The organism is Streptomyces sp. NBC_01092 (genome assembly GCF_045039535.1).
Classification (GTDB): Bacteria; Actinomycetota; Actinomycetes; order Streptomycetales; family Streptomycetaceae; genus Streptomyces.
On sequence record NZ_CP108659.1, the window covers coordinates 1,430,702 to 1,660,186 of the forward strand.

Below are 229,485 nucleotides of genomic sequence, written 5' to 3' on the forward strand. Positions count from 1 at the left end.
AGAGCGCGGTCGGGATGTCCTCGGCCCGCAGCAGCGCGGCGAGCGCGTGGGCCTTGGCGTAGCAGATACCGGTGCCCTGTTCCAGGACGTCCGAGGCGCGCCAGGTGACCCGGAGATCACCGGAGTCCTGCGAATGCGGGATGGTGTCACGCACGAACTCGAACGCCACCCGTGCATATTCATACGAGTCCGACACCCTCTCGACGAGCCTGGCAGCCGTCTCTCGAACGACCGGGTGGTGATGGTCGATCACTTCGTCGGCGGCCAGGTAGGTCGAGAGATCTGCGGTTTCCTGGATCATCTGCATGGCAGCAGAGCGTAGGCGGCGACCGATCCGCCAGTCAATCGATTTGCGAATCAACGCATAGTTATACATTCACTGTCGTGTGCTTCCGTCATCGGAAGTACGGCCGAACATCGCCGCAACCCCACGCCCGGCTACAACCCCTCCCCCGCTCCGCAGGTCTCGGTCACCGACAGATCGTCGACCGGGGGGAATCCATGAAGCATCGCCTGTTGGGAGTCGCGCTCGCCGGCTGTGCGCTGGCCGCGGTGGGGGCCGGGCCCGTTCACGCCGTGTCGGACCAGTTGTGGGTCAGCGTGCCGTCGGAGACGGTACTGCCCGGACCCGGCTCGGACGGCAGCGCGCACGAACGCACCATCGCGGTTCAGGTCACCCACGACAACACCGAGAACGAGGTGACGGCGGGCCGGCTGACCGTGGACGCGACCGAGATCGCCTCCTTCGCACGGGTGTCATGGCCCGCCAACTGCGTGCCCGAGTCGGCGGTCAAGGCGGTCTGCGACTTCGCGGGGATGCCGACCGGGACGGACAGCGTGGCCGCCGCTGAACTCGGCCTGAGCGCGCTCCCGGACGCCGATCTCGCCGCGTCCGGGTATGTGCGCTACACGGCGGCCGCGGGTGAGCTGACGTCGTTCCCGGCGCAGACCCAGGTCACCCTGGGCGACGGCCCGGATCTCGGGCTCAGCCAGGCCGAGTACCAGCGGGACCTCAGGCCCGGCACGAGCACCGCGGTGCGCGCGACGGTCGGTAACAGCGGCAACCGCGCCGTGGACCGGACGCTGCTGTGGCTGAACGCGTCGTACGGGCTGCGCCTCAAGGAGCGGCACTCCAACTGCGAGTACCGGGAGCACGCCACCGGGACGTCCGCGCTGTGCGTGCTCGACGAGGCGGTGGCCCCGGGCGGGCAGTACGCGCTGACGACCGCGCTGCGTGTCGGGCACAAGGCGCTGTACGAGCGGTTCGACCACTCCGTCCTGCCGTACTCGGACGAGGCGCTGGAAGAGGCCCGCGGCGAAGAGACGTGGACCCCGGGAACGGGCCCCGAGCTGAACCTGCGGCCCGTGGCGACGCAGCGGACCGCCACCGGGACGGACGACCTCGATCTGTCGGACAACTACCGGACCGTCATCCTCGATGCCAGGAACACCGCCGACCTGCAGCTCACCGGCAGCAAGGTGCGCGGGGCCGTCGGGGACACCGTGACCGCCCGTGTCACCGTCCACAACCGGGGCCCGGCGTGGGTGGCGTCGCTGGGCGCCGGCGCGCCGGTCGCCGTCGTACGGTTCCAGGCGCCGGAGGGCACCGCGGTCCTCGACATGGACAACTGCTGGTCGTCGGACCCGGATGAACCGGGCCCCGCGACCTACTACTTCTGCTCGACGCCCATCTGGCTCCACGAGGGGGCGTCGCACACCTTCGAGATCCCACTGCAGATCGAGCGGGTGGTGAGCGGCGCACGGGCGACCGTCCGCACCATCAACGACATGCCCGAGCTGGAGATCAGGAAGTTCGACCCGAACCTGCGCAACAACACCGCGCAGATCGTCGTCAACGGCTGAACCCGCGCCGGCGACCGCCGAGGAGGGGATGGCCTAGGGCCTGTCCGGCGGATCAGGCCGGCTGCAAGGAACGGCATCTCATCAGCCCAGGTGAGCGGGGGCTGGTGCGTCCAGCTGCAAGGCGGAGGAGGGCGTCGACGCGGAGCGTCGGCAACCGACGACAACGCGGCAGATGGGCGTGCCAGCCCCCGCGACGCCGGCATGATCCGCCGGACAGGCCCTAGCGCGCCATCTCCTCCTTCAGCGCCGCCACGAACGCGTCCACGTCGTCCTCGGTCGTGTCGAACGCGCACATCCAGCGCACGACACCTGCCGCCTCGTCCCAGAAGTAGAAGCGGAACCTCTTCTGGAGGCGCTCGCTCACGTCGTGCGGCAGCTTGGCGAAGACGCCGTTGGCCTGCACCGGGTAGAGGATCTCCACGCCGTGGACGGCACGGACGCCCTCGGCGAGGCGCTGGGCCATCTCGTTGGCGTGCCGGGCGTTGCGCAGCCACAGGTCCTTGGCGAGCAGGGCCTCCAACTGCACCGACACGAAGCGCATCTTGGAGGCGAGCTGCATGGACAGCTTGCGCAGGTGCTTCATGTGGCTGACGGCGTCCTGGTTGAGGACGACGACCGCCTCACCGAACAGAGCGCCGTTCTTCGTGCCGCCGAGGGAGAGGATGTCGACGCCGACCGCGTTGGTGAACGTCCGCATGGGCACGTTCAGCGAGGCGGCGGCGTTGGCTATCCGGGAACCGTCCAGGTGCACCTTCATGCCGTGCGCGTGGGCGTGGTCGCAGATCGCGCGGATCTCGTCCGGCGTGTAGAGGGTGCCCAGTTCGGTGCTCTGGGTGATCGAGACGACCTGGGGCATCGCCCGGTGCTCGTCCTCCCAGCCGTACGCCTGCTGGTCGATCAGCTCAGGGGTGAGCTTGCCGTCCGGCGTGGGCACGGTGAGCAGCTTCAGGCCGCCCATCCGCTCCGGGGCGCCGCCCTCGTCGACGTGGATGTGCGCGCTCTCGGCGCAGATCACCGCGCCCCAGCGGTCGGTGACCGCCTGGAGCGCGACGACGTTGGCGCCGGTGCCGTTGAACACCGGGAACGCCTCGGCGGTGGCGCCGAAGTGGCTGCGCACGATCCGCTGGAGGTTCTCGGTGTAGTCGTCCTCGCCGTACGCGACCTGGTGCCCGCCGTTGGCCAGGGCAAGGGCGGCCAGCACCTCCGGGTGGGCGCCGGCGTAGTTGTCACTGGCGAAGCCGCGGACGTCCGGGTCGTGGTGGCGACGGGCGTCGGTCTTCGGTGGGTTCACGGCTTCTCGGTCAGCCACAGGCGGTTTCCGTTCACATCGGCGGCGGGCTTGTCCCAGACGCCGACGACGGCATCGGCCAGGTCCTTGACGTCCGTGAAGCCCGCGAACTTCGCGTTGGGGCGGTCGGCGCGCATCGCGTCGTGCACCAGCGCCTTCACCACCAGGATGGCAGCCGCGGACGTCAGGTCCTCGGCGCCCCCGGCCTTGCGGAAGGCGTCGGCCAGAGCGAGCGTCCACGCCTCGGCGGCGGCCTTGGCGGCGGCGTACGAGGCGTTGCCCGCGGTCGGGTTCGTCGCGCCGGCGGCGCTGATCAGCACGTACCGTCCGCGGTCGCTGCGCTGGAGGGCCTCGTAGAAGGCGAGTGAGGTGTGCTGCACGGTGCGGATGAGCAGCAGCTCCAGGAAGTCCCAGTCGTCGAGGCTCGTCTTGATGAAGGTCTCGCTGCCGCGCCAGCCGCCGACGAGGTGGACCAGGCCGTCGATACGGCCGAAGTCCTTCTCGATGTGGTCGGCCCAGTCGCGGGTGGACTGCAGGTCGAGCAGGTCGACGGGCTCGCCGGTGACGGTCGCGCCGCCGGAGGCGTAGCGCGCCGCGTCCACGGCTTCCGCGAGTCGCTCGGGATCATTGTCCGCGCCGACCACGGTCGCGCCCGCCTCGGCCAGCCGGAGCAGCGCCGCACGGCCCGCGGGCCCGCCCGCGCCCGCCACCGCGATCACCGCACCGTTGAGAGCTCCGTTCCCCGCCATCTTCTTCGCCTCCTGAGCAGTATTCATGGTGCGGTCGCTCACGCGGCGACTCGCTCGGCGCTCTCCGCCGTGATGCCCCTAGTGGAGGCGATCACGTTCTTCAGCTTCTTGGAGAGGGCCTCATAGAACATGCTCAGCGGAAACTCGTCCGGAAGCACGTCATCGACGAGCTTGCGCGGCGGCTGGGTCAGGTCCAGGGCGTCCGGGCCCTTGGCCCAGCGCGATCCCGGGTGCGGAGCGAGGTAGGTGGAGACGAGCTCGTAGCCGGCGAACCAGTGGACGAGCTTCGGGCGGTCGATGCCGTCGCGGTAGAGCTGCTCGATGTCGGCGCACAGCTGGTTGGTGACCTGCGGGGCGCGGTCCCAGTCGATGTGCAGCTTGTTGTCGGTCCAGCGCACCACGTCGTGCTTGTGCAGGTAGGCGAAGAGCAGCTGTCCGCCGAGGCCGTCGTAGTTGCGCACGCGCTCACCGGTGACCGGGAAGCGGAACATGCGGTCGAACAGCACGGCGTACTGCACGTCACGGGCCTGCGGGACGCCGTCGGCCTGGAGCTTCACGGCCTCCTTGAAGGCGGTGAGGTCACAGCGCAGCTCCTCCAGGCCGTACATCCAGAACGGCTGGCGCTGCTTGATCATGAACGGGTCGAACGGCAGGTCGCCGTGGCTGTGGGTGCGGTCGTGGACCATGTCCCACAGGACGAACGCCTCTTCGCAGCGCTTCTGGTCGTGGACCATCGCGGCGATGTCCTCGGGCAGGTCCAGGCCCAGTATGTCGACGGCGGCGTCGGTGACGCGGCGGAAGCGGGCGGCCTCGCGGTCGCAGAAGATGCCGCCCCAGCTGAAGCGCTCCGGCGCCTGGCGCACGGCGATCGTCTCCGGGAAGAGGACGGCGGAGTTGGTGTCGTAGCCGGCTGTGAAGTCCTCGAACTTGATGCCGCAGAACAGCGGGTTGTCGTAGCGGGTGCGCTCCAGCTCGGCCAGCCAGTCCGGCCAGACCATGCGCAGCACGACCGCTTCGAGGTTGCGGTCGGGGTTGCCGTTCTGCGTGTACATCGGGAAGACGACCAGGTGCTGCAGGCCGTCCGCGCGGCCCGCGGCGGGCTGGAAGGCCAGCAGCGAGTCGAGGAAGTCGGGCACCTCGAAGCCGCCCTCGGCCCAGCGGCCGAGGTCCTTCACGAGGGCCGCGTGGTAGGCCGCGTCGTGCGGCAGCAGCGGCGACAGCTCCTCGACGGCCACCACGACACGCCGTACGGCCGCCTCGGCGTCGGCCCGTGCGGGCGCGCCCTCGGCCTCGAAGTCGATCGACCCGTCCTTGGACTGCCATGGCCGGATCAGCTCCACGGCACCCTTGAGCACCGGCCAGGCCGGGTGCTCAACCACCCTGGTCATGGGAGGAACCTGCTCCTCCGAAGCCGCCTGCACAAGAATTTCCGTCATGTCCCATCCTCCACGGGAGAACCTCGCGTATGGACACCGTATGCGCACGAGGTTTCTCCCAGCAAGAGGAGGTCCGGGAAAATATCCTGCGCACCCCCAAGGTCACCGAACTTTTTCCTGTTGGACGTCGGGATGGCGAATACACAGGCATCCAGTGGGCATACGCGGAGCCGACCGGCGACATCCGGTCAATCCCCCGGGGGACTCGCCCACGCCAGGGTGACCACCCACAAGGGTGCGATCCAGGCACGACATGTCCATCCCCGCAAACCCTGCGTACACGTGGGGTTCATCACGCGCACTGGCCACTAGGCTGCGGCTCGGCCACGCGAACAATCCGCTCCGGTTCGCGTGCGCTCCCCCCGCCGCCGTCGACGGAAGCGAGTTGAACCTTGAACTTCCTTACCATCGGTCACCGCGGAGTCATGGGTGTCGAACCCGAGAACACCCTCCGTTCCTTCGTCGCCGCCCAGCAGGCCGGCCTCGATGTGATCGAACTGGATCTCCACCTCAGCAAGGACGGCGCCCTCGTCGTCATGCACGACACCGATGTGGACCGCACGACCGACGGAACCGGCCCGATCGCCGACAAGACCCTCTCCGAACTGCGCGCCCTGGACGCGGGCCGCGGTGAGCGCGTGCCGGTCTTCGAAGAGGTCCTGGACGCCGTGCGGACACCGCTCCAGGCCGAGATCAAGGACGTGGCCGCGGCCCGGGCGCTCGCGGAGGTGATGAACGACCGGGACCTGGCCCCCCGGGTCGAGGTGTCCTCGTTCCACGACGACGCCGTCGCCGAGATCGCCCGCCTCGTGCCCGGGGTACGCACCGCGCTGATCGCCAGCCGCTACGGCACGGACATCGTGGACCGGGCCGTCGAGGCGGGCGCGGCCACGGTCTGTCTGAACATCCGCCGGCTCACCCTGGAGGTCGTGGAGCGCGCCCGCAAGGCGGATCTGAGGATCATCGGCTGGGTGGTGAACACCCAGGACCACCTGCGTCTCGTACGGGCCCTGGGACTGGACGGCGCGACCACGGACTATCCGGAGATCAAACGCACCGGCCGCTTCACGGCGTGAGCGCTCCGCCGGGTGAAGGGGCGTTGCCCCACCGGGGCGATCAGCCGAGCTCCTTGACCAGAAGCTCGAACTGAAGGTCGGCGCGCTGTGGGATGCCGAAGCGGTCGTCGCCGTACGGGAACGGAGTCATCCGGCCCGTACGGCGGTAGCCGCGCCGCTCGTACCAGGCGATGAGGTCGTTGCGTACGGAGATCACCGTCATGTGCATCTCGGTCGCGCCCCAGGTCTCGCGGGCCAGCTGCTCCGCCTGCGCGATGATCACCTTGCCGAGGCCGGCGCCCTGGAGTGCCGGGCTGACCGCGAACATTCCGAAGTAGGCGTGGTCGCCGCGGTGTTCGAGCTGGCAGCAGGCGACGACCTGCCCGTCCTGCTCGACCGTGAGCAGCCGGCTGTCGGACGACTTGATGACCTCCAGCACACCCTCCGGGTCGGTGCGCTGCCCTTCGAGGATGTCCGCCTCGGTGGTCCACCCGGTCCGGCTGGAGTCCCCGCGATACGCGGACTCGATCAGCGCGACCAGCGTGTCCACGTCGGCGTCGGTGGCATCACGGAAGACGAGTCCGGCGGAGGCGTCGGGCGCGGCGGTGTCCATGGTGCGGTTCTCCCCATCTCGGGCGCGGCTCGGGCACCGCTGAGCCTAACGCGCCGCTACGCTCCGGCTGCATGGTGCACGTACTGAGCGGCAGGACCCTGCTGCGCCCCACCGATCCCGAACGGTCCCGCATCTTCTACGGCGAGCAACTGGGCCTCGCCGTCTACCGCGAGTTCGGGACCGGGCCCGAGCGCGGCACCGTCTACTTCCTCGGCGGGGGCTTCCTGGAGGTCTCGGGGCGTGCCGAGGCGCCGGCGTCCGCGGCCGTGCGGCTGTGGATGCAGGTCGAGGACGCCGGCGCCGCGCACGAGGAGCTGGTGGCGAAGGGCGTCGGGATCGTGCGGCCGCCGGTGAAGGAGCCCTGGGGACTGATCGAGATGTGGATCGCCGACCCGGACGGGGTGCCGATCGTGCTGGTGGAGATTCCGGCGGACCATCCGCTGCGGTCTCGCCCGGGGATCTAGGGCCGGTGTTCCCAGCCCCGGTCGGTGCGGGTCAGTTCCCGGAAGCCGGCCGAGGTCAGGCGGTCGATCGGGGCGGTGGCGTCCGCCGACTCGTAGGCCAGGAGCCGGTCCGCGCCGCACAGCCGCAGCCACTCGGCGGCCTCGCCGAGCAGCCGGTGTTGCAGTCCCTCGGCGTGCGCCGACGGGTCGACGTGCAGGTTGCCGATGTCGGCGAGGCCGACGCCCCGGGTGTGACGTTCCGGCCGGGACAGGGTCGTGTCGACCTCGATGTGGCCAAGAGCGCGGCCGTCGGCGTACGCCGTGAAGCGGGTGCCGCACTCCCCCAGCGTGCGGTCGACGGTGACGCCCCGGCCCGGCTCGTACGGCGGCAGGTCGGCCACCCGCGCGATCAGGATGACCTCGGTGTCGCCGATGTGCCGGAAGCCCGCGCGTTCGTAGAGGGCTCGGATGTGGGGCCAGGTGCGGGGCAGGCCGTGGACGGCCGGGGCGGGGAGTTCGCCGCTCGCGTGCCGGGCGCGTACGCCCCAGCGGGCCAGCTGTGCCAGACAGGCGGTCATCAGCAGGTCGGCGGCCTCGGCGGAGTCCGGCCAGAAGGAGGCGGGCGGGCGGAAGACGAACCAGTCGATCTCGCCGATGTCCCGGTAGGTCGCGCCCACCCCGTCGTCCGCCCGGTAGCGCAGCAGATGCGCGGCGGCCACGACGTGGTCGCGCTGCTCGGCGACGAGGGTCACGCGCCGGCTCACCCAGGGGTCGGTGACGAACTCCTCCGGCTGCCGCTCCAGGGCGCTGAGCACGGTGTTCACGGAGACGGAGACGCCGGGGACGACGGCGGCGACATGCAGGTTGATCAGTTCGGTGAGCTGGTCGCGGTCGGCGCGACGCAAGGGGCGCACCTCGAGCGCGGGCATACGGGACCTCCGGATCGGGATGTCGGGCTGGAGGCCGCCACGCGGTGCGGTACGGGGTCGAGGGTAGGTCGGCGGCGGCGCCGGGCTCCAGGGGTTTCGCGCCGGTTGGCCCGGGTCGTGGGCCGGGCATAGCGTGCTGGAGGGGGCCCTTGTGGGGAGGGAATTCCTTTGCGGGAGGAACGCCATGAAGCTCGACAAGCCGGTGAACGGCGGGCCCTGCTGGACGGAGCTCGGCACCAGTGACATGGCCGGGGCCAAACGGTTCTACGAGGGGCTGTTCGGCTGGCGCGCCGAGACCGATCCGCGTCAGGAGGCGGGCGGCTACACGGTCGCGCATCTCGGGGACGCGGCGGTGGCCGCGCTGACCCCGCTGTACCAGGAGGGGCAGCCGGTGGCGTGGAACGTGTCGTTCGCGGTGCAGGACGCCGACGCCGTCGCCGAGCAGGTGAGGCAGGCCGGCGGCACGGTGCTGGTCGGCCCGATGGACGTGCTCGACGTGGGCCGCTTCGCGGTGGCCGTGGACCCCACGGGAGCGGTGTTCCAGCTGTGGCAGGCGCGGTCGTTCCCGGGCGCGGGGATCCTCAACGCGCCTGGCTCGCTGGGCTGGGTGGAGCTGATGACCCGGGCGCCCGAGCGGGCCGTCGAGTTCTACACGACGGTGTTCGGCTGGACCGTCAACGCCTCGGAGCACTACACGCAGTGGGGCATCGCCGGCGCCGACTTCGGCGGCATGGTGAAGATGGACGACAAGTTCCCGCACGAGGTGCCCGCGCACTGGCTGCCTTACTTCGCCGTCGCGGACGCGGACACCGCGGCCACGGTCGCGGCGCAGTCGGGCGGCACAGTGCTCATGGAGCCCGCCTCGATGGCCAACGGGCGGCGCATCGGGGTACTGCGGGATCCACAGGGTGCGGTGTTCGGCGTGTACCGGTCACCCGACGAGACCTGACGGCCTCAGGCCGGGTCAGGCGCGCAGCGCGCCCAGGCGCCCTTCCAGCCGGCCGAGCAACTCGCCCAGCAGGGAGGCGAGTTCGCTGCGCCCGTCGGGGGCGAGCTCGGACAGTACGGACGTCTCGTAGGCGAGCTGCTCCGGCAGGACGCCGTCGACGAGGTCCCGTCCCGCGTCCGTGAGGCGGAGGTGGGCGACGCGCCGGTCGCGGGTGTCGCCGCGGCGCTCGACCAGGCCCCGCTCGGTGAGCTGCTTGAGGCGCTTGGTGACGGCGGCGCCCGAGGAGAACGTCTCGCGGGCGAGTTCGCTGGGCGTCAGCTCGTGGCCGGTGCGGCGCAGCGCGCCGAGCAGGTCGAACTCGGGACGGCTGAGGCCCGCGCGGCGCAGCGGGGCGTCCTCGGCCTGCTGGAGGAGAGCGGCGCAGCGGTTGATCCGGCCGATGATCTCCATCGGCGCGGTGTCGAGGTCGGGGTGGACGCTCTGCCACTGCCGGACCACCGCGGCCACCGTGTCCCGTCTCGTCCCGGTCGGCCCGCCGCTCGTCGCCGTCATGGCCGTACGCCCTCCGTCGTGTCGCCCGTGCGCTGGTCCGGGCGCGGCTCTCGGCTGCGACCCGTAGCGGCGAGCGTACGTGGTCCCGCGCGCTCGGCACGCACGACCCGCGCCCGGTGCGGTACGGCCACGGCGGCGGCGAGCCCGACGAGCGCGCCGACCAGGGTGTCCACGACCCGTTCGGTGACCAGCCGGCCGGGGTCCTGGAACCCGGCGAACTCGGTGATCAACAGCGCCATCGGCGTCACGCAGACGCTGCCGAGCCAGTAGTTGCGGCCCATGAGTGCCTCGGCGCCGAAGTTGAGGGCGAGGCAGCACAGGACCAGCGCGACCTCACCGGTGTGGGCGAGGGGCACCAGCGCGACGAAGAGGAGGACGCCGAGCAGGTTGCCGACGACGCGCTGGACGCCGCGGCCCCAGGTGAGGGCGAGGTTCGCCTGGTAGAGGGACGCGGCGGTGACCAGGGCCCAGTAGGGGCGGCCGATGCCGAGGGCCAGGGAGGCGTATCCGGCCAGGGCGCACCCGAGGGCGGTGCGTAGGGCGAGGGGGGCCAGGGGGCGCAGGCGGCGCCACAACGGGCCTGGCTGCGCGGCGAGTTCAGTGTCGATGCCGGTGAGGTCGGCGACCTCGGGCACCGGCCGGTTGCCGCGCACCTGCCGGGCCCAGATGCGCAGCGGCGCGGGGTCGGCGTCGGCGGGTGCGGCGAGGGCGACCTCGGCGCGGACTACGAGGCGTTCAAGGGCGCGGTGCGTGTCGGAGGTGCCGGCCGCGCAGAGCAGCGCCTGCCGGGCGGCGTGCACGGCGAGGACGGCGGCGGCATGGGCGTCGGCGCAATCCTGCCCCTCGGCGCGTGCGGCGGCCGCGTTCAAGGCTCGCGCGGTGGCCCGGCGTTCGGGGCCGTGCGGGCGCAGCAGGCCGGGGGCCATGCCGACGAGCCATGCCCAGGCGCCGGCCGCGGCGGCCGGCGCGAGGTGGCCCGGGATCCGGTCGAGGGTCTGTGGGGTGAACAGGGCGGCGGAGCTGATGAAGGTGAGGACGACGTTGCCCGGCGGGCCGATGCGGGTCGCGTCGCACAGCACCTTCTGCACGGCGGCCAGCACCGCGCCGACGGCGACCAGCACGACGGCATTGCGGGTGAGGGAGGCGGCGAGCAGGGCGGCGGCGAGACCGCCGAGCATGCCCAGCACGACCCACGCCAGGGCGCGGGCCCGGGCGGCGTAGGGGCGGTTGTGTGCGTAGAGCGCGCAAAGGGATCCGGCCATGGTGTACATGGCCAGGTCCAGGCGGCCCAGCGCGAGGAGGGCGAGGTTGGGCGGGGCGACGGCGGCGACCGCGCTCAGGGCGGGCTTGAACCAGATGTCGGAGGGCCGGCCGAGGCGCAGCACTCCGGCGAGCGGGAGGCGACTGCTCATACCATCACCTTAGCAAGTGTTTTACTTGTAAAACGTACGGGGTGACCTGCCGCGCTCCGTCGAATGCTCCCCGTGTACACCCTTGCGCTCGCGTGCGCGCCGCGCGGCCTGGGCATCGACGGACTGTCCGAGACCGTCGAGCGGGGAGGTGCGCGTGCACGGACCGGCTTCGCCCGGCTGGCTGCTGGTCGCGCTGTGTGCGGCGACCGGGGTCTACTGCCTGCTGCGGATGCGCAGCCACGTCGAGGAGCAGCGCCGCGCCGCGGGCGGCGAGGCGCTGATGGGGTTCGGCATGGCCGCGATGGCGGTGCCCGCCGCGGTGTTCACACCGCCGTCGTGGGCCTGGCCCGTCTTCGCGGCCGTATTCGGCACGGCCGCCCTGCACGCCCTGTGGTCCGCGCGGGCGGGCGGGCACCATCTGCACCACCTGGTGGGAGCCTCGGCCATGGTCTACATGGCGATCACGATGGCCGTCTCGCCCGGCCATCAGGGCAGCCACGGCGGTTCGGGCATCCCGCTCCTGACGGGCGCGCTGCTCGTGTACTTCACGGGATACGTACTGCTCTCCGGCGTCCGGCTGGTTCCGGTTGCCGCCACCGCCGGCGGGGGCGTCGGCTGGGGCGACCGCCCGGAACTGGCGCGGGCCTGCCGGCTGTCGATGGGGATCGCGATGGTGGCGATGCTGCTCACCCTCTGACAAGGCTGGCGCGCGGCGGGCTGTGGGGCGTCGGAACGCTGATGCCGGGGGGCACGCGCGAGCCCTGCGCCGGTGGCGCAGGCCGAACTCCGCGTTCGTGCACGCCCGAATAGCCAGATCCACCGCCGGGTACCCGGTACCCGTCCGGTCGATGTTGCTCCGGCCCACAACCCGCTGCTCCTGTGGCGGGCGTCGCAAACCCACCCCCGGCATTGGCCTCTCGCCCCATCGGTCGGCGAGGATCGCAGTATGCACACCCAGTCCGTCGAGTCCCCGCCCCGCCCACCGGCCGAGCGCGCCACCTCCCGCTGGGCCGGCGCACTGGCGCTGGGCTCGGTGCTACTGCTCGCGCTGGTCGCCGTGCGCTGGTACCCGCTGATGACCGTGGACGACGCCATCGCGGACACCACGCACCGCTGGGCGGTCGACGAAACCGGCGTCACGCACACGTTCCGCATCCTGACGGACTGGGTCTGGGATCCATGGACGATGCGGATCCTCACCTTCGCGGTCGCGCTCTGGCTGGTGTGGCGCAGAGCCGCGCGCTGGACGGCCATATGGCTGGTGACCACATGTCTGCTCGCCACATGTGTCCAGCAGTCCCTCAAGGCCCTGCTCGACCGCCCCCGCCCGGTCTGGACCGACCCGGTCGACTCCGCCCACTACGCCGCCTACCCCTCCGGCCACGCCATGACGGCCACGGTGGTCTGCGGTCTGCTGCTGTGGCTGCTGCACCGCCACGGCGCCGAACGCACCCTGTGGCGTACGGCTGTCGCGCTGGCCGTGATCTCCGTGGCCGGCGTCGGGATCACCCGGATCTGGCTGGGCGTCCACTGGACCACGGATGTCGTCGGCGGCTGGCTGCTGGGCGCGCTGGTCGTGGTGCTGGCGGTGCGGGTGCACGACCACTGGCAGGGCGGGGACAAGGGCGCGGCAACCGAGGTGAGAGACGTGCCGACGGGGGCGAGCACACCCCGGCGCCGATGACGGCGATCTTCCCGCGCGGCGGAACACCGCCCCGTAGGATCCACCCATGACGGCAGTTTTGTTCGATTTCTCCGGAACCCTCTTCCGTGTCGAGTCCACCGAGTCCTGGCTGAGCGGAGTGCTCGCCGAGGCCCGAGTGGAGCTCGCCGAGGCCGAGTTGGCCGAGGCGGCGCAGGCGTTGGAGGCGATGGGGGCATTGCCGGGCGGGAGCGGTCCCTCCTGGCTGCCCGAGGACGTCGCGAGCGTCTGGGGAGTGCGGGACAAGAGCGCGGAACTGCACCGGGCGGCCTACACCGGGCTCTCCCGGCACGTGCCGCTCCCCGACGACCGGTTGCACGACATGCTGTACGACCGCCACATGGCACCGGCCGCCTGGGTGCCGTATCCGGACACCGCAGAGGTGCTGGGGACGCTGCGGGAGCGCGGCATCGGTGTGGGCGTGGTCAGCAACATCGGCTGGGACATCCGCCCGGTGTTCCGGGAGCACGGCCTCGATCCGTACGTGGACACCTACGTGCTGTCGTACGAGCACGGCGTCCAGAAGCCCGACCCCCGCCTGTTCAGGACGGCCTGCGCGGCGCTCGACGCCGATCCGCGTGATGTCGTCATGGTCGGCGACGACCGCCGGGCCGACGGCGGTGCGGCGGCCCTGGGCTGTGCGGTGCACTTCGTGGATCATCTGCCGGCGGCCCAGCGCCCCGACGGGCTGCGGCCGGTGCTGGATCTGGAGCTGGTGAGCGCCGGAGCGCGGATCAACGGCATCGGCCCGCAGCGGAGCGACCGGCCGAACCAATCGGCCTGACAAGTAGCCTCCGGCGACCATCCCGGGGGGTCGGGTCCGCCCCGGACGATCCCCCGTGTCGCCCGGGGCAGACGGCAACCCCGGCCAGGCCGTATCGAGGCCGGGCCGGAAGCCCTGAGTATAGTTGGCTGGCAGCCAGTCAACGCAGGAGTTACAGCATGTCCCCGCGCAGCGCCTCGGTCAATGAAGAGTTGCGGCGGCGTTCCCGGGAGCGGCTTTTGCAGGCGGCGGTCGAGCTGGTGGGCGAGCGGGGCTTCGAGGCCACCACGCTCGGTGACATCGCGGACCGGGCGGGCTCGGCGCGCGGACTGGTGTCGTACTACTTCCCCGGCAAGCGCCAGCTGGTGCAGTCCGCCGTGCACCGGCTGATGCACGGCACGCTGGAGGAGGCGCTGGAGCGCGAACCGCGTACCGAGGACGGCCGGGAGCGGATGGCCCGGGCCATCGACGCGATCCTGGGCCTGGCCCGGGACCGGCCCGTGCTGATGCGCCAGCACATGGCCGGGATCCTCCAGGCGGAGGGCTTCGTGCAGTGCCCTGAGCAGCGGCGGCTGGCGGAACTGCTGCGGGACACCTGCGTACGGCACGGCTCCGCGGACGCCGACACCGACTATCCGATGCTGCGCGCCCTGCTCATGGGCGCGGTCTACGCGGCGCTGGTGCCCGGGGCGCCGATGCCGGTGCCGGTGCTGCGGGCCGAGTTGTTCAAGCGCTACCGGCTCGACTGGGAGCAGGGCGTCCCGCCGGACACGGAGGCCGTGCCCGGCGGGACGTGCGACTCGGATCTGTCGCGGTTCTTCGCGACCGGCTCCGCACCGGACTGCGCGGACGGTCAGTCGGATCGGTCCGGTCAGCCGGATCCGTCCGGTCAGTCGAAGTAGTCCGGTCAGTCGAAGTAGTCCGGCTGTGTCTGGACGTTGAGTTCGCGCAGGTGGACCCGGCCGGCCGGGGCTGTGCGCCGGTCGTTGAGCTTCAGGACGTCGAAGCCCCTCGCGTACTCGTTCGAGTAGATGTAGCCGTTGTAGTAGTACGCCGACCAGGAGCCGCCCGACTTGATGGTGTCCGTGGTGAGCGGACCCCGGTCGAAGTAGGCGATCTCCTTCGGCCGGTCCGAGTCGGTGAAGTCCCAGACGGAGACGCCGCCCTGGTACCAGGCCTGGACCATGATGTCCCTGCCCTTGACCGGGATCAGCGAGCCGTTGTGGGCGACGCAGTTCTCGGTGTCGGCCTGGTGGCGGGGGATCTTGAAGTAGCTGCGGAAGACCAGCTTGCGCTTGTCGCCCTTGCCGACGATGTCGTAGATGCCGTCGGCGCCGCGGTCCGGGCCGATCTGCGCGTTGCAGGTGGCCGCGCCGCCGCCGCCCAGTTCGTCGGTGAAGACGACCTTGTTCGCCTTCTGGTTGAAGGTCGCCGAATGCCAGAACGCGAAGTTCACGTCGTCCCGGACCTGGTCGATGACCTTCGGATGCTCCGGGTCCTCGATGGACAGCAGGATGCCGTCGCCCATGCAGGCGCCGGCGGCCAGGTCCTTCGAGGGCAGCACCGTGATGTCGTGGCAGCCGGTGGTCTTGCGGACGCCGCCGGGCGGGCCGGGGTTGCCGCCGCCGTCCGGGCCCTCACCGGGGAAGAGCACCGGGAAGTTCACCACCGCCGCCTTCTCGGGCGCCTGGCGCGGCACCTTGATCACGGAGATGCCGTCGTGCGGCGGCCGGCAGTCCGGGTAGGTGGCGTCCGGCGAGTACGAGGAGACGTAGACGTAGACGTTGCGGCGCTCGGGCACCAGCGTGTGGGTGTGCGAGCCGCAGGCGGTCTCGACGGCGGCGACGTACTTCGGGTTCGTCTTGTCGCTGATGTCGAAGACCTTCATGCCCTCCCACGAGGACTTCTCGGTCACGGGCTGGGTGGTGCTGTTGCAACTGCTGTCGCTGCGCGAGGAGTCGGTGGACAGGAACAGCAGGTCACCGGAGACGGATATGTCGTTCTGCGAGCCGGGGCACAGGACCTGTGCGACCGTCCTCGGCGCGGTCGGGTCGCTGATGTCGAAGATGCGGAAGCCGTCGTAGTTGCCCGCGAAGGCATAGCGGCCCTGGAAGGCGATGTCCGAATTGGTGCCCTGGAGCGCGTCCTTGGGGACGAAGGCCAGGTGCTTGATGTTGTCGGAGTGGACGATCTCGTTCTGGCCGGGTATCTCGCCGTCCGCCAGGGACCTGCGCACCTCGGCCCGGGTGCTCTCGGAGACCTCCTGCTCCGCGACGGGGCCGTCCCCCGGATCGGGGGTCGCGGCAGCAGGCTGCGCCGTGAGCAGTGCGGCCAGGAGCCCGGCAGCGGCGGTGGCAACTCCCAGGCGTCTGCGTCGTGTTCGGGGAATGCTGAACAGGATCACTGTTTCCTCCCTTGTGCCGTTCGCACTGGAGCGGTTCACGCACGCACGAGTATCGTCTCGGTCATGCACATATCAACAGGGGGCAATGAAGATGTAACGAAGACGCGAGGACGCCGCGCGTCCCGCGTCACGACCGAACCGACCGGACCGACCGGACCGAAGGCATCCACCACCCTGGCCGCCGTGGTCGCGCTGACCGCCGTGGCCGTGCTCGCGCTCGCCGGCTGCGACGACTCCGACGACTCCGACGCCAAGTCGCCCGCGCGGAGCGGGCCTTCGGTGATCGTGCCGGGCAAGCCCGGCGAGTCGAACCGGATGCTGTCCGCCGAGGAGGCCGCACGCGGGCGCGCCGAGGACGACTCCCCCAACCTGGCGGACGTCTCCTTCGCGCGCATGATGATCGCGCACCACACCCAGGCCCTGGAGATGACCGAACTCGCCCCGGACCGCGCCGAGTCGGCGAAACTCGACAAGCTCGCCGAGCGGATCGCCGCCGCGCAGGGACCGGAGATCGCCGCCATGAAGGGCTGGCTCAGGACTCACGGCAAGGCCGAGCGCAGCGACGGCCACGAGCACGCGACGATGCCGGGCATGGCGACCGAGGCACAGCTGGAGAAGTTGCGCGCGGCGCGGGGGAAGGCGTTCGACCAGCTCTTCCTCACCTTGATGATCACCCATCACGACGGGGCGATCACCATGGCCACGGACGTGAAGGGACAGGGCAACAACATCCGGATCGAGGAGATGGCGGACGAGGTGATCGCTCAGCAGACGAGCGAGATCACCCGGATGCGGGACATGCTCTGACGGCCTCGGCGGGTCCGCTGCCGAGACCGAGGTCAGCGGCGGGCGCGGCGCGGGGTCAGGAAGCCCGCGTCGCGCGCCTGACCGATGAGCCGGAGCGACCTGCGACGGCTGTGCCCCGTCGCGCTCATCACCGCGAGCACCGGGTCGACGCCCGCCTCCTGCGCCGCGCGGTACTTCTGCGCGACGAGCCGCTGCCCCTCGATGCCGCGCGGCCAGACCGACCGGGCCCGGCCCGCCTCGGCGCCCCCGCCGCCCTCGGCATCCGCGCCGTCCTCGACGTCCCCGCCGTCCCGTCCGGTCCCGATCCCGCACGCCTCGGAGAGCGGGGCCTCGATCCAGTCGGCCAGCGCCGCCAGGTCGTCGAGGGAGAGCGCCGGCTCGGCCCGTACGTCCTCGATGGAGACGCTCCCCTTGGACAGCACGGCCAGGGCGTCGACCCGGGCGCCGTCACGGAACTCCAGCCGGACCCCGAACCACACAGTGGCGCCGCCACCGTCCCGCACTTTCCACGCGGGCCACACCGACACGGCGCCGTCTGTCGCGGGGCGAGCGGACAGATTAAGAAAGGATGCTTCCAGCACACACGCAACGTAACCGCATGATCACATTCCATACGAACGAACACGCGTCCCGTACGGCGCACTGCACCCTGTCAGCGGAGCGGCCGCGGTGCGATGCTGGAGTCGAGAGCGACTCCTGACGATCCCCGGACAAGGAGTTCCGCCGTGCTTCGTGTCGCCGTCGTCGGCTCCGGGCCGAGCGGGTGCTACACCGCCCAGAGCCTCGTACAGCTGGACCCGGACGTGGTCGTCGACGTCCTGGACCGGTTGCCGTGCCCGTACGGCCTGGTGCGCTACGGGGTGGCGCCGGACCACGAGAAGATCAAGTCCCTCCAGAACAACCTGCGCACGGTCCTGGAGCACGAGCGGGTGCGGTTCCTCGGCGGCGTCCGGATCGGCCCGGGCGCGGTGCCGGCCGCACGGCTGCGCGAGCTGTATCACGCGGTGGTGTACTGCGTCGGCGCCGCCACCGACCGGCACCTCGGGATTCCCGGCGAGGACCTGCCGGGCAGCTGGTCGGCAACGGAGTTCGTGTCCTGGTACAGCGCCCACCCGGACGCCCGTGACGACGGCTTCGTGGCCGGCGCGCGCTCGGCGGTGGTCATCGGCGTCGGGAACGTCGCGGTGGACGTCGCCCGGATGCTGGCCCGGGGCACCGCCGAACTGAGCCCGACGGACATGCCCCAGGGCGCGCTCACCGCCCTCGCCGCGAGCCGCGTCACCGACGTCGCCATGGTGGGCCGACGCGGCCCGTCGCAGGCCCGCTTCACCACCAAGGAGCTGCGGGAGCTGAGCACCCTGCCGGACACGGAAGTGGTCGTGGATCCACAGGAGTTGGCGCTGGATCCGGCCTACGCCGACCCCTCCGGGCTGCCCGCGCCGCAGCGCCGCAACGTGGAGGTGCTGCGCGGCTGGACCGAGGCCCCGCCGCGGGAGGCCCACCACCGCATCGGCCTGCGCTTCTTCCTGCGCCCCGTCGAACTCCTCGCCGACGCGGGACGCGTGGGCGCGGTGCGCTTCGAGCGGACGGCGCCCGACGGGCAGGGCGGGGTGACGGGGACCGGCCACTACGAGGACATCGAGGCCCAGTTGGTGCTGCGTTCGGTGGGCTACCGCGGAGTCCCGCTGGAGGGGCTCCCCTTCGACACGGCGACCGGCACGGTGCCGCATCTCGCCGGGCGTGTGCTGCGCGAGGGTGCCGTCGCGCCGGGCGAATACGTCGCCGGGTGGATCAAGCGGGGGCCGACCGGAGTCATCGGCACCAACCGGCCGTGTGCGAAGGAGACGGTGACATCACTTCTGGAGGACGCCTCCGCGCTCGTACGACGAGAACTGCCCGAGGATCCGCTGACAGCGCTGCGTGCCGAGGGGGTCGAGCCGGTCGGGTGGACGGGTTGGTGCGCGATCGAACGTGCGGAGGCGGAGCTGGGCGCGTCACTGGGCAGGGGTGTGGTGAAGCTCCCCGACTGGCGGTCCCTGATGAGCGCCGCGCACGGCGACGCCCTGTAGGGGCGCGGGGACGAATGGGCCCCGGAGCAGGATACGAAGCGGCAACACCCTCGAAATCAACATTCTGTTCAAGGAGCCTACGGTCTCGCACATGAACGAAACCGCACCCGTGCACCCGGTCGACGAGGTTCCGCCCAAACGCCAGTTGGCCGCATTCGGCCTCCAGCACGTCCTCGCGATGTACGCGGGCGCGGTGGCCGTCCCCCTCATCGTCGGCGGCGCGATGAAACTCCCGCCCGCCGACCTGGCGTATCTGATCACCGCCGACCTGCTGGTCTGCGGCATCGCGACGCTGATCCAGTGCATCGGCTTCTGGCGCTTCGGCGTACGGCTGCCGATCATGCAGGGCTGCACGTTCGCCGCCGTGTCCCCGATGGTGCTCATCGGCACGACGGGCGGCGGGCTCCCCGCGATCTACGGCTCGGTGATCGTCGCGGGACTGGCGATCATGCTGCTGGCCCCGGTCTTCGGCAGGCTGCTGCGCTTCTTCCCGCCTCTCGTGACCGGCACGGTGATCCTGATCATCGGCCTGTCCCTGCTGCCGGTCGCGGGCAACTGGGCCGCGGGCGGCGCCGGTTCGGCGGACTTCGGGGAGCCGAAGAACCTCGCGCTGGCCGGCTTCGTCCTCGCGGTGGTGCTCGGTGTGCAGCGGTTCGCACCCGCGTTCCTCAGCCGGATCGCCGTACTGATCGGCATCGTGGTCGGACTCGCGGTGGCCGTGCCGTTCGGTTTCACCGACTTCGGCGGGGTCGGCGAGGCCGACTGGCTCGGGATCAGCACGCCGTTCCACTTCGGGGCGCCGACCTTCGAGTTCTCGGCGATCGCGTCGATGCTGGTGGTGGCGCTGGTGACGATGACCGAGACGACGGGTGACCTGATCGCGGTCGGCGAGATGACCGACCGCAAGGTCGAGCCGCGCTCCCTGGCGGACGGCCTGCGCGCCGACGGCCTGTCGACGGTGCTGGGCGGCGTCTTCAACACCTTCCCGTACACGGCGTACGCGCAGAACGTGGGCCTGGTCGGCATGACCCGTGTGCGCAGCCGCTGGGTGGTGGCGACTGCGGGCGGCATCCTCGTCCTGCTCGGGCTGCTGCCCAAGCTGGGCGCGGTGGTGGCGGCGATACCGGCGCCGGTGCTGGGCGGTGCGGGCCTGGTGATGTTCGGGACGGTCGCCGCGAGCGGCCTGCGGACCCTGGCCGGGGTGGACTTCAGGGGCAACCACAACCTGACGGTGGTGGCCGTCTCGGTGGCCATGGGCATGCTGCCGGTCGGTGTGCCGACGATCTACGAGAAGTTCCCCGACTGGTTCCAGACGGTGATGAACAGCGGCATCAGCGCCGGCTGCCTCACGGCGATCGCGCTGAACCTGCTCTTCAACCACCTGCCCGCGAGGGCCGGTTCAGGCACCGCCGAGACGGACGGCCTGCCGGGCGGCGGCGTCGAGAAGGGCGTCCAGGAGTCCCGGGAAGAGGTCGTCTAGGTCGTCCCTGCGCACGCCGTTCATCTTGGCCGTGCCCCGGTAGATCTGCCGGATCACCCCGCTCTCGCGCAGCACGCGGAAGTGGTGCGTGGTGGTGGACTTGGTGACCGGCAGGTCGAAGTGCGAACAGGAGAGCTCGTCGCCGACGGTGGCGAGCTCTCGCACGATGTGCAGCCGCAGCGGGTCGGACAGCGCGTGCAGCACACCTTCGAGACGGATCTCCTCGCGCGCCGGGTGCGGGAGGTCTCGGCTGCTGACAGCGGGGCTGGTCACGGCGGCTCCACTTCGTCGGGTGTCCCGGGTCGGCTCACCCTCGCCGACGGTTCCTCCATTGTACGAGATCTCTCGTAGTTTGACACCTCCCGTACTACGATGCCTATCGTACGAGTCGACGACTGGTCCCCGCGACGAATGGAGTCCGCCGTGAGCGCGCTCTTCCAGCCCTACGCCCTGCGCGATCTGACGATCCCGAACCGGGTGTGGATGCCCCCGATGTGCCAGTACTCGGCCGCACCGCAGGGCCCCGACATAGGCGCCCCCAACGACTGGCACTTCGCGCACTACGCGGCCCGCGCGGCCGGCGGCACGGGGCTGATCATCGTCGAGGCCACCGGCGTCAGCCCCGAGGGCCGGATCTCCCCGTGGGACCTGGGCATCTGGAACGACACCCAGGTCGAGGCGTTCCGCCGGATCACGCGCTTCCTGGTGTCGCAGGGCACCGTGCCGGCGATCCAGCTGGCTCACGCCGGCCGCAAGGCGTCGACCGACCAGCCCTGGAACGGCGGTGCGCCGGTCTGGCCGGACTCCTACGGCTGGCAGCCGGTGGCGCCGAGCGCGATCCCGTTCGCCGACGGGCACCCGGTGCCGACCGAGCTGACGGTCGCCGAGATCCAGGAGGTCGTGGGCCAGTTCGCGGACGCCGCGCGCCGCGCCCTCGCCGCCGGGTTCGAGATCGCCGAGATCCACGGCGCCCACGGCTATCTGATCAACGAGTTCCTCTCCCCGCACTCCAACCACCGCACCGACGAGTACGGCGGCTCGTACGAGAACCGCACCCGTTTCGCCCTCCAGGTCGTGGACGCCGTGCGCGCGGTGTGGCCGGACGACAAGCCGCTGTTCTTCCGCATCTCGGCGACGGACTGGCTGGAGGAGGGCGGCTGGACCGCCGACGACACCGTCCGCTTCGCCGCCGATCTGAAGGCCCACGGCATCGACCTGCTGGACGTCTCGACCGGCGGCAACGCCTCCGGCGCCCGCATCCCGGTCGGCCCCGGCTACCAGGTGCCGTTCGCGGCGCGCGTGAAGGCGGAGACCTCGCTGCCGGTCGCCGCCGTGGGCCTGATCACCGACGCCGAACAGGCCGAGAAGATCGTCGCGAACAGCGAGGCGGACGCCGTCCTCCTCGGCCGCGAACTCCTGCGCAACCCCTCGTGGGCCCGGCACGCTGCTCGGGAGCTGGGCGGGGACGCGCATGTGCCGGACCAGTACCACCGGTCCGTCTGATCGCCGACTCGCAGGTGGGGGGACCTGACTCGTCGTACGGCCGCTGATCGTTCGCGACGAGTCGGGTCACCCCTGGTCACCGGATGCCGGGCGGCTCGATCAACCAGCCGTGCAGAACGTTCCATTGAGCGTGAAGGCACCCGGCGCGAGCCTCGCGCCGCAGGAGGCGTTGGTGGTGGCGGTCACCTTGCAGGCGCCCGGCTGGGGTTGAGGGGCACGGTCGCCGGTGCCGCCGTAGCGGGTGCGGGTCCAGCCGGACTGGGGTGTGTCCGTGGCGGCCGGGGTCCGGCTCACCCCCTGGACATTCGTCCACTGCTTGATCATCTCTCCGAAGTTGGGGTAGCGCAGGACGTCGCCCTCGGTGCCGTGCCACAGCTGCATGCGGGGCCGGGGGCCCAGGTAGCCGGGGTGGGCGGCGCGGGCGATGTCGCCCCACTGCTGCGCGGTGCGGGTGACCGCGCCCTGGGCGCAGGCGGTCCGGGACGTAGAGGTACATCCGCAGGTTGCCGGGGTTGGCGCCGAAGTCGGTGTCCTGGGTCAGCGTCACGCTGGGGACGACGTCGGCAGCCTCGGTGCGGGCGGCGGCCGAGGGGGCGGCGACGAGCATGCGAGGGCATCGACACACCCATCACGGAAGCGCTCCCACACCGGCATCCAGAGAGCCCTTGCTCCCCACCAGGACTGACTGAATTCTTCCGCGCAAAGCGTTGACCAGAAAGCGCTTACCCCATACGTTCCGTTCAGCAGTGTGACCGAGCCGCTCGGCAGCACCCCCACATGGCCACCCTGCCCGCGCGCGGCGTTCTCCATGACGCACATCGTTCATGTACATGATCGAGTCGCTCCTCCCGAAGGGACGCACCCGCATGCGAACTCTCCCCCCACGTGCACGCCCGCAAAGAACCGCACTGGTGACGGCAGCCGTGGCCGCCCTCGCCACCGCGGCCGCCCTCGCCCTGCCGCAGCCCGCCGGGGCGGCCGAGACCACGCCGGTCGGATTCGGTGCGGGGACGACCGGCGGCGGCAGCTCCTCGGCGGTCACCGTCTCCACCGTGGACGCCTTCAAGGCGGCGGTGACGGGCGGCTCGGCCAAGGTGGTCCGGGTCAACGGCCTGATCCCGCTGAGCGGTCAGGTCGACGTCGGCTCCAACACGACGGTGCTGGGCGTGGGTTCGTCGTCCGGGATCACCGGCGGCGGACTCCGGCTGAAGAACGTCACCAACGTCGTCGTGCGCAACCTGAACATCAGCAAGCCGGTGGCACCGTCCGACGGCATCACGGTCCAGGCGTCGACGAAGGTGTGGATCGACCACAACTCCTTCTCGGCCGACCGCGATCACGACAAGGACTACTACGACGGTCTGCTGGACATCAATCACGGCTCGGACGACGTCACGGTGTCCTGGAACACCTTCAAGGACCACTTCAAGGGCTCGCTCGTCGGACACAGCGACAACAACGCGAGCGAGGACACCGGGCATCTGAAGGTGACGTACCACCACAACCTGTTCAGCAACGTCTACTCGCGCATCCCCAGCCTGCGCTTCGGCACCGGGCACTTCTACAACAACTACGTGACCGGCGCCGACACCGCCTGCCACTCGCGCATGGGCGCCCAGATGCTCGTGGAGAACAACGTCTTCCGCGACACCAAGATCGCCGTCACCACGAACCGCAGCAGCGACGTGGACGGTTACGCCAATCTGCGCGGCAACGATCTCGGCGGGGCCGCGACCGAGATCTCCCAGGCCGGCACCTTCACCACGCCGCCCTACAGCTACACCGCGGAGTCCGCGTCCAGCGTCGTCGCCTCGGTGACGGGCGGCGCGGGCGCCGGAAAGATCTGACCACCCCACCACCGGAAGAAGGCATCGGGACATGACTTCACCAGCAAAGCCCCGCGCCCGCCGGCGCGCGCTGACCGGCGGTCTGGCCGCACTCGGAATCTCGTCTGTCATGATCACGACACTCGGGGCACCGCCGGCGAGCGCCGCCACCTGGCCGACGGCCGCCGGCAGCCAGCCCGTGAGCTCGACCATCCAGGTGTCCGGCGTCCGCGACGGCGGCATGGTCCGCTACTACGGCAGCGGCGACCTGGCCGGCGACGGGCAGGAGGAGGGCCAGGACCCGATCTTCGAGCTCGCGGCCGGCGCGACCCTGAAGAACGTCATCATCGGCGCGCCCGGCGCCGACGGCATCCACTGCGAGGGCAACTGCACCCTGCAGAACGTGTGGTGGGAGGACGTCGGCGAGGACGCCGCCACCTTCCGCGGCGGCTCCACCTACACCGTGACCGGCGGCGGCGCGAAGAAGGCGGCCGACAAGGTCTTCCAGCACAACGGGCCCGGCACGCTGAACATCTCCAACTTCGCGGTCAGCGAGTTCAAGACGCTGTACCGCTCGTGCGGCGACTGCTCCACGCAGTACACGCGCAAGGTCAACCTCAGCAACATCGAGGTGACCGGCACGGGGTCCACGGCCCGTCTCGTCGGCATCAACGTCAACCGGGGCGACGTGGCGACGCTGCGCGGCATCACGATCCTCAACGACGCGAGCCGCAAGGTCGTCCCGTGCCAGAAATACAACAACAACACGGCTGTCGGGACGGGGCCGGACAGCACGAACTGCCTGTACTCCACCTCGGACATCACCTACAGGTAGCCCCGATCGGCAGGTAGTCCCCCCACGGTGAAGGCGGCCGTCCGAAGCATCCCCGCACGGCGCTTCGGGCGGCCGTCGCGTTACTCCGGGCGGGCACGGCACGTGCGCGTACCGGCCGCGGCTTCCCGTCCGTCACGCGCGCGTGGGCCCCTCGACCGGCTCCCTCGCCTCACGCGCGCGTACGTCCTGCGCCAACTCCCGCCGGTAGTCGTCGTACGCGGCGCGCAGTCGCGTGCCCGGCCAGTCGGCGGGCAGGAGTTCGGGGGGCAGCACCGGGTCGGCGAGCAGGTGCCGCACGACGGCCGCGAAGGCGGTGAAGCGGTCGGACGGCCGTCGCGCACGGGCGACATGGGCGAGCAGGGCGTGCCCCGTGCCGGCCCAGGCGTCCAGCGGCCACAGGCTCACGGTGAGCTCCTGTGCGGGGCGGTCGGGGCGGGCCGTGTAGTGCTGGGCCACCTGGTCGAGGCCGGCCGGCAGGGGGCGGAGCAGGTTGGCCGGTCGCAGCCAGACGCCCTCGCGCAGTTCGGCGAGCCGCAGGCGGGTCAGCTCGGTGCGCAGTTCCGCACGTTCGGCGGCGCCCCGACCCGTGGCCGTGACCACGACCATCTCCCAGTCGCCGGCCCACTGCCGGGTCCCGGGGTGGACGGCGTCGTCCTGACGTCGCTGGCGTGCCAGCAGCCGGTCGCTGAGGCCGTACACCGTGTCCGCGCGGCGCAGATCGCCGGCCGCCACCATCCGGCTGAGCGCGGCCCGCAGGGTGGACCCCGCGATCCCGAACGGCTCCACGCTGTTCACCAGGTCCTTCACCGGCAGCTCGGGCGGATGCAGTCCCAGCAGCAGGCTGAGCACGACCGACCGGGCGGACAGCGGGCGCAGCTCCACCTCGTCGGCCTGCGGTGACGCGTTGTTCGGCATGGCCAGGTACCTTACGTGGAAACTCTGCGTATTACAGGATTGTTGCAACCGTAGCTATGGTGCAACACTGGCGGCATGGTCTCGATAGCCGCGCAGGAGCAGTCCGGGCAGTACGCCACGCACGACGTCACCAACCAGCCCCCTCCCCTGACGCCGTACGACGCGTCGGAGGACACGGCCCTGATCGAAGGGCTGCGCCGGGAGGGTGCCGGATGGGCCGAGGAGGACATCCGGCGGCTCGGCCTGCGGGCCGGGAGCGCGGAGGCGCAGGAGTGGGGTGAGCTGGCCAACCGGCACGAGCCGGAGTTGCGTACGCACGACCGGTACGGCCATCGCGTCGACGAGGTCGAGTTCCATCCGAGCTGGCATCACCTGATGCGGGTCGCCGTCGGCGAGGGCCTCGCTGCGGCGCCCTGGGCGGACGAGCGGCCCGGCGCGCATGTCGCCCGGACCGCGGGCGGACTGGTGTGGGGGCACACCGAGGCCGGGCACGGCTGTCCGACGTCGATGACGTACGCGGCGGTTCCCGTGCTGCGCCGGCAGCCCGAGCTCGCGAAGGTCTACGAACCCCTGCTGACCAGCCGGGAGTACGACCCCGGGCTGCGCGTGCCGACCGAGAAGCGGGGTCTGCTCGCGGGCATGGGGATGACCGAGAAGCAGGGCGGGTCGGATGTCCGTACGAACACGACCAGGGCCTGGCCGACCGCCGAGCCCGGCGTGTACACGCTGCGCGGGCACAAGTGGTTCACGTCGGCGCCCATGTGCGACGTCTTCCTGGTGCTGGCCCAGGCTCCCGGCGGACTGTCCTGCTTCCTCGTACCGCGCGTCCTGCCCGACGGCAGCCGCAACACCTTCCGCATCCAGCGTCTGAAGGACAAGCTGGGCAACCGCTCCAACGCCTCCTCCGAGCCGGAGTTCGACGGGACCGTCGCCTGGCTGGTCGGGCTCGAGGGACGCGGTGTGAAGACGATCATCGAGATGGTCAACTGCACCCGCCTCGACTGCGTGATGTCGTCGGCGGTGCTGATGCGCAAGACGCTCGTCGAGGCGGGGCACCATGTCCGCCACCGCAGCGCCTTCGGCGCCCGGCTGATCGACCAGCCCCTGATGCGCAACGTCCTCGCCGACCTGGCCCTGGAGTCCGAGGCGGCGACGACCCTCACGCTACGGCTGGCCGGCGCGGCAGACCGGGTGGTGCGCGGGGCCGACACGGACGGGACCGAGACGGCGTTCCGCCGGATCGCGACGGCCGTCGGCAAGTACTGGGTCACCAAGCGGGGCCCGGCCTTCACGGCGGAGGCCCTGGAGTGCCTGGGCGGCAACGGCTACGTCGAGGATTCGGGCATGCCCCGCCACTACCGCGAGGCTCCCCTGCTGTCGATCTGGGAGGGCTCGGGGAACGTCAACGCCCTCGACGTCCTGCGGGCGTTGGGCAAGGAGCAGGGCACCGCCGAGGCCCTCTTCGCCGAACTGGCCACGGCGCGCGGGGCGGACGCCCGGCTGGACGCGGCCGTCGTCCGTCTGAAGGACATGCTGGCCACGGGCTCCGAGGCGGGTGCCCGCCGCCTGGTCGAGCAGATGGCCCTGACCCTCCAGGCCTCCCTGCTGGTCCGGCACGCCCCCGCGGCGGTCGCCGACGCGTTCTGCGCGACCCGGCTCGCCGGCGAATGGGGGCACGCGTTCGGAACGCTGCCCGACACGGCCGACGTGGACGGGATTCTGGAGCGGGCGCTGCCGGGTCAGGGGTGAGATCCCCGGGGCGGGCGCTGCCGGGCAAGCTCTTCGAGCAGGGGGACCCCCGGACGGGCTGAAAATCCAGCCCCTCCGGCGTTTGAGGAGCGGGGTCTGGGGCGGAGCCCCAGAGGATGGGCCGGGTAGGGGCGGCGGGGCGAGGAAACCCGTGCTCAGCCATCACCCCCTGGTCCGCCCACCCCACAACGGACCGAACCGCGCCCATTCATGGCCCCATTGGTCGATGCGGCGGCTCTCCAGGCGGCTGCGGAGAGCCCGGCCCGCGACGAAGGGGACGCACGCGGCGCAGACGCCCGCGATGCCGCCGACCAGGGTGGCCCGGGTGCGCGCCTCGGAGGGCGTGGCGGGCCTGGTCACCAGGCGGCCCTGGGGATCGGTCCAGACGGTGACCGGTGTGCCGACACCGCTGCCGGGGTGGACCCGGGCCTGGCCGGTGTGCGAAGAACCGTCCCGGGCGCTCCAGCGCACCTTCGCCCAGACCTGGTCGCTGCTGGACGTACTGGAGCGCGACTCGGCCGTGCCCGGCGCCTGTTCGGTCAGCAGGGCCACCACGGGCCGCCATTCGACGCGCTCCCTGGCCATGCCCTGCTCCACCGTACGGGCCGTCGTCAGACCCGCGAGCACTCCGGCGAGGACGGTGAGCACCCAGGCGGCGAGCAGCACCCAGGCCTCCACCGCGTCGGCCCGGCGCTTGAGCGGATTGCGCCGCCAACGCCACAGCCACACCTGCGGACCACGGAACGCCATCGAAGGCTTCCTCCTCATGAGCGCACGAGCATCCGTACCGACCTCCCTCCCATACGGGAGACGGCGGGCGGATGCTCACGGCACCTGCGGGAGTCGACGGTGGCACGGGTCACGCGGCCCGGACGGCGTCTTCGTGAAAGGGGCCCGCGGCGCGTGGCGGCGAGCTATCATCGCCGCCCTGACCTGCGAAGTCTTCGTTTGCAGAGGTGACTGTCAGTGCCGGGGTGCAGACTGGCCGGTGTCTGAGACAAAGGCGTCGCGGAGGTGATCGGCATGACCGAGGTATTGCTCGCCGTGGGGACCCGTAAGGGCCTGTTCATCGGGCGCAGGCGAGGTGGCACCTGGGAGTTCGACGAGAGTCCCTACTTCAACGCCCAGGCCGTGTACTCGGTCGCCATCGACACCCGGGGCGAGCGCCCGCGGCTGCTGGCCGGCGGCGACAGCGCGCACTGGGGCCCGTCGGTGTTCCACTCCGACGACCTGGGCCGCACCTGGACCGAACCGGCCCAGCCGGCCGTCAAGTTCCCCAAGGACACGGAAGCCTCCCTGGAGCGGGTGTGGCAGCTGCACCCGGCGGCCGCGGAGCCGGACGTGGTGTACGCGGGCACGGAACCGGCTGCGCTGTACCGCTCGGCGGACCGCGGCGAGACCTTCGACCTCGTCCGCCCGCTGTGGGAGCACCCGACCCGGTCCAAGTGGGTGCCGGGCGGCGGCGGTGAGGGCCTGCACACGGTGATCACCGACAAGCGCGACCCGAAGGCCGTGACGGTCGCCGTCTCGACCGCCGGAGTGTTCAGGACGGCCGACGGGGGCGCTAGCTGGGCGCCGTCCAACTCGGGTGTCTCCGCGGTGTTCCTGCCGGATCCGAACCCGGAGTTCGGCCAGTGCGTGCACAAGATCGCGCAGGACTCGGCCGACGCCGACCGGCTGTATCTCCAGAACCACTGGGGCGTGTACCGCAGCGACGACGCGGGCGCGCACTGGACCGACATCGGCGAGGGCCTGCCGTCCACGTTCGGCTTCGCGGCGGCCGCCCACCCGCACCGTGGCGAGACGGCGTATGTCTTCCCGATCAACGCCGACTCCGACCGCGTCCCGGCCGACCGCCGCTGTCGCGTCTTCCGTACGGCGGACGCGGGCAAGAGCTGGGAGCCACTGTCGACGGGGCTGCCTGCGGGGGACCACTACGGCACGGTGCTGCGCGACGCGATGTGCACGGACGACGCGGACCCGGCGGGCGTGTACTTCGGCAATCGCAACGGCGAGGTGTTCGGGTCGGCCGACGACGGCGACAGCTGGCAGCAGTTGGCGTCGCACCTGCCGGACGTGCTGTGCGTCAGGGCCGCGGTGGTCGCATGAGCCATCAGGGCTTAGGGGCGGGCCTTGGCCACTGGTTGATCACCGCTGCCCGTACGGCAGTAGGGTGACGCCCGTGGCACCACGACCCTTGCATGAAATCGTCGAAGCGGGCTGGGCGAAAGCTCTGGAACCCGTTGCCGATCGGATCGCCGCGATGGGCGACTTCCTGCGCGCGGAGATCGCCGCGGGACGCACCTATCTGCCGGCCGGACCGAATGTCCTACGGGCCTTTCAACAGCCCTTCGACGAGGTGCGGGTCCTGATCGTCGGACAGGACCCGTACCCGACCCCGGGCCATGCCGTGGGGCTTTCCTTCTCGGTGGCGCCCGAGGTGCGTCCGCTGCCCGGCAGCCTCATCAACATCTACCGGGAGCTGAACACCGACCTGGGGCTGGCGCAGCCGTCCAACGGCGATCTGACGCACTGGACCCAGCAGGGCGTGCTGCTGCTCAACAGGGCGCTCACCACGGCTCCGCGCAAGCCCGGCGCCCATCGCGGTCAGGGCTGGGAAGAGGTCACCGAGCAGGCCATTCGCGCACTCGCCGCACGCGGCAAGCCGCTGGTCTCCGTCCTGTGGGGCCGCGACGCCCGCAACCTCCGCCCGCTCCTCGGCAACCTCCCCTCGGTGGAGTCCGCCCACCCCTCCCCCATGTCCGCCGACCGCGGCTTCTTCGGCTCCCGCCCGTTCAGCCGCGCCAACGACCTCCTGATCGGCCAAGGAGGCCAGCCGGTGGACTGGCGCCTGCCGTGACCGGCCCCGCCGGTTTCATCGCGGTGGACTCCGGCGGCTCCGGCATGCGGGTCGTCGTCGGCGTCGTCGGCCGTGGTGTTCCGGTGTGTCGGGAGTCCCGCGAGCCGGTGCGGACCGGGGAGCGGGGCATCGATGCCGGGCACTTCATGGAGCAGCTCGTGCCCATGGTGCGAGGGGCGCTGGCCGAGGCGGGGGGCGCCGTACCGCGTGCGGTCGCCGTCGGGGCGGCCGGGTTCGCCAGCCTGGGAGAGGGGCTGCGTGCCGAACTGCCGGGCGCGTTGGAGCGCGAGTTCGGCGTCCGGCGGGTCGCCCTGGTCGCCGATGCCGTCACCGCGTATGTGGGCGCCCTCGGTCCGCGGCCGGGTGCGGTCGTGGCGGCGGGCACGGGGCTGATCGCGATCGGCACCGACCTGACGCACTGGCGTCGTGCGGACGGCTGGGGGCATCTTCTCGGCGACTGCGGCGGCGGTGCCTGGATCGGACGTGCCGGGCTGGAGGCGGCGCTGCGCGCACACGACGGACGGCCCGACGGATCGACGGAGTTGCTGGCTCGCGCCCAGGAAGTGTTCGGCCCGGTGCGGGGGTTGCCCGGCAGGCTCTACCCACGCCCGGACCGCCCCGCCGTCCTCGCCTCCTTCGCTCCCGAGGTAGCCGCCTGCGCCGCCGGCGACCCCGTCGCCGCGGACATCCTGCGGGCAGCCGCACGGCACATGGCGGACTCGGCGGCCGCCGTCTGCCCCACCACCGGTGACCCCCAAGTCGCCGTCACCGGTGGCCTGTTGAACATGGGCGCGCCTCTTGTCGTACCTTTGGAAGAGGAGTTGTCGAAGCGTCTGCCGCACGCGCGGCGGGTGCCGGCCGGCGGGGATCCGTTGCAGGGCGCGGTGCGTATCGCGACCGACCTGGCGACGGGCGAGCTGGCTCTGCCGAGTGACGAGGCGATGCTCTGCGTGGTGACCGACAAGGGGGACTGATCCCACTACGCCGCCCACTTCCACACCGTAGGTAACTCAATCAGACAAAAGCGGACGGATACCGCTCACCTGCACCCTCCCCGAACAGGGGAGCCCAAGAAGCCAGTAACATGCGTCGCCATGAGCTCCCCCACTGGGCCCGCGTCCGGCCTGCCAGTACGAATGCCGCGACCTCGTCAGCCCGGGCGGCACCGCCGACCCGAGCCCCTGGCGGCTCCCGAGGGTGCGCCCTCACTCGTCCTCGCGGTGCCGGGCACGCCGAGCGCCGCCACCCGCGGTCTCGCCGAGGAGGTCGTGAGCATCGCCCGCTCCGAGCTCCCGGGTCTCGACGCCCGGATCGGGTACGTCGACGGCGACGACGGGGAGTTCCCCACGCTCCAGTCGGTGCTCGTGCACGCGGCCGAGGAGCGCACCGCCCGCTATGAGCAGGCGATCGCTGCTGGTGTGGAGGCCAAGGAGCCGGAAGGCCCCGTCGCCGTCGTCGTGCCGCTGCTCGCCGGCCCGGACGGCGCGCTGCTGCGCGTCATCCGCCAGGCCGTGATGGACAGCCGTGTCGCGGCCGACCTGACGGATGTGCTCGGCCCGCACCCGCTGCTCGCCGAGGCACTGCACGTGCGCCTGTCGGAGGCCGGTCTGGCCCGCGCCGACCGCGCCCGTCTGTTCACCGTGGCCACGGCCGCGGACGGCATCATCCTGGCGTCCGTGGGCGGCGAGGAGGCCGTGCAGGCGGCCGGGATCACCGGCATGCTGCTCGCCGCGCGCCTGGCCGTGCCGGTGATGGCGGCGGCTCTGGACCAGGAGGGCTCGATCACGGCCGTCGCCGAGCAGCTGCGGTCCTCGGGCTCGCAGCAGCTGGCGCTGGCGCCGTACCTGATAGGGCCGGAGATCGACCCGAGCCTGATCGCGGAGGCCGCGCACGAGGCGGGCTGCTCCGCCGCCGAGGCGCTCGGCGCGTACCCGGCGATCGGCAAGCTCGCCCTGTCGAAGTACACGACGGCGCTGGGCATCGCCCCGCCGCAGCCGCAGGGCACGCCGGTCCGCTGACGCCCACGTCACAGCCGTAACGCCGAAGGGCCCGCTCCCCAGCCGGGGAGCGGGCCCTTCGGCATCCGGTCAGGCGGCCGGGTCGGGGCCGGGTCCGAAGACCACGCAGGACGCCGCGGGCACCTCGATGGAGCCCTCGTACCGCGGGAGTCCCCGGTCGGGGTCCAGGGCGAACCAGGACACGTCTCCGGAGCGCTCGTTCGCCACGTACAGGAACCCGTCCGCCTCTGCCAGCGCGCGTGGCCAGTGGCCGGCGCAGGGCACCGTCCCGACCAGCCGCAGTTCCTCGTCCTCGACGGCGAACGTGGACAGCACGTCCTCGCCGCGGGTGGCGGTCCACACGAAGCGCCCGTCGGGCGAGGCGACGATCCCCGACGGATAGGCGTCGCCGGCCGGGGCGCCCGGCAGCACCGGCGTCTCCGTGAGCGGCTTGAGCGTGCCGTCGTCGGCGTCCCAGTGGCAGACGGTGACCGTGGGGGTGAGTTCGTTGACGACGTACGCGTACCGGCCGTGCGGATGGAAGGCCAGATGGCGGGGGCCCGAGCCGGGGCGCAGGGCGATCTCCCGGTACACGTCGAGCGTGCCCTCGGTCAGGGTGCACACCCGGACCGAGTCGGTGCCGAGATCGACGCTGACGGCCCAGCGGCCGCTCGGGTCGCTCAGCACCTGGTGGGCATGCGGGCCCTGCTGGCGTGGTGTGTGGGGGCCCGAGCCGGTGTGCCGGAGGACGGCGGGCGGGGCATCCGCGAGGGTGCCGTCCGAGCGGACGGGCACGGCGGTGACGCTGCCGGAGCCGTAGTTCGCGGTCAGGACGTGGCCGGCGAACACGCTGAGGTGCGTGGGCCCGCTGCCGCCCACCGGGACCGGCGAGCCGACGAGCTCGGGCTTGCCGCCGTTCACGCGGTACGCGACCACCGCGCCCTCGGCGGTCTCGCTGACCGCGTAGAGCGTGTCGCCGGCGGGCGACAGGGCCAGGTACGCGGGGTCGGGCACATCGCGCACACCGCTGAGGACGGTCAGCGCGCCGTTGTCCGCGGCCACGGCCGCCGTCGTGATGCCATGACCTCCGGCTGCCGTGAACGATCCGATGTAGGCCCGTCTCCCCCGCCTGCCGACGTCTGCCACCGCTGTCCCCTTCCGGTCGGGTGCCGTCCGGGCTGACGGTAGCAGCGGATCATCATCGGTCTAGACCAAGGTCGCCTGATCGTCGGCGAGTTCGCGTCACTCTCCGCCCTCGCCGCGCGTCACTCTCCGTAGGGGGCCTCGTGTCACGCTCCGCACGAGCCTCACCTCGCGTTTCCCCGGCGGGACCCGCCCGCGGGCCGCTCCCGCGCGGCTCGCGGGCTGGTGGGTCCGACGGATGCGGGGTTACCCGCGAGATGCCCTGATCCACCCTCTCGGTGGCCGATGAAGCGACACGGCCGTGCTCGGCGTGGCTCCGGCCGCCTGGTCTCAGGCGCCGACGAGCGGTGAACCCGACGGCGTCCGCAGGGGCTGGGCGAGTTCGACGAGGGCGCGCTCCAGGCCGTGCAGATGGGCCAGCGCGGGGTCGGCGGCCGTGGGCTGCGCGGTGGGGGCGGTGACGTCCGCGCCGCCGGTCAGGGCCTCGACGGCGGCCTCGACGCGCCAGCACGCGGCGGCCAGGCGGGCGTCGTGCGAGGCCACGGGGTCGCCGGCCACTGCGGCCAGGCCCCGGATCTCCCGGGCGCAGTCGTCGAGCAGGTCCAGCACCCGGCGGGCGCGCCGCTTGCGGGCCGGCATCGGGTTCAGCGGGTGCACGAGTGGGGCGACCGACAGCCGTACCCGGCCGAGCAGCCGCTCCAGCTCGGCCACCCGCGAGCCCGGGTCGGCACTCTCGTCGCCCGCGAGGCGTGCGGCGGCCTCGGCGGTGGCGGCGTGGACGCAGCGCAGGGCGCGCTGGATCCAGGCGTCGGTGATGGCGTGCGTGGTGACGGGCAGGACGAACAGCACGGCCAGCACGGCGCCGATCGCCCCGACGCCGGTCTCGGCGAGTCGCAGCGCCAGCAGGGCGGGTTCGAGGACGCCGAGGAGGCCGTAGAGGAGCTCGGCGAGCAGGGTGACGCTGAGCATCATCCAGGTGTAGGAGACGGCGGCCGTGTAGAAGATGCCGAAGACGCACACGGCGAGGAGCACGGCCGTCGGGACCGCCGCCCCCTGCAGCGGGACGGCGACGAGCAGACCGAGGCCGATGCCGATCACCGTGCCGAGGACCCGGCGGAAGCCGCGGACCAGGGTCTCGCCGCGCGAGGTGGTGTTGACGAAGATCCACCAGGTGGCGCCGACGGCCCAGTACCAGCGCTGCCCGGACACCAGCTGCCCCACGACGAGGGCGAAGCCCGCGCCCGCGGTCGCCTGGATCGCCTGGCGCGTGGTCACGCGGGCCAGTCCGCCGCCGCCCGGCGGTGCGGGTACGGGCGCCGGGGGCATCCGGCGCTCGTAGCACCACAGCCCGAACCGCACCGCGGCCGCGGTCAGCAGGGACAGCAGTACGGCGGCGTAGAGCTCGGGCAGCTGTCCCGGGGTGGCGTGCAGGAACTGCGCCACGAAGAAGGTCATGAACGCGAACACGCCGAGGCTGTGCCCGCGCGGCCCCCAGCGGCGGGCGTACACGCCGGCGCCGACGACGGCGAGGAAGGTGAAGTCGCGGGCGACGGGGTGGTCGTGCAGCTCGGCCGCCGCCGCGAGCACGGGCAGGCCGACGAGCGGCAGCAGCGCGGTGGTGACCGCCTGCCCGCGGACCGTGGTGTCGGTGACGGTGAACAGGGCGAGCAGTGCGGCGAGCCCGCCGGTGACCGCGCCGACGAGGGAGGTTCCGGCCAGCGCGCAGACGACGACCGCGAGCCCGATGCCGAGGACGGCCCGCGTGGCGGAGCGCAGCCGCGCCCGCCCCGGGTCCGGCGCCACGAACACCCTCTTCAGCACTGTTTACGCCCCTTCGCCACCGGCATGAAAAAGGCGCCGCGGGAACCCGCAGCGCCATCGACCGGGTCCATTGCAGCATCAACGTGCAGACTGGCTCAAGTGACGCCCGATATGGTGGGCCATTGGTACAGGCATATCGGTCCCGGCTCGTCCATCAGCGAGCCAACGGACCACACGCGCAGAGAGGCCGCGACACCATGGCCGTGGACGAGCTCGACACCCGCATCCTGCGGCTTCTGCTGGAACAGCCCCGCACCAGCGTGCGTGAGTACGCCCGCATCCTCGGCGTCGCGCGCGGCACGCTCCAGGCCCGGCTCGACCGGCTGGAGCGGGACGGTGTGATCACCGGCACCGGGCCGACGCTGTCGCCCGCCGCCCTCGGCCATCCGGTGCTCGCGTTCGTGCACATCGAGGTGACCCAGGGCCATCTCGACGACGTGGGCGACGCGCTCGCCGCCGTCCCGGAGATCGTCGAGGCCTTCTCGATCACGGGCGGCGGGGACCTGCTGACCCGGGTGGTGGCCCGCGACAACGCCCACCTGGAGGACGTGATCCAGAAGCTGATCAGCCTGCCCGGCGTGGTCCGCACCCGCTCCGAGGTGGCCCTGCGCGAGCGGGTCACATACCGGCTGCTGCCGCTCGTGGAGTCGATCGGGCGGGCGGCAGCACGGAAATGACCTTTGACATCCTGGGCCCATGAGCGGACTCAGCGGCATTTCGGTCATCTTCGATCTCGACGGAACACTCGTGGACAGCGAGCCCAACTACTACGAGGCGGGCCGCCAGACCCTGGCCGAGCACGGCGTGCCCGACTTCACCTGGGCGGACCACGAGCGCTATGTCGGCATCAGCACGCTGGAGACGGTCACGCTCTGGAAGCGGGAGTACGGCCTCGACGCCTCCGTCGAGGAACTGCTCGCCGCCAAGAACCGCCGCTATCTGGAACTCGCCCGCACGGCCACGCGCGCGTACCCCGAGATGCGCAAGTTCGTGGAGCTGTTGTCGACCGAGGGCGTGCCGATGGCCGTGGCCTCGGGTTCCTCGCACCAGGCCATCACGGCGATCCTGACCGGGACGGGCCTCGACGCCCACCTGCGCACCGTCCTCTCGGCCGACGAGGTCGACCACGGCAAGCCGGCCCCCGACGTCTTCCTGGAGGCGGCCCGCCGGCTCGGCACACCCCCGGCCCGGTGTGTGGTCGTCGAGGACGCCGCCCCGGGCGCCGCCGCCGCGGACGCGGCCGGCATGCGGTGCATCGCGGTTCCCTACGTGGCCGCCCAGGCGGACGCCCCGGAGTTCGCGACGGCCGGGCTGTTGCTGCGGGGCGGGCAGTCGGAGTTCACGGCGCGGGCGGCATACGACTGGCTCGTGAGGTCGACGGCCTCCGACTGAGCCGCGCGACCCGTTCCGCCCAACTGAGCTGCCAATTAACACCTTTTGCGACCATTGGCAAGCGGTGGGACGATGGTGAGCGTAGGCGCGCTCACAGGAGAGACAAGTGACTTCAGGGCAAGGTGACGCGCCCGAGGTGGAGTTCGTCGAGGCCTTGGTGGAGCTGCGGGCCGAAGCGTCTGTGCGCGATCTGGTCGCGTGGTGTTCCCGCTACGGCATCGACGTGGTGCCCATGGCCGCCGGAACGCTCATCACCGGTTCGGGCCGGCAGTTCGCGGAGGCGTTCGGGGCGCCCGTCGAGGACCGTTCGCGGCCGAGGACGCTGCCCGTTCCCCCGGGACTCGATTCCACCGCGAGGTCCGTCACCGTCCTGCCGACTCCCACGCTCGGCGTGCGTGACCGGCTGCCGTGACCGTGCGTCCGGGCGCCACTTCCCGGAGGGACCGATGGCTGCGAAGACGCCGACATACGAGCAGAACGTTCCGGACACCGTCTACGGCTATGTGTCGGCGCGGTCGCGGGGCGGGGTATCGATGACCGAGGCGGCGAGTCCCTTGTCGGCCCGGCCTTTCCACGCCGAGAGGGACGTCAGGGAGCGGGCCGAGGAGCATGCGCGGCAGGCCGGTCTGACCGTGACGGCCGAGAGCATGCTCGGATTCACCGTGGCCGGCACGCCGGCGGCGTTCGAGCAGCTGACCACCGGCAGGATCGTGAGCTACGAGGTTCAGCAGCGGGTCGAGATGGGCCGGCAGCGTTCCGTGACGCATCTCGACATCGTCGGCGACCGTCAGCCGAGTGCCCTCGGCATCGGTGCCGCGCCGGGAGAGGCGAGCATCGAGGCCGTCGCGCTGGAGGAACCGCGCATACCGATGCGGCTCGTTCCGGCGACGGCGCGGCCTCCGCTGGTCGCGAAGTTCCATCTCACGCTTCCGGACGACGTGGCCCGACTCCTGGGCGCCACGCCCGCGCACGAGCGGGGGCACGTCGGACGCGGAGTGCGGGTCGCCATGGTCGACACAGGACAGGCGCCGCACGCCCACTTCACGACGCACGGCTACGACATCACCCCGACCGTGGCGCTCGCCCCGGGGACGAGCCCCGACGAGGACCCGGTGGGGCACGGCACGGGCGAGTCGGCGAACATCTTCGCCGTGGCACCCGGCGCGCGTCTGCTGCCGTACCGCGGCAGCGACCGGAACGGCAGGCTCACCGCCGCCATGGCGGCCTTCGTCCGGGCGAAGGCCGAAGAGCCGCGGGTACTGACGAACTCCTGGGGCGGGCGGGTCGGCTTCCCCGAGGAGGGACCCCTGCCGGAGACCCACCGGGTGTGGGCGCTGGAGATCCTGGACGCGGTGGAGCAGGGCATCGTCGTCGTCTTCGCGTCGGGCAACGGGCATTTCTCGATCGAGCCGCAGGTGCCCGGGGTGCTGTCGGTCGGCGGGGCCTTCTCCGATCCGCAGGGCAAGTTGCGGGCGTCGGACTACACGAGCGGCTACGCCAGCCCCTGGTTCGACGGCGTCGTCGTCCCCACGGTCTCCGGGCTGGTCGGCCTGGCGCCCCTGGCCCAGTATCTGATGCTCCCGATACCGCCCGGCTGCTCGATCGACGTCGCGGAGAGCGACGAGGGCGACGGGACGACCCACGACGACGGCTGGGCACTGTTCTCCGGCTCGTCGGCGGCCGCGCCCCAGATCGCGGGAGCGGCGGCGCTGCTCCTGGAGGCCCGCCCGGGACTCACGCCGCGCCAGGTGGCCGAAGCATTGGCCAGGACCGCCACCGACGTCACCACCGGCAAGAACGCCTTCGGCATCCCGGCCCGCCGCGGCCCGGACGAGGCCACCGGGGCGGGGCTGGTGAACGTGAGCGCGGCGCTGGACTTCGCCCTGACCCACAACCCATAGACAGCCGCCGGACCGTCCAATCCACATCCGCCGGATCACCCGAGTGCCAATCCCGTCAGCACCGTTGACGCCTCCTCACCTCACGCATAGCGTCTGGTCGACCATCCGTACATTGTTCGTGATTACGAACAAGGCGACCCGCGTGGAGGAGCACCCATGGCACCGCCCCTCTCCAGAAGATCCCTTCTCCAGGCCGCCGCGCTCGCCGCGGCGGCCCCCGCGATCAGCCACACGGCAACCGGCAGGGCAGCGGCCGCCGTTCAGGAGGCGCAGGCCGTGACCGCCGTTCCGTCCGCCTGGTCCGTGCAGCCCTTCGCCCTGGACGACGTGGTCCTGCGGCCCGGACTCCTCGCCGACAAGCGGCAGTTGATGCTCGATCACGCCCGGGGCTACGACGTCAACCGGCTGCTCCAGGTGTTCCGCGCCAACGCCGGGCTCGCCACGGGCGGCGCCGTCGCGCCCGGCGGGTGGGAGGGGCTGGACGGCGAGGCGAACGGCAATCTGCGCGGGCACTACACCGGGCACTTCCTGACCATGCTGTCGCAGGCCTACGCCGGCACCGGCGAGCAGGTGTTCGTCGACAGGATCGGCACCATGATCGGGGCGCTGACCGAGGTACGCGCGGCGCTGCGCAAGGACCCGGCGGTGCTGAGCGTCGGCGGGAGGTTCGGTACGGCCGCGGAGAATGTCCGGGGGTCCTACCAGTACGTCGATCTCCCCGCCGCAGTCCTCGGGGGCGCCTCGGCGATCACCCTGTCCGCCTGGGTGAGGCCCGCCCACGACGGCAACTGGGCGCGCGTCTTCGACTTCGGCAACGACAACACCCGGTACATGTACCTGGCCGCCCGCAACTCCGGCGGGGTGCCGCGCTTCGCCGTCACGACCGGCGGGCCGGGCGGTGAGCAGGGCCTCGACGGCACCGCCGCGCTGCCGCTGAACCAATGGAGCCACCTCGCGGTCACGATCGCGGGCGGCACCGGGACGCTGTACGTCAACGGCACCTCCGTCGCCCGGAACACGGCGATGACCCTCACCCCGGCCGCCCTCGGCACCCTCACCAACAACTGGCTCGGCCGCTCCAACTTCGCCACCGACCCCGTCTTCGCGGGCGCCTACGACGAGTTCAACGTCTGGTCGCGGGCCCTGAGCGCCGCCGAGATCACGCAGTTGCAGGGCGCTCGTGCCGCCGACGCCTCCGCCGGGCGCGGCAACCTGGCCTCGTACGCCTTTGACGAGACCTCCGGCGGGACATTCGCCGATGCCTCCGGACGCGGGCTCACCGCCACCCTGCGCCGCACCTGGGGCGGGCCCAGCCACCCCGGTTTCCTGGCCGCGTATCCGGAGACGCAGTTCATCGACCTGGAGTCGAGGACCACCAGCGACTACACCAAGGTGTGGGCGCCGTACTACACCGCGCACAAGATCCTCAGGGGTGTCCTGGACGCCTACCTCGCCACTGGGGACGCTCGGGCCCTCGACCTCGCGTCCGGCATGTGCGACTGGATGCACGCGCGGCTGTCCCAGCTGCCCGAGGCCACCCTGCAGCGCATGTGGGGCCTGTTCTCCAGCGGCGAGTTCGGCGGCATCGTCGAGGCCGTCTGCGACCTGCACTCGATCACCGGCAAGGCCGAACACCTCGCGCTGGCCCGGCTGTTCGACCTGGACCGGCTCATCGACAACTGCGCCGCGAACACCGACATCCTCGACGGGCTGCACGCCAACCAGCACATACCGATCTTCACCGGGTACCTGCGGCTGTACGACGCGACCGGGGAGGCCCGCTACCTCGACGCGGCACGGAACTTCTGGGGCATGGTCGTGCCGCACCGCATGTACGGCATCGGCGGCACCAGCACCGCCGAGTTCTGGAAGGCGCGCGACGTGATCGCGGGCACGCTCAGCGACACCACCGCCGAGACGTGCTGCGCGTACAACATGCTGAAGCTGAGCCGGACCCTGTTCTTCCACGAGCAGCAGCCGAAGTACATGGACTACTACGAGCGGGCCCTCTACAACCAGGTCCTCGGCTCCAAGCAGGACAAGGCCGACGCCGAGAAGCCGCTCGTCACGTACTTCATCGGGCTGACGCCCGGCCATGTGCGCGACTACACGCCCAAGCAGGGCACGACCTGCTGCGAGGGCACCGGCATGGAGAGCGCCACCAAGTACCAGGACTCGGTGTACTTCAAGGCCGCCGACGGCAGCGCGCTGTACGTCAATCTGTACAGCCCGTCCCAACTGACCTGGGCCGAAAAGGGTGTGACGATCACTCAGACCACGTCCTTCCCCCGTGAGCAGGGCACCACGCTCACCATCGGTGGCGCCGGCGCGGCCTTCGCCCTGCGGCTGCGGGTGCCGTCCTGGGCGACCGCCGGGTTCCGGGTGACGGTCAACGGCAGTGCGGTGAGCGGCACTCCGACGCCGGGGAGCTACTTCACGGTGTCACGGACATGGCGCGGCGGCGACACGGTACGGATCTCCATGCCGTTCCGGCTCCGGGTGGAGAAGGCGCTCGACGATCCCTCGCTGCAGACCCTCTTCCACGGTCCGGTCAACCTCGTCGGCCGCAACTCCTCCACGAGCCACCTCCGGTTCGGCCTGTACCGCAACGCCGGTCTCTCCGGCGATCTGCTGCCCTCACTCACCCCGGTCTCCGGCAAGCCGCTCCACTTCATCCTCGACGGCACCGAGTTCGCCCCGTTCTTCGAGGGCACCGAGGACCCGACCCACGCCTACTTCCGGCGTTCCGAGCCCCGGGTGATCCTCGGCAACTCCGACTCCGGCGTCGCCAACCCCGCGAAGTCCGACGGCACCACACTCCTGGACGAGATCTGGGCCGGGGCGCCCTTCGCGGGCAAGGGCGCGCTGGTCTCGCGGGTGCGGTTCACCGTGAGCGCCTGGGTGAGCGCGGGTCTGCTGAGCCAGGCAGACGGGCAGACGGTCGTCCGTACGGCGGAGCGGGCCACGTACGCCCCCTGAACCGCCGGCCGCGTCCCCGCGCCATGGCATACGACGAGCACCTCGCCCAGCGGATCCGCGCAGGACGAGGTGCTCGGGGCGTGGATCGACGAGGGGCGTGGATCGACGAGGGGCGTGCCTTCGCGGCGAGGCTGCCGCCGAAGTAAGTCCGCTAGGACCTGCGGCGCGGCTTGCCCCCCTTGGAGCCCTTGGAGCCCTTGGTGCCCTTGGAACCCTTGCCGCCGGTGGTGCCCCCGTGCCGGCCGCGGCCGGTCCCGGGCTGGCGACGCGGGGCGCCGCCGCTCTCCGGACGCCCCCGCTTCGGCTGGTCCTGGGCGGCCGGGGTCTGGGACGTCGTACGGCCCCGGGTGCTGTTGACCGTGCGGCCGCGGACGACGCCGATGAAGTCCTCGACCAGGTCGGTGGTCGCCTCCTGCGGCCAGCACAGGGCGATGCCCGACTGGGGGGCGTCCACGAGCGGCCGGTAGGTGAGGTCCTTGCGGTGGTGGAGGCGGGCCAGGGACTGGGGTACGACGAGCAGGCCGACGTTCGCCGCGACGAGCTCGACGGCGTCCTCCGTGGTCGCGGGGCGCTCGAAGGCGGGCTCCCCCGGCGGTCGCTCCCAGTCGAGGACGTCGTCGAGGGGGTGGAGGACGACCTCGTCGGCCAGGTCCTCGGCGCTCACCTCGTCGACCGCCGCGATCACATGGTCCTTGGGGGCGACGACGACCGTGGTCTCGGTGTAGAGGGGGATCGCGCTGAAGAACGTACGGTCGACCGGCAGCCGTACGAAACCGGCGTCCGCGTCGCCGTCCCGGAGCAGGTCGGGCGCCTCGGCGGCGGTCACGGAGTGGAGGGTGAGGGGCACGTCGGGGAAGCGCTCGTTCCAGATCCGCACCCACTTCGCGGGGGTCACTCCGGGGACGTAGGCGAGCCGGAACGACGGCGCTGCCTGGGGGGAGGGCGGGGGTGCTTCCGAGCCTGTCACCTGGCCAGGTTACCGGGCGTGGTCGGCGGGCGTTCACCCACTCGATACCCTTGGGACCATGACGTCGCACCAAAACACCCAGACCATGAAGCCCGCCACCGCGGCGAAGAAGCTGGGCGTGTACCTCGAAGCCACCCCCGCCGAGTTCCGCGAGGGGGTCGTCACACGCGCGGAACTGAACGCGCTCCAGGCCGACCCGCCGCAGTGGCTGAGCGACCTGCGGCGCGACGGACCGCACCCCCGCCCGGTCGTGGCGCAGAAGCTCGGCGTCTCCATCGCGGGCCTGGCCCGCGGCGGGGTCACCGAGCCCCTGACCACCGAGCAGATCGAGGCGCTCAAGCAGGAGCAGCCCGAGTGGCTGGCCAAGGAGCGAGCCACTCAGGCCGACGTCCGCAAGGAGACGGCCCGGATCAAGAAGCGCGACGCCGAGCGCGACGCGCGGCAGTCCTGACCCCGTCCGGCTCGGTCAGTCCCTGCACTCCCCTTCCGGGATCGACTCCAGGAAGGTGGCCGAGGGCACGAAGAACAGGGTTCCGGTGACGGCCTGGGAGTAGTCGAGGATCGGGTCGGGGCCGGATTCGGGGCCGCCGAGGAACATCTTGCGGAGCATGGTCTCCGGGATCTCGGGGGTCCGCGCGTACGCGATGAAGTACGTGCCGAACTCGCCGTGGCCGGGCCTGCCGAATGGCATGGCGCCCCGGAGTATCTCCAGGTCCTCCCCATCGGGGCCGGTGACCGTGTTCACGTCAATGTGGGAGCCGGGCACATCGAGTTCGATGTTGGTCAGCTTGGAGCGCCCTATCACCTTCTCCTGGGCCTCGACGGCCAGGGCCTCCCAGGCGTCGACGTCGTGCACGTACTTCTGCACGAGCGCGTAGCTGCCAGCCTCGAACGCGGGGTCCTCGTCGCCGACGATCGCCGCCTCGCCCGCCGCCTGACCGACCGGGTTCTCGGTGCCGTCGACGAAGCCGAGCAGGTTGCGGGAGTCGAAGTAGGCGAAGGCCTGGACCTCGTCCTGGACGGTGACCGCCCCGCGCAGCCGCTTCATGATCTCGGCGGACAGGGCGAAGCACAGATCCGTGCGGGCGGCGCGGATGTGGAAGAGCAGATCGCCCGGGGTGGCCACGGCGCGATGCCGGGGGCCCTCCAACTCCTCGAAGGGATGCAGCTGTTGGGGACGCGGACCCTCGAACAGCCGGTCCCAGGCCGAGGATCCCACACCGGCCACGCAGCACAGGCCTCCGTCCGGGCTGGGGAAGCCGACGGCTCGGACCAGTCCCGCGAGCCCGGCCATCAGGTCGCGTACGGCGCTCTCGCCTCCGGATTCGATCGTGACCACCAGGAACACCGCTACGGGCGCCGGCTGACTCAGCACCGGCTGCGGCAGTGCACCGGCCGACCGTATGGACGACGGCTTGGATGACGGCATGGTTCCCCTCTCACCCTCGGACCCCGCCACCTAACGATGCCCGGCCGAACCGGGAACAATACCCACCGAATTCCCGCACTTCTGGCGCGTGTGCGAGGCAGGATCGGCGGATTCGGCCGCAAAAAACCCGCATGCGAACGCTCGTACGGGTCTGGGATCATCCCGGCATGGTCCACCGTCTCGAACCCCTGGTCATCCGGCACACCCGTCGCATCCCGCGCCCCACCGGCCTCGCCGGCGAAGGCGCCGTCGCGGCGCGGCAGTTCGACGCCGCGCTCATGTCCGTGGGCTTCAAGCTCTCGGCCGAGCTGCTGGAGCGGCTGTCGGGGCTGTCCGAGGGCGCGGTCGTCGACACCGCGGTGCGGACGCTGGGCACGGTGCGCGAGATGGTCGGCGACCATGTGGCGCACAACGTCTACTTCGTCGACTTCCCGGCCAACGTGCCGGACACCATGGACTTCTGGATGCGCTGCATCGCCGAGGCACTCGCCGACGACGGGGCACGCGGGCGCGTCCTGGAGCAGCTGAGCACGGGTGTCGTCGATCTGCTCACGCTGCCGTCGTACGGCCGCTACCAGCACACGTACGCCGAAATGCTCGGCCACCACGAGGAACTGATCGCCGCGGCCGGCGACCGGATGACGGTCCTGCATCTCGGCGATGACGCGGACTCCGAAGTCGGCGCCCTGTACCTGGCGTTGGCGGGCAGCAGCACGCCGCTGGGCGAGGACGCCCTGCGTGATCTCGGCGTGCTCGCCGAGGCCTGCGCGGAGGGGCCGCAGCCCGGGGCGATCCCGGTCCGGGAGAACCGTGCCGTGGTCAACCGGGCCCGGATTCGGACCGGTTCGGTGCTGCTGCTGGACACGGTCACCGATGTGCTGCGGCTGGCATGCGCGGTGTCGGACGGCGATGTGACGCTCGCGCAGGCCACGCGATTTCGGGGACTGTCCCGGCCGGTGCGCCGCGCCCTGCTGGCGGGCCTGGACTCGGTGGTCGCCGCGGCGCCCGCCAAGCTCGCGGACGTCCATGCGCACCGCGAGGACTTCAAGCGGCTGGGCGAGCGGCTGCACCCGCACGAGTACCCGCAGTGGCCGCACGCCGCGGACGTGTTCGCGGTCGCGCGCGGGGAGAAGCGGGCGCCTTCCTTCGACAGCCGGGTCGAGGAGCTGCTCGGCATGCACGACGTCATCGGCGCGGTGAAGTTGCTGAGGTCCGCGCCGGGCAAGCTGTTCCGCGCGCTGGACCGGCTGTTGCGCATGGCGCTCGACCAGGAGGAGCGGGACGCGGTGGTCACCGCAGTCGAGGAGGTCGTGGCCGATGTCTCCGGACGGGTCCTGCTGTCCGTCCGCGAGCACATGGCCAACCGCGCGCAGGACACGGGCGAGACCCGCGTGTTCGTGAACCGGCTCGGCCGGGCCTGGGTCACCGCGGACGAGCGTCCGCCGGTGCTGCCGCCCGAGCGGGAGCGCCTGATCGCCGTACTCGACGAGGAACTGCGACGCCGGCTGCCGGACCCGGGCCATCTGCTGATCGACCCGGACGCCCTGGAGGTCGCGCTGCCGCTCAGCGGCAGGGCCTCCGCGGCAGGGCTCGGCGTGCTGCCCCGCGGCTCGGTGTCGCCCGTGGAGGGTGAGCTGCTGCGCTTCTTCGTGTACTGGAAGGAGGCCGGCCACCGCACCGACTACGACCTGTCGGCGCTGATGCTGGACGCCGACTACGCGACGGTCTGCTGGCTGGCGTACACCAACCTCACGGACCTCGAGGGCGAGCACTCCGGTGACATCACCGAAGCGCCCGACGGCGCCTCGGAGTTCATCAACCTGCGCCTCGGCGCCGTGCGCGGGGAGTTCATCGTCCCGCAGGTCAACATCTTCGCCGGGGAGGGCTTCGAGGAGGTCGCCGAGTCGTTCTTCGGGTTCATGCTGCGGGACACGGAGCAGCAGGGCCGTCCGTTCGAGCCGCGTACCGTGCGCATGAAGTCGGATCTCCGCGGGCCGGGCCGGGTCGCGCTGCCGCTGGCGTTCCAGCGCGGTCCCGACGGCCGGTGGCGTGCCAAGTGGCTGCACCTGTATCTGCGGGGAACGCCTGCAGCCAACCGGGTGGAGGGCAACCGGGTGTCGGTGGCGACGCTGCTGCGCGGCATCGTGGAGCGCAAGCAGTTGACGGTGCGCTACCTGACGGGCCTGATGGACGCCACGACGACGACCCTGTGGGACGGCAGGACGGTCCCGGAGGGTCCGGTCACCTACATCGGCCTTCAGCGGCCGGACGGGCTGCACCCCGGGTCGCGGATCGTCGTACCCGAAAATCTGCGCGACCTGATCCCGGAGTGACTGTTAGAGTCGGCCGTGGCGAGGCCATGAAGGGACTTCCTTCTCAAATCCTTCTGAAATAGTCCTTTCGCTTTCCTCGCCACTCAACTCTTCCCGTCGGCTCAGCTGTCGTAGTCGACCGTCAGCGTCTCGGACACCGGGTACGACTGGCAGGTCAGCACGTAGCCGGCGTCGACCTCGGCCGGCTCCAGTGCGAAGTTGCGCCGCATGTCCGCCTTTCCGTCGGTGACCAAGGCCCGGCAGGTGCCGCAGACGCCGCCCTTGCAGGCGAACGGCAGGTCGGGGCGGGTGCGTTGGGCGCCGTCGAGGATGGAGCGCTCCCGCGGCAGGGCGGCGGAGGTGGAGCGGCCGTCGAGGGTGATAGTGACCTGGCTGACGGGTCCCTGCGGGCCGGCCTCCTCGTGGTGCACCTCCCGAACCGGCTCGTCGTCGGCGAAGAACAGCTCCTGGTGCACCCGCTCGTCCGGGACGCCGAGGCCCGCGAGCACCCCCTGTGCGTCCCGGACCATGCCGTGCGGGCCGCACAGCCACCAGTGGTCGGCGCTCGTCACGTCGACCAGCGCGTCCACGAGCGCCGAGAGCCGCTCGGCGTCGATCCGGCCGGAGAGCACCTCGGCCTCGCGGGGTTCGCGCGACAGCACGTGGGCGAGCTGGAACCGGGTCGGGTAGAGGTCCTTCAGGTCGGCGAGATCGTCGGCGAACATCACGGTGTCGCTGCGACGGTTGCCGTAGAAGAGAGTGACGGTCGAGCGAGAGTCGGCGGCGAGGACGGACTCGGCGATGGACATCATGGGTGTGATGCCGGAACCCGCCGCGATCAGCACATGGTGGCCGGGCGTGGTCAGGTCGGGGGTGAAGGCGCCGGTGGGGGCCATCACCTCGACGGTGTCGCCGGGGCGCACGTCGCCCACGAGCCAGGACGAGAAGAGGCCGCCCGGCACGACCCGTACGCCGATGCGCGGGCTCGACCCGACCGGCGAGCAGATCGAGTACGAGCGCCGCTCGTCGCGCCCGTCGATCTCGCGCCGCAGCGTCAGCGACTGACCGGGCTCGAACGCGAACTCCTCGGCCAGCTCCGCCGGGATGTCGAAGCCGACGGCGACCGCGTCCGCGCACAGGGGCTGGATGGCGGCCACGCGCAGGCGGTGGAAGGCCGGACGGCGGCGGGTGCGCGGGCGCAGCGCGGCGGCCGTCCCTGCTTCGGTGACGCCTTCCATTCAGATCTCCTTGACGTACTCGAACGGCTCACGGCAGGCGCGGCAGCGCCACAGCGCCTTGCACGAGGTGGCGGCGAAGCGGGAGGTCTCCTCGGTGTCCGCCGACCCGCAGCGCGGGCAGGCCACCGCCTGCCGGGTGGGGGACAGCACGAGCGCGACGGGGCCGCCGCGCGGTGCGGGGCCGGGCGGGGCGATGCCGTGCTCGGCAAGCTTGCGACGGCCGGCCGCGGTGATCCAGTCGCTCGTCCACGGCGGGTCGAGGACCGTACGGATCTCTACGCGTGCGTACCCGGCGTCACGCAGCCGCCCCGCCACGTCCGCCCGCATCTCGGCCATGGCCGGGCAGCCCGAGTAGGTCGGGGTGAGGCTCGCGACGACCGTGCCGTCCTCGGTCAGCTCGACGTCGCGCAGGACGCCCAGGTCGGCCAGGGTGAGCATGGGCAGCTCGGGGTCCGGCACCTGCGCGGCGACGTGCCGGGCGCGCCGGGCGTCGAGCAGGGTCGTCACCATGTCGCCTCCGGGTGGGCGCGGGCCACGCCCTGCAACTCGGCAAGGAGCGGGGCGAGATGGTCGGTGTGCTCGCCGTCGCGGCCGGATCCGGGCAGCGGGCGGTACACCGGCATGGGCAGTCCGGCCGCCGCGGTGACCTGGCGGATGTCCGCGACCACCTCGTCGCGCACGTCGTACGCCGTGAACAACTCGCCGATGTAGGGGGCCACTTGCTCCTGGGCCCGGCGCATCCGGCGGTGCGACTCGTCCGTGCCGTCGCCCAGGCGTACGGCCCACTCGGCGGCGTACTGCCGGTGGTAGCTCAGTTCCTTGACGCCCTTCGCGGCGATCGCCGAGAGCACGGGGTCCGGGTGGGAGGCCAGCCGCTCGAAGTGGGCGAGGCGCCAGCTGGACAGCACCAGCAGCCGCACGATCGAGAACGCGAAGTCGCCGCAGGGCAGTTCGGCCAGGCGTACGTTGCGGAAGTCGCCGGCGTCGCGGAAGTAGGCGTAGGCGTCCTCGTCGCGGCCGGTGCCGTCGGCCTGGCCGGCGCGGGAGTAGAGCAGGCGGGCCTGGCCGAGGAGGTCGAGGCCGATGTTGGCCAGTGCCACCTCCTCCTCCAGCTCGGGGGCGCGGGTGACCCACTCGCCCAGACGCTGGGCAGAGACCAGCGCGTCGTCGGCCAACGCGACGCACACGGCGGCCAGTTCGCCGGTGTCGACGCCCTCGGGCACGGTGGTGTCGACGCCGTGCAGGGGGTCCTCGAAGCCGGTGCCGTAGGCCCAGCGGGTGTCGTCCTCGTGTCCCTCGGCGAGGGTCATGTAGACGTGGTCGTCACTCATGCCCTCTCCTTCAGATGTGCGGGACGTCGTCGGGGATGTCGTAGAACGTCGGGTGGCGGTAGACCTTGTCGGCGCTGGGCGCGAAGAACGGGTCCTTCTCGTCGCGTGTGGAGGCGGCGATGTGCTCGGAGCGCACCACCCAGATCGACACGCCCTCGTTGCGGCGCGTGTACAGGTCGCGCGCGTGGGTGAGCGCCATCCGGTCGTCCGCAGCGTGCAGCGAGCCCACGTGGACGTGGTTGAGCCCGCGCTTGCCCCGTACGAACACCTCGTACAGCGGCCAGTCCTGCTTCTCGGCGCTCATACAGCCGCTCCCTTCTCCTGGCGGGCGGCCTGCTTGGCCGCGTGGGCGGTGGCCGCCTCCCGCACCCAGGCGCCCTCTTCGTGGGCGCTCCTGCGCCGCTCCATCCGCTGGGCGTTGCACGGCCCGTCGCCCTTGATGACCCGCATCAGCTCGTCCCAGTCGGGGGTGCCGAAGTCGTGGTGACCGAGCTCGGCGTTCCAGCGCAGTTCCGGGTCGGGCAGGGTGACGCCGAGCTTCTCGGCCTGCGGGACGGTCATGTCGACGAAGCGCCGGCGCAGCTCGTCGTTGCTGTGCCGCTTGATCTTCCAGGCCATCGACTGCGCGGAGTTGGGCGAGGCGTCGTCGGGCGGGCCGAACATCATCAGCGACGGCCACCACCAGCGGTTCACGGCGTCCTGCACCATCTCCCGCTGGGCGTCGGTGCCGCGCATCATCGTCATCAGCAGCTCGTAGCCCTGCCGCTGGTGGAACGACTCCTCCTTGCAGATCCGCACCATCGCGCGCGCGTACGGCCCGTACGAGCTGCGGCACAGCGGCACCTGGTTGCAGATCGCGGCGCCGTCCACGAACCAGCCGATCACGCCGACGTCGGCGAAGCTCATGGTCGGGTAGTTGAAGATCGACGAGTACTTCTGGCGGCCCTCGATCAGCCGGTCGGTGAGGTCGGCGCGGTCGGCGCCCAGGGTCTCCGCCGCCGAGTACAGGTACAGCCCGTGCCCGGCCTCGTCCTGAACCTTGGCGAACAGGATGGCCTTGCGGCGCAACGACGGGGCGCGGCTGATCCACTCGCCCTCGGGCTGCATGCCGATGATCTCCGAGTGGGCGTGCTGCGCGATCTGCCGGATCAGCGTCTTGCGGTAGCCCTCCGGCATCCAGTCCCGCGGCTCGATTCGCTGGTCGCGCGAGATCGTCGCGTCGAAGTGCTCCTGCAGCGGCCCTTCAGGGGGCGCCTCGGCGGAGTGTGAGGTCGTCATCGCTCCCGCTTCCCAACCGACCATTCGTTCGGTATCCAGTGTGACGTGTTTCCGCCAGGGGAGCAAGACCCTTCGAACGCGCGAGAACGGCCCAGGACACCCCCGCGGGGTACCTGGGCCGTCTCACTGCCGGTCGCGGACCGTCACACGTTGGGCACCTTCAGCTTGTCCCAGCTGACCTTGCCGGGGACGCCGTCCGCGTCCTTGCCCTTGAAGCCGAGCTTGTGCTGCCAGGCCGCGTAGGAGCGGCGGTCGGCCTCGGTCCACTCGGGGCTGGGGCCGTCCTCGTAGCGGCCGCATCCCTCGGCGACCAGGCGGCGGCCCATCGCGGTGATGATCGGCGACTTCTGGCCGATGTGGAAGAAGCCGCTGCCCGGGAAGGGCTCCAGCTTCGGCTTGGGCGCGGGCTTCGGGTCCGGCTCGGGGGTCCCTCCTCCTCCCCCGCCCCCCAGCCGCTGCGCGATGCGTCCCCGCATGCCGTCCATGGTGAAGCCGCGCGGGTCCTGCTTGCCCGGCTGCCACTCCTTGTGCCCGATCACCGAGCGCTCGCTCCAGCCGTGGTGCCGGCAGATCGCGGCGGAGACCTTCTCGATGGCCTCCTTCTGCGCCTCGGGCCAGGGGTCCCTGCCGTCGCCGAGGTTGATGCACTCGAAGCCGTAGAAGCGGGCGTTGCCGTCGGTGTCGGCCTCGTTGTCGTGCGGCAGCCTGGACTCGTTGATCACGGCGCGCAGGACGTCGCTGTCGCCGAGACCGGCGTGGTTGGCGCGGCCGTTGCCGACGAGGTGGATGTGGCCCTGCTTGTCGATCACGCCGTGGCAGAGCGGGCCGGGCAGGCCGGAGTAGCCGTTGTAACAGATGTTCACCGACGCCTCGGTGCCCTTGGTGACGGTGTGATGGATCATCACGCCGTTCACCGGGCCCCAGGCGCCCTTGCTGTTGCGGTTGTGGGTGCGCCAGCTGCGGACCTCGTGGACCGTGAGGCCCTCCGCGCGGAGGATCTCCACCAGCTTGGATGCGCTCAGGGGCTTGGCCATCACTCGTCTCCTTCCGCCGCCGCCTCCGCATCCGCCGTGGTCTGCGACCTCCCGCGGGACGGGTCCTCCGCCAACTGCTCCTCGCGGCGCGCCTGTTCCTCCGCCGCGAGCGTCGCCTCGTCCGCGGCCGGGATGCTGCTGGCCAGCGGGGTGAACGCGAGGCGCAGGTCGACGGTGCCGCCCTCGCCCTTGACCAGGGCCAGCGGCGCGAAGGAGCGGACGATGCCGGCGGGCGCCTGGAGCAGCGGGCGCCGGGCGGCGTCCGTGGGCCACTCGACACTGCCGGTGGCGGTGCGGGCGGGGATGATCCAGTGGTCGCCGGTGCGGTAGCCGGCGCCCTTGGCGAAGTACACCTCGACGCCGTCCTCCAGCGGCAGCCACTCCCCCTCCGCGACAGGAACCGCACCGCCCTTCAGGGCGGTCGTACGGCCCTTGCGCTTCGGCCCCTCGTGGTGGTCCCAGCGGCGCAGGAACGGGTTGAGGTGGGGCAGCCGTCCGACGGACTGGTCGGGCTCGGCGCTGAGGCGGACGCGGCGACCCGGCAGGTCCAGCTCCTCGACCCGCAGCAGGGGCAGGGGTTCGAGGCGGGAGGCGTACGCGGTGTCGACGAGCTCGACGTGGTCGCCGACGTCCAGGTCAAGCTTGTCGTCGTGGCCGAGGGAGGCCAACTGCACCCAGGTGCCGTCGAGTTCGTCGACCGGGAAGACCACCGAGCCGTTCTCCCGGGACCACTTGAAGGTGGCATCCTTGGCCTCGCCGCCCGCGTGCACCTCGACGCGGTACAGCTGGTTCTCCTGGCCGCGGTAGCGGGCGTCCGGCTTGACCAGGCAGGGGTCCTCGTCGGCGTGGTCGGGCCGCTCGCTGCGGGCGGCCAGGCGCGCGGTGGGCGTGGCCTGCTTCTGCGCCCACTTGTCGAAGGCGGCCCGCACGACCTCCTTCGACGGGTCGGTCTCCTCGATGTCCAGCGCGGCCAGCGACAGCGGCAGCACCTGCCAGACGACCTTCACCCGGGCCGCGGTGTCCGGCATCGCGGCGCCGAGGGCGACCTCGCGCAGCGCCGGGTCCTCGGCCGCGGAGACGGCGCGCTCCCACACGTTCAGGTAGACCACGAAGGGCGTCTGGGCGGGCGAGGGCAGCCGGTCGCCGGGCTTCTCCTGGTCGCGGAAGCCGTCGGGCTGGTCCCAGTAGGTCCAGTACTCGGGCAGCGCAGCGACCTCCTGCTCCTCGGCGTCCTCGTCCGGGACCGGCACGCCGGGCGCCGGGCGGGTGGCGTCCAGCAGGATGCCGTCGACGTAGTAGCGGCCGCCGTGGATGTGCAGCGAGTCGATGTCGTGCTTGCCGCCCACGTAGTCGACCTTGAAGCCCGCGGCGTCACGCGGCCCGCCGTGCCGGCCGATGAGGTCGGCGGCGAGGGTGCGGGCCTGGTGCAGCTGGATCGCGGTCTGCTCGTTGATGTCGGCGTCGAGCTGGACGCGGCCCTGCTGAGCGATGACCGCCGAGTAGCGCCGCTGCGGGCGGAACGTGAGGCGGGAGAGATCAGCGTGCATGAAGGGGGTCCCCCTGGTTCAGGAAAGTGCGGGTAGGGCTTACGGCGGCGGCGCTCACGTGACGAAGAAGATGCCGGCGTCCGTGCCCGCCGGGGTGTACTCCGCGAGCCGTGCCCTGAGGCCGTCCTCGCGCTGCGGCCGGTACAGGTCGTGGAAGGCGCCCATCTCGGCGCCGTCGTCCGAGCCGCGCCGGATCTCCTCGGCGCACCTGTCCGCCAACAGGCCGTACCAGGGCGTCCCGTACCGCAGCGACGTGAACAACGGCCGTGCGCCCGCGTTCAGATCGGGCTGGCAGCGGAACCGGCGCGGGGTGCGCGAGCCGGGCGGCACATACGAGTACCTGAGGCAGCCGATGCCGCGCCGGGCCACATGGAGCCGTCCGGTGAGGATCGAGTTCTCGGCGATCTGCACGGCGTGGGTGAAGATCTCGCCGATCACGGTGGTGCGATGCAGGTGGAGCACCGCGTGGGCGTGACGGCAGTCCGGTGCGGACAGGGCCTCGCGACCATGGCCGGTGGCGTCGAGGACGCTGTCGCGCAGATGGATGTCGAGGGGGTCCTCGCTCACCTCGTCGCCGATGACCTCGATGGTGCCGAGGATGCTGTGCTCGATCTGGACGCACGCGGTGGTGCGCTCCAGGACGATGCTGGGTTCCTCGGGCGAGTGCGGGTCGCACTCGGGCTCCAGCGACCAGCCGGGCACGAGCGTGGAGTGCCGTACGACGACCGCCCCCATGGGGCCGGTGACGTTGATGCCGCGTCCGGCGACCAGCAGACCGTCCAGGACGATGCGCGGACGCTCGTGCGGGGCGCAGTCCTCCGACACGGCACGGATGTTGAGGGCGTCGGGACGGTTGCTGTACCAGTCGAGCAGGCGGATCACCGGCCGGGTGCCCTCGGCGGCCCGGACCTCCAGGCGGTCGCCGGGGTCGAGGTCGAAGTCCAGCTGCTCCTGGTAGGCGCCGCTGTGCGTGATCTCGATGATGCCGTCGGGGCCGGTCCGCTCGGCCCTGCGGTCGTGCTGCCAGGCCCGGTAGGCGTCCATGATCTGGCGGTACGGCTGCCCGGGGCCGACCCGGTAGACCGCCGCCTCGATGGGGGTCCCCCCTGCTCGAGCGGAGTCGAGAGCTTGGGGGAGGGGCTCGCGGTCGGGGCGGTCGTACTCACCGCCGCCCATGTCCGCCGCGAACGCGTGGTGGTAGTCCACCCACACACCCTGCCGGGGCGCCGACCGCGAGCCGAACGCGATCCGCCCGAGCTCCGGGTCCACGGCGACCTGGCCGCGCTTGGGCCGGTAACGCCAGTCGGACAGGTCGGCGACCACGATGTCGGACGGCGGTACGGGCTGGTCCTCGCCGTCACGCCGGATGACGAGGCTCTTGCCGGGACCGTAGTAGTCGGCGAGCCGGTCGTGGAGCTGGCGGCGGGTGACGAACGCCGGGACGTTGTCGATGGTCGCGATGTGCGTGGGCGACGGCTCCGGGAACGGCTTGGTGACCAGCGGGGTGTCGTTGCCGAGGATCGAGAAGGTGTAGAGGTTGCGGGCGCGGTCGATGCAGTAAGCCGGGGACTGCGTGAGCGAGTGCGCCTTCAGCCGCCAGACGAAGAGGGCGACGCCCGCCGGGGTCCAACCACCCTGCCGGTGCCGGGAGTTGGCGCGCCGGACGTCGACCGTGCGGGCCGTCGCGCCGAAGGGGCCGCCCGCGAGGTCGAGGGCGGAGTTGTCGCGCAGGTCGACGAGCCGGCCGCGTCCGCCCCGGTGGGCGCCCGTGTCGCCGTACAGCTTCACGGGCTGGGTGTGGGAGACCTGCCGGGACAGCTCGACGGCGCGCGCGGGCCAGCCGGTGACCTGGTCGGAGAGTTCCTCCAGGAGGTGGAGGGTGCCCTTGCGGCGGCGGCCCGCCACGGTGGCGGCCACGTCGGCGCGCGGGGCGACGGCCTCGGCGAGAGCGGCGCGGCCCCCCTCGTGCAGGCCGGTCGTCAGGACCCGCTCGTAGCCGGGCAGGGTGCGGTAGCCGACCAGATCGCCGAGGTACGGCAGCACCCAGGGGGCGGCCGTCTCCACGAACAGGTCCTCGTAGCCCTGCTCGACGCCGTCGCGGACCCGGTCGAGCTGCTCGGCGATCACCGCGAGCAGCGCGCGCAGCGGTTCGCCCTCCTCGGCGTCGCGCAGCAGGTGCCAGCGGGGCAGCAGCGCGGCGAGCCCGTCCGGTTCCCTGGACGCGGTAGGCGTCTCCAACTTGACGTCCGGGGACATCACTTGACCTCCGTCAGAATCAGGGTGTCCGCGGCCTTGGGCGACAGCATCGCGAGCTGGGCCGGGCGGATACCGCGGAAGACGAACACCGAACGGCCCTTCGCCAGGCGCCGGGTGTCGGTGATGTCGGGGTTCAGGCGCAGGAGTTCGGCGAGCGGGACGCCGTACTTGGCGCAGATCTCCGACAGCGTCTCGCCGTTCGCGGCGCGGACCGTGTGGATCTTCTCGTCGTACGTCGCCGGGTGCGCCGGGACCGACGCCCTGGACGGCCCGGGGTCGGTGAGGATCCCGGTGAGTTCCTCGGCCGTGGCGGACGCGGGGACGCCGGTGAAGACGTCCACGTCGACGTAGTCGACGCCGGGCACGGAGTGGGCCGTGGCGAGGACGTCGGAGAGGCGGGTGGGCCTGCCCAACTCCCTTCCCTCGTAGCCGAGTCGGCCGAGCAGCGCCTGGCGCAGCCGCGGCTCCACGAACTCCCAGGCGTGGTCGGGGGCGACCTTCACCTTGGCGGCGATGAGCAGCAGGACCAGCTCGCGCACGTCCACCCGCACCGGGAGGTTCAGGTCCCCGTACTCGGTGAGCGCACCACGCAGGGCCCTGAGCGTGTCGGAGTCGTCGTCGATCGGCACGTCGTCGGTGCCCGCGACCGTCACGTGCAGCACGCGGCGGCGCCCGTCGAAGAGTTCACGCGCGGCGGCCCGGCCGATGCCGGCGCGGGAGCGGGCGAAGTCCTCGTAGTCGGACTCGGAGACCAGGCGGTCCAGCGCCGAGACGGCAAGGGGGATCGTACGGCGGGTCAGGCCGGGGCCGTCCGCGTCCGCGCCGCCCTTCGCCGGGCGCGGGTTGGTCACCTGCGTGACGCCGAGCGGCCGGGTGAGGGGCTGGGTGACGCGGTCGGCGGCGACGTTGGCGGCCTTGCCGGTGCCGAAGCGGTAGCGGGCGCGAATGTTCTCGTGGCCGGAGGGCAGCCGGGCGCCGTTGATGCCGTCGCCGAAGGTCACCGTCGTACGGCCGTCGGCGGTGGAGCCCGTGATGTAGACCCGCTCGCCGGGGCCGCGTCCGGCGAGGCTGTCCACCTCGTGCCACTGGATGCCGTCGACCCGGATCTCCAGGACCGGTGTGGCGCCGAGGGGGTTGTCGTCGGCGAGCCAGGTGAGCGGGGACTGCCAGAGCGCGAAGGTCTGGTTCACGCGGTCCGAGTCACCGCTGCCGATGGCCTCCTCGCGGCTCTCGCCGTGGGTGGCCTCGACGACATTGCCGAGGATCCTGACGCTCTCGCGGCGGTAGCGATGCGCGAGGTCGGCCGTCAGGGTCAGGCGGGTGTGGACGTGATCGCCGGGCAGTTGCGGGTCGACGGCCGGGTCGGCGGCGGCGATGACGACGACCTCGGTGGCCTTCACACCCGCCGTCCCCGGGATGTCGCTGCGCTCGCCGCTGACCATGAGCGTGCGGCCGGGCCGCAACCCGTCGTACAGCTCGGCGAGTTCGATCTCGTTGCCGTGGATGTCCTCGCCGAGCGGTTCGTCGGCGAGCCGGAGCGGTTCGCCGGCGGCGTGGACGGTGGTGTCGCGGATGTGCGAGAGCAGGACGTCGAACTCGTCCAACCACGGGTCGGCCAGGGTGAGTTCGGTGCCCCGTCCGGTGATGCCGTAGTTGCTGTACGCCGCCGTACGCGCCGCGACGACCTGGCTGGTGACGAACGCGAGCTTGGCGTCGCCGGGGATGCCCTTCTCGGCGCCCTTGGCGGGACGCTGAACGGCGACCCAGCTGCCGACCGTGATGCCGGTGTGGACCGTGTCCAGCTGGAGGATACGGCGGTTGAGGGGCTCGGGCTTGCTGGCGATGACGACTTCGATGTTGGGCTCGGTCGTACCCACCGTGTACTTGACGCCGACCTCGTACTCGCCGTGGGTGAACTGCTCGCTCGTGTTCGGCCGCAGGGCGATCTGTTCCGATGTGCCGTTGTGGACGCCGACATGGACCAGGCCCTCGTCGTCCGGCCGGGACACGAAGAGCGTGCGCTCGGGCAGGCCCGAGTGCAGGCGCGCCGTGACGCCGGGCTCCTGGGAGTCGGCGGGCCGGCGGTTGAGCCAGTTGAGGTCGCGGTCCTGGCCGGAGCGCACCGACAGCTCGACCCGGCCCGTGCCGAGCGGGAACCCGACCGGCTGGGCGACGGGCAGGTTCTCGGCGCGCTGGTCGGAGCTGCTGCCCTCGACGTACTGGAACTCGGCGCGGACCGGGGTCCGGCCCGACGTGTCGTACACGACCCGCATGCTCGCCAGCACGGCGCCCGTGAGCGGCCAGTCGGCGGTGCGGATGACGCGGCCGCGGTCGTCCTGGACCGGCTTGAGCGGGGCGGTGGAGCCGAAGGGGGCGGCGGTGACCCTCATGGCGAGCAGCTCGCGGAGAAGCTGCGGGGCAGCGGACGCCGCTTTGCGCCAGGCCGGGTAGAGGCTACCGAGGCCGGGGTTGAGGGCCGAGAGCAGGCGGGCCGTGTCGGTGCCGGGGCGCTGGGACCCGGTGCCGCCGCGCGGGGCAGGGTTCGAGGCACGCAGGGCGGGGAGCACAGCACCGAGAGCTGTGAGAGCCGCGGTGCGCGAATCATCCCCAAGGGGCGCGGGGCTGTATCGATCTGCGGCTCCGCCGCGGGGCGCGACCAGCCCCAACGGCGCCGCAGACGACCGACTACCTGGCTCTACCGATTGCGCCGGTGCCAACTCCAAGGCGCGTTCCGCCAGTTCGGCCAGCACCGCCTCCAACTGCTCGAACCAAGCCGCGACGTCCTCATACGGCTCAGCCAGCACCTGGGCCTCGCCGAGACGGGCGACCGGCTCGGCAAGGCGGGCCGCAAGCCGCTCGGGACTCTTGATGCCGTCCAGATCCCCCCGCAGCGGCGCGAGAACCTGGTCCTCGAAGTCCTCGATCAGCCGACTGACCGGCCGCGGGTTGGGCACCTCGGGCGTGGGCGGCTCATCGCCGGGCTCGCCCGGAGCGGCCGGCGCGGCCGTCCAGCGGCGCACCTCGTCGACGAGCTCCTTCAGCGTCGGTGGAGCAGACTTCGGCAGGGAGATCGCCGTGATCTCGTCCTCCCGGTCGACCCGCGTCTTCGCGACCGGCAGCAACTTGCGCTCGCCACCCGCCTGTTCACCGAAGACGAAGAGCAACTGGTCGCCGGTCTGGAGCGAGTTCGCCGTGCCCTCGACGAAGATCTCCGAGCGCCGCTCCAGGTCCTCGGGCGTGACGAGGGAGGGGCGCCGGCGACGCACCTTCAGCTCGTTCCAGTCCCAGCGGGCCGTCAGGTCACGGCTGGTCTCGAAGGTCAGGGACTGCTCGTCGGCCGAGGCCGGCACGCTGTGGCTGCGGGCGCCGCGCGGGATCAGCACCGGCAGCGCCTCGGCGCGCGGGTCGCGCTCCAGGGTGTACGCCAGGTGCGTGGCGGCGGCGACGCCGGGGCGCGGGCGGTGGCCGACGAGGCGGCCGAGCAGGACCAGGGAGCGGTGCTCGTTGGCCGTACGGATGTAGGCCTCGTCGGCGATGCGCTCGGAGTGGAACGTGAGCAGATCGCCGAGGACGGCGGTGGCGTCGAGGAGGCCGATCGCCGGGTCGTCCGGGGTGCGCACGGTGAGGCCTTGGAGCGCCGGGTACGCCGGTGAGGCGAGCCGGTCGAGCAGGGCCGCCCGGAAGGAGCCGTACTCGCCGACGCGGTAGTCCAGGGCCGTGCGGCCGGGCGGGTTGTGCACGGGGGCCGGGGCGAGGCGTTCGTCGTGGCCGCCGCGGCAGGCGCCGCCGCAGCCGCACTCGTCGGGGAACGTGCCCTCGGTCGTCGGGACGCCGGTCATCGGGCACCTCCCAGGGATATCGCCAGCCGGCCGTTCTCCGGCCGGTCCGGGTCGTTGTCGCAGGTGGCGATCTCCAGCGGGCCGAGCCGCAGCACGCCGTCCTCCCTCTCTCCTCGGTCCGGCTCGAACAGCCTTCGCAGCCGGGTGACCTGGACGCTCTCCACACCGGGCACGGCCGCGGCGACGGCGACCAGACGGCTGAGCCGCACCGGCTCGCCGAAGGTCAGCGCGTCCGGGTGGAAGAAGCCCCGCACACCGCTGCCGAGCACGCGGTACAGCTCGGCCAGGATCTGCCCGTGCTGATGGCCGGGCTTGGCGCACACGGTCAGCGCGATGTCCAGCGGGACCAGGCGCGCGGCGTCGACGACGAGGTCGTGGCCGATGCGCCGGTACGGCTCCAGGGCCTGGGCGACGGAGGCGAGCAGCTCGGCCGACGGGGCGCCGGTGCCGTACGCGTCGACGGCGATGTGCGCTTCCTGGACGCTGCCGGTCCAGCGCAGCTCAGCCGCCGCCCGCTGGACGCCGGGCAGGGCACCGGCGAGGGCCGCGTAGTCCTCGGCGGTGACCGCGCGCAGGCGCGTGCGGCGCAGGTCGAGCGGGGCCAACTGGCGTACCTGCTCGACGGGTTCGGGTTCCGAGCCGCCGACGGCGGGCAGCGGGTTGCGTACGACGGCGGCGGGCGGTGTCTCGCAGTCGGACTGGACGACGAGGTGGTTGATGGCCTCCGCGCCGACGTTGCCGGCCGTGCCGCCGCCGAGGCGGTAGTGCGCGGCGAGCCGTGATCCCGGCGTGGGCCTGACGCCGTGGCGTCCGTCGCCGAAGCGCAGGGCGAGACGGCCGTCGTCCTCCAGCTCGCCGACGAAGTGCCGGTCACGCGGGCCGCTGTCGAGCAGGTCGCGGCGCGGCTCCCAGGTCTCGTCGTCGCCCGCGTGCAGGCGTACGGCGGGCAGGGCGCGGCGCGGGTCCTGGCCGAGCGCGGCGGTCGCGGAACCGCGCAGCACCAGCTCGTCGGGGTGCAGCCCGGCCGCGTACGACGGGCCCCAGCTGTGGGCGATCTCCCAGGCGATGTGCCCGTCCAGGACGGTGCCCGCGCGGGCGCGGGCCGTGAGGACCTCGATCCGGCGCAGCTTGGCGTCGAGCAACTGGTCGCTGCGGAACAGGAGTTCGCGCAGGGCACGGACGGGATGGCGGCGCAGCTCGATGCGCTCCAGGATCCGCAGACCGTAGATGACCGCGAGTTCGGCGATCTCGCCGTCCGCGAGGCCGTCGCGGTCGCGGGCGCTGCGCCACAGCTCGACGAGCCGCTGCCGCACCCGTCCCGGAATCGCGCCGATCCGCGCGGCCTGTCCGGCGGCGACGGTGGCCTGCTCAGGGAACGGCACCGCCTGCGTGACCGGCGTGCGCCCTAGGATGGGGCGGAAGCGGGGCTGGATGCCCGGGTAGACGGACTGGGCGAGCAGGGTGCGCAGGGCGGCGGCCTGGGCGTAGGACGTGCCGGGCACGACGCGCTCGTGGCGCTGGCCGGCGCGTTCCAGGCCGAGTCCGGCACGGTTGGTGGCTGATTCGCCGACGACCTCGAAGAGCTCGCGGATGTCGTCGGGGGCCAGCGCGTCGCCGGATTCCGCCTCGTCCGTGAGGGAGTTGATGAGCCGGGCGGGGGCGTTGCCCTCCTCGCGGTCGTAGCAGCCGAAGGCGGGCGGGTCGCAGGGGGCGACCTCGGCGGGTACCTGCGGGACGGTGAACGTCTCGGGGAGCCCGTGGAGCGTACGGCCGTGGTCGACCAGGACGACGTTGCCGCGGGCGAGGGTCACGTCCTCGACGGGCAGGCAGTCGCGACCGCCGCGTGTGGTGAGGCAGAGCGGGAAGCGCAGGGCGTCCTCGGCGGCCCAGGTGACCTCCAGGACCGGCTGGTCCTCGATCCGGTCCAGGGCCGGGGTGACGGAGGTCAGCCGGACGGCCTGCCGGTGGCTCGGGTCCGCGTCGCCGGGCGTGCCGGTGCGCGGGCCCTTGACCTCTTCCAGGACGAGCAGGTCGCCGGGCTTCAGGTCGAGTCGGCGGTCCCGGCAGGTCTCCGGGTCCTCCCACTCGTCGCGCAGGGTGGCCGAGGTGGCGCCCTTCGCCAGGGTGCAGACCTCGCCGCCCCAGGTCCACAGCCGGATCGCGTTGTGCGCGACGCGCAGCTCCAACGGGTCGGCGGTGACGACGGGTTCGAAGACCTCCACCGAGCCGCGCTCGTCGAGGTCGCCGAGATCGGCCTCGTCGATGACCGTGCCGGGCTCCGGGCGGTCGTGCGGGTCGAGGGTGCGGATGTCGACGGAGGCGAAGCGGTAGGTGCCCGGGGCGAGCGTGTGGTCGCCCGCGGACTCGACGGCGACGTACGCGCGGGCCGTGCAGCCGTCGTGCATCGCGTAGTCGATGAGCCGCACGTGCCGGCGTACGGAGACGCGCCGCCGCGCGGTGTCGAGGTAGGCCTCGGTGGCGACCGCGTCCTGCTGGTAGCTGATCTGGTCGCCGGTGTGGGCGAGCAGCTCGACGAGGGTCACGCCCAGGTCGGCGGGGTTGCGTTCGACCCAGTCGGGCGTGGTGAGCGCGAGCCGGTCCAGCAGCAGCTTGCGGATGGTGTCGTAGTCGCGGGCGGTGTAGTCGATGACGGGCGCGGCCGGGAATTCCGGCGCTTCCGGCTCATCTTCCTTGCAATCGAAGGGGGTTGGGCAGTCAGGCCGGAAGACGAAGCTCGCGCTGTGGTAGCGCTGGTCGAAGCCGCGGTACGGCTCCGTCCCGGGCCGTCCGTACGGGTCCGTCTCGACGAGGGAGAGCCGGTAGCGGGAGGTGTCGCCGGCCTGGTCGAGGGTGACGTAGAGCCGGTCGTCGAGCTCGGGGTCCTCCTCGCGCTCCACGCTGACGTCCAGGGCGGTGATGCCGGTGATGCGGCGGCCCCCGTCGATGCGGACGTTCTCGGGGCCGAGGCCGTGCGGGGCCTTGCCGAGGAAGGTGACGGTGAGGAGCAGCCCGTCGTCGCTGACCTCGACGGCGTCGACGCCGCCAAGCTGGGCGGCGCGGACCTTGCCCCGGCGGGAGGGGGTGGTGGTCGTCCCGGTCATGCCGCGGCCCTCCCTTCGAAGACGTCGTCGCGCCGGGCACCGTCGGCGCGCACGACGTACGACAGATAGACACGGACGACGTTGTCCTCGCTGATCACGTCGAGGGCCTCCACGTCGATGAGGTCGCCGAGCCAGCGCTGGAGCGAGGCGTGGACGGAGAGTTCGAGGGTGCTGACGAGTTCCGGGCTGGTCGGGGCGAAGACCAGGTCGAGGAGCCCGCAGCCGAAGTCGGGACGCATCACGCGCTCGCCGGGGCTGGTGAACAACAGCTGCTCGATCAGGTCGTGGACGTGCTCGCCACGGGTGGCGTGCGCGGTGCGGCCCCGGCGGTCGGCGCGGAAGGGGAACGCGAGGTCGCTGCGGGGGCGCCCGGCGGTGTGGCGGCTCATCGGATGGTGACCTTTCGCTGCGCGGCCTGGACGACGGGTGGTCCCTGCGGCACGAAGGCCGCGCTGAAGCACTGGGCCGCGGACGTGTCGAGCAGCACGGGCCGGCCGTCGACGGTGACGCCGGTGCCGTCGGCGGTCCAGCGGACCGACACGCACGGCGAGGGCACGCCGTTCACGGTGTGCGGGCAGCCGGTGACGACGTAGCTGTGTGCGGCCGTGGCGACGGCGGCGCCCGCGAGGCGTACGCCGCCGGAGGGTGTGGTGGCGGGCGCGACGCGGCCGCCGTGCGGACAGCCGATCACGGCGCCGGCGTCGAGCAGACTCCCGGACATGGTTCGTGCTCCCCCGTCTTTCTTCGTCGATGTCATCGCTTCGAGAGCACAGTGAGCTGGCCCTCGTTGATGGTCACTTCGTTGCCGCGCAGCAGGACCTCGGCGCCCGCGCCGGTCGAGATGACCACGGCTTCCTTGGTGATACGGATGTACGCGCCGCCCTGGGCCTGGAGCAGAATCCCCTGCTCGGCACCGGGCGTGTCGTTCATGACGAGCTTGTGTGCCTGCGGCGTCTGCACGACGACGGGCTTGTTCGGCGAGTTGGCCTGCAACTCGCGCCGCGCGTCGGGCGGCAGTTCGTCGGCCGCCCCGTACCAGCACCCGGTCCACACGGGGAAGCTGGGATCCCCTTGCTCGAACTCCACCCACACGCCCGCGCCCGGCGGCGGCACCACGAACTGCCCCGACTCCGGCCCGGTGAACGGCAGGCAGGGCAGCGCCCAGGTGGACGGCTCGTCGCCGAGGACGTCCGGCACCTCGACGGTGACACGGCCGATGCGCAGCGGGTCGTCGTTGCTGACGACCCGGCCGCGGAACTTGCCGAGGTAGCGATTGCTGGGTGCCGCCATGGTGGAGGTGCTCCTGGTAGGTGGGTCGTGAGCGGGTGTGTGTTACGGCCGGACGTAGTCGCTGCGCGCTTCCAGGCCCTCCCGGGAGAGGGTGAAGTTCTGCTGGTACGAGCCCGGACGCAGGTTGTGCGTCACGGACTTGACGAAGTAGTCGCCGTCGTACGCCCGTCCCGAGCCGCGTACGCCGACGAGCTGGCGCGGCTGCAGGATGTAGCCGTGCCGGATGACGTCGAGTGAGCCGGAGCCCGAGACGACGTCGGCGGACACGGCGGCGCGGGCGAGGAGTTCGGCCTCGGCCTGTTCGCGCTGGTGCTTGGCGGTGCCGGAGAGCGTCCTGCGCTTGAGGGCCGGGGTGGGCCGCTTGCCCAGGGGCGGGCGCAGTGGGCTGATGGACGGCTGCGGGAGCAGGTCCGACTGCCGGGTCTCGGGGTTCTGCCAGCGGGCCTGCGGTTCCTCGCGCGCGGTGCCGTCGTACGCGAACGTCAGCTGGTCCACGGTGGAGTTGGCGTCCATGTTGACGTTGAGGGCGTGCTGACGGATGCCGAGGCGGACCTCGGGTCCCCAACGGGCGGAGGACTGACCGGGGTTGGGCCCGGGCTCCAGATAGAAGGTGTAGCCGTTGGCCCGCGCGAGCTCGGTGACGTACTGGAGGTCGGTGCCCGTCTGGTAGTGCACGCGGAGGTCCTGGTGCGGGGGTTGGGCGACCTTCTCGGTGTAGACGTCGGGGCGGATGCCGTAATCGGAGTAGCGGCGCAGGATGGCGAGGACGCGCTCGGAGGGCGGGAGGTTCGGGTACCGGTCGGTACGCTCCTCGAGGTCCATGAGGAGGGTGAGGTCCTCGCCGGTGACGGTGAGGGTGGAGTGCCCGGGCTGGTTGCTGGCGCCGACCTCGTGCCGGACGACGAGCCCGTCGAAGAGGACGTCCGAGGTGCCCTTCACGCTGACGGTGACGACAAGCCGGGTCTTCGGATCGAAGAACCCCTCGGGCAGCAGCCGACGGCTGATGATCCCGTTCTTGGTGAGGTCGAAGGCGAGCTGAAACCCACTGCGCTCCCCCGCGGTGGCGGTGATCTGGGCGGACAGCAGGGCCTCGGTCACCTCGGCCGGGACGGGCCGGGCGAGCTTGGGCCCCATGAGGAGCGTGATGTGGACGGGGCCCTGCCCCACGGGCAGATCAAACACGCCGCTCTCCCCTGCCGCCCGGGAAGCCGCCGGCGAGCGGGATGTCGATGACGCGCCCGGCCTCGTCGGTCAACTCGCGTGGATCGAGTACGGGGTTGGCGTCGGCGATCTGCCACCACTGGGAGGGGTCGCCGAAGTACCGCTGCGCGAGGAGGTCGGGGCGCTCGCCGGCGGCGACGGTGTGGGGCAGGGTGTCGTCGGTGTCCTGGCTCTGGTCGAGAGGAGGCAGCAACCGCCGCTTGGTGTACCGCACTTCGGTGCCGTCCGGCTGCCGGTGGATCCCGATCTCGGCGTCGTGGTAGCGGCTGGTGCGGGGGTAGGGGTGGGCGCCGGGTATGGCGTCCAGGGCGTTCTCGTAGGGCTCTGTGTTGGCCATGGTGTGCTCCTCAGCCCCTTCCGATCACGGCGTTGGTTCCGATGCCGCCGCCGAGCCCGAACGAACCGAGGCTGCCACCGCGCGCGGCCGCGGCGAGCCGCTCCTTCTGGGCGAGGTGCGCCATGTAGAGGTCGGCGCCGCGGTGACCGGCCGGCAGATCACTGACGGTGAGGATCTTCATGCCGATGCTGAGGGAGGCCCGGATCGGATTGAGATTGACGTCGAAGGCGGACTCGTTGACGGAGAGCTCGGTGAGCCGGACGGGCATCACGCGCTTGCTCCCCCAGGTGAAGAGGGTGAGCGGCATCTCGATCGGACTGATCTCGATGGCCCCCTTCTGGGAGAGCTTCATCGCTGCGCGGAGCTGGGCGGTGGTCGGCTGCACCAGCATTTCGAGCGTGGCGAGCTGCGGGTGGATCCCGTCGGGCGCGGCGATCTCGAACTGATCGGTGGCGTCGATCTCGGCGGTGAACTTCCAGGTCTCCTGGGCGGGGCCCTTGAGGCGGAGAGCCTCGTTACGGTCCCCACTCCCGGTGCCACCGCCCCCTGCGTCGCCGCTGTCGCCGGCGGACTGGGGGGCGACGCTGCGCTCCAGGGTGTCCGGGTTGAATTGCAGGACGATGATCCGCTGGGGGGTGCCGGTGTCGGGGTTGACTACGACTATTCCGGAGCGGATGGGTTTGGGGATGTCGGCGTAGCGGGTCACAGACGTTCCTCGAGTCGGGCCCGCAGGTCCGTGTAGTCGTGGTCAGGGAAGACTTCTTCAAGCGCATCCAGGGAGATCTGCAACTGACGGGCGAGCTGACGGAATTCTTCGTCGGCCAATCGCGCGTCGGAGTAGAGATACTGCCAGCCAGGGATGCCTTTCGTGATGAGCAGGTTGTCCACGTATGACGAGTAGTCAAGATCAAGCAGCACAAACCGTTGTTGGTTCATGTCGTAGAACCAGATCTCCTGGCACGGAGACATGTCCATGTGGACCCGCAGTGCCGTGAGACGACCAGAACCCGGTGCTTCCTCAAGGGTCTTGATCTCATCCATCACCAACTGCTCTTCCGGTGTCAGCCGCTCGTCCGTGTAGGGCATGTAGCGTCCCGACAGGCAGGTCCTGAGATCCTTGAGAGCGAACTCTCCGTATACGCGGAAGTCGGCGGTGCGCCAGGAAAGCTGGATCTGCTCCACGTCGAGCAGATGGTCCCTCACCTCATCGACAGCGGCGGGCCCCATGTAACGGCGAATCAGCTTCGCATCATCTTCCGTGAGTGGACGCTCCCCCTCGCTTTCGATCTCGAAGCTTTCCACGGTGAACTCAGCCGTGGACCTCACCTGCTCGAACGCCTCACGGGCACGCAACTGGAATGCGCTTGGCATCTCTTCCTCCCTGGCTAGTTCTTCCAGTCAATCTTCCCTGCTCCGGCGAGCTTCCTGAGTTTTGCCAGAGCAGGGTTGATCAACCGCCGCACCTCGTCCGACATGCTTGCCCTTCTGGTGTCCAGATACCGTTGCACATCGGAAACCGAGTAGTAGTGCGGATGGCCGTCCGGTACCTCGCGGCCGTACCTCGTAGTGGTTCTGTTCTCGCCGCTCGTGCCCAGGCCGGCGATATAGCGGGCGATCTGCCCCCAGGGGCGGTCCATGTCCGCGTCTCCGCCGAGGTGGTTGAAAAGGGTCTTGGCCCGTGCGGAGTTGATGAGGAGTCGCGTGTGCTCGTCCGGGGAAGGCAGCCGTATGTTCCCTATGGACTTGGTCTTCTTGGCTGTGGTGTGCGGTTTCCAGTCGCCCCGGTGCTTTCCGGTTCCCTTGATGTGGTCGTATTCGCCGTAGCTGGAGGTGATCTGTTGGGGGAATCCCCTGAGGACCTCCCCCGTGGGCCCTGGCTCATCTTTCTGCAGGGGATGGAAAGAGACAACGGACCTGTACCAGATCATGTCCCCCTTGCCCGCGATGTCATTGTATGCAAACTTCTCGAGTTCGTTGTTCATTGGCGTGTTCACTGAATATCCAGGCGCCGGAACCAAGTTGTTGTTGGATGCCATTCCCCCGATCTTCTCCGGGAGAAGATGCATGCGCACCCAGGCAGAATCCTTGGAAAGTCCCTTCGACGTGACGTAAGCCCAACCGGGTGGGTTGCTGTGGGGACCGGGCACCGATCCTGTGTTCCGCACGGAGCGGCTGAGGAACCGCGCATCCATGGAGCTCGCCTGGTTGCCATTGAAGGCCGGCAGATCCGGCTTGGGCAGCCCGTCCTCGCGTAGCTGCTTCAGTGCGATCCTCGGCTGCAGCAGCTGCGGGTCACGCCAGCGCTTGGCCCGCACGGGTACGGACGAAGGGTTGAGCGTGGCCACGACGTTCACATCCGGGTCGCCAAGGGCTCGCAGGCTGGTGAGTCCGTACCAACTCTTCATTGCGGGGAGCAGCGGGTCGAAGCTCGATTCCCACATGCCGTCTTCGTCGAGCAGCGGAAGCAGCTTGGCGCGTATGCGCGCGGTGATGATGGCGAGCCTCTTGCCGAGGTCGTCCTGGGAGCCCTCCTTCTGCTTCTGCTTGTCCTTCTCGACCTTGGGCTTGGGCCTACCTGGTCCGGCCTTGTCGGGCCGGGGCTTCGTTTTGGCGGGGCCCTTGTTGGGAGGCTTGGAATGGCGGGGGTTGGTCGGACTGTCCTTGTCGTCCTTGGACTTACCCGGTGTGTCCTTGTCGTCCTTGGACTTTCCGGGTGTGTCCTTGCCGTCCTTGCCCTTGGGCTTCGTCGGGTCCTTGCCGTCTTCCCTAGGCTTCTTCGTGCCGTCGTTCTCGTTCTTCGGCTTGTCGGCCTTGGGCTTGCCGTCCCCGTCCTTGCCGTCGCTGCCCTTCGGCTTGCCCGGTGACTTGCCGTCAGCGTCCTTTGGCTTCACGTCTGGGTCAGGCTTTGGATTGGAGTCAACCTGTGGCTTGGGCTTCGGAGGCAGCGTCGGGCGGGTGCCCTGCTTGTCGCCGTCCTTGTCCTTCGGCCGGCCCGGCTTGTCGGCTTCCCCGCTCTTGTTCGGCTGTCCCGGCTTGTCCGTGTCCTTGGGCTTCGTCGTGTCCCTGGGCTTGTCCGGAGTCGTGTCCTTGCCCGGCGCCTTCGTCGTCGGCTTGTTCGGGACGGGCTTCGCCTCCGGCCTTGCGGCCGAGCCCGGGCCCTTGCCCGGCTTGGGGAGGACCGACGTAGGACGCACCGTCGGCGCCCCGGTTTCCGGCTTGCTGTCCGCGGGCGTTCTGTCGCCCTGCTTGCCGCCCTTGTCGTCGGCGCCTCCGGCAGCGGGCTTTTTGCCGTCGCCCTTGCCGTCCTTGCCTCGGCCCAGCCTCTCGGCGATGCCCTTGAAGCGCCGCCCCACCTTCGCGACGTACTTGCCGATTCCGCTCAGCAGCGCCTCATACGCCAGCTCCAGCAGCGCCACGATGCCCGCCGCCACCGCCTTCGCGAACAGGATGCCCGCGCCGCCGCTGCGGACGGCCTTGAGCCAGTCGAGGACCGCCCCCATCGCGCGCAGGATCTCGCCGAGCGCACCGATGGCCGTGCGGATGGCGTCGATGACGGCCATGACCCAGCCGGCGCCCGGGATCAGTTTGGCGATGACCTTGGTGATGACGATCTCGCCGATGATGAAGGGGAGTTGGGGGACGATGGCGTCCCAGGTCTCCTTGACGATCTGCTCGAGGGTGATGCCGCCCTTGATCAGCTTGTCGAGAATGGCCTTCGGGACGCCGATGATCTCCTCGATCTTCGACTGGAACCATGCCTTGACGGCCGCCTTGACCTCGCGGAACAGGTGGTTCTTCGCGCCGTCCACCGCGGAGTTCTTGGCACCGCTCAGCCAACCACCCGGGTCGGACAGGAAGTCGACCGCGATGAGCATGAAGTCGCCGAGGGCGTTCAGCAGTCCGGCGGCGAAGTCCAGGACCGCCTTCACCGCGTCCACGACGGCCTTGATGACGTCCAGGAGGGCCTTCTTCAGGATCTCCAGGATGCTGCTCAGCAGCTTACCGATGGAGTCCAGCAGATCGCTGATGGCCTGCTTCAGCGCTGTGGCGAGCCTGTTGACGAGTGCGATCGCCGCATTGATCAGCGAGGTGATCAGGTTCCGGATGCGCTTGGCCAGATCGATGACCGCCCGCACCATCGAGATCGCGAACTCGATCAGATCCTTGATCAGGTTCTTGATCGCGTCGATGATGCCCTTGCGAGCCGCGTTGATCCATCCCTCGACGTTCTTCTTGAAGTCGCGGATGAAGGTGATGACCGCGTCACGCGCCTCGCGGATGACCCTGACGATCGCGTTCTTGATCTCGATGACCTTTTGTTTGATCCAATCAAAGGCCTTCGAGAGCCAATTGCCCGAGTCCTGGGCAGCGTTGTTCTTCTGCCGGTCCGCGTCCTTCTCTGCGTTGTCGGCCTTGTCCTTGACCTTCTTGTCGCTGCCCTCCTTCTCGGTATCGACCTTGTCGTCTGTCTTCTTTTCCTCGTCCTTGACGTCCTGGCGGACCTTCTCCTGCCGGTCGGACTTCTTGTCGCCGAGGCTCTTGAGCTCCTTGTCCTGCTCCGTGCGCCAGCCTTCGCGCTGGGCGGTGACGTCGGCCATCGCCTTCTCGCGCTCGCCCGCCTGCGTCTCGGTGTTGGCCGCGATCTCGGCATCGACCTGCCGCTTGTGCTTCGCCTGCGAGTCGCGGAAGTCACGGTCCTTGGCCTGACGGCCCTCCGACACGCCCTTCTGACCGTCGCTGAACGCGGCCTGGAACTGCGGGCCACGCTCATGCTCGGCCACCTCGGAGGCGGCCTCCGGCGGTACGGCTCCGGTTGCGCCCCCGCCCTCGACGGCGACACCTTCCCCACCGCCACCACGCCCCGGCACCTTCGCGGACATCTGCTCCTTGGGAGCGTTGGGATAGACCTGGTCCTCGCCCATCCCGCGACCGGCGTCGTCCTGAGCCGTCCCTATGGTCTCCTGGCCCTTGGCGTCGACGTGGCCGCCCTGCTCGCCGGACGCCTGCTCGGCTCCGCCCTGCATCTCGACGCCCGGCGCGTTGCCGGCCTGTGCCTGCTTGAGCGCGTCGTCCTTCGTCGGCAGACCGGCGAACTTCGCGGCCAGCTCCTGCGGATCCACCACGGGTTCGTCGGCGCCGAAGAGGCTCGCGACCCCGTTCACGATCTTGCCGCCGATGAAGCCAAGGGCCATCTTGAAGGTGTCCCAGCCGCCGGGCTCCTCGGCCTTCTCGGCCTCGATCTGGCCCTCGGGCTCCTTCGCGCCGGTGACCTCGGCGTTCTCCTGGTCCGGCGCCTGCGCCTGCGCGGCCGGATCCTGCGAGTACGCGGCCGGAGCGTCCGTCTTCGGCTTGCCCTCCAGCGTCTGCGGAGCGCCTGCCGGACGCTGCATGGAGGGCGGTGCCGCGGCGAGCGTCTTGTGCTCGTCACCGACCGTACGGTCCACCGCGCCACCCACGCCGCCCATGGCCTGAAGTGCCTTGTGCGGCTTGAGTTTAGAAGCTGTGGACAGGCCGGCCTCAGGGGCGACGCCAGAGAGGTTCGGGGCCGGGCCGGAGTCCTTCTTGCCCTTTCCGCGAGCCGGGGCGGCCGCCCCGCCGCCACCACCACCGCCGCCGGCACCCGAGGATCCCCCCGACGGTGCCGCCTTGGGCGCGGGTGCGGTCTCCGGTGCGCTCTTCGCCTCGGGGGCTGCCTTCGCGGCGGCTTGCGGCACGGATGCCGGTGCCGGTGCCGACTCCTGAGCGGCGGGCGCCGACCTGGGTGCCGCGGCCGGGGCCTCCGTACGAGCACTGGGCTCCGGCGCGCTTTCCTGGGGCGTACCGCCCGACGGGGCTGTCTCCGATGCACCCTCGGCACCGGTTGTGGCACCGGCGGACGTCCCGCCGGGCATGCTCGGGCCGCCTGAGCCGGACCCGCCTCCCGCGGCCCCTGCCGTGTCCTGCGCCGCCTGAGTGGTCTGAGCGCCGGCGGCCTCCGAACCGGAACCGCCCCCCGACTCCTTCGCGCCCTCTTTGCCTCCGGCCTCGGACTGCGCGGACCTGCCGCCGGTGGCCTGCTGCGACTCCTTCTCCGGCGCTGCCGCGGCCTTGTCACCGCCGGCCGCAGTGCCCTTCTCCTCCTTGGCCGCCGACTCCGTGGCCTCACTGCCGCCCTCGGACTTCCCGTCCGTCCTGCCCGGGGCCTCCTGCACGGTCGTCTGCGCGGCGACCGCCCCCACCTTCGGGTCGTCCCCCGCCTTGGGGTCCCGGGTCGCCGTGCTCGCCACCGGCGGCGCCGCGGCCTGCTCCAGAGCGAGGCCACCGACCCCGCCGTCGTTCGCCGGCCCGCCCTCGGTCTCCGGTGCCGACGACCCCGACTCCTCGGCGAGGTCCTCCTCCTCGGGCTCGGCCTCCGCGGCCTCGTCCTCGGCGTCCTCCGCGTCCCGCTGCGCCTGCACCTCTTCGGCCCTGGTCGGCGGCGGAGCGGGGAAGGACGGGACGGACGGGGTGGCGGACGGATCCAACGTGTCCGCCGTCGGTACGCCGGACACGTCGAGGTCCTGCTTCGGCAGGAAGTCCTCGGGCTGAAGCTTGATGTCCCAGGCGCTCGGCTCCTCACCGCCGACCTCGACCTCCGACTCGCTCCCGGAGCCGTCGGTGTCCTCCTCGGTCTCCTCCTCCAGCCCCTCGACGTCCTGATTGCGCTTCCCTTCCAGCGTGCTGATCCTGCCCGCCGACTGGGTGTCCTTGCCGGAGATGGCCGGTGAGCCCTTGGGCTTCTCCTGGCCCCGCTTGTCCTGCGGCTTGAGCTGCTGGCCCGCCACCCTCGCCTCGGCCGCGCCCGGCCGGTTCTTCGCCGCGGACTCCTCCTTGGTCGCGGCGGGCGTCTGCTCCTGCTCGGTGGCCTCCTTGCCGGCCTTCTCCTTGCCCCCCGCCGCGTCCTGGGACTTCTTCTCGCCGCCCTGCTGACCGCCGCGCTGCCCGCCCTCCGACTTCCCCCCGGATGCCGAGGAGGCAGAGGACTGGTCCTTCCGGGTCGCGGGCGCGGCCGACGCCCCCTGCCCGCCGCCTGTCCGGGAAGCCCCGGACGCACCGGCTGATCCCGCACCGGACGCCGGCTCCGACTCCCGTGGCGCACCGCCACCCTGCGGAGTCGTCCCGTGTTCCGGCGTACCACCGTTCTGCGGGGTGCTACCGGCCGCACCCTCGTCGTCGATCTGCTCCTTCTCCGGCCCGGGCGCGGTCTTCGGGCGCTGTTCCTCCGCCTTGCGCTCTTCCGCGTCCCGCCGCTCGTTCTCGCGCTCGGTGCGCACCTCCTCCGCCACGTCCGGCTCGATCTGGGGAGCGTCGTGCGCGTGGCGTTCGAGGGCCTCGGCGTGGTCCTCGTATGCCTCGACCTCGTCGACGAGGTCGAGCACCCGGTCGTGCTCGGGCGCGAGCAGCCGGTTCTCCAGGCGGACGAGGACGCCGTCGAGCAACACCTCGGGAAGCCGGGCGAGTTGCTTGCGTGTGCGGTGGGACAAGTCCTCGGGGTCGCCGCGCAGGGAACGTACGACGGAGTTGGCGACCCGGTCGACGAGGGTCGCCGGGTCCATGGCCTCGGCCCGGCTCCGATCGGCATCGACGGTGGCGTACCGCAGCCACCCAGGAGTCGCCTGGTCCTGCTCGACGTCCGCCGTCTCCGGCCGGGCCTCCGGATCCCGTACGAGATCCTGCGCCGCCGACTCCGCCTCCCGCTCGATCGCCTGCTGCGGCAGACTCACCGCCCCCAGCTCCCGCCCCGCGCGCAGCGTGCCGAGGCCGTGCGGGTTCTGGACGGTGTGGAGGAGTTCGTGGGAGAGGAGGCGGCGGCCCTCGTCGGTGCCGGGCTTGAAGGCGCCCTCGGCGAAGAAGACGTCCTGGCCGACCGCGACCGCGTCGGCGCCGAGGAGGTCCGTCAGCTGCCCGGCGTCGCGGCCCGTGTGCAGGCGGACGCGGCTGAGGTCGTGGCCGAGCCGCTCCTCCAGTTCTCGTCGTACGCCGGGGTCGAGCGGCTGACCGGCGCCGCTGACGATGTCCTTCGGCTCAGGCGTACGGGACTTGGCGGCCCGCTCCTTGCGCTTGCGGCGGCGCTGTTCGGCGGCCTGCTCGGCGTGCCCGTCCTGGGTCTGGGAACTCATCGCGTCACCTCCCCGTGGCCGCTGAGCCCCTCGTGCACCGCGCGGGCCAGCTCCTGGCCCAGGCGGCGGGCGGAGAGGCCGGCGGGCAGCGGGGGGAGGCCCGCGAGGGTGTCGGCGCTCAGGGCTCCGTCGGTCGCCAGCGGCACGCCGTGTTCGCTGATCAGGCGGGTCAGCTCGTGCTCGAAGGCGGCCGAGACACGGTCCGGGTCCACGCGGAAGCCATGGAGGGCGAGTTCGCCGATCTCCACCCGGATCTCGCGCGGCCGGCGCTCGCCGCCGGTCTCGCCGTTCACACCCATCCCCGCACCTCCCCCGGAGTCAGGGAACGCTCCAGCTTCTGGTACTCGGTGCGGGCCGCCGCCAGCATGTGCCGCATCTGCAGGCGGTCGCCCTCCTCCGCCGCGAGGAACGCCCCGGACAGCGCGATGTTGCGGATCGAGCCGCCCGCGACGGTGAGTTGGGCGAGCAGGTCCGTGTCGATGTCCTTGACCGGGGCCCGCGAGGGCAGCACCCGCCGCCAGATCTCGGCGCGTTCGTGCTCGGCCGGGAAGGGGAAGTCGACGACGAAGCGGATGCGGCGCAGGAAGGCGGTGTCGAGGGCCTTCTTCATGTTGGTGGTGAGGATGGCGAGGCCGCGGTAGGCCTCCATCCGCATCAGGAGGTAGCTGACCTCCAGGTTGGCGTACCGGTCGTGGCTGTCCTTGACCTCGCTGCGCTTGCCGAACAGCGCGTCGGCCTCGTCGAACAGCAGCAGCGCGCCGCCGCGTTCGGCGGCGTCGAAGACCCGGCGGAGGTTCTTCTCGGTCTCGCCGATGTACTTGCTGACGACCTGGGAGAGGTCGACGATGAACAGGTCGAGGCCGAGTTCCTTCGCCATGACCTCCGCGGCCAGCGTCTTGCCGGTGCCGGAGCCGCCCGCGAAGAGGGCCGTGACGCCGAGGCCGCGGCGCAGGGTGCCGGCGAAGCCCCACTCCTGGTGGACCGTGGCGCGTTGGCGCACATGGGCGACGATCTCGCGCAGGACGTTCGTCTGACGGTCGTGGAGGACCAGGTCGCCCCAGGCCGCCTCCGGTTCGATCCGGCGGCCCAGCTCGTCCATGCCGATCCGGGCCTCCTCCAGGCCAGCCCGCCAGGCGAGCTGCGCGGCGTCGAGGTCCTCGTAGGGCAGCCGGCGCCGTACGGTCGCCGCGGCGGACCGGATCACGTGCGGCGGCAGCTGGAACTGGGCGACCAGGGACCGCAGTTCGACCTCGTCCAGGTCGGCGATCGGATGCATCGCCTGGCCCCACAGCTCGACCTGCTCCTCCTCGTCGAGGCGCGGCACGGCGACGCGTGCGCCGTGCGGGCGGTCCGAGCGCAGCGGGTCCTCACTCGACACGACGACGGGTACGGCCGCTCCGGCCAGGAACGCCTCGGTCGCCGCCCGCTGGTCGCGGTCCAGGTCGCCGACCTCGACGAGCAGCGCGGCGGGCAGCAGGATCGCCTCGCGCTGCCAGAGCCGGGCGAGCCGGTCGCGTTCGGCAGGGTCGGTCGGGATGTCCTCGGCGCCCATCGAGTACACCCCGAGCCCGGAGCGGGCGGCCCCCGCGGCGGCGATGTCGGCACGGCTGCGCAGGTCACCGCCGGTCACCTCGACGAGCAGCGGCGCGTCGGGGCTCGCCCCAGTCGTCCAGCCCTCGGCGACCCGGCTCGCGGCCAGGTCGTACGACGGCGGCAGTTGCTCGGGCACCGAGGTGCGGCGCAGGCGGCCGTGCAGCCGGGCGTCCAGGTAGGGCGAGCCCAGCAGGAAGTGCAGGATCCGCTCGTCCAGGCGGAGGCGGGAGGTCGTCAGCCGGGACTCGTCGTCCAGCTCCGCGATCCGCCAGCGCCGTAGCGGCGCGACCGGCGTGAGCGCGCTCCAGTGCGGTTCGGCGAGGGCGGCCAGGGCGAGCGAGAACGTCGGGTACGCCCGCTGGGGGTCACCGCAGGCGGCGGCGCAGCGGGCCGCGGTCGTCGGGTCCAGCTCGTCGGCGGCGGCGAGGAGGATCAGGTCGCGTTCGAAGGTGGTGAGGCCGAAGCAGGCGACGAGGGCGTCGAGGGGGGCGGTGCCCGGGGCGGCCAGGGGTGCCGGGCTCGTCGAACCGGTGGACTCCGGCTCCGTTCCCTGTCCGGCGCCGGTGGCGTGGGCGTCGATCAGGGACAGGACGCGCCGGATCTCCTCGATCAGCGTCGCGCCGACGTCGTGTCCGCCCGCGGTGCTCGAAGTACCCGCCGTGCCCGGCTCGTTCGTCCCCATGCCCTCACCTGCCCCCGTCGTTCCCATGCCGTCTCAGCCCTCCGTGCCCTTCCGTGGCTCCGGCGGTGCCGACTTGCTTCCCCTGGATCCGGGACTCCCGGCGGTCCTGCGGGCCCGTGATGGAGCCTTGGCGACGGTCTTGGCCGGGGCCTTCGCGGTCTTCTTGGCAGCACCACTCGCCGGCCCGGGGTCTTCAGCCGTCGCCTTCTCGACGGCGCCCGCCGTTCCAACAGCGCCCGTCGTCTCAACAGCCGCCGAATCCCCGTCAGTTGACGGCATCTCGGCCCCCGGAGGGACCGGCGCACCCGGCGCCCCGAACGGCAGCACCCGTACCTCGGGCCGCTCCACCGGCTTGCCCGGCACCGGCTTCTCGCGGCCGTCGATGAGGATCAGGGTGGCCTGGTAGACCACGGACAGCGCGTACGGCGTCTGGTGGAGCATCCCCCACAGCTTCGACGTCTCGTCGATGTCCATCACCGTCGGCGTGAACCGCACCCGCTGCGTCGCCTCCGCGAGGTCGCTGTCCGCCAGGTGCGGGAGCGCGCCGGTCTCCTCGATGACGTCCTTCGGCAGAACCGGTATCTCGTGCAGGGTCCGCACCACGGAGCCGATCAGCCGCTGCCCGACCAGGGTCGTCTCGTCGCCGTACGCGCTGATGAGGAAGTGCAGGTCCAGCGCGGCGGCCGGCCGCTTCACCAGCGTGCCGTCGGACGCCCGGGTGGGCAGGTCGTTGTTACGCATCGAGGTGTTGGGCGTGACCTGGTACAGGAACACGTTGAGGGTGGGGTGGTCCGGCGGCTCCGTCGGCGGCTTGTGCGGCTCCACCTTCACGGCCTCGTCGAACTCCGGGCCCACGTTGGACGCGAGCAGCAGGGCGAGGGCCTGGGTGACATGGGCGATGGCGAGTGCGTTGCTCATGGCGTCGGTTCCTCGGTTCGTTCTCTCATCGGGGCTGTCATGTCACTCCCGCCCTCGCGCCAGGTACTCGGCGAGGCTCAAGGTCGTTCCCGGCCGCCCCTTCGACGGTGTCCGCTGCCGTGACCCGCCGGGCGGCGCCCCTCCCGCCGTCACCTCCAGCCGCCCGATCTGCACCTGCACCACCTGCTCGGGCGCCCGCGCGGGGCGCCGGGCGGCGGCCTGCCGTACGGCGTCGCGTGCCGCCGCCGTGTCCGCGGCGCTGGGCCGCAGGGGGTTCGACACGGCGGCGGGGGTGGCGGCGTCCGTACCCGGGGGGGTGGGTACGGACGCCGCGCTCTGGGGGGCGCCCCGTTCGGGGCGCCCGCGTCCCGTCGCACGCTGCACGGCGTCCGGTGCCGGCCGTGGGCCGGGCGTGACCGCCGCGACGGGGCGCAGCAGCGGCGTCTCGGGCAGGGCCCTGGTTGCGGGCCGCGGCGCCGGGTCGGCCGGGGTGTGTTCGGTGCGTACGACCGTCCGCTCCCGTTCCACGAGCGGCCGGAGCGCGGGCGTCGCCTGGCGCGGCGCCTCCCCCGGCCGTGCGGCGGACGGCGCGGTGGCGGGCCACAGCAGGTCGGAGCCGTCGTCCGGTTCCGGTGCGTTGCTCCGTACCGCCTCGACCCGCTCGAACGGGCCGGGCAGCCGGGGACGTACCCGCGTCACGCCCGGGCGCGGACCGGCGGCGGCCGGGGTGTGCCGGGCGATCAGCAGGTCGAGGAAGTCGGGCACCGGCGCCCCGTCGGCGTCAGACATCCGCACACAGCTCCAGGTAGTAGCGGCGCCGCAGCGGGCTGAGCGCCAGGATCTCCGGCTCGCCCCAGCCGTACGACGTGGCGAGCAGATGGACATCGAGCAGCAGGTCCCGGGCCCAGGCGTCCAGTTCGGTCCACAGGTAGGAGGCGATGTCCAGCTCGGCCCGGGTGGCCTCGCCGCAGTCGGGGCAGGCGACGTTGAGCGTCACGTCGGCCCCCGGGTCGGCCGCCTCGACGGCCTCGGCGATCCGGCGCTGGACCGGGACGGGCAGATCACCGGCGGCCACGGCCACGCCGTCACGCGCTGCCGAGACCAGGCACCGGGCGAGCAGGGCGGCCCGCGGGTCCGCCGCCCGGGCCGCCGCCGTCAGATCGGCGACCCCGGGCAGCCGGAACTCCACGTCCCAGCCCTCCTGTTCGACCCGCAGCAACGGCTCGCGCTCGACATTGGGCCCGCCCAGCGACCGGGCGAACTCCCCGGCGTCCAGGTCGAACTCCATGTCCTCGCCGCACGCCGTGCAGGCCAGCCGCACCTGCATCCGCTCCCCGAACAGGGCGCGGCGCAGCGCGAACAGGTCGGCCTCGCGCTCCCCCACCGGCAGCACCGGCAGGGTCGCTGTGTCGACGTCCGGGCGCGCCGTGCGGTGCAGCAGCAGGGCGCGCCCCGTCGGCGCCTCGGCGAGGCCCGCCTCCCAGGTGGCCAGCAGTTCGGCCGCCCCGGTGATCCCCATCTCGTCCCCCCTTTAACTACCCGCTGCTCAAGCCGGGTTGAGGAAGGACGGCTCCTCCGGCTCGGGCACCTCGTAGTCCCGCTCCCAGCCCTCGCACTCGAGCTTCAGCGACTGGATGGCCACCGCGTTGGCGTTGGCGTCCAGCTCGCCGAGGACCTGGTACTCGCTCGGCCAGGTCCGGTACAGCTTGTGCGAGACGGCGACCTGGCCGGCTTCGTTGAGGACCTGGATGACGATGTCCTTGCGGAAGTCGGCGAGGGACACCTCGGAGCCGAGGCCCGCGCCGACCTGCCAGACCTTGTTGGCCCAGCGGTCGAACTCGGGGTCGTGGGTGACCCCGCGCTCCAGGGTGATGCCCTCGAACTCGGAGCGGCCCGGCGACTTGCGGGGCGACGACGGGTCGCCTCCGTGCCGGTGCTTGACGACTTCCGTCGTCCGCTTCAGTGGACTGATCTTGCTGATGCCCGCAACCGTGCGACCGTCCCACAGGACCAGGAACTTGAAGTTCTTGTAGGGGTCGAAGCGATGCGCGTTGACCGTGAACTCAGCCATCGGATTCCTTCAGTTCTCCACGATTCCCCGCGCCTAGAGCGCGAACTGCCCGGACGTCTGCTGGATTTTGACGATCACGAACTCCGCCGGCCGGACCGGTGCGATGCCGACGAGGACGTTGACGATGCCGTTCTCGATGTCCTCGGCGGTCGTCGTGTCGCTGTCGCACTTGACGAAGTACGCCTCGCGCGGGGTGCCGCCCTTGAAGGCGCCCTGACGGAAGAGGGTGTGCAGGTACGAGGAGGCGGCGAGCCGGATCTGCTGCCACAGGTTCTCGTCGTTGGGCTCGAACACCACCCACTGCAGGCCCCGCTGGAGGCTCTCCTCGACGTGCAGCGCGAGCCGGCGCACCGGCACGTACTTCCACTCGCTGTCGAGCGCGTCGGAGCCCTCCAGCGTGCGCGCGCCCCAGACGACCGGGCCGGTGACCGGGAAGGTGCGCAGGCAGTTGACGCCGAGCGGGTTGAGCAGGCCGGTCTCGCGGTCCGTCAGGTTGACGGTGAGCGAGTGCACGCCCGCGAGCCGCGCCTCGGTGCCGGCGGGCGCCTTCCACACGCCGCGCTCGGAGTCGGTGCGCGCGATGACGCCGGCGATGGCGCCGGACGGCGGGAAGGAGCGCAGCCGGCCCGTGAGCGGGTCGGTGAGCTGCAGGTGCGGGAAGTACAGGCCCGCATGGTTGCCGCGCACCGCGTCGAAGGCGGCGAGCCCGGCGCGTGCGGTGTCGACGCTGACCCAGGTGCTCGGCGAGTCGACCAGCAGGAAGATCCGCCGCTCGGCGCACAGCCGCTGGGCGGCCGAGATGACCGTGAGCGCGTCCTCGGTCTTCTCGTACGCAGCGAGCTCGGGCAGCGCCAGCAGGTTGACGTCGGCGACGCCGCGCAGCGCCTGGATGCCCGTCTTGTCGGCCTCGGAGCCGATGAGGTCACGCGGACCGGGCGCCTCGCCGTCCTCGCCGCCCTCCAGCGGGAAGACCGGCGGGTTGACGGAGGCCTCAAGGCCCAGGTCGTTGGCGCACTCGCCGAGGAAGCGGACGACGTCCTCGGGGTCGGTGGAGCCGGCGACGACCTGGATACGGCGGCCGAAGGCGGTGACCTCTGCGCCGGCGAAGGCGTGCTTGCCGGGCGCGTCGGGCAGAGCGCGCAGCTTTCGCTCCAGGAGCAGCGCCAACTCGGCGACGCTGCACGGGGCTTCGCCGTCGCAGTCGGGGTCGTAGAGCTTGAACTCGCGCTCCACCTCGCCGATCTTGACGGTCAGGTCGACTTCCAGGTTCGGCAGTTCGTCGCCGAACGGCTTGGAGACGGTGCCGGACGGGTCGGGGCGGCCCTCGCCGACGACCTCGACGCGGATCAGCTTCGAACCCGCGTTGATCACGGTCTGCGCGTAGCGCCCGTTGGCGGGGTCCATGGACAGGCCGGTGAAGCTCTCGCGGGCGTCGCCCTTGGCGTCGTAGACCCGGAGGTTGAAGGTTTCGTCGGGGCACGGCGTGTCGTGGTCGACGGCGACGCGCAGGCCGTTGCCCCAGACGCCGGGTTCCTTGGCGTGCACCTCGAGGACCGGGCCCTCGCTGTGGCCCTCGGTGGACTTGAGGGTGACGCATGCGGCCTTGCCGCTGCCGGCCTTGGCGACGCGGACGATCACCGCGATGGTGCCGCCGTTGCCGAAGAACTGGTGGACCGCGTAGCCGACGGCGCTCTGTGCGCTCAGGCCGCCGAAGCGGCGCTCGAACTCCGCGAAGCTGGTGACGCGTACCGGCTCGTTGAGCGGACCGCGTCGGGTGTGGCCCACGAAGGCGGTCACGGACGTGGTCAGGGTCGAGATCGTACGGGTACTGCTGGGAAGCTCTTCGACGTAGACGCCGGGATACGTCGGCTTGGCGGCGCTCAGCGCGCTCATCGGCATTCCCCCTCCTTATCCCTGTCTCGGGCACCGGGACGAAGGCACCAAGAGACGGCACAGGGAGAAGTGCCGGACGCGTGCACGAACAGCCCCCGCCCAGTCGTTGGCGGCGGCCGTGCGCACCGCATCAGTTCCCCCGTCAGTACCCCGGACTTGTCGGCCGTCCGAGCCAAGCGACGCGCTTGTGACTCCTGATGCTCAAGTGCTCGATCCACCTTGCTGTGTTCGAAGTTGACCGAGCAAGGCGCCTTCAGGCCACCCCAGAAGGGGGTTTGGTGAAGGCGCCCTCCCGGCATCCACACATGTCGCCTGCGCGCCTCGGCCAGGTGGTTCACGGATTCTGCACAGCGGGTGTCACGGCACGGTGCCGGGCCGGCCCCGAGCCACCCGGAGCCACCGTGGAACCCCTCACCCGGGTCGTTCAACTGGTCGCACGCACGTGCGATCTACGCGAGTCGTACACAATCCTCTGTGGCTGGTTTTCCGGGGGTGACGCGATCCGGTTTCCTCCACACCTGCTGCGAGAGGGTCAGGGAGTGGGTGACTCGGGCCCGGGGACGACGATCGGCGCCTCGGCCTCGGCGCGGGCGCGCGCCATGCCGTTCTCGACCTCCTCGCGGGAGACTTCCTTGTAGAAGCGTTCCCCGTGGGCGTCGGTGATGTCGATGACGACGCCGGTCCACTCCTCGGCGGGCTCGTCCGGCACGTGCCCCAGCTGGTACTCGGCTTCCCGGAGCAGCTCCTCCGTGACCCGAACACCGGTCAGCCTCTCGGCAAGAGCGAGGACCGCCGCCTTGGTGTCGACGCCCGCGCCGGTGTCGTCCTCTTCCTCGGACAGGTCGAAGCCGACCTCACGCATCACGGAGACCAGCCCCACGCCACCGTCGAAGTCCAGGACGAGCGTCCAGTCGCCGCCGGCGCCCGGCACGGTGAACGCACCTCAGATGAAGGACTCGTCCCAGTAGTCCGACGCGTCGCGCAGTTCCTGCTGCCGCCCGCTCAGCCATGCCCCACAGCCTGACGGCCGCCGCTGACAAGGGCCCGTGAGGCGGGCTCGGTACTGCACCAGCGAACCAGCCGCCGTGCGCCATAAGGTGACCCCCGACCGCACGACGTGAGGGGTGAGGGCGTGGGTTCTGACGGTTCGGCAGCCGTGTTGGTGACCGGCGGGAGTGGGTTCGTCGGGAGTCATCTGGTACGGCGGCTCCTGGAGCGCGGCCACCGGGTCCACGCCACCGTGCGCGGTACGGCCGCCACCGCCAAGGTGCGGCCGCTGCGGGAGATGCAGGAGGCGCATCCCGGCCGACTGTCCCTGTTCGAGGCCGACCTGCTGTCCGAGGGCGCCTTCGACGAGGCGATGACCGGCTGCCGGACGGTGTTCCATGTGGCGTCGCCGTTCCGTATGCCGGAGAAGATCAAGGACGGCCGCCGGGAGATGGTCGACCCGGCACTGCTCGGCACGCGCAATGTGCTGGCGGCCGTCGAACGGACACCCACCGTGGACAGGGTGGTCCTCACCTCCACCGTGGGCACGATCTTCGGTGACTACGCGGACGTCCTGACGATGGACGGCGCGGTGCTCTCGGAGCGGTACTTCAACACCACCAGCACGGTGGAGCACAACCCGTACCACTACGCCAAGACGGTCGCGGAGCGCGCCGCCCGGGAAGCCGAGGCCGCCCAGGGCCGCTGGCGCCTGGTGTCGGTCAACCCCGGCCTCATCCTGGGCCCGTCCCTGACACCCGCCTCCGAGTCCGGCAGCCTGTTCCTGCTTGAGGAGCTGTTCAAGGGCTACTTCTTCTACGGCGCCCCGGACTTCAGCTTCGCCACGGCGGACGTGCGCGACGTGGCCGACGCGCACATCGCGGCGGCCGAGAACCCGGACGCGAAGGGCCGTTACATCGTGGCCGCCGAGACCATGACGTCGTTCCACGAGATGTCCCGCATCCTGCGGACCCGGTATCCCCGTGACCTCCGCCTCCCGCGCACCGCGCTCCCGCACTGGCCGGTACGGATCCTGGGCCCGGCCTTCGGCCTGACGCAGGATTACGTCCGCAAACACCTCGGCATCCGGTTCCGGGTGGACAACAGCCGGAGCGTGAGCGAACTGGGCATCACCTACCGCCCGATCGAGCAGACGGTCCTGGATCACTACGAAGCGTGGCGGCGCAGGCGCACCGCGAAGTGACCCGGCCGCCGCTCCCCCGTAAGCGTCGAAGGTCACAGAAACGTATCGGACATTTAACGCCTCAACCTTCACGGGAGGCGCACAAGTTGGCTAGGTTACGGATCAGGCCGCACGACGAACTCCGGCGAACCCCGCCGGGACGCGCGGCCTCCGCCGAGTCCGGTGCGCCCGCAGGGGTTCACTGGAGCCGGGGACCCAACCGAACTTGGGGTGAATCGGCCAACTGCCCTGCGGGGCAAGGGTCGTAGGGCAAACCTTCCGCAATCCATCGCCCGAACCCTCCCCCAGAGCCTGAACGGCCTGGGGGTACCCCCACCGCTAACTCGGTAGGCGGAGTACGGAAGGAGCACGTCGCCCATGGCGCCGGAAGGCACCGCGCGACCGGGGGCCCTGAGCCTGCCCGGCATGCGCAACTCCGCACTCGCGTCGGCGGCTCTCACCTCGGTGGCGCTGCTCGGCCAGACGGCGGGCGCCGCCCCCTTGTCCGCTGACGAGGCACCCAGCCGCGAGGAAGTCAGCCGCCGGGTCTCCTCCCTCTACGACCGGGCCGAGACCGACTCGGGAACCTTCAACGCCACCCGCGCCTCGTCGACGGGACCACGCAAGCGCGACGCCCGGCCGGAGGGCGCCGGACCCGCATCTGCCGCCGGGACCCGGGCGAGCGACATCGGGCGGGACGACCCCGCGCTCGACAGCGTCACCCAGCAGTGGTTCGACGTAGCGCGCGCAAAGCGCGGTCCGACCGTGCCGGCCGTGCTGCCGCGCGACAGAACGCCGGACCGTCCCGCAGCGCGCAGGCCCGCGCGTGCGACGCAGGATCTCGCCCCGGCGCGGGAGCCGTCCGGTCGGGCGCCGCTGGAGCTGACCGCCGGCCCCTCCGCCGAGTTGACGTCCGCTCCGGGCGCCGGGAGGGCTGCTGTTGCCGAGCTGACCGCCGGCCCCGTCGCCGCGCTGCCGGCCGCGCCCGCGGTCCCGCAGGGGGATGTCCAGGCCACCCAGGTCCTCCCGGCCGCCCCCGCCCTGCCCGCCTCGACCGCTCCCGGTTTCCAGGCCGCTCCGGCCGTCGCACCGGCGGCCGATCCGCAGCAGCGGTCGGGCCTGCGGACGACCAAGGAGCAGAACCGGCGCAAGCTCGACCGGGCCCACGAGCTGCTGTCCGTGTACGCCATGGGACAGAGCGCTCCGCCGACGGCCGTCGCCGCCCTGCCCGCCGCCGACACCTGGAGTGCCACGCCGGCCCAGCCACAGGCACTGCCCTCGGCCGACGACCAGTGGCAGGCCCTGCAAGCGCAGTCGGCCGCCGACCTCACCACGGTCCCGCCCGGCGCGATGGCCTGGCCGACCTCCGCAACGGCCCTGGAAACGGACGCCTTCGCGATCCCCGCCACGGACCCGATCCTCGGCACCACCACCGCCGCGCCCCCGGCGTTCGCCGACAGCACCGCCCTCACGGCGACGGGGTCACAGGACACGCGCGCCCTGCGGGCCCTGGAGTTCGCCCGTGCGCAGTTGGGCAAGCCCTGTGTCTGGGGCACGACCGGGCCGGACGCGTTCGACGGTCCCGGCCTCACCCAGGCCGCCTGGAAGGCCGCCGGCATCACCCTCCCGCGCACGGCCCCGGAGCAGGCGACGGCGGGGCAGGGCATCGCCCTCACCTATGTCGACCCCGGTGACCTGGTCCTCTTCCACGCCGGGCACGTCGGGATCTACTCCGGGAACGGCATGATGATCCACGCCCCGGGACCCGGGGCACTCATCCGCGAGGAGTCCATCCACTACGCCGGAGAAGCGGCGATCCACAGCGTGATACGGCCCGCCTGAGCCGACGACCGGCCGGCCACCGCGTCGCTCGACGGTCACCACCGCGTCACCGCCGCCCCGTCTCCTCCGAGGCGGGGCGGTCCTGTGTCGTGCCCCCGGGACAGTGCGCCGCGCCCACCGCGACGGCTGACGCACCGCCACCCCACCTCGGCTTTGTCGATACGTCCTGACATACCCATTGACATCATCTGCGGGCCGCCGCATAGTACCTGCCACTAGAGCGCGCTAGTGGAGCGCTCCAGCCGTTATCCAGCGGGCGGTACCCGTGAACCTCCCCCCACCTGAGAACCCGCCCCGATCAGCACAGCGAGGTGCATGGGACATGCGCAGACACCACCGAGCCGCCGGCCTGACGGCCGCCACGTTGGCCGCCGCCCTGTTCGCCGCCGGATGCTCCAGTGGCTCCGGCGGGAAGCAGTCCGAGGAGGGCGTCACGGACGCCTCGGCGGGCAAGGCCACGACTCCCCGGATGACCGTGGCCATGATCACGCACGCGGCGCCCGGTGACACTTTCTGGGACCTGATCCGCAAGGGCGCCGAGGCCGCCGCCGCCAAGGACAACGTCAAGCTCGTCTACTCCAGCGACCCGAGCGCCGGCAACCAGGCCAACCTGGTGCAGAACGCCATCGACCAGAAGGTCGACGGCATCGCCCTCACCGCGGCCAAGCCGAGCGCGATGAAGGCCGTCATCGGCAAGGCCGCGGCAGCCGGCATCCCGGTCGTCGGCTTCAACGCCGGCCTGGACAACTGGAAGGACCTCGGCATGCTCGAGTACTTCGGGCAGGACGAGAACATCGCCGGTGCGGCATTCGGCGAGCGGCTGGGCGAAACCGGCGCCAAGCACGCCGTCTGCGTCATCCAGGAGCAGGGCCACGTCGCTCTGGAAGCCCGGTGCGCCGGTCTGAAGAAGGGGTTCAAGGGCAAGACGGACATCCTCTACGTCAACGGCACCGACATGCCGTCCGTGAAGTCGACGATCACCGCCAAGCTCCAACAGGACTCCTCCATCGACCAGGTGGTCACGCTCGGCGCCCCGTTCGCGCTGACCGCCGTGCAGTCGGTGTCCGACGCGGGCAGCACGGCCAAGGTCGCGACCTTCGACCTCAACAAGGAGCTGGTGACGGCAGTCCAGGACGGCAAGGTCGAGTTCGCCGTCGACCAGCAGCCCTACCTCCAGGGCTACCTGGCGGTCGACTCGCTGTGGTTGTACCGGACCAACGGCAACTTCAGCGGGGGCGGCACCGCTCCCGTGCTGACCGGGCCGGCCTTCATCACCAAGGAAAACGTCGACGCGGTCGCCGAGTTCGCCGCGAAGGGCACGCGCTAGGCGCGTACAGGGACAGGCGAGGCCGGCCGTGACCGCGACGGGGCGCGGCCGGCCTCGCCGCTGCTTTGTCAGCGGGCCGGCTCCTGCGGGGCCGGCCCGCTCGTGCCCCGGACGACGAGCTTGGGGTCCAACACGGCCTCGCGCGGCTGGAGTTCCGGGTCCTCCAGCCGCTCCACTGCGAAGCGCACAGCGTGCTCGGCCATGAGGACGGCGTCCTGGCGGACGGTGGTCAGGCCGATCGGCATCAGGTGGGAGAGGTGGCTGTCGTCGTACCCGACCACGGACAGGTCGCGCGGGACCTCGACACCGGCCCGCGTCAGGGTCATCAGCAGGCCCATGGCACACCGGTCGTTGCCCGCGAGGACCGCCGTGGGCAGGGGCAGCCCCTGGTCGCGCTCCGCCAGCAGCAGACGGCCCGTCTCGATGCCCGACTCCTCGGTGTGGGTGCCGGGGATCACCCGCCGCTCGTCCGTCAGTCCGTGCCGGCGCATCGCCGCCCGGTAGGCGCGCCGCCGCTCGGCCGAGCCGGGGCCGCGCCCGCCGTCGATGTGCACGATCCGGCGGTGGCCCAGCTCCACGAGATGGTCCATGGCCTGGCGCACACCCTTGCCTTCGGCGCTGTGCACGAAGTCCACGTGGGCGCCGGGCGCGCGACGGGCGACCGAGACGGTCGCCGCACGGCGTCCGAGCGCGTCGAGGTAACCCGGCTCGGCGTCGGGGGCGAGCAGGATCAGCCCCTCGCAGCGGTGACCGAGCAGCGCCTCGATCGCCTTGGACTCGCCGCGGCCGGGGGTGGTCCCGGAGAGCAGGACGTCGTAGCCGAGCCGCTCGGCCTCCGGGTAGATGCCCGCGATCAGGTCGGTGTGGAAGGTCTGGTGGACGATGAACATCACGCCGAGCGTGCGGCTGCGGCCACGGGCGAGCAGCCGGGCCGCGTTGTCCGGGCGGTAGCCGATCTCGTCGGCGACGCGCAGGACCCGCTCGCGGGTCTCGCGACCGGCGCCCGGCAGATCCCGGAAGACGATCGAGACGAGCGCCCGGGAGACGCCGGCCTTCTCGGCGACGTCCGCCATCGTGGGCCGCTGACGGCCTGACACATCCACCTGTGAACCCACCCTTCGACGCCGTTCACCTTAACGAGGTCGCGAAATCTTCCGGCAACAAGCTATTGACATGACATTTGGACCAGGGTCATCGTACTCGAACTAGAGCGCGCTAGTAGAGCGCGACAGAATCACATTCGCGGTTACGTCCGCTGACGTCCGTCCCCTCCCCGAAGGACTTGTCATGGCAACGGCGCCAACCTCGCTCCGCACCATCGCGGGCAACCTGTGCCTGGGCTCGGCCCCCGACTCGTGGGGCGTCTGGTTCCCCGAGGACGACCAGCAGGTCCCGTACACCCGCTTCCTCGACGAGCTCGCCGCGGCGGGGTACGAGTGGCTGGAGCTCGGGCCGTACGGCTACCTCCCCACCGACCCGCGCCGGCTCAAGGAGGAGCTCGACGCACGCGGCCTCAAGGTCTGCGGCGGCACCGCCTTCGGCGCGCTGCACCGGCCCGAGGACTGGGACGAGATGCTGGCCCACGTCCGGCGGGTCGCCGAGCTGACCGCCGCGGCGGGCGCCCACCACCTGGTCTTCATCCCGCCGATGTACCGGGACGAGAAGACCGGCGCGTTCACCGAGTCCCCGGAGCTGACCGCCGAGCAGTGGGCGGGCTTCGGCAAGGCCGCCGACCGGCTCGGCAGGCTGCTGCTCGACGAGTACGACGTGCGCCTGGTGATCCACCCGCACGCGGACAGCCACATCCAGACCCAGCCGGAGATCGAGCGGCTGCTGAACGAGTCCGACTCCCGCTGGACCAACCTGTGCCTGGACACCGGCCACGTCGCCTACGGCGGCGGCGACAACGTCGACCTGATCCGGCGCTACGGCGAGCGCGTCGGGTACGTGCACATCAAGCAGATGGACCCGGAGATCCTCCGCCAGGTCGCCGCGCAGGACCTGTCGTTCGGCGAGGCCGTCAAGCGCGGTGTGTGCGTGTCGCCGCCCGCCGGTGTGCCGCGGCCCGTCGACGTGGTGGCCGAACTGGCCCGGCTGGACGCCGAGTTGTTCGTGATCGTCGAGCAGGACCTGTACCCGTGCGCGCCCGAGGTGCCGATGCCCATCGCCGTGAGCACGCGTGAGCACCTGGCGGGCTGCGGCCTGACCGGGACGCGACGTCCGGCCCTCAAGACGCTCGACGACCAGTGAGGAGAGGGCCCATGGACGTCAGGGACGACACGACGAAGAGCCCGCCCTCGGTCACGGACGACGCCCCACCGGAGGTGTCGCGCCGACTGCGGCTCATCACCCTCATCGCCACCTTCGGCGGACTGCTCTTCGGCTACGACACCGGCGTCATCAACGGCGCCCTGCCGTACATGACCGACGACCTCGGTCTGACCGCGGTCACCGAGGGCATGGTCACCAGTTCGCTGCTGCTGGGCGCGGCCCTCGGTGCCGTCGTCGGCGGGCGGTTGTCGGATGCGCGCGGGCGGCGCCGTACGATCCTCGCCCTCGCGATGCTGTTCTTCGTCGGCGCACTCGGCTGCACGCTGGCGCCGACGACCGCCGTCATGGTCGTCGCCCGGTTCGTGCTCGGCCTCGCGGTGGGCGGCGCCTCGGTGACCGTGCCCGTGTACCTCGCGGAGGTCTCCCCCGCGGAGCGGCGCGGGGCGCTGGTCACCCGTAACGAACTGATGATCGTCAGCGGCCAGTTGCTGGCGTTCACGTCCAACGCGATCATCGCCCGGGTGGGCGGCGAGTCCGGCGGGGTGTGGCGCTGGATGCTGGTCATCGCCACGATCCCGGCCGTGGTGCTGTGGTTCGGCATGCTGGTCATGCCGGAGAGCCCGCGTTGGCTCGCCTCCCGGACCCGCTTCGGCGAGGCCCTGGAGGTGCTCAAGCAGGTGCGCTCCCAGCAGCGCGCCGAGGCCGAGCTCGCCGAGGTGTCCGCGCTCGCCGTCAAGGAGGACCAGGAACGGCTCGGCGGCTGGCAGGACATGAAGGCCACCCCGTGGATCCGCAAGCTGATGCTCATCGGCTTCGGCATCGCGATCGTGCAGCAGATCACCGGCGTGAACACGATCATGTACTACGGCACCCAGATCCTCACCGACGCCGGCTTCGCCTCCGACAGCGCGCTGACCGCCAACATCGCCAACGGCGTGATCTCGGTGCTGGCCACCTTCGTCGGCATCTGGCTGCTCGGCCGGGTGAACCGACGCCCCATGCTGATGGTCGGTCAGGTCGGCACCACCGTCGCCCTGTTGCTGATCGGCGTGTTCTCGCTGGTGCTGCCGGCCGGTGACGGGCGTGCCTACGCCGTGCTCGCCATGACCGTCACCTTCCTCGCCTTCCAGCAGGGCGCGATCTCGCCGGTGACCTGGCTGATGCTGTCGGAGATCTTCCCGATGCGGATGCGCGGCTTCGGTATGGGAGTCGCGGCGGTGGTGCTGTGGCTGACGAACTTCGTGATCGGGCTGGTCTTCCCGTCGCTGGTCTCCGGCATCGGGATCTCCCACACCTTCTTCCTGTTCGTGGTGGCGGGCATCTTCTCGCTCACCTTCGTGAAGCTCTACGTCCCCGAGACGAAGGGCCGTTCGCTGGAGACCCTCGAAGCCGAACTCCGGGCGCGCTTCTCCTGAACACCCCCTGTCCCCGGGTCCGTCGCGGCCGGGGATCGCAGAAAGGACCCTCACCCATGACTGTGCGAGTAGGCGTCATCGGCGCCGGCTGGATCGGCAAGGAGCACATCCGGCGGCTGACCGACACCGTCACCGGCGCCCGCGTCACCGCGGTCACCGACATCGACGCCGCCCGTGCTGAGGACGCGGCGGCCCCGGTCGGCGCCCGGGTGCTGCCCGACGGCGCCGCCGTGATCGCGGCGGACGACGTCGACGCCGTCCTCGTGACGTCCTGGGGCCCGACCCACGCCGAGCACGTGCTGAACGCCGTCGCCGCCAGGAAGCCGGTGTTCTGCGAGAAGCCGCTCGCGACCACCGCCGAGGACTGTCTGCGGATCGTCGAGGCCGAGACGGCCCATGGCCGGCGTCTGGTGCAGGTCGGTTTCATGCGCCGGTACGACGCCGGGTACCGGCAGATGAAGCAGGTCATCGAGGCCGGCCGGATCGGCGAGCCGCTCATCGTGCACTGTGCCCATCGCAATCCGAACGTGCCGGAGTCGTACACCTCCGCGATGGCCGCCCTGGACACGGCGGTGCACGAGGTCGACGTGCTGCGCTGGCTGCTGGACGACGAGATCGTCTCCACCCAGGTGATCACCCCGCGCGCCACGAGCAAGCGGTTCGCGCACCTGAAGGACCCGCAGATCATGCTCTTCGAGACCGCCAAGGGCGTCCGCATCGACCTGGAGGTCTTCGTCAACTGCCGGTACGGCTACGACATCCAGTGCGAGGCCGTCGGCGAGGAGGGCCTCGTCCGCCTCCCCGACCCGGCCGCGGTCGGGGTGCGCACCGCCGCTCAGCACAGCACCGAGGTGCTCACGGACTGGGTGGGCCGCTTCCGGGAGGCCTTCGACACCGAGTTCCGCGAGTGGATCGCCGGCGTCGCCGCCGGCGACGCGCCCACCGGGCCCTCGGCGTGGGACGGCTATGCCGCCACCGTCATCACCGCGGCGACGGTCGAGGCCCTGGAGTCGGGCCGCGTCGTCGCCACCGACCTCAAGCCCCGCCCCGCCTTCTACGGAGGTGCCGCGTGAAGATCGCCCTCGACCCTTACATGTTCCGTGCGCTGCCCATCGACGCGATGGTGCGCACGGTCGCCGAACTCGGCTACGAGTACATCGAGTTGTCGCCCCGCGCCGACTTCATGCCGTTCTTCCTGCACCCTCGGGCCGACGACGAGCGGATCGCCGAGCTGAGGAACTCCCTGCGCACGCACGGCGTCCGGCTGTCCTCCGTGCTGCCGCTGTACAAGTGGTCCTCGCCGGACGAGACGGAGCGGCAGGCGGCCGTCCGCTACTGGAAGCGGATGATCGAGATCACCTCCGAACTCGGCTGTCAGCTGATGAACAGCGAGTTCAACGGGCGCCCGGAGCGCGCCGCCGAGAGCGAGGCCGCCTTCTGGCGCTCGCTGGAGGAACTGCTCCCGGTGTTCGAGCGCGAGGGCATCGCGCTCAACCTGGAGGCCCATCCGGACGACTTCTGCGAGGAGAACACCCCCGCGGTCGACCTGGTCCGCGCGATCAACAAGCCGTGGGTGAACTACCTCTACTGCGCCCCGCACTCCTTCCACCTCTCGGGCGCCGACCCGAAGGCGGACATCGCGGCGATGATGCGCCACGCCGGTGACAAGCTCCAGCACGTGCACATCGCGGACTCCTTCAACCACAAGGGTTCGTCCGGCCTGCGCTACATCCTCAACCCGCCCGGCACCCCGGCCCGTATCCACCAGCACCTGGACATCGGGCAGGGCGAGGTCGACTGGGACGCCTTCTTCGGCACTCTGCGCGAGCTGAACTTCGACGGCGTCGCCACGGCCTGTGTCTTCGCCTGGGAGGAGCGGGCGAAGGAGTCCTCGGCGTTCATGCTGGACCGTATGCGCAAGGAGCTTGCGCGATAAAGGAGTTCAGGCCGGCTTCAGCGAGAGCGGCAGCGCACCGAGGCCGCTGAGGAAGTTGGAGTAGACGGGCTTCGCAGGGCCCGTCTGCTCCATCTCCGCGACGAGGTCGCGCAGCCCGGCGAGTACCGCCGCGATCTCCGCGCGGGCCAGGTAGGCGCCGAGGCAGAAGTGGGGGCCGTAGGCGAAGGTGACGTGCTTGTTGGGGGTGCGATGCAGCCGCAGTTCGGCCGGGGCCTCGAAGACTCGCTCGTCGCGGTTGGCGGAGGCGTTCCAGACCGTCACGATCTCCCCCTCCTTGACCGGCCGGCCACCGACCTCGGTGTCGGTCGTCGCGGTGCGCCCCGAGTGCAGGGCGGGGGTGGTCCAGCGCAGGATCTCCTCGACGGCCGTGTCGATGGCGGCGTCACCGCGCTTCAGGGCCTGCCACTGGTCGGGGTGCTCCAGCAGGGCGAGTGCGGCACCGACCATGGACAGGCGGGCCGTCTCGTCGCCGCCGAGGATCAGGCTGTAGCAGTTGAGCATGATCTCGTCGTCGTCCAGGGGCAGCCCGTTCACCTCAGCTCCGGCCAGCAGCGCGATGACGTCCGAGTGGCCGCTGTCGCGCCGGTCGCGGGCGAGGCCCGCGAAGTAGAGCAGGATCTCGTTCCTGGCGATCCACGCGTCGGCCGCCGTGCTGTCGGCGTCGTGCGAACCCAGCGCCGAGGACGTCAGGCTCAGCACATAGGCCCGGTCACGGTCGGGCACACCCAGCAGGTCACAGATGGCGCCCAGAGGTATCCCGGCCGCCACGTCGGCGGCGAAGTCGCACGTGCCCCTCTCCAGGGCGTCGCCCAGCAGCCGTGTCACCGTGCGCCGCACGCTCTGCACGATCGGCGCCAGCGCCCGCGGCGAGAACGCCGACATCAGCACGCGGCGCAGCCCCGCGTGCTTCTCCCCGTCGGTGATGGCGAGCATGCGCCCGGTCGCGGTGTCGCCGCCGGCGAGCAGGGTCTCCAGGACGTTGCCGCCCTCGGAGGTGAAGCGGGCGCTGTCGCGGTAGACGGAGGTGACGTCGGCGTGCCGGGTCACCACCCAGAAGCCCGGGGTCGTGCCGGTCGCCGCATTCCAGTGGACCGGCGCATGCTCCCTCAAGTGGCGCCACACGGCCGACAGGTCGCTCTCGGCGTGCATCCGGGGATCGGCCAGGTTCAGCGTGTCGAGCTCTTCCGGCGCGATCGTCCGCCGCGTGGTCATCGCGTGTCCTCCCGTGCTGCGCTGTCCGCCCGGTCCCTGCGCCCATGGCCCGGAGCGGGCTCGCGGGCGCAGGCCGACCGGTGCTCATCAACGTAGTCCAGGCAGGGCCTGTCCCTCACGGCGTCGTGTCTGTGCCAGCCACAGGGCGACCTCCTCCGCGATCGGCTGTCCGGTCTCCAGCTCGACGAAGCCGAACTGGCCGCCCTGGTTGCACTCCAGGAACCACCAGATGCCGTCCATGTCCTCGGCGAAGTCGAAGGCGGCGTACGCCAGTCCGGCCAGACTGACGTACTCGTGCACCGACTTGCCGATGCGTTCGGGGACCGGGACCGGCTGCCAGGCGTGCCCGGTTTCGCCGTACCGCCCGTCGACCTGGCCGGGTTCGGCCGTCTTGCGGGCGGCGAACATCCGGGGGCCGACGGAGGTCAGCCGGATGTCGGCGCGCTTCGGTACGTACCGCTGGAGCAGCGCGGGCCCGGCCGCGACGGCGGTGAAGTCCGCGTCGGGGCCGATCAGGGTGGTGGGCAGCGCCAGCGCGGGGTCTCCGGGCGGCGGCCCCGAGGCGGACTTCACCACGACGTCCCGGTACGCCTCGGTGAACTCCCGGGCCAGCCGGGGTGCCGTGGTGAAAACCGTCGGCGGCACGGCGAAGCCACTGAGGTGGGCGACCCTCAACTGCCAGGGCTTCAGCCGGGCCTGGTCGGCGTTGCGCGGGTGGTTCATCCACCGTGCGGCGGCGGAGTGGAGCATCCCGTACAGCGCCTGCCGGGTCTCGGCCGTCAGCCACGGCGAGGGGTCGGCCGCGTGTGCGGCCGGCTCGCCGGGTCTGCGCACCCAGATGGAGCGCAGGCCGCTCATGCTGAGCACATGTCCGTTGACCGACAGATGGCCGTCGAAGTCGCCGTGGGCGTAGTCGGCGGACAGCACCGCCTTGCCCGGCAGATCGGCGGGGTCCAGCCGCATCACGGGCGTCCCCGTGGAATGCAGCCTGGCCACCACCATGTCCGCGGTCACGTCCTCCTCGGACGTCAGGATCAGAACCGTCATGCGCGGCGCGTTCGTCAGTCGTCGAAGTGGGTCGCGGACCCGGCGGTGGACGTCGTCGTGCCGGCCGCGAGCAGCAGGTCCGGATCACTGACGGCGGGGCGGCCGTCGGCCAGCATGTTCAGCTGCCGGGCCGGGTCGAAGTGATACGGCGTCAGCGCCTGCGAAATCCCTTTGGGATGGGCGTACTTGAGGGTGAATGGTTGCACTTTAAACCTCCTGTGAAGCGTGTGCGAATTACCGTCACTTACGCGCGGCTTGCGTAAGGAATTCATCACTTTCCGCCACATCGGCGTGAACGTCGTCACACCCTTCACAGGGAACGCATAGGCCTGAAAGCTCATCCCATCGACGTGTCCGATCGCAGTTCCCGCAGCAACCGCGGTGCTGCTTCGGCGAGTTGATCCAGCTGACGGTTGATCAGCGGGATGAACTCGTCGAGCGAGTGGGCGAGGGACTCAGGGATCTCCAGCAGGTAGCGGAAGCCGTTGTCGGCCTCCGGATCGTCGACGCCGATGTCCGACTCGACGGAGAACGCCTCCGGAGACATCCCGACCACCAGGCTGCACAACATCTCACGGCCGTCTTTGAGATCGAGAGTCACAGCCAGGACCTGGGACCCCGGCATGGCGCCGTACCTGGCGAACTCTCCCCAGCCGATGTCCGGTTGGTGTTCCAGGTACAGGCTGTACGCCAGTTTCCTGAGCCGCTCCGCGGCACTCCACTGGGCGATGGGCAGGCGCTGGGCATCGCGGTCGGCTGTGTCCACGGGCCGATCATAGGACCGGCCCCTGCGGCACGCCCTGGTCGAGCGTCCCGCGGCCGGACCCGGTCACCCCCTCGACCGGCCGGCCGCGTCACACCCGTCAGCGGAACGCGCGCTTGTCCGCGTGCAGCGGGGCCGAGAGCCGGATGGTGATGAACTCGTTGTCGTCGGCCTTGCCGGCCGTACGGCCCGAGGAGAACGGGAAGTTGTTGTCGTTCAGGACCGCGAGGGTGCGGTCGTCGACGAGGTTCACGTCCTCGATCGTCTGGAACGGGAAGCGGAACGTCTCCCCGAAGCCGCCGAGCCCCTTGGGGTTGGCGATGTCCAGCAGGTCGGCGACCAGGGTCTTGTCCATCAGGCCGTCGCCGTCGCGGTCCCGGGTGTCGGCGAGGTAGATGCGCTTGAACTTGGCCGTGTCGCCCTGTCCGCCGTCGCGCTCGATGACCAGGAACCGGTGCCGGTCGACGGCGATGGCGTCGCCGATGGCGTTCGCCGTCGACTCCAGGCGGTAGACGAACCGCGTCCCGGTGTACGTGCCCTTGCGCACATCGAACTCGCTGAACCGCAGATCACCGGGGGTGTCGCCGTTCACCGTGCCTTCGAGGAGCGGGTAGAGGTGACGGCCGTCCACGGAACGGACCAGGCCCTCGAAGCCCTTGCTGCTCGCTATTGTCGGCTGAGCGCCGTTCAGGTACGGGTTCTCCGGGGCCTGCACGCCGTCGAGCGCGATCGGGGCCTGCAGCAGGCGGCCCTTGGCGGAGAAGTGCAGCAGCCAGGGGCCGAACTCGTCGCCGATCCAGTACGTTCCGTCGGGCATCCGCTGGATCGACTCGACGTCGAAGTCGGCGCCGGTGAGCACCCGGTCGGCCCGCGTCAGCGCGAACGGCACGTGGTGGTAGGGGTCGCTCAGGTTGAACCCGCCGAGCACCGCGACCTTCCCGGTGCGCGTGTCCGGCTTGATGCGGTGGACGCGGAGCAGGAAGTCGGCGCTGTTGGCCTTGTTGCCGTAGCCGTTGTCGGACAGCACGTCGAAGGTGCCGTCACGCCGGTTCACGACACCGCTGAAGCCCTGCACCGGCTGGTGCGCGAAGGGCGCCGCGATCCCGTTGAAGGGGCCTGCGCCGATGGCGGCGCCGGACGGCTCGCTGCCCGGCACGAATGTCTCGGCCGGCAGCGACGCGAAGCCGGTCAGCGTGGCCCGGCCGAAGGTGTGTCCGCCGGGGTGGGCCACCGCGGGGGCCGCGAGGCCGGCGGTCAGCACCGCGGCACTGACCATGATCGAAATTCTTCTCATGGCGCGCACAGTAAGAGCACCGAGTGACGGATGCGCCAACGACAGACGTCCAGCCCGAATCTCAGGGCGTCGGCATCCCGCCGCCCTGGAGCCGCTCCAGGTCCGAGGGGCGAACCTGGATGACGAGCAGGGCGATCACCGCGGCGATGCCCGTGAAGATCGCGGCCACGATGAAGGCGGAGGAGACTCCCGAGGTGAGGATCTCGTCGGCGTACTGCGACGGAAGCTGACCGGTGCGTTCGAAGCGCAGCCGTTCCACCGGGGTCGCCTGGGACAGGAAGGCGGGGATCTGTTTGTCGGCCTCGTTGCTGCTGGCCGTACCGAACGTGGTGACCAGGATGGACAGCCCGAGGGAACCGCCGACCTGCTGGGTGGCGTTGAGCAGCCCCGAGGCGGCGCCGGTCTCGCGGTTGGTCACGTTGGACAGCGCCATCAGGGTCAGGGACACGAACTCCATGCCCATACCCAGACTGAAGACGAGCATCGGGCCCAGGATGCTGCCCAGGTAGGTGGAGTGGACATCGGTGAGGGTCAGCCAGGACAGGCCCGCGGCGGCCAGGATCGCGCCCGTCACCATGAACGGCTTGGGCCCGTACTTGGGCAGGAGCTGCGAGGCGATCCCCGCGCCCACCGCGATGACCGCGCTCACCGGCAGGAAGGCCAGGCCGGCCTGCAGCGGGCTGAAGTTGAGCACGTCCTGCACGAAGAGCGTGAGGAAGAAGAACATGCCGAAGATCGCGGCGGCCAGGCTGAGCATCATGCCGTACGTGCCCGCCCGGTTGCGGTCCGCGAACATGTGCAGCGGTGTGATCGGCTGCTTGGAGCGCTGCTCGACCAGGACGAACAACAGCAGGAAGACGACGGCCGCGCCGAACGCGGCCAGCGTGAACGGGTCTCGCCACCCGTCCTGCGCCGCCCGGATGAACCCGTACACCAGCAGCACCATGCCGATGGTGGAGGTCAGCGCGCCCGCTATGTCGAAGTGCCCGGGGTGGCGCTCGGACTCCCGGATCCAGCGCGGGGTGGCGAGCACGATCAGCAGCCCGATGGGCACGTTGACGAACAGCACCCAGCGCCAGTTCAACCACTCGACCAGGATGCCGCCCATCAGCAGCCCGATCGCGCCGCCGCCAGCGGAGACCGCGGCGAAGACACCGAACGCCCGGTTGCGTTCGGGCCCTTCGCGGAAGGTCGTGCTGATCAGCGCGAGGGAGGTCGGGGACGCGATGGCGCCACCGACGCCTTGCAGGGCGCGGGCGGCGAGGAGTTGCCAGGAGTTCTGGGAGAGTCCGCCGAGCAACGAGGCGAGGACGAAGAGCAGCACACCGAAGATGAACACCCGCCGTCTGCCGAGGATGTCGCCCATCCTGCCGCCGAGCAGCAGCAGTCCGCCGAAGGTAAGCGTGTAGGCGTTGACCACCCAGGACAGGCTCGTCGTGGAGAAGTCGAGCGAGCTCTGGATGTCCGGCAGGGCGATGTTCACGATGGTGATGTCGAGCACCACCATCAGCTGGCAGGAGGCGATGACGAACAGCGCCATACCGCTGCCGCGGCCGTTGCCGTGCTCCGTCTTCTGCGGGGTGGCCTGCGCTTCGGGTGTCTGCTCGGGATTGCTCATGGCATCGCGCCGTGGCGGTGGTTAGGTGGCTGGTTCCCGCCACCATTCGACGGTACGCCGGTGCCGTACCGGCCTCCAGTCGATCACGGAGCCGGGCCCGGTCCCTGGGCATGCCCAGGTCAGCGACCGCCGCGGAGCAGGTCCGTGAGATAGCGCCACAGCGACGAGCGCTGCCGGGCGGACTGGTCCAGCAGCACCGGCTCGACGCTCTCCGGCTCCGGCCTCGGGACCGCCGGCGGCGGGAACGCCCCCGCCCGCTCCGGCACCGGGGCGAGTTCGTACCGCACGGGCAGTGAGCGCAGGCCACGCATGAACGGCGAGGAGCGCCACGGGAGTTGGTCGGCGGGAAGGGCGAGCTCCAGATGGGAGAACCGCTCGAAGAGCCGGCCCACGCCGACCGCCGCGACGGTGGACGCGAGCTCGCGGGCCGGGCACTGGCGGGGGCCCGCGCCCCAGGACAGATGTGCCCGGGTGCTGATCGTGCTGCCGGCCGCGACATGGTCGGCGAAGAGGGGGTCGGCGTGCGCGGCGGCGGAGGACACCCACACCGGGTCGCCCGCCCGGATCGTGTAGCTGCCGAGCGGGGTGTCCCTGGCGGCGAAGCGCGGGACGAAGTTCACCAGGGGCGGCTTGCGCAGGACGACCCGGTTCATGGTCTCGCGGATCATCCCGGCGGACAGGCTGGCGCGGACGCCGCCGCCGTCACCCTCGCCGGAGATGACCTCGACGACGGTGTTGGACATGAGGATGCCGACGTGGTCGGAGGTCATGCCGAGCAGCATGAACAGCTCACGGGCCAGCTCGTCGAGCGAGAGGCCGGGATGCGCGGCCAGCAGGTGGGAGGGGAAGTCGTCGCCGGGCTTCTCCAGCTTCACGGCCGCCAGTTCGGCGAGTGTCGCCAGCAGCCGGTCGAGGGCGGGCTCGGCGTCCGGTCCCGCGTCCAGGACCCGCCACATGTCCATCAGGGCGTCGTCACCCTGCGATCCCGGGAAGCCGAGGAGGTGGCTCGCCACCATCAGGGGCAGCGGCCGGGAGAACTGTGCGGACAGGTCCGCGACGCCGGTGCCGCCGCCTTGTCCGACCAGGGTGATCAGTTCGTCGGCGTAGGCGGTGACGGCCGCCTTCAGCCGCTTGGCCTGCGGGTTGCCGGGGTCCTGGAACGGCTTGAGCGCCGCGTCCCAGGCCGTGCGCAGCGAGCCGTATCCGGGGCCGCCCTGGATCAGGACGTGGTTGACCTCCAGGGACGGCCCGAGCGGCCAGTCGGCGGGCACCTCGCCGTCGGTGCGGGCCCGCCAGTTCTCCAGCCCCTTCGGCCAGCCCTCGTCGTCCTGGAGCACCCGGAGGGCCTCCCGGTAGCCGAGGACCAGCCACGCGGGAACGCCCAGCAGGTCGACCGGGGCGACGGGTCCGTGCTGCTGCCTGAGCCGCTCGTAGACGAGCGAGGGGCGGGTCTCGTAGTCGCGGGTCAGCAGCGGTTCGGGCGTCAACTCCTCCAGGCGGCTGCCGTCGACGTCCACGGATTCGCCTTCGCCCACCTGGGACTCCATCGTCCTGCCGCCCTCCGACACGCCCCGCACCGGCGCACTACCGGTCAGTAGCCGAACAACCCCTGGGGACACTACCCCAGGCGCTGCTCACGGGTGCGCGAAGGGGGCGACGGACGTCAGCCGGCGGCCGGCGGGATGTTCTGGTTGGCGTGGAAGAAGTTGTCCGGGTCGTAGGTGTGCTTGGTCGCGGCCAGCCGGTCGTAGTGGCCGCGGTAGGTGGCCCGGACGCGGTCCGTGCCCTCTCCTTCGCCGATGAAGTTGATGTAGGAGCCGCCCATGGAGTGCGGGTGCAGATCGCTCCAGTAGTCGACGCACCACTGCCGGATCAGCTCGGCGTTGGCGGGGTCCGGGTCGACCCCGGCGATCACTCCGGACCACTTGGCGTCCCGGTACGCCCAGGCGGTGTCGTCGGCGCCGACCCGGTGGGCCTCGGCGTCCACGGGATACAGGTGCATCAGGGACAGTTCGGTGGGGAGGTTCTCGCCGTACTTGTGGTGTACGTCGATCGAGGCGTCGGAGATCTCGTCGAAGAAGTCGCCGCGCCAGTACCACTGGTAGCCCTTCGGGATCAGCTCGTCGAACATGCCCTGCAGGGCGGGGTAGGGCATGGGCGTGGTGAAGTGGAAGGTGGGGGGCGCCGGTTCGTTCACCGGGGTCAGCGCCTGCTCCAGGCCGTCGCCCGCCAGGTCGCCGGTGTAGCACCAGACGACGCCGCACATCTTCTGCCCGTGGATCGGCTCGGGGAACGGCGGTCCGGGCGGGATGGTGAGCAGGGTGAAGAAGCCGTTGAGGTCCTGCGGCGCGGCGGGCAGGAACTCCCGGTACCAGCGCAGCACTTCCGGGGTGCGGTCGACCGGCCACACCGTCACCGCGACGCCGACCGTGCCCACCGGGTGCAGCCGGAAGGTGAAGGAGGTGACGACGCCGAAGTTCCCGCCGCCGCCCCGCAGCGCCCAGAACAGGTCGGGGTGCTCGTCCTCGGAGGCGATGACGAACGTTCCGTCGGCCAGGACGACGTCGGCGGACACCAGGCTGTCGATGGTCAGCCCGTACTTGCGGGTCAGATGACCATGGCCGCCGCCGAGGGTGAGCCCGCCCACGCCGGTCATCGAGATGATGCCGGCCGGCACGCCCAGACCGAAGGTGTCGGCCGCGTGGTCCAGGTCGCCCAGCTGCGCTCCGCCGGCCACCTGCGCGGTCATCGTGCCCGGGTCCACGCGCACCCCGCGCATGGTCGACAGGTCGAGGACGAGCGCGTCGTCGACCATGCACAGCCCGGGTCCGCTGTGGCCGCCGCCGCGCACCGCGAGCGTGGCTCCGGTGTCCCTGGCGACGGAGATCACGCTGCGCACGTCCGCGACGTCCACGCACTGCGCGATGGCCGCCGGGCGCCGGTCGATCCCGGCGTTGTAGATCGCGCGGGCCTCGTCGTAGCCCGGGTCGCGCGGGGTGATGACGGGTCCCCGCAGCCCCTCGCGCAGGCCTTCCAGTGCTGTTCCGTTGATGCCGCCCATGGCCGGCTCCCTCTGTATGAGGACGGCGAGCCGCGCACGGATGAGGGCGCCTGACGTCCGGGCGGGCTGCGGGGGCGTGGTGCGCGGATCCGTTCGCACCTCGTGTCGATGTAGCAACGTGTCGATGTCGGCAGGACACAGCGGCCCCGCCGTCTCCCAGTCTTCACCCCTTGCTGGGCGCCCGCACGTCGGATGCGCGGTCCCCGCACGGCGTCAGACCAACTCCCCGGCGGACTTCGCCCCCTGCTCGCGCAGCCAGGTGACCAGGGTGTCGTGGCCCTCGCGGTGGGCGGCGTCCAGTGCGGTCAGCCGGTCGTAGCCGATCCAGTTGATGTCACCGCCGCGTCGCAGTAGGTAATCAGCCGTCCGCTGCTGCCCGCCGTGGCAGGCGCACCACAGCGCCGCGGAGACGTCCTCGGCGGCAGGGTGGCCGGACTCGGAGGTGAAGAAGGCGGCGACCCGGTCGGCTTCGCCGAGGGCGGCGACCTGCCACAGGGTCATGCGTGCGCCCCGCTCCACCAGGCGCCGGGCGCACTTCCACTGCCCGAAGGCCACCGCGTCCGCCAGTGGCGTGCCGTCGCCGATGACGCCGCCGTCGGCATCGATGTCCGCGCCCAGGTCGAGCAGGGCGTCCAGCACGGGCACGTCGTCGCAGCTGGCCGCCCAGTGCAGCGCGCTCTCGCGGTGCGCGCCGGTGAACCGGGCGTTCACGTCCGCGCCCGCGGCGACCAGCGCGGTCACCGTCCGGGGACCGTCGGGCAGGTGCCCCGGCCAGTCGGTGACGATGTGCAGCAGAGGCCGCGCGGTCTTCATAGTGCCCACCCGCGCCGTGGCCAGCCCCGGATGCGCGGTGAGCAGGTCCTGCAACGCCGTCACGTCGCCGGTCCTGATCGCCTCCACCGCGGCACGGGCCAGTGGAGCGGTCGTGTCGATCAGCATCGCGCCACCTCCCGGATCCCCTCCCCACCTGGATAACACGCCCCACTGACAACGCCGACGCCGCCGCCCCTGTCCCACCTGCCCCGCAACCCTGTCTGTTACGCTCCCCGGGCCTTCCCCGGGGGAAGTCCGGTGAGAATCCGGCGCTGACCCGCAACGGTGTGTGCGACGGACCCCCGTGGTCCGGCGCGCGAGCCCGATCGCCCGTGGTTGGTGCGACCCGTTGACTGCTCGCCGCGGACTGCGAGAGGGGACCGCGCGACCGGCACGGTCGTACGGGCTGTCTCCTGCTCCACGTTCACAGGCGGCCCCCAGGCGAAGGACCGCCCGCCCGTGCACCGAAGTCCGACACGGACACCGATATCCCGTACGTCACGCCTCCCCGTGCTGCCACTCGTCCTGGGGCTGACCCTGCTGCTGCTCGTGTCGCTGGTGTGCGGCGTGGGGCTCGGGGCGGCCGGGATCGGATGGGCGGATGTCCTGCGGCTGCTCGGGGCCGGGCTGACCGGCGGGAGCATCGACGCCCAGGACGTTGCCGCGTACACGATCGTCTGGGAGATCCGGCTGCCGCGCGTCGTGCTCGGCGCGGTCGTCGGGGCCGGGCTCGCGGCGGTCGGGGTGGCGGTGCAGGCGATGGTGCGCAACGCGCTCGCCGATCCTTTCGTGCTGGGCATCTCCTCGGGCGCCGCGGTGGGCGCCAACGCCGTGATCCTGCTGGGCGTGTTCGGGGGGCTGGGGGTCTGGGCGCTGTCGCTGTCCGCCTTCGGTTCGGCGCTCGCGGCCACGGCGCTGGTGTATGCCGTGGCCCGGTCGCCGCACGGGCTCACCCCACTGCGGCTGATCCTGACCGGGACGGCTTTGGCGTACGGCTTCGAGGCCGTCACCACCGTCATGGTGTTCGGCGCGGCCCGCGGTGAGGCGGCCCGGTCGGCGATGATGTGGCTGCTGGGCAGTCTGGGCGGCGCGACCTGGGCGCAGGTGCCGCTGGCCGCGGTGACCGTGGCGGCCGGGTGGGCCTGGCTGCGGCTGCGGGCCGAGACGCTCAACGCGCTCGCCATGGGGGACGAGACGTCCGCGGCGCTGGGCGTCCAACCGGCGCGGCTGCGCAGGGAGTTGTTCCTGGTCACCGCCGCCGTGACCGGAACGGTGGTGGCGGTCAGCGGGGCCATCGGGTTCGTCGGGCTGATGGTGCCGCATGTCGTACGGATGCTGGTGGGCGCCGATCACCGCCGGGTGCTGGCCGTGGCACCGCTCGCCGGGGCGGTACTGCTGGTGTGGGCGGACCTACTGTCCCGGCTCCTCCTCGCGCCCGCCGAACTGCCCGTCGGCGTGATCACGGCCGTCGTCGGGGTGCCCGCGTTCGTGCTGCTGATGCGGCGCGGCGGCTATGCGTTCGGAGGCCGGTGAGCATGCGGCTCGACATCGAGGGAGTCACGGTCGAGGCGGCCGGCGCGCGGCTGGTCGACGACATCCGACTCGCCGTGGACAGCGGGGCGTTCGTCGGGCTCGTCGGCCCCAACGGCAGCGGCAAGTCCACGCTGCTGCGCTGTGCGTACCGGGCGCTGCGGCCGGCCGGGGGCGTGGTGCGGCTCGACGGAGACGACGTGCACGCGATGGCGCCCAGGGCGGCGGCCCGGGTGCTGGCCGCGCTGCCGCAGGAGTCATCGGCCGAGTTCGACTTCACCGTCGCCGAGGTCGTGGCCATGGGACGGCTGCCGCACACGGGCCGTACGGCCGCCTCCGACCGGGAGATCTGCGCCGCCGCCATGGAGCGCACCGGCGCAGCCCATCTCGCCGAGCGGGGCTTCCTCGCCCTGTCCGGCGGCGAGAAGCAGCGCGTGCTCATCGCGCGGGCGCTGGCCCAGCAGCCGAGGGTGCTCGTCCTGGACGAGCCCACCAACCACCTCGACATCGCCCACCAGTTGGACGTGCTGTCCCTGGTGCGCTCCAGCGGACTGACCGTGCTGGCCGCCCTGCACGACCTCAACCTGGCCGCCGCGCACTGCGACGTCCTGTACGTCGTCGCCGGCGGCCGGATCGTCGCCTCGGGCCCGCCGCACGACGTCCTCCAGCCCACGCTGCTCGCCGACGTGTTCGGGGTCCGCGCCCATCCGGTACGGCATCCGGAGACCGGCGCGGTCCAGCTCCTGTTCGACCTCCTCCCCCAAGGACCCACATGCGCAAGCTCATAGCCACCGCCCTCTGCCTCGCCGCGACCGTCACCGCGACCGGCTGTGGAGCCACGGTGGAGAAGGCGGCGGAGGCCAAGTCCTCCGCGGTCACCCTCACCAACTGCGGCCGCAAGGTCACCTTCGACAAGGTCCCCGAACGCGTGGTCACCAACGACGTCGGCATCACCGAGCTGATGTTCGCGCTCGGTCTGGAGGACCGCATGGCCGGGTTCGCGATGCCCGACGACAAGGGCGATCTGGCGGGTGTGCCGTGGAAGGACGGCTACGAGAAGGTGAAGTGGCTGTCGAAGGACCAGCTCACCAGGGAGAACGTCCTCGACGCCCGCGCCGACCTGGTCTTCGCCGGCTGGAACTACGGCTTCCGTGAGGAGGGCGGCTTCACGCCCGAGGCGCTGAAGAAGCTCGGCATCCCCTCGTACGTCCTCACCGAGTCCTGCCGCAACGGCCGTACGGAGAACGCGCGCGGCATCATGCCGCCCCTTCAGGCCCTGTACACCGACCTCACCAACCTCGGGAAGCTGTTCGGCGTCGAGCAGCGGGCGGCCGCGCTGATCGCCGACTTCAGGAAGCGGATCGCCGAGGTGCACGACCGGGCCCCCAAGGGTGCGGACCGGCCGAAGGTGTTCCTGTACGACAGCGGGCAGGACCAGCCCTTCACGTCCGGCCGCTACGCCGCCCCCGAGCAGATCATCACCGAGGCCGGCGGGACCAACGTCATGCACGACGTCGAGGACTCCTGGACCACCGTGGGCTGGGAGAGCGTCGTGGAGCGGGACCCGGACGTCATCGTGATCTGCGACTACGGCGATGTGAGCGCCGAGCAGAAGCGGAAGTTTCTGCTCTCCTACGGGCCGCTGCGCAACGTCTCCGCCGTCAAGCACAAGCGGATCTTCGTCCTGGACTACGTCGACCTGGTCGAGAGCCCCCGCAACCCGTCGGCCGTCGAGCGGCTCGGCGCGTATCTGCGGGAGGTGGCCTCCGAGCGGTGATCGTCGGTGCCTGGGCGTTCGAAGTGGCTCGGTCTGCCGTCCCGGTGGACCAGGCGGCCCAGTCGCTGCGCGCCGGCGCGGGGCATGAGCGTCCAGGTGCCGTCGGGCTCGCGCAGGGCGGCGGAGTGCCAGGGGGTGGTCCAGGCGTCGGGGGCGTCGAGGAGCCGGATGCCGAACTTGGGGGCACCGGCCGGCTGGGGGTGTATCGACAGGCGTACGGCGCGTGGATGGTGCTCGGCGATCAGCTCGCCCCAGGCCCGGCTGCGCTGGATGACGCCGTACGCCCGGCTGCGGCACTCGCGTTGGAGGGCGGAGCGGGTGCCGCTGAAGCCGGCCGTGTCCTCGACGAGGAAGCGGGTGATGCCCCGGTACAGCGCGAGGGTGGGGGCGTCGGTGCGGACCTCGGTGCGCAGGGCGTCCAGGGTGGGGGCGTAGCGGTCGTGGACGTGGGCGCGCTTGGTGTCGTGGGGGAGGTCGCCGAGGACGTCGCGCAGGTCGAAGACGGACAGGTGGCTCAGGTCCGACTCCCTGATGAGCGCGCGCAGTTCGTCGGCGTAGGCGTCGATGTGGTGGTCGGGGACGCGGATCAGATCGCCGAAGACATGGCCGTCGGAGCAGACGACGACGCGGGCGCCGGGCGGGTGGATCCTCTCGATCTGCGTGCACAGTGTGTCGAGGAAGGCGAGGGAGAGGCGTTCTCCCATGTCGGGCAGGTGGCCCAGGGTCTTGGCCGGGTTGGGGGACTTGCAGGGGAAGCCGGGCAGGGTGAGGACGACGGGGGCGTCCTCACGGACGAAGTCGGCGATCCGGCGGAGCTGACACGGGAAGGCCTCGGCCGGGGCGCGGTCCTGGTCGGTGGTGCGGTGGTGCGGCAGGAGCAGGTTCAGGATCCGGGTGGCGGTCGTCTCGGGGAGGGTGTCCGGTGCGGTGGTCAGCAGCATGTCGCTCCTCCAGGGAGGCGTGCGGGCAGGGCGGCATGGCGCCTCGGCCGGGGGCCGGGCGCTGCCGGTGAAGTGGGTGGGTCAGGTGGCTGCCTTCGGTCACAGCCGTCGGTCGTAGCCGACGGGCAGGTGGTTCGTGCCGCGGCCCAGGACGGCCGGGATCCATGCGATGTCCTCGTCCCTGATGGCGAGGTGCAGTCCGGGGAGCCGCGTCAGCAGGGTGCCGAGGGCGATGCGGAGTTCGGCGCGGGCGAGGGCGGCGCCGGGGCAGAAGTGGATGCCGTGGCCGAAGGCGAGGTGGGGGTTGGGGCTGCGGTCGAGATCTAGGGCGTCCGGGTCGGGGAAGCGGCGTGGGTCGCGGTTCGCGGCGCACAGGGAGACGATCACGGAGTCCCCGGCCGGGATCTCGGTGCCGTGCAGGTCGCTGTCCTGGTCGAAGAAGCGCCAGGTGGTGAGCTCGAAGGCGCTGTCGTGGCGCAGGAGTTCCTCGACCGCGCGAGGCATGAGGCCCGGGTCGTCGCGCAGCCGGGCGAGCTGCTCGGGGTGGCGCAGCAGGGCGATCAGGGCCGTGGTGATCTGGTTCGTGACCGGTTCCTGGCCCGCGACCAGCAGCTGGAAGATCATCGAGTCCAGCTCTTCCTGGGAGAGTTCGCCCCGGTCGCGGGCCTCGACCAGACGGCCGAGCAGATCGCCGTCCCCGTGCTCGCGCTTGTGGGCGACCACCTCGGCGATATAGCTCTGCAGGCCGTGCAGTCGGGCTTCGTAGGCGGGCCGCCCCGGGTCCGTGGGCCCGACCGGCTGGACGACCTTGCCCCAGTCGCGGTCGAAGCGTGCCGCCAACTGCTGCGGCAGTCCGATGACTTCGGCGAGGACCTGGAAGGGGAAGCGGGCGGCGAATCCGGCGACGAGGTCGGCGGGACCGGTGTCCGGAAGGGCGTCGACGAGGGCGTCGGCCAGCTCCTGGAAGCGGGGCGTCAGTCTCTCGACGCGGCGCGGCGTGAAGGCGTCCGTGACGAAGCGCCGCATGTGCGTGTGCTTCGGCGGGTCCTGGTGGAGGAGATGGACCTGGAGGCGGGAGTGCTGGGGCTCGGGCATGATCGAGGCGCGGGCCCGCCAGCGGTCGTTGCCCCGGTCGTGGTTCTTGCCGAGCCGGTCGTCGTTCAGCGCTTCGTGGGCGGCGTCGTATCCGGTGACGAGCCACGCCTGTACCCCGCTGGGGAAGAGGACCTGGTGGACCGGCCCGGCCTCGCGCATCCGCTCGTACAGCGGATAGGGGTCGGCCTTGTACGGGCAGCCCATCAGCGGCACCGGGTCGGTGAGTGGCTGCTGCTCCTGGGTGGTCATGGGTGGTGGCGCTCCTCAGAGGGCGAGTTCGGGCTGGTGGTGGTCCAGCCACAGGGCGAGGTCGACGACGCGTTCGAGGCGGAGGCGGTGGCCCCACTCCAGGCGCTCGGGCGGGGTGTCGAGGCAGGGCTTGATCCGGGTCTCGTCGGCCAGCCCCCGGACCCGCTCGTCGGACAGGGCGTCACGGGCGAGGTTCTGCAGGCCGCGGTTGTAGTCGGGGTGGTGGGTGGCCGGGTAGTGGTTCTTGGGTCGGTGCAGCACCGACTCGGGGGCCAGTCCCGCTCCCGCGGCGCGCAGCAAGCTCTTCTCCCGGCCGTCGAAGCTCTTCAGCGCCCAAGGCGCGTCGAAGGCGTACTGGACGAGCCGGTGGTCGCAGTACGGGACGCGGACCTCCAGTCCCTGCGCCATGCTCAACCGGTCCTTGCGGTGCAGGAGTTGGCGCAGCCAGCGGGTCAGGGACAGGTGCTGCATCTCGCGTTGCCGGTGCTCGACCGGACTCTCGCCGTCGAGGTGGGGCACGGCGGCCAGGGCGGTGCGGTAGGTGTCGTCGCGGAACTCGGCGATGCGCAGGTCGAGTTCGGGGTTGAGCGGCATGGCGGCCTCGTCGCCGGTGACGAGCAGCCAGGGGAAGGTCGAGGCCGCGAGTGCCTTGGGGTGGTGGAACCAGGGGTAGCCGCCGAAGACCTCGTCGGCGGCTTCGCCGGACAGGGCGACGGTGGAGTGCTTCCGTATCTCCCCGAACAGGAGGTAGAGAGAGGTATCCATGTCGCCGACGCCGATCGGCGAGTCGCGGGCCACGACGACGGCCTTGCGGTGTTCGAGGTCGAGCAGGGCGCGCGGGTCCAGTACGACCGTGCTGTGGTCGGTGCCGATGTACGCGCCCGCCTCGATGGCGTACGGGGTGTCGTGGCCGGTGCGCAGGACGTCACCCGTGAACTGCTCGGCCTGGTCGCTGTAGTCGACGGCGTAGGAGCGGATCCGGGCGTCCGGGCCCTCACGCAGCCGGAGTTCGTCGGCGAGCAGGGCGGTCAGGACGGTGGAGTCGATGCCGCCGGACAGAAGACTGCACAGGGGGACGTCGGCTTCGAGCCGGCCGCGGGCGGCGTCGCTCACCAGATCGTGGACGCGTGCGACGGTCGCGTCCCGGTCATCGGTGTGCGCGCCGGCCTCCAGTTGCCAGTAGCGGCGTTCGCGGATGCCGTCCCGGTCCAGGACGAGCAGGCCGCCCGGCTCCACCTCCCGTACGCCGGACCATACGGTCGGCCCGGTGTTGAACAGCAGGCTGTACGCCTCCCGGAGTCCGTCCGCGTCGACCCGGGGCCGTATCCCGGGGTGCCGGAAGAGCGCCTTGGGCTCGGAGGCGAAGGCGAGCCCGCCGTCGACGGCCGCCCAGTACAGCGGCTTGACGCCGAGCCGGTCGCGGACGAGGAGCAGCCGCTGGGCGCGCTCGTCCCAGACGGCGAACGCGAACATGCCGTCCAGGTGGTCGGCGACCGCCTCGCCCCACTCGGCGTAGGCGCGCAGCACGACCTCGGTGTCGCTGCGGGTGCGGAAGGCGTGCCCGCGGCCTCGGAGTTCGGCTCGCAGTGCGTGGTGGTTGTAGACCTCGCCGCTGTAACTCAGCACGGCCGTCGGCTCGTTCGGCCGGTCGGTCATCGGCTGGGCGCCGCCTTCGAGGTCGATGACGGACAGGCGGCGGTGGCCGATCGCGGCGTGCTCGCCCAGCCACACGCCCCCGGCGTCGGGGCCGCGCGGGGAGAGCTCGGCGGTCATGGCCTCGATGACCGGGGCCTGGGTGCGGGCGTCGCGGTGGAAGGACGCCCAGCCGGTGATTCCACACATGGGAACTCCTGGATCAGGTCGAGACGGGGTCGTTGGTCGGCTCGGGCACGGCGGCGGCCGGCCGGCCGGACAGCGCGAGCAGGGGTACGGCCAGGCAGGCGGCCAGTGCGGCGAGCGTCAGCCCGGCCCGCGCGCCGTCGCCGGAACCGGCCAGGGCCCAGGCAGCGGTGGCCAGGGCGGGGCCGATGGTGAAGCCGAGGCTGCGGGCGACCTGCACCGTGGAGCCGACGGTGGCGGTCCGCTCCGGCGGGGCGGCGCCCATGACGAGGGCCTGTGTCGGGCCGCCGCTCAGGCCCATGCCGAGGCCGGCCAGCGCCAGCCGCCAGGCCACGTCGGGCGGCGACCAGTCGTCGCCGAGCGGGATCAGCAGGAGGAGGCCGGCGGCGGTGAGGGCGGCGCCGGTGACCGCGACGGGCCGGAAGCCGTACCGGTCCGCGAGTCGGCCTCCGAGCGGTCCGGCCAGCCCCATGCCGAGCGGGAAGGCGAGCACGGTCAGCCCGGTCGCGGTGGCGCTGACTCCCTCGTCCCGCTGGAGGTGCAGGGCGACCACGTAGTGCATCGCGGCGAACCCGGCGGCCAGCGCGAGGACCGCGCCATGCGCCCGGAACAGCCCCGCCGCCCGCAGGACTCCGGTCACCGGACGTCCGCCGGGCCCGCGCAGCCAGCACCACAGCGGCAGCGGCGCGGCGAGCGCGAGCAGCACCCACGGCGGTCGCCCGGATCCCAGCGTGAGGGCGAGCAGCAGCATGGCCAGTCCCCCGCCCACGAACAGCGTGTCAGCCAGGAACCGCCGATCCGGTGCGCGCCACGCTCCGTCCTCGGGCATCGCCTTCCAGGCCAGGGCGAGGGCCAGCAGACAGAACGGGATCTTGACCAGGAAGACCCAGCGCCAGCCCAGGTGGTCGAGCAGCAGCCCGCCCACCGCCGGGCCGGTCATCGCGCCGAGCGGGCCGAGCGTCGCGGGCACGCTCATCGCCCGGCCGCGGGCGGCGGGCCGTACGGCGCGGATCACCAGCACCGGCATCAGCACGAACAGCACCGCCGCGCACATGCCCTGTCCGGTCCGGGCCACGATCAGCCAGGCCGCCCAGGGGGCCAGTGCGGCAAGAGCACCGAACAGCGCGAAGCCGGCGGTCGCCGCCAGCAGCGCGGGCCGGGTGCCCATGCCGTCCAGCCACCGGCCGACCGGCAACAGCAGGGCGACGACCGGGAGTTGGTAGGCCAGTGCCGCCCACTGTGCCGTCGTGGCCGAGACGTGCAGGCCGGCGGAGATGTCGGCCAGCGCCACGTTGACGATGTTCATGTCGAGCATGGCCACGAACGACAGCGCGCCCGCCACGGCCACGAGAACCCAGCGGTCCTTCACCCTCGCGCCCCTCCCCCTCACGATCGACTGCCGTCAACAGCCTCGTTCCAGAGGTCGGGAGCGCCCGGGGCCGAGTTCCCGAGCGTGGCCGGAAATATGATGAATTGCGGAGTCAGGCCGTGGCGATGCCGTCCAGCTTGCCGGACTTGGCCTCCGTGACCAGCGACGAGAACTGGTCCGCGCTCATCTGCACCCGTTGCCCGAAGTCGTCCGTGAGGACCACCCGGCGCTCGGCCGGGGCGCCGGGGTCGACGAAGAGTTGCGGGCAGCCGCAGTCGCAGTCGCCGCAGAAGGTGGCCACCGGGTCCAGGCCGGCAATGCCTTCGATGTCGCTCATAGTTCATAACCCTTCGCGATCGTGGGCGCTCACCGATGTGACCGCCCGGGACCAGCCCCCGAGACAGCGCTCGGGGCCGACTTGGGGACGCCCGTGCCGTCCGGCCCGTCCGCCGGGGCCCGATGATCGAAGGCGATCAGCGGGTCGCCGGTCAGCGGATGGTCCACGACGGTCGCCCGTACGCCGAACACCTCGGCCAGCAGTGCCGGTCGCAGCACCTCGCGGGGCGAACCGGAGGCGACCACCTGGCCGTCGTGCAGGACGTGCAGCCGGTCGCAGACGGAGGCGGCGGCGTTGAGGTCGTGCAGCGACACCAGGGTCGTCCGGCGTCCCGCCCGGAGCAGGGCGAGCAGTTCGACCTGGTGGCGGATGTCGAGGTGGTTGGTGGGCTCGTCCAGGACCAGGACGTCCGGCTGCTGGGCGAAGGCGCGGGCCAGCAGGACGCGTTGGCGCTCCCCGCCGGACAGGTTCGTGAACCGGCGCCCGGTGTGCCGCTCCATGCCGACGTCCGCGAGGGCGCGGGCGACGACGTCCCGGTCGGTGCCGTCCTCCCCGGCGAAGGCCCGCTTGTAGGGCGTACGGCCCATGGCGACGACCTCGCGGACGGTCAGCTCGAAGTCGTCGCCCCGCTCCTGCGGAAGCGCCGCGACATGGCGGGCCGCCTCGACGGGGCTCAGTCGGCGCAGGTCGGTGCCGGACAGCAGGACCCGGCCGGCGGCCGGCTTCAGATGCCGGTAGACGGTGCGCAGGAGTGTGGACTTGCCGCTGCCGTTCGGCCCGACGAGGCCGGTGATCTCGCCCTCCGCCGCGATGAGTCGGGCGCCGGAGACGACCGTGCGGCCGCCGTACGCGACGTGCAGGTCCTCGATGTCGATCCTCAAGTTGCGCTCCCCGAGTTCCTCAACTGCCGCTCCCCAGGCGCCGGTCCAGCAGATAGAGCATGGCCGGTGCACCGATCAGCGAGGTGACGACGCCGACCGGCAGTTCCTGCGTGTCCATGGCCGTACGGCAGACGATGTCGACCACGACCAGGAGCAGCGCCCCGAACAGTGCCGAGACGGGCAGCAGGCGGCGGTGGTCCCCGCCGACGACCAGGCGGCAGACGTGCGGCACCATCAGCGCGACGAACGCGATCGCGCCCGAGACGGCCACCAGGACACCGGTGAGCACGCTGGTCACCGTGAACAGTTCGCGTCGCAGCCGGGTGACGTCGATGCCGAGCCCGGCCGCGGTCTCGTCGCCCATCAGGAGGGCGTTCAGGCCCCGGGCACGCGCCTGGAGGCACAGCCACCCGGCCGGTACCGCGACCGCCGGGACGGCCAGCAGATCCCAGTTCGCGCCGCTGAGGCTGCCCATGAGCCAGAACAGCACGCTATGGGTCTGCTGCTCGTCGCCGGCCTGGAGCACGAGATAGCTGGTGAACCCGGAGAGGAACTGTCCGATCGCCACCCCGGCCAGCACCAGCCGCAGCGGCGCGAACCCACCGCCCCTGCGGGCCACGGCCCACACGAGCGCGAAGGTGGCCAGGGCTCCGGCGAAGGCCGCCCCGGACAGCCCGAGCCCCAGCGCGCCACCGGCCCCGACCCCGAGCACGATCGCGGCGACCGCGCCGAGGGAGGCACCGTTGGAGATGCCCAGGAGGTACGGGTCGGCCAGCGGGTTGCGCACCAGCGCCTGCACCGCCGTACCGACGAGACCGAGCCCGGCGCCGACGAGGGCCGCCAACAGGGCGCGCGGGACGCGGAGTTGCCAGACGATCAGGTCGTTCGTGCCGGGACGCGCCACCTCGCCGGACAGCCGGCGCCACACCACGCTCCACACCTCTGCGGGCGGGACGGACGTCGAGCCCCAGGCCACGGCGGCCGTCAGCGCGGCCAGGAGCACGACGCCCAGTACCGACGCCAGCAACCCGACGCGCGCCGTGCGTGCCTCCGCAACCGTCTCGCGCCGCGACAGCAAGGACGTCACGGTCAGCCGACCTTGCCCGGGTAGAGCGTCTTCGCGATCTCCTCGACGGTGTCGGCGTTCTCGACCCCGGCGATGGTGGTCCGCTCGGAGCCGATACGCAGGAAGTGGCCCTCCTTGACGGCGTTCAGGCCCTTGGTGGCGGAGTTCGACTCCAGCCACTTCTGCGCCTCGTCGAACGCCTTGTTGTTCGCGGCCTCACTGCCCCGGTTGCGTACGCCGAGCTGGATCCAGTCCGGGTTCTTCGCGATCACGTCCTCCCAGCCCACCTGCTTGTAGTCGCCGTCGCAGTCGGCGAACGCGTTGCGGGCCCCGGCGAGCGTGATGACCGCGTGGGCGAGCTGGCGGTTGCAGACGGCCATGGGCTGCTTGGTGCCGGCGTCGTAGTCGAAGAAGAAGTACGTGGGCCGCTCTCTCTCGGGCGCGGCGCCGACGGCCTTGCGGACGGCGTCCACCTTCTGCTTCATGCCGTCGACCAGTTCCTTCGCCTTCGCGCTCGTGCCCGTGACCGCGCCGAGGGAGGTGATGTCGTCCTCGACGGCGGACAGGTCGGTGACCGGGCTCTTGCTCATGGCGGCGCACGCCGTGGACTTCAGGAACGTGTGCTTGATGCCGGCCGCCTTGAACTCCTCCTCGGTCGGCGCGTCCCCCATCCCGCCGCCCATGTTCATCGAGGCGAAGGTGTCGATGTACAGGTCGGCGCCGGAGCCGAGGAGTTTCTCCTTGGGGATCACGGTGTCGCCGAGCACCTTCACCTGCTGTGCCTGCGCGTCGAGTTCGCCCGGGAGGGTGCCCTTGCCGGGCGGGAAGCCGGTGCCGACGACCCTGTCCCCGGCACCCAGCCGCAACAGCAGTTCCAGGCTGGAGGCGTTGCTGGTGACGATGTTCTTCGGGGCCGAGGTGAAGGTGGTCCCGGCGCCGGTGCAGTCGGTGACGGTGACCGGGTAGCCGGCGGAGTCCCCCTTGCCGGCGGCGGGGCTCGCGTTGTCGCTGTCGCTGTTCCCGCTGCCGCAGCCTGACGCCAGCAGGCCGCCGAGCACCGCGGCCGTCATGGCCCGCCCCACACGAGAACGCATCGAAAACTCCCCTGGATCCACTGGACGCACGGGCGGACATCCGCCGCCCGATCCAGTAGTCGGGGCGAACCCGGTGTCAGTTCCCGGCAGGGGGAACCGACACCGGGTTCCGGGTCAGGCCGCCACGACGGCCGGTTCGGCCATGGCATCGTCCGCGACCTCGGTCTCGGCCTCCGCCAGCTGCTCGACGAGGGCCGCGCGGGCGCGGGCCACGCGCGAGCGGACCGTCCCGACGGGGCAGTCGCTCATCTCGGCCGCCTCCGCGTACGGCAGGCCCACCATCTGGGTCAGGACGAACGCCTCGCGGCGCTCGTCGGGCAGCGCTTCCAGCAGGTCGAGCAGCGCAATGCCGTCGTCGAAGCCGGGCAGGCCGGTCGGCTGGGCGCGTTCCGCCATCAGCGTCCAGTCGTCGGTGTCGTACAGCCGCGGCCGGGCGGCCGCATAGCGGTGACTGTCGATCACCGCGCGCCGCGCGATGGACAGCAGCCAGGCCCGCGCCGAGGAGCGGCCCTCGAACCGGTGCAGGCTGCCGAGCGCCCGCAGGAACGTGTCCTGCGCGAGGTCGTCGGCGGCCTGCGGATCGGCGGACAGATGCGCCACGTAGCGCACGACGTCACGGTGCAGCGCGCGGACGAAACGGTCGGTCGCGTCCGGGTCACCGCCGCCGGCCGCCAGCGCCCACGCGGTCGTCGACTCGTCGCGGGAGGCGGTCGTGGAGCTGTTGTCCGCCTTCGTGTGCCTCACGCGGGTCGCGCGTGAGGAGGGCAGGGCAGGAGTGATCACCTGGTTCCTTCTCAGGTAGTCCGGACTCCGGCACGCAGGCGGGCGCCGACGGGATCGGCGCCGGCATGGCTGCGTGAGACGTACGGGCACGCCGTGCCGGGGAGTTCCGGGGAAGCAAGGGACACGGCCGTACGGCAGGTACGGCCGAGGCCCGAGGCACGGTCGGCGTCGACGACTCGACGGCTCGACGCCTTCACGGCTGTCGACGAGTCGGCGTCCGTGTCCGTACGCCTCGGGGAACCGGCTGTCTCAGATGACAGCGATCCCGGCCGGAGGCCCCCGAGAGGTGATCGTGTGGACGAGGGGAAGCAGCCGCGGCGCCCGGTCGGAGCGACCGCGCCGCGGGCTGAGCCGTGGACGGTGCGGCGGTGCGGGCAGGGCGAGCGACAGCCGCAGCGGGGCGGCCAGCCATCCGGCGACGGCCCGCAGGATGCGGAACGCGGCACGCTCACCGTGGCCCAGCCACAGGCCGCACAGCAGCGCGGCGAGGGTGTGGGCGGCGAACATGCCGAGCGAGGATGTGCCACCCATGTGGTGACCCATGTCCATGTGCTCCATACCCATGTGCCCCATGGACATGGAATCCACGGAACCCATGGAACTCACGGAACTCATGGCGTCCACGGACATGGGATCCATGGAGCCTGCGTGCGAGGCCAGGGAGCTCATGTCATGTGCGGTGGCAGTGGCGGTGGAGGACTGGGCGAACTCGAACGCTGTGTGCAGCCCACCCTGGGCGGCGACCACGACGGACACGACCAGGGGCAGTCCGCGCTCCCGGCCCGCCAGGCACCAGCCCGCGCCGCCCGTCAGGACGGCACCGGCCGCGAGCGTCCACCAGGGCACCGTCTGCCCCGACATGAGGACGTGGCCGAGGGCGGCGAGCAGCACACAGACGGACGCGAACATCGCGGCCCGTATCGTGCGCACACCCCACCCAGCAGTCATGACGGCCCTCATCCTCGCATCCTGGGCCCACTCGTCACGGGTGGGTACGCACAACACCCCCTTACCGCACTCAAGCCCAGAAGAGTGATACAGGACACATCGGCCGGAGGGAACCCGGCGCACACGTCGACCGACAAGTGGAGATGTGAGGCCGGCCTCACTCACCCCTCGCCGGGGCGGACCACCACCGCCTGTACCTCGATCCGCCCGCCACGCTCGAAGTGGAGGGTGAACGGCACATAGGTGCCCGCCTGCCAGGCCGGATCGGCCCGCAGGGTCACGTCCAGTCCGTACGGGGACATGGCGAGGCCGCCGCCGGCCGGGACGCGCGCCGAGTCCACCGTCCGCGCGGACGCCGCGTTGCCGCTCATCATGCGGTGGCGGCTGAGTGTCGCCTCGCCCTGGACCTCGGGCGACGTCACCTTCAGCAGCCGGTCGTCCGCACCCCCGGAGTTGATGATCCGGAAGAACGCGGCGGTGTCTTGGGCGTCGCCGTACGGCAGGAAGACCCGCCCTTCGGCGACCGCGATCCGCGCCGGGCTGCCCGCGTTGCCGGAGCCGACCCAGGTGGTCAGGCCGCCCAGCGCGACGCCGCAGGCGGCGATCGGCGCGAGCGCGGCGAGCAGGCTGTCGGCGATCCGACGGCGGGTCGGGCGCCAGGACAGGGGGCCTGCCGCTCGCTCGGCTGTGGGAAGGGTCATCGGGTTCGACCTCCGGCGGTGGTGGCGGGCGTCCGTCCCTGGACTCCGGCGTGCTCACGGCCGCGGGCGGGTGCCGGCTGCCAGGCCCGCAGCCGCAGGCTGTTGCCCACCACGAGCAGGGAGCTCGCCGACATGGCCACCGCGGCGACCATGGGGTTGAGCAGGCCGACCATGGCGAGCGGCACGGTCACCAGGTTGTAGCCGAAGGCCCACAGCAGGTTGGCGCGGATCGTGCCCAGGGCGCGCCGGGCGAGCCGGACCGCGTCCCCGAGTGCCTCGATGTCCCCGCGCACCAGGGTCACGTCCGCGGCGCCGATCGCCACGTCCGTGCCGGTGCCCATGGCGATGCCGAGGTCGGCGCCGGCCAGCGCGGCCGCGTCGTTGACGCCGTCGCCGACGACCGCGACCCGGCGGCCCTGTGCCCTCAACTCCCGTACGAGGTCTGCCTTGTCCTCGGGTGTGCGGCGCGCGTGCACCTCCTCGATGCCGAGGGCGGAGGCGACGGCGCGGGCCGGTGCGTCGTGGTCGCCGGTGGCGAGCACCGGGTGCACGCCGAGGCGCCGCAGCCGGTCGACGGCCCGGTAGCTGCCGGGGCGTACGACGTCCCCGATCTCGATCAGCGCCTGCGCGGCGCCGTCGACGCGGACGACGACGGGAGTGTGCGCGGCCGCCTCCGCCGCCGGGAGGGCGTCCGCCAGCGCCGTCGGCAACTCGTCGTCCGGTGCGAGGACTTCGACCAGTCGCCCCTCGACGTCGCCGCGCACGCCCCGGCCCGCCCGCGCGCGGAAGTCCCGCACCTCGGGCAACGCCTCGCGCTCGGGCAGGGTCCTGCGGGCATACGCGACGATCGCGCGTCCCAGCGGATGTTCCGAGCCCTGTTCCACGGCACCGGCCAGCCGCAGCACGGCGTCCTTGCCGAGCCCGCCGGGGACGGCCGTGACGCGGGTGACGGTCATGTGCCCGGAGGTGAGGGTGCCGGTCTTGTCGAGGACGACGGTGTCGATGTGCTGGAGGCCCTCGAGGGCCTGCGGGCCCCGGACCAGGACGCCTAGTTGCGCGCCGCGTCCGGTGGCCGCCATCAGCGCGGTCGGGGTCGCCAGGCCCAGCGCGCAGGGGCACGCCACGACCAGGACGGCCACGCAGGCGGTGATCGCCGCCTGCGGATCGGCCCCCGCCCCCAGCCAGAACCCGAGCACGGTGACGGCCAGCGCCAGCACCGCGGGCACGAACACCCCGGCCACGGCGTCGGCCAGCCGCTGCGCCCGCGCCTTGCCGGCCTGGGCATCCGTCACCAGCCGTGCGATCCGGGCCAGTTGGGTGTCCGCGCCCACGGCCGTGGCCCGCACCAGAAGCATCCCGCCCTCGTTGACGGCGCCGCCCACCACCGCGGTGCCGGGCCCGACCTCGACGGGGTCGCTCTCCCCGGTGACCAGCGACAGGTCCACGGCGGAGTTGCCCTCAGCCACCTCACCGTCGGTGGCGACCCGCTCGCCGGGCCGTACGACGAAGATCTGCCCGACCGTCAACTCCTCGATGGCGACGAGGCGTTCGACGCCGTCCTCCCGTACCGACACCTCGTTGGCCGCGAGCCGGGCGAGTGAGCGCAGCGCCGCCCCGGTGCCGTGGCGTGCCCGCGCCTCCAGGAACCGGCCGGCCAGCACGAACAGCGGGACGCCGACGGCCGCTTCCAGGTAGACGTGCGCCACGCCGTCCGGGGCGGAGGGCAGCAGGCTGAACGGCATGCGCATCCCGGGTGCGCCCGCACCGCCGAGGAAGAGGGCGTACGCCGACCAGGAGAAGGACGCCACGACGCCGAGGGAGACCAGTGTGTCCATCGTCGCCGTCGAGTGGCGCAGCCCGCGCACCGCCCGCACGTGAAAGGGCCAGGAACTCCAAATGGCGACCGGCGCGGCCAGCACGAAGCAGAGCCACTGCCAGTTGCGGAACTGCCAGGCGGGCACCATCGACAGCACGAGCACCGGCAGCGCGAGCAGCGCCGTGACCAGCAGCCGGTCCCGCTCCGACCGGCCGTCCTCGGACTCCCGTCCGCCCCCGCTCGCCCCATCGTCGCGGCGCTCCGGCCTCTTCGGCGGCTCGGGCAGGGCGGCCGTGTATCCGGCCTGTTCGACGGTCGCGACGAGCTCCTCGGGACGGACTTCGGGTGGATGGCTCACCCGGGCGCGCCCGGTGGCGAGATTGACCGTCGCGGTCACGCCGTCCAGTTTCGCGAGCTTCTTCTCCACCCGCCGCACACAGGCCGCGCAGGTCATCCCGCCGACGGTCAGGTCCGTGGTGGTCATCGGGGGTGCCGGTTCGGTGGCCATCAGCTGCCGCTCCCGTGCCGCATGTCCATGTCCCCCATGTCTCCGGTGCCCCCGGTGTCGCCCGTGTCCGTGCCGCCGCCGTCGCCGCTCGTTCCGGGGCCGTGCATGCCGGGCGCGACGGGCCCGGAGGCGGCTCCGACGGCGTACGACGCCGTGAAGATCAGGGCGAGCAGCAGCAGGAACCCGCAGAGTGCGGGCGGTGGCGCGAGTGCGCGCAGCACCGCGCCCGCCCCGCGAGAGGACTGCTGGGGTTCTTTCATCACCGGCCTCCTGAGGTACGTACCGCTACAGGAGTCGGGCTCGCGGGGCAGGGAGTTCCCGGACCTAGTCCGCCATTTCGGTCAGTGGGCGGGTCCCGTCGTCGCGACGCCGGCGCAGGCAGGTGGCGACGACCACGAAGGGCCACAGGGCCTGAACGGACGTCACAAAGCGTTCGGCGACGCCGACGGCGCCGTCGTAGTGCATCTCGACCAGGAACCAGGCGGCGCTGACCAGCATCAGCAGGGTGGCCGCGACGGAGGGTACGAGCCGGAGCCCCCAGGGTGGGCTGCCCCGGCGAACCGCGGCCAGCACCGGCCACAGGGCGAGGAGCGCGAAGCCGACCGTGGCGGCCGCGCCGTGGCGCAGGGACCCTCCGCTGCTCGGGGGCGGGATCAGCGCCACCACACAGGCCGTCACTCCCCCGGCGGCCAGCGCCACACGCCCCGGGAGCGCGGCCGCCCGCAGGCCCAGCGCGGTGAACAGATGGCAGACGCCCAGTGCGGTGAACGCCACGGTCATCACCCAGAATCCCGCGGCGCCGTAGGCCGCCAGGACGCTGATCGTCTGCGTGACGGGGTCGTAGCCGGGCCCTTGCAGCCGCGCCGCGACCGTCCACCCGCCGATCAGCACGACCGGCGCACTGGCCGACGAAAGCAAGGCCCATCTCGGCACGAGTCGCATCAAGACACCGTAAATCGCCCTAAACGGTTGTCCCGTCAGCTACACGCAGACACCCGAGCACGGGGAGGGCAGACGTTCGCCGCAACCGAACAGCACTGCGAAAGTCGTACGGATCACCTGCAAACGCCAGGCCACGCCACCCCTTCCCGCACCTAGAAATATCCACCAGCATGAGGGGCCCCCAACTGGGGTGGAGCCGAGATTTCGGGGAGTGGGACATGCAGCGCGCCATGGGTAAGCAGGCCGTCGAGTGGCTCGCGGCGGCCGCGACGGATCCGCGGTCGTGCAAGCGGCAGTGGGACCAGGGCGCGGACGCGGTACTGCTGGAGGCCGGCCGGGTGTGGGACGTACTCAGTGTCCCCGAGCGCCTCGGCCTGAGCACCCTGGATCTGCTGAGACGTACGAAGCCGCCGGCATCCGGCCCGGTTCTGATGAACTGCGGGGCGCGCAGGGTCGGCTTCTTCATTCCGCCCGCTCCGGCCACCGGATGGGCATGGCCGGGCGTCCGCCATGCCCGCCGGGGATCGTGGGTCGCCGTGCCGCCGCCCTACCGCTCCAGCGGCTGGCGGATGGAGTGGCTGCTGCCACCCGACGGGACCGGCGCCCTGTACGACCCCGACGTCGTGCGCCTCGCGCTGCGCGAGGCCGGCGGCGCGCTCGCCGTCCCGGCGGGCGTCAGTCGGCGGTGAGCGGGTCGGCCACGCCGACGCGGCCGCCGCTCCCACTGCCCTCCCACACGAACAACGGCCCGGGAAGGCCCCGGGGGACGACGATCGCCGGGACGCGCTCGGCTCCATGGGCGGGCTGCTCGTCCTCCTGGGCGAGTCCCTCGTCCCCTTGGGCGGGCCGCTCCTCGGCGTGGGCGCGCCGCTCGTCCGCCGGTTCGGTGGCGACGGCCGGGGTCAGGCCGGTGCACCGGCCGACGGCCCAGGAGGTGATGGCACGCCCTTGGCCGTCGGCGGCGACGAGGAGGTCCCACAACGTGTCGCGGCGCCCCGGCACGGTGCGCCCTTTGGCACGCCACTCCGCAACCAGGGCCGCGTAGATCGACGGCTGGCTCCGGACGCCGGTGACCGGTACGACGTACGACACGGGTGCGCCATCGCCGCCGAGGACGCGCCGCGCCGATTCAGTGCTGTCCATGCCGGAGCAACGCCGAGGCGTGCGCCGGTGGTACGCCGGACGCCTCCACCACCACCCAGTCGAGTGAGGACATAACCCGGATGGAGTCATGCGTGCCCGACGCACCCCGCTGGCCCTCGACCGAGACAGGAGCAACCCGCTTGGACGGGAACGACAGCGAGGACACCGCCGACTGCCCGTGGTGCGACGCACTGCGGGAGGCGAGCCTGCCACCGGCGGCGCGGCCGGCCAAGTCGCCGGGACGACGGCACGACCCCTACGTCTCGGGTGCGCACGACCGCGACGACCGGTGATGCCGCCGGCGAGCCCACTCAGGGACCCTCACCGTCGCCGCGCAGCACGCGCTCGTGCAGCTGCGCGGCGAGTACGGCGACGTCGTCCTCGGCGTGCTTGGCGTCGAGGCGGGCGAGGACGGTGTCGATGACCTGCTCGACCCCCCTGGCGGCCCCGAAGCCGACGCCGGCCAGCCGGTCCAGGGAGTCGTCGATGTCCTCGCCCCGGTGCTCGACGAGGCCGTCGGTGAACAGCACCAGCGTCTGCGACGGGTCCAGCTGGTAGGTGGCCGGCTCATAGCCGCCGAGGCCCGTGCCCAGGGGCGGGCCGACCGGCACCGGCAGCAGTGAGGTGCGGCCCTGCCCGTCGATCACGGCCGGGGGCAGGTGGCCGGCGCTGGCCAGGGTGACCTGGCCGCGGTTGGGGTCGACGCGCGCGATCAGACAGGTGGCCGGCCGGCGGTCCGGGTCCGCGGACGCACTGTCGTCGAGCTGGCGCAGCACCCGGTGCGGAGGGAGGTCGGCGGAGGCGATGTAGCGCAGCGAGGAGCGGTACGCGGTCATGTCCACGGCGGCCTCCAGGCCGTGCCCCATGACGTCGCCGACGACGAGCAGCGTCCGCCCGAAGTGCAGTCGGACGGTCTCGCACCAGTCGCCGCCGACCAGGGCGCTCTGCCCGACGGGGATGTAGCGGATGGCGACGTCCAGGTTCGGGTGCGGACGGCCCGGCTCGGCGAGCAGGGCGCGCTGGAGGTCGCCGACGATGCCGCTGACCCGCTCGTGCTCGCGGGCGTGCCGGATGTGGGAGGCGGCTCGTTCGGCGAGGAGGCCGAGGAGCTCCGCCTCCGCCGCGGTGAAGGCATCGCGGCCGCGGGCACAGACCAGGCCGCCATAGGGGTGGCCGTCGGTGGTGAGGGGAACGCAGAGCGCGGGTCGGGCACCGCCGACCGCGGCGAAGGGGATCGGGGACGCGGCCTCTCCCAGCGCGATCACCTCCCGCGCCGCGGCCATGGCCCAGGGGACGCCGGGCAGCAGCCCGGCATCGCCGTCGACGGCCTCGTACTGCGCCACGGCCTCGCCGCCGACGCGCAGCACCGCCGCCGCGCCGCCGACCTGCCGGACCGCCTCTCGGGTCAGCTCCGCGCAGGTGAGGCCCTCGTCCAGGGTGGTGCCGATCCTGGCCAGTGCGGTGCGCAGCACGGCGAGCCGGGACGGCACGACGAGGTCCTGCTCCGGCACACCGGCGGGAGCGACGCGCCCCACCCGCGGCGGTCTATGAAACGACTGGAACCAGCGCACCACACCAAACACCCTAAAACGGTGACAAAACTTCACAGGCAACGCACAGATTGCCCGGCCCCCGGCACGACCCAGTGGGGTCGCCGCGTGGGGCGCGAGCACGGACAGCGTACGGGTGGTGACCCGGCGGGCACGGGCGGCGCCGGGCGTTCCGGGCGCCCTCCACCGGCTCCGGCGTACTCCGTCAGTGAGGGGGCGCACGCCCTGCTACCTGCCTGTTTGACGCGCGGGCGCTCGCCCCATACGGGGAATTGAGCTCCCGCCGTATGGCCGTAGCACCCGCCACCCGGTGCACTAAGGCATCAACCGGGCGTCAGCGCACCACAGGGAGGCTCTTTATGGCACTCACGGAGTGGACGAGGTCGATGGAGTGGCTGGCCGCGGCGTCGGAGGACCCGGGCGCCTGCAAAGAGGAATGGCAGAACGGCAGCACGGGGGTGGCGCTGCTGGAGGCCGGACGGTTCTGGGACGTGCTGATCGTGCCGGAGCAACTGGGACTGCGGGTCGCCGACCTCTTGGACGAACTGATGCTGCTGGACCCCGGCCCCTGCCTGCTGGACGCCCGGCGCCGTCACGTGGGCTTCCTGCTGCCCCCGGAGCCGCAGACCGTGTGGATCGGCACCGGGGTGCGCCTGCTCGGCGCGCGGACGTGGATCGCCGCGCCCGCCCCGCACTGCCGCTGGGGTGCGCTGCGCTGGCTCGTCCCGCCGGACGGCACCGGCACCCTGAACATGCCGGAGGTCCTGGAAGTGGCCCTTCAGCGCTGCGCGAGCGAACTGTCCCGCCTCCAGGGACACTGTGCGCCCGCCGCACCCGACCGGACCGCGCCGGCCGAGCTGCCGGTCGAGGGTGCGCAGCTGGTGCGGCAGTGCGCGGCGGGAGGCCGGGTACGGCCGTGACGGCCGGGCCGGTGCCCGGCCCATGTCACGGGAGCACCCTGGCCGGCCTCAAGTCACCGGGCCCGTCCGTCAGTTGAGTGCGCGCCCATTCGCCGTCTGCGCCGCACCTGCCCGGTCCGTCCACGCCCCGGCTCACCCCAGGAAGCTCAACCGCACCTTCCGGTCGGGGTTGTCCCGGTTGGTGTCCGCCAACCTCCGTAAGGACAACCTGACCGTACTCCCGCCCGTCTCGCCGATCCCACTCCTGTGTCCCCCAGGGCGCGTCGCCCTGGGGGACACAGGAGTGGCCACTCAGATCGGTCAATCAGTAGTGGCGCTCAGGGCGCGTTCTGGGCCACGGCGAGCCGGTCGATCCAGCCACCGAGGGACTCCCAGCCCGACCAGCCGTTGTTCGGCGCGGTCTGCCACATGTGCCACACGGCGCCATCGGCTCCACGGGCGAAGACCTCCAACCGGCCGTCGGCGTTCTTACTGATGTCCAGATCGTCGATCCAGCCGCCGAGGGACTCCCAGCCCGACCAGCCGTTGTTCGGCGCGGTCTGCCACATGTGCCACACAGCCTGGTCGGCGCCACGAGCGAAGACCTCCAACCGGCCGTCGGCATTGCGGCCGAGAGCCAGCATGTCGATCCAGCCGCCCAGGGACTCCCAGCCCGACCAGCCGTTGTTCGGCGCGGTCTGCCACATGTGCCACACAGCCTGGTCGGCGCCACGAGCGAAGACCTCCAACCGGCCGTCGGCATTGCTGGCCGTCGCGAGACGGTCGATCCAGCCGCCCAGGGACTCCCACCCGGACCAGCCTCCGCCCGGTGTGGTCTGCCACTTGTGCCACAGCGCCTGGTCCCCGCCACGGGCGAAGACCTCCAACCGGCCGTCGGCGTTACGGCCGATGTCCAGATCGTCGACCCAGCCGCCGAGCGACTCCCAGCTCGACCAGGTGCCGTTGGGGGCGATCTGCCACATGTGCCACACCGCGCCATCGGCTCCGCGAGCGAAGATCTCCATTCGGCCGTCGTTGTTCTGACCGATCTTGAGGTTGTCGATCCAGCCGCCGAGCGATGCCCAGCCGGACCAGCCGTTGTTCGGCGCGGTCTGCCACATGTGCCACACGGCCTGGTCGGCGCCACGAGCGAAGACCTCCAACCTGCCGTCGGCGTTGCGGCCGTAGCTCAGCATGTCGATCCAGCCGCCCAGAGACTCCCACCCGGACCAGCCGTTGTTCGGCGCGGTCTGCCACATATGCCACAGCGCCTGGTCGCCACCACGCGCGAAGATCTCCATGCGTCCGGCCGCCTGCTCGGAGGCCTCCCGTACGGCTGCACCGGCGTTGAGGAACGTGCCGATGTCCTTGCCGGGGTCCGGAGTGACCGCGGTCCCTGTGGCGTTGAGCATCTGGCGCACTTCGGCGTGGCTGAGACCGGGGTTCGCGGCCAGCATCAGCGCGACGGTACCGGCGACCTTCGGAGTCGCACCGGAGGTGCCGCCGAAGGGGTTGCGGTACGCGGTGTCGGAGCTGCTGTCGCAGGTCACGTCGTGCGAGTCGTCGCCGGGTGCGCACACGACGATCCGGGGGCCGTAGTTGCTGAACCACGCACGCTTGTTGACCGTGGCGTCGTAGGCCGTCGCGCCGACCAGGATGGAACCCGTCTCCGGGATCGGCCTCCCGTCGTCGCCGATGCCGGCGTCCCGGTCTCCGTTGCCCGCCGCCACACAGACGACCACTCCCGCGGCGATCGCCGTCTTGATGGCCGCGTTGACCGACGGCACGTACTCGATGTTCCCGTACGCCCCGGTCTGGACTTCGAGGATCACGACCTTGCGCCTGCCGCCGCTGTCGGTGGTACGCACCCAGTCGATGCCCCGGGCCCAGGCGTCTCCGCCGAGTGGCTGACCTGTCCCCGAATCCGACCGCACCGCCCAGAGCGTGGAGTCGTACGCGACGCCCGCCATGCCGAGATGGTTGACCGTGGCACCGGCCAACCCCATGACGGCGGTGCCGTGGGAGACATCACCGCTCGTGACGTCGGTGGTGCCGTCGAAGGCGTTGTACGTCTTGCTGATGCGCCCGGCGAGGTCGTTGTGCGAGGTCCGGTAGCCCCAGTCGACATCGGCGACCACCACGTCGCGGCCGGTGGACATGCCCCACGCCTGGTTCACGCCACAGCGGAAGATGTACCACTGGTTCTCCAGGCCGGTGGCGGTGTCTACCACCACGGTCCCGCCCGTACCGACCAGCGGTTCCGCCAGGGGAGCCGACGGCGCGAGCACCGTCGCGCCTCCGGGACGTTCCGCCATGACCGTCGGCGGCAGAGCCACGGGGACGGCGATCGCCCGCTCCACCTCGGGAAGCGCGTCGAGGCGCGACGCGATCGCGACCGTGTCCGCGCCGTCGGCGAAGTGCAACGTGACGAACCGCGCCAGGTTGGGAGTATCGAAGCCCTTCGAGGCCGCGCGCGCCTGCACGGAGGTGGCTTCCTGCGGTGTGATCAGGAACGTCGATTCCGCTGTGACGAGGTTGTTGTCCACCAGGATGCGGTTGAACTCGTCGAGTGGTCCTTCGGCGACGCTACGGACCTCGGGAGCCGAGCCGTCCGGGGGCTGGGTGATGTCCGGGGTGACGCCCTCACGGAACTCCACCTCGACGACGCCCGGCTCGTACGACGGACCGCTCGGCAGGGTGCCCCCGGGCCCGCCGAAGCGGGACACAGTGGGGGTACCGCCGTTCGTGAGCGGCGGGGGCTCGCCGCCTTGCGGAGGCTTGCTGCCCTGGGGCGCTTGTCCCGTCGGTTCCGACCTGCCGGTCATGCCGCCCGCAGGCATGGGCATCGCGCCGCCGGCGGACTTGGCGTGCATCCCCGGCATCGGCATCTCGGACCCGCCGGTTGCCGCCGCCGACTGCATGCCGGGCTTCGGCATCTGCCCTGCCGCAGGGCTCCCGGCCGCTGTCTGCATACCCGGGACCGGCATCTCGCCCGCCCTTCTGGTCGTAGGCCCGGCGGACGTGCCGGAAGTCCCCGGCACAGGCATGCCCGATGCCTTGCCTGGCTGCTTCGCCCGCCGGTTGCCGTCGGGGCGATTGCCGTGATGCGACATGGCTTTCCTCCAGGAGAGCTACCCCTTGGCCGGGGTGATGGGCTGGGACTGAAGTGAGAAATGCAGGACTGCGCAGAAGGGCACAGGCGAGAAGCCGAGTCTTGTCCCGCGGTCGTGATCGCTGCGGTCGCCTTCGGACGGCCGGTATGTAGGACGGCAGCTCGCCGGTCCTCTCGCACACGTGACACCGCCGTGCTCAGGGAGCGGCTGGCGTCACACAAAGTACGCATCTACGCACGAAACGACACTACCCGTGCTGAAGGCTTCCCGCTCGCGCGAACAGGCGACCCACCGCGACCTACCCAAGCGGGGCCCGGCCCCTACGCGAGAAACGACAGCCGCACGTGACACTCCTGGTTAGCCCTGTTGGTGTCCGCCACCCTCTGTCACAACACTCAGCGTAGCCGCGCGGCTCCGGGACGGTTCAGGAGACGTCAACCTGGCCCGTCGAAAGTTCTTCACCCGGTACGTCGAACCACGGACAAGCGTCCTGAACGCCTGACGGGTCGTTGGCGTGCGTGAGGAAGAGGTTTCGTTCGGCCTCGTTGCGTGTGAGCATTAGCGAGGGCAAGGGCAAGAACCGCATCTCCCCCATCCTCAGCCGCCTCAGCCTGCGCGCCCGCGACCCGGGCCCGCTGTGACCCCGCCGCACCACCGGCCGCCGTCGCGCTGACGACGAACGGGGCGGCGGAGCCGAGGCCAGGCGGGGTCGCCGTCCCGGCCTCAGCCGAGCAGGACGGTCCCAGGCGCACACGCGAACCTGCCTGAACCACCTACGCGACCTGCTGCAGATCGTCATCCGATTGCAGGGGCCCATCACATGTGCCGGAAGCGGGCGCAAGCACCGTCGAACGTTCCAGCGGGGAAAGACCGTCACGGCTGCCCGCCCTCGTCGAGCGCCCGCCGGGCCCTCTTCCCCGTCGCTGGGAGGAGTACCTCCTGCTGCGTGAGCGCGTCATCAAGCACCTCGGCCCGATTCCGGAGCCCGTCCGAGGAGGCAGGGATCAGTCCGCCTGGATCAGCGGGACGATGCCGTGGCCATCAGTGGCCTGGGTCAGCCGCAGGCCAGCGCCCTCGGTGAGGACGACACGGGCGTGGTGCGGGAGCCTGCCGACGGCGGCAAACCGGCCGAGAGGCAGAGCCGGATACCCTGACAGGGTGATCGAGAATCCTCCTCCCTGTCCGAAGTGCTCCTGTGAGTACACCTACGAGATGAACGCCTTGGTGGTGTGCCCGGAGTGCGGCCACGAATGGGTTCCCGCCGACAGCCGTGTCGAGGGCGGGGACGCGACGGGCGAGCGAGTCGTCAAGGACTCCGTCGGCAACGTGCTGCAGGACGGTGACTCCGTGGTCGTTGTCAAGGCGCTCAAGGTCAAGGGCAGCCCGTCCGGGATCAAGGCCGGCACCAAGGTGCGTGGCATCCGCCTCGTCGACGGAGTCGACGGCCACGACATCGACTGCAAGATCGACGGCTTCGGGGCGATGCAGCTCAAATCCAGCGTGGTCAAGAAAGCCTGATCCCGCCCTCCTCCTAGATGGCGGAAAAATCAGGACAGCAACCTGATGCTGAATTGCAAAAGTTCGCAATTGGTTAGATGCTGTGTTGGCTGTGCCCGCAGGTAGCCGCGGGCACAGCCGTTCGCGTCTGCCCCGGTGGGGCTCGCAGGGGAAGCCGAGGGGTCGTGTCCGTTCCGCTGTACCAGGCCAAGGCCGAGTTCTTCCGGATGCTCGGGCATCCCGTACGGATACGGGTGCTGGAGCTGCTCCAGGAGGGGCCGCACCCGGTACGGGAGCTGCTCGCTGCGATCGAGGTGGAGCCCTCCGGCCTGTCCCAGCAGCTGGCGGTGCTTCGGCGATCCGGGATCGTCACCTCGACACGGGAGGGCTCGACTGTCGTCTACGAGCTGGCCGGCGGAGACGTGGCCGATCTGATGAGGGCCGCGCGTCGGATCCTGACCGAGATGCTGGCGGGGCAGGGCGAGCTGCTGGCCGAGCTGCGGGAAGCCGAGGTCGGCGCGCGATGATCTCGCAGATCAGCCGGGCCTGGTCCCGGATCGCCTCGCTGCTGCCTGCTCGCGCCGATCTGACGGAAATGGGGCGGGAGCCCCGACGGGACCTGCTGGCCGGGTTGACCGTGGCGATCGTGGCACTGCCCCTCGCACTCGGTTTCGGGGTCTCCTCCGGGCTGGGGGCGGCGGCGGGCCTGGCGACTGCTGTGGTCGCGGGCGCGGTGGCCGCACTTTTCGGCGGTTCGAACCTGCAGGTGTCGGGCCCGACCGGCGCCATGACAGTCGTCCTCGTCCCGATCGTCGGCCAGTACGGCCCGGGCGGGGTCCTCACGGTCGGTCTGATGGCCGGCGCGATGCTCGTCGGCCTCGCCGCGCTGCGGGCCGGGAAGTACATGCAGTACGTACCCGCGCCGGTCGTGGAGGGCTTCACGCTCGGCATCGCCTGCGTGATCGGGCTGCAGCAGGTCCCGAACGCCCTCGGTGTGCCCAAGCCGGAGGGCGAACGGGTGCTCGTCGTCACCTGGCGGGCGATCGAGGAGTTCGTGCACACCCCGAACTGGACGGCGGTCGGCTTCGCGGTCGCGGTGGCCGCGGTCATGCTGGTGGGTGCCCGCCTGCGGCCGACCGTGCCGTTCTCGATCGTGGCGGTGATCGCCGCCAGCGTCGTGGCCCAGGCAGCCGGGCTGGACGCGGCGACGCCGATCGGTGAGCTGCCCTCCGGGCTGCCCGCGCCTTCGTTGTCCTTCCTCGAACTCGGCTCGCTGAGCACCCTGCTCGCCCCCGCAGTGGCGGTCGCCGCGCTGGCCGCGCTGGAGTCGCTGCTGTCGGCTTCCGTCGCCGACGGCATGACGGTCGGCCAGAAGCACGACCCGGACCGCGAGCTGTTCGGCCAAGGGCTGGCCAACATCGCCGCGCCCCTGTTCGGCGGAGTGCCGGCGACCGGCGCCATCGCGCGCACAGCCGTCAACGTCCGCACCGGCGCGAGCTCACGCCTCGCGGCCCTCACCCATGCCGCGATCCTCGCCGTGATCGTCTTCGCCGCGGCGCCGCTCGTCTCCAAGATCCCTCTCGCCGCACTGGCGGGCGTCCTGCTGGCCACCGCGATCCGCATGGTCGAGGTCGGCTCACTGAAAGCCATGGCGAAGGCCACCCGCTCCGACGCGCTCATCCTCGCCCTGACCGCCGTCGCCACCCTGGCGCTGGACCTCGTGTACGCCGTCATCATCGGCCTGGCCGTCGCGGGCGCGCTCGCGCTGCGCGCCGTCGCCAAGCAGGCCCGCCTCGATCAGGTGCCGCTCGACCGGGGCGACCACAGCGCCGAGGAACACGCGCTGCTCGCCGAGCACATCGTCGCCTACCGCATCGACGGACCGCTCTTCTTCGCCGCAGCCCACCGCTTTCTGCTGGAGCTGACCCAGGTCGCCGACGTGTGGGTCGTCATCCTGCGCATGTCGCGGGTCTCGACGATCGACGCCACCGGAGCCCTGGTCCTCAAGGACGCGGTGGAGAAGCTCAACCGGCGCGGCATCGTCGTGCTGGCGTCCGGGATCCGGCCCGGCCAGCGCCAGGTCCTGGACTCCGTGGGCGCTCTGGAGCTGCTGAGCCGGGAGGGCCGCGAGTACGCCACCACGCCCGAGGCGATCCGCGGCGCCAGGGACTACCTGGAGTGGGCCGGAGTCATGCCCGCGATCCCCGCCCCCAGGACCACGACCTCCAGTGAGGAAGCCCGCTCATGAGCACACCCCCAACCGTCCCGCGCATGGTCGAGGTCTCCGGTGCGGAGGCCCTGTGGCTGCTGGGGGACAGCAGCCTGGGTCGGCTGGTGTACACGCAACGGGAGCTGACCATCGTGCGGCCCGCCCGGCACGTCCTCTGGTACGGCCGACTGCTGGTCCGCACCCCCGTGCAGGCGGCGGCGGTCCCGGCGACGGCGGCGTACCACGTGGACGAGATCCAGGCGGCGACCGGCACCGGCTGGACCGTCACCGCCTCCGGCCCCGCCGAAGTGATCACCGACCCGGACGAGGCCGCCCACTGCCGACGCACCCTGACCGGCTGGACCCACGGCCCGCACGACACAATTCTGCGCATACACCCCAAGACGGTCACCGGCTTCCGGCTGGCCCGGCCGGAGAGCTGATGTCCACACAGCTGCAGGCCCTGCCCCACCGCCATGTCCTGACCCTGCCCAACGAGCCGTCAGCCGTCCGCCTCGCTCGCGAGACCGCCGAGCAGGCGTGGGTCGAGTGGGGGATCGGGCTGCGCCACCCCACGGTGGACCCGGCGCTGCTGATCCTGAGCGAACTGGCCACCAACAGCGTCCGGCACGCCGCCGTCACCTCTCCGAAGGTAACGGTGATCTACGCGGCGAGCAGGGACTGCCTCGCCTTCGCCGTACACGACCGCCACCCCTACCAGCCTCCGCTGCACGGCTCGGTCACCGCCAGCGGTGCGGGCGGGCTCGGCACCGTCATGGAGCTCGTCCTCGGCATCGGCGGCACCGCGGTCGTCCGCGCGGACGCCGACGGCTGGGGCAAGAGCATATGGATCACCCTCCCCCTCTGACCGGACCGCAGCCCCCGACCGGCCACCCGCACAAGGAAGTTCAGCCCCATGACGATCGACTGGCGCTACACCGTCGAGGAGAACCTCGGCATCCTCTCCGTCGCCGGATACCTCGGCCCGGACGCCGTCCACCGCTTCAGTGGCGCGATCGGCTGGGCCCTGGCCCGCGGCACCGGACCGGTCGTCGTCGACCTGACGGAGCTGCGCAGCTGGTCGGCCGAGGGACAGCTGGCGATTACAGAGGCCGCACACCGTCTCGCGGAGGCCGGCCGCAGCCTTGAGCTGGCCGCCATCCCCGCGGACGGGTCCCTCGTCCCCGCCGGGGACTGCCCGCCCATCCCAGTCCATGCCGACCTGGCAGCCGCGCTCGCGGCGCACCGCGCGGGGCACGGGGAACAGGCGGAGGGGCGCCACGAGTGGCGTACTACGGGATGGCCGACCGGAGGTCAGGCCGGCGGGTAATGGTGGCCGACTCATCGGGTTCAGGACGAGCAACACCGGACTGCGCCGCGCAGTGCGCGGGGTCCCCGCCTGCTCGGGTGCTGAAGGTGGGGAGGGTCGTGCTGGTTGTCTCGTCACAATTGATCTGGTTCCGAGCAGCTGCGGTCCGGGACCATCTCCTCGCCCTGTACATCCCCGCTGCCACGCACCAGCACCCCACCCGTCCCGGCCGTTATCGCCCCGACCAAACCCACAGTTGTCTCGCCGCCCTCGCCGCCCACTTGGACGCCACGCCCGCATCCGCCGGAGGCGCCACCGACATCGTCCTCCACCGGCTATGGCCGATGGCGGGCCGTAACCGTGTACGCATTGCCGAAGTACTCATCGCCGCTCTTCTCGTACTTGGCGTCGCTGTCCTGTGCGATTACGTGGTGTGCAGGGGTTCTTTGAAGGACTTGCGGAACACCGGCCCGGCGAAGGGAATGATCGAGGACATCATCTTTGACTTGAACGAGGTGGGGTGCCGTTCGAGTCTGACGTCGACGCGGGTTCCGTTATCTGTGGGAGTCATCTGAAACTGCCAGCCCCCCGAGCCGAAGGGCACCGAGTCGCGAGTGGTGACGGTGACCGTGTTCGTCGGGGGGTCCCATTCGTAGCGTGCGCGCTCCCAGGACTTGTCGTTGCCCTCGGTCACCTCTGCCCAGGTATCGCCCCGCTCGTGAACCTGGAAGTGCTCGGCGTCGATGGAGGGCCACTCCTCGATGCGGGAGGGGCTGAAGTTTGTCAGTACGCCCATCACCTCGTCCGGGCTCATCGAGGAGTTCACGTGGAAGTGTAGGGATGGCATGACCCACTCCCTGGTTCGAGATGACTGTTGTCTGTCAGCGGCCTTGGTACGCATCCAGCGGGGTGCCTGGCTCGCTTCGCCGATGCTGGTTCGCACACCCGGCCCTGCGGAGGTGCAGGGCCTTGGCCTCGTAGGGCCTACTTGGCAGGCTCAGTGACCGAAACGCTCCATCTTTCAGAATGCACCTCTGCCCGGCACCGCGCATCGGCAGGTTCCTGGGGCCCGCACCTGTGTGATCGTGTCCGGGACCAGGGGCGTTCCCGCGGAGTGAAGAAAGGTGCGCGTCGCCGCAAGCGAACTGATTTACCCGCGACTGGCCGCGAAGCCGGGTGGGCATCGTGGAAATGCGGCAGCTGTACCGAACAGTCACCGATACGGCCCCACGGCGGCTGGCACAGGACTTCGGCTCCATCGCGTCTGCGTCGATCGAAGATGAGCCGCACTGCTGCGGAACCTTCACCGACCGCAGCGGCGACTCGTTTCACGCTTCCGCTACGCGCGTCACCGACGCAGAACACGCCGGCACGCTGGTTTCAAAGGGCAGCGCATGCGATGGCCCGCAGGGAGGGCGACGTCCTGTCCGGTCAACACGAAGCCGTCGGGATCCATCGCCAGCTGCTCGTCGAGCCAATCCGTGCAGGCGACGTGCGCGCCGTGCTTCAGGAGCACCTCGGTAAGTCACCTGGCGAAAGACGATGCGGTCACGACGGCAGTTCGGTCCCGGCCCGCTCACGCACCATGTACTGGGCGTACCAGTCCGGCCAGTTCGGGTCCTCCGCACCGATGCGTGCCTCGTGCTCCCCGTGCGCGGCCGCGGCGCGGCGCAGTGCGCTCGCCAGGTCCTCTGTGGAGGCGAACGTCGTGTTCGCGGGATCGAGGCGTCCCGGGAGTCGCGTGGTGACCTCCTGTAGGAGCCAGCCATTGCCGTCAGGGTCGCCGAAGGACAGGAACGAGCCATAGCTCGTGCGCTGGGGATCCGGCCCTGGCACCCGGCCGTCTGTCCCGGCATGGTGGAAGACGCCGCCGACGTCGTGGAACACCTCGCTGGGCTCGGCGCCGAGCCGCTTCAGCTCATCGTATGCGGCGTTGATGTCGTCCACGATCAGCTGCAGGCCCTGAGCCGAGCCCGGCGTCTGGGACGTGACGGAGGTGCCGAAGATGACCGACGCCGGCGAGCCCGGCGGCGTCACCTGCACCACCCGGAAGTTCTCGTCCGGGGCGATGTCCGCGTCCAGCCTCCAGCCCAACCGCGTGTAAAAGCCCTTGGCCCGGTCGACGTCGGACACCGGCAGCACCACGACCTCGAGTTTCATGTCCATGACTGACGCCTCCTGCGCTCGTGCAAGATGCCGACATGACGAGACTCGCACGGCCGGACGCGAGCCGCGCCCGGGAATCCGGTTGCGGCGGCCCGGACCACGCCGGGGCAGCTTTCGGAGGGAGTCGACGGCCAGGGGGCTTGGGCGGCGATGCGGGCCACGCGCTCGGCGGGCCGGCCTGGCCGAACACCTCCGGAGCTCCGCGCCGACAGACGTGATCGTGGGCTCACGAGCCTGGTCGCCGGTCCAGAAGCAACCCCACACCCATCAGCAGGGAGCCGTGGCGAGCAGGGCATCGGCCGTGGCGAGCAGGGCATCGGCCGTGGCGGGCAGGCAGCTTACTGTCTCTGGCCGACGGCCCCGATGCCGAGTCGGCTGAGCAGCCAGAAGGTCATTGCGGTGCCGGTGCCGTAGGCGACGTGCGCGCCGAAATCCCAGGCCACGATCTTGGGGTCGTACTGCCAGATCGGCTTGTAGAGCCCTGCGATCGGCAAGGTGACGTAGTCGCCGGCGAACACTGCGGCACCGAAAGGCACGCCGTACACGGGAGAGGGCCTGGGCAGTGATCCGGCCACGATGGCGTAGACCGCGCCCGCCGCTGATCCGTAGGCCCAGTGAGCTACGGTGCTCGTGAGCCAGGCGGCACCATCAGGAAGCCGACGCTGGGTGAAGCCCTCGATCACCCGCTTCGCCACCTGCCCCGGATCAGGGGCCTTCTCCCAGCTCTCGACCGGCGCGAATTCCCAGGCGAGCGGGCTGTCCGTCCCGCCGGCGCGACGATAGCCTCTCGTCCACCTCGGCGCGGCCCAGCTCGCACAGCCGGGCGACGGCGGCCTTGTTCTCCCACGCGCTGATCGGCGGCCTGGACAGCGTCCGGGAGGGCACTTCCACGTAGTCGGTGCCGTCCGGGTCCAGGACCCAGATCCGGCTGATGTCGCGCGGATCGCGGCGCAGGACGAACCGGCCGAGACGGTCGCGGCGGGCGATCCACGGTTTCAGCGCGTCGCTGTAGTAGTGCACGTGGTCGATCACGAACCCGGACCGCGACAAGGTCCGGCGGATCACCGGCAGGAAGTCCAACAAGAAGGCGGCCTCATGGGTGACCATCGCCGGCGGGGCCGCCGCGGCCCTCTCCGCCCAGACTCCCGCCGGGGTGCGGCCCAGCGCCTCGTGCACCTGGCCGTGGTAGCAGGCCGCTGCCAACGCCAGCCAGCGCTCAAGCTCCCGCAGGGTCAGTACGGCCTTGTTGTCGCTGTCGTAGGTGCCGCGTTCTGCGGTGTTGGAGAAGGTGGTGCCCGGCAGCTCGTGGACCATCTGCATCATCGTGCCGATCAGCCGCTCGACGATCCCGCCGAAGTGCGGTAATCCCGGCGGCCGGTAGCGCAAACGGATGCCGTGCTGGTCACAACCCCGGTGCAGAGCCTCGCTCTTGAACTCCGCGGCGTAGCGAGGGGAACGAGGGATCGTTTCGGCAGAGTGTTTCCTGCCATGGCGAGCAAGACGGTCGAGGCTGTGCTGTTTCCCGGGATCGATGTGCGAGTGGAACGCGTCAGCGACTCCACCGACGTCCTTGTGGTGGAGGCGGTGACCCGCCGCTCACCCGGGCCGGTGCCCGGACTGCCGGAAACAGGCGAGGCGCACACACAGCACGTACCAACGCGCCCTGGATGAAAGGCCCTTGGGCTCACGGCGGGTCATAGTCCGGCTGCGGGTCCGCCGGTACTTCTGTGACCGGAAGAGCTGTTCCCGCAAGACGCTCGTCGAGCAGGTGCCGGGACTGTCCGAGCGGCACCGCCGCTCCAGCACCGGGCTGACAGCTGGCTGCGGTCGATCGCGCTCGAGCTCGGCGGCCGTCCGGCCGCACGGTTGTGCCGCCACCTGCGGCTGGCCGCGGGCCGGACCCGGCTGCTCAGGCTATTGACGGCACCGACGGTGCCGGACCGAGCGCCGCGGGTGCTGGGGGTCGACGAGTTCGCCTTCCGCAAGGGCTGCACCTACGGCACCGTGCTGGTCGACGTCGAGGCCGGCTGGGTCGTCGATGTGCTGCCCGACCGCACCTCGGAGACGTTCGCGGCCTGGCTCACCGAGCATCCCGGCGCCGAGATCATCTGCCGGGACCGGGCCAGCGCCTACACCAAGGCGGTCAAGGAGGCCGCCCCTCATGCCCTGGAAGTCGCTGATCGCTGGCACCTGTTGCAGAACCTGTCCGCCGCGGTGGAGAAGACCTGCCACCAGCACCGCGACTGCCTGCGCAAACGCGCCGAGGAGGATAAGGGAACCGAGGTGCCGGAGCCGCCCCCGATGCTGTTACCGCCCGCAGAACTGCCCCGCACCCAGATCATCGAACGCACCCGCCACCGCTACGAGGACATCCACCGCCTGCTGGAGAAACGCTGGACGATCAGCGCCATCGCCCGCCGTCTGAACCTCGACCGCAAGACCGTGCGCCGCTTCCGCGACACCGACCTCGACGAACTGCTGGCCTCCGCCCGCGACCGCCGCCCCAACGGCGTCCTGGAGCCGTTCAAGGCATACCTCAACGCCCGCTTCACCGAAGCCCAAGGCCAGGTCAGCGGCACACGCCTGTTCCTGGAGATCCAGGCCCGCGGCTACTGCGGCAGCCGCCAGGTCGTCCGCAAACACCTCGCCGCCCTCCGCGCGGGCACCGCCGAACCGGTCCGCGCCGAAATTCCGAGCCCTCGCAAGATCACCTCGTGGATCATGCGGCCTCGCGAGACGCTCACCGACAGCCAGAACGAGCGGCTGTTACAAGTCCGGCTTGCCTGCCCGGACATCACCCGAGCCTGCGACCTCGCCCGCGCCTTCGCCGATCTGGTCCGGCATCAGCGCGGATACCTGCTGCTGGAGTGGATCCGCCAGGCCGAGCAGGACGCACCGAAGCCCATGATGGGCTTCGCGTGCTTCCTCCGCCGGGATCTAGCCTCGCGCTTTCACGAGGTGAGCTTTCCAGGAGTTGATCAGAATCACGGAAAGTGCCCTTGACCTGCAACGATGGGACTTGCTGAGAGTCCTGTTGGCTGCAAGGGAAAGAGCACTTTCCAGGTGAGAGTGAGAGAGCCTATCTCGTCGTACCCGCGTGTCCGTGTCCTGGGAGATGGTCGGCAGGTGGTCTCGCAGGCCGGTGCGGTCCTGCTGCTGGACACAGTCTGCAAGACCGGCCTTGACCAGGCGGTATCCGCGGCACTGACGCCCTGGCGAAAGCCGCGGACCGTCCACGATCCCGGAAAGATCCCCCTGGACCTCGCGCTGGCGGTCGCGCTGGGCGGGGACTGTCTCGCGGACGTCGCGATGCTGCGGTGCGAGCTGGCCCTCTTCGGGCCGGTGGCTTCCGACCCGACGGTCTCCCGCCTGATCGACACCCTCGCCGGCTCCGGCGAAAGGGCGCTGCAGGCCATCCGGTCCGCGCGGGCCGAAGTCCGCAACCGAGTCTGGCTGTTGGCGGGCACCAAGGCCCCGGACGCTGCTCGACAGGTCACGGTCGACCTCGACGGGGTCCTCGTCATCGCGCACTCCGACAAACAGGACGCAGCCGCGACCTGGAAGAAGGCCTACGGCCATCACCCCCTGACCGCCTTCGTCGACCACGGCCCTGGCGGAACCGGAGAGCCGGTCGCCGCCCTTCTGCGACCGGGGAACGCGGGCTCGGACACGGCCGCCGACCACATCACCACCACCCAACTGGCCCTGGCCCAGCTGCCGAAGAAGTACCGACGCGGACGGCGGACGCTGATTCGCACCGACTCCGCCGGCGGCACCCACGACTTCGTCGCCTGGCTCGCGAAGCGAGGCCGATGGCTGTCCTGCTCTGTCGGCATGGTGATCACCGAGCCGATCCACCGGCACGTGCTCAAGATCCCCGGCCCGGCCTGGACGCCGGCCGCCGAGGCCGACGGCCAGATACGCGACGGGGCCTGGGTTGCCGAGCTCACCGGCAAGCTGCTGGACGGCTGGCCCAGCGGCATACGGCTGATCGTCCGCAAAGAACGACCCCACCCCGGCGCCCAGTTGAGGATCACAGACGCGGACGGCATGCGGATCCAAGCTTCGCTACCAACACCACCGGCCGGCCGATCGCCGAGCTCGAGCTCCGTCACCGGCTGCGGGCCCGGGCGGAGGACCGGATCCGGGCCGCCCAGGCCACCCGGCGAGGCCCGCCTCTGGGAACCGCGCCGCCTGCGGCTTCGCCTGTTCGCCGCGGCCGGACAACTCGTCACCACCGGCCGCCCGGCGCATCCTTCGCCTCGCCCGACACTGGCCCTGGCCCAGTCACATCACTGCCGCCCTCGACCGGCTCGTCCAACTTCCGAACCCCGGCTGACCAGCAGACCCACGACCCCGCCGACAGCACCACCTGACCCGGAGCAGTGGAACCCGGCGCCCACCCGAGGCGACACTCGGGCTGCCGCCCTGCCCACCCTCAGCCCAGCACGCGAAAACGGTCCACCGACTCCGTCGGCGGACCGTCATGAAACATCGAGGCTAGGGGCCGACGGCAAGGCGGCGTGGTCGGGGGCTGGGCGCTCGGGGCGCGGGGCTCCTGGTCCGCAGCGGCCCCACGGAGCCGCATGCGAAGCAGCTGGGCCGTCGAAGGTCGCGCCTTTCCGATTCCGTCGAGTGTGCCCCGTCAAGCGATATCGGCGCAGAACAGCGATTCGCTGACATGCCCGGCGCCCGGGCTCAAGGCAGCCCGGTTTCCCCTGATCAACGGCATAGAGGCCCCCGTGAGGCGCGGCAGTCCTTCCGGCGCAGCATTCAAGAGTTCGGCGACGCCGGGGAGTTGAGGCGCTGATGCTGTTCACCCAACGCATCGAACCGCAACGATCAACGCCGCCGGCAGCAGCTGGACCAGCCCGCCGACCAAGCCGCCTCGTCCAGTCAGCCGCCCGCGGCCTGACGGTGAAGCATCTACCGGTGTCGGCGCTTGGTGCCTGTTTCACATATCAGGTGCAAGGTCTTGGTTGGCTGAAGCGAGCCGGACTGTCCATGGCACGCATGTGTTCCGGGGGTGCCCTCCAGCGCTCCGGCAAGTCCGTTCATTCCTGTTGTTCGTCGAAGGCTTGGCGGGCTGCGGCGGTCTCTGGTTGGTGGGTGATGGCCCACGTCGCCAAGGCCACAGCCGGCTCGATCAGGGTGCGTCCCATGGCGGTGAGGTTGTACTCCACGCGCGGGGGGACCTCGGCATGCACGGCGCGAGAGGGCCGCGGAGCTTCAAGGTGAGCATCCGCTGGGACACGCCGGGGATGCCGCGCTGCAATTCACTGAAGCGGAGTCGTCCTGAGCTGAGTGTGCCGATGGTCCGTCCGGCTCCCCCGTCGTGGTCGCTGTGGAACGCCACGCAATTCCCCACCGGAAGCGTCAGCTTCCCCATCCAGATGTTCGAGCCTGGGCAGCCGCGCGGGACTCCTGTGGCGGCCAGTCGGGGGCGGGGTCTTCGGCGAGCAGCGGCCGGAGGGCGCCGAGAATCGCGCCGATGCAGACGTCGCGCAGCTGGGTGCGGGTACAGGTCTCGTGGGTGAGCCAGTCGACGCAGAGGACCTGGACGAAGACCAGCCAGCTCTTCAGGACATCGGACACGGCCTCACGGGTGCTCTCGTCCGCGAGTGGGAGTACGGCAAGCAGTCGGGCACGGAGCGCGTCCAGCTCGTTCGTCATGATCGTCTGGATCACCGGGTCGCCTGCGAGGACCCGGTTCGCGGCGAGGACGGCGTGGCGGTTGGCCACGAAGTAGTCGAGATGGACATCCATGCCCTGGATGAGCTGCTCCACCAGGGAGTCGGCGGGGTGGAGCCGTGTCTCGGCGAGCAGTTGGTCCGCCGCCTGCTGGTAAACGGCTGCGAAGAGGGCGTGCTTGCTGGGGAAGTGACGGTAGAGCAGGGCCCGGGAGACACCGGCCTGTTCGGCGACTTCCTCCATCAGCACATCGGCGTAGGGGTGTGCGGCGAAGAGCCGTGCGCCGACGGCGAGGAGTTGGGCGCGGCGGTCGGCGGGCGTGAGTCGTCGGCGGGGAGGCATAAACGAAGGTTAGTTGACATGAGTCTACTAGCGCCTTCACTGTAGTAGACGCATGTCTACTAAGCTCCGTCGGGATGACTTGGAGGGATCATGGCCAGGGCTCTGCGCTTACTTGCACAGCTGATGGGCTGGACCTGTGCGGCGATCGGCCTGCTCCACGTAGCACTCGGCAACGCGGCGATCCCCGGCGCCGGTTCCGCCGGTACGACGGTCGACAGCTGGGGCCGGTTCATGGGAGCCATTTTCGTCGGCTACGGGCTGGCCTGGCTTTGGGCCGCACGACAGCGTCCGATCCCGGCGCGGGCGGTGCGGTGGCTGGCCGGCGTCTTCCTGCTGGGCGGTGTGGGGCGACTGCTCTCACTCGCCGTGCACGGCTGGCCGCAGTGGTTCCAGGTCGCACTGGCAGTGATCGAGCTCGGCCTACCGCCAGTGTTCTTCTGGCTGGCCGACGCAGAGGAGCGGACCCTGCGCACCAATGTGGAAGCGGTGCCCGCCGGGCGGTGAGTGCCCGAGCTCACCCAGATCGAACGCTTGGGCGGGGATGTGGGAGCCGCCCCCGCCACCGTCCCCGCCACCGCCCACGCGGCGGAGCCCCTGCCCCTGACCCAAGCCGTTGCCAGCCTGACCGTGGCCACCGAGTCCCGAGTTCCCGCTGTACCGGTCGATGTGGTCGAAGACGACCTGAGGTTCGTTGGCGCACGGGTGCAAGAGAGCGAGGACATGCTTGGGGTCGGGATTTCCAGCTCCTGGAGGACGTCGTCGGCCAGCTGCTGCGCGAAGGCCGTCGTGGTGCGCTTGGATCAGCTCGCTGGGATCGCGAACTCCACCCAGAGTGGGTAGTGGTCGGAGATGTGCCAGGACAGGTCGTTGCGTGTCTGCTCGCCCAGCAGTGCGTCGACGAAGTCGACCTGACCCCCGGCGACGGCTTCCAGCCTCAGAACCGGACGCTGCTTCTGTGCGATGCCGCCGTGCCAGGAGCAGGTGCCTCGTCCGGTGGAGTTGGAGAGGCTGCCGTCCGTGCAGACGGTGACTGCTGGCGGGGCAAGCGATGGTGTGGCCGGGATAGCAAAGGTGGGCCAGTCGCTGGGTGCCGGCGGTTGGGCCGTAGCGGACCTTGATGCCTCGGCGAGTGCTTCCTGTTGCAGTCGCTGCCAGCATTCGGCGAAGGTACCGCGGGTGCCGTCGCCGCAGTCTCGCTCGGGCCCGGGGTGCGGCGCGATCGGCTCTTCCGGTGCCGGCTCCGGCGTCCACTCGTCTACGTACTCGGTCGGAGTGCTGTCGTAGTCGACTGGGGTTTCGTAGTCGGGTTGCTGCGGCGTGCCAGCTGACAACGCCGCGAACACTGCTACGGGGACAGCGATGACGAGCCAACTGAGCGCCATGGCTTTACGGTCGGACGAGTTCACGGATCTCCCGCCGCCGGTCAGGTGAGATCGATGAGGGTGGGGACGGTCTCGGTCTCCAGGTTGTATTCGGAGAACTCCCACAGGGCGATCGTGGCATCGTCCGGCACGCGGTAGACGAACTGCATCTCGTCTTTGAAGCCGGGCTGGAGTTGGGCGTTGCATTCGGGGTTGCCTGCGACGTCGTAGAGGTCGTCGATCGTGTCGAAGCGGCGGGCCTGGTCGTCGATGAGGGCGTTGACGATCGGCAGTGAGCAGGTGAGGTCCATGCTGCTCGTGCCGTCGTTGGTGACGACGGTCTTGAGGGTGATGTATTTGGCGCCGGCGCCTGCCTTCTTGGTGGCGCCGGCGAGGGTGATGCTGTCGCCCTCCACTACCTTGGTGATCTTTACGGTTGCTCCGGCGTTGCTGGCTTCGTCGCCCACTTTGAAGTCGGCGGCGACCGCGGTTCCCGCTTCCTCTTCAGCTTCTGCAGCGTCCGCTTCGGGGGCCGGCGTGGTGGTGACCGTGACAGTGACGGTGGGCGCGGGTACGGCTTCACCGTCCCCGCCGGCGGCGACGCTGGCCGTGATGGTTGCCGCGATGGCAGCGGCGCTTACGGCTGCCGCGACGGCGAGGAGGACTGTGCGGGGCCTCGTCGGCGGCTGCTGCGGCTTGTGCTCGGGCATGGGTGGCGGCGTGGTGGTCTGGCTCATGGTCCCCCCAAGGATGCTGCTGTTGAGGAGTGCATCATTCCCGGCACAGCGGGCGTGTGGGGACGTTGTGGCGAAACTGTCCACCTACAGCTCGCCCGGCTTGCCGCTCATCGGCCAGGTCGCCTCCACCCCCAGCCGCTCCAGCCAGGGCCGCTTATCGGTGGCCGCATGCGCCAGGCACAGCCCGACCGAGGTCGCCGACGGCGCCTCCAGCGTCACCACCAGACCCACCACACACCGGCTGATTACATCGATCGCCACCGTCAAATACGGTCGGCCGATCGGAAGCCGGTGCTGTTCGTCGACCACGATCACATCCACTGGCGTGTGATCGATCTGGACCTGCTCCAACAGCTCGGTGACCGCGGGCGGCACACCCCCGGCCGACCGCAGCCGACGAGCCGCCTCGTTTCCCTCCCGCGCTGCGACCGAGGACACCGCGTCCAGCCGCGCGATCCGGCGCAACACCGTCCCCCGCGACGGAACCCGCAGACCGCGGACCCGGCAGCGGCGCGCAATCTCCCGGTGGACGGCCGCCACGGTCCGGCGCTGCCGCGTCAGGTACCGGGTGCGCAGCACTTCCTGAAGGATCGCCTCGGCCTCGTCGGGCAGCCGCCCGCCACCGCGTCCGCCGCTGGAGCGGCCCGGCAACAGGTCCGACACCACCCCCTCGCCTGCTCGCCACCGTCCGACCAGCACGTACACCTGGCGCCGGGATATTCGCAGCATCGCTGCGGCCTCGTCCGCATCCGCCAGCCCCACCGTGCTCTTCTCAGCGAGTGGCCCGATCACTTCGGCTTGCCGCAGCGCGGCATCCCACACCTCGTCCTGCGCGGTCAGCACCCCACGCTCGACCACCGCTCCACCTGCCATCCGCAAGCCCTCCGTCGCGCACACGACTACGGCCAAATCAACCGTAGTGCCATTGACTTCGGGGTGTCCGAAGAGTCCGCGCTTCCCTGCACTCGGCGATGAGCGCCCAGCTCATCCGTGCATGCGAGTACGGGACACTCACACGACCGTCGTCGCTCCCACCGACTTCTGGAATGATCCAGATGGCACATGCGCGCGTAGGGAGTAGTAATGGATGCCGGCGACTGGATCTCCGTCGGGTCCGGTGGTGTGGCTCTGGTGGCGGCAGGCATCGCGTTCTGGCAGGCCAGGACCGCATCCGACTCCGCAAAGCACGCCGACCGCCAAGCCCAGGCTGCCGAGGAGCAGCTGAGTATCGCCAGGCAGCAGACTCAGCAAGCCGAGCGCGTCCACCGCGAACAATTGGCGCTTGCTGAACAGGTGCACCGGGAGCAGAGCGAACCGTACGTGGTCGTGGACATCGGCCCTGACCGGCCGGGCTCCCCGTTGCTGGTGCTCAGCATCGAGAACACGGGGCCGACCATGGCTCGGGACTTGCGGATCCGGGTCACCCCGGATCTCGTGTCCAGCCATGACAACCTCACCGGACGACTGCAGCGGGCCGTGGCGCGCACCGTCCCGGTGTTGCCGCCGGGACGGCGTCTGGTGTTCGCCTTCGACGTCTACTACCGGCGTGAGTCGTCCGGGCTGCCGATGCAGTTCGACTTCACTGTCGACGCGGCGGGTCCGGCTGGGCCGGTGGAGACGCTGACGTATCGGGTGGACCTGGAGGTCCTTCAGGGGGTGCTGATGGGCGAGAGCCCGACCAAGCCTCTGGAAGAGGCCCTGGGAGGCATCTCGCGCTCAGTGGACGGGCTGACCAAGGCGACCGCGCGGGCCAATGGCGGGTCCCGCCGGCAGTCGGACGAGGAGATGCTGGCGACTCTGCGGGATCTCCAGGATGGCTCCGACGGCGACAACATGTAGGAACTCCGTCGTCGCGCACACGACTACGGCCACATCGCCCGTAATGCAGGCGGCTTCGAGGCCTCCGGAGAGTCCACAGTCCCCTGCACTTGACGACGAACCCCCAGCTCATCCGTGCATGCGACTTCGGGCATTGACACGTCGGGAGGGATCTTCAGAAAACGAAGGTTTGCTGAAGGGGCGTGCAGCCTCCGGCGGACCGGCTCCGCAGTGCGGTGCGTGGTCGATTCGATCGGGGTCGGCTCAGTGGGGTGCTGCATGCCGCCCGCCTTAAAGCCCCGGCCCTGGTGTGCGGCATGTCCCAGGCCTTCCTCGGTGCGCAACGGCATAACTTCTTCCTCGCAAGAGGACTGTCCGTAACTGGCAGCGCCATGCGTCGTCTCACCAGGGAGTGAGTCATGCCTGTTCAGGCGAAGAATTTCGGTTTTGGTATGCCGTGGGAGTCGCTCTACGGATATAGCCAGGCAATCCAGGTCGGTGACGCGGTGTACGTGTCTGGGCAGGTGTCCCATGACCGTGACGGCAACTTCGTTGGTGCCGGCGACTTCGAGCTCCAGGTCAACCACGCTGGCCAATCTGGACCTGGTGCTGAAGCACTTCGGGGCCGAGCGCAGCCAAATCGTGGAGAGCACGGTGCTGGTGAGGAACCTGCGGGAGAACTTCGACACGACGGCACGCCCTCACGCCGAGTACTTCGGGGAGCACCGGCCCACCAGCACGGTCATGGGTGTCTCTGACCTGGCACTACCCGACCAGTTGGTGGAGATCGGCGCGCTCGTGCGTCTCGACGTGAAGCCATAGGTCGGAGTCGGCCTGGCTCCCCCATTCATCTGTCGGGCTGCCGTACCTCTCCTGCCGCTTCTGGCCGCAGCAGTGGCCAGAAGCATGGGTCCAATCTGTCTCTTTAGCCCACGCGGTCGAACTTCGGCGGTCGACCCGCCGCGTGAACCACGCTTCTTGCGGTTGGGGAGCATCTTGCTGCCCAGGACCTCCTCTTCCGCGAAGCCCATACCGCGGACACATTCAGCGACGATCCAGTCATGGACGAGCAGATGCGGGCCATCTATGACCTGGTCAAGTACGGCCGAACCGCCTTCAACCAGTCCCCGCTGCGCATCGTCCTGGTCCGTAGGCCCGAGGCGCGCGAGCGTCTGCCGGCGCACACATAGCCGAGGGCAGCAAGGCAAACGCAGCCATAGCGCCGCTGTCCGCGATCCTCGCCACCGACTACGAGTTCCACGAGGAGCTGCCGAAGCTCGCGCCGTTCGCGCCCGACGCGAAGGACACGCACTTCGCCGAGCCCCCGCCGCTGTGAAACCTACCCAGACCAGTCAGTCCACCAATCCTTCAAAGGGCTGCCTGGAACCACCTACTCACGAACTAGGAAGTCGCCATGTCCTACCCAGAGCCCCGCTACCTCGGCGAAAGGGGCCAGGTCAGCGCACTGTTCCGACCTGCACCCCCGCAGCCCGACACCGGCTCGGGCGGCACCAACATCAGCTACGTGGCCAAGCAGGAGAGCACCAAGGGCGAGTTCGGCCTGTACAAGATCGACATGGAGCCGACGGCCATGGGCGCCACGGAACACTTCCACCGTACGATCTCCGAGTCCTTCTACGTCCTGTCCGGCGAGCTCCGGCTCTACAACGGCGAACGCTGGGTCACAGGAGGCGAGGGAGACTTCCTCTACGTACCGCCCGGCGGGCTCCACGCCTTCCAGAACGACAGCGACGGCCCGGTGTCGTTTCTGCTGCTCTTCACACCGGGAGCTCCCAGGGAGGAGTACTTCGAGAAGCTGGCGGAGTATTCACAGCGCCGCCGCGAAGAATTGAAAGCCTTCCGGATCAGGCACGACCAGTACAACACCGACATGCTCGACGACTAGGCTGCACTGAGTGCTGCGGTCCCTGTGTCACACGCCCGGGACTGCCCGAAAGCGGCCCGGCCGGTGCGGCCCGTCAGTCCCCGTCATCGGTGTCTTCAGGTGCGTCCGGGTCCCGGAAGGGACGCAAGCCCTGGCCGGGGCCGCTGGCCTTGATGTTGAGCGGGTAGCGGCCCAGGAAGTTGATGTGCCGGTCCTTGAGCGGGGAGAGCCGTGCGACGTCCTCGTCCTTGATGTCGTGGCCGTCGGCGCGGAGCTGGACGACGGCGGCGTCCAGGTAGCGGGTGTTCCACAGCACCACGGCGTTGAGGACCAGGCCGAGGGCGGCGAGCTGGTCCTCCTGGCCCTCTCGGTACGCCTGGCGGATCTGGCCCCGGCCGCCGTGGCAGATCGCGCGGGCGAGCCGGTGGCGGGACTCCTGCACGGTGAGCTGCCGGTTCATCAGCCGCCGGTAGGTGTCGTCGACCGGGTCGACCACCGCGAGCAGGTGCATGGTCTTGTCGATCCGTCCGTACTCGGCGAACGCGGCGCCCAGCGGGGTGGGGTGGCCCTCGCGGCCGAACATCCGCAACAGGTCGTAGGCCCGGACCTGGTTCGTGATGAGCGACCCCGCGACGCGGAGCATGTCCGGCCAGTGCGTTTCGATCCGCTTCAGGTTGACCTTGTTGCAGGCCACGGCCTCCAGCGGCCCGTACCCGGCAGCCGGGCCCTCGCCGTCGGGCAGGTCGGCCAGCCAGAACCGCTGGTCGGCCAGGTCACGGAAGCGCGGGGCGAAGCGGAAGCCGAGCATCTTGTACAGGCCGAAGGCCATGTCGGAGTACGAGGCGTTGTCGGTCGCGACCATCTCCGGCTTCACCCCGCCGTCGACGTTCAGCAGGGTGTCCAGCGTGTAGAGGCTGTCGCGCGGGGTGCCGCGTACGACCATCGAGCCGATGCCCACGACCTGGTCGTTGACGGCGTTGAGCCAGGTCACGCCCCGTTTGTACCCGTAGTACTTGGGCGAGGGCCCGGTGTTGATGCTCTTGACCGGGACGACGAAGCGCAGGCCGTCGACGGAGGCGTGCAGCCCGCCGCCCCGCACCTGGGCCAGCTCGATCGCGGACTGGGCGGTGATGAGCGCGGCGTTCGCCGCGGCGATGGTGTCGGCGCGCACGTAGTTCTGGTCGACGTGGGACAGCCGCGAGCGGGTCAGTGCCTTGCTCTCCGGTTCGATGACCGGGGTCAGGCCGATGTTGCAGCTCTGCGAGACCAGCAGCGCGACCAGGGAGACGAGCAGGTCTTCCATGCGGGTGCGCCGGTCGGAGACGTGGCCGAAGGAGTCGAGGAACCCGGTCCAGGAGTGCACTTCGAACAAGAGGTCCGGCAGGTCGATGCGGGGAAGCATCGCCTCCGTGGTGGTCTTCAGCCAGGTCAGCGACTCCGGCTCGCCCACCGCGCCGAGCTTGTCCACCGACAACTTGGCGCGTCAGCCGCCCTCGGGGACGACGACCTCCGCCTTCGCCTCGTCGCCGGCCTCCTCCATGCGGTCGGCCATCTGCCGCCACGCCGCATCCAGCCCCCGCGTGAGCTGAGCCAGGTGCCCGCTAGCGTCCTCGGTCAGGGACAGGCCCGCGAGGACGTCCGCGCGCATCGCCTCCCACCGAGACCCGTCCAGCAGCCGGGCGCGCGGTCCGCCCACCGATTCGACGGGGCGGCGAACATCGCGCCGGTTCAACGCGCGGTGCAGCTGCGCCAGCACGCACACCACGTACGCACCCCGGTCGACCGCGCCCTGCGGCAGCTTGGCGTTGGAGAACACCGCCCGCTTCCACATCGCCGGTACCAGCTCGGCGTCGACCTCGCGGGGCAGCAGAGGCCGGTCCTTGACCCTCCGGCGCGAGAGCGCAGGCAGGCGGCGCACCGCCTTCAGGATGCGCCGACCGGCCGGGGCGGCGCCCAGCGCGTCCGACTCGCCCAGCAGCGAAAGGAACGGGCGCACGGTGTTGTAGCGCAGGGCCAGCTTCTCGCGCATCGCCGCCTGGGCCGACCCGTCGTCCTCCGGCACCAGGGCCTCGACGGTCGTGACCGCCCCGGCCACCGCCGTACGCGGCACTGCTTCCTCGACCGCCGCCCACAGCGCCGCGACGTCCAGGTCCGCCTCGTGCTCGGCGACCAGGTCCAGTTCCTCGGTGAGAATCTTCGACGCCTTCGCCAAAATGCGGGCCGCCCTCTCCAGCTGCGGCAGCATCGCGAGGCGATCCCGCTCCGATGCCCACCGGGCCGGGCTGATCAGCCGGTTCGCCATCAGCAACGCGAACAAGTCCAGGGCATCGTCGACCGCCTGCTCCTCCAACTGGCGCACCACCGCCGTCAACAGCGGGGTACGCCGCGGCTCGGGCGCCCGCTCGATCGTCTGCGCCTTGCTCAGCTGCCCGTACCGGGCCGGCGCGGACAGCCGATTCACCGGCACCCGCGACAGATTCACCCGCCCCAACGCGCACGCGGAGATCTCCTCCACCCGCTCCATGGCCCGCACCATCGCCGTGCCCGTCGTCTTCACCGGCGGCGTACGCAGCCGCTCCAACTCCGAGACCCGCTTGCCCTCCGGCACCACCAGCAACTCCGCCAGCGCCGGCGCGAGCGCGCGATCAGCCCGGTGCGTCGCCCGCGTCACCGCCTCGTACAGGCGCCGCTCGGCCGCCGTACGCGCCTCCGAAACCTGTCGGGCCAGCACCGAGACGCCCGGCAGCAGTACCCGGTTCTTCCGCAGCCACGTCACCGCGTGGTTGAAGAGGGCCACCGGCCCCTCGGCGTGCGTCCACGCCCGCCCGTACAGAAAGCCGCGGAACTCCCGACCCCATCTCGGATCGGTGAAGTCGCGGTACTTGAACCGATCCTGGATCTCCTCCGCGTGCTCGTACGGCGTTCTGCGGCGCTCCGGATACCGCTTCACGCACGAGACGTCCTCGATGCCGAGCTGCCCGGCCAGGTACTCCACGACCTCCCACAGCACCGCCAGCGGATCATCAGCCAGGAACCGACCGATGAAGCGGACCGTGCAGATCTGCACCGCCATTCCGAGCCGATGCGTGTCCGTACGCCTCAGCGCGATCAGATCGCGGTCGTCATCGTCGAGGAAGAAGAACCGCTCCAGCTCCGGACGCGTGGGCACCGCGGTGAACGTCCCGTACGCCTCGGCCTGCTCGTCAGTCAGAAACTCCACCGGCACGGCCGGGACCGTGGTCACCTGAGATGCCCGCCCGGCGGGTATCGCCGATCCCCAGCAGTGCCACCGGACGGTGTGCTAGCCGGCCAAGATCAATCTCAGCGGCACTTTCTGTACCTCAACTACTCACACCCGGATAGGCAGGCCGGTGCCCTGGTATCCGCCGTCGGCGATGACCGGGGCTCCGCGGCAGGCCCGGTCGACGCCGGACTCCGTGAAGGCCCGGCAGTGGTTGCGGCTGCCGGGCAACGGGATCCCGATGGCCACGACCAGGCGGCTGTTGGCGTCGATGACGACTTGGAGGTTGGTCGAGTACCGATAGTTCTTGCTGGACGCGGCGATGCTGCGGTCCCGGGTGGGCACCAGGGCGCTGCGTGGCCGGCGGGCCGGTGAGATGGCCGGCAGCGGTGCCAGATGGTCGAGGATGCAGTCGGCCGCGGACTTCGAGATCCCGAACAGTGGTGCCACCTGCCGCAACGTGAGATTCGTGCGCCAGTACGTGGCCACCAACAGGACGCGGTCTGCCAGCGGCAGCTGCCAGGGGCGGCCCCGCTGAACGTCGCCACCACGGCGCCGCACCAACGCCACCAGCCTGGCGAACTGCACCTCGGTCAACCCGGAAAACGGCTCGATCCACTTCGGATCATCCGCCGAGATCACCACACCCATGTCAGTCCAACGCACCAACCGCCACACCGGCTACGGGACAACCCCTAGCCACCCTGAAAGCTGTTGTCGCTGAGCGGGGCCGACGCATTGTCCGGTGTGGACCGGCACGGCCGGTCCTGGCAGCCCCGGCCTGCTTTCGCGCGGTCCGCTGGAGCCGCTCGTGGTCAGGGTGGTGCTGCGGCTCAGTTCTCGCCCGCATCACGCATGAGGGCGGTGACGGCGGCTGATGTGACGGCGGGGGTCAGGCCGGGGTGATCGAGCGGGGGCAGGGTCTGGCCTGGTTGGGTCTGTTCGATGAGGGCGCGGACGGCCGCGATGCGGGCATGTGCAGTTATGGGTTTGCCCGTGGCGACCGTGGCGGCCAGCAGACCGGGAAGGGCATGCAGGGGCCGGGGACCGGTGGTGGCCGCGGCGAAGGGCGGGGGTGTTTCCGGGCGTGCGTGGAGGACGGGTATGCCGGCAGGAGGGGCGAGCAGGCCGAACAGGTCGACGATCAGGTCCGTCCGGTCGGCAAGCTGGTGGAGGGGCTGGATTCCCTGGGCGAGAGGATCGTAGAGCGTGAGGTCGGCGATGCCGCTGGCGATGAGGAGGCCGCCCAGGTCACCGCCGCGGTTGGGGGACACGCAGACCACACGAGCCTGCCGCACGTCGATGTCGTGGAGCCGCAGCGCGGTGTATGCCGCGGCGGCAGTGGCGATGGCAAGACCGTCGTTGATGGAGTCCAGCAGCAGGACGGGGCAGTCGGTGAGGGCGGCCCGGGCGGCATGGACGTGGTCGAGGCGGGTGTGGATGAAGACGGCTGCGATGACGCCGGGGGCGAGCAAGCGCACGGTGGCGGCCAGGTCCCCGGCGCTGTCGGCGGCGACGGGCAGAGGCAGGATGTCCAGGCCCGTGGTGCGGCGCAGGTGGACCGCCTGGGATTCCACCGCAGGCAGGGCGGCGGAGGCGGGCAGGCGATCGAAGTCCAGGACCGCGCTCGCGTCGGACATGAGAGCTACCCGGTGTGCCCGGCCGGTGTACCGGTTGATGTGTTCGGGGTGGTCGACCAGGTGCCTGATGACTCGGCGGTCGGCGTCCGCATCCAGCAGCGCGACGTCGTGGTCGCTGGCTGTCGAGGCCCGGATGCTCTGGCTGAGCTTGCCGGTGGAGGCGGCGGCGAATACCAGGTCCTCGCACAGGAGGAGGTCGGCGCCCAGGCGGTCCCGCAGAGTGCCGGTGAGCCATGACAGTGTCGAGCCGCTGTCGGCGTCCAGCAGCACCCGGTGCGCGCCCGTGATATCCGGCGGACAGGTCTGAGTGCTGACGGCGCCCGGCGCGTCCGCGGCGATCGCATCCACAGCGGCACGGGCTTGTGCGGGGACGTGGATGCGGATGCTGAAGGCCGGATTCGCGCTGGCAGGGGGTGTGGCGGGCAAGAGGGTCGGCTTTCTGTGCGTGAATCGGCTACGACGACAGCGTCCCATGAGCACGCCATAGGGCATCGTGCACGATCCGTGGGGTCCATGGGGTCCATGGGGTCCATGGGGTCCATGGGGTCCATGGGGTCCATGGGAGAGGCAACCCCACGATCATCCGGCGGCGAAGGCGCCGTCGCCGTCCCGTACGGGCACGACCGCGCAGGTGTCCTCCTCGGCGGCAATCGCCATGTCCTCGACGAAACCCATCGCGGCCAACTGACGGCCGGAAGAGCCGGCGGCGACCGCGTGAGCGACGTCGGCGGTGCCTTCGTAGGCCGCCTTCGCGGCGGCTGCCTCCGGGGAGAGCGGGCCCGCGCTCTGGGCGTTCAGCTCGGAGACGAGGGCGCCCGCGCCGAGCAGGTCCTCCAACGCCGGGCGCAGGCTCCCGTCCGGCCACCGCTCGCCCGCTGCGATCACGGCAACGGGATGCTCGGGGGTGCCGTAACCGTGGGCGGTGAGCCAGCCGCCGACGGCGGTGACATTGCGAAGGCAGGCGGCGACCAGGCGCACATCGCGTGGCGCCGCGGCGCAGATGGCGGCGCCGTTGGGGGAGGGCAGAACCAGGCGGGCCACGTAGGGCGCCTGACGCAGGTGCGCTGGCGAGAGCGACCATGGCGTGGCGGGTGTGACGTCGGCCCGGTGGACAGCCATCTGCGCGCCGGACTGGCGGGCATAGGCCGCGGCGGCCTTCTCGATACCGGCCCGCTCGGCGCCAGTGGGGTACTGATGCGGCCACCGGAAGGGAAGGACCCGCGTGCCCTTCCCGACGGCGACGCTCACCGCCGTGGTGAACGACAGCACGTCGACCACGACCAGACAGACCGCCTCCCTGACCAGACGGTCCTCCCCCACTCTCGGCTTCGCTCGAGCGGGGGGACCCCCATCGGCGGGCCCCCACTCGAAGCGGACCCCGTTGCCGGACTGCGTGGGCCAGTCCCCCATCAGCCACCCCCCTCTTGTGCCTCAGCCCTGACCGGTCTCCGGGACGGGCTGTACGGCACGGCCGCCAAAGGACAGCTTCAGCAGGCTGTCGTGGCCGCAGCGCGGGCATCTGCCGTTCGCCCCGACGGCAGTGGGGCGGCATTTGAGGCGGCAGGCGGGGCACTTGAGCCAGGTGACGCCGGTGCCGCGCAGCGGGGTGATCCTCACGCAATCCTCCTCACAGGACCTCAGGAATTGCTAATGTTAGCAATTCCTGAGGTCATCACCGCTGGGTTCGCCGGTTCGATTCCTCGTACTCGGGTTCAGCGCCGCCGGCGCCGCAGGCGAGGATGGGCCGCATGTATGTGACGAGTGGGTGGATGCGATGCGCCGAGGCCCGGCCGGTGGGGCCGTGCTGTTGTGTCGGGGAGGCGACGACACGATGAGTACGCCGCTGTACCAACTGAAGGCCGAGTTCTTCAAGACCCTCGGCCACCCGGCACGCATCCGGGTCCTGGAGTTGCTCAGCGAGCGCGAGCACGCGGTCGCCGAGATGCTGCCCGAGGTCGGTATCGAGCCCGCCCACCTGTCCCAGCAGCTCGCCGTACTGCGCAGGGCGAACCTGGTCGTGACCCGCAAGGAGGGCTCGACCGTCTACTACTCGCTGACCAGCCCGCACGTCGCGGAGCTCCTCCGGGTGGCACGGACGATCCTGTCCGGCGTGCTCGCCGGACAGGCAGAGCTGCTCGCCGACCTGCAGGCCGCACAGGGGGAGGCGAAGCCGCCGTCGTAGCGACGGCCCTCGATCGGCGGCCGTCTCCTGGGAGATGGACAGCACTCTCCGGCGGCGGGAGGCGGCCGCCTTCACCTGAAGCCTGCGTAAGCACAAAGTAGAGCAAAGCATCGGGAAAATGCCGTAACTCCACTCACAGGATGGCCTGTTGGTCACCTGCGAACAGTCCTCACCGTCACGGGGAGGGTTCATGGGCCTGTTGCGCAAGATCCGCACCACCGGGAGGGTGGCCGAACCCGCGCCGCCGCGCCCAGCGGGCGATGTCCCGCAGAAGGCACGCGAGTTCGGTGGGTCCGTGCAGGTGCGGTGCGTGGACGCCGGCTCCTGCAACGGCTGTGAGATCGAGATCGCGGCGGCCTTCAACCCGGTGTACGACGCAGAGCGGTACGGTGCCCGGCTGGTGGCCTCGCCCCGGCATGCGGACGTGGCGCTGGTGACCGGGCCGGTGACGCGGAACATGGCGGAGCCGCTGCGGCGCACGGTGGCGGCGATGCCGGAACCGCGGCTGGTGGTCGCGGTCGGAGACTGCGCGATCAACTGCGGCGAGTTCGCGGGCGGTTACGGCGTCGAGGGCGCCGTCGCCGATGTCGTAGACGTGGATCTGGCCGTGCCCGGGTGCCCCCCGGAGCCGGAGGAGATCGTGGCGGCCCTGCGGAGAGTGACCGGACGGTGAGTGCGATTCCGGCCGCCCTCGCGACGGCCACCGGGCTGGGCGGCGCGGGCGCGCTGGCCGGTCTCGGACTGCCGTACCAGCTGCGTGTTCCGGTCGTTGGAGTCCTGACGGCGGGTGTTGAGGCGGCGGGTGGTACGGCGGGTGTGGCTGCACTGGGCGGAAACCTCTGGGCAGGGCCCGAAGCGGTATCCGTCGAACTGGGCGGCTCTCGTCTCGCCCGTCGTGATCCTTGCCTGCGGCGCTCTGCTCGCGTCGGCCGTCCTCGACGACGGCCCACGGACGGCGTACTCCGGGCTCCTGCGCGCGGACGCGCTGACCGCGTGGATGCTGCTGGTGGTCGGCGCGGTCGCGCTGATCGCTTGCGGCTCCACACCCTCGTACCTGGCAGGCGAACTGGCCGCGGGACGGGCCACCGCCCAGACTGCGTGGCGCTACCACATCCTCGTGCAGGCGTTCCTGGCCGCCATGTGCCTGGCGGTGGTGACCGCGAACCTCGGCGTGCTGTGGGTGGCCATCGAGGCCACCACCATCGTCACCGCGTTCCTCGTCGGCCACCGCCACACCCGCACGTCGGTGGAGGCGGCCTGGAAGTACGTGGTGATCTGCTCGGCAGGGATCGCGCTCGCCTTCCTCGGCACGGTGCTGATCTACTACGCGGCCCGGCAGGCGGGCATCGCCGAGGCGTGGGCACTGGACTGGCCCACCCTCGTCACCCACGCCGACCGCCTCGACCCGGCGGTCACCCGGCTCGGCATCACCCTCGTGATCCTCGGCTTCGGCGCCAAGGCCGGCCTGATCCCGCTGCACGCCTGGCTGCCCGACGCGCACAGCCAGGCCCCCGCGCCGGTCTCCGCGCTGATGTCCGGGGTGCTGTTGTCGGTCGCCTTCGCCGCGATCCTGCACTACCGGGTCATCGCGGACGCGGCCCTCGGGGTCGGTTTCACCCGGGTCCTGCTGGCCGGGATCGCCCTGCTCACCCTCGCGCTGGCGGCCGGGCTGCTGCTCGCCCAGCGCGACTACAAGCGGATGCTCGCCTACTCGTCCATGGAACACATGAGCCTGATCGCGCTGGCCGCGGCGATCGGCAGCCCGCTGGCCCTGTCCGCCGGCCTGCTGCACATCGCCGGGCACGGTCTCGCCAAGTCCGTCGCCTTCTGCGCCTAAGGCCGGATCCTGCAGATCACCGGCACGGCGCGGATCGGACGGGTGCGCGAACTGCTGGCCCGGGCTCCCGCGCCGGCAGGGGCGTTCGGGCTCGCGGTCGTGGCACTGCTGGCCTTCCCGCCCTTCAGCCTCTTCGCCTCCGAACTCGGCATCGCCCGCGCCGGTTTCGCGGCCGGCGCCGGCCTGGGCTGGGCCACGGCGGTGGCACTGCTGCTCGTCCTGGTGGCCTTCGCCGCGCTGGCCGCCCGCACCGCCCGGATGCTGCTGGGGCCCGGCGAGCCGGCTGAGAAGAGTTCATCCGCTGTGTGGCCGCTTGCCCTCGGGCTGGCCGCCTGCGCCGCATTGGGCGTGGCCACCGGACCGCTCACCGACCTGCTGCACGCCGCCGCCCGGGCGATCGGAGGCCACTGAAGCGATGCGCACCGCCCACGACATCAACGCCACCGAACTGCCGGGCAAGGCCGAGACGTTGCTGGCGGACGGCCACCGTCTCGCGCTGGTCGCCGCGCACCACGACGAGCATGGGATGCGCGTGGTGTACCTGTTCGTGACCGGGGCGCCCGACACCCGCACCGAACTGCACGTACGCCTCGACACCGACCGGCCCGAGGTTCCGAGCCTCGCCCATCTGTCCTTCCCCGCAGGCCGGTTCGAGCGGGAGATGCGCGACCTGTTCGGCATTGTCCCCCTCGATCACCCGCTGCCCCGCCGTCTCGTACGGCACTTCCACTGGCCGCGCGGCTGGTACCCCATGCGGCCCGACGCCGGACCACCACCTGCCTTCGGCGAACAGGAAGGCCCCTACCCCTTCCTGGAAGTGGAAAGAGACGGCGTCTACGAGATCCCTGTCGGCCCGGTCCACACCGGCCTGATCGAGCCCGGCCACTTCCGCTTCTCCGTCGTCGGCGAGACCATCCTCAAGCTCAAGGCACGCCTCTGGTTCGTCCACAAGGGCGTGGAAAAGCTCTTCGAGGGGCGCTCGACCGCGGCCGGGCTCCCGCTCGCCGAACGCATCAGCGGCGACACGGCCGTCGGTCACGCCCTCGCGTACTGCCTGGCCGTGGAGGAGGCCACCGGCACCGAGGTTCCGGCCGAGGCGCAGCGTGCCCGCGCGATGCTCCTGGAGCTGGAGCGGATCCACAACCACGTCGCCGACCTCGGCATGCTCTGCAACGACGTCGGCCACGGCATCCTCAACGCCCACGCTCAGCGCGTCCGCGAGCAACTCCTGCGCCTCAACCGGGAGATCACCGGCCATCGACTGCTGCGCGGCGGCGTGGTCCCCGGCGGCGCGGCCCTGCGCGCACTGCCCGATCCGGCCCGGCTGAAGGCGATCGGCGGGGACATCCGCGAGATCACCGGCCTCGCCCTGGGCCACTCCACCGTCCACGACCGGTTCACCGGCACCGCAATCCTCCGCACCGATGCTGCCCGGAGCATCGGCTGCCTCGGCTACGTCGCCCGCGCCAGCGGCCTGGCCGCCGACGCCCGCGTCGCCCACCCCTTCACGCCGTACGACGACACCGGCCTCGCCGTGCCCGTCCACGACAGCGGCGACGTCCTGGCTCGCTTCCTGGTCCGTGCGGAGGAGATCGACACCTCCCTCGCCCTGATCGAGCAGTTCGCCGAGGGGCTGTCGGCCCCTAGGGCGGTGCTGGCGCCCTCACCCGAGCCCGGTATGGGCCCCCGCACCGGTGTGGGCCTCGTGGAGGGCTGGCGCGGAACCATTGCCACCCGCATCGAGCTCGCCCTCGACGGGACGCTGGCCCGCGTCAAACCGGTCGACCCGTCCTTCTTCAACTGGCCCGCCCTGCCCGTGGCGCTGGCGGACACGATCGTCCCGGACTTCCCGCTGACCAACAAGAGCTTCAACCTCTCCTACGCGGGCAACGACCTCTGACGGCCTCAGATGTCTCCCTGTACCAAGGCGTGCAGGTGCTCGTCGTGCCACCCGTCCTCGTGCAGCAGCGCACCGCGCATCGTGCCTTCGAAGGAAGCAGCTGGCCTTCTCCGCCACGCGGACGGACGCCGGGTTCGCGGTTGAGTGGCACAGCCGGAGACGGTGCAGGCCCAGGTCATCTAGGGCCCACCGGCTGACGCGCCTTGTCGCCGCGACCACGACACCGCCACCGCGCGCTTCGGACGGAACCCAATGGACGATCTCGGCACTGCCGTCGTCGAGGTCGATGTCCCCCCATCCGATTAGGCCCAGGGCCTCGCCACCGTACGTCCGTGCGATGGCCCAGATGGCGGCCTGCTCGGCCGGCAGCGTTCCTGTATGCGTTCGATCCTCAGGCGTGCGTGTTCCGACGACTCCACGACCAGGCGGTTCCACGACCAGGCGGTTCCACAACCGGATGGCGGTCTCAGTCCCGCAGAACCGCACTCGACCAAGAGGTTGCGCGGATAGGCACGCTGGAGGACGTCGGCTGCGGAACAGGCACAGGTCACAGCGATCATGGAGTTGCGACGCTCTGTGATCACTGGGGGACCTGTGCCCGCGCTGCCATCATGGCTGACTGAACCACTCTGGAACCAATTCGCGGCGTTGCTGCCCGAGCGGCCGGCGTACCACCCAGACCATCCGCTCGGCTGCCACCGCCGGCGCATCAGCGACCGCATCATCTTCGACAAGATGCTGCAACCGCTGCGCTTCTGCTGTTCTTACGAGGCGATCGCCGACACGATCTGCTCGGCCACCACAATCCGCAGCCGCCGCGATGAGTGGATACGACTGGGCGCTTTCGCCCGGCTCAAGCAGCTCGCACTGGAGTCCTACGACCGGATCGTCGGCCTCGTCCTCGACCAGATCGCCGTCGACGGAGCGATCACCAAGGCACCTGGAGGCGGGGAGGCCGCCGGACGCTCACCGGTCGACCGCGGCAAACAGGGACTGAAGCGCTCGGGTATGACGGATGGATACGGCATTCCGCTGGGCCGTGTCCTGGCTGGTGCAAACCGCCACGACTCTCCGCTGCTCGCCCCGACTCTGGACCGTCTGGAGGGCCTCGGCCCATTGCCCGACACCATCACCGTGCATTTGGACGCCGGCTACGACTCGGACACCACCCGCGCTCTGCTCAGCGAACGCGGCCTGCACGGACGCATCGCGCACAAGGGGGAGAAGGCGCCCATTCAGGCCGGTCGGCGTTGGCACGTCGAACGCACTCACGCATGGCAGAACGCCCTTCACCGTCTCGCCCGGTGCTACGAGCGTCGCGTCACTGTCATTGATGCCTTCTTCGACCTCGCCGACACAATCATCACCGTGCGCAGCCTGATCCGGCGGTCCTGGACAACTCACCGCTGGGACGAACGCCCGAACCGCCGACCGTGATCCTTCGGCCCCGCTCCGGTCACTTTGGCAGATCGGCGGAGAGGAAGGGAGCAAGGAGCGCGAACAACGCGTCGGGGCGGTCCAGGGGGATGATGTGGCCGCAGTCCTGGAGATGGTGTCCGACCAGGTCATCGGCGTTGGGACGGAGTTGGCGTTCGAGCCCGGTGCCGACGGGGTGAGAGCCGACGGCCATGGTGGGCATCGTCAGCCGAGCCGTCGCGACGGCGTCCTGTATCTGCTGCGCGCTGGTGGGCAGGGCCCGGTAATAGGAGAACGCGCAGCGCAGGGCCTCGCTCCCGGTGAACGCGTGGACGAAGGCCGCACGGATGTCGTCGCGTACTCCTCGCCCGAGCGTCCCCGAGTCGAGGAACCAGTCGATGTACGGGGCCTCGTTGCCCGCCAGGACGGTCTCGGCGAGGCCGGGGACGGCGTGGAAGCCGAACCACCACGGGGCGCCGCCCGCGATGACGTGTTCCGCTCCGGGCAGGCGGCCGAGCAGTGCCTCCATCACGACCAGGCGCCGGACGAGGCCGGGGCGGCGCAGCGCGAGCAGGACGGCGGGGGCGGTGCCCGCGTCGATGCCCACCACTGCTGCCGAGGGCTCGCCGAGTGCGTCGAGTAGCCCTTCGGCGTCGGCGGCGAGGGTGCCTGCGTCGTAACCCTCGACGGCTCGTGTACTGGCACCGAAGCCTCGCAGGTCCGGGGCGATGACCCGATACTGCCCGGCCAGTCGGCCCATGATGCCGCTCCAGAGTTGCCAGGTGTGCGGGAAGCCGTGCAGCAGGAGAACCGCAGGTCCGTCCCCGGCGATTGCGACGTTGAGTTGGACCCCGTTCGTCGCGATGCGGCGCAGTTGGTGTGCGGTGGTGGCGGGCATGACGGCCCCTCCGACTGGTTACCATTGGTGACCACAGAACGATAGGTAACTGTCCGACCGCTGCCTAGGCGGCACTTTCAGGGAAGGTGGTGAGCCACAGGTGACCACCCAAGGAGCCCGGACCGCCGATCGCGGGGTGCGCGGCGATCTGTTCGATCCCCGGTGCCCGACGCGGCAGTTGCTGGACCGCATAGGTACGAAGTGGACGTCCATGGCCGTCAAGGCGCTCGCGGGTGCCGCACCGGACGAGGTGCGCTTCGCGGAGCTGAGACGCCGGATGCCCGGTGTCTCGCAGAAGATGCTGTCCGTGACGCTGCGAAGCCTGACCCGCGACGGGCTGGTGTCGCGCCGGGTGGAACCGACCGTGCCGCCGCGGGTCTTCTACCGCCTCACCGGACTCGGGCTGTCTCTGGAAGCCGCGCTTGCGGGGCTGCGGACCTGGGCGGAGGAGCACATGACCGAGATCAACCGCGCCAACGAAGCCGCCGACCAGGAGGTCGATGAGGGATAGGCAGGCTGGTTCCGCGCTCAGTACTGGTGGCTCGGTACTCGATGTAGCCGACGTCGCCGCCCTGGTACCACGTAAAAGATGGAGGAGATGTCGCCGGCGCAGCGGCTGGCGACGAAGGAGCTGGTGAAGGACGACGGGGAGATGGTGTTCGAGGATGGCATCTCCCGGTTCTGCCCGAAGCACTCCAAGATCCTGAAGCCGGCCGTCGAGGGCACCTGTCCGCGGTGGTTCCAAGTCGTGCAGGACCGGGTGGATCGGCGCGCCGAGTCTGTCGCTCCAGCCTTGCACCTCTTCCTGATCGGCGTCCCCACCGCGCGCGTCGCCCGCATGCCTGACGACAGGGAGACATCGTGAGCGGATTCGGATGCGTCATGCGCCACGCGTGAGGCTTACAGGTCGTGGCTGGCCAGCCAGGCGAGACTGGCGTCGGCAACCTCGCGCCATCCGCTGTCGATGGTGAGCGAGTGACCGCGGTCGGGGAATTCCGTGAGGTCGGTGATCGCGGTGGAGCCACGGTATTGCTTGAGGGTCGACTTCGTGATGGCCTCGGGAACGGTGTGATCCTTGCCGCCCGTGATGAGCAGGAGGGGCCGCGGTCCGCGTTGTCGGTGTCGACCTTCGCCGGTGAGTGCGGGCTGAAGTTGGACACGGATGCCTCGAACAGCGGTTTGCCAGGGGGGATCGTCCAGCGTTCGTACAGGTCCTGGGATTCGTCTTCGTCCACGGCGTTGCCGAACGCGAACCGGAACTGATCCGCGGTCGGGGAGACTGCGCGGTGCTTGTTGGCGGGGTTTCTGAAGACGGGGAACGTCACGCGCAGGGCGGAGAGCGGGAGCGGCAGGACTCCCTTGATCTGGGCTGCGTCGATGGCGACGGCGGCCGCTGCACGGTTCTGGCCGAGCAGCTTCTCGGCAATCATGCCGCCGAAGGAGTGCCCTACGAGGATCGGCGGCTGCGGCAGCTCATCGATGATCTGTGCGTAGTGCGCCGCGACGACGTCGATCCCGTGGTCGGCGATGCTGTCGGGGTCGGCGCGAGCGGCTTCCACGGTGTCGACGACTCCCGGCCAGCCCGGCGCCATGGGTTGGTAGCCCCGCTGGGTGAAGAGCTCCACCCAGGGTGTCCAGGAGGTGCTATACAGCCAGAGGCCGTGGATGAAGACGACGGGGCGCCCGGTTGGGGCCATGGCGGTCCCTCCTCCTGGATGGAGTAGTTGTTCCCGTTCTCATCTCGTCGCCGCGTCCGCGTCCGATGGCCGCGAACCCGTGGGAATCGTGGGGAGCGGACCGGCTCAGGAGACCATCAGTACGATCTTGCCGCGACGGTGCCCGTGTGTTCCAGGGCCGCGTAGGCCTGCGGCGCTTCCTGCAGCGGCATGACACGGTCCACCTGGGGGTTGCAGGCGTCCTGCTTCGACCAGGGCGGTGAGGCCGTCGAGGCCCAAGCGGTCGGGATCGACAACGAAGAAGGCGCCTCGCGCGCGGGCCCCCTCCGGGGGCGTGGGCGGGGAGACGACGCTGACCAGGACGCCGCCGGGGCGCAGGACCGTCCAGGAGCGCACCTGGGTGTCGCCGCCGACGGTGTCGAAGACTACGTCGACCCCCTCGACCTCGTCCTCGAAGCGGCGGGCGGTGTAGTCGACCACCTGCTCCGCGCCGAGCCCGCGGACGAAATCGGCGTCCCCCGCCGAGGCGGTGGCGATCACCCTCGCGCCCAGAGCAGCGGCGAGCTGCACCACGAAGGAGCCGACGCCTCCTGCCCCGCCGTGCACCAACACGGTCCGGCCCGCCACCAGCTTCCCCTGGTCGATCAGGCCCTGCTACGCGGTCAGCCCGGCGAGCGGCAGTGCCGCGGCATGCTCGTGGTCGATCGAGGACGGCTTGGCAGCCAGCACTGCCGCGGGGACGGCGGTGTACGCGGCTGCGGTCCCATCGCGGAGAAACGGGATCAGCCCGTAGACCTCATCGCCCACGGTGAACTCGCCCACGTCGGCGCCGAGTTCGGCCACGCCTCCCGACACCTCCTTGGACGGCACGATCGGCAGCCGGAGGCTGCCGCTGTCGTCGAAGGCGTCGGTCCAGGTCGCGTCCCAGTCCAGCTCGCCCGACGTGATCGAGGCCGCCCGAACGGCGACCAGCACCTCACTGGGCGCGGGCACGGGTTTCGGTGCCCTCTCGTAGAGGAGCCGCTCGGGTCCGCCGCGTCTGTCGCCGCGCGCATGCTCTCGCTCACCTGCCATCTCCTCACCAGGTCTGCACGAGGCCGCCGTCGATACGGATGTTGCTGCCGAGGATGTTCGTGGCGCGGTCGCCCGCCAGGAACACGACCAGGTCCGCGATCTCCGAGGCGCGGGAAAAGCGCCCGCTGACGCTCGCCTGCGCTGCCTGCGCTTGCACCTCCGCCGGCTGCCGGTCCGTCGCTGCGGACAGCGTCTCGGCCATACCACCGTCGCCCAGCCACAGGTCCGTCTCCACCGGGCCGGGGCTGACACTGTTGACCCGTACCCCGCGCGGACCGAACTCCTTCGACAGCGCCTTGGAGAAGTTGACCAGCGCCGCTTTTGCGGCGCTGTAGTCCACCACCGCCGGGTCCGGCAGCTCCGCGTTGACCGACCCGATGTTCACGATCGACCCCGCTCCGGCCTCCAGCATCACGGGCAGCACCGCGCGGGTGACCGCGACCGCGGCGAAGAGGTTGAGCTCGAAGGTCTGCCGCCACTGCGCGTCGGAGACGGAGAGGAAGCCGCCGGGCCGGGCAGGCGCCGAACCAACGTTGTTGACCAGCACATCGATCCGCGGTCCTGTCGCGGCGACGAGGCTGTCGGCGCTGCCCGGCTCGGTGAGGTCGAGCGGGACCCAGCGCGCGTTCCCGGTCTTCACCAGCGCGTCCAGATCGGGCGAGGACGACCGTGCCGCCGCGACCACCTGCGCCCCCGCTCCGGCGAGCGCCTGCGTTACCGCGAGCCCGATGCCCTTGCTGGCCCCGGTCACCACGGCCGTCCGGCCCTGCAGATCCTGTGCCATCGCCCTGAGCCTCCGTCCCGCCATGCCCTGCCTCGCGGACTTCGCCATCCGGTCGTCGCTCTCCCCGCACTCATGCTCGCAGGGAACAGCGTCCACCACCCGTCGAGCGCGGAACTTCGGAGCGCAGGCGACCAGGCCATACCTGATCATCAGTGCACAATGGGCAATCCTGGCTCATCTGGTCTGAAAGATCGGGGTGTCCTGCAACAGCGATCACTTCCGATTGCCCTCTCTCTGCACATGCGCAGCCCGGCAACCAGCCAATGGAAGAGGTCTTCAATCAAGTACAGGGCAGTCGCCCGTTCCAGGAATGCGGGCGTGGATGGCCATGTATGGGCAAACGCCCTCCCGCCCGCGTCACCCTCTGCATGATCTTCCGGGCCCTCAAGGCTGCAACAGCTCGAACGGGCCGAAGCCAGGGCCGATCGGCCCTTCCGGAAGAGCTCCGCTACTTGTTGGCGTGCTCGCCCAGGTAGAAGAGCAGCCACACGAACCCGGCGAACAGATGCGTGCCGAAGATGTAGAAACCGGCCCGGATCGCGACACCGCGTTCGATCTGCCACTCGCTGTCTTTGTTCTTGGCCTTGCGATTCCGCTGCTTGCCGTCTCTGGCGTCGCTCACCGTGTCAACTCCCGTCACTCAATCTGTCGTGCATGCCTACAAGGGGATCTCGAACCGGACGAGGACGACCTTGCCGTCGTGCTCGACGGCCGGCTCGGCGCTCAGCTCCCCGTCGTAGTCAGCGGCCAGTTCGGCCACCATCCGCAGCCCGGCGCCCATGCCCTCAAGCCTGAGATCCGGAAGACGCGGCTCGGCATCCGCGACGCTGACGACCAACTGGTCACCGGCGACGGTTATCCCCACGTCCGTCATCGGCGAGTGCGGGGCATGCCGCAGCACGTTGGTGACCAGCTCGCTCACCACGAGCAACACCGCGTCCGCGAAGGCGGACCCGGGGGCGATGCCCGTCTCGGCAAAGTGCCCGGCCGCCGCTTCCCGCGCCTCCCGCACTGCATTGGGCCCCACCCGCACCGAGGTGACGTGCCGCCGTGCAGGCGGTCGTACGTGCTCGACGGCAACGGCGGGCCTGCCCCGATGCCACGGCATCCGGAACCGGTGGGCGCCGCCCGTCACAGGGCAGGCTCCGTTCCGCGCAACTCGGCGAGCAAGTCCTGGCGCCCCGCCAGCAGCACGGACAGGATCCGCCGGGCAGCGGCCAGCAACTCCGCCACATCGCCGCCCGCCAGCTCGTACACCACCGTCGACCCAGTCCGCGTCGCAGTCACGATCCCGGAGCGCCGCAGCACCGCCAGCTGCTGGGACAGGTTCGACGGCTCGACATCGATGGCCGCAAGCAGCTCGCGCACCGGCTTCGGCCCGTCCTGCAGCAGTTCCAGCACACGTATGCGTACCGGGTGCCCGAGCATCCGGAAGAACTCCGCCTTCGCCTCGTACAGCGGCACCGGCATCCCGATCACCTCTCGTCCGCTTCAACATCGAGGCACGCGCCAAGGTCGATCCCATGCCGTCGTGCCACGCGCAGCGCGTCGTCCAGCTCGTCCCGGGCCACGGCGACCTCGTAGGCGTCTTCGGCCTCCAGGGCCGCGCTGACCGCGGCGCGCGCCTCGCGCACCCGCTCCCGTGCAGCCTCGGCGAAACCGCCCACCAAGGACCACCTCCCCCAAGACCTGCCCAGCAAGGCAACTATCGAATTGAAGAACTCTTCAAGAGTAGTGGACAGAAGGCCGCCCGGCCCGGGCGGCCTCTTGGTGAGGTCGGCCCGGGCGCGTTGCCGGTCTTTCGAGGGGTCCCAGTAGTACTCGCCGAATAGGCAACGGAGTAGCCCCTGACCTGCGGTTACTCCCCGCTCCCTTCCGCTGCCGCTGCCGAGGGTGCTGACGCGGTTTGCGTACTCGCGACGGGCCTTACGCTGTGCCGGGATCGCCGGGGAGGGGCTGGCAGCGAGCGAGGAGTTGGCGGTGGACCGAGGGCACGGCGCGGACGCGCAGCGCGTAGCCCTGGCCGCGCCGTGCAGTCACGCCCTGATCGAGCGCGGCCTGCTCGGCAGGCTCCAGCTCGGCCGCGCGAAGGAAGTCGGCGATCGTGCCCGGCATGTCGAGGGTGACCGCCAGCTCCGGAGCCGGGGTGCCCTCGTAGCCGGCGGTGGTGTGCTCGGGCATGGGGTCGGTGACGGCCGTACGGATGGCGCCCCGGCTGACGTTGTACTCACGGGCCAGGGCGGCGATGGACCGGCCGCTCAGGTACGCCGTGCGCACGGCGTCGGTCTTCTCGGCCTTGATGGCCGTGCGGCGGCCGCCCTGGTTGCCCTTTGCCTCGGCGGCCCGCAGGCCGTCGCAGGTCAGCTCGCGCTGGAGTTCCCCTGCGGCGGTGAGGGTCTGCACCATGAACTTCACGGTGGACAGCAGTTCTCCGGTGCGGGGGTGACGGGCGGTGAGGTCAATCGCGGAGAACGCGCCGTCGTGGATGCGCAGGGCGAGGCGGCCCTGGTGCAGGACGTCGAGGACATCGAGGATGTGCTGGGTGCCGCGCACGAGGCGGAACATCTCGGAGATGTGCACGGTGTCGCCTGGCCGCGCGTACTTCAGCAGCTCGCTGAACTTCGGGCGCTGAAGCGGCTGGAGGTGCTGGCCTCCTCCTCGAACATCACCCGGTTCTCGATCCCGGCCTCGGCAAGGACGAGGTTCTGTCGGTCGGCCGACTGCTGGTCGGTCGGCACCCGCTTGTAGACCAGGTTGGCCATTTGGGCACCCGTTCATGTAGGCGGAACCGAGCCTGTCTGTCATCAAACCCTGTCAGCAGTCACCTTCGGTCCTCATTGGATTCGCGCCGCCTCAACGCCCCGGAATGTCCGGGTTCATCGGACGCCTGTCCCGCCTGTCGTCAATCGTTCGTTTGACGACAGGCGCGTCAGGGGGACTCTTCGGCCGGGCATCACCCCGCTGCAGGCCCAGCCGGAGGGCGGCCCACACTTCGCGGCGGATGTGGCCGGGGCGGGCCGTCAGCTTGTTCCTTAACCTCGGGCTCGGTCGTGTGGTCACTCTTTGGAGTAGCCACAGGGTATGGAGGCGGCCTTCCTCGTGGTCCTGAACTCTGCAATGAATTACGGGAGTTCACAAGGAAGGCCGTGCGATCGCGCGTCGAACGATCGGCTGTGGCAAGCGGCGAGGCGTGGTTCTTGGCCTGCGTCCAGGTCACTGGCAGTGTCGACGTCGAGGCCAGGTCTCCGATGACGCACGGCAGGCGGGTGACCTGCGGGACCGGGTCCTACCCGCCTGGTCCATGGCGCTTACCCGACGATGTGGCCGCCGCAGCCACCGCACTCTCGGGGGGCCTGATAGCACTGGTAACGCAGGCAGTTGAGGCAGATGGAGATGTTCTCCACGTGCCAGGTCTCGTTGTGGCAGGCGCAGCGCGCTCGCTGGCTGAGCAAGGCCACCCAGCCGGCCTCGCCTCCGATGAACTCGTACGAGTGCTCCACGTACGCCTGAGTAAGAGCGCCAGCAAGTCTCTTGTTGTCGTGCCACCACCACAGGTACAGCGCGAAGAAGGCGCGTCCGGTCACCAGCCAGTCCTGACCTCGGTCACGGGCCGCCCACGCCGTGACCAGGCGACTCACGCGTTCTTCGAACGGGTTCTCCGTCTCGTCGAGAATCACCGAGTTTCCGCTGATCGTCGGCTCGACTGGTGCTGGTGAGGCGGCCATATTGCGGGCGAAGACGACGTGGCCGGCGGTGTCGGTGCCTCGTTGGTTAGGGAGAGGTAAACCCTTGGCCTGAAGTCTGGTGCGCAGCACGGGGTAGATGTCGTTGAGGGTCAGATGCGGTGACCTTCCGGGGATGCCCGAGCGGACAACGTCACAGAGATGTTCTGTGAATGAAGTGGGCTTGGTCGTCTGCTCCCCCAGGGGTACGACGTGCGCAGTGCGGTTGCGGGTGGTGGCGGTGAGGGTGTAGGAGCCGTTGACTTGTGTGAGATCGGCCAGTACCTGCGCGTCGCCAGTACCGAGGGCTTCGATGGCCTGGCCGGCGAAGCAGCAGTCCATGATGGTGATCCGCGCCTTCGCGGGGCTGAGTAGCAGGACCTCGGCCAGGTTCCTCCAAACCAGGCCTGTGTATTTCGGATACTCCGGCTGTGTCCGGGGCATCACCAGGCACAGTTCGCCGGACGTTGAAAGCATTCCGTGGCCGACAAGGTAGAGAAGCAAGTTGCCGGTGACCCCTTTGACAAGGTTGGCGACCTGCACGATGAGTTTCTCGGCTGACGAGACATCGTCGATCACGGTGACCTGGTGGTCCTTCCAGCCGCACAGAGTGCTGTCGAGCAGGAGGTCGCGCACGGCCTGCAGGCTGTTGAGCGCTGCCGGGATCGGCGGGAATTCCGGGTGTTCGTACTTCGGGACTCCGATCAGCACCGCGTGTGATCCGGGCGGCGGGCCAGGCTCAGATAGCGGGGGTGTCATTGTCGTCGCCGGCTCGAAGTACCTGCTCCAGCAGCGGCATGGCGTCGCTGACTGTGTCGATCTCCAGGGAGATCGAGCGGTCAGCGGTTTCGACAGTGATCTTCGCCGACGTCCGACGGGTCTTCAACCAGGTGATGAGCGACGCGCTCAGCACCGAGCCCGCACCCCCAGCGCCCAGGGCCACCGTTAGCAGTTCGACGGCCGAACCCAGTTCGGTCTCCCCGATCGGCCGCCGTCCCACCCGAACCAGTCCGCGCAGCTCATCCTCGCCAGTCAGCCACTCATACAGTGACGACAGGTCCTCCCCGTCGCCACCTACAACGGCGATCCTCACGTCCAACTGTCCACCCCCGCTTGTCAACCAGTTGACCGCCAACACTAGCCAGCTTTTCCGAACTTGAGCAGTGTCCGCAGCTGCCCAGGGGCATCAAGCTGACCGCGTCGATGGTCTCGCCGGTCGGCGCCGAGTACGGGTCTCACCGGTACAGCGTCGCCGACGTGCTCGCAGCCCAGAAGGCGGATGCCGACGAGGAGCCGACCAGTGAGCTGAGACAGGCGGTTGGGAGTCATTGAAGCTGACTCCCAACCGCCTTCGACTGCACGGCATCGGGGCTCCGCAGGGCCGATTGCTGCTACAGCCCGGCTCCGGGCTCGTCGATGGCCACGGTTCGCAGGGGCCGGTGGCCCTGCTCGTCGAGCTCGGCGAGTTCATGTTCGTGGTCGACACGAGCGGGTTCCGGCTGGTCGTGTCCCTTGGAGTGGTACCGGCCGCTCCCCCCGGCGCGCGTGATCCGCAAAACCCCCCGGGCACGCCTCAATCCGCCTGCCCACAGCGCTGTGGCACGCCATAATCTTGGCCTCCTGGTGGCCGAGGAAGGCGAGGCGCAGTGTCGCATGACAGTGAGGTGCGGGTGCAGGACGTCACCCCGGCCGCCTGGAACAAAGTGAACGAAGGACTACGGGCCAACGCCGTGGCGCTGACCGCACTGGCGGACGGGCGGCGGGTGCTCGCCTCGGGCGGCGACGACGGCACCGCCCACGTGTGGAACACCCACGACGGAGAGATCGTGCGCAGCGTGCTCGGGCACAGCGAGTGGGTGTTGTCGGTGGCATTGACGGTGCTCACAGGTGGAGCCGTCCTCCTGGCCACCGGTGGGAAGGACGGCCTCGCCTCGATCTGGGGCGCGAAGACGGGCACCGCGCTGCGGACAATGACCGGGCATGGACGCGCGGTCAACTCGGTAGCCTGGGCAAGCCCATCGGGCCGGGCACCGTGGCTGGTCACCGGAAGCGATGATGCGACCGTGCGGGTCTGGGACGCGGAGACCGGGGCGGCAGAGCATGTCTTCCCGGTCGGGACGGCGGGCGTTGACCTGGTTTCGTCCGTTGCCACGGCCGTGTCGCCCGCCGGCGAAGTACACCTCGCCGCAGCCAGCGACGACAGCGAGGCGACCACCGTGCACATCTGGAACGCAACGACGGGCACGAAGGAACACACCCTGCCCGTCACACGCGACGGACTCGGCTTGGTCGCGCCGTCGGTCGCAGCAGCGGCCCTGCCGGACGGGTCATTGCGAGTCGCCGCCATTGCTGACGCGGCCGTGCGCCTCTGGGACGGCCACACCGGCCACATGGTGCGCACCCTGCCCGCATCCGACGGTGCCAAAGGGGACGTGGCCTTGGCATCCGTGCCGGACGGGCGGGTGATCGTCGCCGCCACGCGTGGTGAGGAGACTCGGATCTGGGATGCCGACACCGGCGTCCTGCACGCCACCCTCGGCCACGGCGGCGGGTACCACTGCACCGTCGACATGGTGGCGCTATCCGACGGCACGCTGCTGCTGGCGACTATGCGGGACCGGGATACGCCAGCTCGTCTGTGGCACGTCGACCTGTCCTGACCGCCCCATGCGGCGGCTGGTCTGGGTCCACTCGGTTCGAGACGCTCCGGTTCGTCGCAGACGGCGGCGTCGTCGTCGAGTACTACAACCGCGCCGTTGCCCGCATCGCGCCATGGAGGAGCCCAGCGTGACCAGCATCGCCGAGCACGACGCTGCCCTGCCGAAGGTCGTCATCCTCGTAGTTGCCTTCGAGGGCGAAGACGTCCCTGGTGTCGAGATCGAAGACCCTGACTCGCCGATCGACTGGGAGGATCTCCCGTGGGAAGCCGCGCACTGGGCGGTGAAGCAGGGCTATGCCGGGGACTATGACGAGTTCCTGTACGTCCTCGGGGAGGACGACGAGATCCCGGAGGGCGTCGAGACACTCCGCGTCAAGCTGAGCTAATCGTCAGGTCCGACGCCCCGGGTCCGCGAGCATCGGCCTGACTTGTGACGGCGCGGCCACGTCGATAGACCGGCCCGCAGAACGATCAGGCAGCCCGCTTCGGCTGGATCGACCTTAGCCCTCTCCTGGCGCGGCCTGCGGCCGAGTCTCACCAGAACTCCTAACTGAGGAAGCTCAGCCGGACCCGACGCTCCGTGTTACTCGTGTTCGTGTCCACGAAACTCCGTTAGGGCAACACCGATCGTACCCAGGCTGCCAACGCCTGGGCCGGCAACAGGAACGGACTACGGCTGCAGCTATGGACGTCGACGCCTCGAAGTGGTCCGTCGTGGCGCCGCGATTCGTCACCTTAAGGACATCGGCGTGGCCGGTGTGGTCCTCTTCCGGCGGGGTTCATCTGGCTGACTTCCCTGACGGACGCGGCTGATCGGCGGTCTTTACGCCGGACACTTTTGCGCACACCATCTGTGACCAGGAGGTGCGGTTCGCGCGTGCCAGCCGTAGGCCACGCACCTGTAGGGACAGAGATGGGCGTGAGCGCGCGGCGGGAGGCGGGCGCGTCGGAGCGACGGGTGCGGGCGAGCCGAAGCTGCCGTTGGCCGGGGCCTGGTCGGCGATCTGCTCCAGCACGCCGAGGGCGACCTCAGCGGTCTCCTCGCTGACGGGGAAGGTCTGGCCGGTGGCGCGGGCCAGGTCCCAGCCGCGCAGGGCGAGTTCCTCCAGGATGATTGTCGCCGCGAAGGCGGCCGGCATCTCTCCCGGACCGAACTCGGTGGTGCCCTCGTAGGCCGCGGGGTCGGCCCAGGCCGTCGCGGCCAGCTCAGCGGCCTCGGCGACGGCAGTGGGCGACATCGACAGGGCGTCGCCCCCTCCGCCTGCGGTTCCTTACGGGCGGCACGTGCGGACGAGACCAGGGTTCCACCCAGGTGGTCGAGGAGTTCGGCGACGGCGAACTTCTCACACGGAGTGCGGTCGCCCAGTTGGTCGCTTCAGACGGCGGCGGCCGTGGGGACGACCGCGGCGGTGCATTCCCTGATGGCGGGGTGGAGTGCGTTGCGCCGACTCCCCCAGGCCCGCCTTTCTGGTGCTGCAAGGGGCGGTGAACGCAGAGATCGACGGGCTCAGTGGTGATTGCGGGGCGGGAACCGGTACTGGAGGCTCATCATCGCGCCGTCTCGGCTCTGCGCAGCACGAGCGCGCGTCTGTTCCGGCCGGCGGGTGGGGTCGTTTGCGTGCGTGAGGAAGAGGTTTCGTTCGGCCTCGTTGCGTGTGAGCATTGCGGCTCGCGCGATCTCGACACGCGCGTCATCGTGTTGGTCCATCCGGGCCGGCATCAGGGCCTCAGACTCGGCCGGATGCCGCGTCGGGCTCGTGTGCGGCCGCCTTGCCACCACCGCGGAGCGCCTCGCGAGACCGCGGCCACACTCGGGCAACCGCAAAACCTCCCGGGCGTCACCACCACGTTGGGGTGCTGCCGCGGTCCGAGCCCGTGGTCGACTGGCCGACGGTGTGGGGTTCGACCACCCGCCCAAGGCGGGTGGGCGAGACCGATCGGCAGGGACAGGTGGGCGGGCCCGCTGCCCCGCCCGCGAGGCCTCGCGGTACGTCGGCACCGGGCAGCGCCCACGGTCCGGGTTTCTGGCTCCGCCACAACGCGCCATGAGGGGACACGCCGTCTGGATCGCGTCAACGGCCCGTGCCGCGTCCGCCCCTACCCTCGGCGCTGTGACGCTGACAGACGGAACATACCGGCTCGGCCCGACGGCCGGCCGCCTCCTGATCAGGACCGGCCGCGCCGGGCTGGGCCGCCGGGCGGGACACGACCTCACCATCGAGGCCACGCAATGGTCCGGGGAGGCGGTGGTAAACGTCGGTGAGCCCGACGGATCGTCGGTGAGTGTGACGGTCGAGACGGGCTCGCTGGAGGTCCGGGAAGGATCCGGCGGTCTGAAGCCCCTCACCGACGCCGACCGGGCCGAGATCAAACGGACGCTGGCGGACAAGGCCCTGCTGCACACCGCAGTGCACCCCACGATCGCCTTCCGTTCCACCCGCATCACGGGAACCCCGCAGTCCTTCGAGATCACCGGGGAGCTCACCATCAAGGGCCGGACCCACCCAGTGACGGTGCACGGGAAGGGCAACGGCGACGGGCTGTTGCACGGCTGGGCGACCGTCACGCAGTCCGCCTGGGGAATCAAGCCCTACACCGCGTTCCTGGGCGCGCTGCGGCTGGCCGACGAAATCAAGGTGGAGTTCGAGGTGGCCAGGCTCGACCCGGTGGACACGCGAGAGTAGCCGCTGCTCACTGGCCAGGCGCGACAGCCGATCACAGCCACTCTGTACGAGGTCGCGGGCGGATCGGCTCCGCGGCCTACGGTAGAGACATGAGCGACATCGTCGTCGTGTACGAGCTCGACAAGCCGGTGGCCACACACTCCTCCCCCGGTTCACCGGGGGACGAAGAACTGCCCGTCCGCAGGGTGCACGCGGCACCCACCGCTCCGGGAGCGCCCACCACGACCGGACCACGAACCCTCTGCGGCAAGGACACGTTCGCCATGGAGACCGACCGCTGCATACCCTCCGAGCACCGTCGGGGGCCGTGGTACCCCACGGAGTACGCATCCGTGGTCTGCCCCGACTGCGATGCCGTGATGGCGATCTGACCGGCGCACATACCAACAGCCCCGCCAACCCCTCCCCGGAACGCCTCAGGGCCTCCTGAGCGACTTCGCGCACGTACCCGCGGTGTACGGCTGGGCCGGCGCAGCATGATCAACGGCACTCGCCGGTGCACGACTCAATCCCCTGGGCGCTCCCAGCCCGGATCGAACCTTCATCGCCGTCACCGCCGACGAGACATGGGTGAGGCAGCGCCGACCGCTGTCCGGTCCCCTTTCGTGACCCATGGACACCGGAAGGCTCATCACACCGAAAGTCGCGACATCCCAGCGATCCCGCTGACCACACACGTGCCGAGCGACTGCCGGACGCCATGCGCTGGCCGCGGGCGGGTCCGTCCTGCTCTACCCAGGGTGTGGGCTCCTGCACCCGTCGAGTAGCCACTGCGGATCGAACGGAGGGAGGCTGGAACGAGGCGATCCATGTACCCCGACAGCGGTATCCGATCGCCGAGAAGGCCGCGATCAGGCGGGGTGACCAGCGGATGGGAGGAAGCCCATGAAGGTCGGAGTACTGACCGGCGGCGGTGACTGTCCCGGCCTCAACGCAGTGATCCGCAGCGTCGTCCGCAAAGGCGTGCAGGAATATGCCTTCGACTTCGTCGGTGTGCGGGACGGCTGGCTCGGCTTGCTCCAGGGTCGTGTCATACCACTGGACATCCCCAGAGTGCGGGGGATCCTTCCCCGCGGCGGGACCATCCTCGGCTCCTCCCGTACCAATCCCTTCAAGCACGAGGACGGGGTGCTGCGCGTGCGGGACACCCTCGCCGCGCACGACGTGGACGCGCTCGTCGTGATCGGCGGCGAGGACACGCTCGGTGTGGCCACCGAGCTGAGCCGACAGGGGATTCATCTGGTCGGCGTGCCGAAGACCATCGACAACGACGTGTCCGGCACGGACTACACCTTCGGCTTCGACACCGCCGTGGGCATCGCGACGGAGGCCATCGACCGCCTCCACACCACCGCCGAGTCGCACATGCGCACCCTGGTGGTGGAGGTGATGGGGCGGCACTCCGGATGGATCGCCCTGCACGCCGGCATCGCCGGCGGCGCCAACGTGATCCTCATCCCGGAGCGAGCGTTCGACATCGATCACGTCTGTGAGCAGGTGCAGAGCAGATTCAAGATCAACTACGCGCCGATCGTCGTTGTCGCCGAAGGGGCAGTCCCCAAAGAAGGACAGATGATCTTGAAGGACCAGACGCTGGACGAGTTCGGCCATGTACGACTGTCCGGCATCGGCGAATGGCTGGCCCAGGAGATCTCGGAACGCACCGGCAAGGACGCCCGCACCACCGTCCTGGGCCACGTCCAACGCGGCGGCACCCCGAGCGCATTCGACCGGTGGCTGGCCACGCGCTTCGGACTGCACGCCATCGACGCGGTCAAGGACGGCGACTTCGGCGTCATGGTCGCCCTTCAGGGCACCCGGATCGTCCGTCTCCTCCTCGCCGACGCCGCAGCGAAAACCAAGATGGTCGACCCCTCGCTGTACGACGAGTTCGAGGTGTTCTTCGGCTGACTGGCCCCCGGCACTCGCCAAATCGCTGCCAGGATCTGCCGACCCCCCGCAAACTGCCATTGCGCCAGCGGCCTCTTGGTCGGCCGTCATCCGACATGCGGCACGACCGCCACAGGGCAGCGCGCGTGGTGCACAACGGCGTGCGTGACCGGGCCCAGTCGCCCCTCGGCCGCCTGCGGATCGGTGCGCCGGCCCACGACGAGCAGGGCCGCATCCTGGGAGGTGTTCAAGAGCGCTTCGGCGGGATGGAGCAACACGACATCGGTGCGGACCACCACGCGGGGGTATTTCTCCTGCCACGCGCGCAGCGCGTCGGAGAGCTTCAAGACCTCCTGATCCTCCCAGGTGGCACGGTCCTCCGCGCTGACGGCCAGCGTCTGCGGAGATACGGCCTCGGCAGGAAATGCCCATGCCTGGACCACCCGCAGTCGTTGTCCGCGTGCCTCGGCCGCCGAGAACGCGAAGTTCGCCGCCTCACTGACCGGGTGATGCGCGTCGAACCCCACCACGACCTGGGCAGCGCCACCTGCCGCGTGCATCCCGTCTTTGAACGTGCCCGGCCGTTGGGGGACCAACACGACAGGACAAAGGGCTGCCGCCGCCATCCGCAGGGCCACCGATCCGACCGCGAGACCGGGGAAGCCGCCTGTCCCCCGGGTGCCGACGACGAGGAGCCCGGCATCGTGGGCCGCGGCGAGGAGAGCCGCGGCCGGGGCGCCATCAACCTGCTCGCCCCGCACCTCGACGCCCGGGTAGCGCTCGCCGAGGTCGGCGCCCCCGCTGGAGCATCCGCACACCCATGTCATGCAGCCTGTCCACGGCCGGGCCCGGCACGGCAGTGCCCGGAAGCGATGGTGAGGCATGAACCAGGCGCAGCGGAACGCCACGCGACGCGGCCTCCAGCGCTGCCCAGTCGGCTGCCGCCGAACTGCCTTCGGACCCATCGACACCCGCCAGCACAGGATGACTCATCGTGTCCTCCTTCACCCGGCCGGCACCTCCACAGGCGCCACACGGCCCGTGTCTCTGCTCTTCTACTGTTCCACGGCAGGACCGCGGCAGCGCCCGGATGTCGATCTCGCGCGGGCTGAGGGCGACCGCGGTCGCCGGCCCGGGGGCGGTCGACAGCAGGGCGGGGGCGAAGCGGCAGGCCACCGAGGAGTCGGCTCGTGACGCGGGGCCGGTCCAACCAGGAGATCGCCACGATCTTCGGTGAGATGGCCCTGCTGGGCCAGCGCATGTACGGCAACTTCGCCGAGGCCCTCGACGACGTCACCGTGCGTGATGAGCCGCGGCGACGTGCACAAGTTCCTGCTGTCCGTCCCGCGCATCGCCGCCCGATTTACCGAGATCCTCGGCCACCGCCTCGCCGACCTCGAACAGCGCCTGTCCGACAGCGTCTTCAAGACCGTCCCTCTGCGCATCGCCACCACCCTGACCACCCTCGCCACCCGCGCTGGCACCCCCGTGGGAAAGCTCCGGCCGGGCACGCGCCATCCCGGCAATTCTTCGCCTTTGTCAGTCTGTTCCTATCGTTGCGTCCCGAACGCGTCCCGAATCCGTCGCAGAGCGAGAAGGGTCCGGTTCGCCAAGCCGGTCGTGTCAGCTCTGACGGCCAACAGGCACACTGGATACCTGTCGTAATCGCAGCGAGTCGGCGGCCAGCGTCCATGGGCGCGGCGCTGCTCCTGCTCGCATCGATCCTGGCCCTCCGGTACCGGAGGGCCTCGAAGCGCGACATCCGGCGGGCGTTCTCTCGAGTGTGCCGCGGGCGCGCGACCTGTCCGTCAAACCGAAAGGTCAGCTGTCCCGTTGGAGGGTTCGATGCGGATCACGATGGATTTGGTCGTGGGAGTGTTGCTGGTCTCGGCCGTGGAGTCCAGTGCGACCAGCACATTCGTCTCCGGGTAGTAGGCGGCGGCGCAGCCGCGCGGCGTCGGATAGCGGACGGCGCGGAAGCCGGGGGTCCGGCGTTCACCGTCAGGGTAGACGCTGACCAGATCGACCAGGTCGCCGTCGTGCAGGTGGAGGTCACGGAGGTCGTCCCGGTTGACGAAGACGACCCGCCGTCCGCCCTTGATGCCGCGGTACCGGTCGTCGAGGCCGTAGACGGTGGTGTTGAACTGGTCGTGCGACCGTACCGTCGTCAGCAGCAAGTGCCCCGGCGGGACTTCGGGCGCGGTCGGTGGGTTGACGGTGAAGCGCGCCTTGCCAGTCAGCGTGGGGAAGGTGCGGGAGTCGCGCGGTGCCCGGGGGAGCATGAAGCCGCCGGACTGCCGGACGCGTTGCTCGAAGGCATGGAATCCGGGGACCACATGCTCGATGTGGCGGCGGATCACGGCGTAGTCGTCGCGCATGATGCGCCAGCCGAGGTCGTCGCCGAAGAGCGCGTGCCCGAGGTCGGCGATGATCGCGACCTCGCTGCGCAGGTGCGGTGATCCGGGAAGGAGCCGTCCGCGCGAGGCGTGCACCATGGCCATCGTGTCTTCGACCGTGACGAACTGCTCGCCGGAGGCCTGCTGGTCGCGCTCGGTTCGGCCGAGGCAGGGCAGGAGAAGTGCCTCGGTGCCGTGGCACAGATGGGACCGGTTCAGTTTGGTCGCGACATGGACGGTGAGGACGCAGTTGGCCAGTGCGGCCTCGGTGACCTCCGTGTCGGGCGTGGCCGAGGCGAAGTTGCCGCCAAGGCCGATGAACACGTCGACCTTGCCGTCGCGCATGGCCTTGATCGAGTCGACGGTGTCCAGGCCGGGGGCGCTGGGCGGCTCGAACCCGAACTCGTCGCGGAGCCTGTCCAGGAACGTGTCCGGCATCTTCTCCCAGATGCCCATGGTGCGGTCGCCCTGGACGTTGCTGTGTCCGCGGATCGGGGCGGGCCCGGCACCGGGGCGTCCGATGTTGCCGCGCAGCAGAAGGAAGTTGACGATCTCGCGGATGGTGGCCACCGCGTTGCGGTGCTGGGTCAGCCCCATCGCCCAGCAGACGATGACGCTGTCGGCGGCGAGCACGTCGGCCGCGCAGTCCTCGATTCTGCGGCGGGACAGACCGGCCATCGTCTCGATCCGCGACCAGTCCAGGGCACGCCATGCCGCCGCCGCTGCCTCGTAGCCGTCGCAGTACCGGTCGATGAAGTCATGATCGAGGGCGGAGCCCGGCTGGGAGTCCTCCCGATCGATCAAGGCACGGTTCAGACCTGAGAACAGGGCCAGATCACCGTTGATACGCACCGGAAGGTAGCGGTCGGCCAGCTTCGTACCCGGGCCGACCAGGCCGCGCGCGGTCTGCGGGTTGTGGAAGCGGCCGAAACCGGCCTCGGGGAGCGGGTTGGCGGCGATGATGCGGGCACCGCGCCGCTTGGCCTGTTCGAGCGCGGTGAGCATACGGGGGTGGCAGGTGCCGGGGTTCTGGCCCACGACGATGATCAAGTCTGCGTGATCGGTGATGTCGGAGAACGTGATGAGGCCTTTTCCGACGCCGATGGTCTCGCTCAGGGCCGCGCCGCTCGACTCGTGGCACATGTTCGAGCAGTCCGGCAGATTGTTCGTGCCGAGCCTGCGCGCCAGCAACTGGTAGAGGAAGGCGGCCTCGTTGCTCGTCCGGCCGCTGGTGTAAAAGACGGCACGGCTCGGATCGGTGAGGCCGCGCAGGCGATCGGCGGTGAGCGCGAGCGCGCCCTCCCACGGGATGGGCGCATAGTGGGTCGCGCCGGGGGCGAGATGCATCGGCTGGGCCAGCCGGCCCTGCGACTCCAGCCAGTGACCGTCCCGCTCCCGCAGGGCAGCGACGGAGTGCTCGGCGAAGAATGCCGCGTCGACGCGTTTGCGCGTGGCTTCCCAGGCGACGGCCTTGGCGCCGTTCTCGCAGAACTCCGCGATCTTCCGGTGGTCGGGATCGGGTTCGCCCCATGCGCAGCTCGGACAGTCGAAGCCGCCGACTTGGTTCACGGTCAGCAGCGTCTGCAGACTCCGCTTCGGCCCCATTTCGGCCATGGAATACCGCGCTGATTCGGTGATGCCGTGAATTCCGACGCTGGACTTCTTGGGGCCTGACGAGGTCAGATCCGATGCGGGCGGAGGGACGCCCGCCGACCCGTGTGCATCCGTCGGGTTGATCGGTTGCTCAGCCATGACTGCCTCTTTGCCCACACGGTCCAAGGGTCTGCGAGGGCGTAGTTGACCGCAGCCGCGTACGCGAGGCGCGTGAGGCGGGTACCTGTGCGCACCCACCGCAAGGCGGGTGCGCACTCGGTGTCCGGCCTGACGGCGGCCGGACACCTGTCGCTTCCTTCCCGCTCTTACGCCGCGAGCGCGTGACCGGGATGCAGTACGACCTTGGTGTAGCCCTCGATCCGCTGGTCGAACTTCTCGTACGCGAGCGGCGCCTCGTCCAGTGACAGTTCGTGGGAGACCACGAAGCTGGGCTTGGCGCGCCCCGCGATGATCAGGTCACGCAGCTGGCGGTTGTACTGCTTGACGTTGCACTGACCAGTGCCCATCCGCTGGCCCTTCTCGAACATCCTGCCGATGGAGACCAACAGCTGACCGTGCTTGGCGTTCTCGTCGGGTCCGCCCGGGTCGGACGGCACGTACAGGCCCGGTACGCCCAGCATGCCCGTCGGCCGCACCGTCTCGACGAGTGTGTTGAGGACGACGGCGGGTTCCTCGTGGCTCGCGTCGTGCGCCTGGGCCTGGTAGCCGACGGCGTCGACGCCCTTGTCCGTTCCCTCGCCTCCGGTCTGTTCCTTGATCCGCTCGGCCGGGTCGCCCTGGGTGAAATCGATCGGAATGGCTCCGATCTCCTCGGCCTTGGCGAGCCGCTCGGGCACCCGGTCCACGGAGAACACCTTCGACGCACCGCGCAGCAGCGCGGAATACGCGGCCATCAGCCCGACCGGGCCGGCACCGAAGACGGCCACGCTCTCTCCGGGGGTCACCTGGGCGAGCTCGCATCCGTGGTAGCCGGTCGGGAAGATGTCGGCGAGCAGCACGAAATCGGTCTCGAACTCGTTGCCCGGCGGCAGCTTCAGGCAGTTGAAATCGGCGAAGGGCACCCGCAGCAGCTCTGCCTGCCCACCCTTGTACGGGCCCATGGCCACGTAGCCGTAGGCTCCGCCGGCGAAGCCCGGATTGACCGTCAAGCAGAAGCCGGTCTTTCCGGCGAGGCAGTTCTTGCAGAATCCGCAGGCGACGTTGAATGGCATGACAACGCGGTCACCCTTGGACAGTGAAGTCACACCGGCGCCGGTTTCCTCGACGATGCCCATGTTCTCGTGTCCGAAGACGATGCCCGACTCGGCGGCCGTGCGGCCCTCGTACATGTGCAGGTCCGATCCGCAGATGGCGGTCGATGTGACGCGTACCAGCACGTCGTTCGGGTGTTGGATCTGCGGATCGTCGACGTCCCTGACGGTGACGCTGAAGGGCTTCTCATAGACGACGGCTTTCACGTGGATCACCTCCGCGTCGAACGCTGGGTGACGACGACGAACCGCTCTGGCCGAGGCCCTTGCCGGGAGAACACGCAACGAGGCGGAGCCCCTCGGTCCGTGTCGTAGCCCCAGGCGCTCATGTTTCACCACTGGATACTTCCAGGGAACGCCCGTACCGCATGCGCTGCAACCCCCATCGGGTAGGAATCCCGGCGCAAGTAACGCACTGTACGCGGAGGATCACTAAGGGAGACGAGGCAGGGCGTTCCTGGCGAGGGTTCCCGATCCGCCTGACCGCCGCTGAATGCGCTTCCCCGCTGAACGTTGCCCGCAGCACCTTCCTCGCGCAGGCCGCCGCGCCGAGTTTCCACCCTGCCGGCAGCTGCGCCATGGGCATGGGCTCCGACCCCGTGGTTGCCCGGACCTGACCGTGGACGGCATTGAGGGCCTGCGGGTGGTGGACGCGACCGTCATATCCACGATCGTCTCAGACGACACGAACATCGCCGCGATCATGATCGCCGAGAAGGGAGCCGACCCCATCCGCGGGGCGAGACGGGCACCACGAACGCAAAAGCCGGGTCCCTCCGGCGCGGGGCTCATTTCCCGATGCTTCCCGACGTCCGCTTCCGGCGCTCCGTCTGGGCCGTTTCCAGAACGGGCAGTTCCCAGCGCAGCGCCCACATCGGCCGCCGCTGCACGCCGGTGCGGCAACGATCAAACCTCCGATGCCGGCGGCGTCGAACCCCGGCGCCGGCGGTGGCATGCCGCTTCCACACGCCCGTGCCGCACGCGTCTCAGACCCGAGCGCCGGAACCTCCACGGGCCTTTCCCGGAACCTTGCGTCCTGCCTGCGTCCCGAATCCCGAGCCCCCCGTCGGACAGGCCGGCTGCCGAGGCTCGCACTAGACATGGATCGGAGCATGCGCACAGGTCGACGGAGCGCCAACTCCCGTCTGCGGAGCCGCTGCCGAACTCGTGAGCAGCGGATTCAATCCGTTGGGCCAAAGTCCTGAATCCACGCTCACGATGATGCGTTTCTGCAGGTCAGAAGCCTGCACAGTGGGGCGGGTGGGACTCGAACCTAAATTGGTGACGCGTCTCACCTGCGATTTCACCGACGGAACGGACATATCCATCCCGCTGCATCCTGCTCCATCGGGGGCCGTTAGGCGTTCGCCACACGCCCAGCAGAGCTGGAAGCCCCAGGGCACAAGCCCGCGACCACCTCCGGCTCTGCCGGAAGGCCCTTGCTCCGCGATGAGGCTTCGCAGCCTGCGGCGCTCAAATACACCAACGGTCCGCGATTACGTTCTGTAGCAAGTGATTGCCCCCGAACAACGTTCACCGCCATCCACTCCTGACCGTCTTGCGGGCCCGAGAGCTGGATGCCGGGAAAGCAGAAACGGATCCTCCCAGCTCATCCACCTCAGTCTCGGCGATACGACGGCTGATCACCCGTCTCACCGACCACCGACCCAGGCCTGTCGAGCACATCCTGCACTGGTCGACCTGGCGCCGACGACGACAACACCAGGCCCGCACCAGTCACTACAAACGAAGCGGACGCATCCCCTGACCTGGCCATCAGTCACAGCATGCACCGTTCCAGTACTAGGCCTCCAGGTCGTCCAGCTCCTTCAGGAGAGCGTCCGCGCGGTCCCGGGCCTCCCGGGCCTGGTCCGCAAACTTCCGGCGCTCCGACTTGGACATGACCCGGAGGGAAGTCGTGGAGAACACGGCCATACCGGCGTCGATGCAGGACATGAGCGTGACCAACTGATGGCCGGTGGCCCTGCCCTTGCGGGCCTCCCCGGCCGTGGCCTCAGCCGTGTCGGCCACCGTCGTGAGGGCCTTGGCCGCCCTCTTCTCCAGGCCCGCCCGCTCTCCGCGCGTCAGGGCCACCACCCCGAACTTGTCCCACTGGGCCGGCGGGATCACGGCCCGCTTGCGGTCCTCCACATGGTGGAGGATGGCCCGCTGGGCCGACGCGTCCGCGCCGATGTCCTGATACAGCAGCTTGGCCAGGGCCTGGTACTCCGGGGACTGGCCGTTCCAGTCGGGGTCACCCTTGTACGTGAACATTCCGCGTAGATCCATCAGCTTGGCGGCCACGGATTTCTTGGCCTCCGTCGCCCGGCCCTCCGCCTCCAGCCACGCCCGGCCCAGGTCCTTGGCCTCCGCGTACGCCTGAGCCACGGCCTCCCGCTTCAGGGCACGCTCCGCGTTGGGGTCCACATGCTCCGTGACGATCCGTCCCGCCAGAACCTGGGGTGCGTGTACCTCCAGCTCCTGGCCAGCTCCCTGGGCCTTGGCCTCCGCTTTGGCGGCCAAGGGGGCCTCCAGCTCCTCCCCCGTCTCCTGGACGACCACCGCGAATTCCGGCTCCGCAGCGTCACCACCGGCTGAACTCTCCATGTCGGCCGATCCGGCCGAGAACAGGCCCGCCGCCACGCTCCACCCGTCCCCGGCGGGCGTCACCAACCCGTCATCCACCAGTGAGGCCAAGGCACGGGACACCGTGTTCTTCGTGGTCACGTACTTCCCCGCCAGCTCCGCCACGTCCAGGCCCACGCCCCCGGCGTACGTCCCCGCCCGGATCTCCTGACGGATGCCCTCCGCCGTGATCTCCCACCTAGCCGCCTTGGCCACCGTGTTCTCCCCTTGTCTCGATGGAGCGGGGCCACCGTACCGGCCGGGCCCCGCTGGGTGGTCCCTTCTCTGTGAACTCCGCACCGCAAACCTCACACCGGCACCCCCCAGGGATGCGATGCGCGGGCCAATCCGGAACGTGCGTGGCGGTTCGTACCCGAGCATTGGAGGGTGATCTGGGTCCCGGACCTGCCCTTGACCTGGGCGGACTCCAACTCCACGCCGACCACCACCCCGTCCAGATCCTTGCCCAGGGCGTAAGGAGCGGGCCGTATCCCTTCACGGCCACCTTCGTGAGCGGCACTGGGGAGGAACCCCTGGTGGAGTGGGGAGGCTGGCCCTCCGGCCCCTCCATCCCCAGCTCCCGGGCCGCCTCCCGGAAGTGCTTGTTGGGGCGCATTCCCCGGTTACTGGTCTCCGACCATCCGCGCACCCGGCAAAGGTCCACGGTCACGTACCCGTCCGGCACTCCGGGTGGCCCTCCTGGAGCACTTCCCAGGCGGTTGCGATGGCCGCAAGCATCCTGGGGCCGTCCGCTCCGAACGTCATCGTGGACTCCGTTGTGGTCGTTTCGGTCGTTGATAATGGAGCAACCCAGCACAAAGTGAAACCCGCGCGGGTACAACTGCGGCCAACACGAACACAAATGGGCCCAGCACACAAGCCAAGTGTCTGACGAACGGGGCCCATTGACCACCATGCGGCCCGGGGCCTTACGCCCCGGGGTTGCACTCGGCCGCTACCTTGCGTGACGCCTTCACGACCGCCGGGCCGTCGGACGCGGACCGCCGGGTCTGCCTCCAGGAACACCTTCAGGGCGTTGACAACGGCCGGTTCGTCCAGGCCCCAGCCCACGGTCACCGTGATGTCGTGGCTGCCGTAGTCCAGGTCCGTGCCCTCCATGGCCGGGGGGCGTTTCGCCCGGTCAGGGGAACTCGACGTAACCACGCGTTGCCCTGATAAACCTTGGAGCCCGTGCACAGCCGGAGCCGCTATCACGTTTCGATGTCCCGGCCGATCCGAAGGGGGTGCCCCCACCCGAATCGGCCACCAGGGCATGCCGGCCGAAGCACTCAGCGACAGCAACGACCGGCCTCAATGCTGGAACTCCCGACTCGCCTCATCACAGCTATCGCCACCGCGATCACGTCAGGACTGGGCACGTGGGCCATCTATGGCCGCTAACCTCATCACGCCAGGTCGGGCTAGGGGTCATCCGGACGCTTCCGGGGGACCCATCGACCCCTGGCCGCTGATCCCTCCGCACTGCTCTTGCGGGCGTGACGCCCGGAACACATGGCCGGAAGGTTAGCCATCGAGTGATCGTCACCCGAGACGATGCGGCCCACGTCCGTGGCCATCGCAGTACAGCGGAGGCCTGTGTCCCGGAGGATGGCCACGCACAGGTAACCGTCACGCTGCAGGACCTTGGCACGGATGGCCCGCCAGCTGAACGGGAGCCTGGACCGTCGATCACTGGAATGCCAAGCCAAGGGGCCGCACCTCCCCCACTCGGACAGAACATGTTCTGACGCCGCCTCGCGTCGAGAGCGCAGCCTGACGCACCTTTTGGCGGTCCTGATCGCAGAAGGCTCACAGCACTCCCTGAGCGTGCGACCCTCGCTTCCCTCCGTGCGCCTTCTCTCCGCCTCCCCGCCGATCAGAGCCGCTCGGCACCCGGAAGGGAGCTGTCACAGCCGCTATTTGAAGGGCGGTCATCTGAAGGGCGGTCACTCGCGGCCGCCCTCGTGTCTTGGGTGGAAATCCAGTCTCAACGCCAACCCGAGGGCCGCTTCAGGCAAACCCACGCGCCCCGCCTTACGCCGAATGGCGAGTTCCAGTCCGGCCTTCCGGCCGGAGGTTGCACGCGACTATTCGCCAGGGTTCGCCAGGGTGCGGACGCTGATCGAGTACGCGCGCAGGCGCGGGCGCACCCAGCCGAGTTGCGTACGCACCTGCGTACGCACCTGACATGCCAGGTTGGGCCTTGAACGCCTGGTCACGGCTCCGTGAGGCACTGACGCAACTGACTCCATCAGATGCGACACCGCGAAGCGCCATCGCGATGCACCACCGCGATGCCTCTCCGTGATGCGTCAGCGTGAGTCGACTCACGGACCCAGCCGGCCGCCCGCCCGGCCTGGGGTTGCCGCCTTGGTAGAAGGAATTGCTGAACGTGAGCACGCTCGACCTGGCGATGACCGTCTTGCCCAGATCAAAGAAGGGAGCCGCGCGGGGGACGGAGTGGTTTTCCACGACCCGGAGCATAAGCACCCCCCATTCGGCGTAACTCGGGGCGGAGCACGCGAGCTAGGTATGCGGGAGGCGATAAACGCTCGATGAACGGAGTGACACATTCTCAGTCCGAGAATCCGTCACCATACGGGCCGCTCACCCGCAAGCGCTCTGCAGCCTGCACAGGGACCGACCCGCCGACGATGACAGCTTCATCACTTGTCAGTGCCCCTCGCTTCACACACCGCGCCTTGGTCTGCCAACATTCGCCCCCCGCCGGGGCCGCGTGCAGGGTGCGTGCACCCAACCGGCAGGATGCGGCTCGGACGCAGAGACTGGCGCACGTGCCGAACATGTGCAGGGCCTGGGGCCGGAACTTCCGCGTAGTCAGGGAAGCACGTAGCGAGACAACCCGCGCGTGTGCTGAAGTTGTCCCAGCACCACCACAGTCGGCACGGTCGCTGACGCATGCTCAAGTGCGCCCAGGAAGGGTCTAGTTCGCATGTCCGAATACCCCGAGAAACCCGCAGAACAGCCACGTCCGTACATCGTGATCCACATCGGGGAAGTGACGATCACATGCGGCAAGTTCCCTGCACGCTTCATAACGGCACTGTTCATGCTGGGCACATCGTTCTCAACCTGGTGGTTCACTACCCACTAGCAAGTCGATCCCCCATCGCCGCCTGGGTTGGCCGGTCAGGGGGTCGTGTGGTGGGGGTCGAACCTATTTGGTGACGCGTCTCACCTGCAATGTTGCCGGAGAAACGGACATATCTGCTCGTTTTCATTCGGCTGCGTCCTCCTCGATCCGGCTCGATCGGATGCCGTTAGTCGTTCGCCACACCACTCCCTTACCGCCACTACGGGATCGGAAGGCCCCCGAGGACTCCCGCGTCTGCCCCAGCACTGCTGGAACGCTCTTTGCTCTGCGGCCAGCCGTCGCGGCCTATGGCCAACAAGTACACCCCGCCGATGCGATTACGTTCCGTAGCGAATGGGGCGCTACGGCCGCCGCTGCCACTGACGAAGGCTCCCCACTCTTGAAAGCCTGTGCGGGCGCGGAGCCGACGAATGAATCGCCTTCCAGACCACTCACGACGTCGGGTGACCTCGGCAGGTGCGGAGCAGACAAGTCAGCCCCCACGCTGATCATCGCTTCGGCTGATTGACCTCCGCGGGAGACCACCGGTACCTGCCCGACATCGCAGCCAGCGCAGACGCCGCAACCGAGGTGCCAGAGCAGGACGAAGAGCACCGGGTACCCGCCGAGCCCGGTCGCCAGGCCAGCCCCCGCGAAGGGTGCCAGCGCATTACGGCAAGACCATCGCCATCACCCAGCTCGGACGGGCCCACGAACTCGTCGACCGGGCCCGCCACCCGCACATCGCGATCGCATTCCGGTCGTCCACATCACCGTCCCGCCCATCGCGACGGCACACATGGCCGACGCGGAGTTCGCCCGATTCCTCGGCCTCCCGTCCGGCGCAGTTCCAACATCACCGACCCCATCGAGGCCGCCGTCGGCGTCTGCACCGACACCCGCACCGGCCTCATCCTGGTCGACGAACTCCACAGCATCTCGCTGACCAGCCGCCACGGCGCCGAAGTCGAGCACAGCAACCTGCTCTCGGGGCCCTGGCTTCGACAATGTGGGTCGGCCCCGTTCGACAGCGGGGTTTGGCCCCACTTGGCGATCTCTTGGGCATGATCTGTCACTGTGATTTGGCCCCACCTGTGTGCTTGGGTGGTGCCGGTCCTGCTTGGAATGGCGGTGATAATCGGGTCGCTCGCGGTTGTGCCCCGCTGATAGACAGTTGCGATGGAGGACGACGACTGGCATGTGTTCCAGGCAGGGCAGTCGGGGCTGATCGTGAGGATCCCAGAGGCGGAGCCTGCGGTGCGTGCATGGCGTGACCGGCTCGACCCCTCGGCCCGTGCCGGAGTTCCGGCCCATGTCACCGTGCTCTTCCCGTTCCTCGATGCGAGCCGGATCGATCAAGGGGCCTGCGCCGCGATCGGCGAGGTGCTCGGTCGGCATGGGGCATTCGAGGCCCGGTTCGACCACTGCGGCCGGTTCCCCGGGTGCTGTATCTCGCCCCCGAACCAGACACCCACTTCAGGCGTCTCACCGAGGCGGTCGCGGAGCGATGGCCGGAAAACCCGCCGTTCGGAGGACAGTTCGACGACGTTGTCCCGCATCTGACCGTCGCCCAGGGCCAGGACGAGGCTCTCGTGGAGAAGGCCGAGGCCGACTTGCTCACCGCTCTTCCCATCGTCGCGCAGGTCTCGGCGGTCGACTTGCTGGTCCACGACGGGACGCGTTGGCGACAGCGGGCCTCTTTCCCGCTGAAGTAGGACCAGTTGGTGATCGGTCAGCCGCTGCCCTGTTGGGTCTTGGCATGCGCGAGCCGGTAGGAGTCGGTTCCGGTCTCGATGATGTTGCCGCCGAAAGTGAGCCGGTCAACGATCGCTGCGCAGAGCCGGGGATCGGTGAAGGTCTTCGTCCAGCCTCCGAACGACTCGTTCGAAGCTATGGCCACGGACGCCTTTTCCTCCCGCTCGGTTAACACCTGGAACAGCAGTTCAGCGCCGCGGCGGTCCAGTTCCATGTAGCCGAGTATGTCGATCGCTAGGAGGTCGACGCGCCCGTAACGGGCGATGGTCTTGGTCAGTTGCCGTTCGTCTGCGGCCTCGACGAGTTCGTTGACGAGCTTGGCGGCCAGCACGTAGCGGACCCTGAAGCCGGCCATGGCGGCCTCGGTGCCCAGCGCGATCAGCAGGTGCGACTTGCCGGTGCCGGAGTCGCCGATCAGGCAGAGCGGCTCACCCTTCTTGATCCATTCGCAGGAGGCGAGAGTGTGGATGGCGGCCGGGTCGATGTTGGGGTTGGCGTCGAAGTCGAAGTCCCGAAGCGACTTCTGGCGGGGAAGCCGGCCGCCTTGATGCGGCGCTCGGAGCGTCGGCGGGCCCGGTCGTCGCACTCGGCGATCAGCAGCTCCGCGAGGAAGCCGCGGTAGGTCATCTGCTCGCGGGCGGCAGCAGCGGCGACGTCGGGAAACTGGGCCCGGATCGTGGGCAGCCGCAGCATCCGGCAGGCACTGTCGATGGCGGCGTCGGCGGCCTGTTCGGTCAGGCCCCGGTGGCATTGAGCGGTCACGGCACTTCTCCCTTGGGAGGGTCGGTGGCGGGCCGGTGTCGTAGCAGCGCGTCGTAGGCGGCCAGCGACGGCAGCGGCCGGGTGTCGGCGGGCAGGCGGGCAGGCGGGCAGGCGGGCGGTCAGCGAGGTCACCGGTGAGGGCTCTGGATTGTCCGACCGCTGCTGTGGGCAGGCGGGTGGTCGGCGTCGGCGGCCTTGCGGGCTTCCAGCGCGACCGCGTGCGCGGTCAGGGCGCCGACCTGCAGGGCAGCGCCGATGCCGGCCACCACGTGTTCGTGGGTCGTGTGCCGGTGCAGCAGCAGGACCTCGATCAGCGTGCGCGTGCCCTCGGCGTCGCCGTGCGCTTTGCGTACCGCCTCCCACCAGGCGTCGTGCACCGGCGTGAAGCGGCCGGCGGCGCGCGGCCTGGTCCAGCGCGGTGGCTCAGGGCAGAGCGCCCGGCTTGCGGAGCAGGGCCTCCAGGTAGTGGACGAGTTCAGGCAGACACCGCCCTTGGCGACCAGGCGCTCGTGCCGGGCGGCTTCGATGCGGCCGTCGTAGATGACCACTTCGGAGGCGTGCAGCAGAACCCGCACCTGCTGTCCGATCAGCCGCACCGGGACCGAGTAGCGGTTGGTGCGGACGCTGACTTGTCCGTAGCGGTCCACCCGCGGGCTCGACCAGCGGCCGGTCTCGAACGGCTCGTCGGGTAGCGGTTTGAGCAGGGGCTGTTCGACCGCGAAGTACTCGCCCACTGTCCGGGGCCTGGCGCCGATCGGCCCTGGAGGAGCGCGCCGCGCGGCTGCCGCTGGACGAGTTGCGCGAGGCGCAGTTCCGGCACGACGCGATGGCCGTGCAGCGCATCGTGCGCACCGCGCCGTTCAGCTGAGGGCCGGACTGCATCGGATGGTCAGGGCGTGCTCAACTCGAAGCGTTCCACCAGCACTTCGCCGCCGAGGGCCTGGGTGGCGTGGTTGAAGACGGCGAAGCGGTAGCCCATGAAGAAATGAGGCCTCTCGTTCATGGTGAAGGCCGGGCCGAGCGGGGTGAAGGTAGTGCCGTCGGTGCTGTAGGAGAACGTCGCCTGGCGGCCCGGCCCCGGGCTGATGTCGGCGGCGGCGCGCAGCCAGACGCGGCTGCCGGACGCGGGGAGGTCGGCGCCGGCCTGCTCGGTGCCGGTGCCGCTGGTGTTCCAGTTGGCGTCCATGGTCAGGCCGTCGAACATCACCAGCCTGCTGACGCCGTCCTGCCGCGTGACGCCGATCCAGGCGGAGGAGTCCCGCAGCATCGCCAGCCCGGCCCGGTCGCCGTCCGCCATCCCGGAGCAGTCGAGCACGACGGTCGCGGTGGAGGCGGGGCCCTGGATGCGGCGGGTAAGGGTGTTACGGGCGTTGTAGAGGTCGTCGGTGACAGTGGCGGTCCTGAGGGTGAGCCCGTTGTCGACGGTGAACGCGGCGGTGTCGGGGTTGTGGTTCCACTCCCAGTACGGCGCCAGCGCCGTCCCCTCGAAGGTGTCGGCGCCGGTCAGCGGCGGGAGCGGGTGCGGGGTGACCGGGTAGGGGTATGTCTCGCCCCACGCGCCGTCGACGGTCTGGAGCTCGGGCCAACCCTCGGCGTTCCAGCTGACCGGGGCCAGGGCGGGGACGCGGCCGCCGGGATAGGCGTCGATGAAGCCCATGTAGTACCAGTCGCCGTTGGGGGTGTCGACCAGCGAGCCCTGATGCGGTATGCCGCCGCCGGGGATCGGGCCGGGCAGGTCCAACAGCACCTCCCGCATCTCGTACGGGCCGAAGGGTCCTGAGGTGGACTTCCAGATGTACTGGCCGTTGGCCGGGCGGGTGACGAAGATGTAGTGGTTCCCGTTGATCTTGTAGAAGCGGGAGCCCTCCATGTAGTGGATCGCGTCGGGCTTGGTGAGCACGTGCTCGGACCTGACCTCGGTGCGCATGTCCGGGGAGAGCTGCGCGACGCGGATCTCGTTGGCGCCGTACGCCACGTACGGGGTGCCGTCGTCGTCGAAGAGCAGCCCCGCGTCGTAGTAATTGGTGCCGATCTCAGCGTGCCGGGTCCAGGGGCCCGCCGCGTTGGTGGCTCTGTATACGTACGACCGCTGCCCGCCGATCTGGCCCACCCAGTAGAAGGTCCCGTCGCTGGGGCGGTGGCGCATCGAGGACGCATAGATGCCCTGGACGTACGCCCGTCCGCCGTTGAGGTCGTACGCGTCGCCGAAGTCGAGGACCGGCACGGAGTGGCCGATGAACTCCCAGTTGACCAGGTCGTAGGAGCGCAGGACGGGCGCGCCCGGCGAGAAGTGCATGGTCGAGCCGGTGTAGTAGTACGTGTCGCCGACGCGGATGACCTCGAGGTCGGCGAAGTCCTGCCAGATCACCGGGTTGGTGAACTGCTCCTGCTGGGCCGTCGTGGCCGCCGCCGCGCGCGTCGCGCCCATCGCCGGCAGCGTGGCGCCCGCGACCAGGCCGACGGTGGCCGCCATGACTCTCCGGCGGCTGTGGGGGTGTTGGAGCCAGGACATTCGAGATCAGCTTCCTCACGTGTGGGGGACCGAGAGCGAAGTTCGAGATATCAGACAAAGTTCTGACTGCCGAACGGGAATATAGGAGGGGGTGGGAGGGGCGTCAACACCGGGCGATCAGCGGGTGGTTGGCGGCTCGCCCACCGCAGTCGTCGTTCGGTGATCCTCGGACGCCGGCGACTCCGGCCCACTCAACAAACCTTGAAACCGACCGACTCACCAGGCTTGAGACGTTCCGCGTCTCGTGGTCGACCAGGACGAGGCCGCCACCATCCGGGTTCTCCGCGTGCACGGGCGGGCTCGGCCTTGCACCGAGCCCGCCGCTCCAACTCCACCCGTTGTTCCTGATCGCTCGCTGTGACGCTCACCCGGTTCGGCGTACGTCGTTGCCCGCGAACGTCAGGAACACCAGGACCTGCGTCACGCCACCGGCTAGCGCTGCAGTGTCAGTACCCCCGGCCGGTACGGCAGGAGGCCGTAGTCCCCGCCGTCGGTGCTGGGGTCGCGCCCCTGGTAGAGGAACTGCAGATTGCAAGGGTCAATGGTCTTGGTCTGGTCGGGGTTGGTGCGAACCACGTCGCCGTGGCTGACGTCCCTGGTCCAGGCCGTCGCGCCGCTGTTGGCACTGCCGGCGAAGGGGTTGGTCACGGTGTCGGCCTGCGGTGTCCAGGGGCCGTCGAGGCTGGTGGCCGTGAACGAGCGGAAGTAGCGACCATACCCTGTGTAATTCTGGGCCTCGACGATCATGAGGTACTGGTTCTGACCCTGGACCTTGTACACCTCCGGCGCCTCGAACAGCTTGTCCTCGGTGTCGCTCATGACCGTCGTGACCGAACCGAAGGTGCCCGGGAAGTTGCCGATGGGCATGCTGGACCGGTAGATGTCGCCCTTGTCGTTGGCGAAGAACATGTACATGTTCGTGTCGTCGCCGATGAGGGTCACGTCGAGGGGCCCCCCTTCGGGAGGGTGCCCGTCCACAGCTCCTGCTGCGCGGACCAGCCGTTGGGGTTGGTGGGGTCGCTCGAGGTGCGGTAGGAGAAGCTGTATGGCCAACCCCCGTTGTAGGCGAGCACCCAGAGGTTCTTCGGGGCGAAGTAGAACAGCGTCGGCGCGATGCCATCGAAGGGAATCGTGTTCTGGGTGGCGGTGGCCATGTCGGACCAGTTCGTGAAGGGGCTGAAGGTCGTCAATCCCCAGCGCCCATCCTCACCGGCGACGGTGTCGTGCGTCGTGGCATAGACGACGTGCTTGCCGTTGTGGACGACGCTGGTGAAGTCCTTGAGCGAGGACCACCCCGCCTTCGGCTGCGCCAGCGGGCCGGTCGAGGTCCACCGGTAGGTCGACGGAAGAGCACACGCGTTGCCCGTCCCGGACAGGCCGGTCCACTTCTGGTTGGTGCCGCCGTGGCACGACCAGAGCTGCACCCCCCGTGCCGTTGGCCTTACCCCGGCCCGAGACCTCCAGGCACAGCCCGGACCGCACGCCGACGATCGTGCCGTCGGGGTTCACCCGCCACTGCTGGTTGTCACTGCCGTTGCACGTCCAGATCTGCACCGGGGTCCCGGACGTGGTGGCGCCGCCCCGGACATCCAGGCACTTGTTGCCGTACACGGTCAGCTGGTTGCTGTCCGTCGACGTCCACTGCTGGTTGATTCCACCGTGGCAGTCCCAGATGTGCACGTTCGCACCGTCGGTCTGGCTGAAGCCCGCCACATCGAGACACCGGCCGGAATCAACACCGCGCACGTCGCTGGTGGTGGCCGCCTGAGCCGGGCCGGCGACGAGCAGCGCCGCCAACGCGGCCAGGGCCGCAACCACGGCGGCCAGCACCGCGGACGGGCGTCTGAGGCTGAAACTATGTCTGCGCATAAGGACCTCGTCATCCTTGAGCAAGCGACTCCGGTTTGCCCCGTCAGAGGCTGTCCGGGTGCCGGTGTGGTACGACCCTGGTGTCCGATATGCCGAACAATGGTCGATGTATCGATCGGAAGAATGCTAGACATCCCATGAATGACGTCAATACTTCTCGCAAAATCCGCGGGCAAAAACGTTCACAGGCAGAAACCAAGCGGCTTCAAGTCCCGTGGTTGTACGGGTCTTTGGCTGAGGGTCAGGTAGCGGTGCGGGCACGGGCTTGGTGATCATTACGGACCCCGACCAGGTCGCTCACCTGAGCCTCTGGTTCGGCTCGGTGCCCGACCCGCGCCCGCGGCGGGGCCGGTGGCACTCACTGACGCCGGTCCGGTCGACGTGTGCCTGCGGCGGTCGTCTGCGGTGCGGGGAGCGTCGAGAGCTCGCCGAGCGGGGTGCGAGTGACGGGCGAGCACTCCTGCTCATCCCGGACCGCAGCGACGCGGCCGATGAGGGCGCGCTGCCCGGCGACTACCGCAAGATCCTGGCGATCGTGCGGGAGGCCGACGGCCCGGTGCAGGTCAGGGCGGTCGGCGAGCGGCTGGGCCTGAACGCCTCGGTGCGCGGCAAGCTGGAGCCGCTGCGGGCGAAGATGACCAAGCTCGCCGACCGCGGCTGGCTGCACAAGCGTCCCGACGGCAGGTTCACCGCACGCGCGCAGGCGTAGGGAGGCGGGCGCCGACGGGGCGTAACTCGCAGTCCTCCGGCGGCAGTTGAGTTTGGTGCGAAGAAAAACAACCATCCCGTCGAGGGCCCTGACGGCCTTGTCTGCACTGCCCGCCTGCCGCTGTCGAGTGCCACCCTGAACTGGCTCGCCGATCTGATACGCGGCCACTGCAAGAAGATCAGATCACGGTGGCGGGCCCTGCCCTCGGGGAAGATCGCCGCCATCGTGCTCGCGGTACTGCGCTGTGACCAGCGGCCGGGCGACCTGGCCGGCGGCAACGGGATACACCGCCCCACCGTGATCCGGTGGGTGCGGGAAGTCGTCGGCCTGCTGGCCGCCCGCGCCCCGCGCCTGGACCGCGCCCTCAAAAAGATCGCCCACAAGGATGGCGGGGTGGTGCTGTTGGACGGCACGCTGATCCGCACCCGGCGGCGCACCGGCAAAGAGAACCGGAAGAACTACTCCGGCAAGAGCAAATGCCATGGCCTGCTCGTCATCGCGCTCACCGACGGCCGCGGCCGACTGCTCTGGGTCTCGGCGGCCCGGCCCGGACGCACCTCGGAGATCACCGCCTGCCGCCACGACCAGCTCACCGCCAAGCTGCGGGCGGCCGGCCTCGGCGCCATCGCCGACCTGGGCTTCGTCGGGCTCGACGACAGCGGTCCCGAAGTGGCCCGGCCCGTGCACAGGTTCACCGGCTACTCCCCGCGCTCGCGGGGATGGCCCCCGCCCCCAACTTCCGGGCGTAGGACATAGTTCCTGCTCCCTGCGCTCGCGGGGATGTGGTCCCCAGTCCCCGCAAGCCCGCTGAAACCCCGGCCGCTGCTCCCCGCACCCGCGGGGATGGTTCCAGTGCCCGTTCACATGCAATGGCGCAGCACTCCTGCTCCCCGCGCCTGCGCGGATGGTCCCAGCCAGGCCGTGGCCGTGGGGCGCCTAAACCTACTTTGAGTTGCCGGCAGCCCCTACCTGAACGACGGCTGCCCGGTGAATCACTCACCAGCCGTGGGACCGTCCACCACTGATCCCACCCCAAAAGCCCAGGTCACAAAGGTCCAGGGTTCGGGGGAACACACGAAGTCACCCTTTCGCCACACCGATTCCGGGCAGCCGCCACATGCGAAACCCCCCTTCCAACCACGTTTCCGCAGCTCAGAACGTTTCTGCATGGATAACCACTGGTGGGGCGGGTGGGACTCGAACCCACGGCCGACGGATTATGAGTCCGCTGCTCTGCTCGATGCCGAAACGCTCCTTCCGGGCTTCCCGGTCGCTGCATGCAGCCAGCCGACCAAGAGGCTGCTGACAGAGCTCCTAACTGAGGAAGCTCAGCCGGACCCGACGCTCCGTGTTACTCGTGTTCGTGTCGACGAGGCACACCGACTGCCAGGTCCCGAGCTCGAGCCGCCCGCCGAGCACCGGCAGCGTCGCGTGGGGCGGGACGAGCGCCGGGAGGACGTGGTCGCGGCCGTGGCCGGGGCTGCCGTGACGGTGCTGCCAGCGGTCGTCGGCGGGCAGGAGGGTATGCAGGGTGGCCAGGAGGTCGTCGTCGCTGCCGGCGCCCGTCTCGATGATCGCGACACCGGCCGTCGCGTGCGGCACGAAGATGTTCAGCAGACCGTCGCGGCCCGCCGCCGCCTCCCGCAGGAAGGCCTCGCAGTCGCGGGTGAGGTCCACGACCCTCTCCGAGGAGCCGGAGGTGACGTTCAGAAGTCGGGTGGTGAAGGCGTCTGACATGCCCTCCATCCTCGCCGACGCGACGGGGTTCGCGGGCGAGGAGACCGCCGGGTGAGGGTCGAGCCGTGATACGCAAGGTCCACTTCGCGAGACGCCATTGACCACCGCCGCGCCATCTGGCTACTTTCAGCGGCATGTTGCGTTCAGCCCTGCTCACCACGCGCGGTCACATCGACCTGCTGCGGGTGGCCTCCGCCGCGTGTCGCCGCGGCCGCTGACGCCCTTCTCTCTCACTTCCCCAGCTCTCCCCCTCTTTCCTCCGCTTTCCTCGCGCCCGCGCGTCTGATGCTCTGACCGGCATCCGGCGCGGCGGTGCTCGCTCACCTCTCCTCACCGGCCGCTCTCCCCCGTGGAGCACTCATGAGCATCAGCCATGCCCCACCCGGCTCTCTTGAGCCGGATATTTCCGAAATACCCGGCAGCGACAGCCCGAAGGTCGCCTCGCCCGACCTCGAACCCATCGTCCCGACCTCCTCCCGCCGCACTCGCGTCCCCCGCTGGCTGCGCCGCACCACCGGTCCCGTCCTGCTGCTGATCCTGTGGCAACTGCTCAGCGTCACCGGTTTGTTGACCTCCGACGTCCTCGCCTCGCCCGGCCGTATCGCCCAGGTCGCGGGCGACATGATCGCCGACGGCTCGCTGCCCTCGGCCATGGGGACGTCCCTTCAGCGCGTCGCCGCCGGTCTGGCGCTCGGCACCCTCGTCGGGACCGGACTCGCCCTGGTCTCGGGCCTGTTCCGGATCGGCGAGGACATCGTGGACGCGCCGGTGCAGATGCTGCGGACCGTGCCCTTCGTCGGGCTGATCCCGCTGTTCATCATCTGGTTCGGGATCGGCGAGGCACCCAAGACCGCCATCATCACGCTCGGCGTGACGTTCCCGCTCTACCTCAACGTCTACGCCGGCATCCGTGGCGTGGACGCCCAGTTGATCGAGGCCGGGGAGTCCCTCGGGCTGTCCCGGTGGGGGCTCGTGCGGCACGTCGTACTGCCCGGCGCGCTGCCGGGCGCCCTGACCGGCCTGCGCTACTCACTCGGCATCGCCTGGCTGGCCCTCGTCTTCGCCGAGCAGGTCAACGCCGACTCCGGCATCGGGTTCCTGATGGTGCAGGCACGCGACTTCCTGCGGACCGACGTGATCGTGGTCTGTCTGATCGTCTACGCCTTTCTCGGCCTGCTCGCCGACTTCATCGTCCGTACCCTCGAAAGGCTGCTGCTGCAATGGCGACCGACGTTCACCGGCCGGTGAGCCCCGAGGCCACGCAGGCCGACCTGACCGCGGCGGGCACGCAGGCCGTGCACGTGGCCGGACTCACCCGCTCCTTCGACGGGCGTGCCGTCATCGACCGGCTCCAACTCGACGTGCGTCCGGGCGAGTTCGTCGCCCTGCTCGGCCGCAGCGGCTGCGGCAAGTCCACCCTGCTGCGCATCCTCGCCGGTCTCGACCGCGACATCGAGGGCACCGTCCTGGTGCCGCGCCGCAAGGCCGTCGCCTTCCAGTCGCCGCGGCTGATGCCGTGGAAGAAGGTGTGGCGCAATGTCTTGCTGGGCCTGCCCGGCAAGCCCGGCCGCGCGGTCGCCGAGCGGGCGCTGAAGGAGGTCGGTCTCGACCACCGTAGGGACGCCTGGCCCAAGACGCTCTCCGGCGGCGAGGCCCAACGTGCCTCGCTCGCACGGGCGTTGGTCCGCGAGCCCGATCTGCTGCTGCTCGACGAGCCGTTCGGCGCGCTCGACGCACTTACCCGCATCAAGGCGCAGCGTCTGGTGGGCGAGTTGTGGCAGCGGCGCGGCTGCGCGGTCCTGCTCGTCACGCACGACGTCGAGGAGGCCGTACTCCTCGCCGACCGTGTCCTCGTGATGGACGACGGGGTGATCGCGCACGAACAGCGCATCGACCTCGATCGCCCGCGCGACATCGCCGACCCCCGGTTCGCCGCACTGCGCGCCGGACTCCTGGAGCGCCTCGGCGTCGACACCGCCGCCGAAGCCGCCTGATCACCCTCCCCCAGAACGGAACCACCATGCGACGACGCCTCGTCCCCGCCGCGCTTCTCCTGCCCTTCTCGCTCCTGCTCACCGCCTGCGGCGGGAACTCGGCGGCCGAGACCTCGACAGGGATCGACGGCCAGGGCTCCCTCACGCTCAACGTCGGTGACCAGAAGGGCGGTTCGGAGGCCATCCTGCGCGCCGCCGGAGAGCTCAAGAACCTCGACTACAAGATCAAATGGTCCACCTTCACCTCCGGTCCGCCGCTGCTGGAGGCCGTCAACGCGGGGGCCGTCGACATCGGCGGCGTCGGCAACACACCGCCGGTCTTCGCGGCGGGCGCGGGCTCGAAGATCACCGCGGTGGCCGCGTTCAAGGGCACGTCCAAGGGCGACGCGATCCTCGTACCGAACGACTCGAAGCTGACGAGGCCCGAGCAGCTCAAGGGGAAGTCGATCGCCGTGGCGCAGGGATCCTCCGCCAACTACCAGCTCGTCGCGTCCCTCAAGGCGGCCGGGCTGAGCCTGGGCGACGTAGAGGTCAAGTATCTGCAACCGGCCGACGCACTGGCCGCGTTCACCGCCGGCAAGGTCGACGCGTGGGCCGTGTGGGACCCGTACACCTCGCAGGTGCTGCTGTCCAAGCAGGGCCGGATCCTGACGACCGGCGACGGGGTCACCAACGGGCTGACCTTCCAGGTGGCGGCGCCCTCCGCACTTGAGGACAAGAAGAAGGCCGCCGCCGTCAAGGACTACCTGGAGCGGCTGCGGCGGGCCACGACGTGGGTGTACGACCACCAGGAGGAGTGGGCCAAGGTCTGGGCGAAGGACACCGGGCTGCCCTACGAGGTCGCGCTCGCCTCGGTGAAGCGCACCAACGCCACCCGGGTCTCGGTCGCGGTGGACAAGCCGCTCATCGCCTCCGAGCAGGAGATCGCCGACACCTTCACCGAGCTGAAGCTCATCCCGAAGAAGGTGGACTTCGGCGACTTCGTGGACACGCGGTACAACGGCGACCTGCCGCCGTCGACCACGCGGGCCCGCACCTCGTAGACGTCACCGGGCGGACTGTCCCTGTCGGCGCGGGAGGGGTGCCGACAGGGACGGGCTCGGGGGGGAAGATCCGTGCCCCCGAGGTGGTTGGTAGAAGCGTGAACAATGCTGAGGCGGTCGAGGCGGTCGACGTAGTCGTCATAGGCGCTGGACAGGCGGGCCTGTCCAGCGCCTACCACCTGCGGCGCACCGGTTTCGAGCCGGGCCGTGACTTCGTCGTCCTCGACCACTCCCCCGGTCCGGGCGGCGCCTGGCAGTTCCGGTGGCCGTCGCTGACGTACGGCAAGGTGCACGGGATGCACTCGCTGCCCGGGATGGAGCTGACCGACGCCGACCCCGGGCGGCCGTCGTCGGAGGTGATCGCGGAGTACTTCGACACCTACGAGCGGACCTTCGACCTGCGGGTGCGGCGGCCCGTCGAGGTGCGTGCCGTGCGCGAGGGCCCGGACGGGCGGCTGCTCGTCGAGAGCTCGGCGGGGACCTGGGCCACGCGGGCCCTGATCAACGCGACCGGCACCTGGGACCGGCCGTTCGTGCCGCGCTACCCCGGCCAGGAGACTTTCCGGGGCCGGCAGTTGCACACGGCGCAGTACCCCGGGCCGCGAGAGTTCGCGGGTCAGCGGGTCGTCGTCGTGGGCGGCGGCGCCTCCGGCACCCAGCATCTGCTGGAGATCGCCCCGTTCGCGGCGGCCACCACCTGGGTCACGCGGCGCCCGCCGGTGTTCCGCGAGGGCCCCTTCACCGAGGACGTGGGCCGGGCGGCCGTCGCGCTCGTGGAGGAGCGGGTCCGCCAGGGCCTGCCGCCGAAGAGTGTGGTCTCAGTCACGGGGCTGCCGCTGAACGACGCCGTCCGGCAGGGGCTGGCGGACGGTGTCCTGGACCGCCGCCCCATGTTCGACCGGATCACCCCGGACGGCGTGGAGTGGAACGACGGGCAGCGGGTGGACGCCGACATCATCCTGTGGGCGACCGGCTTCCGCGCCGCCATCGATCATCTGGCCCCGCTGCACCTGCGCGAGCAGGGCGGCGGCATCCGGGTGGAAGGGACGCGCGCGATCGCCGACCCTCGCGTCCACCTGGTCGGCTACGGCCCCTCCGCCAGCACGATCGGCGCCAACCGGGCCGGCCGCGCGGCCGTACGGGACATCAGGCGGCTGCTGGCCGAGGAACCGGTGGCCGCGTGACGCGGCAGCCGGCCGGACCAGGATCCGTGTGACGTCCCGTCGGCTCACCCGGTCGCCTTCGGGCTCGCCTTCCGGTGGGCGTTGAACTCGGCGACGTTGCGCTGGTGTTCCGTGTAGTCGGCCGTGAAGCGGGTGTCGCCCGGCCTGACCGTGACGAAGTACAGCCAGTCGCCGGCGGACGGACCGATCGCGGCGCGCATCGCGTCGTCGCCCGGGTTGTCGATCGGCGTGGGCGGCAGGCCCATGCGCTGGTACGAGTTGTACGGGCTCTCGATCCGGGTGTCCGCCTCGGTCGTCCTGAGCGTGGAGCGCTTGAGGGCGTAGTTGATGGTGGAGTCCATCTGGAGCGGCATGCCGCGTTCGAGGCGGTTGAAGATGACCCGCGCCACCTTGCTCATGTCCGCCTTGGTGGCGGCCTCCGCCTGGACGATGCTCGCGATCGTGACCGCCTGATAGACATTCATGGCGTTGCGCTGCGCCCCGGCGGCGATCGGGGCGCCGCCGAACTTCTTGTTGGCGGTGTCGACCATGGCCGACAGCAGCGAATCCGACGTCGCCTTCTTCCCGTTCCGTTCGAGGGGATACGTCGCCGGGAAGAGGTAGCCCTCCGGGTTGCCGTCGGCGTCGTTCGGCAGCTTGAGATCGAGCTTGCCGAGGGACTTCTTCGTGGTACCGGACGGCAGGGCGAGGGCCTTGTCGACGGCGGCGTAGACCTGGCTCGCCCGCCAGCCCTCCGGGATCACCAGCGAGGTGGGCCGCGCCGCCTCCTCCTCGCCCATGACCAGCAGCGGCACCGCCACGGCGGTGCCTGCCACGACGGCGCCGGCGGCGATGAGAGCCATACGCCCCCGGCGCGTCAGTCGAATCGTGCTCCGTGGCGGAGTGTTGAAGTACATGCGGGAACGGTAACCCGCACATGGTCACAAACCCGGCATATCGTCACCCCGTCGGCTCCAGTTGGGCGTCGCGGCGGACCAGCGCCGCATAGCGCCCCTCCCGCTCCAACAGCTCCTCGTGCGTGCCCCGTTCGGCCACGTGCCCCGCGTCGAGCACCACGATCTGGTCGGCGCCCCGAATGGTGGACAGCCGGTGCGCGATGGTGACGGTGGTGCGGTTGGCGGACAGGGCGTCGATGGCCTCCTGGACGGCCTGCTCGGTGCGGGTGTCCAGGGCGCTTGTCGCCTCGTCGAGGATGAGGACCGGCGGGTCGCGCAGGATGGTGCGGGCGATGGCCAGTCGCTGCTTCTCACCGCCGGAGAAGCGGTGGCCGCGCTCGCCGACGACAGTGTCGTAGCCGTCGGGCAGGGACGCGATGTGGTCGTGGATCTGGGCGGCCTTGGCCGCCGCGTGCAGCTCGTCCTCGGTGGCGTCCGGCTTGGCGAAGCGCAGGTTGTCCGCGACCGAGGCGTGGAAGAGGTACGTCTCCTGCGAGACGACGCCGACCGCGCGGGCGAGGGTGTCGAAGTCGAGGTCGCGCACGTCCACCCCGTCGAGGGTGACCCGGCCGTCCGTCACGTCGTACAGCCGCGGCACGAGATGGCCGAGCGTCGACTTCCCGGCGCCGGTCGGACCGACGACCGCGAGGCTGCCGCCGGCCGGGACGGTGACGTCGATGCCGTCGAGGATCGGGCCGCTCTTGCCGTCGTAGCGGAACTCGACGTTCTCGAAGCGGACCTCGCCCAAGACCTGGTCCAGGCGGATGGGGTTGTCCCGCTCGGTGATGTCGATGGGCAGGTCGAGGTACTCGAAGATGCGCTGGAAGAGCGCGAGCGAGGCTTGGATCTGCACACCGGTGGACAGCAGGCTGACCGCCGGGCGGAACAGGCCCTGCTGGAGCGAGACGAACGCGACGATCGTGCCGATCGAGGCCTGCGGGCCGCCGGCCACGAGGACCACGCCGGCGGTCCAGTAGATGAAGGCGGGCATGGCGGCCATGACCATGGTGATGACGGCCATGCGCCAGCGGCCGGCCATGTTCGACCGCACCTCGAGGTCGACGAGCTGCTCGGACTCGTCGGCGAACGCCTTGGTCAGCGAGTCGGAGCGGCCCATCGTGCGGCCGAGCAGGATGCCGCTGACCGAGAGCGACTCGGTGACGGTGGCGGCCATCGCGGCCATCTGCTTCTGGCGCTCGGTGGTGATCTTCTTGCGTTCGTTGCCGACGCGGCGGCTGATCCAGACGAAGACCGGCAGCAGGAGCAGCGAGACGACGGTCAGCCGCCAGTCGAGGGCGATCATCGCGACGATCGTGGCGACCACGCTGGTCACGTTGGAGACCAGGGACGTCGCGGTGGAGGTGACGGTGGCCTGCATGCCGCCGATGTCGTTGGCGATGCGGGACTGGACCTCGCCGGTGCGGGTCCGGGTGAAGAAGGCGAGCGACATGCGCTGGAGGCGGCCGTAGACCGCGGTGCGCAGGTCGTGCATGACGCGCTGGCCGACGGTGGTGGAGATCAGGGTCTGAAGCACGCCGAAGACGCTGCTCAGGACGGCGCTGAGGATCATGCCGAGCGCGAGCAGGCTGAGCAGGCCGGTGCGGCCCTCGGGGATCGCGACGTCGAGGATCGCCTTGAGCAGGAACGGCGTGGCGACGCCGACCAGCGACGAGGCGCCGACCAGGAGGCCGACCACGGCGAGGCGGCCGCGGTAGGGACGGAAGAGTGTGAGGATGCGGCGCACCTGCCGGGGCTGTTCCTGCTGCGCGTCCTTCGCGGCGGGTGGCGTCAGGGTGGGTTCGCTGTCGGGGTGCATGGGCTCCTACGGAGGTGTGATGACGAGGACTGACGGAGCTTAGCTCATTGTTACCTATGCTCACAATGCACATGGTCCTGATATTGTTCCCGCATGACCACCTCCGATCCCGACGGCCCGCTCGCCGAGCAGCTGCTGCGCTTCACCCGCCGGGTGCACCGGATCCAGAAACGGCATCTGCAGGAGTGCGGCCTCGGCGTCACCCCGGCCCAGTCGCGCCTCCTGCGCACGCTCGCGCACTACGACTCGCCGCCACGGATGGCCGACCTCGCCGAGCGCCTGGAGGTGGTCCCGCGCGCGGTGACGACGCTGGTCGACGGGCTGGAGGCGAGCGGGAAGGTACGGCGGGCGCCGGATCCGACGAACCGGCGGGTGATCCGGATCGAGCTCACCGAGGACGGGCACGAGGCCCTGCGGGAGCTGCACGGTGCGCGACGGTCGGCGGCGCAGGAGATCCTGGCGCCGTTGACGGACGAGCAGCGGTCGGTGCTGGGGGAGCTGCTGGACACGTTGATCGACGGGGGCGGCGCGCGGGGGTGCTGAGCGAGCACAAAGGGCCGCGGCCACCGCTCCGTGTTGCTGGAGGGGTGGCCGCGGCCCTGGTCGTGCCGGACGTCAGCCGGCTTCGGCGGCCGTTTCCTTCTTGAGCTGCGCCTTCTCCGACCGCTCCGACCGCTCCGACTGCTCCGACTGCTCCGACCGCACGCTCCCGCCCTCGGCCGGTTCGTCGTCCTCCAGGTCGACCACGATCTCCCCGTCCAGGACCTTCTTCGCCCGCTCCCTGTCCAGCGCGCCCTCCCAGCGGGCGACCGCGAAGACCGCGACGCAGTTGCCGAGCAGGTTGGTGACGACGCGCATCGAGTCCATGATGCGGTCCACGCCGAGCAGCAGGGCGACGGCGCCGGCCGGGATGGCGCCCAGCGAGGACGCGGTCGCGGACAGGGCGAGGAACGCCGAGCCGGGGATGCCCGCCATGCCCTTGCTGGTCAGCATCAGCACCAGGACCACGGTGATCTGCTGACCGAGGCTCAGGTCCACCCCCACGGCCTGGGCGATGAACAGCGTGCCGATGGACAGGTAGAGCGAGGCGCCGTCGAGGTTGAAGGAGTAGCCCGTCGGCAGCACCAGGCCCACGGCGTCGTCACGCGCCCCCGCCTTGCGCAGCTTCTGCATCACCCGCGGCAGGACCGACTCGGTGGACGCGGTGCCGAGCGCGAGCAGCATCTCCTCACGGATGTAGCGCAGGAACTTCCACAGGCTGAGCCCGGTGACCGCCTTCAGGGCGAGCGCGAGGAGCGCGATGAACAGCGCGGCGGCCAGGTAGCACAGGACGATCAGCTTGCCGTACGTCTCGATCACTCCGAGCCCGTAATTGCCGATCAGGACGGCCATCGCACCGAACACAGCGATCGGAGCCAGCCGCATCACGAAGCCGACGATCGCGAAGATGATCTCCTGGGCCTGCTCGATGGCGGGCAGCACCTGCGGCACTTTGGTGTGGCCGAGGTGCAGCAGCGCCGCACCCACCAGGCAGGCCAGGACGAGCACTTGGAGCAGGGAGTTCTCCGCGAAGGCACCGATGAAGGAGGTCGGGATCGCCTCCAGCGCGAACTCGGTCGTCGAGGGCAGATGTCCGCCACCCGTCTTCGCGTCGACGGCCGAGGCGTCGAGCGTGGAGGGGTCGACGTGCATCCCGGCCCCGGGCTGGACCACGTTGGCGGCGAGGAGGCCGATGACCAGCGCGAGCGTGCTGGCGACCTCGAACCAGATCAGGGCCTTCAGCCCGATGCGCCCGAACGCCTTCAGATCACCGGCCTTGGCGATGCCGACGACGACCACACAGAACACGAGCGGCGAGATGATCGTCTTGATGAGCCGGATGAAACCGTCGCCGAGAGGCTGGAGATCCGAGGCGAACCCGGGCCACAGCTTCCCGACGACGATTCCGAGCACGAGCGCGCAGGCGACCTGCGCGAAGAGAGAGGTACGCAGCATGCGTGCGACGCGTCGCGGCAGGGACGGTACGGACGGCGGCACGGGCACTCCTTTGGGGACGACGGCACACAGAAGCCCCCTGGGACGGCCGGGACTTCTGCCATACGGAAAGCGCATTCCGTCCGATCACTCTGCGGGTGACGTTGATCCCGCACAAGACCGCCGTGTTGCTTCCGTGTAAATCACGCCCCGCGTGACGCGTCGCACACAACGCGCCTCAGCAGCGGCTTCGATCCTCGGTGAGCACTCCCTGAACGCTGGTCAGAGCGCGGTCATAGCAACCGCTTGAGCCGTACGACCGGTAGCGCTCGCTCGTCGTACCGACCGCGTGCCGCTGGTCACGCGGCACGTTCAGCGTCCATGAGGCGTCGCCCTCCACGGTGTCGTCGAGCCGCGACCACGCGATCCGTCGCCCGTCCTGGGTCGTCACCCGGGCGGCACGGTCACCGAGCGTCAGAACGGTGCGCAGTCGGTCGCCCGCGCCGATCGTGATCGAGCCGTCCATCGTGTACGTCCGCTGGGTGCGGCTCGTGCGGGCGGGTCCGCGTCCGTCGACGGTGACCGACTGGTCGTCCGTCCAGGTCGCGTCGAGGGCGTCCAGGTTCTCGCCGTCGGTCCAGCGGTGCACGGATCCGTTGGTGAGCGAGCGGCGCACGGTGGTCACCACCCGGCCGTGCGAGGTGTCGACGTACCCGGCGACGGTCAGCCGGTGACCGCCCTCGGTGTCCACCCGGTGCTCCGAACCGGGCGTGTAGGTCGAGGAGTTGGCGAGGTCGCCGGCCTGGTGCGTGGTGAGCTTCCCGGTGACGTGCGCGCGCTTCGCGTCCTGCCAGACGAGGACGTTCACGGGTGCGCTCCAGCCGCTCTGCCCCTCGGGGACGCCGACGACGGAGACGTCGACGCGATGCGGGCGGCCGTCGTTGAGGAGCCCGGCGAACGGCGTCAGGTCGTATTCGATCGGCTTGACGTCGAAGGCGCGCGGCCCCGGAGTGACGTACCAGAGGAAGGGGTTGGACCAGCCGCCCGTCCAGACGTGCGGGAACGGCGCGGCGATTCCGGCGAGTTGGCCGTCGACCTTGATCTGCACCTCGCGGTAGGGTCCGCCGGCCGCCTTGCAGGAGTAGGGCGCCGGGTCGGGCGCCGACAGGTACCAGAACTCCTCGCAGCCTCCGCCGGATCCGGTGGCGTACACCTCGGCGACCACGCGTTCGCTGTTGCGCGGGGTGGTGAGCGTGCCGTCGTGGAGGGTGAGGACGCGGTCGGGGGTGGCGGGGCCGCCATTGGCGGCGTCGGGGCCGCCCGGAGTGGCGTCGGCGTGGCCCGGAGTGGCGTCGGCGTGGTCCGGAGTGGCGTCGGCGTGGTCCGGAGTGGCGTCGGGGCGCTCTGTCGTGGCGTTGGGGCGCTCCGTCGTGGCGTCGGGGCGGCCGGTGTAGAACGTCAACGTGACCTTGACGTCGATGACTCCGGTGTAGGTGTCGTCGACGACGTTCCCGATGAGCATCTCGACGTCCTGACCGCGGCGCAGGGTGTCGCTGTAGCGCGTGACGTCCTTCTCCACTGACCACTCGATGCCGTCGGGCGACGGCTCCGGGGTCGACGTGCGGAAGATCTCGACCCCGCCGATCTGCAGATGGCCGAGCCGGTCGTACTGACGGCCCTTGACCTTGCCGTCCATCCGCAGCACGACCTTGCTCCAGCGGTCGCCGCAGCCGTCGGGCGGTGTGTAGGTGCCCTTGAACGGCGTGAAGTCGCGGAACTGCGCCTCGGCGACGGTGACCTGGCAGGACGTGCCGAAGGGCTTGGTGACGGGCGGGGCGGCGGTGATGGGGTCGTGCCAGTCGGTGCCGAACTCTGAGGGGATGTCGGTGAGTTGGGCCGCAGGGGCCGGACCCGCTCCGAGGAGGGTGCCCGCCAGGAGGGTGACCCCCGCGACGCCACCTGCGAGCATGGACATGCCTATCCGTCTCTTCATGGGCGGTGTTCTACGGGGAGTCGTGCATCCGACGCAATGCGGCCTTCCGCGTCAGTGCGAGGCTTTCAGGTCGGCCCTGTCCCCCATCACCACCACCGGGTGCCGGTCCGGATCGAGCGTGCGCAGCAGATGCTCCATCGCCGATTCGGACAGACTCACGCAGGCCGACGTACCGCTGCCGTGGTCCATGTGCAGCCAGATGCTGCCGCCCTTGTCGTATCCCTCGGGGCGGGTGGGGTCGTTGGGCGGCGTGCCCTTGACGCGGTTGTAGTCGATGGCGATGACGTAGTCGAAGTCGTGCCAGTACGACTTCGCCCACCAGCGCGGCGCCGCGAGGGCGGCCGACCGCGTGTACGGCAGTCCGGCCCCGGGGTTCTTCCGTACGCCGCCCGCGTCGCTGAGCGTGAACACGCCGACGGGACTGCGGTTGTCGCCCTCGTGGTGGTCGGTGGTCCAGCCCCTCTTGCCGTTGTGCGCGGGCCAGGAGCGGACGCGCTCCCAGGTGGTGCCGTGCTTCGTGTAGAGCACGGCGGTGGCGTCCGGGGAGTCCTTGGCGTCGCCGTAGACCGCCAGAACCTGGCGCGAGTCGGCGGGGATGCGTCGCTGCCAGCGGTCGCCCACGCCCGGGATGCGCGTCGGATCGGCGGCGGCCGAGCGCCCCGGCGCGGCCTTGCCGGCCTCCGCACCGGTGCCGTCGCGCGCTCCGTCCCGCGCGCCGTCGCACGCGGTCAGGGTCGCGATCGCCAGCAGGGATCCGAGGGCCGCCGTCGCGACCGTCGCGCGCCATGCTCCGCCGCTCCGCATCGGTCCATGGTCGCACCGCGTTCGGCGCGGGGGCCGGAACTGAGCGGCCTCATGGAAAACCGTTTGCGTCCTGCCACGCCGCGACGCGAACCTGTCACGGTTTGCTGCCGCCGTGCGCTTCCCGTTCCGTTCCGCGCAGGCGTCCGTCGACCGACCCCCATCCCTCCCCCCACTGACACGAGCCACTGGGACGTCATGCAGATTCAAGACCTTCCGTACCCCGACCCAGGTGTGCCGGACGCACGCTCGGGTCCCCGATTCCTGTGGTGGCTCTTCAGGAACCAACTGGGCGGCCAGCTCAAGGCCCTGGCCTGGGGACTCCTGCACTTCCTGTCCGTCTCCGCGCTCCCGTTCTGCGTCGGCGTCGCCGTGCAGGCCGTCATCGACCGTTCGGGCACGCGACTCGCCCTCGCGGGCGGGCTCCTGGCCCTGTGCTGCGCCGGCAACGCGATCGGCGAGACCTTCCTGCACCGCACCGCCGTCACCAACTGGATCACGGCCGCCGCCCGCGTCCAGCAGGTGCTGGCCCGCAAGACCGCGCAGCTGGGCTCGGCCCTGACCCGGCGCGTCGCGGCCGGTGAGGTGGTGGCCGTCTCCACGGGTGACGTCGAGAAGATCGGCTGGTTCGTCGAGGCCTGGTCACGGTTCACCGCAGCGGCCGTCACCATCGTGGTGGTCTGCGTCGGCCTCGTCTTCTACCAGCCCGCTCTCGGGACGGTCGTCGCCGTGGGCCTGCCCGTACTCGCCGTCGCCGTGCTGCCGCTGCTGCCCCGCGCGACCCGGCGGGCCGACCTCCAGCGCGAGAAGGCCGGCCGCGCCACGGAGCTGGCCTCCGACACCGTCGCCGGCCTGCGCGTCCTGCGTGGCATCGGCGGCGAGGAACTCTTCCTCGCCCGCTACCGCCGCGCCTCCCAGGAGGTACGCCACGCGGCCGTGCGCAGCGCCCGGATGTGGTCCCTGATCTCGGCGATCCAGGTGCTGATGCCGGGGCTGCTGCTGATCGCGGTGGTCTGGTACGGCGTCCACCTGGCCCGCGACGGCCGGGTGAGCATCGGTGAACTGGTCGCCGTCTACAGCTCGATCATGATCCTCACCTATCCGCTGCGGCACTTCGAAGAGATCGCCATGGCCTATTCCTTCTCGCGGCCCTCGGCCCGGCGCGCCGCCCGCGTGCTGGCACTGGAGCGGGCCACCGACACCGGCGGATCCCGCGACGGGGCGCAGGTACCAACCGGGGATCTGTACGACCCGGCCACCGGGCTCCTCGCGCCCGCGGGCCGGCTCACCGCCGTGGTGTGCGGCGACCCGGACGCGGCGGGGCGGCTGGCCGAACGGCTGGGCGGACACCCCTCCGAGGAGGGCACCTCGGTACTGCTGGGCGGCGTCCCGCTCGACGAGCTGCCGCTCGACCGCGCCCGTACGGCCGTCCTCGTGCAGGACAAGGATCCGGTGCTGCTCTCCGGCACGCTGCGCGAACTGCTCGACGTGCCCAGGTCGGGCGACATCGGCGCCGAGGAGGCGCTGGCAGCCGCGCAGTGCGAGGACGTCCTGGCCGCACTGGTCCAGGGGTCGCTCGACGCCGAGGACCCGATGGACGCGCGGATCACCGAGCGCGGCCGGTCCCTGTCCGGGGGCCAGCGCCAGCGCCTGGCACTCGCCCGGTCGCTGATCACGGACCCGGGTGTGCTCGTCCTGGACGAGCCGACCTCGGCCGTCGACTCGCACACGGAGGCACGGATCGCGCAGGGCATGCGGAACCTGCGGGCCGGGCGCACGACGGTGGTGTTCACCTCGTCTCCCCTGCTCCTGGACCTCGCCGACCGGGTGGTCCTCGTCCACGAGGGCGAGGTCGCGGCGGTCGGCGTGCACCGCGAGCTGGTGCACGCCGAACCCCGGTACCGGGCCGTGGTGACCCGGGAGACCGAGGAGGAGGCGGCCCGCAGCGAGGCTCTCGGTGAGGCTTTGCGTGAGGCTCCGGGTGAGAAGACAACCCACAAGGACGGACCGGCCAAGGGGTCCGCGCTCGACGACGTACTGAAGGAACTGGAAGAGATCGAGGAGTCGGCATGATCGGCGTTGCGCCACCGGAGTACGACCCGGCGGCCCCGACGACGGCGAACACCCTGCCGGTCGGCGCTCCCGCGACCGTACGCGCCTATGTGGCGGAGCTGTTCCGACGGCACCGCCACGCCCTCCTGCTCCTCATCGCCGTCAACACGGTCGCCGTGGTGGCCTCGATGGCGGGGCCCTGGCTGCTGGGCGCTCTGGTGGAACGGGTGTCGGACAAAGTCCCCGAGCGCGAACTCCATCTGGAGCTCACCCTCGGGCTGTTCGCGGTCGCGCTCGTCATCCAGGCCGTGTTCGTACGGCAGGTACGGCTGCGCGGGGCGATGCTCGGCGAGCGGATGCTGGCCGATCTGCGCGAGGACTTCCTCGTCCGGTCGGTCGGGCTGCCGCCCGGCGTCCTGGAACGCGCCGGGACGGGCGACCTGCTCTCCCGGATCACGACGGACATCGACCGGCTGGCCAACGCGATGCGCGAGGCGGTGCCCCAGCTGGCGATCGGCGTGGTGTGGGCGGCCCTGCTGCTCGGCGGACTGATCGTGACCGCGCCGCCGCTCGCGGCCGCCGTGCTGCTCGCCGTGCCGCTGCTGGTGATCGGCTGCCGCTGGTACTTCAAGCGGGCACCGGCCGCCTACCGCTCGGAGGCCGCCGGGTACGCCGCCGTGGCCGCCGCACTCGCCGAGACCGTGGACGCCGGGCACACCGTCGAGGCGCACCGCCTGGGCGGGCGCCGGGTCGAACTCTCGGAGCTGCGGGTCAAGCAGTGGACCGCGTGGGAGCGGTACACCCTCTGGCTGCGGTCGGTGCTCTTCCCGATCGTCAACGTCACCCATGTGACCGTCCTCGCGTCCGTCCTGATGATCGGCGGTGTCTTCGTCCTCCAGGGCTGGATCGGGGTCGGTCAGCTGACGACCGGTGCGCTGATCGCGCAGATGCTGGTCGACCCGGTGGGACTGATCCTGCGCTGGTACGACGAGCTCCAGGTGGCCCAGGTGTCGCTGGCCCGCCTGGTCGGCGTCCGGGACATCGAGCCGGACATCGGGGACACCGAGCTCGCGCCCGACGGCCGAGACGTGCACGCCGACCGGGTGCACTTCGGCTACCTGGAGGGCGTGGACGTGCTGCGCAAGGTCTCCCTGGAGGTCGCGCCCGGCACCCGGCTGGCCCTGGTCGGCCCCTCGGGCGCCGGCAAGTCCACGCTGGGTCGCCTGCTCGCCGGCATCTACGCACCCCGGGACGGCCGGATCACCCTCGGCGGGGCCGAACTGTCCCGGATGACCGCCGAGCGGGTCCGCTCCCATGTGGCCCTGGTCAACCAGGAGCACCACGTGTTCGTGGGCTCCCTGCGCGACAACCTGCTCCTGGCCCGCACGGACGCGACCGACGCCGAGCTGTGGGCGGCACTGGGCGCGGTCGACGCCGATGCGTGGGCACGTGCCCTCGACGACGGCCTCGACACCGAGGTCGGCTCGGGCGGCTTCGCGCTCACTCCGGCCCAGGCTCAGCAGATCGCCCTGGCCCGCCTGGTGCTGGCCGACCCGCACACGCTGGTCCTGGATGAGGCGACGTCCCTCCTCGACCCGCGCGCCGCCCGCCACCTGGAGCGCTCCCTGGCCCGCGTCCTCGACGGCCGCACGGTCGTCGCCATCGCCCACCGCCTCCACACCGCTCACGACGCGGACGTCATCGCCGTCGTGGAAAACGGCCGGATCAGCGAACTGGGCAGCCATGAGGAACTCGTCGGGGCGGACGGGGCGTATGCGGCGCTGTGGCGGTCGTGGCACGGGTGAGTGGGGGGGGGAGCGGCGGGGGCGGCTGGTGGTCCGGGGGAGTACCGGTGGGGCGAGCGCGGTCGGGCGACCCGGGTGGCTTGCCCTTCTCCCCCGCCCTCGTCGTGACCCTCGCTTTCCAGGTCAGCCAGGTTTCCTGACCTCGGTGTGCGGTCAGGTGCGGGCGTGGGGCGCCGCCGAGCGGCCGGAGCCCGGGGATGGGAGGGAGCAGGCCCTCCGTCCACGACGGCCGCCTTGGCCGGCCATGACGGTTGCCTTGGCTCACCATGCGGGAGGCCCGTCGGCCGAGGTGGGGAAACCTGGCAGTGACCGGCGGCGCCACTCGGCGTGACCGGGGGCAGGACCGACCGCGGCCGGGGGCAGGACCGACCGCAGCGGGGACGGGACGTCCATAGTCGGCATGCCGAGTCAGGCCCCGCCGCCTCCGCCCGGCGCGACGGCACGGAACCGGCCCCGGTGCATCCGGAGTGCTCGCCCCTGCCCGTGCCGTTGCGCCGGGGCGAAAAGGGGTGGAAGGCTGGATAGAGGCACCGGTTCGGGGAGCACCCGGGAACCTCGTGGTTCGCGCCGGGTGCGGCCTGTGCTCCGCGCCGCGACGGCCCGTCGCTCGCCGCGGTGGGTTCGGGCCCGTCCGCATCACCTGGAGGTACCCGTGAACAGCGCCGAGGGATGGGGTGACGACGTCTACCAGCCCGACGCTTCCGATCAGCGTGAGGACACGGGGCTGCTGGACGCGGAGGACACCCTGGAGGACGACGGCGTCGACGACCCCCTGGACCGGGGTTGGTCCCCTCCGGACCGACCGTGGGCGGTGGAGCACGACGGTGTCACGGCCGCCGAGCGCCGACAGGGCGAGACCCTGGACCAACGGCTCGCCGAGGAGATACCGGACCTTGCCACGCCGGACGGCGACGGCATGGGCGACGCCGAGGGCACCGATGGGGAACTCCTCGACAACGAGGTCGGCTCCCTGCGCTCGGGCCGCCTCGTGGCACCCGACGAAGGCGCCCACGAGGACGAGGAGAGCGCGCTCGTCGCGACGGACGTGGGCATCGACGGCGCGGCGGCGTCGGCCGAGGAAGCCGCTATGCACATCGTCGACGAGGACTCCCTGTAGGCCTGACGCCCAAGGCCCCCGTGCGACCGACGCCCGCACGCTCCGTCCGGCAGTCCCCGCAGCCGCAGTCGCCACGCCAACGGCCTCATCCGCGGCCCCCACACCGTCGGCCTCGCCGATGCCGCTACCAGAGGAGTTCGCATGCAGCAGGACAAGCAGCCCGACTACCACCCGGTCGTCTTCCGCGACCGCGCCGCAGGCTACGCCTTCCTGACCCGGTCCACCGCGACGAGCGAGCAGACCATCGAGTGGGACGACGGCGAGACCTACCCGGTCGTGGACGTGGAGATCTCCTCGGAGAGCCATCCCTTCTACACCGGCAAGGCCCGAACGGTGGACACCGAGGGCCGCGTCGCCGCCTTCGAGCGGCGCTACGGCGGTGGAACGGGAGAAGGCGGATGATCCGGCCGGGACACGGGTGAGCACACCGAGGGTCGATGGTGTTGCACGGGTGAGCACACCGTGGATCGATGGTGTGCGGCCACCCGGTCCCGCAGGCGGTGCACCGCAGCGGTGCCGGGCCGGCCGCCGCCCGCTCAGATCACGTTGAGCGCAGCCGCACAGCCCAAGCCGCCGAGCACCATGAACACCGGCATCAGCACCTTGAGCTCGACCCAGCTGCCGGCCCGGAACCGTATGGCCTTCGGCGGCCCGAGCGGGTACCAGCGCTTGCGGCCCACCGGGATCGGCCACAGGATCGGGCAGCCGGACACCGTCAGCGCGTCCCCGATGTCGTGCACCAGCGCGCCCAGGACGATGGGCAGCCCCAGCCACAGGTACTCCTGGCCGGGCGCCGTGAACAGCCAGTCCGAACCGTTGCCCGGCTTGTCCAGCACGCCTGCGAGGATCCACGCGCTGGTCGCCGCCAGCAGCCAGACCAGGACATCGGCGCTGGAGCCCCGGGTCGCCCGCCACAGCAGGCCTTCGATGGCCAGCACCATGTGCGCGAAGAGGATCGCCAGCACCGCCCAGCGGCCGCCGGTGATCGCCAGGGCGGAGGCACCCGCTCCGATCAGGACCGCCCACAGCCAGGTGTGCGTGAGCGTGCGATGACCACCGGAGCGACGCGGATCGCCCTGCTTCTTCGTGGCCTTGTAGACGGCGTACGACAGCTTGTCGACGATCTCGCACAGCCAGCGCGACAGCGGACCGAAGGCCCGCGAGATCGTGGCCGCCTTGTGGTCGAGGTCCGGGGCGAGTGCGGCTCCGGCGCAGATCAGCGCCCCGGCGAGCAGCACGGGCCAGGGCATTCCGTGCCCGGCCGCCGCGGCGGCCGCTCCGACCCCGAGCCAGGCTGCGGCGCCCGACAGTGAGTGTGCTGGTCCCATCATGGCCGTTTCCCGCCCCATTCCTCGTGTGCCGCTGTCCAGTTGACCGGGTGCGCTGACGTGTCGTCGGCGACACAGCGTAGCGTTCGCGATCTTCGGCCTCGCAGCCGATTCCCCGATGAGGGAGGAGGGCAGGCAAGATGGGTGGGTGACCCTCATCGATCAGCTGCCGCCGACTGCCGACCCCGACGCCCTGTACGAAGCCTTCGAGTCGTGGGCCCAGGAGCGCGGCCTCACCCTCTATCCCCACCAGGAGGAGGCGCTGATCGAGGTGGTCTCCGGTGCGAACGTGATCGTGTCGACGCCCACCGGCTCCGGCAAGAGCATGATCGCGGCGGGCGCCCACTTCGCGGCGCTGGCCCGGGACGAGGTCACCTTCTACACCGCTCCGATCAAGGCGCTGGTGTCGGAGAAGTTCTTCGAGTTGTGCAAGATCTTCGGCACCGAGAACGTCGGCATGCTCACCGGCGACGCGTCCGTCAACGCCGACGCGCCCGTCATCTGCTGCACCGCCGAGGTGCTCGCGTCGATCGCGCTGCGCGACGGCAAGGGCGCGGATGTCGGCCAGGTCGTCATGGACGAGTTCCACTTCTACGCCGAGGGCGACCGGGGCTGGGCCTGGCAGATCCCGATCCTGGAGCTCCCGCAGGCGCAGTTCATCCTCATGTCGGCCACGCTCGGCGACGTCTCGATGTTCGAGGAGGACCTCACGCGGCGCACCGGCCGCCCGACGTCGGTGGTTCGCTCGGCGACCCGGCCCGTGCCGCTGTCCTACGAGTACAAGCTCACCCCGCTCACCGAGACTCTGACGGAGCTGCTGGACACCAGGCAGGCGCCGGTCTACATCGTGCACTTCACGCAGGCGCAGGCCGTGGAGCGCGCGCAGGCGCTGATGAGCATCAACATGTGCTCGCGCGAGGAGAAGGACCAGATCGCCGAGCTGATCGGCAACTTCCGCTTCACCACCAAGTTCGGCCGCAACCTCTCCCGTTACGTCCGGCATGGCATCGGTGTCCATCACGCCGGCATGCTGCCGAAGTACCGGCGCCTCGTGGAGAAGCTCGCGCAGGCCGGTCTGCTGAAGGTCATCTGCGGCACCGACACGCTCGGCGTCGGCGTCAACGTGCCCATCCGCACGGTGCTGTTCACGGCCCTGACCAAGTACGACGGCAGCCGCGTCCGCACGCTGCGCGCCCGTGAGTTCCACCAGATCGCCGGCCGCGCCGGGCGGGCGGGCTTCGATACGGCGGGCTTCGTGGTGGCGCAGGCTCCCGAGCACGTCATCGAGAACGAGAAGGCGCTCGCCAAGGCCGGCGACGACCCGAAGAAGCGCCGCAAGGTGGTCCGCAAGAAGGCGCCCGAGGGCTTCGTGGGGTGGACGGAGAACACCTTCGAGAAGCTCATCGCCTCCGAACCGGAGCCGCTGACGTCCCGTTTCCGCGTCACGCACACCATGCTGCTGTCGGTGATCGCCCGGCCCGGCAACGCCTTCGAGGCGATGCGGCATCTGCTGGAGGACAACCACGAGCCGCGCAAGCAGCAGCTGCGGCACATCCGGCGCGCGATCGCGATCTACCGCTCGCTGCTGGACGGCGGCATCGTCGAGAAGCTGGACGAGCCGGACGCCACGGGCCGCATCGCCCGCCTCACCGTCGACCTTCAGCAGGACTTCGCGCTGAACCAGCCGCTGTCCACGTTCGCGCTGGCCGCGTTCGAGCTGCTCGACCCGGAGTCGCCGTCCTACGCCCTCGACATGGTGTCCGTCGTCGAGTCCACGCTGGACGATCCGCGGCAGATCCTCGTCGCTCAGCTGAACAAGGCGAAGGGCGAGGCCGTCGCCGCGATGAAGGCGGACGGCGTCGAGTACGAGGAGCGCATGGAGCGCCTCCAGGACATCACCTACCCCAAGCCCCTGGAGGAGCTGCTCTTCCACGCGTACGACACGTACCGCAAGAGCCACCCGTGGGTCGGTGACCACCCGCTGTCGCCGAAGTCCGTCATCCGGGACATGTACGAACGGGCGATGTCCTTCACCGAGTTGGTGTCCTTCTACGAGCTGGCCCGCACCGAGGGCATCGTGCTGCGCTACCTCGCCAGCGCCTACAAGACCCTCGACCACAACATCCCCGACGACCTCAAGTCCGAGGACCTCCAGGACCTGATCGAGTGGCTCGGCGAGATGGTCCGCCAGGTCGACTCCAGCCTGCTCGACGAGTGGGAGCAGCTCGCCAACCCGGAGGAGATGACCGCCGAGGAGGCCCAGGAGAAGGCCGACGAGGTCAAGCCGGTCACCAACAACGCCCGCGCTTTCCGCGTCCTCGTCCGCAACGCCATGTTCCGCCGTGTCGAGCTCGCCGCCCTCGACCAGGTGGAGGAGCTGGGCGAGATGGACGCCGACGCCGGCTGGGACGCCGACGCGTGGGGCGAGGCGATGGACAAGTACTGGGACGAGTACGACGATCTCGGCACCGGACCCGACGCCCGCGGCCCGAAGCTCCTGGTCATTGAGGAGGAGCCGGCGAATCGTCTGTGGCGGGTCCGGCAGATCTTCGACGACCCGAACGACGACCATGACTGGGGCATCAGCGCGGAGGTCGACCTCGCCGCCTCGGACGCGGAGGGCCGCGCCGTGGTTCAGGTCACCGACGTAGGCCAGCTGTGAGCACAGGAGAATCCCACCCATGACGTCCAACCCGGCCGAGAGGCTCGTCGACCTGCTCGACCTGGAGCAGATCGAGGTCAACATCTTCCGGGGCCGCAGCCCGCAGGAGTCCCTGCAGCGGGTCTTCGGCGGCCAGGTGGCCGGCCAGGCGCTGGTCGCCGCCGCGCGCACCACGGAAGGCGATCGTCCCGTGCACTCGCTGCACGCGTACTTCCTGCGCCCGGGACGGCCGGGTGTGCCGATCGTGTACCAGGTCGAACGGGTGCGGGACGGCAGGTCGTTCACGACCCGCCGGGTCACCGCCGTGCAGCAGGGCCGCACGATCTTCAATCTCACCGCCTCCTTTCACAAGCCTGAGCAAGGGAGCTTCGAGCACCAGCTGCCGCCGGCCCGGAAGGTCCCGGACCCGGAGTCGCTGCCCACGGTCACCGACGAGATCCGGGAGCATCTGGGCACGCTGCCGGAGCAGTTGGAGCGGATGGCCCGGCGTCAGCCCTTCGACATCCGCTATGTCGACCGGCTGCGCTGGACCGAAGCCGAGGTCAAGGACGCCGAGCCGCGCAGTGCGGTGTGGATGCGCGCGGTCGGGCCGCTGGGCGACGACCCGGTCGTGCACACCTGCGCGCTGACCTACGCCAGCGACATGACCCTCCTGGACGCCGTCCGGATCCCCGTCGAACCCCTGTGGGGCCCGCGGAGTTTCGACATCGCGTCGCTGGACCACGCCATGTGGTTCCACCGGCCGTTCCGCGCGGACGAGTGGTTCCTGTACGACCAGGAGTCGCCGATCGCTACCGGCGGACGCGGCCTCGCCCGTGGGCGGATCTACGACCTGGAGGGACGCCTGCTCGTGTCCGTCGTCCAGGAGGGACTGTTCAGGGCGCTGTAGTCCGAGGAGTTGTGCGCCGGAGCCAGCTCAGCAGGCCGCGTGGCGGCTGCGGCTCCTGCGGGCGGGGCGGCCCGATGTGCCGGGGGTGTGCCGGCGCGGGGGCCCGCTCGGCCGTTGGACGGGGCGCGGGCCGCATGTCCCGAGCTTCCGCCAGGACCGCCGTCAGGTCGGCACGTAGCAGGCTGATCTCGTCCGGGTCGTCCGCCGTCATGATCCTCTCGGCGATGAGGGAGGAGGGCGACCCCGGGGCGCCGGATGCCGGTGGCCCCGGCCGGAAGCGGTTCAGGTGGGAGCGTTCATAGGGGTCCGGGACGATCTCCGCGATCTGGACGGGATCGAGGAAGGCGGCCAGCGCGCCTGCGCTCTCCCACGGGTCCTCGGCCTGGCGCAGCAGGAATCCGCGGTGGCGCCCGCGCCAGTTGCGCGGACGCAGGTCCACGCCCGAGTCCAGCATGCCGCGCAGTCCTTCGGGCATACGACGGTCGTTCAGCAGCGAGGCGTGGTTCTCTTCAGCGGCGAACCGCTTCAACTCCTCGGCCAGATACAGCCAGACCACGGCCCGATAACGGTTCAGATACCACTTCACCGGCACCACCAGACCCAGGCGGGCGAGACGCGTGAACCTGCCGGCGGGCACGTCCATGACGTCCGCGCCCTCTGTCGTGCCGACGACGTGGACACGGTCCAGCAGGGAGCCGGGGAAGCCGTCCCCCGAACCCACCCGGTCGATCTCGGACCGTGGGACGCGTCGGCCCCCACCTCCCTCGTCCGGCACCGTCCGGATGAGCCCGAGATGGATGGCGAGCTCCAACTCCCCTCGCTTCAGCCCCAGTTCCCGGGCCGCGCGACTCGGCGTGCAGGCGGAGCGGTGCGTGTTCGTGATGGTGTCGCCCGACATGGTCGATCTCCCCCGTGGAGTCAGTGGCTCACGCTCCGTGCGCTCGCCGTGACAAAACCGTAGCCGCTCCGCCGATTCTCGTGGCGAGCCTGTGGATAACTTCGCGGGGGAAGGCGAAACAGCAGGTCAGAGGTCTGTGAGTGGTGCCCGTTCGGGCTGTCGGGCGTCGACGTCGAGGTGCTCGCCGACCCGGTTGACGAGCAGGGTCATCTCGTAGGCGATCTGGCCGATGTCGGCCTCCGCGGCGCTGAGCACGCACAGACAGCTGCCGGTGCCCGCCGCGGTGACGAACAGCACGGCGTCGTCGAACTCCACCATCGTCTGACGCACTCTGCCCGCGCCAAAGTGCCGTCCCGATCCCTTGGCCAGGCTGTGCAGCCCTGACGAGACGGCGGCGAGGTGCTCGGCGTCCTCACGCCGCAGGCCCGTGCTCGCACCGGTCACGAGACCGTCGTTCGACAGCACCAGCGCGTGTCGCACGTGGTCGACGCGTTTTGTCAGATCGTCCAGCAGCCAGTCGAGCCCCTGGTTCTGAGCCATGGTCCGGTCTCCCCGTGTAGATGTCTCCCCCTGCACCGGAGGAACTCTTCGCCACCCTTCCTGACGATCCGTCCCTCGGGCAAGGAGGATGGGGGCATGGCGAAGAAGATGACCGATGAGGAATGGCGGGCGTTCGTCTCGCACGGCACGCGCACCGGAAAGCTGTCGACCGTGCGGGCCGACGGGAGTCCGCATGTGACGCCGATCTGGTTCGTGCTCGACGGGGACGAGTTGGTGTTCAACACCGGCAGTTCGAGCGTGAAGGGGCGCAATCTGGTGCGGGACGGCCGGGTGGCGCTGTGTGTGGACGACGACCGGCCGCCGTACTCCTTCGTGGTGATCCAGGGCCGTGCCCGGGTCTCGGAGGATCTTGAGGAGCTGAGGCGCTGGGCCGGTCGCATCGGCGCGCGTTACATGGGTGAGGAGCGCGCGGAGGAGTTCGGCGCCCGCAACGGCGTCTCCGGTGAACTCCTCATCCGCGTCACGATCGACAAGGTGCTCGCCGAGCAGGACGTCGCCGACTAGCAGCGGTCCGACGGCCGGTCGACCCCCGACGAGGGCACGGTCGAATCCGGTCAGCCGACGGAGTTGAGCAGCCGGGCGGTGTGCATCCGCCCGGCGTACTCCACGAGTCGGATCAGCACCTCCTTCCCCGAGTCACGATCCCGGGCGTCGCAGAGCACGACCGGCGTTCCGCCGTCGAGGTCGAGGGCGCGTGAGACGTCCCCGGCTCCGTACGTCCGGGCGCCCGCGAAGCAGTTGACGGCCACGACGAACGGGATGTGCCGGTGCTCGAAGTAGTCCACGGCGGGGAAGCAGTCCTCCAGGCGCCGGGTGTCCGCGAGGACCACCGCGCCCAGGGCTCCCTGCGACAGCTCGTCCCACAGGAACCAGAAGCGGTCCTGCCCCGGGGTGCCGAACAGGTACAGCGACAGGCCTGACCGGATGGTGATGCGTCCGAAGTCCATGGCGACGGTCGTGGTGACCTTCTGGGCCACACCGCCGGTGTCGTCCACCAGTTGTCCGGCCTCGCTGAGCATTTCCTCGGTGCGCAGCGGTCTGATCTCGCTGACCGCGCCCACCAGGGTGGTCTTGCCCACGCCGAACCCACCGGCGACAAGTATCTTGAGCGCCAGGGCCGACGTGTCGCCGTCGGAGGCGTCGGAGTGCTCGGAGACCATGGATCACTTCTCTCGGGTGTACTGGCATCGGTGGACGTCGCTGTGCGCAGTCGGCATGTCGCCGTGCGAAGTCAGCATCATGGCAACTGGCGCTGCCCTTCGTGGGTTGGATCGCTTATTGACCGCATCTACAGCGCTCGCAGTCCTTCGATCACCTCGCGCAGAATCCGTTCGTCAGGCAGCTGCGCGGGCGGTATCGGACGGCTGACGGTGACGTGGCCCCGCTCCAGGAGGTCGCCGAGGAGCACCCTGACCACGCCCACGGGGAGATCTGCGCCCGCGGCGAGTTCCGCGACCGACTGCGTCTCGGGCCGGCACAGCTCGATGAGGGCCCGGTGCTCCGGCCCGAGGGCGGTGTCGTCGTCGGTGCCCCGTGCGGTGCCGGCCAGCGTGACGAGGGCGATCAGGTCGAAACGCACCCCGGAGGGGCCCGACTTGGTACGTCCGCCCGTCACCGCGTACGGGCGGACCAGGGGCCCGGCCTCGCCGTCGTACCACTGGCTGCCCTGCTCGTGCGGGGCGTCCTTCGTGTCGTCGGTCATGTGCGCGGACCGCCCTTCCGGCTCATCGCGAGGCAGGCGGTCGCGCGGCGGCCCGCGTCGGCGTGCAGAGATGCTCACCGACCCGCTTGACCAGCCGCGCCATCTCGTACGCCACGAGTCCGATGTCGGCGGTCACGGCGCTGAGCACGGCGATGCAGGAGCCGTCGCCCGCGGCCGCGACGAACAGGAAGGCGTCGTCCATTTCCACCATGGTCTGGCGGACGCCGCCGGCGCCGAAGTGCCGGCCCGTGCCCTTGGCCAGGCTGTGGAAGCCGGAGGCGACCGCGGCGAGATGTTCGGCGTCCTCGCGGCGCAGACCGGTGGACGCGCCGACGGCGAGTCCGTCGTTGGACAGCACGACGGCGTGCCGCACCTCGCTCACGCGCACCACCAAGTCGTCCAGTAGCCAGTCGAGTTCGCCGGAGCGCTGGGCGGCTCTCATGCTCGGATCCTGGATCATGCGGGGTCTCCTTCGGTGCTGTCGCCGTGCGGTGCGGATTCGGGGTCGCCGCCGCGACCGGGCTGCCTGCCACCGCCGCGCGCCCAGCCGTCGCGGTAGGCCGTCATGCGGTCCCTGACGACTTCGGGGGTGCGCCGGTCGTCTTCGTGCATCGCGGTCGACCCCGCGTGTTCCTCGGGGCGTCCCTCCCGCAGTTGGGGCGCGAGGCTCGCCTGGCGTACGCGGCGCGGGAGGTCGTCGGAGGCTTCGGAGTCGTGCGGTGGGCGGTGCAGTCTCAAGGTGGTGACTCCGGGGGGTGCGGTGTGGTTCCTGGTCTCCGCGGCGGCCGGCGCGACCGTCGCGGGAGCAACCAGCGCCGGCCGGTCGGCGGCCGCCTGGACGGGCTCCTGCTGCCGGTCGGGTGCGGTCACGCGCGCGTACTCGTGTTCCGCCGGCCGCTGGGCGTCCGCCGTCGCGGCGGGGGAACGTTCCGCCGAAGCGCTGTGCAGCAGGGCGGTGGGCAGCAGGACGACCGCGGTCGTGCCGCCGTAGGGCGAGGTGCGCAGGTGCACCTTGATGCCGTGCCGGGCCGCGAGCCTGCTGACCACGAAGAGGCCCAGTCGGTCGCTGTCGAACAGGTCGAGTGCCTCGGACTGTTCGATGCGCCGGTTGGCCTCCGCCAGGGTCTCCTTGCCCATCCCCAGCCCACGGTCCTCGACCTCGACGGCGTATCCGTTGCCGACGGGCTCGCCGGTGATGCGCACGCGCGTGTGGGGAGGCGAGAACTGGGCGGCGTTCTCGACGAGTTCGGCCAGCAGGTGGGTGAGGTCTGCGACGGCCGCGCCGATGATGGAGGCCTCGGGGAGCTGACGTACCTCCACGCGCGCGTAGTCCTCGACTTCGGAGACGGCCGCGCGCACCACGTCGGTCAGGGAGACCGGCATCCGCCAGGCCCGTCCGGGCGCCGCCCCGGAGAGGATGATCAGGCTCTCCGCGTGCCGTCGCATGCGGGTGGTGAGGTGGTCGAGCCGGAACAGGTCGCTCAGTTCGTTCGGGTCGTCGGAGCGCCGTTCCATGCTGTCCAGCAGGCTGAGTTGACGGTGCACGAGCACCTGGCTGCGGCGCGCGAGGTTGACGAAGACCCCGGAGATGCCGCTGGCGAGCTCGGCGCGCTCCACGGCGGCCCTGAGGGCGGCCCGGTGGACGGTGCCGAGAGCCTCGCCGACCTGACCGGCCTCGTCCTCGGCGGGTGGTCCGGGCGGAGCCTCTGCGCGGATGTCGATCTCCTCACCGGCGCGCAGCTTCCGCATGGCTTCGGGAAGTTTGCGCCGGGCGATCTCCAGGGCGCTGTTGCGCAGGCTCACCAGCTCGACGACGAGGCCGCGGCCGATGCGTACGGAGATCACGAGCGAGGCGGCGACGGCGACCAGGCCGAGGAGGACCGCGGCACCGGCCGGGGTGAGCAGGCCGCGGGCGAAGGGGTCGGCGCGCTCCGCGACATCGCGCCCTGCGTCCTGCTCGATGGCCCGCATTCCGCCCTGTACGCGTGCGTGTGCCGTGTTCCAGGCGGCATCCGTCGCCGTGTCGATGGCACCCGCGCCGGGCGCCGCGCCGAGGACCCTGTCCTCGACGGCCGCAACGGTCGCGTAGTCGCCGCCGGCGGCGAGGCTCTGCCAGGCCGCGCGTTCCGGGCCGCGCAGGTCGGCGACGGCGGACTCGGTGAGCGTACGGCGGGTGTCGACGGCGCCGGTGAACAGCCGCAGCCGCTCTCCGTCGAGGCGTCCGGCAAGGCGTGCGCTGTCCAACACCACGTCCTCGCGGGCCAACGCCTCACCCGCGCGGGCGAATTCGAGCAGCACGCGCGCGTCGGAGCCGAGTTCGGCGTCCTGGATGCCGGTGAGCGCGCCGTCGACCTGGAACGCGGTCGCGATGGTCGTGGTGTACCGGCCGTAGACCTCGTTCCAGCCCGATCGGCGTTCGAGCGCGGCACTGCGGACGGTGCTCAACTGCTCCGCGCCGCCGACGAAGGCCTCAAGTCGGCCGGCCACCCCGGCGGGGAACCCCCCGCTGTCGGCGACCGTGTCACGGTCCCCGAGCCTCAGCCGCGATACCGCCCTGTCCGTGTCCCGGGCCCGCTCCCTCAAATCGTCGCGCCGCCCGTCCGACGGGTCGGTGGCGTACCGCACGGCGGCCGCCCGTTCGGCCTGGAGGGCGGCCACAGCGACGGCGACGGGTTCCCTGATCTCGGAGTCGACCAGCTGCAACTGGCGCAGCCCGGCGACGTCCTGGGCGGTGGTGACAGTGGCGTAGGCCCACAGGGCGAGCAGCGAGACGACGGGCACCATCAGCAGACAGATGATCTTGGCGCGGACTGTGCGCGGCCGTATGTGCCAGTGCTGCGCGCGCGTGGCCGCCGTGGACGGGTCGTCCGGTGGCCCGTCCGGCGGCTGCTCAGGCCCTTCATAGGCCGGTGGTCCGGCATGGGCGCGGCGGCCGCGTACCGGTGGCGGGGACGGCGTCTCGGCGCCGGATGCTGTGGTCCTACGGGGTGTACGCATGGCCTCCTCGCTCGGAAGTGGTTCGGGGGCGTGCTTCCCGGGCCCTCGCCGGTCCCGTGCCGTCGCTAACCGGCGACACTCTCGGCCGATCTCTGGGCCGCGGTGGACGCCTCGCGCTCCCCCGTCGTGGGTGACAGCGCGACGAAGGCGGAGGTCAGGAAGAGGTAGGACCCGAGGCCGACGGCGAGGGGGAAGATGAACTGCATCGCCGTGGCCCCGGGCAGGACCTCGTCGGAAGGCGTGACGTCGACGGCGACCGCGAACATGCCGGTGTAGTGCATGCTGCTGACCGCCGCGCCCATGATCAGCGAGGCGATGGTGACGGCGACGGGCGACTTAATGTTGAGCGCCGCCCACAGGGCCGCCGTCGCAGCGACTACGGCGATCAGTACGGACAGCCCGACGAGGAGGGGGTCGTAGGTGACGTCCCCATGCAGTCGTACGGCGGCCATGCCCAGGTAGTGCATGCTCGCGACGCCGAGCCCGGTGGTGAGCCCGCCCAGGAAGAGCGCGCGGGTCCGGTCACGGCTGTAACCGACCGCGAAGACGCCTGCGCAGACGACGAGCATGGCGACGAGCAGGCTCAGGATGGTGAGCGGCACGTCGTAGCGGATGTCGGTGCCACTGACGCTGAAGCCCAGCATGGCCACGAAGTGCATGGTCCAGATGCCGGTGCCGATCGCCGTGGCGGCGGTGACGAGCCAGTTGCGGCGCGATCGGCCGGTGGCACCGAGCGCGCGGACCGTGCAGCGCAGTCCGAGCGCGGCGCCGGTGCAGGCCATCGCGTACGACAGCACGGGGGTCAGCCAGCCGAGAGCGGCGTGGTCCAGGTGTCCCATGACCCCGGGACGCTAGCCGGGGCAGGGGCGCACGCAGGGGGCGCATTTCGAAAGCTGTTGGAATATGACGTGGAGATGCACCGGAACGACCGCGTCACGCTCGAACGTGTGCACAGCGGTGTCATCCGTGCCGGTGAGGGATCATGCGGAGCATGAGCGACGACCACACACATGTGCAGGAGTTCTTCACCGCCCGTGCCGCCGACTGGGACAGCCGGTTCCCCGACGACGGGCCCGCCTACGCGGCCGCGGTCGCCGAGCTCGGACTGCGCGAGGGGGCTCGCGTGCTCGACGCGGGCTGTGGCACCGGGCGCGCCCTGCCGTCGCTGCGGGGCGCCGTGGGGCCCTCGGGACTGGTCCTGGGGGCCGATCTGACCCCGGCGATGCTGGAGGCCGCCATACGGGCCGGACGCGACGCGGACGGACAGCTGCTGCTCGTCGACGTGGCCGCGCTGCCGTTGCGGTCGGAGTCTCTCGACTCCGTGTTCGCGGCCGGGCTCATCGCGCATCTGCCCCATCCTGCGGAGAACCTGCGGGAGCTGGCCCGCGTGGTGCGTCCCGGCGGCACGCTCGCGCTGTTCCATCCGATCGGCAGGGCTGCGCTCGCGGCCCGCCAGGGCCGCCGGATCACGCCCGCCGACCTGCGCGCCGAGCCCAACCTCCGGCCGCTGCTCGCCGGTTCCGGGTGGCGCATGACGTCGTACGTCGACGAGGACGACCGCTTCCTGGCGCTGGCTGTACGGGAGGCCTGACGGCTCGGGCGCTGAATGGGCAACAGAGGTGCGAGGGGGCGCACGGGCTTGGAGGGACCGTCAGGGCGAACGCCCGCGTGAAGTCTTCGGGCCGCAGAGAGCCCTTCACCGCGTCGTCCCTCTTCTGCCGCCGGGACTCCAACTCTACGTTGAATAGCACCAGATGAACGATCAACCATGGCACCACACAGAGGGGGAAGGTGGTCAGCATGTGGGGCAGGGTGCGCAAGTCGTGGGTGAGATTCCTCGATGCCTTTCGCGCGGAGGCGGACACCGGCCGGGACACGCAGAGGCACAACCTGTTCGAGGCCGCCGCCGTCTATGTGTCGGCCTGCGCGGAGGACGACCAGGATCAGATCGACGAGGCGGCAGGCTGGGTGTCCCCGGAGGCCCTGTCGTTCGGGGTGAATGAGCTCGCGTGCCGCGCCGTCATCGCGCTCGCCCGGGAGCGCGACGAGTCGCCGCAGACGGTGGCCCGGTCCCTCCTCGGACTCCCGGCAGCCTGACTGCGTTGGCGAAATCGTGGTCGTTTCGCCCCGTCCGGCCGGAAAACTGCAGCTCCGGGTATCCCTGGGAGTCGTGACAAGCTGCTTCCGGTCGCACTAGGGTGCGCGCCGATGGACGAACCGATGGGGAGGCTGGGATGGCCGGGACGGACGAGGAGGCCGTCGCCGCCGCGGACGATGCGCTCTACGTGCTCACGGCGGTGTTGCTGACGCCGGCGAAGTTTCCGAGCGTGCTGGGCGACGACTATCCGGAGGCCTGCGCGGCGCTCGGCCTCGCGCCGCTCGCCGACGGCTACGGCCTGGTCCTCGGCCAGGACGGCGACGGCGCCCGATGGACCGTCGTCATCGACGACGTCTCCCTGGTCGCCGTCGCCATCGCGTCGTGGGACTGCGGCATGGAGTACGACCTGTCACCCGACGAACGTACGGTCGTGGCCGGCCTGCCCGGGTGGCCGCTGGCGGTCGCCGTCGCCGCGCCCAATGTGCCGGCGCCCCACGATCCCGCCCCGGACATCGCGGACGGTCCGCCGCTGACCCCGCCGGACACAAGCGTGTGGGGCCCGGCTCAGCGACGTCTGGGCGCCGACGAGATCGCCCTGCAGTGGGCGACCTGGCGGGAGCAGCTCGACGACACCGAGTTCGCGACGGCGGGCAGTGCGTCGACACCAAGCGGTACGTCGACGGTGGGCAGCTCGCCGGATTCGGATTCCTCCGCGTCCGCGGACGCGGAGGGGAGCGAGGGCACGGGCCCAGCCGAGCAGGCCGCGGACCCGGAGAAGGTCGAGACAGGCGAGAAGGCCGAGGCCCAGGCCGGCCACAGCGGCATCCGGCGAGTCCTCGCGGAGGCACGCGCGTACGTCGACTCCCCACCGCCCCTCGGCCGTGTCCGGTCCTCCTTCGCGCCCGGCGACGCCCGGACCCTGCGCGCGGACGGTCCCGGCTGGTCGCTCGTCGCCAGGACCGACGACATCGCCTTCGTGCTCCTGGACGACGAACCCGGCGAGGTCCTGCCCGTGGGCCGCGGACCGGAGCTGCCGGGGCTGCTGGAAGCGCTCGACAAGATGGCCGTACGACCGATCTGAGCCGACGCGGGGGGGGGCGCGTCGGCGCCGCCTGCCCCACGCCTTGAGGGCCCCAGGACCGGCGGCAGCGATACAGGCGCAGACGGAACCCGGACCGCCGAGCGCCGGTGCACGGGTTCACAGGTGAATCAGCCCAGGGCCATCGGGCCACCGGGCCATCCAGGCTCGCCGCGGCGAGACCATGAGCCCCTCCAGCTCCAGCACCCCTGTCCCGAGCCCCCACCCCACGGCAGCGATCCATGTGGGCCCAGCCCATGGCTGGCACGGAACCGGACACGCACCATGAGGCAGCTCTCGCGGTTCCGCTCTCTCCGATGCCCCGTCTCCCTGCTGCCAGGAGGCCCTCATGCGCCTGTCCCGGGCTGTTCCGTTCGTCGCCGCCACGCTGCTGGCCGCTGCCATGAGCGGGCCGGCTCCCGCAAGGGCCACGACAGTTGGCGATCAGCACTGCGCCCGCCAGGACCGCGTACGCGTGCCGGGCGCGGCCTTCCAGCAGAGTGCCTGTCTCCTGGATCTGACGACGACCGCGCTCGCCGGTACGCCCTACACGGACATGGCCGACCAGGCCGGGCTGACGGCGCTGGGCACCCGAACCCCGACCGGCGTTCCGGGGATCCAGATCGACGGCTACTTCCCCGACTCCTCTCGGTTCAACGCCACACACGGGTGGCGTCACGACGCGCAGTTCGTGATCCGGCTGCCGGACCGCTGGAACGGCGGGCTGGTCGTCACCGGGGCCCCTGGCACCCGCAAGCAGTACGCCACGGACACGGCGATCTCCGACCAGGTGCTCGCGCTGGGCTACGCCTACGCCGCGACCGACAAGGGCAACAGCGGCGCCGACTTCTACCGGGACGGCAAACGGCCCGGTGACGCGGTCGCCGAGTGGAACGCGCGGACCACCCAGCTCACCCGCGCCGCCCGTAGGGCGGTGGCCCAGCGCTACGGGCACACCCCCCGTCGTACCTACATGACCGGCATCTCCAACGGCGGCTATCTGACGCGCTGGCAGCTGGAGAACCATCCCGAGCTCTACGACGGCGGGGTGGACTGGGAGGGCGCTTTGTGGACCACGGACGGCCCCAACCTGCTCACCTCCCTGCCCACGGCAGTGGCGCGCATGCTCGGCTCCGCCCGGGACAAGGACCTGTACGCGGTGGGCTTCGCGCGGGGCTCGGAGTTTCTGTGGCCGTACCACGAGCAGGCCTACTGGGGAGTCACCCAGAAGATCTACCGCGCCGAGTTCGACCCGGCGTATGACAACGGCTGTCCCGGTCCGACCGTCGGAACCACCCCGGCGCAGATCCTGTCGCCGTGTCCGGCCGATGCCACGTACGACTACGCATCGCGCCCCGCGTCCGTCCACCGTGCCGTGGCCCGGGTCGCTCTGACCGGGCGTATCGGCCGCCCGCTGATCACGTTGCACGGTGATCTGGACGCGCTGCTGCCGAAGGCAGCCGACTCCGACGTGTACGCGCGCATGATCGACGCGAGCGGGCGGGGCCCGCTCCACCGCTACTACACGATCGCGGGCGGCACGCACGTCGACGGGCTGTACGACACCTATCCGGACCGGCTCCGGCCGATCCTGCCCTGTTACCGGTCGGCGTTCGACACCCTGGTCTCCTGGGTGGAGCGAGGCGCCCGACCGCCCGCGGGCCGTACCGTCGACCGACCCGCGAGCGGCGATGCGCTCAATTCCTGCCCGCTGTCCGCCCCTGTCGCACCGGCGGCCGGGTGATCGTCAGCGACCGATCTCCTTGCGCGTGGCACGGCGCAGCCTGCGCCGCTGGGACGGGTCGAGCGTGAGGTACGCGGCGGCCGGGACTCCCAGGACTATCAGGAGCGCGGCCCACCAGGGCAGCCAGATCAGCAGGATGAGGCCGGCTGCCACACCTCCCGCGGCGATCTTCGCGTTCTTCGACATGTGCGTCGCCTCCTTCGCGGCCACTGCCGCTCTCTGTCCTCAAAACGGACCCGCGCCCCCTGCGGTTCCGGACCGCGACCCTGAGACGACCCTGAGGTGCGGCCCTTACTGGTCGCGGAGGTCCGTGGACGGCCGAGATGCGGTCGACGCTAGGCCAGCGCCCCGGACTCCGCACAGGAGGGATACCCACACCCATCGAGAGTGACCCAGGTCACAGGATCGCCGCGCCGGGTGGACCGTCGAATGCTGTACTCTCGGCCACTCCAAACAGAGTAGTCAAATTTGAGGAGCGCTGCAGAGCTGTGCCGAGGCTTCCCGAGGCGACACCGTCCGAGATCTCCGAACTGGCCCGGTGCTGCGCGGTCTTCGTACCCGGCGATCCTGCGCGCACCGGCCGGGTCGCGTTCTGGCGAGCTGACGGCGGCGCCGTTCCGCTCGTCGCGTCCGGATCCGTCGAAGCTCTGGACGTCGTCCTGCCCGGCGAGGACGGTGTGGAACTGGTGAGCGTGCCGGCGGTTCTGCTCCCGCTGCGTGCCGCCCTGCCCGCGCTCACGCGTGCGCGTACCGCCACCGAGGCGCACCGAGCGGGCGTCTTCTGGGGCTCCGCCACCGTGCTGGCCCTGCAACTCGTCGCACGCGGACTATTGTTGCCTGGGCTGTCGTCGGACGACCACGACGCCTGGCGCGCCGGTCCCCTGCGCCCGGAGGACGTGGAACGCGTCCGCGCCCTCGCCGCGGCCATGCCGCCCGAAGCGCACGCGGTGCCGCTGGACGGCGTGGAGCCGCTGAGGCTGGCGGATCCGGAGCGGCTGGTACGGGCATTCCTGGACGCGGTCGCCGACACTCTTCCCCGCTCCCCCGCTGCCACGCTTGTGACAGGAGGGCCCGCTTACGCGGCACAGGAGCCGCAGCACGCGCCCGCGCTGCGCGCGTGGGCCGCCGATGTCGCCGCGGGCCACGACGCGGGCGTACGGCTCTCCCTGCGGCTAGAGGTCCCCGGTCTCGCCGAGGCGGTACAGGACGACGCCGCACTGTCGTTCCGGGCGGTGCTCCAGGTGCACAGCGTGAGTGACCCGACGCTGGTCGCGGACGCCGCCGACGTGTGGGCGGGATCCGATGCCTTCGGCCCACGCACGCGGATGGACGCCCTGCTGGCGCTGCGTCGCGCCGCGCGGGCCTGGGCTCCGCTCACGCCGCTGCTGTCGGCTGCCGTACCGGACGCCGTGGACCTCGCCGACGAGGAGGTGACCGACCTCTTGGGGGAGGGCGCTCGGACCCTCGCCGGTGCCGGCGTGGACGTGCACTGGCCGAAGCAGCTCGCGCGCGAACTGACCGCCCGCGCGGTGATCGGTCCGCCGGACGACGAGTCCGCGCCAGGCAGGCTCTCGTCCGACACGCCGTCCTTCCTGTCCGCCGACGCTCTGCTCGCGTTCAACTGGTGGTTCGCGCTGGGCGACCAGCGGCTCACGCGTGAGGAGCTGGACCGCTTGGCGGAGGCGAATCGCCCGGTGGTGCGGCTGCGCGGTCAGTGGGTCCTCGTCGACCCTCAGGAGGTGCGCCGCGCCCGCGCGCAGCAGGACCGCAAGGTGACGCCCGTCGACGCGCTGAGCGCCGCTCTGACGGGCTCCACCGAGGTGGACGGCCGCCAGGTCGAAGTCCGGCCCACGGGCTGGCTGGCGGCACTGCGCGAGCGCCTGGCCGACCCCGAGGCGCAGGAGCCGGTGGGCCAGCCGGCCGAGCTCGCGGCCACACTGCGGGACTACCAGCGTCGGGGCCTGAGCTGGCTGGCCCGGATGACATCCCTGGGCCTGGGCTGCTGCCTGGCCGACGACATGGGACTCGGCAAGACGATCACGCTGATCGCGCTGCATCTTCACCGGCAGTCCGACGCCTCCTGCGCCGGTCCGACGCTGGTGGTGTGTCCGACGTCCCTGATGGGCAACTGGCAGCGGGAGATCGAGAAGTTCGCGCCCGGCACGCGCGTGCGCCGCTTCCACGGGGCGCGGCGCGACCTGGACTCGGTGGCGGACGGGGAGTTCGTGCTCACCACGTACGGCACGATGCGCCTGGACGCGCGCCGGCTGGCGGCAGTGCCGTGGGGCATGGTCGTGGCGGACGAGGCCCAGCATGTGAAGAACCCCTACTCGGCGACCGCGCGGGAGCTGCGTTCGATCGGCGCACACGCGCGTGTGGCGCTCACCGGCACCCCGGTGGAGAACAACCTGTCCGAACTGTGGGCGATCCTCGACTGGACGACCCCGGGCCTGCTCGGCCGTCTCGGCACGTTCCGCACGCGCTACGCCCAGGCCGTCGAGGGTGGGCAGGACCCGGCCGCCGCGGAACGGCTCACCCGGCTCGTACGCCCGTTCCTGCTGCGCCGACGCAAGTCGGACCCGGGCATCGCGCCGGAGCTCCCGCCGAAGACGGAGACCGATCGTGCCGTGTCCCTCACCGCTGAACAGGCGGGCCTGTACGAGGCCGTGGTCCGCGAGACTCTGGCGGCGATCTCCGAAGCGGACAGCATGGCGCGACGCGGCCTGGTCGTGAAGCTCCTGACGGGCCTGAAGCAGATCTGCAACCACCCGGCGCAGTACCTGAAGGAGGAGCGACCGAGGATCAACGGGCGCTCGGGGAAGCTGGAACTGCTGGACGAACTACTCGACACCATCCTCGCCGAGGACGCGAGCGTGTTGATCTTCACGCAGTACGTGCAGATGGGACGCATCGTCGAACAGCATCTGGCCGCTCGCGGTGTGCCCTCGCAGTTCCTGCACGGCGGCACGCCCGTCGCCGAGCGCGAGGCCCTGGTGGAGCGCTTCCAGAGTGGTGAAGTGCCCGTCTTCCTGCTGTCGTTGAAGGCTGCGGGCACCGGCCTGAACCTCACCCGCGCGGAACACGTCGTGCACTACGACCGCTGGTGGAACCCCGCCGTCGAGGCGCAGGCCACCGACCGCGCGTACCGCATCGGCCAGACCCGGCCCGTGCAGGTGCACCGGCTGATCGCCGAGGGAACGATCGAGGACCGCATCGCCGACATGCTGAACCGCAAACGGGAGCTCGCCGACGCGGTGCTCGGCGCGGGCGAGGCGGGGCTCACGGAGCTGACGGACGCGGAGCTGGCCGATCTGGTGGAACTGCGAGGGGGCGCGCGATGACTCGGTACGACGGTGACTTCGAGCGGACGTTCGCGGCGCTGGCGCCCGCGCACGGAAGGGGGTTCGCGCAGACGTGGTGGGGTCAGGCCTGGCTCAGGGCGCTTGAGGAGACGGCGCTGGATTCCGGGCAGCTCAAGGCGGGCCGCAGGCTCGCGCGCGCCGGAGCGGTCGGTGCGGTGTCGGTACGCCCGGGGCGCATCACGGCCGTGGTGCAGGGGCGCGACCGTACGGCTCACCGGGCCGACGTGCTGCTGGAGGAGCTGACCGCGGACCAGTGGGACCGGTTCCTGGACACGGCGGTGGAGCGGGCCGGGCACGTGGCCGCGCTGCTGGACCGCGAGATGCCGCCGCACCTGGTGGAGGACGCGGCCGCCACGGGTATCGAACTGCTGCCGGGCATGGGCGATCTGGAGCCGGAGTGCGGCTGCGGCGCCTGGGACCACTGCGGGCACACGGCGGCCCTCTGCTACCAGGTGGCACGCCTGCTGGACCAGGATCCCTTCATCCTGCTGCTGATGCGCGGACGGAGCGAACGCGCCCTCCTGGACGACCTCCAGGCCCGCAGCGCCGCCCCCGTCCCCAGCCGACCCGCACCGTCCGAACGGTTCGAGCCGGACGGCGTGGACGCCGCGGAGGCGTATGCGACGGGCGGCATCCTGCCTCCGCTGCCCGCGCTCCCGGAACTGCCCGCCGAGCCGGGAGTACCGCCGTCCCTGGACACCGAGACCCCTCCCGAACCCGGCGTCGACCCGGCCGCGCTGGAGTTCCTGGCTGCCCGCACCGCGGCGGAGGCACACCGTCTGCTCGCGGAAGCGCTGCGGGCAGATCCGGAACAGCACTTCACCGAAACGGAGTTGCGGCTCGGTCAGGACGCGGTCCGCCTTGCCGCCGGCTCCCCCCACGCGGGCGTGGCCGAGCGGCTGGCCGACGGTTCGGGGCGCGGCCGGGAGGGGCTGACGGCGGGCGTACGCGCCTGGCACCTCGGCGGTGTCGCCGCACTGTCCGTGCTCGACGAGGAGTGGACCGTGGAGGGCGAATCGCTCGCACGCGCGCGTGCCGCCCTGGAGTCGGCCTGGGACGAGGAGGAACGGCCGGCTCTGCGGGCGAAGGGCAACCGGTGGACAGTCGTGGGTGCGCCCGGTCAGCTGCGCCTCGGCCGGGACGGACGCTGGTGGCCGTACCGCAAGGAACGGGGCCGCTGGATGCCCGCGGGAGGTCCGACGCAGGATCCGGCGACGGCGTTGGCCGCGG

At 70.7% G+C, this 229,485-nt stretch carries 201 protein-coding genes, 14 pseudogenes and 2 riboswitches (2 of these 217 only partly in view); of the genes and pseudogenes, 89 read left to right on the top strand and 126 right to left on the bottom strand.

All coding sequences use genetic code 11. The features are described from left to right. Nucleotides 1-307, bottom strand: partial view of a transglutaminase domain-containing protein gene (locus OG254_RS06135; protein WP_405594862.1) — the 5' portion only. 266 nt of this gene lie to the left of the window's left edge; the window shows 307 of its 573 coding nt (coding positions 1-307); its start codon is at nt 305-307; its stop codon lies beyond the left edge, outside the window. A gap of 194 nt (nt 308-501) precedes the next feature. On the opposite strand from OG254_RS06135, the gene OG254_RS06140 reads away from it, so the two are divergent. Beyond that, nucleotides 502-1,863 (top strand): hypothetical protein, encoded by a 1,362-nt coding sequence (locus tag OG254_RS06140; protein ID WP_405578033.1) that lies wholly within the window; start codon nt 502-504, stop codon nt 1,861-1,863. 220 nt (nt 1,864-2,083) lie between these two features. Here OG254_RS06140 and OG254_RS06145 read toward each other — a convergent pair whose 3' ends face one another. From OG254_RS06145 to OG254_RS06155, 3 genes are read right to left on the bottom strand one after another with little or no spacing between them, the layout of a single operon-like run. Next, nucleotides 2,084-3,154 carry a threonine aldolase family protein gene (locus tag OG254_RS06145; protein ID WP_405578036.1) on the bottom strand — a complete coding sequence of 357 codons (1,071 nt, stop codon included), beginning with the start codon at nt 3,152-3,154 and terminating at the stop codon, nt 2,084-2,086. Further along, complete coding sequence (locus OG254_RS06150) at nt 3,151-3,900, bottom strand: SDR family NAD(P)-dependent oxidoreductase (RefSeq protein WP_405594864.1); 750 nt, start codon at nt 3,898-3,900, stop codon at nt 3,151-3,153. The genes OG254_RS06145 and OG254_RS06150 overlap by 4 nt, the downstream gene beginning before the upstream one ends. Before the next feature lie 38 nt (nt 3,901-3,938). Beyond that, the gene (locus OG254_RS06155) at nt 3,939-5,336 is read right to left on the bottom strand and encodes a DUF6421 family protein (protein WP_405578038.1); all 1,398 of its coding nucleotides are present in this window, start codon (nt 5,334-5,336) and stop codon (nt 3,939-3,941) included. A 392-nt stretch (nt 5,337-5,728) separates the two neighbouring features. On the opposite strand from OG254_RS06155, the gene OG254_RS06160 reads away from it, so the two are divergent. Beyond that, nucleotides 5,729-6,412 (top strand): glycerophosphodiester phosphodiesterase, encoded by a 684-nt coding sequence (locus tag OG254_RS06160; RefSeq protein WP_405578040.1) that lies wholly within the window; start codon nt 5,729-5,731, stop codon nt 6,410-6,412. Between the two features lie 40 nt (nt 6,413-6,452). On the opposite strand, the gene OG254_RS06165 is transcribed toward OG254_RS06160, so the two are convergent. Continuing rightward, entirely contained in the window at nt 6,453-7,004 is a 552-nt protein-coding gene (locus OG254_RS06165) for a GNAT family N-acetyltransferase (protein ID WP_405578043.1), read from the bottom strand. A gap of 71 nt (nt 7,005-7,075) precedes the next feature. Here OG254_RS06165 and OG254_RS06170 point away from each other — a divergent pair, with 71 nt between their 5' ends. After that, nucleotides 7,076-7,468 (top strand): VOC family protein, encoded by a 393-nt coding sequence (locus tag OG254_RS06170; protein WP_405578045.1) that lies wholly within the window; start codon nt 7,076-7,078, stop codon nt 7,466-7,468. Here the strand turns inward: OG254_RS06170 and OG254_RS06175 are convergent. Continuing rightward, the gene (locus tag OG254_RS06175; protein WP_405578048.1) at nt 7,465-8,376 is read right to left on the bottom strand and encodes a GNAT family N-acetyltransferase; all 912 of its coding nucleotides are present in this window, start codon (nt 8,374-8,376) and stop codon (nt 7,465-7,467) included. The genes OG254_RS06170 and OG254_RS06175 overlap by 4 nt on opposite strands. A 184-nt stretch (nt 8,377-8,560) precedes the next feature. On the opposite strand from OG254_RS06175, the gene OG254_RS06180 reads away from it, so the two are divergent. Then, complete coding sequence (locus tag OG254_RS06180) at nt 8,561-9,325, top strand: VOC family protein (RefSeq protein ID WP_405578051.1); 765 nt, start codon at nt 8,561-8,563, stop codon at nt 9,323-9,325. Nucleotides 9,326-9,340: 15 nt separating this feature from the next. Here OG254_RS06180 and OG254_RS06185 read toward each other — a convergent pair whose 3' ends face one another. Beyond that, entirely contained in the window at nt 9,341-9,877 is a 537-nt protein-coding gene (locus OG254_RS06185; protein WP_351200832.1) for a MarR family transcriptional regulator, read from the bottom strand. Then, entirely contained in the window at nt 9,874-11,289 is a 1,416-nt protein-coding gene (locus OG254_RS06190; RefSeq protein ID WP_405578054.1) for an FUSC family protein, read from the bottom strand. Before OG254_RS06190 ends, OG254_RS06185 begins: the two co-directional genes overlap by 4 nt. 154 nt (nt 11,290-11,443) lie before the next feature. Here OG254_RS06190 and OG254_RS06195 point away from each other — a divergent pair, with 154 nt between their 5' ends. From OG254_RS06195 to OG254_RS06210, 4 genes are all read left to right on the top strand, one after another. Beyond that, nucleotides 11,444-11,986: a DUF5134 domain-containing protein gene (locus tag OG254_RS06195; protein ID WP_405578057.1), complete on the top strand. Its 543-nt coding sequence runs from the start codon at nt 11,444-11,446 to the stop codon at nt 11,984-11,986. Nucleotides 11,987-12,235: 249 nt separating this feature from the next. Beyond that, nucleotides 12,236-12,973 carry a phosphatase PAP2 family protein gene (locus OG254_RS06200; RefSeq protein ID WP_405578060.1) on the top strand — a complete coding sequence of 246 codons (738 nt, stop codon included), beginning with the start codon at nt 12,236-12,238 and terminating at the stop codon, nt 12,971-12,973. A 46-nt stretch (nt 12,974-13,019) separates the two neighbouring features. Then, nucleotides 13,020-13,775 (top strand): HAD family hydrolase, encoded by a 756-nt coding sequence (locus OG254_RS06205; RefSeq protein ID WP_405578063.1) that lies wholly within the window; start codon nt 13,020-13,022, stop codon nt 13,773-13,775. Nucleotides 13,776-13,933: 158 nt separating this feature from the next. Next, nucleotides 13,934-14,656 (top strand): TetR/AcrR family transcriptional regulator, encoded by a 723-nt coding sequence (locus OG254_RS06210; RefSeq protein ID WP_405578065.1) that lies wholly within the window; start codon nt 13,934-13,936, stop codon nt 14,654-14,656. Between the two features lie 5 nt (nt 14,657-14,661). Here the strand turns inward: OG254_RS06210 and OG254_RS06215 are convergent, their stop codons facing one another. After that, the gene (locus OG254_RS06215; RefSeq protein ID WP_405578067.1) at nt 14,662-16,158 is read right to left on the bottom strand and encodes an LVIVD repeat-containing protein; all 1,497 of its coding nucleotides are present in this window, start codon (nt 16,156-16,158) and stop codon (nt 14,662-14,664) included. A 183-nt stretch (nt 16,159-16,341) separates the two neighbouring features. On the opposite strand from OG254_RS06215, the gene OG254_RS06220 reads away from it, so the two are divergent. After that, nucleotides 16,342-16,965 carry a DUF305 domain-containing protein gene (locus tag OG254_RS06220; RefSeq protein ID WP_405578069.1) on the top strand — a complete coding sequence of 208 codons (624 nt, stop codon included), beginning with the start codon at nt 16,342-16,344 and terminating at the stop codon, nt 16,963-16,965. Between the two features lie 32 nt (nt 16,966-16,997). Here OG254_RS06220 and OG254_RS06225 read toward each other — a convergent pair whose 3' ends face one another. Continuing rightward, the gene (locus OG254_RS06225; RefSeq protein WP_405578071.1) at nt 16,998-17,492 is read right to left on the bottom strand and encodes a DUF6214 family protein; all 495 of its coding nucleotides are present in this window, start codon (nt 17,490-17,492) and stop codon (nt 16,998-17,000) included. 198 nt (nt 17,493-17,690) lie between these two features. Here OG254_RS06225 and OG254_RS06230 point away from each other — a divergent pair, with 198 nt between their 5' ends. Both OG254_RS06230 and OG254_RS06235 read left to right on the top strand, forming a co-directional pair. Beyond that, nucleotides 17,691-19,034: an FAD-dependent oxidoreductase gene (locus OG254_RS06230; protein WP_405578073.1), complete on the top strand. Its 1,344-nt coding sequence runs from the start codon at nt 17,691-17,693 to the stop codon at nt 19,032-19,034. A 91-nt stretch (nt 19,035-19,125) separates the two neighbouring features. Beyond that, nucleotides 19,126-20,514 carry a nucleobase:cation symporter-2 family protein gene (locus tag OG254_RS06235; RefSeq protein ID WP_405578075.1) on the top strand — a complete coding sequence of 463 codons (1,389 nt, stop codon included), beginning with the start codon at nt 19,126-19,128 and terminating at the stop codon, nt 20,512-20,514. On the opposite strand, the gene OG254_RS06240 is transcribed toward OG254_RS06235, so the two are convergent. After that, a complete protein-coding gene (locus OG254_RS06240) occupies nt 20,434-20,787 on the bottom strand; it encodes an ArsR/SmtB family transcription factor (protein ID WP_405578077.1) in 354 nt (117 codons plus the stop codon). The two genes, OG254_RS06235 and OG254_RS06240, sit on opposite strands and share 81 nt — an antisense overlap. Before the next feature lie 150 nt (nt 20,788-20,937). Between OG254_RS06240 and OG254_RS06245 the strand changes: the two genes are divergently transcribed. Continuing rightward, complete coding sequence (locus OG254_RS06245; RefSeq protein WP_405578079.1) at nt 20,938-22,017, top strand: NADH:flavin oxidoreductase/NADH oxidase; 1,080 nt, start codon at nt 20,938-20,940, stop codon at nt 22,015-22,017. Nucleotides 22,018-22,119: 102 nt separating this feature from the next. On the opposite strand, the pseudogene OG254_RS06250 reads toward OG254_RS06245, so the two are convergent. Beyond that, a pseudogene (locus tag OG254_RS06250) lies at nt 22,120-22,515 on the bottom strand (esterase); the annotation flags it as partial. Between the two features lie 368 nt (nt 22,516-22,883). On the opposite strand from OG254_RS06250, the gene OG254_RS06255 reads away from it, so the two are divergent. Beyond that, nucleotides 22,884-23,864 (top strand): polysaccharide lyase family 1 protein, encoded by a 981-nt coding sequence (locus OG254_RS06255; RefSeq protein ID WP_405578081.1) that lies wholly within the window; start codon nt 22,884-22,886, stop codon nt 23,862-23,864. A gap of 31 nt (nt 23,865-23,895) precedes the next feature. Then, nucleotides 23,896-24,678 carry a pectate lyase gene (locus OG254_RS06260; protein WP_405578083.1) on the top strand — a complete coding sequence of 261 codons (783 nt, stop codon included), beginning with the start codon at nt 23,896-23,898 and terminating at the stop codon, nt 24,676-24,678. 132 nt (nt 24,679-24,810) lie between these two features. On the opposite strand, the gene OG254_RS06265 is transcribed toward OG254_RS06260, so the two are convergent. Continuing rightward, nucleotides 24,811-25,593 (bottom strand): PaaX family transcriptional regulator C-terminal domain-containing protein, encoded by a 783-nt coding sequence (locus tag OG254_RS06265; RefSeq protein WP_405578086.1) that lies wholly within the window; start codon nt 25,591-25,593, stop codon nt 24,811-24,813. 75 nt (nt 25,594-25,668) lie between these two features. On the opposite strand from OG254_RS06265, the gene OG254_RS06270 reads away from it, so the two are divergent. Further along, entirely contained in the window at nt 25,669-27,342 is a 1,674-nt protein-coding gene (locus OG254_RS06270) for a DNA alkylation response protein (protein WP_405578089.1), read from the top strand. A gap of 162 nt (nt 27,343-27,504) precedes the next feature. On the opposite strand, the gene OG254_RS06275 is transcribed toward OG254_RS06270, so the two are convergent. Beyond that, nucleotides 27,505-28,092: a hypothetical protein gene (locus tag OG254_RS06275; RefSeq protein ID WP_405578092.1), complete on the bottom strand. Its 588-nt coding sequence runs from the start codon at nt 28,090-28,092 to the stop codon at nt 27,505-27,507. 273 nt (nt 28,093-28,365) lie between these two features. Here OG254_RS06275 and OG254_RS06280 point away from each other — a divergent pair, with 273 nt between their 5' ends. The 4 genes from OG254_RS06280 to OG254_RS06295 all read left to right on the top strand — a co-directional run bounded on the left by OG254_RS06280 (nt 28,366) and on the right by OG254_RS06295 (nt 32,220). Then, entirely contained in the window at nt 28,366-29,451 is a 1,086-nt protein-coding gene (locus tag OG254_RS06280) for a WD40/YVTN/BNR-like repeat-containing protein (protein ID WP_405578095.1), read from the top strand. Between the two features lie 73 nt (nt 29,452-29,524). Beyond that, on the top strand, nt 29,525-30,202 hold the full coding sequence (locus OG254_RS06285; RefSeq protein ID WP_405578098.1) for a uracil-DNA glycosylase: 678 nt from the start codon (nt 29,525-29,527) through the stop codon (nt 30,200-30,202). Next, a complete protein-coding gene (locus OG254_RS06290; RefSeq protein WP_405578101.1) occupies nt 30,199-31,176 on the top strand; it encodes an N-acetylglucosamine kinase in 978 nt (325 codons plus the stop codon). Before OG254_RS06285 ends, OG254_RS06290 begins: the two co-directional genes overlap by 4 nt. Nucleotides 31,177-31,296: 120 nt before the next feature. Beyond that, nucleotides 31,297-32,220 carry a sirohydrochlorin chelatase gene (locus OG254_RS06295; protein ID WP_405578103.1) on the top strand — a complete coding sequence of 308 codons (924 nt, stop codon included), beginning with the start codon at nt 31,297-31,299 and terminating at the stop codon, nt 32,218-32,220. Nucleotides 32,221-32,289: 69 nt separating this feature from the next. On the opposite strand, the gene OG254_RS06300 is transcribed toward OG254_RS06295, so the two are convergent. Both OG254_RS06300 and OG254_RS06305 read right to left on the bottom strand, forming a co-directional pair. Then, nucleotides 32,290-33,345, bottom strand: a complete 1,056-nt coding sequence (locus OG254_RS06300) for a lactonase family protein (RefSeq protein ID WP_405578106.1) — start codon at nt 33,343-33,345, stop codon at nt 32,290-32,292. Between the two features lie 327 nt (nt 33,346-33,672). After that, nucleotides 33,673-35,163, bottom strand: coding sequence for an FUSC family protein (locus tag OG254_RS06305; RefSeq protein ID WP_405578109.1), 1,491 nt, complete (start codon nt 35,161-35,163; stop codon nt 33,673-33,675). Nucleotides 35,164-35,360: 197 nt separating this feature from the next. Here OG254_RS06305 and OG254_RS06310 point away from each other — a divergent pair, with 197 nt between their 5' ends. From OG254_RS06310 to OG254_RS06330, 5 genes are all read left to right on the top strand, one after another. Continuing rightward, nucleotides 35,361-35,840 (top strand): Lrp/AsnC family transcriptional regulator, encoded by a 480-nt coding sequence (locus OG254_RS06310; protein WP_405578112.1) that lies wholly within the window; start codon nt 35,361-35,363, stop codon nt 35,838-35,840. A gap of 19 nt (nt 35,841-35,859) precedes the next feature. Beyond that, nucleotides 35,860-36,555, top strand: a complete 696-nt coding sequence (locus OG254_RS06315) for an HAD family hydrolase (protein ID WP_405578115.1) — start codon at nt 35,860-35,862, stop codon at nt 36,553-36,555. Nucleotides 36,556-36,661: 106 nt separating this feature from the next. Beyond that, entirely contained in the window at nt 36,662-36,967 is a 306-nt protein-coding gene (locus OG254_RS06320) for a hypothetical protein (RefSeq protein ID WP_405578118.1), read from the top strand. Nucleotides 36,968-37,001: 34 nt separating this feature from the next. Beyond that, complete coding sequence (locus OG254_RS06325; protein WP_405578121.1) at nt 37,002-38,456, top strand: S8 family serine peptidase; 1,455 nt, start codon at nt 37,002-37,004, stop codon at nt 38,454-38,456. Nucleotides 38,457-38,612: 156 nt separating this feature from the next. Beyond that, on the top strand, nt 38,613-41,435 hold the full coding sequence (locus tag OG254_RS06330; protein WP_405578123.1) for a beta-L-arabinofuranosidase domain-containing protein: 2,823 nt from the start codon (nt 38,613-38,615) through the stop codon (nt 41,433-41,435). 151 nt (nt 41,436-41,586) lie between these two features. Here the strand turns inward: OG254_RS06330 and OG254_RS06335 are convergent, their stop codons facing one another. Next, complete coding sequence (locus OG254_RS06335; RefSeq protein ID WP_405578126.1) at nt 41,587-42,402, bottom strand: LysR family transcriptional regulator substrate-binding protein; 816 nt, start codon at nt 42,400-42,402, stop codon at nt 41,587-41,589. A gap of 58 nt (nt 42,403-42,460) precedes the next feature. On the opposite strand from OG254_RS06335, the gene OG254_RS06340 reads away from it, so the two are divergent. Further along, entirely contained in the window at nt 42,461-42,853 is a 393-nt protein-coding gene (locus OG254_RS06340) for a DUF5997 family protein (RefSeq protein WP_405578129.1), read from the top strand. Between the two features lie 15 nt (nt 42,854-42,868). Here OG254_RS06340 and OG254_RS06345 read toward each other — a convergent pair whose 3' ends face one another. After that, nucleotides 42,869-43,831 carry a Dyp-type peroxidase gene (locus OG254_RS06345; protein WP_405578132.1) on the bottom strand — a complete coding sequence of 321 codons (963 nt, stop codon included), beginning with the start codon at nt 43,829-43,831 and terminating at the stop codon, nt 42,869-42,871. Between the two features lie 167 nt (nt 43,832-43,998). On the opposite strand from OG254_RS06345, the gene OG254_RS06350 reads away from it, so the two are divergent. Continuing rightward, nucleotides 43,999-46,164 carry a TerD family protein gene (locus tag OG254_RS06350; RefSeq protein ID WP_405594866.1) on the top strand — a complete coding sequence of 722 codons (2,166 nt, stop codon included), beginning with the start codon at nt 43,999-44,001 and terminating at the stop codon, nt 46,162-46,164. Between the two features lie 101 nt (nt 46,165-46,265). Here OG254_RS06350 and paaE read toward each other — a convergent pair whose 3' ends face one another. From paaE to OG254_RS06480, 26 genes are all read right to left on the bottom strand, one after another. Next, entirely contained in the window at nt 46,266-47,381 is a 1,116-nt protein-coding gene (gene paaE / locus OG254_RS06355) for a 1,2-phenylacetyl-CoA epoxidase subunit PaaE (protein WP_405578134.1), read from the bottom strand. Next, complete coding sequence (gene paaD, locus OG254_RS06360; protein ID WP_405578137.1) at nt 47,382-47,891, bottom strand: 1,2-phenylacetyl-CoA epoxidase subunit PaaD; 510 nt, start codon at nt 47,889-47,891, stop codon at nt 47,382-47,384. Further along, on the bottom strand, nt 47,885-48,712 hold the full coding sequence (gene paaC, locus OG254_RS06365) for a 1,2-phenylacetyl-CoA epoxidase subunit PaaC (RefSeq protein WP_405578140.1): 828 nt from the start codon (nt 48,710-48,712) through the stop codon (nt 47,885-47,887). The genes paaD and paaC overlap by 7 nt, the downstream gene beginning before the upstream one ends. Nucleotides 48,713-48,722: 10 nt before the next feature. Further along, complete coding sequence (gene paaB / locus OG254_RS06370; RefSeq protein ID WP_147996091.1) at nt 48,723-49,016, bottom strand: 1,2-phenylacetyl-CoA epoxidase subunit PaaB; 294 nt, start codon at nt 49,014-49,016, stop codon at nt 48,723-48,725. Continuing rightward, nucleotides 49,013-49,990, bottom strand: a complete 978-nt coding sequence (gene paaA, locus OG254_RS06375) for a 1,2-phenylacetyl-CoA epoxidase subunit PaaA (RefSeq protein WP_405578145.1) — start codon at nt 49,988-49,990, stop codon at nt 49,013-49,015. The genes paaB and paaA overlap by 4 nt, the downstream gene beginning before the upstream one ends. A 143-nt stretch (nt 49,991-50,133) precedes the next feature. Next, entirely contained in the window at nt 50,134-51,024 is an 891-nt protein-coding gene (locus tag OG254_RS06380; protein ID WP_405578147.1) for a peptidoglycan-binding protein, read from the bottom strand. Next, nucleotides 51,024-52,571, bottom strand: coding sequence for a DUF6519 domain-containing protein (locus OG254_RS06385; protein ID WP_405578150.1), 1,548 nt, complete (start codon nt 52,569-52,571; stop codon nt 51,024-51,026). Before OG254_RS06385 ends, OG254_RS06380 begins: the two co-directional genes overlap by 1 nt. A 54-nt stretch (nt 52,572-52,625) precedes the next feature. Then, nucleotides 52,626-54,827, bottom strand: a complete 2,202-nt coding sequence (locus tag OG254_RS06390) for a hypothetical protein (RefSeq protein WP_405578153.1) — start codon at nt 54,825-54,827, stop codon at nt 52,626-52,628. Beyond that, the gene (locus OG254_RS06395) at nt 54,827-58,666 is read right to left on the bottom strand and encodes a putative baseplate assembly protein (protein ID WP_405578155.1); all 3,840 of its coding nucleotides are present in this window, start codon (nt 58,664-58,666) and stop codon (nt 54,827-54,829) included. The genes OG254_RS06390 and OG254_RS06395 overlap by 1 nt, the downstream gene beginning before the upstream one ends. Further along, a complete protein-coding gene (locus OG254_RS06400) occupies nt 58,663-61,767 on the bottom strand; it encodes a putative baseplate assembly protein (protein WP_405578158.1) in 3,105 nt (1,034 codons plus the stop codon). The genes OG254_RS06395 and OG254_RS06400 overlap by 4 nt, the downstream gene beginning before the upstream one ends. Next, the gene (locus OG254_RS06405) at nt 61,764-62,156 is read right to left on the bottom strand and encodes a GPW/gp25 family protein (RefSeq protein ID WP_405578160.1); all 393 of its coding nucleotides are present in this window, start codon (nt 62,154-62,156) and stop codon (nt 61,764-61,766) included. Before OG254_RS06405 ends, OG254_RS06400 begins: the two co-directional genes overlap by 4 nt. After that, entirely contained in the window at nt 62,153-62,488 is a 336-nt protein-coding gene (locus OG254_RS06410) for a hypothetical protein (RefSeq protein WP_405578163.1), read from the bottom strand. Before OG254_RS06410 ends, OG254_RS06405 begins: the two co-directional genes overlap by 4 nt. A 32-nt stretch (nt 62,489-62,520) precedes the next feature. Then, nucleotides 62,521-63,057 carry a phage baseplate assembly protein V gene (locus OG254_RS06415; protein ID WP_351194328.1) on the bottom strand — a complete coding sequence of 179 codons (537 nt, stop codon included), beginning with the start codon at nt 63,055-63,057 and terminating at the stop codon, nt 62,521-62,523. A gap of 42 nt (nt 63,058-63,099) precedes the next feature. Next, nucleotides 63,100-64,239, bottom strand: a complete 1,140-nt coding sequence (locus OG254_RS06420; protein WP_351194326.1) for a hypothetical protein — start codon at nt 64,237-64,239, stop codon at nt 63,100-63,102. Beyond that, nucleotides 64,232-64,615, bottom strand: coding sequence for a hypothetical protein (locus OG254_RS06425; protein ID WP_351194325.1), 384 nt, complete (start codon nt 64,613-64,615; stop codon nt 64,232-64,234). Before OG254_RS06425 ends, OG254_RS06420 begins: the two co-directional genes overlap by 8 nt. 10 nt (nt 64,616-64,625) lie before the next feature. Next, nucleotides 64,626-65,321 carry a hypothetical protein gene (locus OG254_RS06430; protein WP_405578168.1) on the bottom strand — a complete coding sequence of 232 codons (696 nt, stop codon included), beginning with the start codon at nt 65,319-65,321 and terminating at the stop codon, nt 64,626-64,628. Beyond that, complete coding sequence (locus tag OG254_RS06435; RefSeq protein ID WP_405578170.1) at nt 65,318-65,986, bottom strand: hypothetical protein; 669 nt, start codon at nt 65,984-65,986, stop codon at nt 65,318-65,320. The genes OG254_RS06430 and OG254_RS06435 overlap by 4 nt, the downstream gene beginning before the upstream one ends. Before the next feature lie 14 nt (nt 65,987-66,000). Beyond that, nucleotides 66,001-72,753, bottom strand: coding sequence for a DUF4157 domain-containing protein (locus OG254_RS06440; RefSeq protein ID WP_405578172.1), 6,753 nt, complete (start codon nt 72,751-72,753; stop codon nt 66,001-66,003). Further along, nucleotides 72,750-73,052 (bottom strand): hypothetical protein, encoded by a 303-nt coding sequence (locus tag OG254_RS06445; RefSeq protein ID WP_405578174.1) that lies wholly within the window; start codon nt 73,050-73,052, stop codon nt 72,750-72,752. Before OG254_RS06445 ends, OG254_RS06440 begins: the two co-directional genes overlap by 4 nt. After that, nucleotides 73,043-75,028: an ATP-binding protein gene (locus tag OG254_RS06450; protein ID WP_405578177.1), complete on the bottom strand. Its 1,986-nt coding sequence runs from the start codon at nt 75,026-75,028 to the stop codon at nt 73,043-73,045. Before OG254_RS06450 ends, OG254_RS06445 begins: the two co-directional genes overlap by 10 nt. A 33-nt stretch (nt 75,029-75,061) precedes the next feature. Next, entirely contained in the window at nt 75,062-75,946 is an 885-nt protein-coding gene (locus OG254_RS06455; RefSeq protein ID WP_405578180.1) for a DUF4255 domain-containing protein, read from the bottom strand. 42 nt (nt 75,947-75,988) lie between these two features. Next, on the bottom strand, nt 75,989-76,735 hold the full coding sequence (locus tag OG254_RS06460; RefSeq protein ID WP_405578183.1) for a hypothetical protein: 747 nt from the start codon (nt 76,733-76,735) through the stop codon (nt 75,989-75,991). Then, the gene (locus OG254_RS06465) at nt 76,728-77,465 is read right to left on the bottom strand and encodes a hypothetical protein (RefSeq protein ID WP_405578186.1); all 738 of its coding nucleotides are present in this window, start codon (nt 77,463-77,465) and stop codon (nt 76,728-76,730) included. The genes OG254_RS06460 and OG254_RS06465 overlap by 8 nt, the downstream gene beginning before the upstream one ends. Before the next feature lie 27 nt (nt 77,466-77,492). Beyond that, the gene (locus tag OG254_RS06470; RefSeq protein WP_004003113.1) at nt 77,493-78,017 is read right to left on the bottom strand and encodes a phage tail protein; all 525 of its coding nucleotides are present in this window, start codon (nt 78,015-78,017) and stop codon (nt 77,493-77,495) included. A 33-nt stretch (nt 78,018-78,050) separates the two neighbouring features. Next, the gene (locus OG254_RS06475; protein ID WP_351194310.1) at nt 78,051-79,916 is read right to left on the bottom strand and encodes a phage tail sheath subtilisin-like domain-containing protein; all 1,866 of its coding nucleotides are present in this window, start codon (nt 79,914-79,916) and stop codon (nt 78,051-78,053) included. Nucleotides 79,917-80,442: 526 nt separating this feature from the next. Next, nucleotides 80,443-80,841: a DUF6461 domain-containing protein gene (locus tag OG254_RS06480; RefSeq protein ID WP_405578191.1), complete on the bottom strand. Its 399-nt coding sequence runs from the start codon at nt 80,839-80,841 to the stop codon at nt 80,443-80,445. 201 nt (nt 80,842-81,042) lie between these two features. On the opposite strand from OG254_RS06480, the gene OG254_RS06485 reads away from it, so the two are divergent. The 3 genes from OG254_RS06485 to OG254_RS06495 all read left to right on the top strand — a co-directional run bounded on the left by OG254_RS06485 (nt 81,043) and on the right by OG254_RS06495 (nt 85,249). Continuing rightward, complete coding sequence (locus tag OG254_RS06485; RefSeq protein WP_405578194.1) at nt 81,043-82,101, top strand: NAD-dependent epimerase/dehydratase family protein; 1,059 nt, start codon at nt 81,043-81,045, stop codon at nt 82,099-82,101. A 141-nt stretch (nt 82,102-82,242) separates the two neighbouring features. Next, nucleotides 82,243-82,450: riboswitch (cyclic di-AMP (ydaO/yuaA leader) on the top strand. Between the two features lie 8 nt (nt 82,451-82,458). Continuing rightward, nucleotides 82,459-83,922, top strand: a complete 1,464-nt coding sequence (locus OG254_RS06490; RefSeq protein ID WP_405578197.1) for a C40 family peptidase — start codon at nt 82,459-82,461, stop codon at nt 83,920-83,922. A 322-nt stretch (nt 83,923-84,244) separates the two neighbouring features. Continuing rightward, nucleotides 84,245-85,249, top strand: a complete 1,005-nt coding sequence (locus OG254_RS06495; protein WP_405578200.1) for a sugar ABC transporter substrate-binding protein — start codon at nt 84,245-84,247, stop codon at nt 85,247-85,249. A 68-nt stretch (nt 85,250-85,317) separates the two neighbouring features. Here the strand turns inward: OG254_RS06495 and OG254_RS06500 are convergent, their stop codons facing one another. Further along, complete coding sequence (locus OG254_RS06500) at nt 85,318-86,322, bottom strand: LacI family DNA-binding transcriptional regulator (protein ID WP_405594868.1); 1,005 nt, start codon at nt 86,320-86,322, stop codon at nt 85,318-85,320. Nucleotides 86,323-86,536: 214 nt separating this feature from the next. Between OG254_RS06500 and OG254_RS06505 the strand changes: the two genes are divergently transcribed. From OG254_RS06505 to OG254_RS06520, 4 genes are read left to right on the top strand one after another with little or no spacing between them, the layout of a single operon-like run. Then, on the top strand, nt 86,537-87,499 hold the full coding sequence (locus tag OG254_RS06505) for a TIM barrel protein (RefSeq protein WP_405578203.1): 963 nt from the start codon (nt 86,537-86,539) through the stop codon (nt 87,497-87,499). Nucleotides 87,500-87,510: 11 nt separating this feature from the next. Further along, nucleotides 87,511-88,935: a sugar porter family MFS transporter gene (locus tag OG254_RS06510; protein WP_405578205.1), complete on the top strand. Its 1,425-nt coding sequence runs from the start codon at nt 87,511-87,513 to the stop codon at nt 88,933-88,935. Between the two features lie 56 nt (nt 88,936-88,991). Next, complete coding sequence (locus OG254_RS06515) at nt 88,992-90,008, top strand: Gfo/Idh/MocA family oxidoreductase (RefSeq protein WP_405578208.1); 1,017 nt, start codon at nt 88,992-88,994, stop codon at nt 90,006-90,008. Next, nucleotides 90,005-90,871 (top strand): sugar phosphate isomerase/epimerase family protein, encoded by an 867-nt coding sequence (locus tag OG254_RS06520; RefSeq protein WP_405578209.1) that lies wholly within the window; start codon nt 90,005-90,007, stop codon nt 90,869-90,871. Before OG254_RS06515 ends, OG254_RS06520 begins: the two co-directional genes overlap by 4 nt. A gap of 6 nt (nt 90,872-90,877) precedes the next feature. Here the strand turns inward: OG254_RS06520 and OG254_RS06525 are convergent, their stop codons facing one another. From OG254_RS06525 to OG254_RS06565, 9 genes are all read right to left on the bottom strand, one after another. Continuing rightward, nucleotides 90,878-92,104 (bottom strand): cytochrome P450, encoded by a 1,227-nt coding sequence (locus OG254_RS06525; RefSeq protein ID WP_405578212.1) that lies wholly within the window; start codon nt 92,102-92,104, stop codon nt 90,878-90,880. Nucleotides 92,105-92,191: 87 nt separating this feature from the next. Then, a complete protein-coding gene (locus tag OG254_RS06530) occupies nt 92,192-93,151 on the bottom strand; it encodes an MvdC/MvdD family ATP grasp protein (RefSeq protein ID WP_405578215.1) in 960 nt (319 codons plus the stop codon). Nucleotides 93,152-93,165: 14 nt separating this feature from the next. After that, a complete protein-coding gene (tgmA, locus tag OG254_RS06535; protein WP_351194301.1) occupies nt 93,166-93,357 on the bottom strand; it encodes a putative ATP-grasp-modified RiPP in 192 nt (63 codons plus the stop codon). 131 nt (nt 93,358-93,488) lie between these two features. Next, on the bottom strand, nt 93,489-93,917 hold the full coding sequence (locus OG254_RS06540; protein WP_405578219.1) for a hypothetical protein: 429 nt from the start codon (nt 93,915-93,917) through the stop codon (nt 93,489-93,491). Between the two features lie 97 nt (nt 93,918-94,014). Then, entirely contained in the window at nt 94,015-95,208 is a 1,194-nt protein-coding gene (locus tag OG254_RS06545) for an esterase-like activity of phytase family protein (RefSeq protein ID WP_351194298.1), read from the bottom strand. 61 nt (nt 95,209-95,269) lie between these two features. Continuing rightward, on the bottom strand, nt 95,270-96,748 hold the full coding sequence (locus OG254_RS06550; protein WP_405594870.1) for an MFS transporter: 1,479 nt from the start codon (nt 96,746-96,748) through the stop codon (nt 95,270-95,272). Nucleotides 96,749-96,945: 197 nt separating this feature from the next. Continuing rightward, complete coding sequence (locus OG254_RS06555; RefSeq protein WP_405578221.1) at nt 96,946-98,373, bottom strand: cytochrome P450; 1,428 nt, start codon at nt 98,371-98,373, stop codon at nt 96,946-96,948. 116 nt (nt 98,374-98,489) lie between these two features. After that, nucleotides 98,490-99,887: an FAD-binding oxidoreductase gene (locus OG254_RS06560; protein WP_405578224.1), complete on the bottom strand. Its 1,398-nt coding sequence runs from the start codon at nt 99,885-99,887 to the stop codon at nt 98,490-98,492. A gap of 213 nt (nt 99,888-100,100) precedes the next feature. Beyond that, on the bottom strand, nt 100,101-100,826 hold the full coding sequence (locus OG254_RS06565) for an ankyrin repeat domain-containing protein (protein WP_405578227.1): 726 nt from the start codon (nt 100,824-100,826) through the stop codon (nt 100,101-100,103). Between the two features lie 121 nt (nt 100,827-100,947). Then, a riboswitch (cobalamin riboswitch) is annotated at nt 100,948-101,032 on the top strand. Between the two features lie 178 nt (nt 101,033-101,210). Here OG254_RS06565 and OG254_RS06570 point away from each other — a divergent pair. Genes OG254_RS06570 through OG254_RS06580 form a run of 3 tightly spaced genes read left to right on the top strand, consistent with a single transcriptional unit; the run spans nt 101,211 to nt 104,007 of the window. Further along, nucleotides 101,211-102,233: a FecCD family ABC transporter permease gene (locus tag OG254_RS06570; protein ID WP_405578229.1), complete on the top strand. Its 1,023-nt coding sequence runs from the start codon at nt 101,211-101,213 to the stop codon at nt 102,231-102,233. A 2-nt stretch (nt 102,234-102,235) separates the two neighbouring features. Further along, entirely contained in the window at nt 102,236-103,018 is a 783-nt protein-coding gene (locus tag OG254_RS06575; RefSeq protein ID WP_405578231.1) for an ABC transporter ATP-binding protein, read from the top strand. Beyond that, nucleotides 103,003-104,007: an ABC transporter substrate-binding protein gene (locus tag OG254_RS06580; RefSeq protein WP_405578234.1), complete on the top strand. Its 1,005-nt coding sequence runs from the start codon at nt 103,003-103,005 to the stop codon at nt 104,005-104,007. Before OG254_RS06575 ends, OG254_RS06580 begins: the two co-directional genes overlap by 16 nt. On the opposite strand, the gene OG254_RS06585 is transcribed toward OG254_RS06580, so the two are convergent. The 14 genes from OG254_RS06585 to OG254_RS06650 all read right to left on the bottom strand — a co-directional run bounded on the left by OG254_RS06585 (nt 103,920) and on the right by OG254_RS06650 (nt 118,576). After that, the gene (locus tag OG254_RS06585) at nt 103,920-104,948 is read right to left on the bottom strand and encodes an L-tyrosine/L-tryptophan isonitrile synthase family protein (protein WP_405578237.1); all 1,029 of its coding nucleotides are present in this window, start codon (nt 104,946-104,948) and stop codon (nt 103,920-103,922) included. The two genes, OG254_RS06580 and OG254_RS06585, sit on opposite strands and share 88 nt — an antisense overlap. 99 nt (nt 104,949-105,047) lie before the next feature. Then, nucleotides 105,048-106,292 (bottom strand): cytochrome P450, encoded by a 1,245-nt coding sequence (locus tag OG254_RS06590; RefSeq protein WP_405578239.1) that lies wholly within the window; start codon nt 106,290-106,292, stop codon nt 105,048-105,050. Nucleotides 106,293-106,307: 15 nt separating this feature from the next. Continuing rightward, complete coding sequence (asnB, locus tag OG254_RS06595; RefSeq protein WP_405578242.1) at nt 106,308-108,134, bottom strand: asparagine synthase (glutamine-hydrolyzing); 1,827 nt, start codon at nt 108,132-108,134, stop codon at nt 106,308-106,310. Nucleotides 108,135-108,147: 13 nt separating this feature from the next. Continuing rightward, complete coding sequence (locus OG254_RS06600) at nt 108,148-109,500, bottom strand: MFS transporter (RefSeq protein WP_405578245.1); 1,353 nt, start codon at nt 109,498-109,500, stop codon at nt 108,148-108,150. Nucleotides 109,501-109,612: 112 nt separating this feature from the next. Beyond that, complete coding sequence (locus OG254_RS06605; protein WP_351194286.1) at nt 109,613-109,837, bottom strand: hypothetical protein; 225 nt, start codon at nt 109,835-109,837, stop codon at nt 109,613-109,615. Nucleotides 109,838-109,866: 29 nt separating this feature from the next. After that, on the bottom strand, nt 109,867-110,718 hold the full coding sequence (locus OG254_RS06610; RefSeq protein WP_405578249.1) for an ABC transporter ATP-binding protein: 852 nt from the start codon (nt 110,716-110,718) through the stop codon (nt 109,867-109,869). A 19-nt stretch (nt 110,719-110,737) separates the two neighbouring features. Further along, a complete protein-coding gene (locus OG254_RS06615; protein WP_405594872.1) occupies nt 110,738-111,796 on the bottom strand; it encodes a FecCD family ABC transporter permease in 1,059 nt (352 codons plus the stop codon). Nucleotides 111,797-111,807: 11 nt separating this feature from the next. Continuing rightward, the gene (locus OG254_RS06620; protein ID WP_405578251.1) at nt 111,808-112,878 is read right to left on the bottom strand and encodes an ABC transporter substrate-binding protein; all 1,071 of its coding nucleotides are present in this window, start codon (nt 112,876-112,878) and stop codon (nt 111,808-111,810) included. Between the two features lie 114 nt (nt 112,879-112,992). After that, complete coding sequence (locus tag OG254_RS06625) at nt 112,993-113,661, bottom strand: sigma-70 family RNA polymerase sigma factor (protein WP_405578254.1); 669 nt, start codon at nt 113,659-113,661, stop codon at nt 112,993-112,995. Nucleotides 113,662-113,910: 249 nt separating this feature from the next. After that, nucleotides 113,911-114,609 carry a hypothetical protein gene (locus tag OG254_RS06630; protein ID WP_405578256.1) on the bottom strand — a complete coding sequence of 233 codons (699 nt, stop codon included), beginning with the start codon at nt 114,607-114,609 and terminating at the stop codon, nt 113,911-113,913. A gap of 161 nt (nt 114,610-114,770) precedes the next feature. Then, nucleotides 114,771-115,310, bottom strand: coding sequence for a copper chaperone PCu(A)C (locus OG254_RS06635; protein WP_405578259.1), 540 nt, complete (start codon nt 115,308-115,310; stop codon nt 114,771-114,773). Continuing rightward, nucleotides 115,307-117,634 carry a heavy metal translocating P-type ATPase gene (locus tag OG254_RS06640; RefSeq protein WP_405578262.1) on the bottom strand — a complete coding sequence of 776 codons (2,328 nt, stop codon included), beginning with the start codon at nt 117,632-117,634 and terminating at the stop codon, nt 115,307-115,309. Before OG254_RS06640 ends, OG254_RS06635 begins: the two co-directional genes overlap by 4 nt. Then, on the bottom strand, nt 117,634-117,894 hold the full coding sequence (locus tag OG254_RS06645) for a hypothetical protein (protein ID WP_405578265.1): 261 nt from the start codon (nt 117,892-117,894) through the stop codon (nt 117,634-117,636). The genes OG254_RS06640 and OG254_RS06645 overlap by 1 nt, the downstream gene beginning before the upstream one ends. Nucleotides 117,895-117,958: 64 nt before the next feature. Then, a complete protein-coding gene (locus OG254_RS06650) occupies nt 117,959-118,576 on the bottom strand; it encodes a DUF998 domain-containing protein (RefSeq protein ID WP_405578268.1) in 618 nt (205 codons plus the stop codon). A gap of 218 nt (nt 118,577-118,794) precedes the next feature. On the opposite strand from OG254_RS06650, the gene OG254_RS06655 reads away from it, so the two are divergent. Then, on the top strand, nt 118,795-119,265 hold the full coding sequence (locus OG254_RS06655; RefSeq protein WP_405578271.1) for a hypothetical protein: 471 nt from the start codon (nt 118,795-118,797) through the stop codon (nt 119,263-119,265). On the opposite strand, the gene OG254_RS06660 is transcribed toward OG254_RS06655, so the two are convergent. Further along, nucleotides 119,252-119,719 carry a hypothetical protein gene (locus tag OG254_RS06660; protein ID WP_405578274.1) on the bottom strand — a complete coding sequence of 156 codons (468 nt, stop codon included), beginning with the start codon at nt 119,717-119,719 and terminating at the stop codon, nt 119,252-119,254. The genes OG254_RS06655 and OG254_RS06660 overlap by 14 nt on opposite strands. 92 nt (nt 119,720-119,811) lie before the next feature. Between OG254_RS06660 and OG254_RS06665 the strand changes: the two genes are divergently transcribed. Then, nucleotides 119,812-120,012: a hypothetical protein gene (locus OG254_RS06665; protein WP_405578277.1), complete on the top strand. Its 201-nt coding sequence runs from the start codon at nt 119,812-119,814 to the stop codon at nt 120,010-120,012. 18 nt (nt 120,013-120,030) lie between these two features. Here OG254_RS06665 and OG254_RS06670 read toward each other — a convergent pair whose 3' ends face one another. Further along, nucleotides 120,031-121,254 carry a PP2C family protein-serine/threonine phosphatase gene (locus OG254_RS06670; RefSeq protein WP_405578280.1) on the bottom strand — a complete coding sequence of 408 codons (1,224 nt, stop codon included), beginning with the start codon at nt 121,252-121,254 and terminating at the stop codon, nt 120,031-120,033. A 374-nt stretch (nt 121,255-121,628) separates the two neighbouring features. Between OG254_RS06670 and OG254_RS06675 the strand changes: the two genes are divergently transcribed. Continuing rightward, nucleotides 121,629-122,189: a hypothetical protein gene (locus OG254_RS06675; RefSeq protein WP_405578283.1), complete on the top strand. Its 561-nt coding sequence runs from the start codon at nt 121,629-121,631 to the stop codon at nt 122,187-122,189. Nucleotides 122,190-122,506: 317 nt separating this feature from the next. On the opposite strand, the gene OG254_RS06680 is transcribed toward OG254_RS06675, so the two are convergent. After that, nucleotides 122,507-125,104 (bottom strand): S8 family serine peptidase, encoded by a 2,598-nt coding sequence (locus OG254_RS06680; protein ID WP_405578286.1) that lies wholly within the window; start codon nt 125,102-125,104, stop codon nt 122,507-122,509. 1,335 nt (nt 125,105-126,439) lie between these two features. On the opposite strand from OG254_RS06680, the gene OG254_RS06685 reads away from it, so the two are divergent. The 6 genes from OG254_RS06685 (at nt 126,440) to OG254_RS06710 (ending at nt 130,317) form a co-directional block, all read left to right on the top strand. Next, nucleotides 126,440-126,799 (top strand): zinc ribbon domain-containing protein YjdM, encoded by a 360-nt coding sequence (locus tag OG254_RS06685; RefSeq protein WP_405578289.1) that lies wholly within the window; start codon nt 126,440-126,442, stop codon nt 126,797-126,799. A 164-nt stretch (nt 126,800-126,963) separates the two neighbouring features. After that, a complete protein-coding gene (locus OG254_RS06690) occupies nt 126,964-127,305 on the top strand; it encodes an ArsR/SmtB family transcription factor (RefSeq protein ID WP_405578292.1) in 342 nt (113 codons plus the stop codon). After that, complete coding sequence (locus OG254_RS06695) at nt 127,302-129,026, top strand: SulP family inorganic anion transporter (RefSeq protein WP_405578295.1); 1,725 nt, start codon at nt 127,302-127,304, stop codon at nt 129,024-129,026. Before OG254_RS06690 ends, OG254_RS06695 begins: the two co-directional genes overlap by 4 nt. Then, on the top strand, nt 129,023-129,430 hold the full coding sequence (locus OG254_RS06700; RefSeq protein WP_405578297.1) for a pyridoxamine 5'-phosphate oxidase family protein: 408 nt from the start codon (nt 129,023-129,025) through the stop codon (nt 129,428-129,430). The genes OG254_RS06695 and OG254_RS06700 overlap by 4 nt, the downstream gene beginning before the upstream one ends. Continuing rightward, nucleotides 129,430-129,855, top strand: coding sequence for an ATP-binding protein (locus OG254_RS06705; RefSeq protein ID WP_405578300.1), 426 nt, complete (start codon nt 129,430-129,432; stop codon nt 129,853-129,855). The genes OG254_RS06700 and OG254_RS06705 overlap by 1 nt, the downstream gene beginning before the upstream one ends. 48 nt (nt 129,856-129,903) lie before the next feature. Continuing rightward, nucleotides 129,904-130,317, top strand: coding sequence for an STAS domain-containing protein (locus tag OG254_RS06710; RefSeq protein WP_405578302.1), 414 nt, complete (start codon nt 129,904-129,906; stop codon nt 130,315-130,317). 403 nt (nt 130,318-130,720) lie between these two features. Here the strand turns inward: OG254_RS06710 and OG254_RS06715 are convergent, their stop codons facing one another. From OG254_RS06715 to OG254_RS06730, 4 genes and pseudogenes are all read right to left on the bottom strand, one after another. Then, a complete protein-coding gene (locus OG254_RS06715) occupies nt 130,721-131,143 on the bottom strand; it encodes a hypothetical protein (protein ID WP_405578305.1) in 423 nt (140 codons plus the stop codon). A gap of 701 nt (nt 131,144-131,844) precedes the next feature. Then, nucleotides 131,845-132,462, bottom strand: a complete 618-nt coding sequence (locus OG254_RS06720) for a VOC family protein (RefSeq protein ID WP_405578307.1) — start codon at nt 132,460-132,462, stop codon at nt 131,845-131,847. A gap of 338 nt (nt 132,463-132,800) precedes the next feature. Beyond that, nucleotides 132,801-133,157: a hypothetical protein gene (locus OG254_RS06725; protein ID WP_405578310.1), complete on the bottom strand. Its 357-nt coding sequence runs from the start codon at nt 133,155-133,157 to the stop codon at nt 132,801-132,803. Between the two features lie 91 nt (nt 133,158-133,248). Next, a pseudogene (locus tag OG254_RS06730) lies at nt 133,249-133,905 on the bottom strand (Mu transposase C-terminal domain-containing protein); the annotation flags it as partial. A gap of 169 nt (nt 133,906-134,074) precedes the next feature. Between OG254_RS06730 and OG254_RS06735 the strand changes: the two are divergent. The 3 genes and pseudogenes from OG254_RS06735 to OG254_RS06745 all read left to right on the top strand — a co-directional run. Beyond that, a pseudogene (locus OG254_RS06735) lies at nt 134,075-134,383 on the top strand (hypothetical protein); the annotation flags it as partial. A gap of 11 nt (nt 134,384-134,394) precedes the next feature. Beyond that, a complete protein-coding gene (locus tag OG254_RS06740) occupies nt 134,395-135,465 on the top strand; it encodes a transposase (protein WP_405578313.1) in 1,071 nt (356 codons plus the stop codon). 66 nt (nt 135,466-135,531) lie between these two features. Next, a pseudogene (locus tag OG254_RS06745) lies at nt 135,532-136,801 on the top strand (IS1380 family transposase). A gap of 715 nt (nt 136,802-137,516) precedes the next feature. Here the strand turns inward: OG254_RS06745 and OG254_RS06750 are convergent. From OG254_RS06750 to OG254_RS06760, 3 genes are read right to left on the bottom strand one after another with little or no spacing between them, the layout of a single operon-like run. Beyond that, a complete protein-coding gene (locus tag OG254_RS06750; protein ID WP_405578315.1) occupies nt 137,517-137,645 on the bottom strand; it encodes a hypothetical protein in 129 nt (42 codons plus the stop codon). Then, the gene (locus tag OG254_RS06755) at nt 137,609-137,851 is read right to left on the bottom strand and encodes a winged helix-turn-helix transcriptional regulator (protein ID WP_405578318.1); all 243 of its coding nucleotides are present in this window, start codon (nt 137,849-137,851) and stop codon (nt 137,609-137,611) included. The genes OG254_RS06750 and OG254_RS06755 overlap by 37 nt, the downstream gene beginning before the upstream one ends. After that, nucleotides 137,839-138,495: a TetR/AcrR family transcriptional regulator gene (locus tag OG254_RS06760; protein WP_405578320.1), complete on the bottom strand. Its 657-nt coding sequence runs from the start codon at nt 138,493-138,495 to the stop codon at nt 137,839-137,841. The genes OG254_RS06755 and OG254_RS06760 overlap by 13 nt, the downstream gene beginning before the upstream one ends. A 90-nt stretch (nt 138,496-138,585) precedes the next feature. Between OG254_RS06760 and OG254_RS06765 the strand changes: the two genes are divergently transcribed. Then, on the top strand, nt 138,586-138,999 hold the full coding sequence (locus OG254_RS06765; protein WP_405578323.1) for a DUF4345 domain-containing protein: 414 nt from the start codon (nt 138,586-138,588) through the stop codon (nt 138,997-138,999). Nucleotides 139,000-139,295: 296 nt separating this feature from the next. On the opposite strand, the gene OG254_RS06770 is transcribed toward OG254_RS06765, so the two are convergent. The 3 genes and pseudogenes from OG254_RS06770 to OG254_RS06780 form a co-directional block, all read right to left on the bottom strand. Beyond that, on the bottom strand, nt 139,296-139,901 hold the full coding sequence (locus OG254_RS06770; RefSeq protein ID WP_405578326.1) for a hypothetical protein: 606 nt from the start codon (nt 139,899-139,901) through the stop codon (nt 139,296-139,298). 17 nt (nt 139,902-139,918) lie between these two features. Then, nucleotides 139,919-140,593, bottom strand: coding sequence for a hypothetical protein (locus tag OG254_RS06775; protein WP_405578328.1), 675 nt, complete (start codon nt 140,591-140,593; stop codon nt 139,919-139,921). A 96-nt stretch (nt 140,594-140,689) separates the two neighbouring features. Beyond that, nucleotides 140,690-141,466, bottom strand: a pseudogene (locus OG254_RS06780) (DNA-binding domain-containing protein); the annotation flags it as partial. 210 nt (nt 141,467-141,676) lie between these two features. Between OG254_RS06780 and OG254_RS06785 the strand changes: the two are divergent. From OG254_RS06785 to OG254_RS06800, 4 genes and pseudogenes are all read left to right on the top strand, one after another. Beyond that, on the top strand, nt 141,677-142,432 hold the full coding sequence (locus OG254_RS06785) for a hypothetical protein (RefSeq protein ID WP_405578331.1): 756 nt from the start codon (nt 141,677-141,679) through the stop codon (nt 142,430-142,432). Between the two features lie 510 nt (nt 142,433-142,942). Beyond that, nucleotides 142,943-143,233: a RidA family protein gene (locus OG254_RS06790; protein WP_405578333.1), complete on the top strand. Its 291-nt coding sequence runs from the start codon at nt 142,943-142,945 to the stop codon at nt 143,231-143,233. A gap of 176 nt (nt 143,234-143,409) precedes the next feature. Next, nucleotides 143,410-143,738 (top strand): annotated as a pseudogene (locus tag OG254_RS06795) (nitroreductase family protein); the annotation flags it as partial. A gap of 87 nt (nt 143,739-143,825) precedes the next feature. Continuing rightward, a complete protein-coding gene (locus tag OG254_RS06800; RefSeq protein ID WP_405578336.1) occupies nt 143,826-144,317 on the top strand; it encodes a cupin domain-containing protein in 492 nt (163 codons plus the stop codon). Nucleotides 144,318-144,390: 73 nt separating this feature from the next. Here OG254_RS06800 and OG254_RS06805 read toward each other — a convergent pair. The 5 genes and pseudogenes from OG254_RS06805 to OG254_RS06825 form a co-directional block, all read right to left on the bottom strand. Beyond that, a pseudogene (locus OG254_RS06805) lies at nt 144,391-147,522 on the bottom strand (Tn3 family transposase). A 132-nt stretch (nt 147,523-147,654) separates the two neighbouring features. Beyond that, nucleotides 147,655-148,188, bottom strand: a pseudogene (locus OG254_RS06810) (transposase family protein); the annotation flags it as partial. A gap of 182 nt (nt 148,189-148,370) precedes the next feature. After that, complete coding sequence (locus tag OG254_RS06815; protein WP_405578338.1) at nt 148,371-149,525, bottom strand: malic enzyme-like protein; 1,155 nt, start codon at nt 149,523-149,525, stop codon at nt 148,371-148,373. A 231-nt stretch (nt 149,526-149,756) separates the two neighbouring features. After that, the gene (locus OG254_RS06820) at nt 149,757-150,497 is read right to left on the bottom strand and encodes a 2-phosphosulfolactate phosphatase (protein WP_405578341.1); all 741 of its coding nucleotides are present in this window, start codon (nt 150,495-150,497) and stop codon (nt 149,757-149,759) included. 111 nt (nt 150,498-150,608) lie between these two features. Then, nucleotides 150,609-150,794: a hypothetical protein gene (locus OG254_RS06825; RefSeq protein ID WP_405578344.1), complete on the bottom strand. Its 186-nt coding sequence runs from the start codon at nt 150,792-150,794 to the stop codon at nt 150,609-150,611. 214 nt (nt 150,795-151,008) lie between these two features. Between OG254_RS06825 and OG254_RS06830 the strand changes: the two genes are divergently transcribed. The 5 genes from OG254_RS06830 to OG254_RS06850 all read left to right on the top strand — a co-directional run bounded on the left by OG254_RS06830 (nt 151,009) and on the right by OG254_RS06850 (nt 155,096). Next, the gene (locus OG254_RS06830) at nt 151,009-151,359 is read left to right on the top strand and encodes a metalloregulator ArsR/SmtB family transcription factor (protein WP_048820334.1); all 351 of its coding nucleotides are present in this window, start codon (nt 151,009-151,011) and stop codon (nt 151,357-151,359) included. A 190-nt stretch (nt 151,360-151,549) separates the two neighbouring features. Further along, complete coding sequence (locus OG254_RS06835; RefSeq protein ID WP_405578346.1) at nt 151,550-152,032, top strand: NADH-quinone oxidoreductase subunit B family protein; 483 nt, start codon at nt 151,550-151,552, stop codon at nt 152,030-152,032. Between the two features lie 114 nt (nt 152,033-152,146). After that, on the top strand, nt 152,147-153,196 hold the full coding sequence (locus OG254_RS06840) for a proton-conducting transporter membrane subunit (RefSeq protein WP_405578348.1): 1,050 nt from the start codon (nt 152,147-152,149) through the stop codon (nt 153,194-153,196). A 42-nt stretch (nt 153,197-153,238) separates the two neighbouring features. Further along, nucleotides 153,239-153,607 carry a hypothetical protein gene (locus OG254_RS06845; RefSeq protein WP_405578351.1) on the top strand — a complete coding sequence of 123 codons (369 nt, stop codon included), beginning with the start codon at nt 153,239-153,241 and terminating at the stop codon, nt 153,605-153,607. A 4-nt stretch (nt 153,608-153,611) separates the two neighbouring features. Beyond that, nucleotides 153,612-155,096: an NADH-quinone oxidoreductase subunit C gene (locus tag OG254_RS06850; protein ID WP_405578354.1), complete on the top strand. Its 1,485-nt coding sequence runs from the start codon at nt 153,612-153,614 to the stop codon at nt 155,094-155,096. Between the two features lie 162 nt (nt 155,097-155,258). Here the strand turns inward: OG254_RS06850 and OG254_RS06855 are convergent. Further along, a pseudogene (locus OG254_RS06855) lies at nt 155,259-155,582 on the bottom strand (GNAT family N-acetyltransferase); the annotation flags it as partial. A gap of 108 nt (nt 155,583-155,690) precedes the next feature. Here OG254_RS06855 and OG254_RS06860 point away from each other — a divergent pair. Beyond that, nucleotides 155,691-156,533, top strand: coding sequence for an IS5 family transposase (locus OG254_RS06860; protein WP_405578357.1), 843 nt, complete (start codon nt 155,691-155,693; stop codon nt 156,531-156,533). Nucleotides 156,534-156,552: 19 nt separating this feature from the next. Here the strand turns inward: OG254_RS06860 and OG254_RS06865 are convergent, their stop codons facing one another. Continuing rightward, a complete protein-coding gene (locus OG254_RS06865) occupies nt 156,553-157,410 on the bottom strand; it encodes an alpha/beta fold hydrolase (protein ID WP_405578359.1) in 858 nt (285 codons plus the stop codon). Between the two features lie 100 nt (nt 157,411-157,510). Here OG254_RS06865 and OG254_RS06870 point away from each other — a divergent pair, with 100 nt between their 5' ends. Next, nucleotides 157,511-157,921 carry a winged helix-turn-helix transcriptional regulator gene (locus tag OG254_RS06870; RefSeq protein ID WP_405578361.1) on the top strand — a complete coding sequence of 137 codons (411 nt, stop codon included), beginning with the start codon at nt 157,511-157,513 and terminating at the stop codon, nt 157,919-157,921. 78 nt (nt 157,922-157,999) lie between these two features. Continuing rightward, a complete protein-coding gene (locus OG254_RS06875; RefSeq protein WP_405595667.1) occupies nt 158,000-158,275 on the top strand; it encodes a hypothetical protein in 276 nt (91 codons plus the stop codon). A 391-nt stretch (nt 158,276-158,666) separates the two neighbouring features. Here the strand turns inward: OG254_RS06875 and OG254_RS06880 are convergent. From OG254_RS06880 to OG254_RS06935, 12 genes and pseudogenes are all read right to left on the bottom strand, one after another. Then, nucleotides 158,667-159,107 (bottom strand): annotated as a pseudogene (locus OG254_RS06880) (alpha/beta hydrolase); the annotation flags it as partial. Nucleotides 159,108-159,212: 105 nt separating this feature from the next. Next, entirely contained in the window at nt 159,213-159,713 is a 501-nt protein-coding gene (locus OG254_RS06885; protein WP_405578364.1) for a zinc-binding dehydrogenase, read from the bottom strand. 27 nt (nt 159,714-159,740) lie between these two features. Continuing rightward, nucleotides 159,741-160,160, bottom strand: coding sequence for an alcohol dehydrogenase catalytic domain-containing protein (locus OG254_RS06890; RefSeq protein WP_405578366.1), 420 nt, complete (start codon nt 160,158-160,160; stop codon nt 159,741-159,743). A 4-nt stretch (nt 160,161-160,164) separates the two neighbouring features. Continuing rightward, the gene (locus OG254_RS06895; RefSeq protein WP_405578369.1) at nt 160,165-160,944 is read right to left on the bottom strand and encodes an SDR family NAD(P)-dependent oxidoreductase; all 780 of its coding nucleotides are present in this window, start codon (nt 160,942-160,944) and stop codon (nt 160,165-160,167) included. Between the two features lie 448 nt (nt 160,945-161,392). After that, on the bottom strand, nt 161,393-161,566 hold the full coding sequence (locus OG254_RS06900) for a DUF6126 family protein (RefSeq protein WP_405578371.1): 174 nt from the start codon (nt 161,564-161,566) through the stop codon (nt 161,393-161,395). A 36-nt stretch (nt 161,567-161,602) separates the two neighbouring features. After that, the gene (locus OG254_RS06905) at nt 161,603-162,079 is read right to left on the bottom strand and encodes an ATP-binding protein (protein ID WP_405578373.1); all 477 of its coding nucleotides are present in this window, start codon (nt 162,077-162,079) and stop codon (nt 161,603-161,605) included. Beyond that, nucleotides 162,076-162,414, bottom strand: coding sequence for an ArsR/SmtB family transcription factor (locus tag OG254_RS06910; RefSeq protein ID WP_405578376.1), 339 nt, complete (start codon nt 162,412-162,414; stop codon nt 162,076-162,078). Before OG254_RS06910 ends, OG254_RS06905 begins: the two co-directional genes overlap by 4 nt. 5 nt (nt 162,415-162,419) lie before the next feature. Further along, nucleotides 162,420-162,611, bottom strand: a complete 192-nt coding sequence (locus tag OG254_RS06915; protein ID WP_405578379.1) for a hypothetical protein — start codon at nt 162,609-162,611, stop codon at nt 162,420-162,422. 259 nt (nt 162,612-162,870) lie between these two features. Then, nucleotides 162,871-163,524 (bottom strand): hypothetical protein, encoded by a 654-nt coding sequence (locus tag OG254_RS06920; protein ID WP_405578382.1) that lies wholly within the window; start codon nt 163,522-163,524, stop codon nt 162,871-162,873. 23 nt (nt 163,525-163,547) lie between these two features. Continuing rightward, nucleotides 163,548-163,706: a hypothetical protein gene (locus OG254_RS06925; protein WP_405578384.1), complete on the bottom strand. Its 159-nt coding sequence runs from the start codon at nt 163,704-163,706 to the stop codon at nt 163,548-163,550. 546 nt (nt 163,707-164,252) lie between these two features. Then, nucleotides 164,253-165,377, bottom strand: coding sequence for a hypothetical protein (locus OG254_RS06930; protein WP_405578386.1), 1,125 nt, complete (start codon nt 165,375-165,377; stop codon nt 164,253-164,255). A gap of 28 nt (nt 165,378-165,405) precedes the next feature. Then, entirely contained in the window at nt 165,406-165,759 is a 354-nt protein-coding gene (locus tag OG254_RS06935) for a hypothetical protein (RefSeq protein WP_405578389.1), read from the bottom strand. 577 nt (nt 165,760-166,336) lie between these two features. On the opposite strand from OG254_RS06935, the gene OG254_RS06940 reads away from it, so the two are divergent. Continuing rightward, nucleotides 166,337-167,326, top strand: a complete 990-nt coding sequence (locus tag OG254_RS06940; RefSeq protein WP_405578392.1) for a WD40 repeat domain-containing protein — start codon at nt 166,337-166,339, stop codon at nt 167,324-167,326. A 127-nt stretch (nt 167,327-167,453) separates the two neighbouring features. Beyond that, complete coding sequence (locus tag OG254_RS06945; protein ID WP_405578395.1) at nt 167,454-167,711, top strand: hypothetical protein; 258 nt, start codon at nt 167,454-167,456, stop codon at nt 167,709-167,711. Nucleotides 167,712-168,104: 393 nt separating this feature from the next. On the opposite strand, the gene OG254_RS06950 is transcribed toward OG254_RS06945, so the two are convergent. Continuing rightward, nucleotides 168,105-168,563, bottom strand: coding sequence for a hypothetical protein (locus tag OG254_RS06950; RefSeq protein WP_405578397.1), 459 nt, complete (start codon nt 168,561-168,563; stop codon nt 168,105-168,107). Nucleotides 168,564-169,436: 873 nt separating this feature from the next. Between OG254_RS06950 and OG254_RS06955 the strand changes: the two genes are divergently transcribed. The 3 genes from OG254_RS06955 to OG254_RS06965 all read left to right on the top strand — a co-directional run bounded on the left by OG254_RS06955 (nt 169,437) and on the right by OG254_RS06965 (nt 171,920). Further along, nucleotides 169,437-170,009, top strand: coding sequence for a YceI family protein (locus OG254_RS06955; RefSeq protein WP_405578400.1), 573 nt, complete (start codon nt 169,437-169,439; stop codon nt 170,007-170,009). 89 nt (nt 170,010-170,098) lie between these two features. Then, a complete protein-coding gene (locus OG254_RS06960; RefSeq protein WP_405578402.1) occupies nt 170,099-170,380 on the top strand; it encodes a hypothetical protein in 282 nt (93 codons plus the stop codon). A gap of 514 nt (nt 170,381-170,894) precedes the next feature. Beyond that, nucleotides 170,895-171,920, top strand: a complete 1,026-nt coding sequence (locus OG254_RS06965) for a 6-phosphofructokinase (protein ID WP_405578404.1) — start codon at nt 170,895-170,897, stop codon at nt 171,918-171,920. Between the two features lie 86 nt (nt 171,921-172,006). On the opposite strand, the gene OG254_RS06970 is transcribed toward OG254_RS06965, so the two are convergent. The 6 genes from OG254_RS06970 to OG254_RS06995 form a co-directional block, all read right to left on the bottom strand. Further along, nucleotides 172,007-172,726: a universal stress protein gene (locus OG254_RS06970; RefSeq protein ID WP_405578407.1), complete on the bottom strand. Its 720-nt coding sequence runs from the start codon at nt 172,724-172,726 to the stop codon at nt 172,007-172,009. Continuing rightward, nucleotides 172,641-172,892 (bottom strand): universal stress protein, encoded by a 252-nt coding sequence (locus OG254_RS06975; protein ID WP_405578410.1) that lies wholly within the window; start codon nt 172,890-172,892, stop codon nt 172,641-172,643. The genes OG254_RS06970 and OG254_RS06975 overlap by 86 nt, the downstream gene beginning before the upstream one ends. 300 nt (nt 172,893-173,192) lie before the next feature. Then, nucleotides 173,193-173,417 carry a hypothetical protein gene (locus OG254_RS06980; protein ID WP_405578413.1) on the bottom strand — a complete coding sequence of 75 codons (225 nt, stop codon included), beginning with the start codon at nt 173,415-173,417 and terminating at the stop codon, nt 173,193-173,195. Nucleotides 173,418-173,707: 290 nt separating this feature from the next. Then, a complete protein-coding gene (locus OG254_RS06985; protein WP_405578416.1) occupies nt 173,708-176,047 on the bottom strand; it encodes an FdhF/YdeP family oxidoreductase in 2,340 nt (779 codons plus the stop codon). A gap of 167 nt (nt 176,048-176,214) precedes the next feature. Continuing rightward, complete coding sequence (locus OG254_RS06990; RefSeq protein WP_405578419.1) at nt 176,215-177,366, bottom strand: glutathione-independent formaldehyde dehydrogenase; 1,152 nt, start codon at nt 177,364-177,366, stop codon at nt 176,215-176,217. Nucleotides 177,367-178,962: 1,596 nt separating this feature from the next. Then, nucleotides 178,963-180,000 (bottom strand): GntR family transcriptional regulator, encoded by a 1,038-nt coding sequence (locus OG254_RS06995; RefSeq protein ID WP_405578422.1) that lies wholly within the window; start codon nt 179,998-180,000, stop codon nt 178,963-178,965. Between the two features lie 3,540 nt (nt 180,001-183,540). Here OG254_RS06995 and OG254_RS07000 point away from each other — a divergent pair. Both OG254_RS07000 and OG254_RS07005 read left to right on the top strand, forming a co-directional pair. Next, a pseudogene (locus OG254_RS07000) lies at nt 183,541-183,847 on the top strand (TniB family NTP-binding protein); the annotation flags it as partial. A gap of 210 nt (nt 183,848-184,057) precedes the next feature. After that, nucleotides 184,058-184,593 (top strand): annotated as a pseudogene (locus tag OG254_RS07005) (2'-5' RNA ligase family protein). Nucleotides 184,594-184,610: 17 nt separating this feature from the next. Here the strand turns inward: OG254_RS07005 and istB are convergent. The 4 genes and pseudogenes from istB to OG254_RS07025 form a co-directional block, all read right to left on the bottom strand. After that, a pseudogene (gene istB / locus OG254_RS07010) lies at nt 184,611-185,395 on the bottom strand (IS21-like element helper ATPase IstB). A gap of 128 nt (nt 185,396-185,523) precedes the next feature. Further along, nucleotides 185,524-186,129 carry a Mu transposase domain-containing protein gene (locus tag OG254_RS07015; RefSeq protein ID WP_405578425.1) on the bottom strand — a complete coding sequence of 202 codons (606 nt, stop codon included), beginning with the start codon at nt 186,127-186,129 and terminating at the stop codon, nt 185,524-185,526. Nucleotides 186,130-186,284: 155 nt separating this feature from the next. After that, nucleotides 186,285-187,907: a glycoside hydrolase 43 family protein gene (locus OG254_RS07020; protein ID WP_405578427.1), complete on the bottom strand. Its 1,623-nt coding sequence runs from the start codon at nt 187,905-187,907 to the stop codon at nt 186,285-186,287. A 432-nt stretch (nt 187,908-188,339) separates the two neighbouring features. Further along, a pseudogene (locus OG254_RS07025) lies at nt 188,340-189,776 on the bottom strand (non-reducing end alpha-L-arabinofuranosidase family hydrolase). Between the two features lie 268 nt (nt 189,777-190,044). Between OG254_RS07025 and OG254_RS07030 the strand changes: the two are divergent. Together OG254_RS07030 and OG254_RS07035 are read left to right on the top strand one after the other, a co-directional pair. Next, entirely contained in the window at nt 190,045-190,485 is a 441-nt protein-coding gene (locus OG254_RS07030; protein ID WP_405594874.1) for a hypothetical protein, read from the top strand. 114 nt (nt 190,486-190,599) lie between these two features. After that, nucleotides 190,600-191,241, top strand: a complete 642-nt coding sequence (locus OG254_RS07035) for a transposase family protein (protein WP_405594875.1) — start codon at nt 190,600-190,602, stop codon at nt 191,239-191,241. A gap of 558 nt (nt 191,242-191,799) precedes the next feature. Here OG254_RS07035 and OG254_RS07040 read toward each other — a convergent pair. Further along, nucleotides 191,800-192,222: a secondary thiamine-phosphate synthase enzyme YjbQ gene (locus OG254_RS07040; protein ID WP_405578430.1), complete on the bottom strand. Its 423-nt coding sequence runs from the start codon at nt 192,220-192,222 to the stop codon at nt 191,800-191,802. A 134-nt stretch (nt 192,223-192,356) separates the two neighbouring features. Here OG254_RS07040 and OG254_RS07045 point away from each other — a divergent pair, with 134 nt between their 5' ends. The 5 genes from OG254_RS07045 to OG254_RS07065 all read left to right on the top strand — a co-directional run bounded on the left by OG254_RS07045 (nt 192,357) and on the right by OG254_RS07065 (nt 196,443). Continuing rightward, a complete protein-coding gene (locus OG254_RS07045) occupies nt 192,357-192,440 on the top strand; it encodes a putative leader peptide (protein WP_313884353.1) in 84 nt (27 codons plus the stop codon). Nucleotides 192,441-192,582: 142 nt separating this feature from the next. Further along, nucleotides 192,583-193,470, top strand: coding sequence for an ABC transporter permease (locus tag OG254_RS07050; RefSeq protein WP_405578433.1), 888 nt, complete (start codon nt 192,583-192,585; stop codon nt 193,468-193,470). After that, nucleotides 193,443-194,216, top strand: a complete 774-nt coding sequence (locus OG254_RS07055; RefSeq protein ID WP_405578436.1) for an ABC transporter ATP-binding protein — start codon at nt 193,443-193,445, stop codon at nt 194,214-194,216. Before OG254_RS07050 ends, OG254_RS07055 begins: the two co-directional genes overlap by 28 nt. A 26-nt stretch (nt 194,217-194,242) precedes the next feature. Further along, nucleotides 194,243-195,259, top strand: coding sequence for an ABC transporter substrate-binding protein (locus OG254_RS07060; protein ID WP_405578439.1), 1,017 nt, complete (start codon nt 194,243-194,245; stop codon nt 195,257-195,259). 98 nt (nt 195,260-195,357) lie between these two features. Beyond that, entirely contained in the window at nt 195,358-196,443 is a 1,086-nt protein-coding gene (locus OG254_RS07065; RefSeq protein ID WP_405578441.1) for an NAD(P)-binding domain-containing protein, read from the top strand. A gap of 44 nt (nt 196,444-196,487) precedes the next feature. Here the strand turns inward: OG254_RS07065 and mltG are convergent, their stop codons facing one another. After that, entirely contained in the window at nt 196,488-197,339 is an 852-nt protein-coding gene (gene mltG, locus OG254_RS07070) for an endolytic transglycosylase MltG (RefSeq protein WP_405578444.1), read from the bottom strand. Between the two features lie 43 nt (nt 197,340-197,382). Next, nucleotides 197,383-199,194 carry an ABC transporter ATP-binding protein gene (locus tag OG254_RS07075; RefSeq protein WP_405578447.1) on the bottom strand — a complete coding sequence of 604 codons (1,812 nt, stop codon included), beginning with the start codon at nt 199,192-199,194 and terminating at the stop codon, nt 197,383-197,385. A gap of 93 nt (nt 199,195-199,287) precedes the next feature. Between OG254_RS07075 and OG254_RS07080 the strand changes: the two genes are divergently transcribed. Next, complete coding sequence (locus tag OG254_RS07080; protein ID WP_405578449.1) at nt 199,288-199,737, top strand: MarR family winged helix-turn-helix transcriptional regulator; 450 nt, start codon at nt 199,288-199,290, stop codon at nt 199,735-199,737. Nucleotides 199,738-199,809: 72 nt separating this feature from the next. Here the strand turns inward: OG254_RS07080 and OG254_RS07085 are convergent, their stop codons facing one another. The 3 genes from OG254_RS07085 to OG254_RS07095 all read right to left on the bottom strand — a co-directional run bounded on the left by OG254_RS07085 (nt 199,810) and on the right by OG254_RS07095 (nt 203,965). Next, entirely contained in the window at nt 199,810-201,231 is a 1,422-nt protein-coding gene (locus tag OG254_RS07085; RefSeq protein ID WP_405578452.1) for a cation:dicarboxylate symporter family transporter, read from the bottom strand. Between the two features lie 175 nt (nt 201,232-201,406). Next, nucleotides 201,407-203,161 (bottom strand): peptide-N4-asparagine amidase, encoded by a 1,755-nt coding sequence (locus OG254_RS07090; RefSeq protein WP_405578455.1) that lies wholly within the window; start codon nt 203,159-203,161, stop codon nt 201,407-201,409. A gap of 51 nt (nt 203,162-203,212) precedes the next feature. Then, complete coding sequence (locus OG254_RS07095) at nt 203,213-203,965, bottom strand: L,D-transpeptidase family protein (RefSeq protein ID WP_405578458.1); 753 nt, start codon at nt 203,963-203,965, stop codon at nt 203,213-203,215. A 195-nt stretch (nt 203,966-204,160) separates the two neighbouring features. Here OG254_RS07095 and OG254_RS07100 point away from each other — a divergent pair, with 195 nt between their 5' ends. The 4 genes from OG254_RS07100 to OG254_RS07115 all read left to right on the top strand — a co-directional run bounded on the left by OG254_RS07100 (nt 204,161) and on the right by OG254_RS07115 (nt 209,338). Next, on the top strand, nt 204,161-206,035 hold the full coding sequence (locus OG254_RS07100) for an ABC transporter ATP-binding protein (protein ID WP_405578460.1): 1,875 nt from the start codon (nt 204,161-204,163) through the stop codon (nt 206,033-206,035). Then, complete coding sequence (locus tag OG254_RS07105) at nt 206,032-207,819, top strand: ABC transporter ATP-binding protein (RefSeq protein WP_405578463.1); 1,788 nt, start codon at nt 206,032-206,034, stop codon at nt 207,817-207,819. The genes OG254_RS07100 and OG254_RS07105 overlap by 4 nt, the downstream gene beginning before the upstream one ends. A 652-nt stretch (nt 207,820-208,471) precedes the next feature. After that, nucleotides 208,472-208,936, top strand: a complete 465-nt coding sequence (locus tag OG254_RS07110; protein ID WP_405578466.1) for a DUF5709 domain-containing protein — start codon at nt 208,472-208,474, stop codon at nt 208,934-208,936. 141 nt (nt 208,937-209,077) lie between these two features. After that, nucleotides 209,078-209,338, top strand: a complete 261-nt coding sequence (locus tag OG254_RS07115) for a type B 50S ribosomal protein L31 (protein WP_351194235.1) — start codon at nt 209,078-209,080, stop codon at nt 209,336-209,338. 134 nt (nt 209,339-209,472) lie between these two features. On the opposite strand, the gene OG254_RS07120 is transcribed toward OG254_RS07115, so the two are convergent. Then, the gene (locus tag OG254_RS07120) at nt 209,473-210,267 is read right to left on the bottom strand and encodes a metal-dependent hydrolase (RefSeq protein WP_405578470.1); all 795 of its coding nucleotides are present in this window, start codon (nt 210,265-210,267) and stop codon (nt 209,473-209,475) included. 145 nt (nt 210,268-210,412) lie between these two features. On the opposite strand from OG254_RS07120, the gene OG254_RS07125 reads away from it, so the two are divergent. Further along, complete coding sequence (locus OG254_RS07125) at nt 210,413-212,926, top strand: DEAD/DEAH box helicase (protein WP_405578473.1); 2,514 nt, start codon at nt 210,413-210,415, stop codon at nt 212,924-212,926. 19 nt (nt 212,927-212,945) lie between these two features. Further along, on the top strand, nt 212,946-213,815 hold the full coding sequence (locus OG254_RS07130; RefSeq protein ID WP_405578476.1) for an acyl-CoA thioesterase: 870 nt from the start codon (nt 212,946-212,948) through the stop codon (nt 213,813-213,815). On the opposite strand, the gene OG254_RS07135 is transcribed toward OG254_RS07130, so the two are convergent. Next, nucleotides 213,802-214,713, bottom strand: a complete 912-nt coding sequence (locus tag OG254_RS07135; protein ID WP_405578479.1) for a DUF6397 family protein — start codon at nt 214,711-214,713, stop codon at nt 213,802-213,804. The two genes, OG254_RS07130 and OG254_RS07135, sit on opposite strands and share 14 nt — an antisense overlap. 126 nt (nt 214,714-214,839) lie before the next feature. Further along, the gene (locus tag OG254_RS07140) at nt 214,840-215,253 is read right to left on the bottom strand and encodes a roadblock/LC7 domain-containing protein (protein ID WP_147997492.1); all 414 of its coding nucleotides are present in this window, start codon (nt 215,251-215,253) and stop codon (nt 214,840-214,842) included. Between the two features lie 96 nt (nt 215,254-215,349). Here OG254_RS07140 and OG254_RS07145 point away from each other — a divergent pair, with 96 nt between their 5' ends. Continuing rightward, a complete protein-coding gene (locus tag OG254_RS07145; protein ID WP_405578482.1) occupies nt 215,350-215,778 on the top strand; it encodes a PPOX class F420-dependent oxidoreductase in 429 nt (142 codons plus the stop codon). A 50-nt stretch (nt 215,779-215,828) separates the two neighbouring features. Here OG254_RS07145 and OG254_RS07150 read toward each other — a convergent pair whose 3' ends face one another. The 5 genes from OG254_RS07150 to OG254_RS07170 all read right to left on the bottom strand — a co-directional run bounded on the left by OG254_RS07150 (nt 215,829) and on the right by OG254_RS07170 (nt 220,812). After that, a complete protein-coding gene (locus tag OG254_RS07150) occupies nt 215,829-216,434 on the bottom strand; it encodes an ATP/GTP-binding protein (protein WP_351194223.1) in 606 nt (201 codons plus the stop codon). Nucleotides 216,435-216,562: 128 nt separating this feature from the next. Continuing rightward, nucleotides 216,563-216,976 carry a DUF742 domain-containing protein gene (locus tag OG254_RS07155; protein ID WP_405578485.1) on the bottom strand — a complete coding sequence of 138 codons (414 nt, stop codon included), beginning with the start codon at nt 216,974-216,976 and terminating at the stop codon, nt 216,563-216,565. 22 nt (nt 216,977-216,998) lie between these two features. Further along, nucleotides 216,999-217,436, bottom strand: a complete 438-nt coding sequence (locus OG254_RS07160; protein ID WP_351194220.1) for a roadblock/LC7 domain-containing protein — start codon at nt 217,434-217,436, stop codon at nt 216,999-217,001. Further along, a complete protein-coding gene (locus OG254_RS07165) occupies nt 217,433-219,973 on the bottom strand; it encodes a nitrate- and nitrite sensing domain-containing protein (protein WP_405578488.1) in 2,541 nt (846 codons plus the stop codon). Before OG254_RS07165 ends, OG254_RS07160 begins: the two co-directional genes overlap by 4 nt. A gap of 65 nt (nt 219,974-220,038) precedes the next feature. After that, entirely contained in the window at nt 220,039-220,812 is a 774-nt protein-coding gene (locus OG254_RS07170) for an MHYT domain-containing protein (RefSeq protein WP_405578491.1), read from the bottom strand. Nucleotides 220,813-220,964: 152 nt separating this feature from the next. Here OG254_RS07170 and OG254_RS07175 point away from each other — a divergent pair, with 152 nt between their 5' ends. The 4 genes from OG254_RS07175 (at nt 220,965) to OG254_RS07190 (ending at nt 224,893) form a co-directional block, all read left to right on the top strand. Then, entirely contained in the window at nt 220,965-221,564 is a 600-nt protein-coding gene (locus OG254_RS07175) for a class I SAM-dependent methyltransferase (protein ID WP_405578495.1), read from the top strand. A gap of 209 nt (nt 221,565-221,773) precedes the next feature. Next, nucleotides 221,774-222,070 (top strand): hypothetical protein, encoded by a 297-nt coding sequence (locus OG254_RS07180; protein WP_405578498.1) that lies wholly within the window; start codon nt 221,774-221,776, stop codon nt 222,068-222,070. A 137-nt stretch (nt 222,071-222,207) separates the two neighbouring features. Further along, nucleotides 222,208-223,152 (top strand): hypothetical protein, encoded by a 945-nt coding sequence (locus OG254_RS07185; protein WP_405578501.1) that lies wholly within the window; start codon nt 222,208-222,210, stop codon nt 223,150-223,152. A 346-nt stretch (nt 223,153-223,498) separates the two neighbouring features. Next, nucleotides 223,499-224,893, top strand: a complete 1,395-nt coding sequence (locus tag OG254_RS07190; RefSeq protein WP_405578504.1) for a tannase/feruloyl esterase family alpha/beta hydrolase — start codon at nt 223,499-223,501, stop codon at nt 224,891-224,893. 3 nt (nt 224,894-224,896) lie between these two features. On the opposite strand, the gene OG254_RS07195 is transcribed toward OG254_RS07190, so the two are convergent. After that, nucleotides 224,897-225,079: a hypothetical protein gene (locus OG254_RS07195; protein ID WP_147997481.1), complete on the bottom strand. Its 183-nt coding sequence runs from the start codon at nt 225,077-225,079 to the stop codon at nt 224,897-224,899. 302 nt (nt 225,080-225,381) lie between these two features. On the opposite strand from OG254_RS07195, the gene OG254_RS07200 reads away from it, so the two are divergent. Together OG254_RS07200 and OG254_RS07205 are read left to right on the top strand one after the other, a co-directional pair. Further along, nucleotides 225,382-228,234 (top strand): SNF2-related protein, encoded by a 2,853-nt coding sequence (locus tag OG254_RS07200; protein WP_405578508.1) that lies wholly within the window; start codon nt 225,382-225,384, stop codon nt 228,232-228,234. Continuing rightward, nucleotides 228,231-229,485, top strand: the 5' portion of a protein-coding gene (locus OG254_RS07205; RefSeq protein ID WP_405578511.1) for an SWF or SNF family helicase. It continues 29 nt past the right edge of the window; 1,255 of the gene's 1,284 nt are visible here — the first part of the coding sequence; its start codon is at nt 228,231-228,233; its stop codon lies off the right edge, out of view. Before OG254_RS07200 ends, OG254_RS07205 begins: the two co-directional genes overlap by 4 nt.

Coding starts and splice junctions, on each gene's coding strand:
- OG254_RS06190 (WP_405578054.1), bottom strand. CDS start 11,289: ATGAGCAGTCGCCTCCCGCTCGCCGGAGTGCTGCGCCTCGGCCGGCCC.
- OG254_RS06260 (WP_405578083.1), top strand. CDS start 23,896: ATGACTTCACCAGCAAAGCCCCGCGCCCGCCGGCGCGCGCTGACCGGC.
- OG254_RS07180 (WP_405578498.1), top strand. CDS start 221,774: ATGTGGGGCAGGGTGCGCAAGTCGTGGGTGAGATTCCTCGATGCCTTT.
- paaE (WP_405578134.1), bottom strand. CDS start 47,381: ATGGAAGGCGTCACCGAAGCAGGGACGGCCGCCGCGCTGCGCCCGCGC.
- OG254_RS06760 (WP_405578320.1), bottom strand. CDS start 138,495: ATGCCTCCCCGCCGACGACTCACGCCCGCCGACCGCCGCGCCCAACTC.
- OG254_RS06545 (WP_351194298.1), bottom strand. CDS start 95,208: ATGAGAAGAATTTCGATCATGGTCAGTGCCGCGGTGCTGACCGCCGGC.
- OG254_RS06565 (WP_405578227.1), bottom strand. CDS start 100,826: ATGCTGATCGACACGACCGCTCCACTGGCCCGTGCCGCGGTGGAGGCG.
- OG254_RS06255 (WP_405578081.1), top strand. CDS start 22,884: ATGCGAACTCTCCCCCCACGTGCACGCCCGCAAAGAACCGCACTGGTG.
- OG254_RS06590 (WP_405578239.1), bottom strand. CDS start 106,292: ATGACCACCCAGGAGCAGCAGCCACTCACCGACCCGGTGCCGCTGATG.
- OG254_RS06790 (WP_405578333.1), top strand. CDS start 142,943: ATGACCGTGACGGCAACTTCGTTGGTGCCGGCGACTTCGAGCTCCAGG.
- OG254_RS06675 (WP_405578283.1), top strand. CDS start 121,629: ATGGCACTCACGGAGTGGACGAGGTCGATGGAGTGGCTGGCCGCGGCG.
- OG254_RS07155 (WP_405578485.1), bottom strand. CDS start 216,976: ATGACCGACGACACGAAGGACGCCCCGCACGAGCAGGGCAGCCAGTGG.
- OG254_RS06525 (WP_405578212.1), bottom strand. CDS start 92,104: ATGACCACGCGGCGGACGATCGCGCCGGAAGAGCTCGACACGCTGAAC.
- OG254_RS07185 (WP_405578501.1), top strand. CDS start 222,208: ATGGCCGGGACGGACGAGGAGGCCGTCGCCGCCGCGGACGATGCGCTC.
- OG254_RS06505 (WP_405578203.1), top strand. CDS start 86,537: ATGGCAACGGCGCCAACCTCGCTCCGCACCATCGCGGGCAACCTGTGC.
- OG254_RS06985 (WP_405578416.1), bottom strand. CDS start 176,047: ATGGCTGAGCAACCGATCAACCCGACGGATGCACACGGGTCGGCGGGC.
- OG254_RS06925 (WP_405578384.1), bottom strand. CDS start 163,706: ATGGCCAACCTGGTCTACAAGCGGGTGCCGACCGACCAGCAGTCGGCC.
- OG254_RS06350 (WP_405594866.1), top strand. CDS start 43,999: ATGGTCCACCGTCTCGAACCCCTGGTCATCCGGCACACCCGTCGCATC.
- OG254_RS07055 (WP_405578436.1), top strand. CDS start 193,443: ATGGCGACCGACGTTCACCGGCCGGTGAGCCCCGAGGCCACGCAGGCC.
- OG254_RS07130 (WP_405578476.1), top strand. CDS start 212,946: ATGACGTCCAACCCGGCCGAGAGGCTCGTCGACCTGCTCGACCTGGAG.
- OG254_RS06425 (WP_351194325.1), bottom strand. CDS start 64,615: ATGGCCAACACAGAGCCCTACGAGAACGCCCTGGACGCCATACCCGGC.
- OG254_RS07175 (WP_405578495.1), top strand. CDS start 220,965: ATGAGCGACGACCACACACATGTGCAGGAGTTCTTCACCGCCCGTGCC.
- OG254_RS06390 (WP_405578153.1), bottom strand. CDS start 54,827: ATGTCCCCGGACGTCAAGTTGGAGACGCCTACCGCGTCCAGGGAACCG.
- OG254_RS06650 (WP_405578268.1), bottom strand. CDS start 118,576: ATGCGACTCGTGCCGAGATGGGCCTTGCTTTCGTCGGCCAGTGCGCCG.
- OG254_RS06510 (WP_405578205.1), top strand. CDS start 87,511: ATGGACGTCAGGGACGACACGACGAAGAGCCCGCCCTCGGTCACGGAC.
- OG254_RS06395 (WP_405578155.1), bottom strand. CDS start 58,666: ATGACCGGCGTCCCGACGACCGAGGGCACGTTCCCCGACGAGTGCGGC.
- OG254_RS06710 (WP_405578302.1), top strand. CDS start 129,904: ATGACGATCGACTGGCGCTACACCGTCGAGGAGAACCTCGGCATCCTC.
- OG254_RS06450 (WP_405578177.1), bottom strand. CDS start 75,028: ATGGGGACGAACGAGCCGGGCACGGCGGGTACTTCGAGCACCGCGGGC.
- OG254_RS06850 (WP_405578354.1), top strand. CDS start 153,612: ATGCGCACCGCCCACGACATCAACGCCACCGAACTGCCGGGCAAGGCC.
- OG254_RS07040 (WP_405578430.1), bottom strand. CDS start 192,222: ATGTCAGACGCCTTCACCACCCGACTTCTGAACGTCACCTCCGGCTCC.
- OG254_RS07045 (WP_313884353.1), top strand. CDS start 192,357: ATGTTGCGTTCAGCCCTGCTCACCACGCGCGGTCACATCGACCTGCTG.
- OG254_RS06775 (WP_405578328.1), bottom strand. CDS start 140,593: ATGAGCCAGACCACCACGCCGCCACCCATGCCCGAGCACAAGCCGCAG.
- OG254_RS06205 (WP_405578063.1), top strand. CDS start 13,020: ATGACGGCAGTTTTGTTCGATTTCTCCGGAACCCTCTTCCGTGTCGAG.
- OG254_RS07140 (WP_147997492.1), bottom strand. CDS start 215,253: ATGGCTCAGAACCAGGGGCTCGACTGGCTGCTGGACGATCTGACAAAA.
- OG254_RS06950 (WP_405578397.1), bottom strand. CDS start 168,563: ATGTCGCCCACTGCCGTCGCCGAGGCCGCTGAGCTGGCCGCGACGGCC.
- OG254_RS06720 (WP_405578307.1), bottom strand. CDS start 132,462: ATGGACATGAAACTCGAGGTCGTGGTGCTGCCGGTGTCCGACGTCGAC.
- OG254_RS07135 (WP_405578479.1), bottom strand. CDS start 214,713: ATGTCGGGCGACACCATCACGAACACGCACCGCTCCGCCTGCACGCCG.
- OG254_RS06490 (WP_405578197.1), top strand. CDS start 82,459: ATGGCGCCGGAAGGCACCGCGCGACCGGGGGCCCTGAGCCTGCCCGGC.
- OG254_RS07115 (WP_351194235.1), top strand. CDS start 209,078: ATGCAGCAGGACAAGCAGCCCGACTACCACCCGGTCGTCTTCCGCGAC.
- OG254_RS07120 (WP_405578470.1), bottom strand. CDS start 210,267: ATGATGGGACCAGCACACTCACTGTCGGGCGCCGCAGCCTGGCTCGGG.
- OG254_RS06660 (WP_405578274.1), bottom strand. CDS start 119,719: ATGGACAGCACTGAATCGGCGCGGCGCGTCCTCGGCGGCGATGGCGCA.
- OG254_RS06680 (WP_405578286.1), bottom strand. CDS start 125,104: ATGCCGAAGCCCGGCATGCAGTCGGCGGCGGCAACCGGCGGGTCCGAG.
- OG254_RS06500 (WP_405594868.1), bottom strand. CDS start 86,322: ATGGCGGACGTCGCCGAGAAGGCCGGCGTCTCCCGGGCGCTCGTCTCG.
- OG254_RS06180 (WP_405578051.1), top strand. CDS start 8,561: ATGAAGCTCGACAAGCCGGTGAACGGCGGGCCCTGCTGGACGGAGCTC.
- mltG (WP_405578444.1), bottom strand. CDS start 197,339: ATGTACTTCAACACTCCGCCACGGAGCACGATTCGACTGACGCGCCGG.
- OG254_RS06460 (WP_405578183.1), bottom strand. CDS start 76,735: ATGTCTGACGCCGACGGGGCGCCGGTGCCCGACTTCCTCGACCTGCTG.
- OG254_RS06445 (WP_405578174.1), bottom strand. CDS start 73,052: ATGGGTGTGAACGGCGAGACCGGCGGCGAGCGCCGGCCGCGCGAGATC.
- OG254_RS06270 (WP_405578089.1), top strand. CDS start 25,669: ATGGTCTCGATAGCCGCGCAGGAGCAGTCCGGGCAGTACGCCACGCAC.
- OG254_RS06620 (WP_405578251.1), bottom strand. CDS start 112,878: ATGCGTTCTCGTGTGGGGCGGGCCATGACGGCCGCGGTGCTCGGCGGC.
- OG254_RS06495 (WP_405578200.1), top strand. CDS start 84,245: ATGCGCAGACACCACCGAGCCGCCGGCCTGACGGCCGCCACGTTGGCC.
- OG254_RS07145 (WP_405578482.1), top strand. CDS start 215,350: ATGGCGAAGAAGATGACCGATGAGGAATGGCGGGCGTTCGTCTCGCAC.
- OG254_RS06605 (WP_351194286.1), bottom strand. CDS start 109,837: ATGAGCGACATCGAAGGCATTGCCGGCCTGGACCCGGTGGCCACCTTC.
- paaC (WP_405578140.1), bottom strand. CDS start 48,712: ATGAGTGACGACCACGTCTACATGACCCTCGCCGAGGGACACGAGGAC.
- OG254_RS06385 (WP_405578150.1), bottom strand. CDS start 52,571: ATGCACGCTGATCTCTCCCGCCTCACGTTCCGCCCGCAGCGGCGCTAC.
- OG254_RS06575 (WP_405578231.1), top strand. CDS start 102,236: ATGCGGCTCGACATCGAGGGAGTCACGGTCGAGGCGGCCGGCGCGCGG.
- paaD (WP_405578137.1), bottom strand. CDS start 47,891: ATGGTGACGACCCTGCTCGACGCCCGGCGCGCCCGGCACGTCGCCGCG.
- OG254_RS06210 (WP_405578065.1), top strand. CDS start 13,934: ATGTCCCCGCGCAGCGCCTCGGTCAATGAAGAGTTGCGGCGGCGTTCC.
- OG254_RS06695 (WP_405578295.1), top strand. CDS start 127,302: ATGATCTCGCAGATCAGCCGGGCCTGGTCCCGGATCGCCTCGCTGCTG.
- OG254_RS06440 (WP_405578172.1), bottom strand. CDS start 72,753: ATGAGTTCCCAGACCCAGGACGGGCACGCCGAGCAGGCCGCCGAACAG.
- OG254_RS06465 (WP_405578186.1), bottom strand. CDS start 77,465: ATGGGGATCACCGGGGCGGCCGAACTGCTGGCCACCTGGGAGGCGGGC.
- OG254_RS06185 (WP_351200832.1), bottom strand. CDS start 9,877: ATGACGGCGACGAGCGGCGGGCCGACCGGGACGAGACGGGACACGGTG.
- OG254_RS06405 (WP_405578160.1), bottom strand. CDS start 62,156: ATGAGCCGCCACACCGCCGGGCGCCCCCGCAGCGACCTCGCGTTCCCC.
- OG254_RS06700 (WP_405578297.1), top strand. CDS start 129,023: ATGAGCACACCCCCAACCGTCCCGCGCATGGTCGAGGTCTCCGGTGCG.
- OG254_RS06970 (WP_405578407.1), bottom strand. CDS start 172,726: ATGACATGGGTGTGCGGATGCTCCAGCGGGGGCGCCGACCTCGGCGAG.
- OG254_RS07190 (WP_405578504.1), top strand. CDS start 223,499: ATGCGCCTGTCCCGGGCTGTTCCGTTCGTCGCCGCCACGCTGCTGGCC.
- OG254_RS06155 (WP_405578038.1), bottom strand. CDS start 5,336: ATGACGGAAATTCTTGTGCAGGCGGCTTCGGAGGAGCAGGTTCCTCCC.
- OG254_RS06875 (WP_405595667.1), top strand. CDS start 158,000: ATGGAGGAGATGTCGCCGGCGCAGCGGCTGGCGACGAAGGAGCTGGTG.
- OG254_RS06975 (WP_405578410.1), bottom strand. CDS start 172,892: ATGAGTCATCCTGTGCTGGCGGGTGTCGATGGGTCCGAAGGCAGTTCG.
- OG254_RS07075 (WP_405578447.1), bottom strand. CDS start 199,194: ATGCACCCCGACAGCGAACCCACCCTGACGCCACCCGCCGCGAAGGAC.
- OG254_RS07195 (WP_147997481.1), bottom strand. CDS start 225,079: ATGTCGAAGAACGCGAAGATCGCCGCGGGAGGTGTGGCAGCCGGCCTC.
- asnB (WP_405578242.1), bottom strand. CDS start 108,134: ATGTGTGGAATCACCGGCTGGGCGTCCTTCCACCGCGACGCCCGCACC.
- OG254_RS06410 (WP_405578163.1), bottom strand. CDS start 62,488: ATGTCCGGGAGTCTGCTCGACGCCGGCGCCGTGATCGGCTGTCCGCAC.
- OG254_RS06715 (WP_405578305.1), bottom strand. CDS start 131,143: ATGCCATCCCTACACTTCCACGTGAACTCCTCGATGAGCCCGGACGAG.
- OG254_RS06340 (WP_405578129.1), top strand. CDS start 42,461: ATGACGTCGCACCAAAACACCCAGACCATGAAGCCCGCCACCGCGGCG.
- OG254_RS06830 (WP_048820334.1), top strand. CDS start 151,009: ATGAGTACGCCGCTGTACCAACTGAAGGCCGAGTTCTTCAAGACCCTC.
- OG254_RS06630 (WP_405578256.1), bottom strand. CDS start 114,609: ATGACTGCTGGGTGGGGTGTGCGCACGATACGGGCCGCGATGTTCGCG.
- OG254_RS06175 (WP_405578048.1), bottom strand. CDS start 8,376: ATGCCCGCGCTCGAGGTGCGCCCCTTGCGTCGCGCCGACCGCGACCAG.
- OG254_RS06200 (WP_405578060.1), top strand. CDS start 12,236: ATGCACACCCAGTCCGTCGAGTCCCCGCCCCGCCCACCGGCCGAGCGC.
- OG254_RS06315 (WP_405578115.1), top strand. CDS start 35,860: ATGAGCGGACTCAGCGGCATTTCGGTCATCTTCGATCTCGACGGAACA.
- OG254_RS06705 (WP_405578300.1), top strand. CDS start 129,430: ATGTCCACACAGCTGCAGGCCCTGCCCCACCGCCATGTCCTGACCCTG.
- OG254_RS06330 (WP_405578123.1), top strand. CDS start 38,613: ATGGCACCGCCCCTCTCCAGAAGATCCCTTCTCCAGGCCGCCGCGCTC.
- OG254_RS06895 (WP_405578369.1), bottom strand. CDS start 160,944: ATGGCACAGGATCTGCAGGGCCGGACGGCCGTGGTGACCGGGGCCAGC.
- OG254_RS06140 (WP_405578033.1), top strand. CDS start 502: ATGAAGCATCGCCTGTTGGGAGTCGCGCTCGCCGGCTGTGCGCTGGCC.
- OG254_RS06560 (WP_405578224.1), bottom strand. CDS start 99,887: ATGGGCGGCATCAACGGAACAGCACTGGAAGGCCTGCGCGAGGGGCTG.
- OG254_RS07060 (WP_405578439.1), top strand. CDS start 194,243: ATGCGACGACGCCTCGTCCCCGCCGCGCTTCTCCTGCCCTTCTCGCTC.
- OG254_RS06265 (WP_405578086.1), bottom strand. CDS start 25,593: ATGCCGAACAACGCGTCACCGCAGGCCGACGAGGTGGAGCTGCGCCCG.
- OG254_RS07050 (WP_405578433.1), top strand. CDS start 192,583: ATGAGCATCAGCCATGCCCCACCCGGCTCTCTTGAGCCGGATATTTCC.
- OG254_RS07095 (WP_405578458.1), bottom strand. CDS start 203,965: ATGCGGAGCGGCGGAGCATGGCGCGCGACGGTCGCGACGGCGGCCCTC.
- OG254_RS06400 (WP_405578158.1), bottom strand. CDS start 61,767: ATGACCGGGACGACCACCACCCCCTCCCGCCGGGGCAAGGTCCGCGCC.
- OG254_RS06470 (WP_004003113.1), bottom strand. CDS start 78,017: ATGGCTGAGTTCACGGTCAACGCGCATCGCTTCGACCCCTACAAGAAC.
- OG254_RS06415 (WP_351194328.1), bottom strand. CDS start 63,057: ATGGCGGCACCCAGCAATCGCTACCTCGGCAAGTTCCGCGGCCGGGTC.
- OG254_RS07170 (WP_405578491.1), bottom strand. CDS start 220,812: ATGGGACACCTGGACCACGCCGCTCTCGGCTGGCTGACCCCCGTGCTG.
- OG254_RS07020 (WP_405578427.1), bottom strand. CDS start 187,907: ATGTCCTGGCTCCAACACCCCCACAGCCGCCGGAGAGTCATGGCGGCC.
- OG254_RS06835 (WP_405578346.1), top strand. CDS start 151,550: ATGGGCCTGTTGCGCAAGATCCGCACCACCGGGAGGGTGGCCGAACCC.
- OG254_RS06325 (WP_405578121.1), top strand. CDS start 37,002: ATGGCTGCGAAGACGCCGACATACGAGCAGAACGTTCCGGACACCGTC.
- OG254_RS06910 (WP_405578376.1), bottom strand. CDS start 162,414: ATGCCGGTGCCGCTGTACGAGGCGAAGGCGGAGTTCTTCCGGATGCTC.
- OG254_RS06435 (WP_405578170.1), bottom strand. CDS start 65,986: ATGCCAAGCGCATTCCAGTTGCGTGCCCGTGAGGCGTTCGAGCAGGTG.
- OG254_RS06785 (WP_405578331.1), top strand. CDS start 141,677: ATGGATGCCGGCGACTGGATCTCCGTCGGGTCCGGTGGTGTGGCTCTG.
- OG254_RS07165 (WP_405578488.1), bottom strand. CDS start 219,973: ATGCGTACACCCCGTAGGACCACAGCATCCGGCGCCGAGACGCCGTCC.
- OG254_RS06475 (WP_351194310.1), bottom strand. CDS start 79,916: ATGCCGATGAGCGCGCTGAGCGCCGCCAAGCCGACGTATCCCGGCGTC.
- OG254_RS06295 (WP_405578103.1), top strand. CDS start 31,297: ATGAGCTCCCCCACTGGGCCCGCGTCCGGCCTGCCAGTACGAATGCCG.
- OG254_RS06890 (WP_405578366.1), bottom strand. CDS start 160,160: ATGGCAGGTGAGCGAGAGCATGCGCGCGGCGACAGACGCGGCGGACCC.
- OG254_RS06170 (WP_405578045.1), top strand. CDS start 7,076: ATGGTGCACGTACTGAGCGGCAGGACCCTGCTGCGCCCCACCGATCCC.
- OG254_RS06515 (WP_405578208.1), top strand. CDS start 88,992: ATGACTGTGCGAGTAGGCGTCATCGGCGCCGGCTGGATCGGCAAGGAG.
- OG254_RS06310 (WP_405578112.1), top strand. CDS start 35,361: ATGGCCGTGGACGAGCTCGACACCCGCATCCTGCGGCTTCTGCTGGAA.
- OG254_RS07090 (WP_405578455.1), bottom strand. CDS start 203,161: ATGAAGAGACGGATAGGCATGTCCATGCTCGCAGGTGGCGTCGCGGGG.
- OG254_RS06800 (WP_405578336.1), top strand. CDS start 143,826: ATGTCCTACCCAGAGCCCCGCTACCTCGGCGAAAGGGGCCAGGTCAGC.
- OG254_RS06555 (WP_405578221.1), bottom strand. CDS start 98,373: ATGGAGTCCCAGGTGGGCGAAGGCGAATCCGTGGACGTCGACGGCAGC.
- OG254_RS06655 (WP_405578271.1), top strand. CDS start 118,795: ATGCAGCGCGCCATGGGTAAGCAGGCCGTCGAGTGGCTCGCGGCGGCC.
- OG254_RS07150 (WP_351194223.1), bottom strand. CDS start 216,434: ATGGTCTCCGAGCACTCCGACGCCTCCGACGGCGACACGTCGGCCCTG.
- OG254_RS06455 (WP_405578180.1), bottom strand. CDS start 75,946: ATGAGCAACGCACTCGCCATCGCCCATGTCACCCAGGCCCTCGCCCTG.
- paaA (WP_405578145.1), bottom strand. CDS start 49,990: ATGACGACCTCACACTCCGCCGAGGCGCCCCCTGAAGGGCCGCTGCAG.
- OG254_RS06380 (WP_405578147.1), bottom strand. CDS start 51,024: ATGGCCAAGCCCCTGAGCGCATCCAAGCTGGTGGAGATCCTCCGCGCG.
- OG254_RS06345 (WP_405578132.1), bottom strand. CDS start 43,831: ATGCCGTCATCCAAGCCGTCGTCCATACGGTCGGCCGGTGCACTGCCG.
- OG254_RS06980 (WP_405578413.1), bottom strand. CDS start 173,417: ATGGCGCGTGCCCGGCCGGAGCTTTCCCACGGGGGTGCCAGCGCGGGT.
- OG254_RS06550 (WP_405594870.1), bottom strand. CDS start 96,748: ATGGCGCTGTTCGTCATCGCCTCCTGCCAGCTGATGGTGGTGCTCGAC.
- OG254_RS06150 (WP_405594864.1), bottom strand. CDS start 3,900: ATGGCGGGGAACGGAGCTCTCAACGGTGCGGTGATCGCGGTGGCGGGC.
- OG254_RS07160 (WP_351194220.1), bottom strand. CDS start 217,436: ATGATCCAGGATCCGAGCATGAGAGCCGCCCAGCGCTCCGGCGAACTC.
- OG254_RS06755 (WP_405578318.1), bottom strand. CDS start 137,851: ATGGGGAAGCTGACGCTTCCGGTGGGGAATTGCGTGGCGTTCCACAGC.
- paaB (WP_147996091.1), bottom strand. CDS start 49,016: ATGAGCGCCGAGAAGCAGGACTGGCCGCTGTACGAGGTGTTCGTACGG.
- OG254_RS06530 (WP_405578215.1), bottom strand. CDS start 93,151: ATGACGGTTCTGATCCTGACGTCCGAGGAGGACGTGACCGCGGACATG.
- OG254_RS06865 (WP_405578359.1), bottom strand. CDS start 157,410: ATGCCCGCCACCACCGCACACCAACTGCGCCGCATCGCGACGAACGGG.
- OG254_RS07105 (WP_405578463.1), top strand. CDS start 206,032: ATGATCGGCGTTGCGCCACCGGAGTACGACCCGGCGGCCCCGACGACG.
- OG254_RS06235 (WP_405578075.1), top strand. CDS start 19,126: ATGAACGAAACCGCACCCGTGCACCCGGTCGACGAGGTTCCGCCCAAA.
- OG254_RS06280 (WP_405578095.1), top strand. CDS start 28,366: ATGACCGAGGTATTGCTCGCCGTGGGGACCCGTAAGGGCCTGTTCATC.
- OG254_RS06585 (WP_405578237.1), bottom strand. CDS start 104,948: ATGCTGCTGACCACCGCACCGGACACCCTCCCCGAGACGACCGCCACC.
- OG254_RS06275 (WP_405578092.1), bottom strand. CDS start 28,092: ATGGCGTTCCGTGGTCCGCAGGTGTGGCTGTGGCGTTGGCGGCGCAAT.
- OG254_RS07080 (WP_405578449.1), top strand. CDS start 199,288: ATGACCACCTCCGATCCCGACGGCCCGCTCGCCGAGCAGCTGCTGCGC.
- OG254_RS06640 (WP_405578262.1), bottom strand. CDS start 117,634: ATGGCCACCGAACCGGCACCCCCGATGACCACCACGGACCTGACCGTC.
- OG254_RS06165 (WP_405578043.1), bottom strand. CDS start 7,004: ATGGACACCGCCGCGCCCGACGCCTCCGCCGGACTCGTCTTCCGTGAT.
- OG254_RS06580 (WP_405578234.1), top strand. CDS start 103,003: ATGCGCAAGCTCATAGCCACCGCCCTCTGCCTCGCCGCGACCGTCACC.
- OG254_RS06635 (WP_405578259.1), bottom strand. CDS start 115,310: ATGACCCTTCCCACAGCCGAGCGAGCGGCAGGCCCCCTGTCCTGGCGC.
- OG254_RS07100 (WP_405578460.1), top strand. CDS start 204,161: ATGCAGATTCAAGACCTTCCGTACCCCGACCCAGGTGTGCCGGACGCA.
- OG254_RS06960 (WP_405578402.1), top strand. CDS start 170,099: ATGAGCGACATCGTCGTCGTGTACGAGCTCGACAAGCCGGTGGCCACA.
- OG254_RS06765 (WP_405578323.1), top strand. CDS start 138,586: ATGGCCAGGGCTCTGCGCTTACTTGCACAGCTGATGGGCTGGACCTGT.
- OG254_RS06645 (WP_405578265.1), bottom strand. CDS start 117,894: ATGAAAGAACCCCAGCAGTCCTCTCGCGGGGCGGGCGCGGTGCTGCGC.
- OG254_RS06965 (WP_405578404.1), top strand. CDS start 170,895: ATGAAGGTCGGAGTACTGACCGGCGGCGGTGACTGTCCCGGCCTCAAC.